Genomic DNA, 230,686 nt, shown 5'->3' on the forward strand with positions numbered 1-230,686 from the left:
CCGCCAGCGTTCGTCCTGAGCCAGGATCAAACTCTCCAAAGAATTTGATATAGCTCTTTAAAAATGACGAAGCTTGCGCTTCATTCAAAAATTGTAAAACTTTTTTGCCTCATCGTTCAGTTTTCAAAGTTCGTCTGCCGCTCTTAGCGACTCATTTATAATAGCACCTGCATTCTCTTTCGTCAACTATAAAAATAAAATATTTTAAAAGAATAAAAAAACAGTGTGCTCCTTCTTTGCACTATATAGAAGGAACACACTTTCTATTATTGAAATGCGATGATTCGTACTTCGTCTAAACGAGTTAAATCATACGTTTCTTGCGTCGGTTCTGATACGACAATCGGTTGTTCGACACTCGGTGTATAGTGATGAATCTTCCCACGAACCCCACTACTCAACAAAACGGTTCGACCCACTTCATAAAAGCCGAGTAACGTAGCTAACAGTGTGAGCGCCTCTCCATCGTACGCTTCATTTTGCCACATATAGAAGTAAGCTTCTTCCGGAGTGAGTGCAGCTCGGAATGTTCGCGGTGCCGTCAACTGACAAAAACGATCTGCCACGATAAACAGAGGAGAGGCCGGATGAAGCGCTCGCTCTTCAAGACGATTTGGGAAGCCCGATCCATCGAGCCGCTCATGATGTTCGGCCACTAATTTATCGACACGCTGCCGTAATGTCCGATCTTCAGGTAACATCGCCATCGATACGAGTGGATGTTGATACAGAAGCTCACGTTCCATTTTTGTAAAATAGCGCATATGTGACCATTTGCGGATTTTAGCGTAACTGGCATCGGCGAAATAAGATGCGATTCCATAGTCAAACTGAAGCCGATGTTCGTCCCCCCGATATTTCGATAACGTTTTTGCGACGAGCGCCCGATAAATCGCATGATGAATCACATGATTTTTACGTAACGGTTGGTTCGTGAAAAACTTGACGATTGCTGATAAAGGATAATCTTGGCGAAATAACTGATGAATAAATTCAAGAGCCTCATATGGATTCGGTGATATCCGTTCTTCCCATTGATTGTAGTGACGTTCATACTGAAGAATCTTTTCGCATAAGTCGCGTTCTTCCTCATGTGTAAAGGGACGGCGTTCTACCGGAGCAACTTCAATCGCATCAACTTTCAAAAAGCGGAGCAAACGTAAATGTTCGTTCGTCAGTCTAATCCCGGCCTCTAATGAAGAAACAGATGTTAAGAGCGTCATACCTACGTGCACGTTTGAAATAGCGAGTCGCATGCTCATCCCTCCTGATCGTATGAAAACAGGTCGAACGGAAGCTCCGCTCGACCTGTTTCGCCTTATTCGGTCACTTCAGACGATAGGTCGGTTTCTGGTGCTTCACCATCAAATCCATTCTCCATCTCATCTGCTGATTCCTCTTCTAGCTCATCTTTTTTCAATTTGGCAATTGTAGCCAAACGATCGCCGTCTTCGATGTTCATCACTTTCACACCGCGCGTACTGCGACCCATTTGCGAAATCGTCTGTGAATCGATCCGAATGGCGACACCGAGCTCGGTCATGAGCATGATATCGTCGTCCTCATCCACGACTCGCATACCGACGACGGTACCGCGGTCAGTCTTGATTCCGATAATTCCAGAACCGCCTCGACCTTGCGTGCGGAATTGCTCCATCGGCGTTCGTTTGCCATAGCCTTTTTCCGTGATAATCAATACGTCTTGCGTCGGGCGTACGATTTCCATCGAAACGACTTGATCGTCATCCTTCTTCAGACGAATCGCACGGACACCTCGGGCGGTACGGCCCATCGACCGTACTTCACTCGCAAGCGGGAAGCGAATCGACATCCCTTCACGCGTCACAATCAACATTTCGTCATCGCTCTTCGCAAGACGGACAGTAACCAATTCGTCCGTATCATTCAAGCTAATGGCACGAAGTCCGTTTTTATTGATGCGGGCGTAAGCCGAGAGCGGTGAACGTTTGACGAGTCCTTGCTTCGTGATAAACACGAGCGACAACTGCTCGTCTGCCACTTCAGCTTCCGAATCTTCACTTCCATCCTCAACGATGGCTTTGTCTGCCAAGTAACTATTGAAGTCGACCGGAATCATCGTCTCGACTTTTTCGCCTTTATCGACTTGTAGCAAGTTAATAATCGGCATCCCTTTCGCAGTCCGGCTCATCTCTGGGATTTCATACCCTTTCAAGCGGAAGACGCGACCGAAGTTCGTGAAGAACAGGATCGTATCATGCGTCGAAGCTGACAAGAGACGTAACACGAAGTCCTCGTCATTCGTACCCATCCCTTGCTTGCCTCGTCCGCCTCGTCGTTGTGTACGATACGAGTCGCTTGGGATTGATTTGATATAACCTTCGCTCGTGAGCGTGATCATCATGTCGCGAACTGGAATCAAGTCTTCATCTTCAAGCTCGATGATATCCGTACGGATGACTGTCCGACGTGCATCGCCATAACGCTCTTTGATTTCTGTCAACTCGTTGCGAATGATTTGAAGCAAGAGTTCTTCGTCGCCTAAGATGGCACGCAACTCTTCAATCAAGGCGCGAATCTCGCGATACTCGCCTTCGATTTTCTCACGCTCAAGTCCAGTCAAACGTTGAAGACGCATATCGAGAATCGCTTGCGTCTGCTCGGTCGACAACCCGAAACGGGCAATCAATTTCTCACGGGCCTCGTCACCGGTCCGCGTACTGCGGATGATGGCGATGACTTCATCCAAGTGATCGAGGGCAACGCGCAATCCTTCAAGGATGTGTGCACGGGCCTCGGCCTTGTCGAGATCGAACTGCGTCCGACGGCGGACAACTTCTTTTTGGTGCTCGATGTAGTAATAAATCGCTTGCTTCAAGTTGAGCGTCTTCGGTCGTCCCCCAACGAGGGCGAGCATGTTGACCCCAAACGTCGTTTGCATTGGCGTTTGTTTATACAAGTTGTTCAAAATGACACTGGCATTCGCATCGCGGCGTACTTCAATGACAACACGCATCCCGTTACGATCCGACTCGTCGCGAAGATCAGTGATGCCTTCGATTTTCTTGTCGCGTACCAAATCGGCAATCTTTTCGACGAGGCGCGCTTTGTTCACTTGATATGGGATTTCATGAACGAGAATCCGTTCACGACCATTTTTCAACACTTCGATTTCAGCTTTGGCCCGCATCGTGATTGATCCACGACCCGTCTCATAGGCGCGGCGAATTCCGCTACGTCCTAAAATTTCGCCGGCTGTCGGGAAGTCAGGCCCCGGGATATGCTGCATCAACTCGGAGATGGTGATATCCGGGTTATGCGTCAACGCAAGAACGCCGTCAATGACTTCGTTCAAGTTATGCGGCGGTACGTTCGTGGCCATCCCGACCGCGATTCCACTCGTCCCGTTGACCAAGAAGTTCGGGAACCGGGCTGGCATGACGACCGGTTCTTTCTCTTCTCCGTCAAAGTTCGGTTGGTAATCAATCGTGTTTTTGCCGATATCACGGACGAGTTCCATCGCGATTTTCGACATACGTGCTTCTGTATAACGCATCGCTGCGGCTGAGTCTCCATCGACCGATCCGAAGTTTCCGTGACCGTCGACGAGTTCATAACGATAACTGAAATCTTGCGCCATCCGAACCATCGTCTCGTAAACGGCAGAGTCACCGTGCGGGTGATACTTACCGATAACGTCACCGACCACACGGGCCGATTTCTTATGGGGCTTGTCAGCACGAATTCCAAGTTCGTTCATCGCATATAGAATACGACGGTGAACCGGTTTCAGACCGTCTCGTACGTCTGGGAGGGCACGTGACACGATAACGCTCATCGCATAGTCCATGAACGAGGTGCGCATCTCTTGGCTAATATTTATATCCTTGATATTTTCTTGTTCTGCCATTCGTTATTGCCTACCCTTCTTTTTAAATATCGAGGTTTTTCACGTAATGCGCATGTGATTGGATGAAATCACGTCGCGGCTCGACATTGTCACCCATGAGCGTCTCAAAGATCTCATCCGCCTCAATGGCGTCTTGAAGGTCGACACGAAGCATCGAGCGTGTCTCTGGATTCATCGTCGTGCTCCACAGCTGTTCAGGGTCCATCTCACCTAGACCTTTGTAACGCTGTACGCTGTAACGAGCATTCTCCGGAAGCTGTTTAATCGCTTCTTGCAATTCACGGTCATTCTGCACGTAAGTGACATCTTTTCCGTGCTTCAAGCCGTAAAGTGGTGGTTGCGCGATATAGACATACCCGCTCTCGACGAGCGGACGCATGTAGCGATAGAAGAACGTCAAGAGCAGTGTGCGAATGTGGGCTCCATCGACGTCGGCATCGGTCATGATAATCAACTTATGATAACGAGCCTTCCCGAGATCGAACTCTTCCGCAATCCCTGTCCCGAGCGCTGTAATAATCGTACGTACTTCTTGGTTGGCTAAAATCTTATCAAGTCTCGCTTTTTCGACGTTGATGATTTTACCTCGGATTGGCAAAATCGCTTGGAAGTGACGATCGCGACCTGATTTCGCTGAACCGCCGGCCGAGTCACCCTCAACGATGTACAGCTCAGACTTCGATGCATCTTTCGATGAACAGTCGGCTAGTTTCCCAGGCAATGAACTGACTTCAAGGATCCCTTTACGGCGTGTCATCTCACGAGCACGTTTCGCTGCGAGACGGGCACGGGCCGCCATCAAGCCTTTGTCGACGATCAATCGACCGACAGATGGATTTTCAAGCAAGAATTGCTCGAACGTGTCTGTGAAGAGCGAGTCTGTGGCTGTACGCGCATCGGCGTTACCAAGTTTCGTCTTCGTCTGCCCTTCGAACTGTGGCGACGGGTGTTTGACCGAGACAATCGCTGTCAATCCTTCACGTACGTCATCTCCTGACAGGCTACCGTCAGCCTCTTTCATGAGACCGAAGCGTTTTGCATAGTCGTTGATTGAACGCGTGAGCGCCGTTTTAAATCCAGTCTCGTGCGTTCCGCCCTCATGGGTCGGAATATTGTTCGTGAATGAATAGATGTTGCTCGCAAATCCTTCGTTGTACTGAAGCGCAATCTCGACTTCAATTCCATCCTTCGTGCCATGTACGTAGACAGGCTCGTCGTGGATTGAGGCTTTCGAGCGGTTCAAATGTTCAACGTATGACTTGATTCCACCCTCGTAGTGATAATTGCGTTCAATCGTCTCATCGCTGCGCTCGTCTTTGGCGACGATGCGGAGTCCTTTATTCAGGAAGGCAAGTTCGCGCAAACGTGTGGCGAGTAAATCAAAGTCATATTCGAGCGTCTCTTCGAAGATATCCCCATCCGGGAAGAAACGAACAGTTGTACCAGTCGTATCGGTCGTACCGACGATTTCAAGTTCGCCTTGTGGGACACCGCGTTTGAATGACTGATAGTAGACGTTGCCGTTACGACGGACGAACACTTCAAGCTTCGTCGACAACGCGTTGACGACCGAGGCCCCGACACCGTGCAGACCACCTGAAACTTTGTATCCGCCGCCGCCAAACTTACCTCCGGCGTGAAGGACGGTGAAGATGACTTCGACGGCAGGACGGCCCGTTTTCTTTTGAACATCGACTGGAATCCCGCGTCCGTTATCTTCGACAACAATCGAGTTGCCTGGTTCTACTGTCATCGTGATCGTGTCACAGTGTCCGGCGAGCGCTTCATCAATCGAGTTGTCGACGATTTCCCACACCAAGTGGTGGAGTCCTCGTGAGCTCGTTGAACCGATATACATCCCCGGGCGTTTACGAACGGCTTCTAACCCTTCAAGCACTTGAATCTGATCAGCACCATAATCTTGCATTTGTTTTTCGTTTTCGTTACTCATCGGTTTTGTTCACCTACTATACATGAATTGGTGTTCATATGGATTGGTCTTACGTTATACAGATTCCGTTTCAACTTCGCCTTGTTTCACGTGAAACACCTTCGCTTGTTGAATCGTTTCGTGAGCGATGCCATCAATGTTGGTCGTCGTGATAATGGTTTGGACTTTTTGGCCCATCGTGTCGAGCAGATGGGTTTGGCGATGGTCGTCTAATTCAGATAACACGTCATCTAACAAAAGCAATGGATATTCCCCGACCTCTTCGTGGATCAGTTCAATCTCCGCTAACTTTAAAGACAAAGCCGCTGTACGTTGCTGGCCTTGTGAACCGAACGTTTGGACGTTGCGATTGTTGACATACAATTCAAAGTCATCTCGATGCGGACCAAATAACGTCACGCCTCGTCTTCGTTCGTTCTCTCTTATTTTATCAAACTTTTGACGATACGTTTCAAACATCGTCTCTTTTGGGTAACGTTCTTTTTGGAATGTATCCGATACGTATTGAATCGTCAGTGTCTCCAAGTCACGTGTGATGCCGGAATGGATGGGTCCCGCCCATTTTTCAAGCTGATCGATAAAATGATGACGTCGCGAAACGATTTTCACGGCAAGCTCAATCATTTGATCGGTGAGCACCTCTAGTAGCGTCTCGTCTCCGCCTTTGATGGACAGTTGCTTCAACAAGGCGTTCCGTTGCTTCAGTGTCTTCAAATACTGATTCAATTCATGTAAATAGACAGGACTCACTTGCCCGATTTCCATATCTAAAAACCGTCGTCGTCCTTGCGGGCTACCTTTGACGATGGCAAGGTCTTCGGGTGCGAACAGCACGACGTTAAAAGCGCCGACATAGTCGCTGAGGCGGCGTTGTTCGAGATGGTTCAATTTCGCTTTCTTCCCTTTCGGTGAAAACGTGAGCGACTGGACCGTCTCCCCGGTCCGTTTATGAATCCGTCCCTCGACCATCGCTGCATCCGCCTCCCAGCCGATCAGTTCACGGTCTTGCGTCGTCCGATGTGACTTTGCGAGCGCAAGTACGTAAATCGATTCGAGCAGATTCGTTTTCCCTTGGGCATTCTCACCAATGAGAACGTTCGTCTGTTCTGAAAAATCTAGCTCGAGGGTTTCGTAGTTGCGGTAGTTTTGCAATCGGATCGACTTTAAATGCACGTTAGTTACCCTCGATTTGGAAGTCTCCGAAACCTTCGACCTCAATCGTGTCCCCATCGCGTAGTTTGCGTCCGCGACGTTGATCAATCTCACCGTTCACTTTCACTTGAATGTCCTCTAAGAAGAACTTCGCTTGGCCTCCGCTTGAAATGATATCAGCCAACTTCAAAAATTGTCCGAGCGTTACATACTCGGTTGTAATCGACACTTTTTTCATGTCGTCACTTCCTTTCTTTCATACTTAGTACAAAAAATCGCCATACTTATTAGTTTATCGAAAAACGTCGAATAAGGCAAAAATGGGGATGACAAGGTGAAACACCTCATCATCCCCGAATCTGCTCAGTCTGACTTAAGACGTGCGGACTGGCAAGATCAACTGTAGGACGCTATCTTGCTCGACCGGACGCAAGATGAACGGACGCATCGAACCCGTGAACTGGATTTCGATCTCTGAAGCATCAAGCGCACGAAGCGCATCCATGACAAATTTCGAGTTGAATGAAATTTTTAACTCTTCTCCTTCAAGCGACAGGATGCTGACGCGCTCTGACACTTTCCCGACTTCTGGAGAATGAGAGGAGACTTCGACCGTCGTCGCTTCTTCAGCGACAAACTTGATGACGTTATTGCGATCAGCGCGTGCAAGCAATGACGCACGATCGATAGCTTGGAGGAAGTCCTTCGCGTTCATGCGGACCGCTGTCCGGTATTCTTCCGGAATCAAGCGTGATGTATCTGGGTATGCACCGTCGAGTAGACGCGAGAAGAACGAGATGTTTTTCAAGCGGAACAAGATTTGTTGGTCCGTCAACACGATTTCGACTGGCAACTCTTCCCGATCAAGCAATTTTGCGAGTTCGTTCAATGAGCGGCCTGGGACGACGACATTTTGGAACGTCAAATCGTTGTCTGTCTCAAACCGTGCCCGGCGAAGTGCCAGACGGTGGCTATCCGTTGCGACACACGTCAAGAATCCTTTTTCGGCAGAGAAGTTGACCCCTGTCAACACAGGACGTGTCTCTTGTCCAGAAACAGCGAAGCTCGTTTGACGGATAATCGTCTTCAACAAATCGGCCGGCAAGTAGAAACGACGCTCGCTTGATAGTTCAGGCAGGCGCGGGTATTCATCTGGATCGAGTCCGTTCAAATGGAACTCGGCTTGTCCCGATTCAATTCGTGTCATAAAGTTCGGAGACACTTCGAGTGTCACTTCATTCGTCGGCAACTTTTTAACGATCTCACCGAGGAAACGTGCATTGAGCACGACGCTACCTGCTCGTTGAATTTGAATGAGTTCGATTCCGCCTTCTTCAATCGGGATTAAGCGTTCGATTGAAATTTCCGTATCGCTACCTGTGAGCGTCAACCCATCGGCATGGGCTTCAAGCTTTAATCCTGTGAGGATTGGAATCGTCGTTCGGGAAGCAACAGCTTTTGATACATCTTGTACGGCTTGCATGAATACATCTCGCTGAATCGTTAAATGCATGTGGATAATTCCTCCTAAGTGAACTGAGTCATATAGTTAATAATAATAGTATTATTTAAGTCATAATAGTAATAAGGGCTGTGGATACTGGGGATAAGTGACTTTAACCACTGGTGTTGAGCCATTCTGCCTGTGAATAACTTGTGGATAACTATGTGGTTTTATCCACAGGATATCCACAATGAAATTGAAGCGTTTTATGACAATGCTTTCTTTAACGTCTGAATCGTCTCTTGCATCTCCGGATCGTGCTTGAGCAACGTACTAATTTTCTCATGGGCGTGAATCACTGTCGTGTGATCGCGTCCACCGAACTCTTCCCCGATTTTAGGAAGCGAGCTTTCCGTCATCTCACGTGATAAGTACATCGCGATTTGACGAGGGAATGCGAGCGTCTTCGTCCGTTTCTTCGCCTTCAGTTCATCGACTTCAATATTAAAGTGACGGCCCACGATTTCTTGAATGTCCCGAATGACAATTTTCTTCGCTTCTTGGACCGGCATGATGTTGTGCAACGCTTCAGCAGCGACATCCGGGTCAATCGGACGACCGACGAGCTTGGCATAGGCCACGACGCGCGTCAACGCCCCTTCGAGTTCACGAATGTTCGTGTCGATTTGGTTGGCAATATACAGCATGACGTCGTTTGCGATATCCAGTCCTTCTGCCGTCGCTTTCTTGCGTAAGATGGCAATCCGTGTTTCAAGGTCAGGCGGTGTGATGTCTGTGATAAGACCCCATTCGAACCGCGAACGAAGACGATCTTCGAGCGTCGGAATCTCTTTAGGCGGTCGATCACTCGAAATCACAATCTGTTTCTGATCGTTATGAAGCGCATTGAACGTGTGGAAAAACTCTTCCTGTGTCTGTTCTTTCCCGGCTAGGAACTGAATGTCATCGATTAAGAGAACATCAATGTTCCGATAGCGGTTGCGGAATTCTTCGGTCTTATTGTCACGAATCGAGTTGATAAACTCATTCGTGAACTTTTCAGATGATACGTAAGCGATTCGTGCGCCAGGCTTCTGCCCTTTCACGTAATGACCAATCGCATGCATCAAATGCGTCTTGCCGAGCCCGACTCCTCCATAAATGAAGAGCGGATTATAGGCGCGCGCCGGCGCTTCTGCGACAGCGAGCGAGGCAGCGTGAGCAAATCGGTTACCCGACCCGATGACAAACGTCTCAAAAATGTACTTGTCATTCAGCTGTCCGAGGTTCCCTTCCTCTTTTGGTAGTACTGGAAGTGGCTGTTCTTTCATTTCTGTGGCAGCAATCGTCTCTTTCGATCCATCCGCAGGTGCATACTTGTGTGCTTGTGATTCCTCGATAAAATGAATCTCAAGCTTGTTGTTCGTTACTTCTTCAATCGTATCTTGTAACAATGACAAGTATTGACGCTCAAGCCAAGTCACAATGAAACTGGCTGGCGCGGACACGACGAGTGTCGTCCCCATCAACGAAATTCCTTCTGTTGATTTCAACCACATATCAAAGCTGGCTTTTGGTGTTCGTTCCTCTTCCTCAATCAGAGATAAAACATTTCTCCAAATCTCGCGAGCATTCTTCAATGAAAGACCTCCTTTACTCACATGTTGGCGAAACTTATTCACACGATATACACATACACTATTCTATAGTAGATAATAGGGTTATCCCCAGAGAACAAAAACTGTGGATAACGTTATCCACATGGTGTTGATGTTGGGGATAACAGTTATCCACAGCCTGTGTATATCTTGGAATTGCTAAAAGTTCATCCACAAGTTTGTGCACATTCAGTTTATCAAAATAAAATAGACGTGGCAACGGTTTTTGATATTTATCCACAGACTGCAAAAAGAATCCACAGGTAGTTATCCACATGCTGTGTATAGTGTGGATAAACTGTGGATATGTTGTGGATAATCTGAAGTGAGGTAAGATAGCGACAGAAAAGTTATACACAAAAGAGGAAGAAGGAATTGTGGAGAATATTTTTTCAAGAGAAGAAAATGAAAAATTAAAAAATGGAATCGTAAAATTGTTGAAAGAAGAGGAGTTATTCACATATAAGTGTGGATAACTCTTGGGATATGTGGATAAAATGGCTTTAGACAGCTATTTGTAAAAAAGTCACTGGCGGATTGTCAATTCTCCATGTGATTCATTGCTTCCGTTTCTTCTAGATCATGCCATCATGAGGTGATTGTCCCCTTCCCGTTCGAAGGATTTCATCCTAATTGAAAACCTGGCGAAAACTCATTGACAATCTAGACAACAGTTTATATAATCTTAAAGACTGCCTTAAATGAAACTATAACTTGCTAATAGAGCGTTAACCTTGAGGAGGTGCTTTAACAATGAAACCAACTTTCAATCCTAACAACCGTAAGCGTAAGAAAGTCCACGGATTCCGTGCACGCATGGCGACTAAAAACGGCCGCAACATTCTTGCAGCTCGCCGTCGTAAAGGCCGCAAAGCCTTGACTGTCTAATACAGATCATGAGATTGCCCGAGGAATCCTCCTTGGGCAATCTTTTTTTGTATCGTCACAGAACTCACACAAACGGACGGAAAAAGCTGATTCACTCTCGTTGAAACGAATGGGATATGGTATGATGTTAGTTGACGATTTTTGAAGCGAAGGATGGAGTGAGAATTTTGAAAAAAGAATACCGCCTGCAAAAGAATGAAGAGTTCCAAGCGGTGTTTCGTGAAGGACGCTCCGTGGCCAATCGTCAGTTTGTCGTCTACACGCAAAAAGCGGATCAAGCGCACTTCCGGGTCGGACTTTCGGTCAGCAAAAAGCTGGGAAATGCCGTGGAACGGAACCGGATGAAACGATTGATGCGTGAATCGCTTCGCTTGCTCGAACCGAACGTGGCTCCGCACAATTATGTCATCATTGCGCGCAAACCAGCGACGTCGCTTACGCAAGATGAAGTGACGGAAAGCTTGAAACACGCATTCAAACGGGCTAAAGTTTGGAAGCAGAGACAAGTCGATCGATCATAACAATCCGAGCTCGTTCTTTCATATATAACGCGAACTAATTAGGATTGACCGATAGACGTGTGATGAAACAAAAGAATCGATAAAGAAAGCGTAGGAGGAACTATGAGCAAAAAGCTAAAATTAGGATTGTTGGCCGTCATGACCGGCGTCATCATGTTGATGGCTGGATGTGTCGACCCATCGACGATCCAAGGAGAGCCGATTACGGCTGAGACGGAAGGCTTCTGGTCGCAATACTTTGTTTGGCCACTAGCATGGTTGTTGAAAGAAGCGGCTTACTTAATTGGTGGGACGTGGCAGTACGGTTACTCGATCATCGTCGCGACGATTATCGTCCGCCTCTTGATTTTACCGCTTATGATCAAGCAGACGAAGAGTATGGGTGCGATGCAAGTCTTGCAGCCAGAGATGCTCAAGCTGCGTGAGAAGTACAGCTCGAAAGACCAAGAGACGCAACGTAAACTGCAAGAAGAAATGATGAAAATGTATCAAGAGTACCAAATCAACCCGCTCGCGGGCTGCTTGCCAATCTTGATTCAAATGCCGATTTTGTTCGCGTTCTATGATGCGATCCGTCGGACACCTGAAATCTTTGAAGCGCAGTTCCTCTGGTTCGACCTCGGGGCACCAGATCCAACGTTCATCTTGCCGATTCTGGCAGCGATTTTGACGTTTGTACAGCAAAAAATTTCAATGGCGGGCCAAGAACAAAACCCACAATTGAAAATGATGCTCTACATCTTCCCAGTGATGATCTTCGTCATGTCGATCACGCTTCCAGCCGCCCTTTCGATGTACTGGGTCGTCGGTTACATCATCTCGATTATCGTGACGATGGCAATCATGCTCCCGATGCGTGAGAAGATGAAAGTTCAAGCTGAAGCGAAAATCGCGGCGAAAGAAGCAGAACGTGTCGTACTCGCAGAAGAAGAAAAAAAGGCAAAAAAGAAAAAACGTAAATAAACGCTAAGGCTGTGGATAACCAATCCACAGCCTTTTTTGTCGTTCGGGATAGATCAACCTTAAATCCGGGAATAAACAAAGCAGTGGTAGAAATCGTCGAATCAGAAAGGGGTCTTTCATATGGAGACGCTCATCAAACGGTTGGAACGGTCGACGTTCATTCAAGCGGCGCTTTACGTGGTAATCGGGTTACTCATCATCTTGTATCCGCGCATCTTTTTTGATGCGATCGTCTATTTGGTTGCGGCTTACTTTGCCATCATCGGTCTCGTCGCCATCATTCAAGGGTTGCGGCACAAACGGGACGGGCTCCCAGCCGGTTTTTTTTATGGGAATCATCTATTTATTGATCGCTTTAATCGTCTTTTTCTTCGCTGAAACGTTGGCAAGTCTGCTCCCGATTTTTATCGGCGCCTTATTCTTGTTTGGTGGCATCATCCGGTTGATTCAAGCCGTCGGATTTCGCCGGACCATCGCCAATCGGTGGATGTACTTCATGCTCAGCAGTCTATTGTGGATTGGGATTGGCCTACTCATGTTGGCGAACCCGTTTGACAGCCTGCTCGTTTTGTTCCAATTGTTCGGCGGTTTTCTCATCGCCGTCGGGGTGATCGAATGGGTGCTCTATTTCACACTCCGCTCCTCGAGACGCCAGCAAGCATAAACGAAAGCCGCTCACATTAGGAGCGGCTTTTTTCACGGATGACGAGTCGGTCGAAAAACGGACGAATCACTTCGAACGCAACGGTCGTCTCGAAGAAGGGACGCTCGACTTCGAGACGGGAGATATACCATCGAGCGGCTGTCGCATGATGGTCGGGTGTCAACGCTTCATAAAAGGTCCGGATTTCAATCCGCTGTCGGGCGGCCACGTCTTTCAACCCGAGTGCGGCCCGTTCGGGTTCGTAATGAGCGGCGAGCACATAGGCGAAATGACTCATGCCTTGCCGAAGCATCTCGACGGCCCAGACATCGTTGCCGCGGTCACGGGCTTTCGTATATTGGAAAAAGAACCAAATCGCATCAAACACGTGTCCGCTTAAGTCTTCATCCGACAAGGTGAGCGAACTCGAGTGATGTTGCAGTCGATGTTCCGGATCATACAGCACCGTGATTGTGTCTTGATGGTTCAACGTGTCCGCCGTCACCGTGAAGAAGTCGAGATGCAAGAAATCATCATAGACGACGATCAGTTGCGGGGCTACGATATCGATTTCGTCCTCGAGCAGAATCGGGCGATATGTGGCCAGATGGTCGCGGCGGCGCGACAAGAACTCATTCAGGCTGTCAGGGGCGACCATGACGTACAAGTCGACATCGGAATGTTCGTCCGCTTCACCACGCCCGAACGATCCTTTCAAGAAAATGGCCTGCACGTCCGTATCGGAGATGAGGCTGTCGGTCAATGTGGCGATGGCATCTTGCTGTCGCATTTCATCACGTCCTCCATGGAAATATATTCCTTTATTGTACTAAAGTAATTCACTGAAATGCAACCGTTGCTCGAGAGGTCGGACTCTTTCGTTCGAGACAAATATCGTGTATAGTAGGTGCGTTATGCATAAGATAGAGGAAGTAGTAAGAAGTATGGGAGGGAAAGATGATGCTAGAGTTTGACACGATTACGGCGATTTCGACGCCGATGGGTGAAGGGGCAATCGGAATCGTCCGCTTGTCCGGTGACCGCGCTGTCGAGACGGTGGGCCGTGTGTTTTCTGGAAAGGATTTGACGAAAGTGGAGTCACATACGATCCATTACGGAAAATTGAAACGTCCTGGCACGGACGAGGTCGTCGATGAAGTCATGGTGAGCATCATGCGCGCACCGAAGACGTTCACGCGAGAAGACGTCGTTGAAATCAATTGCCATGGAGGAATCGTCGCGGTCAATCGTGTCCTCGAACTGATTCTTGAACAACCGGACATCCGCTTGGCAGAACCGGGCGAGTTCACGAAACGCGCCTTTTTGAATGGACGGATTGATTTGTCGCAAGCCGAGGCCGTCATGGATTTGATTCGTGCCAAAACGGATCGGGCTATGAACGTCGCCATGTCACAAATGGAAGGACGCTTGTCACGGCTCGTCCGCGAGTTGCGTCAACTGTTGCTTGAGACGATTGCGGCGGTCGAGGTCAATATCGACTATCCGGAATACGACGCCGAAGAGATGACCCAGGCCATCGTCGAAGACAAGGCGGGCGAAGTGAAGCGTGTGCTCGAGCAACTGCTCGAGACGGCGCGACAAGGCAAGATTTTACGAGAAGGGCTCGCGACAGCGATTATCGGTCGACCGAACGTCGGCAAATCATCGCTCATGAACACGCTCGTACAAGAGACGAAAGCGATCGTCACGGAAATCGCAGGAACGACGCGCGATACGATTGAAGAGTATGTGAACGTCAAAGGCGTTCCGCTCAAATTGATTGATACGGCAGGGATTCGGGAGACGGAAGATATCGTCGAGCGGATCGGTGTCGAGAAATCGCGCAAGGCGCTCGCCGGGGCGGACTTGATTTTGCTCGTCTTGAACGGGCACGAAGGTCTGACTGTCGAGGATGAGGCCTTGTTTGAGGCGATTGCTGGTATGAATGCCATCATCATCATCAATAAGACGGACTTGCCACAAAGTATGGATTCTTCTAAGCTGGAGAAACTAGCGGCAGGTCGCCCGATTGTGGCGACGTCTCTCTTATTAGAAGAGGGAATCGATGCATTGGAGAAGGCGATCTCGAACTTGTTCTTCGCCAAAGGCGTCGAATCACAGGATATGACATATATCTCGAACGCACGACACATTCAGCTCATCAAACGGACGATCGAACAAATCGATGAGGCGCTCGGAAGCGCCGCCATGAATTTGCCGATTGATATGGTCCAAATCGATTTACGGCGAGCGTGGGATACGCTCGGCGAAATCAACGGGGACACCGTTCAAGAAAGTTTGATTGATCAACTCTTTTCACAGTTTTGTCTTGGGAAATAATAAGGAGGAACAACTATGGCTTACACGGCAGGCGAGTTTGATGTCATCGTCATCGGAGCCGGTCATGCGGGAATCGAGGCAGCACTGGCTTCGGCGCGCATGGGCGCGAAAACGGCGATGCTCACGATGAATCCGGATATGGTCGGATTCATGTACTGCAACCCATCGATCGGTGGTCCCGCGAAAGGGATTGTCGTTCGCGAAATCGATGCCCTTGGTGGCGAAATGGCGAAGGCGATCGATGCGACGTACATTCAAATGAAGATGCTCAACACATCAAAAGGTCCAGCAGTGCGCGCATTACGGGCGCAAGCGGACAAATTCCAATACCAAAATCATATGAAGAAAGTGCTTGAAGACGAACCGAACCTATTGCTTCGTCAAGCGCTCGTCGAACGACTTCTCATCGAAGACGGGAAAGTCGCCGGCGTCGTCACGAATACTGGTTCGGAGTACCGCTCGAAAGCGGTCATCGTCACAACGGGTACGTTCATGCGCGGTCAAATCATCATCGGCGAATTGTCGTATGAGAGCGGTCCGAACAACCAGATGCCTTCGGTCGAATTGTCGAAGCATTTAGAAGAGCTCGGGCTCGAACTCGTTCGTTTCAAAACGGGGACACCTCCACGCATCGACGGCAAGACGATCGATTACTCGAAGACGGAGATTCAACCAGGGGACGACAATCCGTCGCTCTTCTCCTACACGTCGAAAGACCTCGACCCGATCGAGCAAATCCCGTGCTGGCTCACCTACACGAGCGAGCGGACGCACCAGTTGATTGACGAGAACTTGCATCGTTCGCCAATGTACTCAGGTGCCATCAAAGGGACGGGCCCACGTTACTGCCCATCGATTGAAGATAAAGTCGTCCGGTTCAACGATAAACCGCGTCACCAAATCTTCCTCGAGCCAGAAGGTCGCGACACGGAAGAAATTTACGTGCAAGGCTTCTCGACGAGTATGCCGGAAGACGTTCAGCATCAAATGCTCCGGACGATTCCAGGGCTTGAGAACTCAGAGATGATGCGCCCTGGATACGCGATTGAGTACGATGCAGTCGTACCGACGCAACTTTGGCCGACACTCGAGACGAAGACGGTTGGCGGATTGTTCACGGCAGGTCAAATCAATGGGACGAGCGGCTATGAAGAAGCGGCCGGACAAGGCATCATGGCCGGAATCAACGCCGCATGCCAAGTTCTCGGCAAAGAGCCAGTCATCTTGGACCGCTCACAGGCGTATATCGGCGTCCTGATTGATGATCTCGTGACGAAAGGGACGAACGAGCCATACCGTCTGCTCACATCCCGCGCCGAGTATCGGTTGCTTTTGCGCCACGACAATGCGGACCTTCGTTTGAGCGACATCGGCCACGAGGTCGGTCTATTGTCACCAGAGCGTCATGCCCACCTTGAAGACAAACGAGTCGCTATCGCGGCAGAAGTGAAGCGTCTCAACGGACTCGTCATCAAACCGTCCGCTGACGTGAACGCCGTGCTCGAAGAAGTTGGCGCGAATCCGCTCAAAGAAGCGACGCATGCCAGCATTTTGTTGAAGCGGCCAGAAGTGACGTACGCGACGCTCATGCGCTTTGCACCGGCACCGATCGAAGTGCCGTTTGAAGTGGCGGAGCAAGTCGAGATTCAAGTGAAATACGAAGGCTACATCTCGAAGCAGCTCGAGCAAGTCGAGAAGATGCGTCGGATGGAAGAAAAACGGATTCCGGAGAAACTCGATTACGATGCAATCGGTGGTCTTGCGACGGAAGCGAAACAAAAACTAAAACAAGTTCGTCCGCTCTCGATTGGACAAGCGTCACGTATTTCCGGGGTAAACCCGGCGGACGTTTCGATTCTTCTTGTCTATATCGAGCAAGGACAATACGCGACAGTGGAGTGAAACGATGAACCAATCCCAATTTATTGAGGCGCTGCAGGCAGAAGGGTTTGAATTGAGCGAGAAACAACTCGCTCAGTTCGAATTGTATTTCGAGATGCTCGTCGAGTGGAATGAGAAGATGAATTTGACGGCGATCACGGACAAGGAAGAAGTGTATTTGAAGCATTTCTATGACTCGCTCAGTGCGGCGTTCCATTTCGACTTCGCAAACGTGGATACCGTATGTGATGTCGGTGCCGGGGCTGGATTCCCGAGTTTGCCGCTCAAAATTCTATTCCCGCACCTTCACGTGACGATTATCGACTCGCTTAACAAGCGAATCACGTTCTTGAACGAACTCGCGCTCGCGCTCGGGTTAGAAGGTGTCGCGTTCCATCACGGACGCGCCGAAGAGTTTGGAAAAAATAAAAAATTTCGTGAGCAATTTGATGTCGTAACCGCCCGTGCGGTTGCCCGGATGACGGTGCTCGCCGAGTACTGTTTACCGCTCGCAAAAGTCGGCGGAACGTTCGTAGCGCTCAAAGCAGCGAAGGTTTCCGACGAGCTGGTCGATGCGAAAAACGCCTTGGCCGTGCTCGGTGGGAAAGTAAAAACGACACACCAGTTCCTATTGCCAGGAGAGATGAGTGAGCGTAATATCGTAATTGTAGATAAATTACGAAAAACGCCTGGGAAATATCCACGTAAAGCGGGTACCCCAGCGAAAGAGCCGCTAATCTGAGCAATAGTGTTTCACGTGAAACTAAAAGCAGATTCCGGTAGTGGAATCTGCTTATTTTTTACATAGAGGGGTGCCGACGTTGAAGAAAACATTTGCTAAACTGTTCGGAAGTCGTCCAGAAGTGGCGGTTACAGAAATCGCAGAAGTCAAACCAAATGACGCGGTTCAAGACATCGCGTTATCGTTGCTTCTCCCGAACCGTTATCAACCGCGTAAAGTATTCGAGCCGGCTAAAATCGAAGAGCTCGCTGTCACAATCGATGAACATGGTCTCCTGCAGCCAATCGTCGTCCGAAAAGCAGAAGAGGGACGCTACGAGATTATCGCTGGGGAACGCCGCTTCCGCGCCGTTAAATCGCTCGGCTGGTCGGTCATTCCGGCCATCGTCCGGGAGATGGATGACGATACGACTGCCGCTCTGGCATTGATTGAGAACTTGCAGCGCGAACAGCTAAGTCCGATTGAAGAAGCGGAGGCGTACGATCGTCTGCTCGCCATGAAAGGTCTGACACAAGACGCGCTCGCGAAGAGTCTCGGCAAGAGTCAGTCGACGATTGCCAATAAACTACGCCTGTTGAAATTGCCGAACGACGTCAAGCAATGTTTGCGCGACCGCCAAATCAATGAACGTCACGCTCGGGCGCTCTTGCCGCTCAAAGAGGAAGGACTCCAGCTCCAAGTGCTCATGGAGATTATAGAGCAGGACTTTAACGTCAAAGAGACGGAAGAACGCGTCGCCTTCTTGACGACACCGATTGAAGAAGAGAAGCGGAAACCGAAAAAGCAACGCCGTCGGACGAAAAGTTTCGCACGTGACACGCGAATCGCCCTCAATACGATCCGGGACTCGGTCAGTTTGATCGGAAAGACCGGGATTGAAGTCCAGACCGAGGAAGTCGAAGAAGACGAATTTGTTGAAATTCGAATTCGAATCCCGAAAGCACGGCCACAAAAGTGAGCCTGTGCTTTTTTTATAGCTATCAGTCAGAAGGAATGGAGGAATCATGATGGAACGGTTACCGATTAAACACATTCGTCCCAACCCGAACCAGCCCCGCAAGCAGTTCGAACCAGAAAAGTTAGACGAGCTCAGGCAATCGATTGAACGTTATGGGGTGTTGCAACCAATCGTCGTCCGTAAAGCGAGTGGGTTTTATGAAATCATCGCCGGCGAGCGTCGGTTTCAGGCTGCTCAATTGGCCGGCAAGACGGATATCCCGGCATTGATTGTCACGGCCGACTCGGACCGCGTCATGGAACTCGCCTTGATTGAGAATATTCAACGTGCCGACTTGAACGCGATCGAAGAGGCGCTCGCCTACGAACAGTTGATGCAAACGCTCGGATTGACCCAGCAACAACTGGCCGAACGCGTCGGCAAGAGTCGGAGCCATGTGACGAACAGCCTGAGACTGCTTCGGTTACCGAGTGCGGTCCAGCATGCGGTCATGGTCGGTGAGTTGACGATGGGCCACGCCCGGGCCATCACCGGCATGAAATCGGTTCAGGCGATGGAACAGATTGCCCGTCGCGTCATCGCCGAGCAATGGACGGTCCGCCGACTCGAGCGCTATTTACAAAAAGAGCGCATTGAAAAAAAGACGCTCAAACGCTCGGACGCCGACGTGGAAGCCGTCGAGGCGGTGCTAGCGGAACGTCTTCAAATGGATGTATCGATTCGCCCGCGTCGAAAAGGGGGCGTCCTCGAGCTGAAGTATTTCTCGCAAGACGATTTGGAACATCTATTGACGTTGTTATCGCCTCAAGATTTCGATTCGTCACGAGACTGACGAAGTCGGGTGATGGCCGCCTCTTCTTGATGAAGCCGCCCGATGCGTGAGTCGAACTCGACGAACCCGTCGGTGATGAAACGGGCCAGCTCATAGACGAGGTGGAGGCGCGTGTTTTGCAAAATCATCATTTCCATGAAGCCACTTACGTTGACGACGGCTTTAATGTTGTATTCGCCGACCGAAGGGAGTTCTTTTTGAACACCGGCACCGGGGGCGAGCGGTCCTTCTGAGAAGAAGATATAACCGACACTCGACAAGCGACCGAGGCAAGCGTCGATGGCGATGATGAGGGGGCGATGGAACCGTGTCTGAATCTCATGGAGCGTCTCGACAAGGTTCAGCGCATGGACCGGTTTTGTCAACGTGCCGTACACATGGATATTGCGGACAAAGCGCTCCTCAAGGAACGTGCCGACGAGCGGTCCGAGCGAGTCACCGGTGGAACGGTCGGAGCCGATACAAACGAGGACGATTGGACGATGCGTCTCCTTTGCCAACTGATCATGCAGTTGATCGGCAAAGAGCTTGGATCCACTCCGTTCGGTATGTTCGATGAAGAAAGAGTATGGTTTATGAGGTTTTAGGCGAAACGGCATGAATCTCATCCTCTCTTCTAAGCTGCCTGCGTCTAGTTGCAATTGCGGAATGAAACCGTATTATCCCATTCCCGGAACACCGAAACTTATAACGTCCGGATGTAGGGTTTGAGAAAAGTCGTTAATTATGGTTTGATGGGTTAGAATCTATAACGCTAGAGGTGACAACATGGCTTCACAAAATACAGATACAAACTTAAGCACGGTAGCCGACGAAACGATGGATAGTGTCAATCGGTTCGTCGCCTATTTTCAAGACACGGAGATGTGGATCGGTCTCGGTATCAAATTGACCGGTGTCGCACTCATCATCTTGGCACTTTACGTGGCGTCACGCATTTTGACGTCGATGGTCCAACGCGTGTTCGCACTGCGTAAAATTAAAGAGCACGATATTGTGACGCAACGGCAAAATGAGACGCTATCGAAATTGGCCCAAAACACGATTCGCTATGTGCTCGGCCTGATCATGATTTTGACGGTGCTCGGGCAGTTCGGCGTCAATATCGCCGGTTTAATCGCATCGGCCGGGGTCGCCGGTCTGGCCATCTCGTTCGGTGCGCAAAACTTGGTGAAGGACGTCATCACAGGTGCGTTCATCATCTTCGAGAACCAGTATAAGAACGGGGATTACGTCAATTTAAATCAACAAGTCGACGGCACCGTCATCGAAGTCGGGATTCGGACGACGAAGTTGAAAGGGTTGAACGGACAAGTGACGATTATCCCGAACGGACAAATCATGCAAGTGACGAATTATTCACTCGAAAACAGTGTCGCAGTCGTCGATATCGGTGTCGCGTATGAAGAAGACACGGATAAAGTGGAGAAGGCGTTGAAAGAAATCGCCCATACGGTCGAGGAGAAGTATCACGACTTGTTCATCGAACCAATTACGCTCGCTGGTGTGCAGTCGCTCGGACCGTCGGAAGTCGTCTATCGTCTCATGGCCGAAGTTCCACCGACACAACACTTCGCGGCCGGTCGGATTTTGCATAAAGAGTTGAAGGCCGGGCTAGATGAGCGCGGAATCGAAATCCCGTATCCGCGTACCGTCATGATGCCGCCAACCACAACGACTAAAGGAGCGCCGGAAAATGCAGGCTAAATCGTATGAGTTGAACGATTTTGTAGAAATGAAGAAACCGCATGCGTGTCAGACGAATCGCTGGCAGGTGACTCGGGTCGGAATGGATATTCGCATCAAGTGTCAAGGATGCGGGGCGAGCGTGCTCATGCCGCGTCGCGACTTTGATAAGCGATTGAAAAAAGTGCTTAAACAAGAGAACGCCGCTGAATAAGTGGCGTTCTTCTCTATGTTGCAACCGTGAGTTGCGGTTTAATCGAGGACTAACTATAATTGTGAAGGATGTGACGGTGTGGTGTACTGAACGTACCCACTCCACAGACGGATCAACATTTCCCGGGAAAGCCGGATGAGGAGGACATACAAGTGGGATTAACAGCAGGAATCGTCGGATTACCGAACGTCGGGAAATCGACATTATTTAACGCCATCACGCAAGCCGGTGTAGAAGCAGCAAACTATCCGTTCGCGACAATCGACCCGAACGTAGGGGTCGTCGAAGTGCCGGACGCACGTCTCGATCGGTTGACGGAACTCGTCAAACCGAAGAAGACCGTACCGACCGCATTTGAGTTTACAGATATCGCCGGAATCGTGAAAGGTGCGTCAAAAGGAGAAGGGCTCGGAAACAAATTCCTCGCCAACATCCGTGAAGTCGACGCGATTTGCCAAGTCGTCCGTTGCTTTGAAGACGACAACATCACGCACGTGGCAGGAAAAGTCTCGCCGATTGATGACATCACGACCATCAACCTCGAATTGATTTTGGCCGACCTTGAGTTGGTCGAGAAACGCATCACGCGCGTTCAAAAAATGGTCAAGTCGAAAGATAAGGGTGCACCTCAAGAACTCGAGGCACTTGAAATCGTTCAAGCCGTCCTCGAATCGGAGCGCCCGGCTCGCGTTGCCGAGTTGACAGAAGACCAGCTTGCGATCGTCAAACACTTCCAATTGCTCACGATGAAGCCGATGCTTTACGTCGCGAACGTCAGTGAAGACGAAGTGGCGGATGCCGATCAAAACCCATACGTCCAAGCAGTTCGTGAACACGCGGCGACAGAAGATGCGAAAGTAATCGTCATCTGTGCCCGCATCGAAGAAGAAATCTCAGAGCTCGAACCAGAAGAGCGCCTTGAGTTCTTGCAAGACCTCGGCATCGAAGAATCAGGTCTCGATCAATTGATTCGTGCCGCTTACTCGACGCTCGGTCTCGCGACTTACTTCACGGCCGGTGAGAAAGAAGTACGCGCCTGGACGTTCAAGCAAGGCATGAAAGCCCCACAATGTGCGGGCGTCATCCACTCGGACTTCGAGCGTGGATTCATCCGGGCAGAAGTCGTCTCGTATGAAGACTTGTCAGCTGCCGGCAATATGACGACGGTCAAAGAACAAGGGAAACTTCGCTCAGAAGGAAAAGAATATGTCTTCCAAGATGGCGACGTCGTCACGTTCCGTTTCAACGTTTAAGCCATTTTACGGAAACGTATTGTAAAACGAACAGAAGTTTGATAGTATATTATGACGTGAGTAAAACATTTGTTTGCTCCTTGCTCCTACAACCGGTAGGAGCCGTTAGTCCAAGAGGAGGTGAAAGATAATGCGTAAATACGAACTTCTTTACATTATCCGTCCATCAGTTGATGAGGAAGCTAAGAAAGCTTTAATCGAACGCTTCAACAACGTCATCACTGAAAACGGTGGTACTGTTGATAAAACAACAGACATGGGTAAACGTCGTCTCGCTTACGAAATCAACAAGATGCGCGAAGGACACTACGTTCTTCTCAACATCACTGCTGAGCCTAAAGCGATTCAAGAAACAGAGCGTCTCATGAAGATCTCTGATGACGTTGTCCGTCAAATGACAACTAAAGACGAGCGTTAATTCTTAACGCTTCATATTGCGAAAGGGGAGCTTTGAGATGATTAACCGAGTTGTGTTAGTTGGTCGATTGACACGCGATCCAGAAATGCGTTACACGCAGAGCGGGATTGCCGTAACTCGCTTTACTCTCGCTTGCGATCGTCCATTCACTGGACAAGATGGGAAGCGCGAGGCGGACTTTATTGATTGTGTCGTTTGGCGCAAACAAGCAGAGAACGTGGCACAATATTTGAAAAAAGGCAGCATGGCCGGCGTAGACGGTCGCCTTCAAATCAGTAGTTACGAAGGTCAAGATGGCCAACGTCGTTACCGGGCAGAAGTCGTAGCCGATAGCGTACGCTTCCTTGAACCACGCGGTGCCTCAGGGCAACGTGATACAGCACCGGCTGGAGATGTCTTCGGTGGTGGTGAGTCAAGTGGGTCAGGATGGGGCGCAGCCGCTTCTTCGACTTCATCTCAGTCCTCGAACTCAAACAAAGGTTTTGAAGCTGACCCGTTCTCGGGTGGCGGAAAAATCGACTTATCGGATGACGATCTGCCATTTTGATCGCGTCGATTCGAAAACTAAACTAAAAAGGAGGTCTTCACATGGCACGTCGTCCAGGAGGTCGTCGTCGTCGTAAAGTATGTTTCTTTACGTCGAACAACATCACCCATATCGATTATAAAGACGTAGAATTGCTCAAACGCTTCGTTTCGGAGCGTGGTAAAATTCTTCCACGTCGTGTGACTGGTACTTCAGCGAAATACCAACGTCCACTTACTGTCGCTATCAAGCGCTCACGTCAAATGGCTTTGCTTCCATACGTTGCAGAGTAATTTTTGACACACGGCTTATCCCTCGGGATAGGTCGTTTTTTGTTTTCTGAGCCGATGTAGGAGTGTAAGTGAAACGGGCGGATATGGTATGATAGAGCAGAAACCATTTAGACATCATGGGTGGAACACCACTCATTTTAGGAGGCACACATGCACAGTGGTGAAGCAATAACATCAGTGAAGAACCAGTACGCGCGTCACGCCGTTCCATATGTGATTGGAATGTTGGTCGCGTTAGGATTGGCGTTCTACAGCATTGTGGCGGCAATCACCCTGTTCGTGGGCACGCTGATTTTTTTCATCTATCAGCAAGTGACGATTCGACGAGAGCGCAAGGCATGGGAACAATACGTTCATTCCTTGTCGCATCGGATTGAAGATGTTGGGAAAGAAGCGCTCACCGGCATGCCGATCGGGATTCTCGTCTTTGACGAAGCTCGTCGCATCAGCTGGTTCAATGAACAGTCTCGACTCATCTTTGAGCTCGAGATGGAACTCGGAATCTCGATTGACTCGATTCACTCGGCGTTCACCGAATTGATTGAGGAAGAAGAGGACGAGGCGACCATCGAAGTCGGAGACCGCGTTTATCGGGTCCTCTACAATAGGGAGTATCAGACACTTTACTTGTTCGATATGACGGATGAGGCAGAGATTGAACAAAAATACTCGGAAACACAGACGGTAATCGGCGTCTTATACTTAGACAACTATGACGAGATGTCGACCGCTGTGGATGAACAGGTCCGGAGTGAAATCAATCGACGTGTGACCGTCCTCTTGAACCAATGGGCTCAAAAATACCACATCTATATGCGTCGGACGGCAGCCGACCGCTTCTTTCTCGTCATGAACGAACGGACGCTCTCTGAACTCGAGAACAACCGCTTCTCGATTCTCGATGAGGTCCGTGAGGCGACGAAAGAGCATAAGATTCCGCTCACACTCTCCATCGGGATTGGTTGCGGAGAGACGACGTTGACGGAACTCGGCAACTTGTCGCAATCGAGTCTCGATTTAGGGCTCGGACGTGGCGGTGACCAGGTCGTCGTCAAGCGTCATAACGGGAAAGTCCGCTTTTTCGGCGGCAAGACGAACCCGACCGAGAAACGGACCCGGGTTCGAGCCCGCGTCATCTCGAACTCGATGCGCGATTTGATTCGCGAGTCGAGCCGTGTCCTGATTATGGGGCATAAAAACCCCGATATGGATTCACTTGGGGCTTCGATTGGCATCATGAAACTGGCTGAATTTGTCGGTCGCGAGGCGTACGTCGTCATCCCGGCCGGCGAGACGAGTGTCGGCATCCAACGTCTCGTCAATGAAGTCGAAAACGACGAAGACCTATATAGCCGTTTTTTGACAGAGTTCGAGGCTCAACCGCTCATCGACGAACAGACGCTCCTCGTCGTCGTCGATACGCACCGACCGTCGCTCGTCATCTCACGGGACATTTTGGACCGGGCGGAACGGGTCGTCGTTATCGATCACCATCGCCGCGGCGAAGAGTTCATCGAGGATCCGGTCCTCGTCTATATGGAGCCGTACGCGTCATCGACGTGCGAACTCGTGACGGAGTTGATCGAGTATCAGGCCGGGACGCGCAAGCTATCGATTTTAGAGGCGACGTCGCTCCTCGCAGGTATGGTGGTCGACACGAAAGGATTTACCTTGCGGACGGGGTCGCGGACGTTCGACGCCGCTTCCTTCCTTCGGATTCAAGGGGCAGACACCGTGCTTGTCCAACACTTCATGCGTCAAGACCTTGAATCGTATATCGAACAGTCCCATATACTCGAAAACACGGATATTTATTCCGATGGTATGGCGATCGCCGTCGCTTCGGATGATGAAGTGCATCATCAAGTGTTGATTGCCCAATCCGCTGACCAACTCCTCAATATGGAGGGCGTTAAAGCGTCGTTCGTCATCGCCATCTTGCCAGACGGCCGGACCGGCATCAGTGCTCGTTCGCTCGGCGACGTCAACGTCCAAGTCATCATGGAGATGCTGGACGGGGGCGGCCATTTGACGAACGCGGCGACGCAATTGAACGTGAGCCGGGAACAGGCGAAGACGTTATTACAAGAAGCGATTGATCATTATATGACAGATGAAACAGAGGGAGAGGATTCTGAATGAAAGTCATTTTAAAAGTAGATGTTAAAGGTCAAGGTAAAGCTGGTGACGTCAAAGACGTCGCGGACGCTTACGCGAAGAACGTACTCTTTAAAAAGAACTTGGCGGTCGAAGCGACACCGGGTAACTTGAAGGCGTTCGCCGCGAAAGAGCGACGCGCTGAAGAAGCGGCCGAAGAAGAATTGAAGCAAGCCCAACAGTTGAAGGACAAGCTCGAAAAAGAGACGATCGTCGTCAAGACGAAGTCAGGTGAAGGCGGTCGCGTCTTCGGATCGGTCACGAGCAAACAAATCGGTGAGGCGTTGAAAGGAATGGGCTACAAGATCGACAAGCGTAAAATCGAGCTTGAACACCCAATCAAAGCGCTCGGGTTCACGAAAGTGCCGGTGAAGTTGCATCATGACGTCACGGCTTCGTTAAACGTTCATGTTCAAGAAGCGTGAAGGTGAGGTAGACAACGTATGAGTGATGCGATTCAAGTCAACACCCCGCCACATAGCGTCGAAGCGGAACAAGCTGTCCTTGGGGCCGTCATCCTCGATTCTGATCGGCTGATTACGGCCTCGGAACGGGTCGACCCGGACGACTTTTATCGTGTCAGCCATCAACGGATTTTTGAGGCGATGCTGAAGATTAACGACCGCGGCGAACTCGTCGATTTGGTCACGCTCAGTTCGGAGCTTCAAGCCCAAGGCATTCTCGATGAAATCGGTGGGTTGAACTATTTGGCGGAAATCGCCGAAGCGGTTCCGGCCATCGGCAACATCGGTTATTATTTGAACGTCGTCGACCAAAAGGCGGCGCTTCGCCGCTTGATTCGGACTGCGACGAATATCGTCTCGGACGGCTATGAACGCCAAGATGAGGTCGATGCCGTCCTGTCAGACGCCGAGCGGAACATTTTAAAAGTCTCGCAACGTAAAGGGCAGTCAAGCTTCCATCCGATCGGCTCGGTCTTATCGGACGCCTACTCGACGATTGAAAAACTGCACCAATCGAGCGGCGAAATCACCGGTATCGCGACCGGGTTCAGCGATCTCGACAAGATGACGGCCGGTTTCCAACGCAACGACCTCATCATCGTCGCGGCCCGTCCTTCCGTCGGGAAGACGGCCTTCGCCTTGAACATCTCGCAAAACGTGGCCGTCCGTACCGGCGAGAACGTCGCCATCTTCAGTTTGGAGATGGGTGCCGAGCAGCTCGTCATGCGGATGCTCTGTGCGGAAGGCAATATCGATGCCCAGCGTCTACGGACGGGACGGCTCGAGGCCGAGGACTGGGGGCGACTCTCGCTCGCCATGTCGTCGCTGTCACAAGCCGGTATCTATATCGATGATACACCGGGTCTTCGCGTCAACGAGATTCGGGCCAAGTGCCGCCGCTTGAAACAAGAGCACGGCCTCGGCATGATCATGATTGACTACTTGCAGCTCATCGTCGGGAACGGCAAGCCGGGCGAGAACCGGCAACAAGAAGTCTCGGAAATCTCGCGTACGCTCAAAGCGATCGCACGTGAGCTTCAAGTGCCGGTCATCGCCTTGTCACAGCTCTCACGTGGTGTTGAGAGCCGTCAAGACAAGCGGCCGATGATGTCGGATATCCGGGAATCCGGGGCGATTGAGCAAGATGCCGATATCGTCGCGTTCTTGTACCGGGATGACTATTACGACAAAGAGAGTGAAGACGCCAACACGATCGAGATCATCATCGCCAAGCAGCGTAACGGTCCGACGGGGACGGTCAAACTCTCGTTCCGAAAAGAATATAACAAGTTCGTCAACATGGAGACGCAAGCCTTTGCGCCACCGATGTAGGACGAATGATTCTGCCAGGCGACGTCTCATGACGTCGCCTTTTTGGTCGGTCTTTAGACCTAAACGTATCTTGATTTTGAAGAATTCCATCATTGAACGAGAAATGACACGTCAATAACGAACGAAAGGTTACAACTTAAAAATATCGTTCGGTATTAGGTTGACTTTCAACAAGAGCAAGTGTACACTTACGGATGGTTTGAATAGAACGTTTATCTACAAGGAGGATTCATTATGTCATCAGTAGTCGTAGTGGGAACGCAGTGGGGCGATGAAGGTAAAGGGAAAATCACGGACTTCTTATCGAAGCAGGCCGAGGTCGTCGCGCGTTATCAAGGGGGAGACAACGCTGGTCATACAATCGTCTTCAACGATACGAAGTATAAACTTCACTTGATTCCATCGGGGATCTTCTACTCGGACAAAACATGTGTCATCGGGAACGGGATGGTCGTCAATCCGAAATCACTCGTCACGGAGCTCGCGTATTTGCACGAGCGCGGTGTGAGCACGGATAACCTCCGCATCTCGAACCGGGCCCACGTCATTTTGCCGTATCATCAGTTGCAAGATAAGCTCGAAGAGGACGCGAAAGGCGACGCCAAAGTCGGGACGACACTTAAAGGGATCGGTCCTTGCTACATGGATAAAGCGGCGCGCATCGGGATTCGCATCGCCGACCTGCTCGACAAAGAAGTGTTTGCCGAGAAGCTCAAGACGGTCCTCGCGATTAAAAACCGCATGTTCGTGAAGATGTACGAAGTCGATGCGATCGAATTCGATGACATCTTCGAAGAATACTACGCGTACGGCCAACAGTTCGCCAAGTACGTATGTGATACATCGGTCGTGTTGAACAACGCGCTCGACGAAGAACAGAAAGTGCTCTTCGAAGGCGCGCAAGGTGTGTTGCTAGACATCGACCACGGAACGTACCCGTTCGTCACATCATCGAACGCGGCTTCAGGCGGCGTATCGAGCGGTGCCGGTATCGGTCCATCGAAGATCCATCACGTCGTCGGCGTCTGTAAGGCGTACACGTCACGTGTCGGAGACGGCCCGTTCCCGACCCAACTTGACGATGAGATCGGTCACACGATCCGTGAAGTCGGAAAAGAGTACGGTACGACGACAGGACGTCCGCGTCGCGTCGGTTGGTTCGACTCGGTTGTCGTCCGCCACTCGCGCCGCGTCAGCGGCATCACAGACCTTTGCCTCAACTCGATTGACGTGTTGACAGGTCTTGAGACGCTCAAGATTTGTACGGCATATGAGTTCGAAGGCAAGCTCCTCGACGAGTACCCACCGAACTTCCGCGTGCTCGAACAGTGCAAGCCGGTGTTCGAAGAGCTCCCAGGCTGGACAGAAGACATCACAGGCATCCGCAAGTTCGAAGACTTGCCGGTGAACGCGCAGAACTACGTCAAGCGCATCGAAGCGTTGACAGGTATCGAATTGTTGACGTTCTCGGTCGGACCGGCACGTGAGCAGACGGTCATCTTGCGTGATATTTACGAAGCATAAGATAGAGAGCCCTCGTGGCTCTCTTTTCATTTCCACGGAAATGGACCACGCTTTCTAACCTATAGAAAAAGAGTTACAATGTAGACATGTACGTTTAACGATAAGAGGAGGACTCACTGAATGGATCGTACGATTTTAGTGGTAGATGACGAACAACCAATCGCAGATATATTGAAGTTTAAGCTTGAAAAAGAGGGATACCAAGTCCACGTCGCGTATGACGGGGAAGAGGCGCTCGTGAAAGTCGAAGAAGTCAAACCGGATTTGATTTTGCTCGACATCATGTTGCCGCTCAAAGACGGCATGGAAGTGTGCCGGGAAGTCCGTAAGAAGTACGACATGCCGATCATCATGTTGACGGCGAAAGACTCTGAAATCGATAAAGTGCTCGGACTTGAGCTCGGTGCCGACGATTACGTCACGAAGCCCTTCAGCTCACGCGAGCTTTTGGCCCGCGTCAAGGCGAACATGCGCCGTCACGCAACGGCTCCGGCCCCAGAGACGAAAGGTGCCAATGACAACGATATCGTGATCGGTGATTTGACGATTCATCCGGATTCGTACATGGTCACGAAACGGGAAGAGAAAATCGAATTGACACACCGTGAGTTCGAGCTCATCCATTACCTCGCCCAAAACATCGGGCAAGTCATGACGCGGGAGCATTTGCTCCAGACGGTGTGGGGCTATGACTACTTCGGCGATGTCCGTACGGTCGACGTGACAGTCCGCCGGTTGCGTGAGAAAGTCGAAGACAATCCATCGACGCCGACGTATATCATCACGCGCCGTGGTGTCGGGTACTATTTAAAAGCAGGAGAAGAAGACTAAACGATGAAACGGACGAACTTCTTTAAATCTATCCAGTGGAAGCTCGTCGTCATCTATGCGCTGCTCATTCTTGTTGCGATGCAAGTCATCGGAGTGTACTTCGTACGCTCCCTCGAACGACAATACATCAACAACTTCTCGCAGTCGCTCGTCGATCGGGCCAACCTTCTGAGCTATAACGTCAGTGAAGGGATCGCATCGAACGGTGGTGACTCGACCTCGGACCAGCAGTTGAACCAGGTACTGGATCAACTGCTGTCTGAGTTTACGGAGAGCACGACGCTAGCTGACGACATTCGCGAAGTCCAGATTATCGACACGAACAGTGTCGTCCGGGCGACGTCGAACCCGAACAACCAGAGTCTCGTCGGACAACGGACGGCGAACTCGTTCATTCAAAAATCATTCGCGACGAGCGGGGCGCAAGAGACGCTCGTCTATGAAGACTCGAACGAACGCATGCGCGTCGTTGCCGTTCCGGTCAAATCAGAAGTCGATGGGACGACGACCGGTATGATTTATATCGAGGCGTCGATGCAGTCCATCTACAATCAGATGGAACAAGTGACCCGGATCCTCGCGACCGGGACGCTCATCGCCCTCATCATCACGTCGATTCTTGGGATTTTGCTGTCACGGACGATTACGCGACCGATTGCGGATATGCGTCGTCAAGCCGTCGAGATGCGAAAAGGGAACTTCTCGCGAAAAGTTAAAGTCTATTCCGACGACGAGGTCGGCCAACTCGCCTATTCGTTCAACGAATTGACCGATGAGCTGATGGAGGCGAATGCCACGACCGAGGCTGAGCGACGCCGCTTGACGAGCGTCCTCGAGAATATGTCGGACGGTGTCGTCGCGACGGACCGCTCGCTTCGGGTCATCTTGATGAACGACCAAGCCCGTGACATGATTGGGCTCGCCGAAGAAGAGGCGATGGGTGCGAACCTACAGAACCTGCTCGAGTTTGACGACGAGATCGTCATCCCGGAAGACGGGACGATGCCGCCGAAACTAATCGACCTCAGTACGGACGAAGAGCTGTTCCTCGTCCGCGCCTACTTCTCGCCGATTCAAAAGCATAGCGGACCGATCACCGGTCTGATCGTCGTCTTGCACGACGTGACCGAGCAAGAACAAGTCGAGCAAGACCGCCGTGAGTTCGTCGCGAACGTCAGCCACGAGCTGCGGACGCCGCTCACGACGATGCGGAGTTACCTCGAAGTGCTCGCGGAAGGCGCATATAAGGACGACGAGCTCGCCCCGCGCTTCCTCGAGACGACACAAAACGAGACGGAGCGGATGATTCGCCTCGTCAACGACTTGTTGCAACTGTCGAAGATGGACAGCAAAGAGTATACGATGCAAAAAGTGAAGTTCGATTTTATCCAGTTCTTTAACGACATCATCGAGCGACATGAGATGACGAAAGGTGAGACGATTCAGTTCCGCCGTAAGCTCATGAAGCGTCGCGTATACGTCCATGCCGATCAAGACAAGATGACGCAGGTCATCGATAACATCATCACGAACGCCGTCAAGTTCTCGCCGGAAGGCGGGACGATCACGTTCCGGACAATGCTCCGTGCCAAACGGCTCGTCATCGGCATTAAAGATGAAGGAGTCGGTATCCCGAAATCAAACTTGAAAAAAATCTTTGAACGGTTCTATCGGGTCGACAAAGCCCGGGCCCGCAATATCGGCGGGACCGGACTCGGTCTATCAATCGCCAAAGAAGTCGTTTCCGCCCATGGCGGCGACATCTGGGCCGAGAGTGAGTTCGGACGTGGGACGACGATTTACTTCACCATCCCGTTCGATACGATCGTGGAGGTGAATGACTGATGGAACGACCACGCTTCTTGGCGAAGCCAGAACTAGTGAAATCGCTCGTCTTGCTCACCTTGATCGTCACGTCCATCGTCCAAACGGTCATCCTCTGGGATTACCATCCGAAGTATCAGTCGGTCCAATCGGAGACGCAAGTCGCGACGGTGGATGAGTCGTTGCAGCGCCAGGCGCGTCAAGTCATCGTGCCGGCCCAAACGGTCGTCCATGAGAACAACGCCGTCTTTGCAACGAAGAACACGCCGAAGCAGATTATGCGCGTCATCCGTGAATCGTTCGAAGCGAGCGAGTTCAAACCACTCGCCGTCAAGAACGTCCCGAGTTTGTATGCGGGCGTCGACGAGGCCGTCGAACTGATTTTACCGGAAGCGTATTATGCGGACACGCTCAGCTACATGCTCCCGGGCTCGTACAGCCTGTCCGGGAAAGTGCCGCAACGCGCCCTCATCTTCATGGAGGACGACACGTGGCGTATCCGTACCATCATGAGCGACCAGTCGCTCTGGGAAGGCCGCTTGTCGAAAGTCGGACAAGGGGACGTCAACAGCCTGTTCTTGAAAGATTCGGACCGGGCGATGCGACGTGTCACGTATACGGATGAACGCGTCAACTATATCCCGGTCGTCGGACCGGAGATGAATGAGCTGTTCGCCTATGACGTGTCTCAAATTCAAATCTCGGCGCGCCTCGACTGGATGCGCGATACGTTCTTCCCGGGTGACCCGAACGTGCAGGAAGTCGATCCGGCCAGCTCTGTTGGCGCCCTCACGAACGGGATTAGCGTCGCCGAGTACGATGCGAACCTGAACGCGAGCCGCTACCGTAACTTGTCGCGCAATAGCACGGAACAAGAGTCGGTCATCGGGCTCGACACGATCGTCGAGTTCGTCAACTTCCACGGAGGTTGGGTCGATGAGACGTCGGAGAGCCAAGGGTTGTCGCTTCGCTTCGATGCGATTACCCCGGCCAATCAAGGGTTTGAGACGACCGTGTTCCGGTTTCACGTGAACGGTTTCCCGGTGTTCAGTCAACGGGAGGCGTTCATCAACAACGACGCCGTCGATTTGTCGACGCTGCGTGTCGAGAACGACGGGACGCAAGTCCGGTCGATCACCCGGCACCATCTCGAAATCGATCGTTTGATTTCGGTCGGGACGACGCAGCTCGCGGATGGACAAGATGTGGTTGATACGCTCGTCAACGCAGGACGATTTGAAAACGTGACTGAGATTCGTCTCGGCTATGAGATTGAATACAATGAAGACACGAGCCGTTACGTCACGTTCTCCCCGAACTGGTTCGTTCGGGAAGCCGGAAGATGGATTCCATTCGATCAACCGGAGGACTGGACAGAAAGGATGATGTATCGTGGACTGGAGTAAAGCGAAAACGATTCTCCTCTTCGCCTTCCTCGCGCTGAACATCTACCTGTTGTTCCAGCTCTTGACGGAAACGTGGGCGACGGAGGTCGTGACGAACGACAATACGTCAATCGCGCAAATCTTGGACCAGCGCAACGTCGATGCGTCGAAGTTGCCACGGATGGGTCGGGACATTGGCTATTTGACAGGCTCGTCGGAACAGATGTCGGCCTCGATGATTACGCAGAATCGGGAAGCCCAACTGGCGACGACACTCGACAACATGCAGCTCGAAGTCGAGCTCAAACAGCCCGTCCCGCTCGATCAAAACGATTTGCGGACGACCGCGGCGACGTTCGTCTCAGAGTACGTCCCGTTCGGTTCCGAATATGCGTACTGGCGATATGACGCCGAGACGCGTCAAGTCGCTTTCGTACAGACGTATGAAAATAATAAAATTTTCTCGAACCCCGAAATCAACGGGGAGACGGAACAGTACATCGGTCCGTCGCTTTTATTGCTTCAACTGAACGAAGCGTTCGAAGTGACCGACTATAAACAACGTCATTTGACGAATTTGTCCTCGAAGTCGCAAGACGATCTCGTTTTGACGGCGAGCGAGGCGATCTCGCAACTCGCGGCCCGGAAATACTTCCAGCCGAATCAAGAGATGCGAGCCATCAATACAGGCTTCTATAGCCTGCCGCTCGACAGTTCCGGCAGCCTGATTATCATGCCGCCGCTCTGGGCGATCACGATTGACGAGGACGCCTACTTCGTCAATGCGATCGACGGGACCGTCGAACGGGTCGAATTTGATTCAGAAGAATGAAAGGAGTGATCGAGTGACTTTACGCTATAGTGTGCTTGCGAGCGGTTCGACCGGAAACGCCCTCTACATTGAGACGGAACGGGCGAAATTGCTCGTCGACGCCGGATTGACCGGGAAGGCGATGCAACAACGCATCACCGAAATCGGTCGATCGTTTGACGGTATCGATGCACTGCTCGTCACGCATGAGCACTCCGACCATATTAAAGGTGTCGGGATTCTCGCTCGAAAATACAATTTACCGATTTACGCGAACGCGAAAACGTGGGACGCGATGGAATCCTTGATTGGAAAGGTCGACCCGGCCTTGAAGTTTCACTTTGAGGTAGGCGAGATTAAACAGTTCGGGGATATCGAAATCGAGTCGTTCAACGTCAGCCATGACGCGGCCGACCCGATGTTCTACCAATTCGCCCATGACGGCAGACGCCTCGCCCATATCACCGACACGGGCTATGTGTCCGACCGGATGAAAGGTGTAATCCGCGGGGCCGATGACTTTATTTTCGAATCGAACCACGACGTCTCGATGCTCCAGATGGGACGTTACCCGTGGAGCGTCAAGCGCCGGATACTCGGGGACTACGGTCACGTCTCGAACGAAGACGCGGCCATCGCGATGAGCGAGGTCATCGGAGACCAGACGAAACGAATTTATTTGGCTCACCTCAGTAAAGATAACAACATGAAAGAGCTCGCTCAAATGAGCGTCTCGCAAACACTTGGGACGCGTGATGTCGACCTCGGTCGCATCAAATTGTGCGATACCGACCCATCGACCCCCACTTCGCTCGTTTCTTTATAAGCGAACTTGGGAAAAGACAGATAACACACTGTCTTGAAGGGGGGACGCGTCGTGAATGAAGAGAGACACCATGAGTATGAACCTCAAGACGTCGAACCTTTAGAGCACGAAGCAGATACAATGAACGATGTAAAACCGACGTACCCATCTCGTAGCGAGTGGCGCCCGAAGCAAGAAGAACATGTGCGCCATAAGCCGCGAGTGAACTTAAAACCGTTGTTACTCGGAGGGGTTGGCGGATTCTTAGGAGCGGCTTTGTTCTTTTTGGCGATGATGCTCTGGGATTCCCCAACCTCTCGTTTTGTGACGAATGAACTGATTCGGACGGAACAAGCCGTCACTGTCACGGAATCTGACATCACGAGCGCTGTGACGGGCGCTAAGACGTCCGTCGTCAGCATTACGAACATCCAGCGGGCGTTCACCTCGGACTCGCAGTGGGAGGCCGGAGCGGGCTCTGGTGTCATCTATAAGGTCGACGGCGACACGGCGTATATCGTCACAAACTTCCATGTTATCGAAGAAGCGGATGAGATTAACGTCGCGTTTTCTGATGGACAAGTCGCTTCGGCGACGATTCTCGGAGAAGACCCGCTCAACGATTTGGCTGTCGCATCGGTCAAACTGCCGGCCAATATCGACGTCGCCCCGATTGCCCTCGGGGACTCGACCGTGCTCCAGGCAGGCGAGACCGTCATGGCGATTGGGAATCCGCTCGGCGTCTTTTCAAACTCGGTCACCCGTGGTATCGTCAGTGGTGTCGAACGCACCGTGCCGGTCGATACGAACAGTGACGGCCTCATGGATTATAACGCCGAGGTCATCCAGACCGATGCAGCCATCAACCCGGGTAACTCCGGCGGGGCACTCATCAACATCCGCGGCGAGCTCGTCGGCATCAACTCGATGAAAATCGCCGAGGCGAGCGTCGAAGGGGTCGGCTTCTCGATTCCCGTCAACGTCGCGTTGCCGGTTATCGATATGCTCGAGCGTGATGGGGAAGTGACGCGGGCCCAGCTCGGTGTCACGATTCAAGAAGTCATCGCCGTACCGGGTAACGTCCGGGAAGAGTATGGGATTAGTTTTGATAACGAAGACGGGGTGTTCGTCGAGGCAATCACGCCCGGCAGTCCAGCCGAAGAGGCGGGCCTCCGCGTCGGTGACGTCATTGTCAAAATCGGCGACCGTGACATCAAACGTTACGTCGATTTGCGAGACGCCCTGTACCGAGACGCCACGGTTGGGGATAAGGTCACGATTGAATATACACGACGCGGCAAGGCAGACAAGACCGAGGCCACATTAACTGAAGCAACCTAAAGGAGCGGCGACGCTTCTTTTTTAAGGAGGAAACATTGTGGAAAAAAAAGTATGCAAGGAACATGTTGAAATCGCTTTAGATATCATTGTCGATGAGACGGGGGAATACCCGTTGCTCGAAGAACTATCCACAAGTGGACAAGTGACATGTGAGTTCTGTGATGCCGACGCAACATATGTTGTGTCAAGCAAAAAATGATTATCAACATGTGGATTTGTGGATAACTCTGTGGATAACCCTATGGATAACTCCAAAAAAACTGTGGAAAAAGGAAGAATTGGATGAATATTTCAATTATCACGGTCGGCAAACTAAAAGAGAAGTATTTGAAACTAGGGATTGCCGAGTACACAAAACGCTTGTCGGCCTACGCGAAAGTGCAGGAAATCGAGGTCGCAGACGAGAAAGCGCCCGAGCATTTGAGTGAGGCGGACATGATTCTAGTAAAACAAAAAGAAGGCGAGCGGATTTTGGCGAAAATCAGTCCGGACACGCATGTGATTGCCTTGGCCATCGATGCCAAACAACGAACGAGCGAAGAGTTCGCCCGCGAGCTCGACAACTTGGCGACATACGGCAAGAGCAAAATCGCGTTCGTCATCGGCGGCTCGCTCGGGTTATCGGACGACGTCATGAAACGCTCGGATGATACGATCTCCTTCTCAAAAATGACGTTCCCGCATCAATTGATGAAGCTCGTCTTGTGTGAACAGATTTATCGAGCGTATCGGATCAACCGGAATGAGCCTTATCATAAGTAACCACATATATATTTGTTTAGCGTCAAAGGCAGCTTCTGTCTTTGACGCTTTTTGTGCAGGTAAATGTTTTCGGCTACCGAATGCTAATCATATTGAAAAAGTTTAAGAGCATTGAAAATCAAGTACCTACTTTGATTAAAACTCGCATGAATTGAATGATTGGAAGGAGAGTTAACTTTGAAAAAAACAGTTTTAATCAATGCATCTTTTTTGGTGGAAGTAGACGAAACGGAAGTACGTAAAGATTTTGGGATGATTGATCAAATTGCGAATGAGCTGTGTCATGATCAAAAAATCAGAATAGGTACGAATGAAGTGAATGTGGAATGGGAAAGTTCCTCCACGGTTGTCTTGGACCCAGGTTCAATGAATTGTGGAAAATGCTCAACTTGTGGACGTTGGATAACAGATAGAGAAAAAAGTGATCCATTGTTACAGTTGTGTAATGGAGCAACTTTTAAAGGGAAACTGCTGTGCGATGACTGTTTACCAGAGGATCACAGGTGGTCTTTTTAGTATGGAGGTAATTTAATAATCTATTTTAATTTATCGAAATTTATATTATTAAATAAAAGATAAAAACGTATAATAAATCCAAGGATAAAAATTACATATTTTTTAAGGGGATGCGACTGTGAAAAAGCTGATGATATCAAGTCTGATTCTAGTATTAGGAACTGTGATGGTTGGCGCAATTATTTTATTTCAATTCAAACCGTTTGAATTCACAACTAATAAGAGTTCAGATACAGCTTTAGTTCAAGATAGGATTGTAGAGTTGTCAGAGCTAGCAACATTGAAATATGAATATAGCCATGTCATTGTGAGTCGCACTAATAGAGAGGTCTCTTTAATAGGATTATCGGACATCAAATTCGCTGAAGCAATCAAACTAATCGAGTATTCCGGATATTTGAAAGCCGGAACTGACTTTAGCAATATTAAATTATCTTACGATGACAAAGATGAAAGTATGTTGGTGCAAGTGCCAAAGTCTAAAATTCTCGATAACGTTGCTGAAACGGAGAATACTAAAGTAACAGACATCAAAGGAAACATTTTTTCTGACTACCCTTCCCAAACGATTATGGACGAGATTACAAAGGATAAAGAAAAAGTTGAAGAGAAGAAAGTAAGTCAAGGCTTTTTAAAAGAAGCAGACAAAGCAACGGAAAAATTGTTGATTTCATTTTTGAACTCTAATGGATATGAGAATGTTACCATCGAATTTTATTGAATAGATCAAAGAATTGAGTCATCGATTATTGATGACTCAATTCTTTTTAAAATTCGCTGATGTACTCAAAATCTAGCCTCATATTTTTAGAATTGAGTAAATTAGTTAGAAAAATGAATGATCCGATGTCGTATTGCCGTCAAAAAACCGATGTGATAAAATCACATAGCAAATGATTATCATTATCAATTATCTAAAATGGGGGAGAATTCATCCAATGAACAATATCGAATTATATAAAACAGCCTTTATCAACGGACTCGATGTCGAGCCAGACGCGTCATTCGAAGAAATGAAGCTCGGTGTCACGAAAGAGTGGGATTCGATTGGCCACATGACATTGATTGCGGAGCTCGAGGACGCTTTTGACGTCGATCTCGATTCCGATGTGATCACAGATTTCAACACGTATCAGTCTGGCATCGACTTATTGAAACGCTTGGGTGTGGACTTCGGTTAATGAAACGCTTCGATACGATTGGTCAGTATGGAGAACGCACCGCCATTTATGCGAATCGTGCGTATTCCTACGAAGAGATGATTGAGGCGGCCGACGCGATTGCGCGTGAGGTCGGCGATCGAACGCTCGTCTTTTGTTTGTGTGCTAACAATAAAGAGTCACTCTTCGGCTACGTCGGGTTCCTGCGCGGACGCATCGTGCCACTCCTGTTGGATGCAGCGATTCATTCGGAACAGCTGCAGAACTTAATTGACCGCTATCGACCGACGCACATTTGGGCGAATCGGGAGCATGAGCAATTAATGCAGGAGATGGACACGACTTACGAATATGGGGACTATGCGCTATTTGAGTGTCCTCATGTGATTGAGCATGAACTGCATGACGAGCTCGCGCTCCTGTTGACGACGTCCGGCAGTACGGGCAGTCCGAAGCTGGTACGGCTCAGCTACGACAACCTGTTCCACAACGCGGCATCGATCGTATCGTACTTAACTATCACTGAAGACGACCGTCCGATCACGACGTTGCCGATGAACTACTCGTATGGTCTGTCGATTATCAACAGCCACCTCGTGTCCGGGGCGACCATCGTCGTGACGGAGGCGTCGATCATGCAGAAGGAATTTTGGCAGATATGTCGCAATCAGCATGTGACGACGTTCGGCGGTGTGCCGTTCGTCTACGAGATGCTACAACGGCTCAAGTTCGAGACGATGGAGCTACCAAGTTTGACGAAACTGACGCAAGCCGGAGGAAAATTAAATCCGGATTTAGCGAGTGCGTTTACCGACATCTGCGAACGAAAAGGCATTCAGTTTTTCACGATGTACGGTCAAACGGAAGCGACGGCCCGCATGTCGTATTTGCCTCCTGACCAGAATCAGGAGAAGGCGGGTAGCATCGGTATCGCCATCCCAGGCGGTGAATTGACACTTCGCAAGGAAACAGGTGAACTGATCACTGCGCCTAACATCGTCGGAGAGTTGATGTATCAGGGAGTAAACGTGTCGCTCGGGTATGCCGAGGCGTTATCCGATCTCGCGAGCGGAGATGAGAACGAGGGCGTCCTGCAGACGGGTGATTTGGCGTATATGGATGAAGACGGCTATTTCTTTATCGTCGGCCGCATCAAGCGGATGATTAAGATGCATGGGAACCGGATTAGCCTCGATGAAGTGGAGGACCTGTTACGAGCACACGGACATGAGTGTGTCTGTACGGGAACGGATGATGAGCTGTACGTGTACACGTTGCACGATGACCGTCCCGCCATCAAACAAGTCATCAAGGACATGATGCATACAAGAGGGGTCACGATTCTACAAATCGATGCCATTCCCCGGAACGAATCTGGAAAAATTCTGTATGCCGCATTACCGAAACGAGAGCTCGTCACCACCTGAACCAATAAGCGGGTGCAAGTGAAGCCTTTGTTGAAAGCTGTATAAGTTTAGAATAATCAGGTGAAGATATGACGTTTATTTCAATCGAGTTTTTACTGTTTCTCGCCATTTTAGTGGCGGTATATTATGTGGTGCCGCATCGCTTCCGCTGGGTATTGTTACTGGCGGCCAGTTATTTGTTTTATGCGACGCTCAGTATCCAGTTCATCCCGTTGTTGCTCGTGAGTACAGCCTTTACGTTCGTCACGGGAATCCTGATTGAACGACAAGACGAGAAGCGACAGAAGAAACGCCTCATGATGATTGGTGTCTCCACGCTGGTATTGTTCCTCGGCTGGTTCAAATATTTTAACTTCGTGAACGACTCGTTGCGCACGGTGGCGACATCGATGGGGTGGAACTATGACATCCCGTATCGAGATGTCGTCTTGCCGCTGGCGATATCGTTTTATACGTTCCAGGCCATCAGTTATCTCGTTGATTTGTATCGAGGGAAGCTGAAGGCCGAGCGCCATTACGGCTATTTCTCGATTTACTTCGCTTTCTTCCCGCAGCTCGTGGCGGGACCGATTGAGCGGGCCAAGAAGTTGCTACCTCAATTCAAAGCGGAACAACGGTTCGACTATGAGCATGTCAGTTATGGAATGAAGCGGATTGCCTGGGGCTTCTTCAAGAAGACGCTCATCGCCGACCGGTTGGCGCCGATGGTCGCGAGCGTGTTCAGTCAGCCAGACCCGACCGGCTCCGAAATCGTGCTCGGGACGATGCTGTTCTCGCTTCAATTGTATGCCGACTTTTCAGCCTGCAGCGATATCGCCATCGGGACAGCGAGACTATTTGGCATCAAGTTGACGGAGAACTTCCGACAGCCTCATTTCGCGGTATCAATTGCCGACTTTTGGAACCGATGGCACATCTCGCTGTCGACGTGGCTCCGGGATTATATCTTTATCCCGCTCTGCAAAGGGAAAAAGAAACGACATCAAATCTATGTCGCTATCGTCATCACGTTCTTGGTGAGCGGCATCTGGCACGGGGCCGCCTGGAGTTTCGTCTTATGGGGTCTGATTCATGGCATGTACCGCGTGTTCGGGGATGCGACGAAACATCAGCGGGAACAGATGGCGTCCTTCGTTCGATTGGACCGGACGCCCGAGCTTCATAAATGGCTGAAGATTGCGGTCACGTTCCAGTTGGTTTGTTTCTCCCGCGTCTTTTTCGTATCTGACTCGGTCGCCCAAGCGTTTCACCATGCCCAGTTGTATGTGACACCTTCGTCATGGGCACCGGTCGACATGCTGCAGGCACTTGAATTATTTTCGTTACTCGATTTACTCGTGTTCCTCTTCTTCTTTACGACCGTTCAGGTGTTTCAGTATATCGAACGGACGAAAGGTTCGGCTTGGGACTGGCTGGCCGAGCGTTCGGCTCTCACGAACGTGGCAATTCAACTGTTCGTGATTGTGTCGGTCTTGATGTTCGGCGTGTCGAGTGAAGGGTTCATTTATGGTGGGTTCTAAGTGAAAGGAATGGCTATGAGAAGTGTATGGATGAAAATTTCAGTGGTGTTGATTATCGTTGCGCTCTTATTGATTCCGCTCAACGACTTTGTCAAACAGTCGTGGGCGTACAATAACAACCGCGGTGTGTTGGCGTTCCAAGATGACCCGTCCGAGCTAGACATTATCAACTTGGGGACATCGCACGCGATGTTCGGCTATGCGTTCAAACCGCTCGGTCTGTCGCATCTCGATTTAGCGTTGCCGAGCCAAACGATTGAATACGACTTGAAGATGTTGAAGCAGTATGATGATCATCTGCGTCCGGGTGGGGTCGTCATCGTCTCGCTCTCGCAAATCACGTTTAGTAATGCGGAGATTGGCCGGAAAGAAAACTATTATCAGGTGTTGGACCGGGAAGACATCGAACCGGTCAGTACGTTTGATTATTATACGTACACGTCGATTCCTGCATTGAACAGTGGGAGCGTGTATACGGCGCTGTCGCGAGAAATTCGCGATTTCAGATGGGAGTCTCATAAACCGTGGGTGAACAATGGCCAGAATTATTCGGAACGAAAATACGAGATGGTCGAAGTGCAGTATAAACAGGCTGTGGAAAATCGTGACATCGAGCAGAATATGGAACGATTGAAAGACATCATCGAGTATTGTCAGGCGAAAGACTATCGCGTCGTGTTGGCGATGGAGCCGGTCCACGCGTCCTACAACGCCTATTTTGATCAAGCGGTCATGGACCGACTCGTTTATCAACATCTGGCCGCGCTCGAGTTGGACGTCCCGTTCTTAAACTATATGGATGACGAACGGTTCATCCATCAGCGCGAGTACTTTCACAATCCAGACCATTTGAACGGGAAGGGGAGAACGCTCCTATCTTCTCTCGTCTATGAGGATTTGAAACGACTTGGCTATCTATAAGAAAAGGAAATCTACAGCAGCGTAGATTTCCTTTTTCGTATTGCTCCTATTACGAAACAATCTCGTTCATCAACGCATGCGTGTTACCCTCGGAGTCTTTGAAAAAAGCCATCCATGTCTCGAGGTTCTCCATTTTCGCGACGAGGTGCGGCTGGTCGATAAACTGAACATCTTTCGCCAAAAGCTGTTCATACGCCTCAGTGATGTTGTTCACTTGGAGATATAGCACGGAGCTCGCTTTTGCAAAATCTTCATTCTCGGGACGCGACAACATGAGCCGAACGCCGTTGCATTCTAGAAAGGCGAGGCTGCCTGTTTGGAATAAGAGCGGAAGTTGAAGCGTGTCCCGGTAGAAACCTACCGCGCGATCCAAGTCGTGCACCGGTACGTAGATTTGTCTGATTTGCTGAATAAGATTCAAACGATATCCCTCCTAAAGTGGCATCTGTAACCGTGTAACGCATGTATTCTTGGTTAACGCGTTTGGCGAATCCGTTGAGCGGTGAACATCCCAAGCGCCAGAAGGACGGCAAGACCAATCCATGTGAAGACGTAGATCAATGGCGACCCAGTCGTCCCGAGGGTCACCTCGTTTTGAAGCATGGTGACGTTATCCGCCTCGGCGATGATGTCGGGTTCATAATTGAGCGTGCGGATGAAGCCGATTCCGAACGTGGCGACAACATAAATCACATGGAGTGCTGCGGATAGAAGAAGAGCGAGTCTGATTGTTTTCAAAATGGTGCTCCTTTTTGGATATAATCATGTATAACGATAGTATAACTAGAATTACCTAAACCTGACAGACAAGGAGTGAGACTGATCGAAACCGTTTATTTAGCAGGTGGCTGCCTCTGGGGCGTCCAAGCGTTCATCAAGACGTTACCCGGTGTCATCGAAACAGAGGCCGGACGGGCGAACAGGGCGACGGATACGCTTGACGGAGCATATGACGGCTACGCCGAATGCGTCAAAACGACGTTCGATCCGAGCGTCGTCACGATGAAGGAGTTGATGAATTACTTATTTGAAATCATCGACCCGTATAGCGTCAATCGCCAAGGCGAAGATGTCGGCGAAAAGTATCGGACCGGCGTCTATAGTGCAGACCCACGCCATTTGAAAGTCGCACGCACATTGATCGACAACCGAAGCGATGCGGACCGAATCGCGGTCGAGGTATTGCCGCTCACGAACTACGTCCGAAGCGCGGACGAGCATCAAGACCGGCTTGAGCGATGTCCGGACGATTACTGCCATATCCCGAAGACATTATTAGAGAAGTACAAACAATGAGCCGACACGATGCCGTGTCGGCTCATTTGTTATGCCCGCTCGAGGACGTTCACGAGCAAGCGATGCACGACCTCATGGTCGCGCACATCATGCAGTTTGTAGTCTTTCCCGGGCAATGTGTACCACTCGGCCGCACCGACGTACGTGATGGCGAGCTCGAGCGTGCCGTCTTCCTGGCACGTCGTCCGTAATTCAAGTTCTCCACTGATGACGCCGACTTCCTCGGTCATGACGCCGTGAGTAGCTTTAAATACTGAAGATTGCTGGTTCATCGTAGACTCCTTTCTGAATCAATAGACGCAAGCATTGATGGCCGTTTGAAGGGCCGTCTTTTCTGTCGATTGGAGGCTGAGACCCCAGCGGCTCTTCGTCTCGACCCACATCTTCGCATAAGCGCAACGTGCACCGGTGCGTGTCGGTTGCCATGTTGACGGGTCTTGGTCCCCTTTTGAACGGTTCGAGCTGGCCGAGACGGCAATCAGCTGTGGTCCGGTCAAATCGTTGGCGAAGCTTTGACGTTTCGTCGTCGTCCAGCTGTTGGCACCTGAACGCCACGCTTCGGCCAACGGTACGACGTGGTCGATATCCAAATCAGATGGTGACGTGAACGTGATGCCGTCATAGTAACTGTACCATGACCCTGATGTGACCGGACAGTCACCGACGTACGAATCGGCGTCACGTTTCAAGACGACTTGACGCGTGTCGCAGCCGTTCCCTTGTCCGCTCCAGTGCGGGAACAGGTCACGGCTATAGCCGGTCATCGTTCCTTCAGTTTTAACGGTCAATGCGTTCAACTTCGTGAGCGCACTCGATTTCGATGGAATATTGGGCGGAAGTGCCGAGGCGGTCGGCGTCGTGAAGTGGAGCGACGTGGCGACCAAGATGATGGCGAATAACGAACTGATGCATTTTTTAAGCATGTTTGTGCCTCCTATTATGTATGACGACTGAACGACGCGCATCGTAAACGCACGATGCACATCGACTATACATGGCAAGGAAGTGAGAAATACGCAAATTTACAAAAAATGAATCCAAAGATTATAAAAGTTGAGGTCAGGGACATGATACATGACATCAGACGTCCCGGCTTTAGCACTACTGGCATACGCGCAGGCACCAACTATTGGTATAATGAAGGCGGTTTGTAGTAAAGGACGAAGGAGTTGGGATGAATGAATCAAAAAGACATCGCGGCGATTCGCAAGCATTTCAAGTTGAATGCGGAAGCGGTCAAAATCGCTGACATTTATAATATTTATATTCGCCAAGACAGCAACGAGATTTTTTACGAGGAGTTACGCTCGTTCCCGTTTGTCGAGCAGGAGCACCAAGAGCTGTTTCTCGCCAACTTCAAGAAAGTGCTCGGCGGCAAAATCGACGAGAAGCTATTCGAAGTGAAGTTTCAACATCCGGAGCCGGGCCAGACCGACCATACGCAGACGTTGTTGTATGAGGCGCTTCGGACCGACGAGATCGAAGAGTGGGCCGGTATGATGCAGCGGATCGCGCTCAAGATGGTCCAGGAGGCACCGTTTGAGAAAGATATGGTCGTCACGTTCATTCGCTTCAAATACAATAAGCCGACACGCCGTCACTCGGAGGAGACGGAAATCGATATGCGTGACGAGGTATGGACGTCACGATTCATCCTATGTAGCATCAACCAGACCGAGCTCCCGAAACAGTCGCTCGTGTTCGATTATATCGAGCGGGAGTTCAAGTCGAATATCTTCATCAATCCGGTCATCAAACTCGATGCCCCGATTGGTGGTTTCATGTTCCCGTGCTTCACGGACAACGCGGCCGACGTCAACCATATCTTGTACGCCGCGCAAAAGGCTCATCAACCGGACTTTGGCTTTATCGAGAACGTCTTGAACGGGACCGAGATTGTGACGGCGGTCGAGGAGAAGGCGATGTTCGAGGAAGTCGTCAAAACCGTCATCGGCGAAGAAGTGAACGTGGGGACGCTCGCTACCGTTTACGATGAAATCAACCAAATGATCCTCGCCGAAGCGGAGCGTGAGGACGAGGAAGAGAGCGTGCCGATGATTGACGCCCGCACTGTCGAAATCGTCTTGAAAGCGAGCGGTGTCGAGGACGTGACGACGGAGAAGGTCGAGCAGGCGTTCCAACAAGTCGTCGACGACCGCCAATATGAGATGAAGGCGAGCAGCGTCGTCCCGAAATACACGTCGAAATCGATTAAAATCAATACGAAAGTCGCCAATATCTCAATCAGCCCGCAAGACTTGAAGTACGTGAGACAAGTGAACGTGAAAGGGAAACGTTGCCTGTTGATTGAACTAGAAGAAGACACGGAAATCGAAGGATTCAAGTTGATCTCGGAAGAACTGCTCGACTGACGCTAAGCGGACGGAGGCGAGCGGGTTCACCCGTTAGAAATCGTTGAGCGGATGACCGCCCTTGCTGTCCTCCTGTCGAGACATCGTTCGATTCGAGAGGACAAGATTGATTTTCTTCATTTGGAAGACTGAGGTTCAGACAATCGTCTGAGCCTTTTTTTGTCAATCACGTGAGGATAGTTGAATTTCGGAACGGTTATCGGTATGATGCTCTTGAAAGCGTTCTCTCGATAGGTCTTATTTTTTTAAAGTTCACCGAAAGCGCTTTCGGTAATGTTGGTTAAACACAAAAAAGGCCCGGAGAGATCTTCCTCTCCGAAACCTAGATTGTTTATTTATGGGCTTTACTAACTTTTAGTTTTTTACCTTTAATCGGTGTCGATTCCATCGCCTGAAGGACGAGTGAGCCTTTGCCGTTCAAAATGTCGACGTACGTCATCTGATCGTTGATTGTGATGATGCCGATATCGTCAGCCGTCACACCCGGTATTTTGGCGATGGTACCGACGAAGTCGACGGCGCGGAGTTTTTTCTTCTTCCCGCCGCTGAAGTGAAGCTTCATGATGTCTTGGTTGATCCGGGCCGTCTTGTTGTTGCGAACGACACGTCGTCCGCTCAACTTCTCTTCGAACGCGGCTTTGTTGCGCGCGACTTGTGTTTCGGTCGGGGCATCCATCTCCGGGATATCGAATTTGATGAACGCTTCGATGGCGCGAACGAACTTGCCCTCGTGAGGCGTCGCGAGCGTGATCGCTTTCCCGGCGTTACCGGCACGGCCTGTGCGCCCGGTCCGGTGCACGTAGCTCTCTTTTTCCATCGGCACGTCATAGTTGATGACGAGGTTGACGTTATCGACGTCAATCCCACGTGCTGCGACATCAGTCGCGACGAGATAACGGAAGTTACCCATCTTGAAGCCTTCCATGACGGCGAAGCGGTCTTCTTGCTCGAGGCCACCGTGGAGGCGTTCGCACGAGTAACCGGCCTGGTCGAGCTCGGTGTAAACCGTGTCGACATGTTCTTTCGTCCGACAGAAGATGAGGCAGCTGTCCGGATTCTCGACGACCGTCACATCTTTCAGCACGGCGAGCTTGTCTTCGCGGCGCACTTCAATCAAGCCGTGTTCGATCGTCGAAGCGGTGACACCGCTCGATTCGATGGCGACACGGATTGGTTCGTTCATGTGTTTCTGGCACAGGCGCTCGATGTCGTTCGGGAACGTCGCCGAGAACACCATCGTCATACGGTCGCGTGGCAATTCTTGAAGAATCGCCTCGACGTCAGCAAGGAAGCCACGGTTCAACATCTCGTCGGCTTCATCGATAATCAAGTAATCGATTTTATCGAGAACGAGTGTCTCACGTTCGATGTGGTCCATGACGCGTCCTGGTGTCCCGACGACGATGTGCGTCTTCTGCTTCAATTCTTCACGTTGTTTCGAGAACGGTTCTTTCCCGTAGACGGCGGTCGCCTTGATGCGTTTGAAACGACCGATGTTCGTCATATCCTCACGGACTTGGACGGCAAGTTCGCGCGTCGGTGTGAGAATCAGCACTTGTGGCTTGTTCTCTTCCCATTCGATGAGTTCCGTGACCGGGATGCCGAACGCTGCGGTCTTCCCGCTACCGGTTTGGGCTTTGACGACCAAGTCTTGACGCTCGAGTGCGAGCGGGATGACTTTCTGTTGGACTTCGGTCGGTGATTCGTATTTCATGATGCCGAGCGCACGTTGGATATCTTCGCTTAGGCGATAGTCTGAAAAGCTTGGTTGATTCATAGGTTTACCTCATTTTCGTGTAAGAAACTTCTATTCGAGAAATTTTCATTAGCAATTTGGATTACGCTTCATTATACACGAAACGAAGCGGTTCGTCGTTCATGCACGAAAACGAGCGAGACGGAAGCGACTCAAATCGAACGATGTTTGCCCGTCTAGCGTGAGCTGACTCAGCACTTCGCCCATGACACTGCCGAACTTGAAGCCGTGACCTGAGAAACCGCAGGCGATGAGCACGTTGGAGTGCTCGGGATGAACATCGACAATGAAGTCGTGATCGTCCGACATCGTATATAGGCACGTCTTGCCTTGATTCAAGGCACCGTTCGCCTCGGGCATGTACGTCGCGAGGAAGTGACGCAAATCGCCTTCGTCGGCTTCATAGCGACCGAAGTTTTGTGTATGTAGGTTCGGATCGATGGACTGACCGCCGTCGGTCCGTCCGACTTTTAGTCCGGCCCCGTCAAGACTTGGGAATCCATAGAACATCCGGTCATCGTCCTCGACGAAGAACGACGGGAACGTCGCGTCTGAATAGAGCGTCTCGTCCGCATCGAACCAGCCGACGACTTTCCGGGTCGGTTGAAGCGGGAGCGATATGTCAGGAAGTAACTGCTTCGCCCATGCTCCGACTGTGACAATCACTTTCTTGGCGTAAAACGTCGCCTCGGACGTGACGATGGTGACCCCGTCCGAATTGAAATCGAGCGACTTGACGGGAGTGTTCATGACGAACTCGGCGCCGTTTGCGACGGCCCGCTCACGATACGCCCGAATGGCGTGTTCGCTGTATAACAATCCTGATTCGGTCTCGTAACAACCGATATAGTCGTCTGGAATCGAGAGTCCGGGCCAACGTGTCTCGATGTCTCCTTTAGACAAAAGCTGGAGCGGCAAGTCATACTTTTCGGCCGAGGCAATCGTCTCATCGAGAAACGCCGAATCGCGTGGCCCGATACCGAGGACACCCGTTTTCTTGAAAATCGGATACTGCGACGTACGGTCGAGATCTTCCCATAATTTTTGGGCCCGTTTGACGAGTGAGACATACGCACGACCTTCCCCGTAGGCATGGCGGATCATCCGGGTGTCCCCGTGATGGCTGCCTTTGTTATGAGGCGGGTCGAACGCATCGATGACAAGCGTATGGGCACCGCGTTCCGTTAAAAACGAGGCAGCTGACATGCCCATCGTGCCGGCGCCGATGACAGCGACGTCATATCGTACTGGTTGTGACATATGGACATCGATCCTTTCTACTGGAGTATTAGTAGAATGGTATGGAAAAGCTGGATAATTGTCAATTTTTTCTTGTTGAGTAGGGCGAAACAGTAAGGAATCAGGGAATTGAATCTACGTGTCAATTTTGCCTATGAAAAGGGGACTACATATCATGTTGAATCCACGTGAGACGTATCGTGTATTGGTAGCAAAGCTTGAGACAGCTCGACAAGCCTACACAATAGACGGTGTCGAGACCATCATCAAACCTATCCCAGACACTGATGTGACCGGAGACCTCGATCCACGGGTGTTAGCCGTCATCAAAGGCTATGCCGCATCCGAGCCGGAAACGTCATTCGACTTGGCGTCTGCCCGTGCCAGCATGGGTTGGCCCAACCGTGACGTGACGACGATGGACATCACGACAGACCACGTTATGATTCCGAGCGCTGACGGTGACATCCCGGCGCGCCTGTATCGACCGCGCACGGAAGAGACGTTACCGGCCATTCTGTTCTTTCACGGCGGTGGCTTCTTCGGAGGGACGCTCGATACGGTCGAGAACCCGTGTAAGTTACTGGCGGAGAAAGCGAACGCCCTCGTCGTCTCGGTCGATTACCGGCTCGCGCCGGAGCATCCGTTTCCAGCCGGACTGAACGACTGTTACCGAGCGCTCGAATGGGTGCACGAGCGTGCCGATGAGCTCGGGGTGTCACGAGACGACATCGCGGTCGCCGGCGACAGTGCCGGCGGCAACTTGGCGACCGCTTGTTGCTTACTCGACCGATCGAACGAGACGAACATGATTCGTTTCCAGGCGCTCATTTATCCGGTCGTCAATTTAGGATCGATTCCGACAGACGATTACGAATGGACGCTCGACCGCTATGAAATCAAGCATCATCACGACTTAATCCGTGGCGTCGTCATGACGCTCGGAGATTCAGAAGACTTGTTGAACCAAATCTATTTACAAGGCAAGGCCGAGCTGACCGACCCGCTCGTGTCGCCGTTGTTCGCGGATGATGTGAACGGCTTACCGCCCGCTTTGATCATCACGGCCGAATACGATTACCTTCGTCTCGAAGGCGAGGCGTACGCGCGTAAACTCGCACGCGACGGCGTACCGACGCGACTGATTCAATACCGCGGGATGGACCACGCTTTTATGGATAAGCTCGGCGACTACCCGCAAGCCGAAGACTGCATGATTGAAATCGCAAATGGAATGAAGGAGATGACACGATGAAGACTTACACATTGAACTGGGATACATATAAACAACTGGCGCGGACAGCCGTCGCAGAAGGGGCCGTCCTCTTGAAGAACGAGCACGCGACGCTTCCGATTCAAGCAGGGACGACCGTTTCTGTGTTCGGACGCAGTCAATTCAACTACTACAAGAGCGGCACGGGGTCAGGCGGAATGGTCAACGTCTCGCATGTGACGAGTCCGCTCGAGGCGCTCCAGGCGACCGAAGGGATTCAATTGAACGCATCGCTTCTTAAGACGTATGAGACATGGGTCGAGGCGAATCCGTTCGACCAAGGTGTCGGTTGGGCCGGCGAACCGTGGTCGCAGCCGGAGATGGAAGTGACGGACGAGCTCGTCGCGGAAGCGGCCGAGGCTTCTGATTTGGCGCTCATCTTCATCGGACGCACGGCCGGTGAGGACCGGGATAACACGGCCGACCCGGGTAGCTATTTGTTGACGGACATCGAGCAGTCGCTGATTGAGAAGGTATCAAAAACATTCACGAAGACGGCTGTCGTCTTGAACGTCGGCAATATCATCGACATGGATTGGGCGCACCAACCGAGCGCGATTCTTTATACGTGGCAAGGCGGAATGGAAGGTGGCACTGGACTCGTCGACGTCTTGACGGGTGTCGTCACACCATCTGGTAAGCTGACCGATACGATTGCCAAATCGATTGAGGACTACCCATCGACGAAAAATTTCGGTCATGCGGACAAGGGCATCTATCAAGAAGACATCTACGTTGGCTACCGCTATTTCGAGACGTTCGCTAAGGATTCAGTGCTCTATCCGTTCGGGTTCGGCTTGTCGTATACGACGTTCACGACCGACGTCGCGACGGCGAGCGAACAGGACGGCGTGATCACGGTGACCGTTGATGTGACGAACACAGGCGCTGTTGAAGGAAAAGAAGTTGTCCAGCTGTACGTCGAAAAGCCACAAGGCACGCTAGGGAATCCAGCGCGTTCGCTCGTCGCCTTCGATAAAACGGACACACTCTCACCAGGGGAACGGACGACACTCACACTCAGCGTCCCGGTCACGGACTTCGCGAGCTATGACGACAACGGCGCGACCGGGCACGCGTCAAGCTTCGTTCTCGAGGCCGGTACATACGAGCTTCACCTCGGGACCGACGTGCGCTCGGCACGACCGGTGTTCGCGTATGAAGTGGCATCCCTTCAAGTCGTCGAGACGCTCAGCGAGAACATGGCCCCAGTTACTCCGTTCGATCGCATCAAACCGGTCACTGGCGAGAATGGTTATTTGGTCGAATACGTGCCGACGCCGCTCCGTGCGGTCGATGTCGAGGCACGTTACCTCGCCGAACGTCCGGTCACGCGCGACTACGTCGGTGACGACGGCTTCACACTGAAGGACGTTTATGCGGGCAAGGTCGAGCTCGATGCGTTCCTCGATCAATTGACGGATGAGGATCTAGCCTGCATCGTCCGGGGACAAGGCATGAACTCGCCGCGCGTGACACCGGGGACAGCCGCCGCGTTCGGTGGCGTGTCGGACCGTTTGACCGACCTCGCTATCCCGGCCGTATGCTGTGCGGACGGCCCGTCCGGCATCCGGATGGACATCGGGGCGAAGGCGTTCGCGCTTCCGAACGGGACACTCCTCGCGTCGACGTTCAACGTTCAATTGGTGGAAGACTTGTTCGAGATGACGGGGCTCGAGATGCGCAAGAATCGCGTCGACACGCTCCTCGGACCAGGGATGAACATCCACCGCAACCCGCTGAACGGCCGGAACTTCGAGTACTTCTCGGAAGACCCGCACGTGACCGGCAAGATGGCGATCGCTCAATTGAACGGGATGCATCGCGTCGGTGTGACAGGGACGCTCAAACACTTCAGCGCCAACAACCAAGAGGCGCACCGTCACGATATCGACTCGATCGTCTCGGAGCGGGCGCTGCGTGAGATTTACTTGAAAGGGTTCGAGATGGCCGTCAAAGAAGGCAAGGCGACATCAATCATGACGACGTACGGCGCTGTCAACGGTGTGTGGACGGCCGGACTCTATGACCAGAACACACGTATCCTCCGGGATGAGTGGGGCTTTGAAGGCATCGTCATGACCGATTGGTGGGCGAAAGTGAATCATCATGAAGACGAGCCGGCGAACCGTCAGAACACGGCGGCGATGGTCCAGTCACAGAACGATTTGTACATGGTCGTCGATCGTCCGGACACGAACTCGTTCGACGATAACACGGGCACGGCACTCGAAGCGGGCACATTGACGCGTGGAGAACTGTTACGGAGTGCGGCCAACATCTGCCGCTTCGTCTTGAACGCCCCGGCGATGGAACGTCTCGTCGGTGTCCACGACGGTTCGGTCGAGGTGATCGGGCTCGACGAGGAAGCCGGACAGGCCATCGACTTTGATGTGACGTATCGCCACCTTGAGAGCGGTGAGGCCGTCAGCTTGAGTGATGCGGACACATCGACAGGGAACACGCACGTCTTTGCTGTTTCGGTCGATGAGACAGGCACGTACGACGTGACAATCACGGCGAAATCGGACGCGGGCGAACTTGCCCAGATGCCGGTCACGCTGTTCGCCAACAACATCCCGGGCCCGACGTTCACGTTCAACGGAACGGACGGCGAATGGGTGACGCAGACGAAGCAAGTATTCTTCCTGAATCAACATAACTACTTGCAACTCTATTTCGCACTTGGCGGTCTCGACGTGAAAGACATCACGTTTACGCTCGCGGACTCGTTCAGCATGAAAAACGGATGATCAACAAGAGCTCTTCATTGTATATGTTCGCCTGCCTTTTAAACATCACGAGATGTTTTGTATAATGGGGTCAACATCTTGTGATTTGAAAGGGGGGCGCATATACGTGGAAAATCGTTTGAGATTTTCTAAGTCTTCAATCACTCATGCAAAGCCAGTTGTCACAAAGGCGATCATTTGCATGGGGCAGAACGTTTCATTTGATCGCTAAATCGTGTGACAACGATGGCTTTGCTTCCTTATTGTCGGATTCTTAATAAGGAGCGAGCAGAAATGAAGTATGTAAATGCGCAACAGATTCTTCCGGAGAAATTGCTTCAGGAAGTTCAACGATACGTCCAAGGGGAGACGCTTTACGTCCCACGGACCGGTCAAGACAAGAAGCGCTGGGGAACAGTCAGTGGTGGGAAACAGCTGCTTGAAAAACGGAATGAAGCGATTCGAACATCCTTTGAGAAGGGGACTCGGGTCGAGCAGTTGGCCGCTGACTATCATTTAGCGGTCACGACCATTCGGAAAATCGTCTACTCTTCACAGTAACTAGCGGTACAGCGCATTTTTTGCGACTGTACCGTTTTTGTATAGAACAGTTCTAATTCAAAGTCGGTACAATCGGGTCGTCCGAAATCCTTTACACTGAAGGGAGTCAGGATTGAGAAAGGATGACTGAATATGCAAGAGCGTTTTATTGAGAACCACCAATTTAATTTCATTCGAGAGCAAGTCGAGATGATTCGAGATAGTCGAAAGAAAAGCTTACCACCTTCCGTGTTAAAAGCCGTCATCGATTTGGCCAATGCCAAAATTGCTTTTCTGTTTCCTGAAGCGACATCAGCTCAGCTTGCCATGTTGGACGTATCAAAGTTACAAACCGACGAAGCCTATGATGGGTTTATAGATGAGTTAAGACCTCACGTCCGGTCGTTTCCGCAAGTGTCGGAACAGCAAGTGAAAAAAATGTTTCCAAAACAGAAAAAACTACGGCTTCCAGACGCAGCGGAACTTAATGTGAATCGTATGTCCTACATGAGCTGGAACGACCTGCGTTCCAATCGGAAATATATCCTTTGCGAAAAGAATCATCAGCTGATTGGGATCGAGCTTAAGGCAAGCTCAAATGCGAAGAAAAATATTTGCGCCTTCTGTAATCAGTTGGCAGAAGTCTCGTATTGCGTCACCATCACAAAAGCAAAACAAGCTAAAAATCCTGACTATTATAAAGCGATTGGGACGTATATTTGTACAGACAGTGCCTCATGCAACGAGAAAATGACGAATCTTGACCCCTTGATGACGTTCGTCGAAACAGCTTTGAAAGAGTGAGTGGGATTGACCATGCGTCAATCCTTTTTATATTGGGTTTAATGTGAGGTGACGTGATTTTGTCTTTACAAAACCTATACAGGATTGACGCCGTCTTGAAAAAGCATCTTAACAAATTTCCGTTAGTCTACAAAAGTCCAGAAACGCAGTACATATTCGGGAGGGACTAAGGAAATGAAGAAATCTATGAAAAAAGTGATTCCATTGGCGGTCGTGTCGACACTCGCACTGGGTGGGCTGATCGGGATGCAACAAAACGAGACAGAGGTACAGGCGAAGGAAGGCAAGAACGGCAAAGCGAAAAACGTCATCTTCATGATTGGGGACGGGATGGGCGTTCCATACACGACGGCGCTACGCTACATGAACGACACAGAAGGAGTGGACATGCCACAGACGGCGTTCGATCCACACTTGGTCGGCTTGCAGTCGACGTATCCAGAGGATGAGGCCGAGAACGTGACGGACTCAGCGGCAGCGGCCACAGCGATGAGCGCCGGTGTCAAGACGTACAACAATGCCATCGCGGTCGACAACGACAAGTCGGACGTGAAAACGGTCCTCGAGCAGGCGAAAGAGAACGGCATGTCGACCGGGATCGTCGCAACGTCGGAAATCACACACGCGACACCGGCCTCATACGGTGCCCACGAAGAAGAACGCAAGAGTGAGAACGCGATCGCCAACGATTATTATGATGAGTTGATTAATGGGGAACATAAAATCGACGTCATGCTAGGCGGCGGGACCGACTTCTTCGAACGCTCGGACCGCAATATCGCGAAACAGTTCCAACAAGACGGATATAGCTATGTGACATCGGCAGAAGAGATGAAGCAGGACGACAATGAACAAGTGCTCGGTCTGTTCGCCGAGGTCGGACTTGACAAGATGATTGACCGGGACGACAGTCAGCCGAGCCTGGCGGACATGACGACGTCGGCGCTCGACCGCTTACAGGATGACGAGGATGGTTTCTTCTTGATGGTCGAAGGCAGCCAAATCGACTGGGCCGGTCATGACAACGATGTCGTCGGCGCGATGAGTGAGATGAAAGACTTCGAAAATGCGTTCAAGGAAGTCGAGAAGTTTGCGAAAGAGAACGGAGAGACGTTGGTCATCGTCACAGCCGACCACTCGACAGGTGGCTTCTCGATCGGTTCGGACGGCAACTATAACTGGGATGCGGCTCCAATCCAAGCGGCGAAACGTACGCCGGACTTCATGGCGAAACAGATCGAGGCAGGAAAAGACGTCGAAGCCGTCTTGAACGAATGGATCGACCTCGACTTGACGGATGCGGAAATCAAATCGGTCCAACAGGCTGCCGAAACGAAAGACGTGACGAAGATTGACAATGCGATTGAAAAAATCTTTGATGCACGCTCAGGGACGGGTTGGACGACGGACGGTCACACCGGGGACGACGTGCCGGTCTATGCATACGGTCCTCAAAAAGAGCAGTTCACGGGCATGATCGACAACACGGATCAAGCCGCGCGCATTTTTGAGTTGTTGGAGAATCGTGGGAAAATAAAATAAGGAAAACGGACAGAGGGACCATGCGGATAGTTGCCGCGTGGTCCCTTTGATTGGATTCAGGAGGCATCGAGCGCTTTGACCGCGTGTCGTAACGCCTCGATGTCTTCGTTTCGCCAGCCGTGTCGGTCCGCGGCATTGATGAACTGACGTGTCGCTTTGATGAGGGCATGTTTCAATTCCTGAAGTGATACAGTCCCCATAGGCGTATGGAGATGGCCATCTTCTATGAACGTGAGCTCAACTTCTGTGGCGGTCACTTTTTCAGCGGTTATCCGGATCGGGCCGTCCATGAATTGAAACGAGTATGTCTCCCGCCACGGGGCGAATACGAGGGCACGGCAATTGTCGACCCACCAGTTCAAGACGATGGCGACGAAATCCGACCAATCCTGTCCCGGGAAATAATCATGAAAGTCGATGACGAAGGCGATGTTGCCGATGATATGTGTGTCATAGGCTAAAGAATCGAGATCCACCTCGATTGAAAGTTGATGGTTCATAAAGCCTCCTCTCGATGTTCAAAACAGGAAAATACAATGAAGTGAATCATAGTTGGGTAAATACTCGTATATATGGTATCACGACCAAATCGGAGGGATGACGATGAACACGCTCTATATGAAACAGAAGGTTTTCAGCCTGCGCGGCCGCTTCACCATCAAAGATGCGGATGAGAACGATTTGTACTTCGTTGAAGGGAGCTTTATGAAGCTACCGAAATCGTTCACGATTTCGGACAAAGACGGCCATGAGATTACGACAATCACGAAAAAGACGTTCAGTTTCTTGCCGAAGTTCTATGTCGATGTGGAAGGCCAAGAGACGGTCACGATTTCGAAAGAGTTTACGTTATTCAAACCGCGTTATACGATTGATGCGGCCGGAATCGATGTGCAAGGCAACTGGTGGGACATGGACTTCCAAGTGATGCAGAACGGCCAAGTCATCGGCAGCGTCCAAAAGAAATGGTTGTCATGGGGCGACAGTTACGAGATTCAAGTGATGGACGAGACGATGGAGCACATGCTCATCTCGATCGTCGTCGCCATCGATTGTGCGAAGGCAGACCAAGCCGCAGGTGCGAGCGCGGCGACATAAAGGGGATGGAACGATGGAGTTTTGGGATGTGTATGATGTGGACCGCAAGAAGACAGGGCGGACGTGGCAGCGGGGCACCCGCCTCGAGAACGGCGATTATCATCTCGTCATCCACGTCTGTATTTTCAACAAGGACGGACAGATGTTGATTCAGCAACGCCAACCGTTCAAAGACGGTTGGGCGAACATGTGGGACATCACCGTCGGCGGCAGCGCCACGGTCGGCGATACGAGCCAACAGGCGGCGATGCGCGAGCTCGAAGAAGAAATCGGGCTAAAACTCGACTTATCACACACAAGACCGCATTTGACAGTCAACTTTGACGAGGGGTTCGACGACATCTACCTCGTCGAGACAGAGGTAGATCTCGATGAATTGACGTTACAGGAATCAGAAGTGCAGGCCGTACAGTGGGCGGACGAGGCGACGATTCTCGACATGATTCGTTCAGGCGAATTCATCCCGTATCACGAGGGGATGATTCCATTATTGTTCGCGATGCGAGGGCAGTGGGGAGGAATCAATCATGTGGCAGCCATACACGTGGATCAATGAACCTAATGAAGTGAGCGCCGGTGAGCGCTTGACGTTCCAGACAGCACCAGACACCGACTTTTGGCGGAACACCCATTACGGCTTCAACCGGATGACGGCACACGCTTTGGTGACGGACGTGTCGACCAAGCAGTTCACGTGTCGGGCGACGATTGAGATGGAGCCGAGCCATACATACGATCAAGCCGGCATCCTGCTGTACGTCAACGACGACCATTGGCTCAAGACGTCCGTCGAGTATATCCCGGACGGACCGTCACACCTCGGGGCTGTCGTCACGTCCTTTGGTTATTCGGATTGGTCGACGCGTGATTTCCCCAACAAGGACATTCACGGACGGTTGACGTTCGAACTCGTCTATACCGATGGTGATGTCGAGGTGTTCTTCGAATACGAGGGAGGTGCGCGTGAACAGTTGCGAATCGCTCATCTCCATGATGTGTCGACGTTACGCGTTGGACCGTACGCTTGTAGTCCGGATCCGGAGGCGCCTGGATTCACGGTCACGATTTCAGATTGGATCGTTACGGAAGCATCGACTTGAGTCATCAGTCGATGCTTTTTATCAAAATTAGGCGAGAATGCTCCCGCTTCTAAACGTCGCGGGCGAAGCCCTAGTGAAAGTGGGCTATGAATCGCCAACCTCTCTTTTGGGTATAAATACCTAAGGGAGGTGAACATCTTGTTGAAGCATAAAGCGTATAAATTCCGGATCTATCCGACAACGGAGCAGGAGATTCTGATTGCCAAGACGATCGGTTGTTCACGCTTCGTCTTCAACCACTTCTTGACGAAGTGGGAAGAGACCTACGAGGCGACAGGAAAAGGACTGTCCTACGGTTCCTGTTCGAAAAAAATCCCTGTACTCAAGCAAGAGTTCGACTGGCTGAGGGAGGTCGATAGTAAATCTGTCCAAACCAGCGTCAAACACCTCGCCGAAGCGTTTGACCGCTTCTTCAAGAAGCAGAACGAACGGCCCCGGTTCAAATCGAAACGGAACCCCGTCCAATCCTATAAGACGAACATCCAAGGCAAGTCTCAACTTCCTGAGGTGTCGATCGTCGGCAACCGGCTTAAGCTGCCGAAGTTGAAGTGGGTCCGGTTCGCCAACTCGAAACAAGTCGAGGGCCGAATCCTCAGCGCCACGATCCGACGGAACGCGACGGGCAAATACTTCGTCTCCCTGTGCGTCGAGCAGGAGATCGACGAACTGCCAAAGACCGGCTCAACCGTCGGCGTCGACGTCGGACTGAAGCATTTCGCCGTCCTGTCCGACGGCACGGTGTACCAAAACGACCGCTATTTTCGCACGCTCGAGAAGAAACTGGCGCGCGAGCAACGAAAACTCTCCCGTCGTCAGCTCATCGCCCTGAACAAGAACATCAAGCTGTCCGAGGCGAAGAACTACCAGAAACAAAAACGCAAGGTCGCCCGCATCCATGAGAAGATCGCGAACAAACGTACCGACTTCCTGCACAAGGTGTCGACCGAGATCGTCAAAAACCACGACGTCATCGGCATCGAGACCCTGCAGGTGAAAGACATGCAACAGGACCGCAAGTTCAGCAAAGCCATCTCCGATGTCAGTTGGTCGGCGTTCTTCCACATGCTCGAGTACAAGGCGGACTGGTACGGCAAGACCGTCGTGAAGGTCGGGAAGACCTTCGCCTCGAGCCAGCTCTGTTCGAGTTGCGGCCATCGACACAGAGACGTGAAGCATCTCGGTCTGCGCGAGTGGACATGCCCGGGTTGTGGGATTCATCACGACCGCGATGTGAACGCAGGACTGAACCTCAAACGCGAGGCCGAGCGCATCCTGGCCTCCTCAACCGTCGGGACGACGGGGCTAGCCTGATCAGGTTCCGGTCGTCAGACCGGATGACTCAGGAATCCTCCACCTCCAAGCGAAGCGTAGGTGGGGTAGTTCAAGTCATTTTCATTTCACTTTAAGAAAATGGTTGAATCGAGGCATGGAAAAATTTATAATGACGTTAACGAAAGCGCTTTCGGAAAGCGATTTCAATCTGTACGTCACTAGAAGAGGCAAGGTCGATTGTGTCGCCCCTGCCTTCATTCATGCCAAGGGAGGAAATGTAATGAAGAAATGGGTCGCACTTGCACTCGGGACCGGTCTTGTCTTATCAGCCGCACAAGGCGCTTCTGCCGAAAAACCGGAGAAAAAAGACAACACGAAATGGAAGCTCGTCTGGTCGGATGAGTTCAACAAATCAGAGATCGACCAAACGAAATGGAACTTTGACACGGGGAACTGGTTAAAAGACGCCGAAGGCACGCCGGTCACACCGGGGTGGGGAAACAATGAGAAACAATTTTACACGGACAAAAACGAAAACGCTTTCGTAGAAGACGGGAACCTCGTCATCCGTGCCAAAAAAGAACAAGTGACAGACGAACTCGGGTCATACGATTTCACGTCAGCGAAGTTGACGACCAAAGGCAAGTTCAGTCAAACGTACGGCCGTTATGAGATGCGTGCGAAGCTCCCGACCGGCAAAGGGTTATGGCCAGCGTTCTGGATGTTGCCGGAACAGGACCGCTACGGCGCCTGGGCCGCGTCTGGTGAAATCGACATCATGGAAGCATGGGGCAGCCAGCCTGACAAGGTCGCCGGCACAATCCATTACGGCGAGAACTGGCCGAACAATAAATATACAGGCAAAGACTACCACTTTGAAGAAGGCGACGGCATCGACAAATGGCATACATATGCCGTCGAGTGGGAGCCAGGCGAGTTGCGCTGGTACGTCGACGGAAAATTGTATCAGACTCAAAACGATTGGTACTCGAAAGGATTGAACCAAGCGACGAAATACAGCTATCCGGCACCGTTCGACCAAAACTTCTATTTGATTATGAACTTGGCCGTCGGCGGCTGGTTTGACGGGGACGTTGATGCGACGACACCATTCCCGGCTGATATGAAAGTCGATTACGTTCGCGTCTTCGATTTGAAGAACCGCGACTATCGCGAAGCGGTCGAACCGGTATATACGGATGAAACGATCGTGCTTCCGGACGGAGCGAAACAACCGTCTGAAGACGGCAACCTTGTCTACGATCAAGACTACACAGAGCCAATCACGACCGTGACGAACGGTTCGCAGGCGCTCGACCCGGTGAATTGGAACTATGTGGCGCTCCCGGACTTCGGTGGGGTCGGATCGATTGATGTGATTGAGCAGGCAGGTTCGCGCTTCGCAGATATCTCGATCACGCAAGCAGGCAGTCAGCCGTACTCGCACCAATTGATTCAGAACGTGTCGCTCGGCAAAGGCGGTCACTACAAAGTGACGTTCGACGCGAGTGCCGACTCGGCCCGCTCGATCGCTGTCAAAGTCGGCGGTGGACCAGACCGTGGTTACGCCAAATATTCGGATGAAGGTTCGTTCGATTTGACGACCGACGTCCAGACGTACTCGATGACGTTCGACATGACGGAAGACACAGATCTCGCGGCACGCCTCGAGTTCAACGTCGGCCTCAGCACGGCAGGCGTTCAAATCGGGAACGTGCGCGTCGAACAGACACCGCGTGAAGCGCTCGACCCGAACGCGACGAAACCGGCGCTCGGAGACGGCAACCATGTCTATAACGGCACGTTCGATCAAGGGGCAATGGACCGCTTGACGTACTGGCAGTTTGACCCAGGCGCAACGAAAGGCACAGGCACAGTTGATGAGGAAGCTCGTCACTTCGAGTTCGTGACGAACGCGAAGAAAGGGCAACCGGCAACGCTCGTCCAAAACGGCATTCAATTGACGGAAGGCCGTGAGTACGTGCTTCGGTTCAACGCGAAGTCGGAACGCATCAAATCGCTTCAAGTCGGCTTGAATGGATTGGACGGACAAGCGTATCTCCCGCTCCAAGACGTGGCGTTGACGCGCGACTTCCAATCAATTGAAATCCCGTTCACGATGGGCCAAGAGACGGATTTATTGAGCCAACTTCAATTCGTGCTTGGTTCGGCTAAAGGTGAAATCACGCTCGACGATGTGCAATTACTAGATGTGACACCGGTCGATGTTGATCCATCACCTCTCAAGAACGGTTCATTCACTGAAGGATTGACGCATTGGGGCTCGTACGTCCACTTTGACGCTCAAGCGGCGGTCGAAGCGGTGAACGAGGCAGCTCAGTTGTCCATCACGCAAGAAGGACAAGAACCGTGGAGCGTGCTCATGGAGCAGGGTGGTCTCGAGTTACATGCAGGTCAAACTTATGTCGTGCGCTTTGACGCCAAATCGACAGTAGCCCGCAACATGGAAGTGACGATCGAGAACGCAGCCTACACGCGTTACTTGAGCGAAATCGTCCAAGTTACTCCTGAGACGAACACGTATGAGTTCGAGTTTGTCATGGGCCAGACAGACATGACAGCTATGAAATTCTTGCTCGGTCGCACGGAAGGCTCGCCGCTCGGCGCGCACGATGTGACGATCGACAACGTCAGCGTGACCGTAAAATAATCGAAAGCAAGAGCGCCTCGCATGCGAGGCGCTCTTTGACGTTTTAAGATTCTCGTTTCCGGCTGATCAACCGTGCCGTCCTGAGCAAGGACGGGAGCAGTTTCCGACGCTTGCGGATGGCCAAATATCTGGCTTCCCACGTCGGTGTGAACTTTCGTTTGAATTGACGGAGCCCGCTGAACGGATAGATGTAACTGATGTTCTCGAAGATGTCGGCCGCAATCCGCTCTGGCCAGTACGCGAATGTGTGCTCACCGACCGAGGCGAGCGGTGCCATGCCGAGGCCGACGTGGGCATAATCGTTGTCCCGTGCCCACTCGATCACGTGCAGAATCAGCACCTCAATCGATCCGGGCAGGGCGTCACCGTGAGAGCGCATCAAATCGATGGAGACAGTATCACTGCCGCGGAGCAACGTGATGAAGGCGACGACTTGTCCCGTCTCGTCACGAAGGAGGGCGACCGGATAGTGGGACAAGGCCTGCTCGTTGAAAAAGCCGAGCGAGAACCCTTTCTCACTTCGATTACCGAGCCAGTCTTCCGAGATGCCGCGCAGTGATATGATCAACTCAGGCGACGGATTCATGACGATGTCAGCCGTATAGCCTCGCTTCGTAAATTGGTTGTGGAGCGAGCGCATGTTGGCACGCTTTTTGCCAGTGAGCGAGAACGTGGCGACATCAACCGTCGCCTCTTCACCGAGCTTGAAGAAGGTGAACCCGGCGTCGTGCAGGCGCGGCATCCAGTCCGGGGTGACTTGATAAAAGAGCGGGATATAGCCGAGCCGGTCCGTTTCTTCGATAAAGGCGAGCAATAGGTGTGACGCGGCGTCTCGCGCTCCTTGCACATCCCCGAGGACGATGGCGTGATTGCCAGATACGGCGAACAAGAGACACGCCTCGTCGTCCGACCCATAATAGACGAGTTTGTCGTTCATATAGGCCAAGTCGAACGCGCTCGTCGTCGCATGCGTGGCTTGAAACGCCGCGAAGCGGGACGGTTCAAACGACGTGCCGAGCTTTGGACGTTTCAACCGGTTGAACAGCGTGAAGATGCCAATCAACAGCAGTCCGGACAAAACGACGGCGGCGATGCTCAACGCGGCGGCAGCTTCCGGATCGAAGAAAATCGTGTCGGTCTGACTGAACGACTGCAGCAGGAACGCATGCGTACCGACATAGAGGCCGACATAGGCGACGTTGCGGACGAAGCGGCTGACGGTCACGATGGAGCGGTAGCGTTTGTGCTGGGTCCGGGTCAACCAGACAAACAAGGCGAACCCACCGACGACGAACGCTTCAAACAGATTGAAGCCGCGCGCGATGACACCGATACTGGCAATGAAAACTGCGACCCCGACGAGCCAGAGCACACGCTTCGTCCGAATGTACATCCCGAACGTGGTCAGTAGCGTCAACAGACCGGCCGTGAACAGCGCGAGCGTGCCAACCCACTGTAACCAGAGGGCGGTCGAATAGAGCGGTGACACGCTCGGTAACAGCGTCTGGAACCACAAGACGAGGCTCGTCATCAATGCGATCAGGCTTCCGGCGAGCCGTTCGGTCTTGGCGAGTGTGCGCGACACGATGCGCCAGACGACGGTTCCGATTTCATAAGACGACCCGATGATCGGCTTATACTCGATCTGTTTGACGACCTGGTCCCCGAAGACGAGAGCCGCCAAGAACAGGCCGATCATGAACGGGACGATGAAGTAGACAAAGCGATAGACGATCAAAGAAGACAAAACAATCTCTTGGTCGATGCCGAGCTGGGTCATCCCGACGAGGTATAATAGATCAAACGAACCAACACCACCCGGGACGAGCGAGACGACCCCGACGATAGTCGCGACGATGAAGACACCCATCATGGCTGTGAGCGGTGCTTCGCCTCCGAGCAAATGCAGGGCATACAAGGCGACGAGTCCGGCCGTCACCCATTCGGCGAGCGACGTCGCGATATAGCCGAGCAATGTCGTCCAATCTAAGTTCGAGCGTTTCCGCGTCACGTATATGTAGAGCGGCAGGACGGCGAGTGTCGCGAGGAGCACGGGCCAAATCCATTGTTTCGTTCCGGTGAGCACGCCGGCCGGGAAAAGTCCGATGAGCACTCCTGCGGCAAGCAGCGACAAGCCGCTGATGAGCGTCGGGGTCATCCAACCGATGGCCCAGAGCAAACGCTTCGTATCCGTATACGGTCGATACAGCGACGTCCGGAGCGCGATGCCGATGACGCCGCCAAACCCGATCATGCCGTTCATCGCGTTAGTGATCCATGCCGCGCGAAGCAGCTTCGAGAGCGGGAGCTGGACGTCGAGCGAGCGCAGTAGAAAGTAGTCGTATCCGGTCATCGTCAAAACGGCGACGAGTCCGAGTCCGATCAAGGCAATCTGTTCGAAGCCCGTCAACGCCTCTAACGTTTGAAACGCCGCGGCGAGCGACAGGTTTTGGAGCTCCTGACCGCTCTGATAAAGAATCAATCCAATCAATAGGAATGGAAGCAACCATTTCAGTTGTTTCCAGGAAAATCGCTTTTGCATCGTATGTGCTCCTTCTGACAAACTATCGAAATCTTGATTAGCTAAAGTGTACTCAATTGAGTCGTGTAATCATAGTACGAGTCAGACGGGAAGACGGATTCAAAATAAATGAGATTCATAAATCGCGGGAATGTAGACTGTAAACGCAAGAAATAGGACGAGTGAACGAAAATCAATCTGATACAGTGGAACAAAGGGGGTGACGAGATGCTGACGTTTGAAGAGAAGTGGGAGAAAGTGCTCGTCTGTGACGCGACGTATGACGGACAGTTTTATACCGCGGTCAAGACGACCGGGATTTACTGTCGTCCCTCGTGCCGCTCGCGGAAGCCGAAGCGGGAGAATGTCGATTTTTATGAGACGAAAGCTGAAGCGGAGTCGTCTGGCTTTCGGCCGTGCAAACGATGTCAGCCCGAGGTCGACCGTAGTCCGGCGAGCGCGCTCGTCCATGACGTGACGGCGTTCGTGCTCACGCATTACAAACGGCCGCTCAAGCTTGAGGAGATTGCCGAGCACGTCAGCTTGAGCCCGTTCTACGTCGAGCGGACGTTCACGCAAGCGACGGGCGAGACGCCGCGCCGTCTGCTCGAAAAGGTTCGCATCGACAAGGCGGCCCATCTGTTGCGGACGACGGACATGAGCAATCTCGCCATCTGTTATGAGGTCGGCTTTCAAACCCCATCCAACTTTTATCGCGTCTTCCGACGGCTAAAGGGTTGTTCACCGAGCATGTATCGAAAGGGGGGAGCCGATGAGTCGCTCATCGTTCGAGATTCACGTCACCGCTCCGTTTGATTTTCAACAATGTCTGCAGTTTTTGCGACGCTCCGACGATGAAGTGATGCATGTCGCCCGCGAAACGTCCGTCTCCAAGCTATTCGATGTGGGCGGACGATTGCTGCTTGGGGACATCATGGAGACGGCTCACGGCCTCGTCATCGTGTTCCCGGAAGACGACATCACGAGCTCGGAACAGGAACACGTGGAACGATACGTCCGCGACTGGTTCGACCTCGACCAAGACGTCGCAGCGTTCGTGCGAATGGCCGAGACGGATGAACTGTTGCGTCCGCTCGTCCGAGAGTACGAGGGGCTACGTCTGATCGGCTTCCCAGACTTGTTCGAGGCGCTCACGTGGGCCGTCATCGGTCAACAGATCACACTGTCGTTCGCCTATACGCTGAAACGACGGTTCGTCGAGCAATACGGACCATCTCGGGAAGTGGACGGCGTGACGTACTGGGCTTTCCCGACCCCAGAGACAATCGCGCTGCTCGACCCGAGTGAACTGAGACCGCTCCAATTCAGTACCCGGAAAGCAGAATATATCATCGGCATCGCCCAGGAAATGACGGACGGACGATTGTCGAAACAGCAGTTGCGCAGCGAGCCACCCGACGTGATGCATGAACGGTTGTTAAGCTTACGTGGTGTCGGGGAGTGGACGGCCGCATATGTGCGGATGAAGTGTTTCCAAGATCCGACGGCGTTCCCGGCCGCGGACGCCGGTCTGCATCAGGCGTTGAAGCATCACCTCGGGCGAAGAGACAAGTTGACGGCAGACGAAGTGAGGCAGTACGGGGAACGCTTTGCCGGGTGGGAGGCGTACGCCACATTCTATTTATGGAGGTCGTTGTATGGAGACGTATAGACTGGACTATGTGAGTCCGATTGGAATTCTAGAGATTGTCGGGACAGAGACGGCCATCCGCTCCATCCTGTTCGTCGAACGTGATGACGTCTGCTTTGAAGCGGATGAGACGACGCTGGACGTGTTGAAGACGTGCTACCGAGAAATCGAGGAGTACTTCAACGGACGTCGCCAATCGTTCACGTTCCCGTTTGAAGTCGAGGGGACGGTGTTTCAACAGGACGTGTGGCAGGCGCTGGTCATGATTCCATACGCCGAGACGACCTCGTATCGCGAACTGGCCGTGACGCTCGGCCGAGACCGCGCCGTGCGGGCCGTCGGCAGTGCCAACGGGCGCAATCGGTTGAGCATCGTCATCCCGTGCCATCGCGTCATCGGATCGAACGGGATGTTGACGGGCTATGCGGGCGGACTCTGGCGAAAGGAATGGCTGCTTCGACACGAACAAGCCAACGCATATTCGGGCCTGGCAAAAAAACATCTACCCCTCCATATCTGATACAATGGAGAAGTCCTATCGTGACGTCTGAATCGACGTAGTGGTCTAGGACGATTCTCGTCACTCAGGAGCGATTTTTGGAGGGTACTATGATTAAATTACTAGCAGATTCAACTTGCGATTTATCCGATGAGATTTTAGCAAAATATGAGATTGGCGTCGCGCCGCTCATCATTACGATTGACAATAAATCGTATGAGGACCGTGTCGACATCCAACCCGATGAGTTTTACGGAATGTTGGAAGCGCTACCGGAATTCCCGACGACGGGGATGCCGAGCCCGGCGACATTTATGAAGCTGATGGAAGAGGCCGTCGAGAGCGGACATGACGAGATTCTTTGCATCTGCATGTCGAGCGGGACGAGCGGATCGTATCAATCGGCCGTGCTCGGCAAAGAATATTTCGAAGAGGCGCATCCCGATTCGACGGTGAAAATTCATATCGTCGACTCACGCTCGATGAGCCACGGGAGCGGTTGGTTGTTAATGAAGAGCGCCCAGATGCGCGAAGCCGGGGCGACGTTCGAGGAGCTCGTTGACTTCAACGAGAAGTATAAGCTGAAAGTGAAGCACTTCTTGTCGGTCGACGACTTGGACCACCTGATTAAAAGCGGCCGCATCTCGAATGCGAGCGCCATCATCGGCAAGCTGTTGATGGTCAAGCCGATCATGAGCATGAAGAACGGCAAAGGGGCCATCGTCGCGAAAGAACGGGGAACGCGTAAAGTGCTCAAGCACTATACGGACGAGTTCATCAAACGCTGCGACAAGGACATCACCAATTTCGTCATCATCGGCTATACGTCAGATCAAAAGATTGCAGAGAACTTGAAGGCGAAGATTCAAGCCGAATCCGACTTCAAAGGTGAGATTTACCTCATGCAGATGGGCGTCTCGGTCGGGACGCACGTCGGCCTCGGAGCCATCTCAATGTTCTTCGTAGAGAAATAAAACGAAAGCCGTCTCATCTGCGAGACGGCTTTTTCTGTGGATAACGTTATCCACAGGTAGGGACGGACCAGACACGTTCCACGGACCAAGAGTTATCCACAATATCGAGGCGATAGACGTCGGGATTGCTGAGCGTGCGCCACGTGTCGAAGTCATAGCGGTTATCCACATGTTGAAGAAGCAACGCGAGCAGGTTGCCGTGCGTCACGAGGACGGTCGCACCGTTTATGTCGTCGAGTGGATCGATGACGCTCAAGATTCGCTTCGTCGCATCTTGACCCGACTCGGCACCTGGCACACGGAACGAGGCATCGGTGAACGAATGACGGAGCAGTTCGAACCAATCGTCGCGCGGTTCATGCGAGAGGATGCGCTCGCGCAACTTCGGCTCCGTCTCGAGGGTCAGCTGCTTGGATGTGGCGACCGGTGTGATTGAGGCGATGGCTCGCGTGTAGTCGCTTGAGATGATGCGATTGACGGGGATGTCTTGAAAAAAGTCAGCGAGGGCGAGTGCTTGTTGTTCGCCAGCCTCGGTGAGTGGGGCGTCCGGCTCTTGGCCAGTCGCCGAGCAATGACGGATGAGATAGAACGTAGACATGATGGATCCTCCTTCGTTATAGGGTCGGGTGCTTACCAGACGGTCAAACTCGTCCTCGTATCGTTGGCGTCGGTCAAATAGGCGACGTCCTCAAAGGAACGGGATAGGGCGTGCGTATAGAGTGATTCAATCATTTGTTGATTCTTGCAGTACATATCGACGAATGTGGAGTCCACGATGAGCAGGGCAAGGTCACAATGGCTATCACGAAACGCCTCATACGTCTCAATGTCTTTCACCGGTCCTTTCGAAAAGGCCTTTAAATTCGCGAAGATGAGATAGTGCTCATCCTGATGAATCAAATGAGAAAACGTTTCGCCATCTACCTCGGTCTCTTCAGGAAACAACGGTTGATGGAGGTCGCCGTTCTTCACACGATACGATTCCTCACCACCGACGAACCAGCTGTAAGAGGTGATATCGATGGGACTTAACATGTCGGCCAGAAAGCGTCCATATGTATTCGGGATTTTAAAACGGATGCCGCGCTTCACGGATTGCATTCCCCCCTTCAAAAGTTTCATGGATGAAATCCGTACTTAACCCTTATCAAACATCACAAAAGCGTTATAATCAATATAACAATTATAAACGGGGCGAGTCGGCGAATGGGGATTTACCGAATCGTCTCATACACAAATCCAGGGGAGAAGGATGGGGTTTTCATGAGCAGTGTTCAAAAGAGAACAGACGTCATTTTGATTGGTGCAGGCATTATGAGTGCGACGCTCGGGTCGCTTTTTAAAGAGCTCGTACCAGAGTGGGAAGTCAAAGTGTTTGAGAAGCTCGAAAGTGCAGGGGAAGAGAGTTCGAACGAATGGAACAACGCCGGGACGGGACATGCCGCCCTCTGCGAGTTGAACTATACGACCGAGAAGCCGGATGGTACGCTCGACATCTCGAAAGCGATCAACGTCAATGAGCAGTTCCAAATCTCGCGTCAGTTTTGGGCGCATCTCGTCAACAAAGGCTTGATTCGAAACCCGGAAGCGTTCATCCGTTCGATTCCACATATGAGTATGGTCCAAGGCGAGAATGATGTCCGCTTCTTGAAGAAACGTTTGGAAGCGCTAACAAATAATCCGTTGTTTGAAGGGATGGTTTTATCGGATGACCCGGAACAACTCCGTGACTGGATGCCGATTGTCATGGAAGGACGTTCCGTCGATGAGCCGATCGCGGCGACGAAAATCGATTCAGGTACCGACGTCAACTTCGGTGCGCTTACACGGATGCTGTTTGACCATTTGACCGGCCAAGGCGTCGAGGTCAATTACAAGCATAGCGTCGAGGACGTGAAACGGTTGGCGAACGGTTTGTGGGAAGTGAAAGTGAAAGACATCGAGGCGAACACGATTGAGACGCACACGGCGCCGTTCCTGTTTATCGGCGGCGGTGGTGGTAGCCTGCCGCTCCTTCAAAAGACGGGCATCCCGGAGTCGAAGCACATCGGCGGATTCCCGGTGAGTGGTCTGTTCCTCGTCTGTAAGAACCGTGACGTCATCGAACAGCACAACGCGAAAGTATACGGCAAAGCGAAAGTCGGCGCACCGCCAATGTCGGTGCCGCACCTCGACACGCGCTTCATCGAAGGGCGCAAAGAATTGTTGTTCGGACCGTTCGCCGGCTTTACGCCGAAGTTCTTGAAGACGGGCTCAAACCTCGATCTCATCCAATCGGTCAAACCATACAACGTCGTGACGATGCTCGCGGCTGGGGCGAAAGAGATGCCGCTCACGAAATATTTGATTGAGCAGGTGCTCTTGTCGCACAACAAACGGATGGACGAGCTCCGCGAATTCATTCCGACCGCGAAGAATGAGGACTGGGAAATTGTCGTCGCCGGACAACGCGTCCAAGTCATCAAAGACACGCCGGACGGTAAAGGGACACTCCAGTTCGGAACGGAAGTCGTCAGCGCCGAAGATGGATCGGTCGCAGCGTTGCTCGGTGCGTCACCGGGAGCCTCAACGGCCGTGCACGTCATGTTAAAAGTGCTCGAGCAGTGCTTCCCAAGCCGGATGCCGGAATGGGAAACGAAAATCAAAGAGATGGTGCCGTCTTATGGTATCTCACTCTCCGATCACCCGGAACTGTTCAAGACGATTCACGAATCGACAGCGATGGCGCTCGGCCTGAAAGAGAAAGGCGTCGTCCATAATTAAGCGAGTACAAGCGAGGATATGTTCATATTCTCGCTTTTTCTTTTCAATTTTTACATAAAAAAAGACCTCTTCGCACGGAAGGGGCCAATCAAGTAGCGGCGATAGGTTCTTCGCTCAAATAAGCAGCAATTTGTTGATCGATAATTTCTTCCGATAATTCAAGCGCGAGCGAAAGTTCTTTCACGAGGATCGTTTTAGCGTTCTCTAGAATCTTACGGTCCTGTTCATATAACTTTTTGTTCAACAAGAGAGCTTCGCTTTGGCGGCGAGCAAGCGTGTTGATGACTTGAGCAATCTCGTGACGGTTACCCGAGTGCACGACGTTCAAGAATTCGCGATTGCGGTTGTTCGGATGGGGATTCCATTCGACACCCGGCGAGCGGAACGATTCGAGGATCTCTTTTGCTTCTTTCGCTTCAAGGAGCGTCAACATCATCACTTTATCACTATCGACGGGGATACTGATTTGCAACTTCTGTGCGTTGTTGATGGGATGGAGCGTGTAGTACGACTTCGTCTCACCCGCGACCGTCATGTCGGAAATGTCGTCAATGCGGCAAACTCCGTGGGTCGAATAGATGATTAAATCACCAGTTTTGAACAAATCGATCACCTCTTCCTTTCATCAAGTATAGTAGTTCATGACACGAAATGTCAACTCGGTTGACATTTGAGGTGAGATATGACACAAAAAAATCCCTCCCAATCGTTAGGAGAGATTACAAATTCCAGTCGGCTTTCAACAACATTTTCAGTTGACGGAACGCGTCGTCACCGAGTGATTCGGCGATTTTTTGTTCGAGTTCAGCTTTCAGTGCCTCGTTCTGTTCGTAGCAACGGACCCCGAGCTCGGTCAGCTCGATACATTTATCTTTTCGACTCGTCGGATGATCGGTCACCGTGACGAGTTCTTTCGCTTTCAAGTTCTTGATGAGCTTATGGATCGCTTGACGGGAGATGTGGACGTTGCGCGTCACTTCGGCAATGGTCGGTTTTGTTTGATAAATCCGGGCGAGCACGTACCATTCGGAGTTGGAGATGTAGATATCGTGTTGCTCGTTCCAAGCCCACTCGCTGATGCGGCGGATTTGGTCATGTCGCTCACTGAGGAGATCGAGGAGTCGTGTCGTCGGTTCTGTTGGAGTCAAATTGGTCACTCCTATTCGTTTTGTCGTTCCTAACTATACAAAAGCGGATGTGCCGCGTCAATGCGCGAAACGAGTTCACCATCCTCTGATAGGATTTGGCGGTTTGGGGAAAGAACAGAAACAGAGGAGGGACAATCATGCCGACACGTACCGATTTATTTCAACGCTATAAACAACATATTCTCGAACTGCCCGACCTGGAGGAGACGACACTGAAGAGTGAACCGTTCCTGCTCGAGGAGGACCCGAACAAGCAACTGACGATTTATTATGCGCCGTTCGAATACATCAACCCGAACGCCAAAGTCGTCATCGCAGGGATTACGCCGGGACTGTATCAAATGCGGCAATCGTTCGAGGCGATTCGTGATTTGGCGGACGCGCCCGACGAGGAGGCGCTCCGAGCTGTCAAACAACGAGGCAGCTTCTCCGGACCGATTCGCAAGAACTTGGTGACGATGCTCGACGACTTGGAGTTGCATCACCACCTTGGGATTCCGACGACGCTCGACTTGTTCGGCGAGGCGAACCATCTCGTGCAGAACACGGCGGTGTTGCCGTATCCGGTCTTTTATAAAGGGAAGAACTACAACGGGTCGAGTCCAGATATGTTAAAGACGGATTTATTTCGGTCTTATGTCGAAGGGGGTTTCGCCGACGAGATGGCGGTCCTTGAGGACGCACTCATCTTGCCGATGGGGATTAACGTCCGTCGAGCCGTCGAGACGCTCGTCGACAAGGGCATTATCGCGCCAGAACGCGTCGTGAGCGGATTTCCCCATCCATCAGGGGGGAACGGCCATCGACATCGAATCTTTGCCGAGAATCGTGAATCGATGCGGCGCCATATCGCTGAGCATTTCAAACAGCACCCGTTAAAGTGAACCGCCACGTGCGGTTCTTTTTTTGTGAAGCACCTCACCTGACAAGTTTGCTTTAGTTCGCTAAAATGGGGTACGAGGTTGACCCAGTTTTCCCATGAGAGAAAGGAACCATCTATGATCACGTTAACGAATGTCAGCAAACAGTTCGGCCGCGACGCAGCCGTCCGTGACGTCTCGCTTCAAATCGAGCGTGGCGAGGTATATGGCATCATCGGCGCGAGCGGAGCCGGCAAATCGACGTTGCTCCGACTGATGAACCTGCTCGAGACACCGGATACAGGGCAAGTCACGATTGATGGCGATGAGTTGACGGGCCTGTCGAGTCGACAACTACGCGAGAAGCGTCACGTCATCGGCATGATTTTCCAACAGTTTAATCTCGTCGCGAACAAGACCGTCTTTGACAACGTGGCCGCCTCGTTGAAGCTGGCCGGTCGACCACGGGCGACGCATGAGGCCCGGGTGCTCGAGTGCCTGCGTTTCGTCGGGCTCGAGTCGTTCAAAGACAAATACCCGGCACAACTAAGCGGTGGTCAAAAGCAGCGCGTCGCCATCGCGCGGGCGCTCGCGAACGAACCGCACGTCTTGTTATGTGATGAGCCGACGTCGTCGCTCGACCCGAACACGACGTCCGAAGTGCTCGGCGTGTTGAAGTCGATTAACGAGCGGCTCGGCGTTACCATCGTCATCGTGACGCATGAGATGGACGTCATCAAACAAGTGTGCGACCGCGTGACCGTCATGACGGACGGTTCGGTGTATGAGACGATTGACGTCATTCCGAGCGGGGTCGCAGACATCGACGACAACCCGTCCTGGTTCGTCGACCAACTGAAGAAGGCGGGTGAACCACATGCCTGAGGTGCTCCTGCAATATCAGACCGAGATTTGGCGTTCGATCGGCGAGACGTTCATCATGGTCGGCGTCTCGATTCTCGCGGCCGTCCTGCTCGGTCTGCCGCTCGGGACGTGGCTCTATTTGTCACGGAAAGGGCAGCTGTTAGAGAATCGGGCCGTCTTCTCCGTGCTCAACTTGATCGTCAATATCGTCCGCTCGTTCCCGTTCCTACTACTCGTCGTGTTTTTGATTCCATTTACGCGGCTCATCATCGGAACGGCCATCGGGACGGCGGCGGCAACCGTGCCGCTCGCCATTATCGCCATCGCCCATTACTCGCGACTCGTCGAACAGTCACTCCTTGACGTACCGCGTGGCGTCGTCGAGGCGGCCGTGTCGATGGGGGCGTCCATTAAAGACGTCATCTTCAAGTTCCTATACGTCGAGGCCCGTTCTGGTCTCGTCCTCGGGCTTACGACGTCAATCATTAGCTTCATCTCGTACTCGACCATCATGGGGGTGGTCGGGGGCGGTGGCATCGGTGACTTTGCCATCCGCTACGGCTATCAACAATTTAAGACGGAGCTGATGATGTATATGATTTTAATTATGCTCGTCTTCGTCCAGATGATTCAGTTCACCGGTACGACGGTGGCCCGACTCATCGACAAACGCTAATTACCTACAGAAAGAAGGAGAACTTATGAAAAAATTAATGGCGCTTTTCGCCTCACTCACACTCGTCCTCGCGGCGTGTGGAAACGATACCGAAACGAACACGACGGAAGCTCCGTCAAACGAGCCGCAGACGCTCAAAGTCGCATCGCTCATCCCACCGATGACGGATATGCTTGAAATCGCGAAAGAGCAACTCGCAGAAGACAACATCGAGCTCGAAATCGTCGTCCTCGGTGACAACGTCCAACCGAACACGGCGCTCGCGGCGAAAGAGGTCGATGCGAACTTCTTCCAACACGTCCCGTACATGGAAGAGTTCAACCGCAGTAATGATGCCAACCTCGTCCCGATTGAACCGATTTACTTCGCCAACTATGGTGTCTACTCGAAAGAGTATGACAACATGGACGACATCCCGGAAGGCGCGACGATCGCCATCGCCAATGACGTGTCGAACATCGACCGCTCGCTCTCGTTGCTCGCGCAACACGATGTGATCAAGCTCGGTGAGAAGAACGGTTCGTATTACACACAAGCCGATATCACGGAAAACCCGAAGAACCTCAAATTCGAGGAAGTCGATTTGCTCATGCTCGCGCGTGCGTATGACGATGTCGATGCGGTCCTCATGACGCCGGCTTATGCGGCACCACTCGGCTTGACGCCGAAGAGCGATGCCCTCTTGACGGAAGGTGTCGAGAACGACTTCGCCATCACGCTCGTGGCCCGTGAAGACAATAAAGATGAAGAAGCCATCCAGAAACTCGGCGAAGCGCTCACAAGTGACGAAGTCCGAGCGTTCTTGGAAGAGAATTACGAAGAGACGGCGATTCCAGCGTTTTAACAAAAAAAAGATTGAGCCTACGCGGGCTCAATCTTTTTTAGTACTCTTCGTACTCTCTAGGGTCTTGATTATCGATGCGGCCGTCCGGTTTCGTCAGGCCGTTGAGCGTCGTCATCTCGTCCTCCGTCAATTCGAAGTTGAAGACGTCGAGGTTCTCTTTTTGGTGCAACTCGCTCGACGAACGCGGGAGCGGGATGACACCGAGTTGGACGTGCCAACGCAGAATGACTTGAGATACGGTCTTGCCTTTTTGTCGTGCTAGTTCGGCGATCGTCTCGTCATGGGTGACGGTACGGGCTCGGCTCAACGGGCTCCAGGCCTCGGTGATGATGCCTCGTTCTTTGTCGGCCTGACGTTGCTCGACTTGAGAGAAGTACGGATGCATCTCGATTTGGTTGATGACCGGTGTCTCGCCCGTCTCCTCAATCAAACGGTCGAGGTGCTCGGGCATGAAGTTCGAGACGCCGATCGAGCGAATCCACCCGTTCTCTTTCGCTTGGATGAGTGCGCGCCACGCCTCCACGTATTTGTCTTGTTTCGGGTTCGGCCAGTGCAACAGGAACAAGTCCCAATAGTCGAGGTTCGCCCGATAGAGTGACTCACGAATCATCTCGAGTGCCGCGTCGTAATCGAAGTATTGCGCGCGAAGCTTCGACGTCAAGAACAGCTGCTCCCGTGGGATTCCAGATTGCCGGACGGCTTCGCCGACGGCACCTTCATTGTCATAACGAATCGCTGAGTCGATTAAGCGATACCCGTTGCGGATGGCGCATGTGATGGCGTCGACACCCGGTTCGCCTCGTAAATAAACTGTACCGAGTCCGATGGCCGGAATCTCGTAGCCGTCATGTAGTTTGATGGTTGGGATGTTCATAAAATGCCTCCTCATTCAAAATCCGTTCTCTTGTCCGATATTCCACTTTCCCGGGGAATCAAACGTTTGAATCGGTTGGAGTAAACCAAAATGGAGTTGCTCATTTTCCTGTTTTTGGGATAATCATAGAGAGGTGATGGGGATGAAGTGGTGGTGGATGACCGGATTGATCGTGGCAATCGCGTTATTTTATGTGAACGACAGGTGGTACGGACAGGCAGCGACGTTTTGGGTGCCGATTAGTTGGATGATTTCAATCTTGATTTTAGTGAGAGTGACGTATCCGAAACGTAAATGGTGGTCTGCGTTCGTGGCTGTCTTTTTGGTCGGTGTGACGATTGTCTTGTCGATACCGACTTACTCGATCGCTGCGGCACAACAAGAGCTGTCTACGGTGTATGGAAATGTTACGTATACAGAAAGTGTGCGCACGGAAGGGGACGAGTGGAACCCGTTCATTTCAAATGTCGCCTATGTCTTTAAAACAGAAGCGGGACAAAAGTTGTTGTTTATCCCGGACTCTGGAAAAACATTCGAAATCTAAAAAATGCGTCCTCAGGTTCGAGGACGCATTTTACATTAGTTGCGAATCATATAATCGAAAGCACCGAGTGCGGCAGTCGCACCAGATCCCATCGAGATGATGATCTGTTTGTAGGCGCTGTTCGTGCAGTCGCCTGCTGCGAACACACCTGGGACGTTCGTCGCGCCATGATGGTCGACGACGATCTCACCGAAGTTGTTACGTTCGACCGAGTGGAGCCAGTCCGTGTTCGGGACAAGTCCGATTTGGACGAAGACGCCTTCGAGTTCGACGTGATGCGTCTCGTTCGTCTCGCGAGACAAGTACGAGATGCCGTTCACTTTGTCCGTACCCGTGATTTCTGTCGTCTGAGCGTTCGTGACGACGGTCACGTTCGGGAGGCTGTGGAGACGGTCTTGAAGCACTTGGTCGGCTTTGAGTTCGGCAGCGAACTCGAGCACCGTCACGTGTTTGACGATTCCAGCGAGGTCGATGGCTGCTTCAATCCCAGAGTTACCGCCACCGATGACCGCGACGCGCTTGCCTTCGAAGAGAGGGCCATCACAGTGTGGGCAGTAGGCGACACCTTTGTTTTTGAACTCGGCTTCACCTGGGACGTTGACGTTGCGCCAGCGTGCACCAGTCGACAGGATAACGCTCTTACTCTTCAAGACGGCACCGTTCTCAAGTTCGACTTCGACGAGGTCTTTCTTCTCGAGGCGCTTCGCGCGCTGGAGGTTCATGACGTCGATGCCGTACTCTTTCACGTGCTCTTCCAAGCTCGCGACGAGTTTCGGGCCTTCCGTGTAAGATGTGCCGATGAAGTTCTCAATCCCCATCGTGTCCATCACTTGTCCACCGAAGCGTTCCGCGACGATGCCGGTCCGGATACCTTTACGAGCCGCGTAAACCGCTGCGCTCGAACCAGCCGGGCCGCCACCGATGACGAGGACGTCATACGGTTCTTTGTTGTCAAATGCCGAAGCGTCAGGACCAGTTCCGAGTTTCGCCAAAATCTCTTCAAGTGACATGCGTCCGTTGCCGAACGCCTCACCGTTCAAGAAGACGGTCGGGACAGCCATGATCTCTTTCGCTTCCACTTCTGCCTTGAACGCGCCACCGTCAATCATCGTGTGTGAGATGTTCGGGTTGAGGACGCTCATGACGTTGAGTGCCTGGACGACGTCCGGGCAGTTATGACAGCTGAGGCTGATATACGATTCGAAGTGGTACGTGCCTTGAATGTTTTGAATCTGTTTGATCGCATCTGCGTCCACTTTCGGCGCCCGGCCGCTCACTTGGAGCAACGCGAGGACGAGTGACGTGAACTCGTGACCGAGCGGGATTCCTGCGAAGACGATTCCTGTCTCTTCAGACGGACGGCTCACGCTGAAGCTCGGTGTGCGTTCGAGCGTGACGTTCTCGACCGAGATGCGTGACGACATGCTCGCGAGTTCGTTCACGAGGTCGAGCATCTCTTTTGAGACCGCGTCGTCTCCAGCGCTGACACGAAGGACGACATCGCCCTCCATGAGCTGGAGATATTGGTCCAACTGTTGTTTAATATCTGCTTCTAACATGAAATCCGCTCCTTACAACTTGCCGACGAGGTCGAGGCTTGGGCGAAGTGTTGCAGATCCTTCTTCCCATTTAGCCGGGCAAACTTCGCCTGGGTTGTTGCGGACGTATTGTGCCGCTTTGACTTTGTTAACGAGTGTGCTCGCATCACGGCCGATGCCGCCTGCGTTGATTTCAACTGTTTGGATGACGCCGTCTGGGTCGATGATGAACGTACCGCGGTCAGCAAGACCATCTTCTTCGTTCAAGACGTCGAAGTTACGTGAGATTGTGTGTGATGGGTCACCAATCATGATGTACTCGATTTTGCCGATTTTCTCTGATGTTTCGTGCCATGCTTTGTGCGTGAAGTGTGTGTCAGTCGATACTGAGTAGACTTCGACGCCGAGGTTTTTAAGTGTCGCGTATTCGTTTTGAAGGTCTTCAAGTTCAGTCGGGCAGACGAATGTGAAGTCAGCTGGGTAGAAGCAAACGACGCTCCATTGACCTTTGAAGTCGTTGTCCGATACTTCGAGGAATTCACCTGTTTGGAATGCTTGTGCTTTGAAAGGTAAGATTTCTTTGCCGATTAATGACATGGGATATGTCCTCCTTGGTTTTTTACTCTAGTGGACTTTCGTCTCTACTAGAATAATTATAATGTAATACTAACTTCATATAACCCGCCAAAAATGTCAAGGCGTTTGCATGTCTGGGAAAATGTTGATATATCAACGTTAAATGGTTAAAACGCTTGATGAAAGGAAAGAAAACGATTACAAAATAAATGTACTTTTGTTTTCAATCCTGTATCCTGATAAAGTGATTAGGAGGGGCGAGAGTTTGAATCGAGTGAAGGAAAGTCGATTATTCTCGTCACGAAGTACATCATTATCAATTACATATAAAAGGGTGAGACAGTTGAACTATCGAATTCATTCACACCGCTTCGGGGAGACAATACTTAAAAATGATGAGGAGTTCACAGAGATTTGGAGAGAAATCCATGACATCATATATTCCATAAGTGATGATGACATCATTCAAAAATTCGAAGAGAAGTATGCGGACAAGAATAAAAGTCTGTCCTCAACCTTGAATGATTTATTCAAATCAGAGTTTTCGAAGAGAGGATGGGCCAGCGAAAGTCCAATCTTCCAAGACCGTGACTATTCAGAGAATGTGTGGCGTCTCGATTTTGCCAAAGAGAATATCTCGCTGGAAGTAGGTTTCAACCATTCGGGAACGATTGCATGGAATCTGTTGAAACCGGTCATTGCGAGCGAGTTGAATCATGTCGAGAAGGCAATTCAAACGCGAATTGGTGTGATTATTTGTGCAACCCAAAGACTTCAGCGTGCCGGAAATTTCGACAACGCCATCGGTACATATGAGAAATATGTCCACCATTTGAAACCGTTGAACACTCAGTTGACCGTACCAATCGTCATCATCGGGCTTGAAGCACCCGACACGTTCAGGATTGTCGAGCATTTTAATGAAAAGGGCAAAAAAAGAGGCCGTGTAGAAGGATTCTACACGAACCAGATTGTCGATGATGCAACAGAAACTTATGATGAGCCGTTGTTTGATGAGGACTTAGATTAACATGTAATTTCTATTATCCACTTCGTATATGTCGATTGGTTTTGGCCATGTCTACGAAATGGGTGATGGTATAAATCACATCATCAAAGTCTTCATTGACCTCATGCTCCCAAAATCGGAGTATAATCCAACCTTCCTCAACATAGTGTCGTGTAACGTCAGCATCCCGTTCGATGTTGCGACCGATTTTCTGACGCCAGAATTCGGCGTTCGTCTTCGGAAGTTTGAAGTGAAGGGGGCAGCCGTGCCAGTAGCAGGAGTCCAAAAAGACGACAACACGGAGTCCGGGAAATGAGATGTCCGGTGTCCCATACAACTTCCGATTGTTCTTCCGATATCGATATCCGGCAGCCCATAGTGCTTTCCGGACCTTCACTTCCATCTTCGTGTCCTTGCCGCGATTGCCGCTCATCGTCTTGAAGACGGCTGGACTCGATGCTTTTGGTACATTTCTGGCCATGCCTTCACCTCCCTCTAATAGGAAGATTCCACGTGAGGGAGATAAGTACTCATTTTACGCGTCTAGAATCTGCTGGATGTAGTTTCTGTCCAACCAAAACGATTGTTTTGTGATCCACTGACCGTCTGGGAGTTTCACTTTGTCCTGACCGTCGGCTCCTTTTGAGCGCACATGGGCGACCTGATTGAATTTCGGGCCGGGAAGATTGTTTTTCACTCGTTTACCCGAAGGTGTCAGTTTTACTCCAGTATGGACAATGTGTTTAGCCTCGAGCCACATCGACTTCAACTCGCCATCGACCGTTTCAAGCGGCATGTTCCATAGACGTATCCCTTCGAAACGAGGGATACGTTTTTGTTTGGGAACGTAGTCCTCGTCATATCGGAAGACGAGGAAGAGGTATTTCTGTTCGGCGAACGTGTCGTACAAGTCGGATTCTTCCCAATCGTTTTGAGACAAATCATCGAAATCGACTTTGCCGAATGACATATGCTCCCGGATTTTGCCGTCAGGCTCTCGGGCAATCGTCTTGAACTTGATGTTCGCCTTCGCGAACTCTTCGATGCCAGACAAGTCGGTCTTTCGAACCCCTAAAAGCTTTGCCATGACTCGCGGAATCATCGCTTTATTGCCCGGATTATATGGGATACCTGTTTCTTCGCACAACTTGAGTAACGTCTTTCCGTAATGAGGAGAGAGTCGTGCCTCGAGGAGCTGCTCAATCGACATATCTTTCAACTCACCGTGATTGGCGATTGACTCCATCAATTCAGGGGTCAAATACTTACGGACAAGCCCCGACATATAAGAAGCTTTGAGCGAAAAGGCACGTGGTTTTGCTGGTTGCTCTGAGAACGGTTGACTGCGGACGACCGAACCATTTGCTCCTTTCGTGCAGGCTGACAAGTACATCGTATCGGCCTCGGAGATCAAATGGGCCTCGCCACGTTTGATTTTTGCGACGATTGTCTCCCAGTCTTGCCGCATCACGTCCAAATCCTCTTCTGAGAACTCATTCAAGAACGCTTTACAGATACGGTAGTCGTCGATAGGGATGTTTGGCTCATATTGATAAAGCATGATAAGCATGCTCGTGGCTTTAGATAAGAAGCTTGACGTCTCGAACGAATACTCGTGCTCGTTATGATAATCAATCATGTTCAAAACGAGCCGCTCCTTCGATGAATATGTACCATTCTTGTTTTTCTTGAAAGGGGTGACCTTCAACTCGATGCCGAGTTCCTCGAAATCAGGTCGAGCGTCCGAATTGATAGGGTAACCGAAATGGCTCTCCTCGATGACATGTCCGAGGGCACCTTTCGATCGAACATTCTTGATGCGCCCGGTCGTGTCGATCTCTCCGAACGTCTTTCCTTCGGCCTCTCTTGCCTTGTCCATCAATTCTTGAATCGTTTCATACCGCAAAATAATTCCTCCTACAGTTTACATATATAACCATTATAGCTTGTTGTTGATCCCATTCACCTTTTCTGTTAAACTAATCTCATCGAGAAAGTTCATTTGAGATAACTTATGAAATAGAGTAAATTTAAGATAGAAAATGCGAAAGGGTGTTCCCATTGATTAAAGTAGTTGAGTTATTTGCTGGTGTAGGAGGTTTCCGCATCGCACTTGAAGGAATTAAAGACGTGAATGCCGAGCCTACATCGGACAAATTCGATGTAGTTTGGGGCAATCAATGGGAACCGGCGACGAAGAGTCAACCGGCTTTCGATTGCTACGCCGAACGGTTCAAGAACCGAGGTATACATTCGAATGAAGATATCGCCTTGTCGTGGATGGAGGCGGGTCCGCACCACCTGTTAGTCGGGGGCTTCCCGTGCCAAGACTACAGTGTCTCGCGCAGCCTCAAGAACGAGCAAGGCATTCAAGGGAAGAAGGGCGTCTTGTTCTGGGAAATCATGAACATCATCGAACAAGAGAAACCGCCATACGTGTTGCTCGAGAACGTCGATCGCCTCATGAAGTCTCCGGCCAAACAACGGGGACGTGACTTCAGCGTCATGCTTCGTGCATTCGCCGACCAAGGCTATACGGTCGAGTGGCGCGTCATCAATGCGGCCGACTATGGATTCGCGCAACGCCGTCGTCGCATCTTCATCTTCGCGACCCGCACCGACCTGAATCATTCGGTACGTGCTCAACAGGCAAACCCTGAGGAATGGCTGCTCGAGTCAGGATTCTTCGCCCCGGCATTCCCGGTCCATGAACTGACGAGCGAGAAACATCCGGGCTCACAGTTTGAACTGCCGAAAGATATCGTCGAAATCTCTGATACGTTCTCGGCGACGTACCGCAATGCGGGAATCATGTCGGGCAATCGGGTGACGACGCTCGAGACGTTACCGAAACGTGAAGTGCCAAAGACACTCGGCGAAGTGGTCCAAGAAGTCTATGAGCAGTTCGGTCCTGCACCGGAGCAGTATTATTTGGACACCGAGACGATTAAAAAGTCGGGTCGGAACGAACAGGAAGAGTTGGCTTATTTGAAAGGGCCGAAGAAAATCGAGCGGACCTCGGCGAGCGGTCACGTGTACGTGTACGCGGAGGGCGGCATGTCGTATCCGGACTCGCTCGACCTTCCTGGACGCACAATGTTGACGAGTGAAGGCACATGCAACCGCTCGAGCCATGTCATCGAAGATCCACAGACGAAGAAGCTTCGTTATTTGCGCCCTGAGGAGTGCGAGGGGCTGAACGGATTCCCTTATGGATGGACGGACACGATGACGGACCGCAAACGTTACTTCACGATGGGGAACGCCCTCGTCGTCGGATTGATTGAGCGGATGAGCTATCGAATCGCAGAGATCCATGAGCAAGAAGATGACCAGAACATCTTGCAGGAAGCGATTCAGATGCAACTGTTAGGAACGTATAATAACTTCAAATAAAAAATCTCTAGTCACGACGGGAAAAATCGTGACTAGAGATTTTTTCATATCAACTTCAAAGTTAAAAAGACAGAGGTCGCCCTCTGCCTTTCAATTATTCTGCCATCAACGCGCACACCGCGTTCGAATAGGCGACCGGGTCTTCAATCGGTAGCCCTTCGATGAGGAGTGCCTGCTGATAGAGCAAATCGGTATACTGTTTCGCTTTCGCTTCATCTTCCTTATAGATGCGCTGTAACGTCCGGAAGATGGCGTGATCGGCGTTCACTTCAAGCACTTTTTCAGCTTTCATGCCGCCGCCATTCGGCATCGTGTTCAAAATCTTCTCCATCTCGATTGAGACGTCGCCGGCGACCGTCAAGCAGACCGGATGTGACTTGAGGCGTGTCGAGGCGCGTACTTCTTTGACGCGGTCCCCGAGTTCTTGTTTCATGAAGGCGAACAAGTCCTTGTTGTTCTCATTGAGCGAATGGGCCGCCTCGTCATCGAGGCCGAGGTCACCGCTCGCGATCGACTTGAACTCTTTGTCGTCATACGACTGGAGCATTTTGATGGCGAACTCGTCGATTTCTTCAGTGAAGTAGAGAATCTCGAACCCTTCTTCTTTCAAGCGTTCCGCCTGAGGGAGAAGGTCGATGCGGTGAATCGATTCACCCGTCGCGTAATAGATGTACTTTTGATCGTCTTTCATGCGCTCGACGTACTCTTTGAGCGTGACGAGCTTGTTCTCGTTCGACGAGTGGAACAAGAGCAAGTCTTTCAACTCGTCCTTGGCGGCACCGAACTGATCGTAGACGCCGAACTTGAGCTGACGGCCGAACGAATCGAAGAATTTCTCGTAGTCTTCGCGCTCGTTTTGGAGCATCTTCTCGAGCATGCCTTTGATTTTCGACTTCACGTTTTTGGCGATGACGCGAAGTTGGCGGTCCTGCTGCAGCATCTCCCGGGAAATGTTGAGCGAAAGATCTTCCGAGTCGACCATCCCTTTGACGAAACCGAAATAGTCCGGGAGCAGGTCAGGCGACTTCTCCATGATCAAGACACCGTTTGAGTACAGCTCGAGCCCTTTCTCGAACTCTTTCGTGTAATAGTCGAACGGGACCGTCGATGGGATGTAGAGAATCGACTGATACCGAATCGAGCCGTCGACATTCAAGTGAAGGTGCTTGAGCGGCTCGTCAAATCCGTAACGCTTCTCGTGATAGAACGCCTTGTAGTCCTCGTCCGACAGCTCGCTCTTCCGTTTGCGCCAAATCGGCACCATGCTGTTGACCGTATCTTCTTCGATATAGTCCTCGTACTCTTCTGAATCGTCTTTTTGACGGTGCTTCGTCACATCGAGCTTAATCGGATAGCGGATGAAGTCCGAATGCTTCTTGATGAGTGAACGAATCTCGTACTCTTCGAGGAATGATGAGTATGTCTCGTCGTCCGTGTCGGTTTTCACGTGCAACGTGATCTCAGTCCCGATGTCGGTCTTATCCGTCGGCTCAATCGTGTAACCGTCTGTGCCTTCCGACTCCCACAAGTAGCCTTGTTCACTGTCGACCGAGCGGGTGCGGACCGTCACACGGTCTGCCACCATGAACGCCGAGTAGAAGCCGACACCGAATTGGCCGATGAGGCTGTGATCTTCTTCCATCTTCGTCGCCTGCTTCATCGCGAGCGAGCCGCTCTTGGCGATAATCCCGAGGTTCGATTCGAGTTCGTCGGCCGTCATCCCGATTCCGGTGTCACGGATGGTGATCGTGCGTGCGTCTTTGTCGAGCTCGACTTTAATGAAGTAGTCGTCCTTGTTGAAGTCGATTGCCTCATCTGACAAGGCCCGGTAATACATCTTGTCGATGGCGTCACTCGCGTTCGAGATGAGCTCACGGAGGAAGATGTCCTTATGCGTATAGATTGAGTGGACCATCAACTCTAAAATTCGTTTCGATTCGGCTTGAAACTGTTTCTTTGTCATGATCGTTCTCCTTTTTAATTGTTCGTTTTTGGCACTCTGATGATAAGAGTGCTAACACTATTGATTATCCTAATTTTTAGGAAGATGTCAACCCGATTCAAACAAAACGTTGACGCGGGGCTCAGATTCACCTATAGTTGAGTACATGCGATGAGCTGGTCTATGTAAGACGGCGGACATTCCTTCGGGAGCACGTTGTGGAGCGTGGTTCGACGCGGTAGACTTTTCGAGAGCACCTCTAGTGAGAGGTGCTCATTTTTTTGTATATGGGGGATTATGATGCAACTACATACCATCCATCACGTGGCGATTATCGCCTCAAATTATGACGAGGCGAAACGGTTCTACATCGATATCCTCGGTTTCGACGTCATCCGCGAGCATCATCGTCCGGACAAAGGCGATCACAAGATCGACCTGCGGCTCGGCGCGTACGAGCTCGAGCTGTTCATCAAACCGGACAATCCGAAACGGCCGAGCTTTCCGGAGGCGTGTGGACTCCTTCATCTCGCCTTTAAAGTCGACGACATCGAGTCGGTCGTCGCTGAACTGAATGCGCACGGTGTCACGACGGAACCGATTCGGTTTGACACGTTCACGGGCGAGAAGATGACGTTCTTCTTTGACCCGGACGGTCTACCACTCGAACTGCACGAATAAAGCCCCTTCACACGAAGGGGCTTTCGTTATGGGCGCACGTAAGACAAGAGCATCTCTCGCAACACCCGCTGTTGGATGAGGGGCTCGATGTCGTCCTCTAAATAACTGATGTGAGACTTCAAAATGATATTGTTACCGAACGTACCGAACGCGTTGATGATGGTGACGACGGTCGCTTTCACATCGAGATCGCTCCGGAGCGAACCGTCCGTTTTCCCGTCCGCGATGAGTGGTTCGAGCGTCTCCATGATTTCGCGCTGCAACTCGATATAGTCGTCAATCCCGGGAAGGGGACTTGCGACGGACGAGGCATAGCTCTCGAACGCCTCACGGAAACGAGAGTGGCTTGTCCGCTTCACTTGTTGATCGAGTAAATAGTCGAGAATCGCCTCGAGTCGCGAGTAGGCATTTCCCGGTCGGTTCGTCAGTTGTTTGAACGCGTCCAACGTCGGTGCCAAATTGCGCACGGCCGCGGCAACGATCAATTGGTCTTTTTTCGGAAAGTAACGGAACAGTGTCGCGACCCCTAGCTCGGACGCGTCAGCGATGTCCTGCATTTGCACCCGTTCAAATCCATCTTGTAAAAAGAGCACCTCGGCTTGCTCGATGATACGATTCATTCGCTCTTCTTTATTTTGTTGTCGTTTACTCATGAAATCACCTCTTTGTATCTCGTTATTATACCGTGTCGAGGCAGTTTCGTTGAGAATCGAATGTGCATCGACTACTATAATGATAGTTAGACTATCATATTTAAAGAAATGGAGCTGGGATTATGCGGTTAATGGGGAAAGTAGCGGTCATTACAGGGGCAGGCAGTGGCATGGGTGAGGAGACGGCCAAGCTGTTCGCACGAGAAGGGGCGACTGTCGTCGCGACGGACATCAATCTTGAATCGGTGACGCACGTCGTGGAGACAATTCGGTCGAATGGTGGCGAGGCGATTGCGCTTCAACACGACGTTACGTCGCGCAACGATTGGGAAAACATTTATAACGAAGTCCAGTCCGTGTGCGGCAAGCTCGATGTGCTCGTCAACAATGCGGGCATCGCGCTCGCAAAACCGTTCTTGGATCAGACGGAGGAAGACTGGGCGCGCACGTATCGGATCAATATCGATGGCGTCATGCTCGGGACACAGTATGCAATCCCGCTCATGGAGCAAAACGGCGGTGGGTCGATCGTCAACATCTCGTCCATCTCGGCGCTCACAGGCATGGCCGGTGCCGGTGCCTATACGGCCTCGAAAGGAGCCGTTCGGTCGCTCACGAAAGCGGCGGCCGTCGATTACGGGAAACACAACATTCGCGTCAACTCGGTCCATCCGGGCTATATCGTGACACCGATGAGTGCGCCGCACATGGAACACCCGGATTATAAACAACATTTCTTGAATCAAATCGCTTTGCCGAATCTCGGTCGGGCTGCAGAAGTGGCGACGGCCGTCCTCTTCCTCGCGTCGGATGAGGCAAATCACATCACGGGAATCGAACTTCCGGTCGATGGGGGCGTCACAGCAAAATAAGCAACACAACTCGTTCAGGTCAGGGGAAAAATTCCTCTGACCTGTTTTTTAAATTATTTTTCGAAAAAACCATATTAGAGATAGACAAATCAAGAGTTTCCTAAAATAATGAAATTAAGTGATTTTTTGTAGTTAATTGTTGGAACCTTCAAGCCATTGTCACGTATACATGAATTGACGGATCCGTCGGTTGTAGCTTTGGACATATAGAAATGAGGAGAACAGATGAAAGCAACATGGAAACAGGTTTTATCATTCGTCACGGTACTCATGCTCGTACTGGGATTGATTCCGCCACAAGCGAGTGCGGACGCTGGAGCAGGGATGCAAGAGGCGAAGACGCTCAGCCCCGGAGTGGAAGTCACGTTCGAAACCGGGACAGACGCCACGAATACATACTGGTTCAAAATGGAACGAGGGACTCCATCGGCGATGACGCATATGGAAGTTCAGTTCGATTCGACGAAGCTCGCGAACATCTCGGTGTATCCGAGTGCCGATTTGGCAGCGAAGGACGAAACGTTCGAACAGTATCGTTCGAGCGCGTCACAAGAAGACGGACAGCAAACGGCGAAAATTCGATTCCCGTATGCATGGGAAGGTCCGTACTACATCAAAGTGGAGTATCTCCCGCTGATGGAAGAAGAAACGGTGTCGCCTTCCGACATCAAACTCGTCTACAACCCGGTCAAATTGCCGGTCAAGTATGAAAACATTGAGACGGAGGCGGGAATGTGTGCCGTCGAATCGATTTTAAATCCAGCACCAGAGCGCGACTCGATGTTGAAACTCATCCGTCGCATTCAGACGGAAGTATTGACGCAATCAGAGTCGGGCAACGATTTGGCTGCCTTATACTACCGGACGTCGCCATACCTCATCAAAGCAATGGTGAAAGATGGCGCGAAACGCCAACAAGCGTACAATGATTTGAAGGCGTTACAGCCACTCATGAACGCGCTCGTTGATCGGAAATCATACACGCTCACGCAAGCGGATGAAGCCGCCATCGAACGGTTACAGACGCTCGTGACGTCAAGTGTGCCGACAGCGTTGCAAGCAGAAGTCGACAAGGTAGCAGCTAAGCTTGGAACGGGTACGCTTGCCGGAACACCGCTCCAAGATGTAATGGGTAAATTCGGGGTATCGATTGAAGTCGATGATGCGCCGCGTTATATCGTCAAATACAAATCGTCACCGAGCAAGTCGCTCGGTAAGATGAACGCGTTATCGAACGTCTCAGCAGAGAAAGTCGATCTTGGTCGCCCAGGTGACCACTTCGCGGTCGTCGACGTTGAAGCGGCGAGCACAAAAACGCAAGCGACGGCCAAGTCGACGCTCGAGCGTGACGCGAACGTCGAATTCATCGAGCCGGTCCAGACGTATCAAGCGTTCATGGCCGACACGAGTTACGACTATCAATGGTCACTCAATTCAAAATCGGTATTGGCGCCGTTCCAAGATGCTGGAATCGGCATTGACGCTTACGAGGCACTCAACTTACCGGCACGATCGGTCAAAGTGGCCGTGCTCGATACGGGTGTCGATTATCGCCTCCTTGACTTCAAAGGACGCGTCGATATTGCCAACGAGAAGAACTTTGTCGACCCGAACGGGGAAGGCAGTGCCATCGATGACCACGGCCACGGGACACATGTCGCCGGCGTCATCGGTGCGATTCAAAACAACGGGACATCGATGCGCGGCATGATGCCGGCCGTTTCGATTCTCCCGGTCAAAGTGCTCGATGCGAGCGGTTCTGGAGACACAGAACAAATCGCGCTCGGCATCAAGTATGCTGTCGATGCGGGAGCCAAAGTCATCAACATGAGCCTAGGCGGAAGCGAGAGCCGGACGATCGGCTATATGTTGAAGTACGCGTATGACCGCGGTGTCGTCGTCGTAGCGGCAACCGGGAACGATGGCGATTCAAGCCTGTCATACCCAGCTTCATCGAAATACACGATCTCGGTCGGTGCGACGAACACGTTCGGCATCGTCTCGGATTACTCGAACTACGGATACGGCGTCGACGTCGTGGCACCGGGAACGAAAGTCGCGAGTCTCGTGCCAAACGGCAACGTCGTCTATATGGACGGGACGAGCATGGCGACACCGCACGTCTCGGCTGTCGTTGGTTTGCTGTTATCGACACGTCCGACACTCAAAGTGGAAGAAGTACGTCAGTTGCTCCATCGAACAGCGGAACCAGTCGCCTTCTCGGGCGGCGACTCGACAGGTGGGATGAGCTATGAAGATGGACTAGACTATTTCATGGAAGATTCGGAAGAAGAGCTTCCGTTCAACTATGATTACATCAGCGGCTATGGCAAAGTGAACGTGCATTATGCGGCTTCGATGCTGCGTCTCTATGCCAAGCCAGGAATCGTCCGTGACAATTCGACCGTATTTGCCGCTAGCGTGCAAAGCGGGACGACAGTGACGGTCTATAACGGCGAGAAACGTCTTGCGACAGGAACGTCGAAACAGGCTCGGGTCGCATTGAACATCGGAGCACAAAAAGCAGGCACGACACTCCGTGTCGTCTATAGCAACGGCAAGCTCGTTTCGAGCGAACGTCTCCTTGTCACAACAGGAGCTCGTCCGAAACAGCCGGTCGTCACGACACCGCGTGCGAACGCGAAACAAGTGACCGGTCGCGCCGACGCTGGAATGACGGTCATCGTGCGTGATGCGAAGCGCCGCGTCATCGGGAAAGGGACGACTGGACTCACAGGATCGTTCGTCACGAAGACACGCACGCTCAAAAAAGGAGAGCGTCTCTCGGTTCATATCGAAGATGCGAAAGGCCGCGCCAGCCAGATGAAGCAAGTCATCGTCAAATAAGTGCGCAATCAACAAGGAGTTCGCCGCGGCGAACTCCTTGTTTTGTCTTCTATTCGAGGATGCCGAGGAGCTCCATGACGAGTAGGACGAACAGTCCGGAGCCGAGGACGGCCGCGAAGAAGACGAGCACGGCGTACTCTTTTTGTTTCAAGATGGCCCACCATCCGGTCACGAATGCTCCGAGCCCGAGGACGGAGAACGTGGTCATATAGCTGAGCCGAAGCATGTTCGCGGCGTTGTCGCTCCAAAGCGTCGAATGAAAGGTCGTATCGAAGTTATCGAGCAGGAGGAACGGCACGTACATGGCCAGGAACAAGCCGATGAGGATAATCGACCACTTGCCGACCGAGGTGCGAGGAAACAAGGCGCCATTCATGACGATTCACCTCTTTTCGTTGCGAGATCATCTGTATAGAACTATTCCCGTTTTGGCGAAAAGTTGACGGATTTCGTGGAAACGACATGATATAGTCGAAATGAGAGAATGGGGGGACGAGGGTGGAACAGTTCAAACTGAGACGGATTTGGGAAGACGTGTTGGAAATGGAAGTCGAATTGACGCTGAAAGGGAAATGGTGCGCGGTCACGATGGACGAATATGTCACAGGTGCCGACATCGAATCACTCGTCTCCACGTTACGGGCGTTCAATGCACGAAACGGGAAGTCACCTGAGACTTGGGCGCTCGATGTCCCGCTCGTTCACGTCTCGTTAAGGTTCGAACTGGCGAATGCGCGAGGGACCGTTCGGGTCAATATTGAGATGGAACAAATGAAAGGCGATGGTGGAGACATGAAGGCGACGTTCTCGTTCGAGACGACGATGGGGCAGATGGATGAGTTGCAGCGACAACTGTCGGCATTCTTGGCGTGCGAAACCGATTGGGTCGAATCGCTTCGCCCAGAATAAGTGGCCAAGTCAAAACGAGAAAGCGGGTGTAGAAAGTGAAAACTCAATTTGAGATGGAACGGATTTGGATGGATGAGACCGAGCTGTTTTACCAGATTAGGCTTCAGCTCCATGCATCCGTCTGTTCGAGCAATCAAGATGTATATATGCAGGACGAGACACTGCAAGAACTGATTGACTCGATTGCTGGATTCAACAACACCTGGGGCAAGGAACCCGTGATTTGGCAGTTGTTGGACCCGGATGCGGATGACCATAAAATCAGCCTCACGTTCACGCTGATTGATCGGACAGGCACGATTCAAGTCGACGTCTTCATCCATGACGAGTGGCAACACGATCCGTTCGACCACTTCCATGCGACCTTCAAGTTCAAGACGACGATGGGGCAACTCGATGACTTATGCGCCCAACTCAAACGCTTTATCCGACGAGAGACCGACCATGTCGCATCGCTCTATGAACGATAACAAGCCCAGACAAAAGCGTCTGGGCTTGTTTTAATACCATTCTTTCGGTTCGTAATTCAATTCGCGGAACAACTGCTCACGCTCTTTTTTCGACAGGTCGCGCCATTGTCCGGGCGGGAGCTTGCCGAGCGTGATGTTCATGACACGTACGCGCTGAAGACGGTACACTTCGTAACCGAGCGCTTCACACATGCGTCGGATTTGGCGGTTGAGCCCTTGTGTCAGCGTGATGTTGAAATCGAACTTCGACAGTTGGTGGACTTTACACGGCAACGTCTTCTGACCGAGAATTTTGACGCCGGCTTCCATCTGTTCGACGAACTCCGGGGTAATTGGCTTATCGACCGAGACGATGTATTCTTTCTCGTGCTCCCCCTCAGCGCGAAGGATCTCGTTGACGATATCACCGTCGTTCGTCATCAAGATGAGCCCTTCCGAGTCTTTATCGAGACGGCCGATATTGAAGATGCGTAGCGGGTGGTTGACGAGGTCGACCAAGTTGCCTTTGACCTTCTTCTCGGTCGTGCTCGTGATGCCGACCGGTTTATGGACGGCGATATAGACGTTGTTTCGTGCGACACGGGCGGCTGAACCGTTGACGAGTACTTCATCTCCTGGATTCACTTGGTCGCCGATTTTCGCTTTCTTGCCGTTGATGGTGACCCGTCCTTCTTCGACGAGACGGTCGGCTTGGCGGCGTGACGCCTTACCGGATTCACTGATGAATTTGTTGATACGCATAGATCCACGTCCTTTTTTTGGCTTCGTCCTCTCACTATAACGTATTTTACATGTGCCTGAAAGCGGGAAACGACCGAGTAGAGAGGATGTGGCACGATGGATCAGGCACGTGTGCTATTGCAAGACGCGATTCGATTTCAACAAGCGCTCATGGCGTCGTCGTTTCAGGCGGAACTGATCGACGGGGCGTCCCCGGTCCTATGGTATGGGAGACCGACGCAGCAACAATGGCTCACCGTCGGGACGAACCCGTCGCGCGGCGAGTTTTACGAACGGGATGGTACCGTTCGAAGCGGAGTATCGCAAAAATTCTATTGGCGTGACGAATCACTCGATACCTACTTACAAGATGAAAGTGCCCTCGAAGCGACGCTCGACTACGCCGCGACTTACTTCGAGGCCGGACAGGCGACGACGAGCTGGTTCGGCAAACCGGGCGGGGCGAAACTCGAGGCCCTGCTCGAAGGTATGGGTCGCTCGTTCTACGACGGGTCCGCGCTCCATGTCGACTTTTTCAAATATGCGACGTGGCGTCAGATGGGCCAATTGCGGACGGGACGACAGTGGATGGAGCACCCAACATCGCTCGATTTGCTCGAACGGACGATTCGTTATGTGACCCCGTCCCGTTTGGTCGTCCTGGGGCGGGATAACTGTGCGGCATTTAATGGGTTCACGCACAGTGAACGGCTGGACGCGTATCCGAGCGCCCGGTTCGAACTCGGCTATCACATGACGCTCGGTATCCCGATGATTGGGTTACATTTCAAACCATCCGAGGTGTTCGTCGGTCTCGGGAACGGTCGAGACGCTTTCGGGCTCCACCACGGTTCGTACGTGAAACGCGAGCATCTAATCAGAATCGGGACGGCCATCGAGACGAGCGCTCGTCGTTATTTCGGCTGAACGTCCTGGGGCGGATAGACGCGTGTGATGCTGCCCCAAAAGTTGAACTCGTTGAAATCGATATAGCGGATGTCGCGGGAGCGGTTATCGAGCACCTCGAGCAAGATGACGTCGGGAAAGCCCGGCTTGTGGAAGATGATGTACCCGATTCCGGTCACGGAGTGATTTTTATAAAATCCGTTCGCCATATTCAAGATGAAGGGGCGGTCGGCCGCGAGTTCGCGCTCGAATGTCGACCATTTCCATAAATAACGTGAGCTGCTATGCCCTTTGTAGCCGTAATGGGCCCATAGTTTCGTGACGATCGTACTGATTCGAGTCGGCGGTGTGCCTTTCTCGTCTTTGAACTGATGGGCGAGCGCAATCTCACGCGCGTCTCGTTGAATCTCGATTACGTCCTCTGGGATGCGCTCATAGCCAAGATCATGGTAATAGCGAAAAATGGCCGTCATCGAGGTGAGCGTACAATTGTTCTTGCCCCCGCTGAACGCTTTTTGAAGCAACACTGGAACCCTGCTGATGCGCTTCTCGCTTTTGACCGTCCAATGGCCGTGATAGCGGTCGTTCACGTAGGCCTTAGGGTCGATGATTCCAGCGTAGCCTTTCTTCGCTACTTCGAGCTGTCCGGCATAATGTTCGTCCATGACGCACCTCCCTTTTTCTTTATTATACAAACAACGCCCGTCCTCTGGAATGAGAGAACGGGCGTGTCGTCGTCAAAAGATGAGATGGGCGATCCCGACGATAATCGGTAACGTGATGATCGTCCGCAACAAGAAGATGAGAACGAGATCGAAGAACGAGATTGGCAATTTTGAGCCGAGCAACAATCCACCGACCTCAGACATGAAGATGAGCTGGGTGACGGAGACACAGGCGATGACGAATCGCGTCAACTCACTTTCGATGCCGCTGCCGAGCACGGCCGGCAAGAACATATCGGCGAACCCGACGACCATCGTTTGGGCCGCTGCCTCTGCTTCTGGCACTTGCAACAGCATGAGAATCGGTTCGAACGGTTTGCCGAGAATCGTGAACAATGACGTGTGCTCGGCGATGACGAGCGCAATCGTTCCGACGGCCATGACGACCGGCAAAATGCCGAGCCACATGTCGAGCACGTTTTGGAACCCGTCTTTGAACGTGGCGCCGGCGCCTTTACTCGATTTTGATTTGAGCAACGCTTGACGTAGTGCCCAGACGCGCATTGGGACATTCGCCGGCACCGGTTCTTCCGGTTTCAATTCCGTCTTTTCATATGCCGTGTCGGGCTTACGGGACAACGGATAGATGCGCGGCATGATGAGCGCGGCGACGATACCAGACAAGATAATAGTTCCGTAATAATGCGGGAAGTAGGCGTCGAGTTTCATGTACGACAAGATGACGATCGTGAACGTGATCGAGACGACAGAGAACGTCGTGGCGATAATCGAGGCTTCCCGTTTCGTGTAGTAGCCTTCTTCATATTGTCTTGTCGTTAATAAAATTCCGATCGTGGCGTCCCCGACCCAAGACGCGAGCGCGTCAAGCGAGGCCCGACCCGGTAGACGGAACAGCGGGCGCATCACTTTGATGAGCATCGTACCGACGAACTCGAGCAATCCGAAGTTCAACAGGAGCGGCAATAACATCCCGGCGAACAAGAACGTCGCGAATAAAATCGGAATCAATTGATAAAGCAACAGGCCGCCCGTGAACTCGGACGTGATCGCCTCGGGCCCGATGACGAGTAACGTCATAAAGCCGGCGATGAAGCCGATGACGCGCATCACAAACCAAAACGGTGTGACGTTGAACAACGTGTTCAAATGAGGGCGCTCTAAGATGAACGCCGGTTTGACCGCATACGCGATGAGCGAGCCGACGACCGAGATGCCCATCATGATGACGGCAATCGTCGGTACGATGCCGCCGATCAAATCAATCAGCCAGTTCGATAAAAAGGCGACGGGAATGGTGAACCCGTCACCAGACGGGATTGGGACGATGAAGAATAGAATCCCGATTAACGATGGAATGATGAATTTCATGTAATCTGCTGACGTGAATGTGGGTCCGTCATGACCGGACCGGTTTGGTGTATGATTCATTCAATTTACCCCTTTTCCCCGAAAGTGTAGTGTGCGCTTCACTGGCACGTCCCCATCGTGCGTTACGTGAATTGCTATGAAGGAATAGCTTCTTCTCGTTCATTATAGAGAAGTGAACATCCAGCAGGCAACAACCCGTTGTAATTTTCTGAAAAAAGAAAGCGTTCTCAAGAGCGAACTATTCGTATTCTCCGGCTCACTTTAGTATGATGACGGCGAGTCTTACAAAATCGAGATATTCACCATATATACTTTAGGAACGGAGCGATACAGATGAGATTAAGTGTATTGGATCAAGCGCCGGTGACATCCGGACATACGTCAGAACATGCGTTACAAAGTGCGGTCGAACTGGCCCAATTGGCAGAAGAGCTCGGCTATTACCGGATGTGGATGGCCGAACATCACGGCGGCATGTCGTTCGCTAGCTCGGCACCTGAAGTCGTCGCGGCTTATATTGCGGCCAAGACAGAACGAATTCGTCTTGGGTCAGGTGGCATCATGATGATGCACTATTCACCGCTCAAAATGGCCGAAGTATTCAAGACGCTCAGTGCGCTCGCACCGGGCCGCATCGACTTTGGAGTCGGGCGGGCACCGGGTGGAGACGCCAACGCCATCTACGCGATGTCGCAAGGGCAAAAACCGATGATGGACGGCCTGTATGAAAAACTCGGGACGACACTCCAACTCATCAACGATGAGGCGCCGGAAGAACGATGGTATAAGAATACGCCGGCAGCGCCGACGGGTGTGAAGCTCCCTGAGGCATGGCTCCTCGGGTCGAGCGGGAACAGCGCCATCCAAGCAGGACGGATGGGGCTCGGCTATTCCTTCGCTCAATTCTTCAATGGGGAGCTGAGTGTCGCGGCGCTTGACGCGTATCGTCAGCACTTCACCCCGTCCGCTTTCATGGAGAAGCCGGACATCAGCGTCACGTATCTCGTCACGACGGCCGAGACGGAAGAAGAGGCCGAGTATTTGGCACGTCCATCCGATCTATCGCGCCTGTTCTTGATGAAAGGCCAGCTCCGCCAATTGATGAGTCCGGAGGCAGCACACGACTATCCGCTCACCGAAATCGACAAGATTCAAATCGCCAACAACCGAAAAATCCATCTCGTCGGGACACCGAAGCAGATTGCGACGCAACTGCAGGAAGAATCAGCCCATTATGGATTTGATGAGGCGATGATTTGCAGCATCCAGCATACACAAGAGAGCCGCTTGAACGTCTATCGGTTGCTCGCCAAAGAACTTCTATGACGAAAACGCACCTATTCCTAACGGAAAGGTGCGTTTGTCAGTTAGAGGAACAGTTGCATGAGCACGAACAAAGCGACAAGCCCGCCGAGCGAGACGGTAAAGAAGACGGCGACCGAACGTTCGTGATTGCGTAAGATTGTATACACCCCCACGACGAACGCACCGAGTGCGGCGGCGATGGCCAACATCGATACGATAGCCGCCCACGTGTTGTCGAATAACGTGTCGAAGTTGAATGGTTGAGCGGATTGGACGATGAGAGCAGACACGAGTAAGAGCACGAACACCGCAAGCAACAAGAGGACCGACCATTTTCCAGGCCGTGTCTGTGGATAGACGTTTCGACTGAGCATGATGGTTCACCTCACTTTTGCGACTTTTACTTATCTATACCCGATTATTGACCGCTCGTTAAAAACGTCTTCCCCTTTTTTTAAACGGTTTCGTGAACAAGACCGGCTAAAACCACTAAACTAGAAGAAACGGAGATTGCCTGGAGGTACAGTATGCAGCAGATGAAGATCGATCCGCACTATTTGTTTGACGTATTCGTTCAATTATATCGAATGGTGTTTTTGATGGAAGTGACGCCTGAGGGATATCGGTACGCACGCGTCAGTGAACAGGGGAAACTGGCGTCCTCGCTCCCGGACGATGTGAGTGGCTTGTATTTACATGATATGTATGCGGTCGATGTCGCCAACGAGTTAATCGTGCATTATGACGAAGTCGTCGCGACGCACGCACCGGTCTATTTCATGTCACAAATGAATATCGAGACCAATACCGCCCGTTTTGCTTCCTCGGTTCTCATGCCGCTTGAAGATGAGGCGGGTAACGTGCGCTATGTATTAGGGCTGACGACCGATTTGTCGGAAGAGGCAGAAATGAAGCTATTGAGTAGCATCGAGAACATCGATTATTTGACCGGGATGCCAAACTTGATGAAAGTGAAGCTCGAGCTCGAGAAGCTGTTCACGAAACAAGAAGGAGCGGAAGCGACGAGTGTCATGCGCTTGCACATCAATCGCTTTAAAATCATCTTATCTCTTCAAGGTGTGGAACAGTCCCATCGCCTGATTAAAGAGATGACGCGGCACTTATCGGACCTGTTGCCGAAAGGATCGATTATCGGACGCGTAGACGGTGAAGATTTTATCGCTGTGCTGCCCCACACCTCAATCGAGACAGCGACGATACATGGGGAACGATTGCTTGCGGCCATCGCAGCGTACACGTACCAAGTGGCCGAGACCGAGTTCGCTTTATCCGGTTGTCTCGGAATCAGCGCGGGGAGCGAGGACGCCGACCGGGTCATCATGAATGCGTCAACGGCGCTCCTCGAAGCGAGACAAGCGGGCAAGCAAATCATCAAAGTGTACGAAAAGGACGATTATGTCCAACATTATATCGATGAGATGACGATTGAGATGGAACTCATCAAGGGACTGAAAGCAGATGAACTGAGCGTCGTCTATCAACCGAAAGTTGGCTGTCAGGACGGGATGGTTCATTTTGAGGCGCTCGTGCGGTGGCATAGTGCGGCGCTCGGTAACGTCTCATCGGAAACGTTTATTAAGATTGCCGAAACGTCGCTCTTGATTGAAGACATTACCGGGTTCGTTTTCGACCGCGTCTGTCGTGACATGATCGAGCAACCGGACCTGTTTGCAGGGCGACGTGTCGCGGTCAACGTATCCCCGGTGTTGTTTCGGCAAGACTATATCAAACAGTTATTACAGGTGCTCGCGACATACGGGTTGAGACCAGAACAGTTCGAGTTTGAGATCACGGAACATACGCTTATGCAAGAACCGCTCCTTGGCATTCAGACGGTCGACTATTTGAAAACAAAAGGCTTTCGCGTGTTGATTGACGACTTCGGCGTCAGCTACTCTTCCCTCAATTACTTGAAGATGTTTGAGATTGACGGCATTAAAATCGACCGCTCATTCATCAGTCAATTAGATAAAGACAACGGCCTGAAAGAATATGAAATCGTCAAATTGATTGTCTCACTCGCTAAAAAATTGAATTTAGAGGTCACGGCCGAGGGGGTCGAGACGGAAGCACAGTATCGGGTGATGGAACAGCTCGGTTGTGATGAGATTCAGGGGTATTTCTTCAGTCGTCCGCTCCCGCTGAATGATCTCCAACAAGCACTCGATGCGCTCGTCTATCAACATGCGGCGCTACGGCAACTCGAGTTGGCCACGACTTCTCCGTCGACGGTACTTGATGAACAAGAAGCTGAGCGATTGAAGACGATTCTGCGCCTTGAGATTTTAAACACTCCGCGAGAGGAGCGCTATGATCGGATTACGCGACTTGTCGCGCGCACGCTGAACATGCCGGTCGCGCTCATCTCGATTTTGACGACAGACCAACAATGGTTCAAGTCCTGTGCGGGTCCCTTGCTTGAGAGCCCACACGTGGACCGGGAATGGACACTGTGTAATCGAGTCGTGACTGGCCAATCTTCGGTTGTCATCGAGGATGTGCAGACGTCTGAGGCCGGGACAAACAATCCGTTGCTTGAAAACCTCGGTTTTTATGCCGGTGTTCCGCTCACGACGCGAAGCGGACATGTCATCGGCACGCTTTGTGTGACGGACGAACGAGCTCGCACGTTTGACGAGGCAGCGTTGCAGTCGCTTGAAGATTTCGCGCGTTGGGTCATGGCTGAAATCGAATTGACGGAACAGACACGGGCCCAGGCCCAACGTCAACAGACGCTCGAGTCACTTTATGAGGTGACGGCACTTCATGAACCGTTCGGCAATAAACTAAAACGGATTCAGACGGTGCTCCGCGGCTGGATCGGGTATTCCCATGCCGTCGTCTTCTCGACGGAGTCGAAACATCGCGTCTTATCGGAGGACGGGGAAGGCAAGCTCGACTGGACGAGTGATGCCCTGCAACAACTTCATGCTTTGACGACAATCGGGCACCAAAAACTAGGTCGTGCCGAACTTGTGATCGATGGACTCGAGTTTAGCTCGATGATCAGTCTGCCGTTGTCCAATGATGGCAAGACGTTCGGTTGGGTCGTATTCTTGGCCGAACAGGGTAGCTTGAACGACGTCGTCGACGCCGCGGCGATCAACGAAATGACGGATACGATATTGCTCGTGACCCGGTGGATGGAGAACGAGATTCGGCGCGAACGTAAGCATCAAGAAGTCATCGAACTCATCACCCAAGACAGTTTGACGAAACTGGCGAACCGACACTCGTTCATGACCGACATGAGACAAAAGATGAATCGGAAGCAGTCGGTCGTGCTGTTGTTCATCGATTTGGATGATTTTAAACAAGTAAACGATTCCTACGGTCATCTGATCGGGGATGAAGTGCTCATCGAGACGGCACGACGGATTCGCTCGTTCAGTCAAACGTATGACGGGAAGGCGTATCGCTTCGCGGGCGACGAGTTTTTAATCGTCATCGATACGGAGCGAGAAATAGTCGAGGCAGACCGATTTGAGGAGTTAAACCATCTCATTTCCCAGGAAATGAACGTCGGAGATGGCTTGTCCTTGAGGTTGTCGGCCAGCATAGGCGTCGCTTGCTCGGAAGACCACGCTTCGCTCGATGCGATGATTCATCACTCGGATGCGGCGATGTACGTCGCTAAAAATTGCGGTGGGGATGGGTATTACGTGTACGACTCCCATCAAGAAAATTGATACGGAGGTATCATATGAGCAAATTATGGCTGATTGAAGGATTACCAGGGAGCGGGAAGACGACGTTCGCGGAAACACTCGCTGCAACACCAGGCTATACATTTTATTCGGAAATCGATACGTCACATCCGGTCGATGTTCATGACGTCTATTGGGTCGAAGCAGACGGTATGACGGAAGGCGAGGTCATCGATCAAGACGGAAACGGTCGATTCATACGATATCGTCTAAACGAAAATCGCTCTGGGGTGGACGTCTATGAGCTGCCGTTCGATATACATGTTGAATTGATGATCGGCCGTTGGCGTCGTTTCGTGGAGCAGGTCAAAGGAGAGGACGGTACGTACGTATTCGAATGTGCCTTCCTGCAAAACCCGTTCACGATCGGTATGGTGGCCCAAGACGTCCCGAACGAGCAGATTGAAGCCTATATCGAGACGGTGGCAGATTTACTGGCCCCGCTCGACCCGACCGTCGTCTATTTAGAGACGGTCGACGTTCCGACCGTGTTTCGCGATGTCTATGCGGAACGGCCGACAGAGTGGCAACGTGGTTTCGTCGAGTATTACACCACTCGCGCCTACGCTCAGGCAAACGGATTGGACGGGCTCGAAGGGACGATTCAACTGTTGAAAGACCGGCAACGGCGTGAATTGAGCTTGTTAGAGCGTTTGCCGGTCCGGACGATTCGCCTTGTCAATGACGAGCGAGGGGCGTTCGAAGCGCTTGACGTGTTACGGAGCAAAGAGGAGGTCAATCATGCAGACACTTAAGCGGCATTCGGAACGGTTTTGGTATATGGACCCAGTCGCGGAGACCGACCGTCCCATTTTAGGGGCTGTCGTCGGCGACGCCCATACGCTCATGATTGATGCGGGGAACTCTGAGGCGCACACGAATTTATTTCTAGACGCCTTGACCGAACGGGGCATCAAACGACCGTCAATCGTCACGTTGACGCATTGGCATTGGGATCATATCTTTGGATTGTCGGCGCTAACCGACATTGTCTCCGTCGCAAGCACGGCGACAAAAGCCGGGATGGAACGGTTGCTGCCCTATGCGTGGGACGATGCTTCCTTAGCCGAACGGGTCGAAGACGGAAGCGAGATCACGTTTTGCGCGGAAGCGATCAAACTCGAATATGGAGAAGAGCGATCGATGCGTGTCGTCTTACCGACGCTCACGTTCGATGATACGCTCACCCTCGACCTCGGCGGGGTACACGTCATTCTGAAGCATGTTGGTGGAGATCACGCTGCCGATGCGGTCGTCGCTTATGTACCAGAGGAAAAGGTGTTGTTTTTAGGGGATGCCCTCTATGCGAACTTGTACGCGCCGACTTGGCGAATGACCCCGGCACGGACATTGCGTCTCTTAGACCTGCTCGATCAGTTCGAGGCCGAAGCGTACGTCTGGTCACACGGTCAAGTCGTGACTCGTGCCGAATATGAGAAAGACCGAGACGTTTTACGCCATTTGGCCCGAATCACCACTTATTTCCCAGGAAATAAAGAGGCGATAACCGCTCAATACGAACGTCTGACAGGTCGGACCGTCGACGAAGAAGCACAAGAGCTGATTTCGTTCTTCGTGAACGGTTCGAGCGAGGAAGCGTGATGGACATCAAACGAATTCATGATGAGGACGAAGCGTTTCAACAATTTTTGACGAGTCGATTGCGGATATTCAATGACGCTCATTCGGTACACCATCGCGAGATCCGCAACGCCGACGTCCCGGTCGTTCAGTTGAAAGTGGAACAGGACGGGGACGTGATCGCTGGGTTGTTCGGGAGCGTCTATTGGGGCTGGTTCGACTTGGACCGACTGTGGGTCGCGTCAGAACATGCGGGGACCGGCCTAGGGAGCCGTCTGCTCGAGGAAGGGGAACGGTTGGCCCACGAACTCGGGGCGACGCGCGTCAAGTTGACGACGTTCTCGTTTCAAGCGAAAACGTTTTACGAGCGTTTTGGTTATGAAGTCGCAGGAGTGCTCCATGATTACCCGCCGGGATCGGACTACTATATGATGACGAAGCAACTGACAGCTGATTGAAAAAAGGCGACTCGCGCGAGTCGCCTTTTTTCAATATACTTTATCACCGTTAAAGATTGAGTTTTTCACCATGACGTAATCGACGGTGCGCAATGCATCGAGATTGTCCCCACCCGAGTAAGAGATGGCCGATTGGAGGTCTTGCTCCATCTCGGTCAACGTGTCTTGGAGCGCCCCTTTATGCTCAACGAACACTTTCTTGCCTTCGACGTTTTTCCGTTCCCCTTTTTGGAATTCAGAAGCCGACCCGAAGTATTCTTTGAGCAACTTCCCGTCCTGTTCGAACGTCTCACCCGGAGACTCGTCGTGTCCGGCAAACAGCGAACCGATCATGACCATCGATGCCCCGAAGCGAATCGACTTGGCGATGTCGCCATGTGTCCGGATGCCCCCATCCGCGATAATCGGTTTTGTCGCCGCCTTGGCACACCAACGGAGTGCGGCGAGTTGCCACCCGCCCGTGCCGAAGCCCGTCTTTATTTTCGTGATACATACTTTACCTGGCCCGATGCCGACCTTCGTCGCATCTGCCCCGGCATGTTCGAGTTCTCGGACCGCTTCTGGTGTCCCGACGTTACCGGCGATCACGAACGAGCTTGGAAGATGGTGTTTGATATGTTGAATCATCCGGATGACCGCATTCGAATGACCATGCGCAATATCAATCGTAATGAATTCCGGTGTATGTCCGGCTTCCGCAAGCATCTCGACGAAACGATATTCGTCCTCTTTCACACCGACGCTAATCGATGCATACAAGCCACGCCCATGCATGTCCTCGATGAATTGGAGTCGCGTCTCTGGGTTGAAGCGATGCATGATATAGAAATAGCCGTTCTCGGCAAGCGACCGAGCGACGTTCTCATCGATGATGGTCTGCATATTGGCTGGAACGACCGGCAGACGGAACGTGAAGCCGCCGAGCGTCACGCTCGCATCACATTCAGATCTGCTGTCGACGACACATTTTGCGGGAATTAATTGAATATCTTCATAATCAAATACTTTATCCATGTTGTCACACCCCTATTTACGAACAATTTGGTTTGTTGAATGATAAATACTTCGCCCATTCGGTAATGTAACGTAAATTAGAGCATATGTCAAAGGGATATGGCGATAAAAGGCAAAAATTCTGGATGATTGCTGGTTAATCATCTCTAATGTTCGTGTTTAGGTACTTTTTTTCTATGTTTCACGTGAAAAAAAGACCGCTTAGGAGCGGTCTTCAAACAAAGCGTATTGATTGCGGCCGTTAGCTTTCGCCTGATATAAGGCCAAGTCGGCTCGTTTGAGCAACAGTTTTGTCGACATGCCCGGTCGGTACGGGGCCACGCCGACGCTAGAGGTCGTGACGAACGAATGGTCTTCAATCTGCCACGGGCGCTGAAGAGCGGTCACGAGTTTTTCGGCCACGCGTTTTGGCGCGTCAGCTTCCGTGTAGCGGATGAGTACCGAGAATTCGTCACCGCCAAAGCGGGCGACCACATCTTGATTTCGCAATACGTCGGTCAAACGAGTGGAGAATTGGCGCAACAACTCGTCGCCAATGTCATGGCCGAGCGTGTCGTTGATTTGTTTGAAACAATCGATATCGAGCGACAGGATGGCGAGTGACTCGTCTTCTTCCTCGAACCGGGCCAACGTCTCTTCCAAATAGGCGAGGAAATAGCGCCGATTCGGTAAGTCGGTCAACGTATCATGGTAAGCCAAATGCTTGAGCTGTTTTTCAAGCACTTTTCGCTTCATGATTTCACGCGTGACGGTCAAATAGTGAAGCAGTTGCCCCGTATCGTCATAAATCGCTTGAATCTTCGTTTCGAGCCAAATCCAACGACCATCTTGATGCAGATGACGGAATTCGAGGGTGAGCGGCTCGCTCTTCGCTGTCATCGTCCGGAGTTGTTGTCTCGCCGGTTCGACGTCATTCGGATGGATGAAGTCGAGCGTGTTCTTGCCCTCGTAGAACGACGAGGCATATCCGAGCACGGTTTGATGGGACGGCGAAGCGTAGCGGACTTGACCGTCACGCTCGAGGATACAGACAAGGTCGCTCATATTCTCTGTGATCAGACGATATTGCGTCTCGCTCTGGTGCAGGGCACGCTCCATCTCACGTTTCTCGGTCACGTCACGCAATAAGGTCATGACGGCGGTCGTTCCTTCGTAATCAATTAACAGGCTGCCGATGTCCATATGCAGTTTTCGACCGGCCGGCGTGACGAGCACGATCTCTGTATCTTGGACCGGATCGCCTTGGCGCAACGCCTGAAGGCGTGCCTTGGTCGTCTCATGATATTCCGTGGCGACGAACGTGAAAATCGATTCGCTCTCGATGTACGTCTCGCCAATCGTTTCTAGCGCCAAGGCGTTGGCGTATAGAATCACGCCGTCTTTATGAACGATGATCCCTTCAGGAATCGTCTCAATCAATTGGCGATACCTTCGCTCGCTCTCCTGAGTCGCCCGTTCGGCATTCTTCTCCGGGGTGTGGTCGATAATGATGGCGAACAGTCCAGTGATATGCCCCCCGACTTCAATCGGAATATTCAAGATGGCCAAATCGAGCCAGTTGCCCGTCTTTTGCGGAGCGGTCATGCCGTATTTGTGCGGCGTGCCAGACAAGGCAGAGCGGAGACCCTCATCGACAAGGGCCCGTTCTGACTCGGGCAACCATGACAAAAAAGACTCCCCCAACAAATCGGCTTCCTCGTAACCGGTAATCTGTGTGACGGCAGGATTGACCGATTGGACGCGAAACGCATCGTCGAGAACGAAGATTCCGTGCGGTGAATAGCGTTGGAGCGATTCGTGCTGATCTTTCAAGATAGACAACTCGAGTTCACGACGTTTCCGTTCTGTCACTTCCCGGACGACCGAGATGACGTGCGTGCAGGCACCCGCCTCATCGAAGACCGGCGTCACCTCGGACTCGTAGTAATAAACGGGTAAGTGAATCTCGTGTGAGACGACTGCTGTCGTATAAGATGGTTCGGCCAGGCGATAGTCCTCGAAGACGAGACTCTTTCGTTCTCGTACCGCCTCGTCATAATGGCGCGTGACGAGAGCGGCCGTCTCGGGTGGTACCATGTCCTCGACACGTTTCCCGATATCGGCCTCGGTCCAGCCGATCGCCTGTCTTCCCGGTTCGTTTACAAATACGTAGCGATAAGTTGAACCGTCCACTTCCATGAAGAAGACAAAATCAGAGATTTTGTCGAACGTACGGAGCAGGACGGAGGAATAGTGTTGGATGGTCTGGTCGGCGTGCATCATGTCCCTCATTTCAATCAAAAACTTTTCGGCGCGTCATTCTCATATTACCGTAAGTTGTGACAAAATGTGTGAACATTCAAAAAAAGACAGGACGATGAAAAGTCCTGTCAGGCAGCTTGTTTCATTTCGGTCCGCTCGCGGCGGCCGTTCATCAAGTAATAGAGGAACACGGTAAAGAAGACGACACCGGCAAGTAACAGATACAGTGTCGAGAAACCGGTCAACGGAATGAGCAAGCCGATAAAGTAAGGGCCGAACCCGAGTCCTGCGTCGAGGGCGATAAAGAACGTCGACGTGGCCATGCCCATCCGATGAGGGTCCGCCGCTTTCACGGCGATCGCCTGCGTACCGGACTGGATATTCCCGAAGCCGAGACCAATCAGCGCCCCGGCGAGTAACAGCATGACGGCGTTGTTAGCCTGGCTCAAGACGAGCATTCCGACGGCAAAGAGAACGATGGCCGGGTACATGACGATATTGGCGCCGCGCGCGTCCATCAGACGACCGGTGATTGGCCGTGAGATGAGGACGGCGATGGAGTAGACGAGGAAGAAAATACTCGCCGCTTCGACGAGGTCAAGCTCGCTTGCATAAAAATTGATATAGGACAACACGCTCGAGTAGCTGAGAGCGGCGACGCCGATGATGAGCGCGATTGGTAACGCCTTCGGCTCGACGAATGCACTGAGCGAAAGCCCCCGGACGACTTGCGGGTTGTCAGCTTCGGGCACCGTCACGAATAAGGCGCTACCGAGACTGATGAGACCGATGACGAAACAGGCGAGAAAGATCACCGAGAAGCTCGTGTATTGGCTCATCATCAAGCCGACGAACGGTCCGATGGCAGTGGCGAGCGTCGAACTCATGCTGTAGTAGCCGATACCTTCGCCTTTTCGAGAGCCGGGAATGACTTGGGCGACAATCGTTCCGGTCGCCGTGCTCGACAGTCCCATCCCGAGACCGTGGACAAAGCGCGTAAACAGTAAGAAGCCGATGCCAAAGTCGAGGAAATAGAGCAAAATCGTAGCCGTGAAGAACGTCAGGCCGATCAGGAGCGTCTTGCGACGTCCAATCGAGTCGATCAAGCGCCCGATAAAGAGTCTCCCGACGAGGGTCCCGATAATGAAAATACCGGTAACAAGGCCGGCCTCGCTCGTCGAAGCCCCATATGCTGAGACGGCGTGGACGCCAATCGTCACCATCAATAAGAAAAAGATGAGTGTTAAGAAGAAGTTGACGAGAGAGATGATGAGGAAATCTTTCGTCCATAGTTTTTGTGCGGTCAGTTGCATCTGCAGCCCGCCTCCTTATCCGTTTGATTCTAAATAGTTAATAAACATAACTAAAGGAGTATATCAAACGAGAGAAAGTTTGTCAGAGTCAACGCATTTCCAGCAAAAAACCGATGCGCGTGCGCGCATCGGCAATCGTTAAGCGAGCTGACGTCGGTACCAGAGGACGAGAGGGACGAGAATGAGGGAGACGACCCCACCGAGGAGCGACAAGGTCAAATAACTCGACTGGGCAGCGATGACACCGGAAAGCATCCCGCCGGAAGCGCCGGATAGGGCAATCCATACATCGACTGAACCTTGCGTCTTCGCACGTGTCTCGGTCGTCGTCGCATCGATGAGGATGGCCGTCCCGCTGATGAGCCCGAAATTCCAACCGATCCCGAGTAGGACGAGCCCGACGATTAAGAAGAACAAGGAATCCGCTGGGGCAAAAGCGGCGACGACACCGGCGAGAAACAATGTCACGCCCGAAGCAATCGCCATCACTTCACGGCCAATCCGATCGACGAGAATCCCGGTCACGAGAGAAGGCAAATACATGGCTCCGATGTGAAAGCCAATGACGAGACCGACCGCACCGAGTTCATGGCCATGGTGGCGCATATGGACAGGAGTCATCGTCATGATGGCGACCATCACGATTTGGCTGAGGACCATGACGAACGCACCGACATACACGCCGCGGTGACTATGCGCAGCTTCGACCGGTTGTGCCGTCGAAGTGGTCTCCTTCCGTTTCGCCTCGATTGCGCGGGCGACGAGGAGCGGGTCAGGATTCAAAAAGACGAGTAAGATGAGACCTGCAAAGAGATAGGCCACACCTGCAAGCAAGAATGGTCCAGAGAGTGTCGGCAACCCGAGTCCGGCGGCAACACGTCCCATCGGTTCGACCAAGTTCGGACCGGCGACGGCCCCGAGCGTCGTTGAGACCATCGCGATGCTGACGGCCGTCGCCCGCTCGGTCGCATTCGCCAAATCTGTGCCGGCATAACGGGCTTGAAGGTTCGTCGCCGTGCCGGCCCCGTAAATCAGGAGCGAGAGAAATAAGAGCGGTACGCTCTCGAACGTCGCGGCAACAATGACACCGAATGCGCCGACCGCACCGGTCAAAAATCCTGTCGCCAGTCCGAAACGGCGTCCGACTCGTTGTGACATCAATCCAATCAAAAACGCAGCGGCAGCAGAGCCGAGCGTGAACAGGGCCGTCGGGACGCCCGCATAGGCATCGGTTCCGAGTAAATCACGTGCCAATAAAGCACCAACCGTAATCCCGGCGGCGAGACCGGCACCACCGAACACTTGCGAGAGCACGACGATGACTAAGGTTCGTTTATATAACTGTCTTTGGTGCTCGAGGCTTTCCACATATGTAGCCATCTCTTTTCGCATCCAGTCATTCCTCCTTTACGCTATATACCCCACCAAGTATATCGCTAGAGAGGAGGAGAGGGGAAGCACGTAAAAAGGATTCGACCCGTCGATTTGGGTCGAATCCTTGAACTGTTCACGTTAGGCGCGGTCCCAGAACCGGCCTTTCGCGATACCGTCGATAAACGTATCGAAGCCATCGAGACTATGTTGTTTGAACGTGTAGACGCCAGGTTGGTCCGTCTTCACGCGGCAACGGTCGAGCACTTCATCATGATGCAGATGCAACGCGAGCGGTTTGAAGTGTTTATACGTGTTCTCGATGAACTCGAGCACGTCGTCTTCGACCGAGGTCGCGGTGCTGACGAGGAAAGCCGCATCGAACAGGCTCGAGTCGACCGTGTCGTACGTCTCTTTCACTTTAAGATCGCCGAGCGTATATGATTTCTTGCCGACGAGGCTGTAATTGACCTTATGATCGGCGAGCGCTTGCACCCACGCCTTCACTTGCGCGGCATCGACGTCTCCGGCCAAGAGGACGGCGACGCTCTTCGTGTCCGGCTTCGCAATCGTATTGGCCATGCTGAGCGCCGGTGAGGCCTTGTCCGAGACGACTTCGTTATTCTCGGCCGGGAGGTCGACACCTAGGTTGTCGGCAACGACCGAGGCGAGGTGACGGTCGATTCGATTCAACAAATCAACGGCGTTCTCTTTGACCATGTCCGACTCACATTTGCCGAGCTCAAAGCTACAGGCGTCTTGAATGTGTTGCTTTTCGACGTCGGTCATGCTGTTATAAAACATCTTCGCTTGCGAGTAGAAGTCGAGGAAGCTGTCGCTCCGGCCCCGAATCTTATGGCCGTCGACTTTCTCTTGATAGTGCTCGAATCCGCCTTGGTCGGCTGGGACGGGCTCCGGTTGATTGTTGTTGAGCGCGTTTTTATGGTAGCTCGTCTGCCCTTTATGGACGGCCATCTGATGCATGCCGTCGCGTTGGTTGTTGTGGAACGGGCAGACCGGCTTATTGATCGGGATTTGATGGAAGTTCGGTCCCCCGAGACGTGACAGTTGCGTATCCGTATACGAGAACAGGCGGCCTTGAAGGAGCGGGTCGTTCGAGAAGTCGATTCCCGGCACGAGGTGGCCAGGGTGGAACGCGACTTGCTCGGTCTCGGCGAAGAAGTTGTCGACGTTGCGGTTGAGCATCATCTTCCCGACAAGTTTGACGGGCACATCTTCTTCCGGCCAAAGTTTCGTCGGATCGAGAATATCGAAGTCGAACTTGAACTCGTCTTCTTCGGCGATGACTTGAAGCCCGAGCTCCCATTCCGGATAGTCGCCTTTTTCAATCGCCTCGTACAAGTCGACGCGGTGGAAGTCAGCGTTCTTACCGAGCGCTTTCTGCGCTTCGTCCCAGACTTGTGAATGAACACCGAGTTTTGGTTTCCAATGGAACTTGACGAAGTGTGCCTTGCCTTCTTTGTTGACGAGACGGAACGTGTGCACACCGAACCCTTCCATCATGCGAAGGCTACGCGGGATGCCCCGGTCGCTCATCGCCCACATGATCATATGGGCCGTCTCATGGTTTTGTCCGACGAAGTCCCAGAACGTGTCGTGGGCGCTGCCGCCTTGAGGTACTTCCGTGTGCGGCTCCGGTTTCACGGCGTGGACGAGGTCCGGGAATTTGATGGCGTCTTGGATGAAGAAGACCGGCATGTTGTTCCCGACAAGGTCATAGTTGCCTTCATCAGTATAGAACTTGGTCGCGAACCCTCGGACGTCGCGCACGGTGTCCCCAGACCCACGCGAACCTTGCACCGTCGAGAAACGGACGAACACCGGCGTCACTTTCGACGGGTCGTTCAAGAAGTCGGCTTTCGTATACTCGGCGAGCGACTCATACACCTGAAACTCTCCATGCGCCCCGACGCCTCGTGCGTGCACGATACGTTCAGGAATCCGTTCGTGGTCGAAGTGCGTCATCTTTTCGCGGAAGTGGAAATCCTCGATCAATGTCGGTCCGCGACGTCCGGCTTTAAGCGAGAACTCGTCCTCTGCCATCTTCAGCCCTTGGTTCGTCGTGAGCCCGGCTTGTTGCTCGTTATCAATCATATGTTGTTTTAACTGCTCTTCTTTTTTGTTCCCCATATTAGTGCCTCCCCTTTAAGTATACGTCCACGCCGTAGGCCACATTTTGGCCTACTTAACGAGTTTTCCCTAACCGACCGAGAAAAAACCCCCATTTTTCAAATGGAGGTTAGCGTAACATGGATAGGGTTTTCGTCTTGCCGTCCGACAGTTTGTAGCGCACGACGTAGTGGCGCGACGTCGTCTGGACCGTAGCAGACGTGATTTTCGTCGTCTTTTCGCCGATATGGATTAGCGTCAAATACTCGACTTGCTTGCCACGCTTTGTCGTCACGACTTGATTGCGGCGTTGCCAGTCGTAGTCCCGATACGACACATAACTCGCACCGACGGCGACTTTCGGCGTCGTGCCGACTTCGAGTTGTAACAGATGGATCGAGCGGTTCTCGTTGTCCTTATACAAGGCGTGACGGCTGCCGCTCGAGACGCGATTCAAACCGGTCCCGAGATGGAATCGCTGGACGAACGAGGTCGTGGTCGGGCTGGTGATGTCATCGTAGACGAGCACCGTTCCGTCGCGGTCGTAGGCGAGACGACGCGTGTGCGTCATCCCGTTACCGAGCAGCCCGCTCGTTCCCGCGGCCGTCCATTGCGTCGACGCGGCACCGACCGATGTGATTTGGCTTCTCCGCAAGTTGTTCGTCGTTAAGTTGAAGCTCTTACCTGCCACATGGACGGTGTTGTGGGCCGCGGCCTGCATGACGACGCTGCGCTCGGGACGGTTCGTATAGGCGTAGCGTCCGCTCTCGACGAGGAAGTCGCGGCCATAGCCGTACAGGTCAATCGACAAATCGTCGGCGTGCTTATGGATGTTGCTATGATAGCCGGCCGTCATCATTACTTGGACCGCGTCCCGGAACGGACCAGAAGCCCCGCCCCAATGTTGACGGAAGAAGGCGTACTGGTTCGATAGCTTACCGACCCGTGTCGACGGTTGGGTTCCCGATTTCCCTTGTGTCATCGCGTAATTCAAGTGCGGATAGCGATCGATATACGGAATCGCGTCCGTGCGGTGCGTGATGGACGGGGTGTCGCCAAACATCGGCAGTGTCCCGTTCGGTTTCAACATATACGTCAGCGCGCTCGGCATATCTTTGACGTCACGCATCCGGCTCGATAGGGCGAAGCGGTTGGCGGCCGCCCAGTCGTTGAAACGGGCGAGCGTGTCGTACAGATAGATTTGATAGAACGGCGAGTGCTCGAGATGGACGCCGTCCGTGCTTAAGCTGTGGTTCAACTGCTGGGTGAGCCGGTTCGTCGCGAGAGAGCGCCAGGCCGAGGAACGATAAAAGCTCCGATGTGTCTCCGCGACGGCGGTCAAGGCCATATCTTGGAACATGCCGTGATTGTTGTTCGGTTTATAAAAGCTTGGCGTCGCCAGCAGTGTCGCGTGTTCATACAGTGTCTTGGCGAACAGCTGCGAGAAGGCCGGATCGGTGTTCACCGCGGACGAGCGGAATTCATTCCAAAAATTGAGCAAATGGAACGTCCGGATGGCGGTGCCATGGTCGTGATACGGCCAACGGTAGCGTGTATAGTTCGCAGCCGGGTATTGCTTGGTCCAACTCGTGACGATCCGCTTCCCGTAGCGGAGATAATCGTCTCGTCCGGTGGCGGCATACGCTTGCGTCAACTGGTTCAACGTCGTGAAGTAATGGATTTGAAACTTGAATGACGTCGAATCGACCGCAGGGACGCTGACATCAAACCGGTATGTATCGATGTTCGGGACACGCAACTGATAGGGCGGGGACGGGATATACCAGTTCCCCTTCATGGCGGCGTCGGCCCGGGCGATGGCCGTCTTGGCGGTCAACTCATCGTAATAGTAAGGCGTCTGTCCCCGGGTGAGCGAGCGCATATACTCGTGCGTCATCCGTGAGTAGGCCGAACCGGAAAACGTCGTCAGCGACAAGTTCGTCGCCACTAGTGTGACGGCTTGCTTTTTTACGTAGTAGATGGTTCTTCCGTCTTGAATCTTATAATAGTGACCGGACGTACTGAGCGCCTTGAACCGCTTTGCCGCGCGCAACGTTCCTTTCGGCTTGAGCGTCTTTCCGACAAATTGATAAAGCGTCGTGCCGGTAGGCGCACTCACCTCATAAGGTGAACTTGATGCGGCGTCGACCTGTCGCGGCGTCAAAGTGGCACCGATCATAACCAGAAGTAGGCATAAAAGCATCCATCGTTTCATAACGTCTTCCTTTCTCCGACCGTTCAACGGTTACATGTATACAATTAGTATACAATTATATATTTAGCCAAAGAAAGGAAAATTCGTACTATCTTTTTGGATGAATCAGGTTATAACGCGGCCCAGACACTCTGCTTCAAGACGATACGTTGGACCGTTTCGGGATTGAGATCATATTTCGTTGAAACGGTTCGGGTCACTTTCGCTTTCAAGTCAGGGTCGTCCGATTGCTCAGCCTCGTAGACGCGATTCCAGACTTGCCAGACGCGCACTTCCTTGTCCGACAGTTGCGTGTCCCATTCTTTCTCTTTCAATTGCCAGCCGAACGACATCTCCTCATAGGCGCCGGGTTGGACCGTACTCGCCAGGCTCCAATCGCCTTCAGGGGCAAATACGGCTTCGCCGAGTGGTGATTCGGTACCGATATAGGCTTCGTGATCATAAAAACGGAGGAGGGCGGCTTGGAACGTATCACGCGCCGTCACCTCGTCCATGACATCCTGACTGATGGACTGGAGCGTCTCGACGTCAGGTTGTCCGTGGACCACGATGTCATACGTATAGCGGACGGCCTCGTCTTCTGTCACAGCTTGTCTCGTTTCAATCGTGTAGCGTTGCTCGTCGTCTGTTGCCTCTGCTTGCGTGACGGTTTCCTCTGGCGTTTCTTCGGCCGGCTCATGCGGCCAGACGTAGACGGTCAAGGCGATGGCAGGGATGAAGAGAAGACCGCGCCTCAGGCGATACACCCATTTTGGTTTTTGTTTTGTTGTCATTTCACTCACTCCAATGCGTATGTATAAAAAAATCCCCTGATGTCAGGGGATTAACGTGTCCGATCTAATCGTACAATTCGAGCATCTGGATTGTCGATGCCGCGGACCAACTCGCTCAAAATTTTAGAACCTAACATGCTGTAGACCGTGCCGTTGCCCCCATATCCGAGTAAATAGTAGAGGTTCGGACGGTCCGGATGTTCCCCGATAAAGGGTAGCTGGTCGATTGACTCACCGAACAGGGCCACCCAGGCGTATTCAACTGTCAAATCATACATCGGGAACAGAGCTTCGACTTCTTGGCGCAACCGCTCGGCCCGTTTTTGAATGAGTGCCTCGCTATGCGGGGTCTCTGCTTTTTCTTCATCGAGTCCGCCGGCGATGATGCGGCCGTCGACGGTCGTCCGTAAATAGAGGTACGGCCGTTTCGTTTCCCAAATGAGCGCCTGACCTTCCCACTCATCGAAATCAGGGACGGGATTCGTCGCAATCGCATAAGAACGGTTGAGTTCGATCCGATGCGTGTCGAGGAGCGGGGCCGGACGATAGCCGGTCGCGAAGATGACGTGGCCCGCTTTGAACGTTCCTGTGGGAGTCAAGACGAGCCAGTCGTCTCCGTCGGCGACGACTTCTGTGACGTCCGTCTCTTCGAAGATGGGGACGTTTTGGGTCGACAAGTAGCGGACGACCTGACGGCTGAGCGTGAGCGGATTGACCTCGGCATCGCCGTTCGTAATCAAGCCGGCCGGTTTATCGAACGGATAGCGTTCTTGTAACGCCTCCCGGTCGAGCCATTCGGCCGCGAGTCCGTGTTTCGTCAGCATCTCATACTCCCGTTTCAATTTGGAGACATCTGCCTCGCTGCTGGCGAAGCAGAGACTGTCACGCCGGATATAGACGTCCTTGGCGTCAACCGTCCCGGCGACCTCGTCGAGCGCATCGACCGCCTCGGCACACAGTTGATAGAAGCGGACCGCGTCCTCTTCACCGATTTGTTCGGCCAGTTCGTGCAACATGATGTCGTTCGAGTATTGAATGAGCCCTGTGTTCGCGGCCGTACTCCCGGCTCCGACTTTCCCTTGGTCGATGACGGCGAAATCGACACCGTCCTTGTAAAGCTTATAGGCTGTCAGCGTTCCCGACATGCCCGCGCCGATGACGAGTACGTCGTAGCGCTCTTTCTTGATTGGTTTTTGTAAGACGATCTGTTCCGATTCTGTGGTCGGCCAATATAAGTTCCCGTTGTGCATCTCCATGACGTCATCCTCCGATAATCAGCATCTTCTACTTAATCCCCGAATTTCACGAATGAAAACGCAAAAGGCCGCAGACAATCTGTCTGCGGCTTGCGTATTCGATTCGATCGTTATTTTTTGATGACGACCGTGTTCGCGGATGCGCCTTTCGTGTAGCTGATCTGTTTCACATTCTCTGCGCCACGGATTTCAGCCAAGTTCGTTCCATCGACAATTACTTCTTTGACAGTTGCGCCGTCGAAGTCGATGATGGCACCGGCTTCTTTCGGTTTCACTTGAACGACGATGTTTTTGAGCGGGTCACCTGTCAATTCCGTGTAGGCGCCGCGTACGAAGATGCCGTTCTTGAAGTTTGTGCCTTTGCCGATCGTCACGCCGATGAAGTCATCTTGGAGGACGAGGCGTGCAGCCTTGTTGTTCTCGATCGTGTAACGCGTCAATTCCACTTCTGGCTCCGGAGTGAGGTCGATTTGTGCGAGGACCGGATCGTGGTCACTGGCGCGGCCCGACATTTCCGTGAAGTCAGCGTTGACGTGAATCATATCGATTTCGGTCGTCGCCGCTAAACGGTTTGACACGAGGATATGGTCGAGCACTTGCGAGTTCCCTTGATAGACGTACGAGTAACGGTCGACAGCTGGGACTTTCTCGACCATGTTCGTCATCAAGTCGCCTTTGAAGATTTGCATCGCATCCGAGAATTCGAAGTCGTTGAAGTCACCGAGGGCGACGACGTTCGCTTCCGGGTTGTCCGTTTTCACGTCAGCGACGAAGTCATGGACGATTTGAGCGATTTGTTTTCGTTGGACTTCACTGCCGAGCACGACCGGCTGTTTCGAGCCGAAGAAACCAGTGTCGCCACCTTTCGAGTTCCAGTGGTTGGCGATGACGACGACGTTCTCGCCTTGGAAGTCGAACTGGGCCGCGAGCGGTTTACGTGAGCTGTTGAACGCCGGGTTGAGCGGGTCGATGCGGCCCGGGTTGTGCGTCAACTTGCCATTTTCATAACCGACAGCTGTCGTTGCGTCACCGGCAGGGATGCCTTCTGTGAGTGAGACACGTTCCGGGTCATACAAGAAGCCGACACGGATGTTGGCATTTGGTGCGCCGCCGTCTTTATTGTACTCAGGGTCGATGTTAACGTACTTGTACGATTTGCCGCCAATCGAGACGATATTGTCGATCAAGCGTTGGTAGCTTTGGTCGGCCGCAGAATCGCCTGTGCCTTCCCCGTTGTTATCTTGGACTTCGGTCACACCGATGATGTCCGGGCTGTTCAACTCCTCGACGAACGCTTTCGCGAGTTTGAGGGCTTTCTCGTCCGACGTCTCTTTGACGTTGTTCGAGAAATTCTCGAGGTTGTAAGAGGCGATCGTCAATTTATCCTCTTCAGCTTCGATGAACGTCGTCTCACGCTTGGCATCACCTTTGACGAAGGCAGCCTTCATCTCATCAAGACCTGCTTGAATCTTATAGTTGCCGTACGAGTATCCAACGACACCGACGATCGGGCCGTTGAAGCGGTCACCGGTCGCGACATCGAAATCACGAGCGTCGGCATTCGGTTCGAGACGGAATTGAATCCGTTCCGGGTTGGCATCATCTTTTTTCAACAGAATGCCACCGTTGAACGTCTCGGTCGGTGTTGCTTCGAGCACGGTCACGAGGTCGCCGTTCTGTTGCGGTGATACCGATTTGAGGTTGCCCGTCTCGACGCGCATCCCTTCAAGGCTCTCCCAGAAGTCGATGGCGTCTTTGTCCGGGTTGAAGACGGCGAGGGCATCGCTGTCGATGAACTCGGTCGGCAAGTTCGACGCGTCGATTTTCACCGGCGTCGGGAGTGTGACACCGCTCTTGACGACGTTGACACTTCCGTTGCGTGTATCGATTTGCGTCATCTTCATATCCGTCTGTTGACGGTCGCTGTAGCCTTCGATGGCGTACTCGCTGACGAGACCTTTCACGTTGACAAGATCACCGACTTGGATGCCCGCGATCGAACGACCACCATACAAGGTGATTCCTTCTGACGTGCGTGCATCTTGGTCGGCTTCCATGTCAGGCGTTTGGATATAGTAATACGTCGTACCCATCGAGACGAACGAGTACGTGACGACGCCTTCGACGCCTTCAACAGTCTGTCCGTTCATCGGTGACGTGTGGCTTGCGCCTTGGATGTCATGGATGCGGATTTTGTCCGTGATTTTATAGTCGAACGTCGTCACGGCGCTGAACGCATCACCCGATTTGACGGCAACTTTGAGCGTTTTCGTCTCCTCGATGCGGACTGGTGACGTATAAAGCGTACCGTTCACTTTCGGGTCCGACCCGTCGAGCGTGTAATAGATGTCAGCGCCCGCTGTCGTCGTCGAAAGTGTCACGTCTTGTGGACCGACGAACGTGCCCGCACCTGGCTTCGCTGTCGCCGGACGGAGTACCGATGCGTCGATGACTGTGTCAGATACGTCGCGCGGAATGATTTGATACGTATTATCGAACTGTTGCACGATACCCGTGATCGACGAGTAGTTGACGTCCGTCTGTAAATCGAGAATGCCGCGCTCATCACGCACGACGAACTCTTTCGTTCCATCCGTCGCCGTCAAGTTTTGCCCGCTACCTGAGAGGGTGACGTTATTGACGGTGACGAGTTCAGACTCGACGTCCTCATTGATTTGTTCGCCAGTGAGGACTTGCGCAGCTGGGACGCTCGCCGCTTGTTTTGACACGACGACGGCGCTGTTCAATTGAAGCAATTCACGATACGAACCGATGGCACCCGTGACGACGACTTCATCACCGACGTTGACGGCAAGTGACGTCGGACGGACCGAGAGTCCGCCTGTCGCATCTTGAATCGAAATCGTGTTGGCCAGTTTCGCCGTGACGACTCCTTTAATCGTGACCGTTTCACCTTCGGCTTTCGTACGGGCGTCACTGATTGAAATCGGAGTGACCGGCGCCGGTGGTTCTACCGTACCGCCATCGCCGTAGTCGACGCCTTGGAACGTGTGTGATCCGAGGTTCGTGAACGTATCGATTGGTTGTGTGTTCCATTCAGTGGCCGGGTCGAACGCATCCGCGCCGTTCGCATCCCCTGTCGTGACCGTATCTTTCCGAACCAACGACTGGTCAGCCGTGGCGACCGTCGTTCCCCATTTCGTACCCGGATCGAATCCGACTTGACCGAAGACGTCGAGCACCGTGTCCCCTTTTTTCAAGACGAGCGTGTCGTCGCCGTTAAAGTTCGTCACACCGCTTGTCGTGTTCGACTTCGCTTTCAAGGCATCACTTGCGCTGGCGTTGACGATGACATACGTGCCACCTGGTTCGAGCGTACCTGTCAAGTTGAGGGTCGTGCCTGGAGCCGTACCGCCGTTTGAATACAGTTCAAGTTTATAGGCCGAGAGGTCGATGGCCGCATTCGTTCCATTGAACAGTTCAATCGCTTTATTGTTGCTCGAGCCTTCAACGTATTCCGAGATGAATAGGTCTGAAGCGTTCAGCGTCTCTGCGTGTACGTTTGCCGCGATCGGCGTCATGCTGCTGACGATGAGTCCGGCTGATAAGGCGAGGCCGGTCATTTGTTTGAATGAACGTGCTTGTGGTTTCCCCATGTGTTAGTCTCCCTTTGATTATGTAGATGGCCGATACGATGTCCCAGTTCGTGTGGTCACTTGCTTGAGCGGATGCCCCCTTTAGGCCAAAAAAATGATAGCGCTTACATTACTCAACTTGACGTAAGAAAGTTGCGTTTGTACTCCCTCCATCGATTGACGGATTTCACTATCATTTACCAACTTTTCAACTACATGTTAAACATAACCAAGCAGACGTCAGAACTCAATCCACTTATTGCGAAGTTCATATTACAGTTTGATTACAGACTTGAAGAGAACTGAGCAAGTAGGCAATCGGGTTGACGGGACGTCCCCCAACTCTTACAATTCATTAATACAATTAAGTGTATCGGTTAACTGTGGATTAAATGGGGAGGAAACGAATGACGACAATTACTTATCCGGTCATCCCGGGAGCGGGCGCGTTTTATTATGAAGGAAATGATATCGGCATCTTGTTATGCCATGGCTTTAACGGGACGCCTCAAAGTGTGCGTGACGTCGGAATCGCCTTGATGGAGAAAGGATTCACCGTCTTCGCACCGCGGCTCAAAGGACATGGGACGGATCCGGAAGAGTTTAGGCAATCGACACGCCGCTGCTGGTATGAGTCGATGGAAGCCGGTATCCGTCTCTTGCGTGAGCGATGTCGACACGTCATCGTTGTCGGGCAGTCAATGGGCGGGACGCTGGCGATGAAGGCCGCTTTGGCCGGGCAGGCCGATGCAATCGTCACCATCAATGCGGCGTTGTCCGTGCCAGGCTATGCCTGTCACGCCACGGACGATGTCTGTCGTTTCATTGATGAAGACGAACCGGATATCTGTGCACCGGGCGTGTACGAGATCGTCTACGACAAAGTGCCGACGTCAGCCATTCGGGAATTACTCGCGCTCATCGAGGAAGTGCGACCGATGGCGGCCGAGGTGACCGTGCCGACGTGCGTCATCCATTCGGCCATCGATAATGTCGTGCCGCCCGAGGACTCGATGTGGTTGTACGAGACCGTTCAAGCCCCAAAACAACGAGAGGTGCTCGAACAGTCGTATCATGTGGCGACGATGGACCATGACCGGGAGCGGTTAGCGGACGTCATCGGCGCATTTTGTGAACAAGTTGCGACAGCCCCGAAAATGTAGTCTCCGGACTACATTTTTTTATATCTGATTATTTGCAAACGCTTGCACAAGTGCTATTGTAGGATTAGATTCAGCCTAAAACAGGTATTGCTGTTCAAGAATATAAAATATAAATGATGAGATGTAGGAGGCAAGCGGCGTATGGAGTCAATGGTCAGCAGAGAACAAGTGGCGAAAAAAACGGTTACCCGCACGTGGTGGAAAGAAGCGATCGCGTATCAGATTTACCCGCGTAGCTTTAAAGATTCGAACGGAGACGGGATTGGGGATCTCCGCGGTATTATCGAGAAGCTCGATTATTTAGAAGACCTTGGCATCGATGTGATTTGGCTATGTCCGATGTACAAATCTCCGAACGATGACAACGGCTATGATATCTCGGACTATCAAGACATCATGCAAGAATTTGGGACGATGGAAGACTTTGACGCCTTGCTCAAGGCCGTCCATGCACGCGGCATGAAGCTGCTCTTGGACCTCGTCGTCAACCATACGTCCGATGAGCACCCGTGGTTCGTCGAATCGAAACGCTCGAAAGACGACCCGAAACGCGACTGGTATATCTGGCGCGATGGGACGGATGGAGGACCCCCGAACAACTGGGCGAGTATCTTTGGTGGCTCGGCGTGGGAGTACGATGAGACGACCGAGCAATACTATTTGCATGTCTTCTCCAAAAAACAGCCGGACTTGAACTGGGAAAATGAAGACGTGCGTGGTGCCGTCTACGATATGATCAACTGGTGGCTCGACAAAGGCATCGACGGATTCCGGGTCGACGCAATCAGCCACATCAAGAAGATGCCAACCGAGACGATGTTGCCGTCCCCAGACGGAAAACCACACGTCACGGCGTTCTCGATGTATTCGAACATCGATGGCATTCACGACTATCTCCAAGAGATGAAACAAGCGACGTTCGCCAATTACGATATTATGACGGTCGGTGAGACGAACGGGATTGAACCGCAAGCCGCCGATTTATGGATGGGACCGGAAAACGGGGCGATGAACATGGCGTTCCATTTCGATCATGTTGATATCATGCGTCAATCACGTCTAGCGCCGCTCGATGTCGTCGAGCTGAAGCGCATCTTTGACAAGTGGCAACAAGGCTTGCTCGAGACGGGATGGAACGCCCTCTATATTGAGAACCATGACATGGTCCGTGCCGTTTCGCTCGTCGGGGATGAGAACCACTATTGGCGTGAGAGCGCGACCGCCCTCGGCATGATGTACTTCTTCATGCACGGGACACCGTTCATCTATCAAGGGCAGGAAATCGGTATGAAGAACGTGCCGCTTCCGTCCATCCATGACTATGACGATGTGGCAACGAAAAATGAATACTTCGAACGGATTGCCAACGGGATGAGCGAAATCGATTCGATGCAGCACGTATGGGGCACATCACGCGACAACGTCCGCACCCCGATTCAATGGGACGCGTCACCGAACGCTGGTTTCTCGACAGCGTCGCCATGGATGCCGATTCATGAAGAGTATGAGACGCTCAACGTCGACGCCCAATCGAAGGATGCCCATTCGATTCTTTCGTTCTATAAGGCGATGATTCGTCTTCGTCGGACGGAAGACACGTTCACGTACGGCAGTTACCGCGATTTGTTGCCGGAACATCTGCAAGTGTTCGCCTATGAGCGCACGTTCGAACAACAGACGTTTTATGTCATCGTCAACTTGACGGCAAACCCTGCCGAGACGACGCTGCCTGGTCTCGACAAAGCGACGCTCGTGTTAACGAATGAGATGGATCCTGAGACGATCGAGACGGACACGTTTATGCTACGGCCGTTCGAAGCAAGACTGTACCGCTTATAAAGAAAAGACACCTTCACGGCGAAGGTGTCTTTTTAGGAGGTAAGGAACATGCATCACATCGAAATGGGAAACGATGAGACGATATTCGAGTTCGTCATCGCGGAAGCGTCACGCGACACGTTACGACTCGTCCATGCGCAAGTCATCGAGACGGTCCGGACGGAGGCGTATGTCCAATTTGCACGGGATTTGACCCATGCCTTTCACGCGTTGCAAGGAGTGGCTCGATTACAAAATGAGGCAGGGCGAGTGATTTTGACAATCTCGTTCGAACGAGGCCGCGTCGAGGTCGAGACGGCTTGGGGACAGGGGACGAACCGATTTAAGACCGATCAAAGTTATTTGACGAGGACGGTCGGACAAATCGGCATCTTGGAATAGATTGTGACAAACGCGGGAAAAGAGCATATGATAGAGGTTGACTATACGGAAAGGGGTGTCGGGTATGGATGGCACGAAACGCGCGGACATTCGCCCAGGGCTCCACGTCCAGATTGTCCTAAAACAAGATCAGCGGAGTGGGAAGTTGACGTCAGGCGTCGTCAAAGACATTTTGACGAACTCGCCGCGTCACCCGCACGGCATTAAAGTACGCTTAAGCGATGGACAGGTCGGTCGGGTGAAAGTGATCGAAGCTGGAGGTGAATAACATGACTGAAAAGAAATTAAGTTTTCAAGAGGCGATGAAGCAAAAACTCGCTGAAAAGAAACAAAACGAGACGAAAGTGCCGACAGGACTTCGTGGGACGAAGCAGAAACCGTTGACGAACCAGTTGACGAAGAAGCCGAACAACCAGAAGAAACGGACAGGCGTTTAACAAGCAGCCGCTCACAATGAGCGACTGCCTTTTTTGTTTGTCCAGGTTTGTTCAGTCATGTGACGTACCGATGAAATAGCCATTGTTGAAGTGGTCGAGCAGCTGTTGATAGTACTTCATCTGTTCAACGTTCTTGCTTGCAAGCGCCGCGTCCGCACCGGCGAGCAATTCACCGACGGTCAACCCGACCTCGCTATTGTCTATGGCATAGACGAGCTCGAGATCGAGCACATCAGTACCGTTTAACAAGACGTTGATTTTTGCAGCCGTCAGTTGCATAATCAATCGTTTCTCTTCGGTCATTCCTCTTTTCGCGGGATCCATGAGCAGGGCGAGTGCTTCACGGTCGTCAGTCACGCTATAGGTTTGGCCGTTGAGTGTAATGAACGTTCCATACGAGAACGTTACTTTGTCGAAGTTGAATGTGTTTTTCCAGAAACCGATCGTATACACATCATAGTCGTCCGTTGGTGGCGGTGGTGGCGTACATTCTTCCACCGTCAACGTGACGTAGCGGACCCAAGGAGTACCGACGCCCGGATCACCCGGATAGGCTGTTTCGTTCGAACCGTTCACGACCGTATCCAAGTGGAGGAAAACATTGAATTGGAATCCGTCTGACAAAAGCGTGGATTCAGTGACTCCAAGGTAACCGGCGAGATTCGCATACGGAATCAGTAACTGTGTCGGGTCGACAAGTGATTTGATCTTGAATTCATATGCACCGGGACTTCCACGCTCAAGAGACTCGGTCGTTAAACGGAAATCAATCTTGATGTTTTCTGGTACATCCTGTAAGACGACCCCGTCATTCAAATCGATGACGATTTTCAGCCCATCGGCAACGAACTCAAAGTCAACAGTACCAATCGGGATGTTTTGTCCCGCATAAATCGTTGTACTCGACGTCGTCGACACACACCATTGTTTACTACTTTCTTCCGCAACGACTCCTTTCATTGGCAAGAGCGACAGCACGAACATGAGCACGAACAACAGTGACCACCATTTTCGATGCTTCTTCATCTCGTTCCCTTCTTTCCTCGTGATGACTGAACGTGGTGTTATAGAAGGTGCACACCTATAGTTATTTATTACCCGGTCAATTAGCGTTCAGTCGCAAATCAGGGAAATAATTCAAACGAGATGAGAAATGTAAACAATATTCACATTAAAACCTATTCACAAAGCGAATAGTTTGAAACAAGTTGAATGAGGACGTCAAAATACAGCAGGGAAATAAAGATTTATTATTTCTTTCAGATAACTTTGTAAGCGCTTTAAATAAAGCTATAACTCAACTTTTGTTATATAACATACGAAATAAGTGTGAACTGACCTATAAAAAAATTATTGATAATTGTCAGAATCTTTGTATAATTCAAAACAAGACATTATAAAACATCTTAACAACTTTAGATTCACACAACAGGGAGGAACTTATTTATGGAAGCCGTGCAAAGCATGTTACAAGGAAGCGTCGATTACATGAACAACATCTTATGGACGTATGTTCTCATCGTCGCGCTCGTCGGAGCAGGGATTTACTTTACAGTGAGGACGCGCTTTATGCAGTTCCGTTACTTAAAAGAGATGTTCCGGGTCGTTACTGAAAAACCAGAAGTCACAGACAGCAAGAGCATCAGTTCGATGAAATCATTCTTCATCGGTGCGGCCACACGCATCGGGACTGGTAACTTGGCCGGTGTCACTGTCGCCGTGACGGTCGGTGGACCAGGAGCGGTATTCTGGATGTGGATCGTCGCGCTTCTCGGTGGAGCGACAGCGATGATTGAGAGCACGCTCGCTCAAGTATATAAAGTAAAAGATGACGTCGCTTACCGTGGCGGTCCAGCATACTACATTGAAAAAGGACTCAACAACCGAGCCCTTGGTATCGTCTTCGCCGTCTTAATCGCGGTGACGTTCGGTCTCATCTTCAACTCGGTTCAATCGAACACAATCGCAGCCGCGTTTGATAACGCGTTCGGCATCGACGCCGTCGTCGGTGGTGCCATCCTCGTCGTCTTGACTGGATTGGTTATCTTCGGTGGTGTGCACCGTGTCGCGAACTTCTCGGCAATCGTTGTACCAATTATGGCTGGATTATACTTGGCAATCGCAGCTTATGTCGTCGTCGTCAACATCACAGAAATCCCAGGCGTCTTTGCATTAATCTTCCAGAGCGCATTCGGACTTGAGCAAGCGTTCGGTGGATCGGTCGGGGCAGCCATCTCGATGGGTGTACGTCGCGGTCTCTTCTCGAACGAAGCAGGTATGGGTTCGGCACCGAACGCGGCAGCAGCCGCAGAAGTTTCACACCCAGCGAAACAAGGTTTCCTTCAAGCGCTCGGCGTCTTCTTGGACACGTTGATCGTCTGTACGGCAACAGCAGCCATCATCCTCCTCTCAGACAGCTATGCTGCCGGTAACGGAGAAGGAATCGTTATGCTTCAAAACGCATTGAGCGAACAAATCGGATCATGGGCGCCAGCGTTCGTAGCTGTCAGTGTCTTCTTGTTCGCCTTCAGTTCAATCGCAGGTAGCTACTACTACGGTGAAACAAACATCGAGTTCATCAAGAAGAGCAAAAACGCAGTTCTCGGTTTCCGCCTTGCGACAATGGCGTTCGTCTTCATCGGAGCAGTCGCAAGCCTCGGCTTCGTTTGGAGCTTGGCTGACTTGTTCATGGCAGGCATGACGTTAATCAACATCGCGGCCATCACGTTACTCGGCGGTGTCGCCTTCAAAGTCCTTCGTGACTACGAAGAACAGCGTGCCCAAGGGCTCAACCCACGCTTCTCGGCCCGTAAACTCGGCATCGAGAACACGGAATGTTGGGACGTCGAAGAAGAAGAAGTCGCACAAGGTGCAGTCCAAGCGGCTGCTGCCGATACGACAAAAGGTTAATTCGTTCAATATGCAACAACAGGGGCCCTGCGCATCGGGGCCCCTGTCTTTTTATGCTTGTTGACGGATGGATTCGATTTTCGTATCGGCTGGCTTGGCGTTCAAATGGACGTACGTCCCGGCGACGAACAAGGCACCGCCCACGATATTGCCGAGCGTGGCGAAGACGAGGTTATGCAACGCTAGACTGACGTTAATCGCCTCGGACGGGACATAATAGAGCACGAGCCCGAAGATGCCCATATTGGCAATCGAGTGCTCGAAGCCGGCGGCGAAAAAGACGACGACCGGGAGCATCGTCAGCATGATTTTAGCGACATCATTTTTTGTTTTCAGCGGCATGAAGATAGCGATACAGACGAGGATGTTACACAAAATCCCTTTTAAGAAAATCGCGAGCGCCTCGCCGCCCATCTTTTTTGCAGCGACGACGGACAAGAGATGATCCGTGTCGACGTCACCCATGCTGTGGGCACCGATGACGAGCCCGACGAGGATGAGCGCACCGACGAGGTTACCGAGCCAGCTGATGCCCCAGACGGCCGTCAAATCGCGCCAGTCGACACGTCCGCGTTTCGCGCCCGTATACAAATACATCGTGTTGCTCGTGAACAGTTCGCCGCCCATCCAGACGATAAAGACGAGCGCGACCGAGAAACTCATCCCGGCGAACAGCATCGTCCCGGGCACATCGATGAACATGTTACCGACCGAAAAGGCAAAGACGACCCCAATCCCGATTAGAAAACCAGCGACGATGGAACGGAGTGCGTAGTGACCGAACGCATGACGCAACAGCGTCGCTTTTTTATAGGCGGCTTCTTCCATATACTCGACAGCTTGTTTTTCCATTTGAACACGGCCTCCTTTAGACAACTTAAGTCTAGGAGGTCCAACAAAAGTTTGCAATTGTTTTCACAAACTTTTTTGAAAGCCGTTTCAACTGTTCACATCGTTGCCACGAGTTCGACTTTCATGCGGTCGGGATCCTCGAAATAAAGAGCGATATAGTTCGGACCACCGGCATAAGGGAAGCGGTCGGCATAGAGCTCCGTGAATCCGTGCTGAGGCAATTCCGAGCGCAGTCGCTCGAGGTGCTCCAATGACGCGGCATGAAAGGCGAGGTGGTTCAACCCTGTCTTTTTACGATGATACGGAGGTTCGAGGTGATCGGCCTCGGTTTGGACGAAGACAAGATACGTGTCGCCGAAGCGATAACTTCGCCCTTCGTCCCATTGTTGATAGACGGTATAGTCGAGTTCGGTGAGAAGCCAGTCCCAAGCGTTGAGGCTCTTCGTTAAATCGGAAACGTACAGTTCGACATGGTGTAGCATCGGTCTCATCCTTCCGTCGGACGTTTCAAATGTGTCCGTTTAGTATAATGGTTATTATATAACGAATGCAGGGGGAACCATATGGACAACACGGGGCTTGTCTCGAACATATTGATCGCGGGGAAGACCGGGGTCGGGAAGAGCGCTTTTTTAAATTACATTTATGGGCGTGACGTTGCTGAGTCACGTGCCGGCAGCCCAGTGACGGCCGAAGGACTTCACGAATACGAGTACTACGATCTCGAGCGCGGGATTCTGTTCCGTTTCTTCGATACATGGGGACTCGAAGCGGACCGGTCCGACGAATGGCATGAAGCGGTCCTCTCCATCGTCAACAAGCGGGAAGGTGCGCTCGATATCGCCGACTGGTTCCATACCATTTATTATTTACTCTCGATCAACTCGGGGCGCGTTGAGGCGTACGAACTCGAATCGATTCTCAAACCGCTCTACGCGAAGCGAAGCAATGTCACGATCATCTTGACGAACTATAACCCAGACAGTGCGATGAACGTCGAGAAGGCGGAAGCGATGGAGGACGTACTCATGCGCGAACTCGGAATTTCACGGGATGCGATGATTCGCGTCAACAGTGTCGAAAAGAAATTGCTCGGCGGACAAGTCGTGCCGCATATCGGCTATGAGGCGGTGTGGCAACGTAATCGGACCAACCTCTGGAAAGACATCGAACGAAAACTACCGCATAACTTGACGCGTCATTTATTGACCGAGTTAGAGGCGTGGCGCGCCCGGAGCTATCGTTCGGCTGAGACGATTCGCATGATCACCCCGCAAGTGATGATCAGCTGGAAAGCCCGCCAAATCGAAAAAGACTTGGAACGAACGCTCGAAGCGGCCGCTGAGACGACAGAGGCGGCGATGGCCCAAGGCGTTCGGCATTATATTCAATTGATGGAACGCTACCCGCTCGTCGGTGCCCCGTCCGACCTTGTCTTTAAAACGCGTCGGGTCGAGCTCGGGTTTGATTATTCGTTTAACCGGACCGTCCGAAAGATGGTGCTCGGCATGATTCCGGGCGTCCACTTCATTTACTGGGCGTTCAAACGGCGAACGGCGGAGCGCGGCATCAAGAAAGCCGTCAATCAACAGTACGAGCTGGTCAAACAGACGATCGAGCTGGACGTGCACCGCGGATTCGAGGAAGAGATGCGACGGCTCGGCCGGACGCTCAATCAATGAGGAGGAACGGACATGGATAAACAGACCCCATTCAACTTTGATACGTACGATTTGAAGGAAGAGCTCGACCGCTTACGCGGAAAAGTCAAAAAGCCGAATATTTTCATCGCAGGGGCGACCGGATCAGGCAAGAGTTCCGTCGTCAACCACGTGTTCGGTCGCGACTTGACGAAAGTGGCCGCCGGTGAACCGGTGACGCGAGGGATTCATCAGTTCATGAGTGATGAGATCGCCATCGTGCTCTACGACAGTGAAGGATATGAAATCGGGAGCGCCCGGCAACAGGCGTATGCCGATGAAGTCATCGGTTTCGTTGAGCGGGCGCAGACGAAAGGGGCGGCCGAACAGATTCATCTCGTCTGGTACGTCATCAACGCCTCGATGAAACGGGTCACCCCGCTCGACCGGGCGCTCATCAAGCAGTTAAACGAAGCGACATCGGTCGCCGTCCTGTTGACACAAATCGACCAAGTCGATGTAGATGAGCTCACGGCCCTCCGACAGGAATTAATGGATGTGGTACCCGAAGAGGCCGTGTTCCAAGTCAGCGTCGCCGCCGAGCTGTTGAATGACCCGGAATTACGGGCCCATCTCGATTGGGAACGTCTTGTCACGTGGTCGGTCGAACAGCTCGACCACTCGCTCCAAGAAGGGTTGCTCATGGAGATTCATGCCGAGAGTGAGGCGATGCTCAAATTGAAGCGGAAGAAGGCGAACCGCATCATCTCGGGTTATGTCGCCAGTGCCGGAACGGCGGCCGCCGTGCCACTTCCGTTCGCTGATGCGATCGCGCTCACACCGATTCAAGTGACGATGAGCGTTCACTTGTTCCGCTACTGGGGCGTGAAAGCGAACGACGATATGCTGAAGACGCTGATCGGCAGCACCATCATCCCGCAAATCGGACGGGCGCTCTCGAAGACGATTTTACTGAACGTCATGAAATTCTTCCCGGGGGCGAACGCGGCGGCGAGCGTCATCAATGCGACTGTCGCATCAGGCATCACGTGGGCGATCGGCCTCGCCATCAACGAAGTCGCGTACCGGAACGCGATGGACTCATCGAAGACGATTGAGCAACTGCTTGACAGTGACTTTGGCTCGTTGTTCGAAAAGTTCATGGAACAAAATCCAGTGACGAAAAAGAAGTCTTGATTGAACCGGTTTGATACACTGGTCGAGACGAGACAAAAGGGGGAAACGATATGAAGAAACGAATTTACATCACGAGACGATTACCGGAAGAGGCTGTGGCACCGCTACGGGACAAGTACGAGGTCCGCATGTGGGAAGAAGAAGCGAAGAGTGTCCCGCGTGACGTGTTAGTGGAAGAAGCGGCGTCGGCACATGCGCTTTGGACGATGCTCAGTGACACGATCGACCGGGAACTGATTGAGCAAGCCCCGCAGCTCGAAGTCATCTCGAACTTGGCGGTCGGCTATAACAATATCGATATCGAGGCGGCGAAAGAACGTGGCATCATCGTGACGAACACGCCAGACGTGTTGACCGAGACGACGGCCGACCTCGCCTTCGGACTGATGATGATGACGGCACGCCGGCTTGGGGAAGCGGAACGTGATTTACGGGCCGGGGAGTGGAAGTCGTGGACGCCGATGGGGTACGTCGGCATGGACTTGTATCGGGCCAAGCTCGGGATTATCGGAATGGGACGTATCGGCGAGGCGGTCGCACGCCGGGCCCGTGGCTTCGACATGGACGTGTTGTATCATAATCGGACGCGACGGCATGAATCGGAATCGATGTATGGGTTCGTCTACGCGGAACTCGATGAACTGCTCGAACAATCCGATTTCGTCGTCGTCCTTGCGCCCCTCACCGAGGAAACACGTGGGATGTTAGGGGCGGAACAGTTCGCCAAAATGAAACAGACGGCCAGCTTCATCAATGTCGCCCGTGGCGAGATTATCGATGAGGCGGCGTTGTACGAGGCGTTAAAAGAACAGCGGATTTGGGCGGCAGGACTTGATGTGTTCGCCAAAGAGCCGGTGGCGATGGACCATCCGCTCTTGACGCTCCCGAACGTGACGACGCTCCCGCACATCGGCAGCGCATCGATTCAGACCCGACTCGCGATGATGGCGCTCAACCGAGAAGCCATCATGAACGTGCTCGATGGGGAAGAACCGAAGAACCGTTTGACGTAAAACAAGGACCTGACCGGGTTGCGGTCAGGTCCTTGTTGCATCCGTGGATTAGAAACGGCGAATATTATCCGGATCTTCATAGTCGTTACGGAGTGCCCGATCATCGAGTCCGCGCAACTTGTTCTCGCGGTCATTCAAATCGGATTCTTTGTCCAATCGATCCTGTTCAGGGTCGACGGCTCGGTTCGGATTATCACCGACCGATTCATTGAACGGTTTCGAATCGACCTCTAAGCCATCAGATGACGGGCGGTCAGAACGGTTCGCATCATGTGTGGCATGTTTCGGTTCATTGTATGGAGTCGAATCGATTTCTAAGCCGTCAGACGACGGGCGGTCAGAACGACTCGCATCATGTGTGGCATGTTTTGGTTCATTATATGGAGTCGAATCGATTTCAAGACCATCAGCCGTATGGTGGCCTTGATGGCTCGAGTCGTGTCTCGAGTCGTTATAAGGCGTCGAATCGACTGTCAGTCCTTCATTGTGGCGACGTTCGAAATCTTCGTCCACATAAATCAAGATTTTTCCGGCCTCGACGTCGCTATAGTGGCGATTTACCTCTTCTTCGCTCAATCCCATATTTCGAAGTCCCGCGTGGACATCCTCATGCCCGCTCAAGAAAGCCCGAACTTTATCGAACCATCCGGTATGGTGCGACGCTTCGGTATGGACGTCTGTTTGACGACGCAAAATCGATACATTGTCCTCATGCTTGGCGACGACATAGATATCTGAATCTTTGTAGCCTTTCGCACGCAACTCCTCGACTTTGCCGAGTGCCGCGTCTTGCGTGTCATACATGCTGATGAATCGTTTCTCACTCATAGTGTCTTCCTCCTTATAATCGGCGATGGTCTTCTAAGCCAGAATGTCCGCGGACGATCGGGTCCTCTTTCGTGCCACGTGGTTCTTCGTCGTGATCATTGAACGGTTTCGCATCGAAAGCGATGCCATCCGCTTCTTCCCCTTTATCATGGTCGAGCGCACTATCTTTTTTGTACATGTTCGGATAGCGTTCGTACGAATGCTTATCGACGTAAAGCAGTAATTTGCCGGCGTCGATGGACGTGTAATATTCTTCCGCCTCCGCGTCACTAAGCCCCATATTCCGCAACTCATCGCGAATGCGGTCGCTTCCGTGAAGGAACGCTTTCACACGGTCCAACCAGTTGACATCACGAATCCCCGATTCGGCATTCACATCGGTGTGGTAACGCAAGGCAGAAATTTCCCCGTCCCGCTTGGCTACGACGTGCATGTTTTTCTCTGCTTCCCCAGCTTGCTTGAGTTCATTCACCTTATCCATGACTTCTTGCTCATTATGGAATAACCCAATGATTTTGCGATCCGACATGTTGTGCCTCCTTCGTAATCGTTTATTTGTTAAATCGACGTCACGCTATTAGTAATTTCCGTTCTAACAAAGGTTCAAACAAAAAACGCCATCTCAAGGCGAGAATGGCGTCATCAATAATAAATCATCAATGTTTCGTTTCCGAGATGGCATCGCGTGTTCTTCCAAACGAACTCGACGAGTGTCCACATGGCCATGAATCCACTGATCGCGAGCAGAATGAGCGCATACACAGGCGTCAATTGAATCAAGAATGACCATCCGAGCGAGAACAGGATGGGCTGGGTCAGTAAAACGAACCCGACGTATACGGCAATGATGAGCAAGGCGAATAGAATCCGTCGTCCTAACGTCTGAAAGTGATGGCGAAACCGCGTCAAAAGTCCAAACACGGCACCAGTCAACAACACTGGGAGCACGAATCCGAAGTAGTCGAGCGGATAAGGCGTGGCCGGTGCCGTGAACAAGCGCGAACTGAATACGTCATCCATAACGAGCAACAGATTCGCATAGGCGAACGCTAAAATCATGCCGAGCAGCCAACCGAATTGATTCCAGACGCGACGCGATGATTTGATGGCCTCGATTTTTGTATAGGCCAAAAAGGAGACGTCACGCATCTCGACATCTTGAAGCTTGACCTGGACGTCGTTGAGCCGATCGATGGCCCAGTCGAATTCCCGATTGGCTTGAGTTTTCTCATGCGATTTCAATTCTTCTGACGCCTCGATCATCGTATGGTAGCGACGGCGATACTCTTCGTTCGTCGTCGGTTGTTCGATTAAGAATAAGGCATAGTCCTTCGGGTTTTGCTTGGTCAGCCCCTCTAGCGACTGTTCGTTCTTTTCCGCTTGTCGAATATAGCCCGCTAAACTGTCGAGCAACCGATCGGCTTTCGTCTCATCATTGAGCAGGTCGTGCAAGTGCGTTCGGACTTGATCGTAAAACTGTTGAACGATTGGGTCGTTCGATACGTGTGATTTCAGAAAAATTCCTCTCTTCTCATAGTTGGATTATTCCGGGGGTGGGTCGTTATGCGATAGCGTCAATGATTCGAAGTCCCCTTGTTCGATGCTGCGGATGAGAATCTCACTGCCTCCCATATTCGTCGCTAGCGGAATCGAATACACGTCACAGAGACGCATCAAGGCGCTCACATCGGGTTCGTGCGGCTGGGCCGTCAACGGGTCACGGAAGAAAATAATCATGTCTATCTCGCCTCGGGCGACGGCGGCACCGATTTCTTGGTCCCCGCCAAGCGGTCCGGATTGAAAACAATGGACCGGTAAACCGGTCGCCTCGGCGACGCGCTTTCCAGTCGTACCGGTCGCGAATAATTGATGTTGTTTCAAGACGTGGGCGTAGGCTTTTACGAGCACAATCAAATCATCTTTTTTCTTATCGTGGGCAATCAGGGCGATGTTCATCTTGATTCCTCCTCAAAAGACTTCTTCTTTTAATTCGTATCACATTTACTGGAGAAAGACACGACTTCTTTCTTATAAGAGCACTTTCTAAAAAAACGTTTTGACGAGAATGATTTATAGAGGAATAGGAAATGGCAAGGTTTAGGCAGATGAAAATGTTGGTATTTATACAAAGAGTCAAATAAATGAAATCATTTCAAAAAGAGATTGGAGGAAGATGTTAAATGAACGATACTACTTATAACTTCAACACATTCATGTCATGGCTGCCTGAGCTTTTGCTTGCATTGGTCATTCTTGTCGTCGGATTCATTTTGGCGAAAGTTCTTGAAAACGTGACGCGCAAAGCGCTTCGCAAAGCACGTCTTGACGATCGTGTAGGTGTGAAACAAGAAGGTGAACCTGGAAAACCTGGAAGAGAGGAAAAGCGGTGGACACCTGAACGCATCATCGCGAAAGTCGTCTTCTTCGGCGTACTGCTTCTCGCATTCTTAATTATCTTTGAATTCTTGAACGTCCCGGCTGTCGCTCAACCGTTCAGCCAAATCTACGCCGGCTTCTCTGGCTTGATCACAGGTGTCATCAAAGCGGGTCTCATCCTGCTCGTCGCTTGGATTATCGCCACGCTCTTGAAGAAAGGGATTCAAATGGCAGGTCATCGCCTCAACTTGAACAAGTTGATGGAGAAGACAGGCCAAGAGTCGACAAGCGTCAATCAGACGAAATGGGTCGACACGGTCGCCAATATCGTCTTCTATCTTGTTTTATTGTTAGCTCTTCCGGCTGTACTTGATGCGCTTGGCTTGCAAGGCATCAGTGGACCATTTGAAGACTTGTTGAACAGTTTCCTTGCCTTCATCCCGAAACTTGTCGCTGCGGCTCTCATCTTCGCGATTGGTTATATCGTTGCGAAAATCGTCCGTGACGTCTTGACGAAATTCTTGGAAGCGGCAGGTCTTAACCGCTTCGCCGAAAAACTTCACTTGGCTGACTACGTGAAAGGTTCTAGTCTTGCGAAAGCGGTTGGTACAATCGTCTTCATCTTGATTATGATTCCGGTCACGATTTCAGCGCTCGAAGCACTTGATATTCGCGGAATTTCGGACCCGGCCATCTCGATGCTCAATGACGTCTTGGCGATGATTCCGAACATCATCGTGGCAATCGTCTTGATTCTCGCCGGTGTGTTTATTGCCAAGTGGTTGAAAGGTGTCGTCGTGTCTCTCCTTGAGAACTTGGGCGTCAACTCACTCGCTAGCAAAATGGGTCTCGGTGGCCGCTCAACGTCATCGACATCGATTGCACAAGTCATCGGAACCATCGTTCAAATCATCATCATCTTGTTGTTCGTTTCAGAGGCACTTCAAGTCGCGAACCTCGACTTTATGGCTTCGCTCGCAACAGCAATCTTCGCATACTTGCCAATGGTCATCGCAGCCATCGTCATCTTGGCGGTCGGTTTCTGGCTCGCGAACATGGCAGAGCGTCTCGTCGGTAGCGTGCTCGTAGATGGAGCTGGCCAACCGAGCGTCTTGCGCCACGTCGCGAAATACGCGATTCTTGGAATCGCTTTCTTCATGGCAATCAGCCAACTTGGCATCGCGCCAATGATTGTCAATACGGCATTCTTGCTCATCCTTGGTGCAGTTGCCCTCGCCTTCGGTCTTGCCTTCGGTCTTGGTGGACGCGAGACAGCAGCTCGCTACTTGAAGAAAGCTGAGAAGCGAATCGATGAGACAGAAGTATCGAAAGAAGGTCTCGAGCAAGAAAAAGCACAGATGAATCAAGAAGCCGAAGCTGCGAAGCAACAGGCGAAACAAGGTGTGGAACAGTCGAAACGTGAAGCGAATCAAACGAAACAAGAGTTGAAGCGTGAAACGAATCGTCCCCAAACCCCACAATCTGATGTGACGAACGTAGACGGTCCAGAACCGAACCCGTTCCACGACAACATCACACCAGATCAAGATAACCGTTCACTTGATGACAACGAAGGTCCACTTCGTCCATAACAGTGAAGGACGGGTCCCTGCATAGGGGCCCGTTTTGTTTTGCTGTAAAATAGTGTCACTTTTGTCGATATAATAAGAAACAGGTCGGTAAGAAGGCAGGAGTGACATGCATATGTTCAAACAGTTTCAACGTACGCTCATTATGAACTACATATGGGGATCAGGCATCGCCGTGTTCGGGGTCGGGGGACTGTTTATTTTTCAGACGCTCAGTCTGTCCCAGACCGAGATGCTCATCTTGGCCGTCATCATGGGGATGTCGGGCATGACGATGATTGGGCTTGAATTACTCCTCTATCGGCGTCACATTCGTCCTATCTATCACGTGTTCCATACGGATGCACCGACCTATGAGGCGTTACAACAGGCGTTCAATCAGACGAGTCACTTTCCCACGTTGACGGTAAAGCGGATTCTGGGTCCACACTTATTCGGGTTATCCGTTCCGGCGATGAGTTTGACGGCGTTTGCCATTCACCAAGGCTGGATCGACCTCCCGTATCGGTTGATTGGTTTGGCGGCGTTCGGCGCCATCTTGATTGCCATCTTACACGCGCTTATCGAATTCTTTTTGACGTACCGGTCAGTGGAACCGCTCTTGCTCCAATTGCAAGAGATGAGCCATCGTCTACATCAACGTCCGCTGCAAGCGACGTATCGGTCCATCAGCGTCCGAACGAAGTTGTTGATTAGCATGCTCGTCATCGGGGTCTTCCCGGTCGCATTGTTCATTTTAGCGTCAGGAGTGCAGCTGTCGACGGTGGAACAAGCCGATGCGTATTGGCAGTGGGCAGCTTTGATTTTGGTCGTCATCATCGGAGTTGCGACGTTCAGTAGTTTTTTGTTGTATGACAACATCAAGCGTCCAATCGGGGCCTTGACCGAAGGGGTCGCCGCATTGGATGCCGGGCGGTTGAACACAATCGACAACCCTTACTCCGATGAGTTCGCCCAACTCGTCACCGGCTTCAACCAGATGGTGACGAACGTCACGTACCGTGATCAGGAAAACGAGCAACTGTTAAATAGCCTGTTTGTGTTGTTCGCCGCGACACTCGACGCCCGCGATTCGTATACGGCCGGACATTCTGAGCGGGTGGCCGCCTATTCCGTTGAATTGGCGCAGGCGCTTCAGTTGCCGAATGAACAGATTGAGTTGCTCCGCAAATCGGCGTTGCTGCACGATATCGGAAAAATCGGGATTCGTGACGATGTGCTGTTGAAGGAAGGGAAGCTGACGGACCACGAGTTCACTCAGATTCAAGAGCATCCGACGATCGGCATTCATATATTGAATCAAATCGCCTTGCCCGAGTCACTGCAACCGATTATGGCCGGGGTCCGGTCTCACCATGAGCGGATTGACGGGCGCGGATATCCGGACGGATTGGTTGGGGAAGGGATCCCGCTCTTCGGTCGCATCATGGCGATTGCCGATGCGTATGACGCCATGACATCGGACCGTCCGTATCGGAAAGGGATGCCTGTCGAAAAAGCACTCTCAATTCTCGAGAGTGGACGTAATACCCAGTGGGATGCCGCATTCGTAGACGTGTTCGTTCAATTACGACGTCAGGCCGTCTCTGCCTAAACAAACAAGTCCGCCCGATTTGGGCGGACTTGTTTGTTAGAGGAGCGCATCAACGAGATACACCCCGGCGATGCCGCCGATGACGACGAGCATCAAGTTGGCCCGGAGTAATGCGAGCGCTGCGGCGACGACACCACCCGCTAAAGCGGACGTGAGGCTGTTCGTCGCCTGTAAGATGCCCGGAAAAATCAGGCTGGCGAGCACCGCATAAGGCGTGAACAGTAAAAATCGCTTCAAGAACGGCGGCAACTTGATGTCCCGGAGCCAAAGCAGCGGAACGAGCCGCGGGATGTATGTGACGAACGCCATGGCCAGGACGAGCAAAAACAGACTGATCATACCTCATCCTCCTTGTATACCAAAGCGCCAATCCCGGCTGCGACAATCGTGGCCAAGATGATACTCAAGCCCGACGACAGCGGGATGAATGGAGAGACGCCGAAGTAGAGAATGGCTTGAGTCAGGACGGCAATCCCAGCCACGACGATGACCGGTTTGCGGGTAAGGGATGGGATGAGCAGGCCGATGAACATGGCGTACAAGGCGATGCCCATACTCGTTTGGACCGAGGCGGGCAAGCCGAAGGCGAGAAAGACGCCAATCCATGTCCCGACGTTCCAAGCCAAGAAGGCGATTAGGTTTAGTCCGAGCACAAAGTGGCCGCGCGTCGACTCGTCACGCGTCGAGGCGACACTAAACGTCTCATCGGTCACGCCGAACGCGATGGCGGCCAGAAATCGATTCGAGGTCGTCTCGAGACGCTGGGACAACGACGCCGACATCAGGAAGTGCCGTAAGTTCAGGATGAACGTCGTCAAGATAATCTCCCAATACATCGAACCGGCCATAATCAACTGGACACCGATGAACTGACTGGCGCCGGCAAAAATGAATAATGACATGGCGAGCGTGATGACGTTTGGCATATCGAATGATTTCGCAAGCAGACCGAAGGCGATGGCAATCGGGATGTAGCCGACGGCGACGGGAATGCCGGCACGCATGCCGGAACGGAAGGCGTCCTTGTTCGGGATCGGTGTCATTTGCGAGACCGGAGTTGCCATGAGACTTCCTCCATTTCATAGATGATTAGTTGTGGATTCGAGATTGGGTCACGCTTTCCTGCTCGAACTTAAAAAAATAGGGTATATATAGGCGACAAGGAGCGTGAATGTATGAGTCGAGCTGAAGAGTTTATCGCATCGTATCATCGGATTGAAGATTATTTAAGTCGAGAGATGGGGGACGGCCAGCATTTCAGTTTCAGCAACATGGTCAACCGTCTTGCCAAACATAATCCGATTATTGATCGATATAAAGAAGATTTACATCAAATGAGTCAGTTGCGGAACGCCATCGTCCACGAACGGCGGGAGCCGGACTTCATCATCGCTGAACCGCATGACTCCATCGTCAATTTGATTCTCGAAGTGGAGAAAGAACTCCTCCATCCGCGTCAAGTCATCCCGCTGTTCCGTAAAATCGTGACGACGTTCAACGCCGATGACTCGCTGGTCGCCGTGCTCGGTGAGATTCGAGACAAGAATTATTCGCAGTTCCCCGTCTATAACCAAGACGGGTCGTGGCGAGGGTTGTTGACGAAAAAAGGAGTGACCAGTTGGCTCGCCGAAACGGTCGACGGGCCACATGTGTCACTCGAAGGCGTTCAAGTCAAGGACGTACTCCATCACGACCCGCACCTGCGACGGTACCGGTTTATCGCGCAAGAGACGTCGGTCATCGAGGCGCACCATCATTTTATCAGTATGAAGGACGGCGTCCGTCTCGATGCCTTGCTGATTACCGAGACGGGACAAGAAAATGAGCCGTTACTCGGGATTATCAGACCACAAGATATTTTATACGTCATCGGTTGAGGCGCCGTGCTCGATGGCGACCTCATATTGGGTGACCGTGTTTCCGAGGACGATGGGCTTCACTTCAGAAGTGCCATCGTCCCGTTTTTTGTGGGCATGTTTATACGCACCGCTATCGCGCCAATTCTCAAAGCTTGCCGCGTCGCGCCAGGTCGTCATGATGACGACCTGATCCTTCGTCTCATCCGATGTATCCGTCAACACTTGCATCCGGACGAATCCATCCATCGACTCGATGCCTTTCGTCGTTTGGAAACGAGCGGTGACCGCCTCAACTTTCCCTTTTTCAACGTCTAGTTTGTTCATGACAATCCACATGCACATGTCCTCCTCTGCGATATCGTACGCGTTCATTATACATGGAACACGATCGATGCCTCGCTCGAGATGCTCGCATCAACGTGTGGCCCACCACTCCTCGAACGTCCAATTTTGTTGTTTCATCGTCGTCGCTTCTTTCACACCGACGTACCGGAGATGCCATGGCTCGTAGTTGTAGCCGGTGATTTTCTCTTTTCCTTTCGGATAGCGGACGATAAATCCGTAACGGTGTGCCTGTTGGAGCATCCATTTGCCTTCTGGGGTCTGGTCGAACGAGGCATAGAGTCCCATCTGCATGCGTGCACTCGTCATATCGACGGCGAGACCGGTCTGATGCTCACTATATCCAGGACGGGCGACATATTTTGAGGCGTACGCTGTGCCTCGCGTGTTGACCCAATACATGTAGAGTGATTTCTGGCTGGCGTAGGAGCGATAGGCGCTGAGGGCATACAACGTGTGGCCTTCTTTTCGCCCGGCGTAATAGAGGCGGGCTAGCGCGTGAGCGGCTTCAGCGGCCATGAGGGTTCGCTCGCTTCCTTTCGTGTAGACGGTCGGGATGGTCAACGTGACGAGTTGCCGCGAACGATACGTGCTCGAGAGGCCGTGTTGTTTATTGACGAGTCGAATCCGTTCCGCAGGCGCAAGTTTCGGGATGCCAGCTTTTAAGTTGCTCGACGGGGTATAGTAGCGTGTGCCATCGATATAAACGTTTGACCAACTGCGATTATACATCGTGTAACGGACAGGTGTGTTCGTGGACAGCGTCTTGGCGACCGGGGACGTTTGCATGGCCCGCCAGTACAGTTTCGTCGTTTTAATCGTGTAGCCTGGCTGGGGTGACGGGGTTGCGGCGGAAGTGGATATGACGGGAAAGATGAGCATCAAGACGAGGAGTACACGGATGAGTTTCATAAGGATGACCTCCTTTTGAGTCGGTGCTCTTCTTTTCCCTTTTTTTCAAATGATGAAAAGATAACGAATCAGGGAATAAGAGAGAAATCGTCTCCGTCTCTTGACCTGAAGCGTGTACTGCCTGAGCCCGATGTGCCGGCAACCCAAAAACGATACACTTATCGTGTAGGGAAGAGATGGATCGAAGTATCGAAAGGAGTGAACGCATATGGAACTCATTTTTGGTTTACCATTGTTACTGCTTGTCCTATTCTTTGCCTTTTTGTATTTCAACATCAAAGGGCTATCGAGTATGTGGAAAGATTACAATCGGACGAAATCGATGATTCCTCTCGGATTTTTCATCATCGGGATTATCGGTATCTTCACTGGCGTCTGGACGTGGCTCGTCATCTTGATTTACTATGCCGTCCGTCCGAAAGCTTGACCGGACACCATGTGCGAAAGTGCATGGTGTTTTTTTGCTATACTGAGGACGAGGTGTTGTCATGGATAAATTGCTTAAGGCGTGGTTCATCATCACGCTCATTACATTTGTGCTTTTTAAGCTAGGTGAGACGATGACCGCCGCCTATACGGAATCGGCGGGCGAGGGGAATCCATACGTGCTCGTCTTGCTGGTCGGTTGGCCGTTCATCCTGTTGTTCATTTGGATTACGATTCGGCTCGCGCAGCGCACTGTCGCGTCGGTAAACCGTTTGGCGCGAATCGGTCTCTTGGTGGGGAGTCTCGTCATGGCGGGAGTCGGTTTCTATATTAACGCCGAGCAGGCCGCTTCGCTCCGCGCTGGCATCCGTGCTTCTGAGAACGCGGCCTATGCGTCAGGATGGAATCAGTTCACGAACATCATTTATGCGAACCAATTGACGTTTTTCGTCCTGACGGTCAGTTGTATGGCACTTGGAGTGGCGTTTTCCTTCGTCACCCGCAAACGAACAAACGAGGAACGGCTCAACTAGCCGTTCCTCGTTTGTTTGTTTAGCGGAGTTTACTTTGATACAGGCGGGCGTAGCGGTCGGCCGCGATGATGGCATCGGCGACTTGTTCTGGGGTGACATCGAATCCGCTATGAATCGTCTCGCCTTCTGCGGTCGCGGCTTGGCCGACTTTTAAGATGTCCTCGCGGGAAGCATCTTTCAATTTCACGTCTTCAAGCGTGACCGGTAACTCGAGCGCCATATACAAGGCAACATAGCGGTCGAACTCTGCCTGCGTCCGGCCTTCGAGTGCGAGTTGGACGAGTGTGCCGAAGGCGACTTTTTCGCCGTGCGTCAAATGGTGAATGTCGCCATGCAGGGCCGTGAATCCGTTATGGATGGCGTGCGCAGCGGCTAATCCACCACTCTCGAACCCGAGACCGCTCAAGAGCGTGTTCGCTTCGACGACGGACTCGAGTGCCGGCGTGACGACTTTAGCTTTTACGGATTCGTAAGCTAGAATCCCGTAATCGAACAGCACTTCTTCACAGCGTTTGGCAATTGCCTCCGCGGCAATGGTCGGGACACCGCCCGCCATTGTTTTTCCGCCAAAAGCAAGGACACTTCGAACCTCGACCCATGTCGCGAGCGCGTCGGCAATTCCTGAGGCGAGGAAACGAGCCGGGGCTTCAGCAATCAGTTTCGTGTCGACGAGAACCAAATCTGGATTCTTTTTATAGAACCGATACGTCTCAAAGTTTCCTTCATCCGTATAGATGACAGAGAGGGCACTCGTCGGCGCATCCGTCGAAGCGATGGTCGGCACGATCACGATGCGGGCGTCCAGTTCGTCAGCGACGGCTTTGGCCGTATCGAGCGTTTTCCCGCCGCCCATCCCGATGACGACTGCGGTATGGCTCTCTGCGGCCGCTTTGGCAATCCGTTCAATCTCGTGACGGGAGGCCTCACCGACGAAATCGGCCTTCTCAGCGTTGACGCCGCTCGCTTTAAGGGAATCGGTCACCCGCTCCCCAATCAAGCGCCAGACGATGTCATCGGCGATGAGCAACGCCTGTGACCCGAAGTGACCGACATGGTCCCCGATTCGATCGATTGTATTCTTGCCTTGCACGTACTTGGCTGGACTGATAAATACGCGTTCTGACATATTCAACATCCTTTCTGAAGTAGCGATCACGACAGGACAACAGTAGATTTGTTCCCGATTCAACCCTAGCTTCAAACAGCCATCCTTGTGACAGCTCGGTGAATCCGAACCGAACTTCTTTCACAGCCCACTCATCATCACGAGTAATACAATCAAGACGGCGACGGCAAGAAATCCCCAATCGAGTACGTATCTCATCACAATCGTTCCTTTCTGCCAGCATGTAATGAGTATAGACGGTCGGCAAGCGAAAGCCATTTCCAAAATCGGACCAGGTCAAAAAAAGAACGACGTCGCAGGTCCGGAGGTTTGAATGGGACCAGAGCGGGAACAACTCTTTCGTATGCTTAATTTAGAAGGAGGAATTTTCAATGTCTAAACATGTACTGATTGTCACGACGTCTGCCGATCAATTAGAGAACGGTCACGCGACAGGGCTTTGGCTCGAGGAATTCGCTGCACCGTATCTTCAATTCGAGAAGCAAGGCTATAAAGTCACGGTGGCGAGCATCGAAGGCGGAGACGTGCCAATCGATGCGAACAGCTTAGAAGGCGAATTGCCGCAAGAGGTGTTGGATACGCAACATCTATTGAAAGATACAGCCCGACTTGACCAAGTGGCGGATGACACGTATGACGCGGTCTTCCTTCCGGGTGGGCATGGGACGGTCGTCGACTTCCCGAACAGTGAGACGTTACAGCGTGTCATCCGTGACACGTATGAAGGTGGAAACGTCGTCGCGGCCGTCTGTCATGGTCCAATCGGTCTCGTCAACGTCCAGTTGAGCAACGGAGAACCGCTCGTCAAAGACAAGCGCGTGACAGGATTCACGGACTCAGAAGAGCGCGAAATGCAGCTCGACTCAGCGGTGCCGTTCCTACTTGAATCGGCGATGCGCGAGCGTGGCGGGAAGTTCGATAACGCCGACAACTGGGCCGTCAATGTAGCCGTGGACGAGCGCCTTGTCACGGGTCAGAACCCGCAGTCGTCAGAACAAGTTGGCGCTGAAATCGTCAAATTGCTCGGATAATCGTAAAGACAGCTTAGGAATGATTCCTAAGCTGTCTTTTTTTTCGGACATATGTCCTTTTCAAAGCGCTCCATCTCACGTACAGTCAGACGAGGAGATAGGAGGGGAACTTGTTTGGGAATTTTATTTGCCGTGCTCTCGGGCACGTTCATCGCGTTGCAAGGTATTTTTAACGCTAAGCTCGGTTACGCGGTCGGCGCCTGGTTGTCGGTCACAGTCGTCCATCTCGTCGGTCTCGTGCTCGCACTCCTCATTTATGCGTTCAAACGGGATGCAGATTTGACGGCGTTTCGGCGCGTGCCTTGGTATTACAGCCTCGGCGGTTTGTTCGGAGTCTTCGTCGTCTTCGGGGAATTGACAGCCATTCAACAGCTCGGTGTCACATGGGCCATTTGCGTTTTGCTCGTCGCCCAATTGATTGGAGCGTTTTTGATTGATGTGAACGGATGGTTCGGGGTGAAACAGAAACCCGTCAATCAAGGTCAGCTTTTGGGGCTCGCTTTAATGATCATCGGGATTGGGATTTACACGTTCACGTAAGGAGGAGCCAGATGAGAGTAGAAACAGCGTTAGCACGGCTCGGGTGGGCCCATCTGTTTTCAGGACAAACGTTAGAGGCGTCGACAATCATGACCTATCCGTCCGGGGCGATGCTCTGCACGAATGGTAACCCGATTGAGTCACTCTTCGTCGTGTTGTCGGGACGTGTCAAAATCTATACGTTAAGTGAGGAAGGCAAGTTGCGCTTACTGCGTTTAAAGATGGCCCCGACGTTGATTGGAGATATCGAATATGCGAGTGGACGCAACGTGCTCCACACGGTCGAGACGGTCGGCCCGGTGACGTGTTTGCGCATCCCGTTCGATGTGTTGCGCAAACATAACCGGACAATCGAATTTACGGAGCACCTTCTCCGTGGCGTGTCTGAGAAGTTGTTTATCGAGGCGAACGCCTCATCGAACCATCTCATGTCGACGCTCGAAGAACGGTTGGCGGGTTATCTCGTCTCGCTCAGCGAGTCAGGGAATGAGTTGTTCCAAGATGAGATGAGCCAGTTGAAGCGAAAAGAAGTCGCGGAATGGCTCGGGACGAGCTATCGCCATTTGAACCGGACGTTACAGGCGTTCGCGGATGAGGGACTCGTCGAGAAAACACGGACGCAAGTGACGATTTTAGATGCGACTCGATTAAAAGAACGTGCCAATGGCATGTTGTACGAATAAGGAGGAAATTCATGATAGTAGGAATCATCTGTTCGGCAGTGGCCGGCGCATTCATAAGTGTCCAAGCGGCGGTCAATACAAAAATGAACGTCTATTTAGGCGCCTGGGCGACGACGGTGCTCGTCTTTATCGTCGGGTTGCTCGGTTCGCTCGTTCCACTTGTTCTATTTGGCGGTAATCTCCAAGGGCTGTTTGACATCTCGCCGATTTATGCGCTCGGCGGTCTGCTCGGTGTCGGTGTCGTCTTCTGTGTGATGCGAAGCATTCAATTGCTCGGGCCGACTTTATCGGTGTCGATTATCCTCGTCTCTCAATTGATTTGGGCACTCGGTGTCGACTTGTCCGGAGCGTTCGGAATGCCACAGTTGTCATTGTCCCCAGGTCAGGTCATCGGACTGATGGTGCTACTTCTCGGTGTCATCGTCTTCAAGCAGTCACAAGCAACGGCTCTTCAGCAAGAAAGTTCAAACGAAGCGACTTCACGTTGAAGTGGCTTCTTTTTGAGCAAAACGGGTACAGGTGGATAACGAATCTCTGATAGGATAGAGAGGGAAGCAGTACGAAATATACGTAGAGGTGATGAAAACGGTGGATTCTTCCATAGTAATCGATTTACTGATTGTTTTATTCTTGATTGTGTTGAACGGGATTTTCGCGATGACGGAGATCGCGCTCATCTCGTCTAAACCGGCCAAACTTGAAGTCGAGGCGAACCGCGGTAAGCGCAGTGCCGAAATCGCACTCAAGTATTCAAAAGATCCGACCGACCTGTTATCGACGGTCCAAGTCGGAATCACGTTAATCGGGATCATTAACGGGGCCTACGGGGGTGCGCGTTTCTCGGCACCGCTCGGCGAATTGTTCGCACAGCTCGGAATGAGTGCCCAATACGCACCGACCGTCGGTTACGTCGTCGTGGTCACGATTATCACATACTTGTCGCTCATCATCGGTGAACTCGTGCCGAAGCGGATTGCCCTCGTGTCACCAGAGAAAGTCACGATGGCCATCATTCCAGCGTTGGATGTATTCAGCAAAGTGATGCGACCGTTCATTTGGATTTTATCGAAATCGACGTTGTTCCTCTTTAAACTGCTCGGCTTGAAAGCAGAACAATCGAGTGGCGAGACGGAGCTCGAGATTAAACAGCTCTTATTCGAAGGGGCCCAACAAGGGGCGTTCGCTCACGAAGAAGTACAACAGGTCGAGCGCGTGTTTGCGTTCCATGACCAGTTGATTTATGAGTTGATGCAGCCGCGGACGACGCTCGAATGGGTCGACCTCGAAGATGATATGGACGATATCAAGAAATCGATTTATGAGAGTAAACACAATAAACTCCCGGTCGGTCGCGATACGCTCGATGAATTCGTGGGCTATATCGATGTCCGTGATATTTTGACGTTACCGACGCTTCGGGAGCCATCGCAAATCTTGAAACGAATCAAACAACCGCTCGTCGTGCCAAAACAGCGAGAAGCGAGCCAAGTGTTGCAGATGATGCAAAAGAATGGCGTCGAAATCGCCTTCGTGCTCGATGAGTATGGTGGGTTCCTTGGAATGGTCACTTTGTTCGATATTTTGGAAGAAATCGTCGGCGAAGTGATGATTGAAGAAGAAACACCGGAAGTCGTGCGCCGTGAAGACGGCTCATATTTGGCCGATGGATTGCTCGGCATCGAGGATTTGAAGCGGACGTTCGGGATTCGAGACAATCGCTTCGATGAAGGACGAAATTCCTATCATACGCTTGCCGGTCTCGTCATTTATTCGCTCGGTGACTTCCCGAAACGGGGAGATGTCGTCGAGGCGTACGGACTCCGGTTCGAAGTCGTCGATATGGACGGAAAACGTGTCGACCAAGTACTTGTGTCGATGCTATCTGATCAAAGAGAAGAAGACTGACGCCGCGGCGTCAGTCTTCTTTTTTGTGCATGTTCCACGTCTCGAACGCCGCCTGCATGAGGATGCGGGCGGTATGCAGCATCGCCCGTTCATCCACATCGAACCGAGGGTGATGGTGGGGGAAGACGGCCCCGACTTCCGGATTGCCGGCCCCTGTGAAAAAGAAGCTACCGGGGACGTGTTGCATATAGTAGGCGAAATCTTCTCCGACCATGAGCGGTGCCATCTCGATGACGCCATCCGTCCCGACGACACGCGCGGCACTGCGACGCACATGGTCGGTCTCGGTCGCATGGTTGATGACAGCGGGATAGCCGCGAATGTAATCGAGCTCATAATGTGCCTCGCTCGCCGAACAGATGTGGGCGATGGTGCGCTCCATCTCGGTAATGATGCGCGTCTGTGTCTCCGGGGTGAACGTCCGTACCGTGCCGGACAGTTTCGCCTCGTCGGCGATGACGTTGAACGCTTGACCGGCGACGAACGTCCCGACGGTCAAGACGGCCGGTTCGAGCGGGTCGATGCGGCGGCTGATGACTTGTTGCAACTGGCTGACGATATTGGTTCCGACCATGACGGCATCGACCGTGTGTTGCGGGATGGCCCCGTGACCTCCCTTGCCTTTGACGGTCAGTTCGAACCGGTCGGCCGCCGCCATGATCGGTCCGGTCTTCACACCAACCGTGCCGAATGGAAGCGGCGTCCAAATATGAGAACCATAAATGTAGTCGACCCCGTCGAGGCAGCCATCTTCGATCATCGGTTTGGCCCCGCCTGGTGCGAGCTCTTCCGCGAACTGATGGATGAGGACGACATCTCCGGGAAGATCAATTTCCGTAAGGGCTTTCGCCAAGACGAGCAACGTCGCCGTATGGGCATCATGGCCGCAAGCGTGCATCGAGCCGTTCACTTTTGAACGATACGGAACATCTTTTAAATCTTGAATCGGTAACGCATCGAAGTCGGCACGAAACGCGATGGTTGGACCGTCACCGCCCTGAATCCGTCCGACGACACCGTTGCCGCCGACGTGTTCGCGCACGTCGAGCCCGAGCTCACGTAAATAGGCCGCAATCGTCCGCGGTGTCTCCCGTTCTTCAAAAGAGAGTTCGGGATGTTGGTGGAAGTGGCGTCGAAGCGACACCATCTCTTCGTATAACTCTGTCAATCGGGAATCGAGGTCAGTCACAAGCATAGCAAGCACTCCTGTCAGTTGATTGTTTTTGTTTGAATCAAGTTCCATACGTCATGTGAATCTAAATCATCGAGAATCGGTTGAAGTAACATCTGTCGTGCTTCATCAGCCGTCACCCATCTGGCATCGCTATGCTCTTCAGAGAGAGTGATGGTTGTTGCGACGGGATGAGCCCAGTACGTCATCAGGACGACTTGACGATTCGAGTCGGTCAAAAATGTCGTGGCGTACAGTAAGTGTTGAACCGTTACGCGTAGCCCGGTTTCTTCGAATACTTCCCGTTCTAGGGCCTGTTCGAGCGTCTCGCCAAAGTCGAGCTTGCCGCCGACAAGCTCCCACGTGCCAGGATGGACTTCATCATCGGTTGCCCGTTTGATGATGAGGAGCCGGTCGTCTTGCACAATCACTGCCTTCACAGCGACGACGATGGATGGAATAGATATCGTGACACTCCTTTGTATGAAATCGTGAGAAAGCTCACTGTAGATATGAATCATTTACTATATTTTCCTAAGTTATGCTTATGATATACGACGAGAGGGAATTAATACAGGAGAAAATCATGAAATGAGGTGTCGAAATGGGTTGGATTATCGCAATTGGGATTATCGTTGTCTTGGCGTTCGTCTATTTCTCGATGTACAACGGACTTGTCAAATATCGAAACTGGGTCGACGAGGCGTGGGCACAGATTGATGTACAGTTGAAACGGCGTTACGATTTGATTCCGAACTTGGTCGAAACGGTGAAGGGCTATGCCAAACACGAGCAAGAGACGCTTGCGAAAGTCGTCGAGCTCCGGAATCAGCTCGGGTCGAAGACGAGCCGTCAAGAACAGATGGAAGTGAACGATCAATTGAGCGGCGCGCTGAAAAACTTGTTCGCTCTCCGTGAGGCATATCCAGATTTGAAAGCGAATGAGAATTTTAAGATGCTCCAAGAAGAACTGACGCAGACCGAAAATAAAGTCGCCTACTCACGACAGTTGTATAACAATACGGTCATGAAATATAACACGAAAGTCGAATCGGTCCCGACGAACATCATCGCCTCCGTTCACAACTTCGAAAAACGCGACATGCTCGAAGCTCGTGAAGAAGAACGCGAAAACGTGCGAGTTTCATTTTAATGGATTGGAGTGGCGACGATGATTTTATATGAACAGATTCGGAAAAATAAAATCAAGACCGTGTTCATCGTGGCCGGATTCGTCCTTCTCGTCTTAGGCGTCGGGGTGGTCATCTCGTATTTGAATTATGGTGACCCGCTCCCAGGCCTCATCTTCACGCCGGTGTTCTCGCTGTTTTATATCGGGATCGTCATCATGTCGAGCACGAACATCGTCATGAAGATGAACCATGCCCAAGAGATCACGTCGGTCGATCAGCATCGGTTTCTCTGGCACACCGTCGAGAATATGGCGATGGTCGCGCGTGTCCCGATGCCGCGCATCTTCATCATCAACGATGCGTCACCGAACGCGTTCGCGACCGGCCTGAAACCAGAAAAGGCGGCTGTCGCCGTGACGACCGGACTGCTCGACCAGTTGACGCGCGAAGAAGTCGAAGGTGTCATCGCCCATGAAGTCGCCCATATCAAAAATTACGATGTACGACTGGCGACAGTGACGCTCGCCCTCGTCTCGGTCATCGCCATCATGAGCGATATCGGGTCGCGGATGCTGTTCTTCCGCAGCGTCGGCGGCCGCCGCGACAACAACCAAAACCCGATTTTTATGATTGTCGGGCTCGTGTTGTTGATTCTCGCACCGCTCATTGCCACGCTCGTTAACTTGGCCATCTCACGGAATCGTGAGTTTTTGGCGGACGCGAGCGGGGCCGAATTGACACGTAATCCGGATGCCCTCGCATCGGCGCTCGAGAAAATCGTCAATATCCAGACACCGGTGAAGGAAGCCTCACGTGCCTCTGCGTCGCTCTACTTTTCAGACCCGCTCAAGAAAAAGCTGAGCGGTCTGTTCTCCACGCACCCGAACCCGTCTGAACGGATTGCCAGACTGCGAAGTATGTAGTGCATAACGAAGGTCCTCTTTTTAGGAAAAGGGCCTTTGTACGTGAATCGGATCAGCCTATTTCACATATCCGGTTTGTGTTGATTTTGAATGGGAATGATAGTAAAAAGAGGACGGATTGGAGGGGACTTTATGTTTGAGTCGGCACTTGAGTTAGGCATTGTCATCTTCTTATTGATTTACTCAGTCACGGTTTCGCTGATGTTGATGTCAGTCAAAAAGAAGAGCTGAACTTAACATATGAGCAAAGGCAGTAAAAAGCCACCTCGCGCGCGAGGTGGCTTTCGTCAGTTACCCGGCGCGATGGCTCCGGAGTTTTTCAATCTCTTCGAGGACGAATTGGACGTTCGTTCCGACGATGACTTGGATGTGGTTCGGGCTGACAACCTTGATACCAGGGATGCCTGCTTTCTTGATTTGGGCTTGGTCGACCGTATCCATGTCTTTCACATCGACACGAAGGCGCGTGACGCACGATTCGATGCCCGTGACGTTTTGATCGCCGCCGAGACCATCGTAAATCATCGCTGCCATGGCAGAGTACTGTCCGCCGGCTGCGACTGGAGCCGTGCGTGTTTCACCTTCAGGCGCTGTTTCCGTTGCGACCGCGTCAACCGCTTCGTCTGACTCACGACCTGGTGTGGCCAAGTTGAGTTTGACGATCATGAAGCGGAAGATGACGTAGTAGATGGCACCGAAGACGAGACCTTGAACGAGCAACATGTACGGTTGGTTCGCGAGCGGTAACCGTGAGCTGAGGACAAAGTCGACAAGACCGGCGCTGAAGCCGAATCCGGCCGTCCATTGGAACGTCGCCGCGATGAAGAGGGAAACCCCTGTCAAGACCGCGTGGACGAGGTAGAGAACTGGTGCGAGGAACATGAACGAGAACTCGAGCGGTTCCGTGACACCTGTGAAGAACGATGCGAACGCTGCGGCGAGAAGGAGCGAGGCCGCTTGTTTTTTACGTTTTGTTTTCGCTGTATGGTACATGGCGAGAGCTGCTGCCGGAAGACCGAACATCATAATCGGGAAGAACCCCGCTTGATAGCGTCCAGTAATCCCTTTTTCGCCTTCGCCTGACCAGAAGTTACCGATGTCATTGATACCGGCCACGTCGAACCAGAACACCGAGTTCAAGGCGTGGTGAAGTCCAGTTGGGATTAACAGACGGTTGAAGAAACCGTAAAGTCCAGCACCGATCGCGCCCATTTTCGAGATGGTTTCCCCGAATCCGACGAGTCCTGTGTAAACGACCGGCCAGACGAAGTAGAGGGCGACCGAGACGAGAATCATCGAGAACGCTGTCATGATTGGGACGAGACGCTTGCCACTGAAGAAAGCGAGCGCGTCTGGAAGCTTCACATGACTAAAGCGGTTGTACATTTGAGCGGCGACGATACCTGACAAGATACCGACGAACGCGTTGGCAATTTTACCGAACGCTGGGTTGACGGCTTCGACGTCGATACCTTGGAACAAGGCGACGGTAGCCGAAGACAAGAGCGTTGTGACCGTGAGGAAGGCGACAAGTCCGCTTAGAGCGGCTGAGCCGTCACGGTTTTTCGCCATTCCGAGGGCGACCCCGACTGCGAAGAGAATTGGAATGTTATCGATAATGGCTGCACCGGCTTTGATCAAGAATGCGGCGGCGATGTTTTCAGAACCCCAGCCGACGGGATCAATCCAGTAACCAATCCCCATGAGAATGGCAGCTGCAGGAAGTACGGCAACTGGCAACATGAGGGAACGTCCGAGACGTTGTAAAAAGTTCATCATTGTGAATTTCCTCCTTTTTGATGGTGTTGATCTTGCAAGCGTTGAATGTGGAGCGTAATATAACCAAGCTCTGATTCGGGCAAGACGATGCCGTATAAGTCTTCCATTTCGTTTGCGACGTCAGACGCACATGCATAGGCCGACGAGAACTTCGTTTGAATCATGAGAAGCATATCTTCGTCGATCGTATGGTGATCGTAATGGTTGACCCGATCCATGACGAATCGTAAATGAGTTAATAAGCGTTGATAGGATAAGTCATCTTCTTCTATAGATAGATCGAGTCGTCTCGAAATCGATTGAATCATGTCACGTACGATTGTCGTCTGTTTGACCGTCTTGCGTAAATCACCTCCCTTCACTTTTAGTGTATGGATGTGTAGCGCGATGAAGGCCGCCTCATCTTTCGGCATCTTGACGCCGAGTTTGTCCTCGATGAGGTGAAGCGCCCATAGTCCGATCTCGTACTCGTTTCGATATAAAATCTTAATCTCGTTCAACAGTTTATTTCGGAGCGAGATGCCTTCTTGCTCGCGCTCGATGGCGAACGAGATGTGATCGGTGAGGACGATATGGATGTGTTCGTTGAACGTCGTCTCGAGCCGTTTTTCCGCATGCGAAATGATTTCTTCTGAAATCGTGAAGTGCTCGATTGGAATCCGCGTCAGCAGTTGTTGAAATTTATCGTTCTCCGACATGACGAACAACTTTTCAACTTTATGCGGATTGACGATATCGTTGCGTGCCTTCTTGAATGCGACGCCCGGTCCGATGGCGATTTTCTCTTCACCCTCGTCTGAGACGATGACCGCGTTGTTGTTTAGAATCTTTTTGATTTTTAACATGTGTCCTCCTATCGAGGAGTCATTGTTCCGCTTGAGCGACGACGGTCTTCCCAGGAAGCGATGGGCCGCCTGCATGGAACGAGTATGGCTGTTCCAAAGCGCCTCCGTTCGTGATGACCATTGGGGTGACCGTGTCTTTTCCGGCTTGCCGGATTTGTTCCAAGTCGGCTGTCAAGAGTGGCTGTCCGGTCGTGACCGTGTCACCGACTTTGACGTGGACATCGAACGGGCTTCCCGCAAGCTCGACCGTATCTAGTCCGACATGAATCAAAATTTCAGCTCCGTCTCCCGAACGGAGCCCGATGGCATGCTTCGTCGGTGCGACTTGGACGATGGTCCCATCAGCCGGAGCGACGACGGTTCCGTCCGTCGGCATGATGGCAATCCCGTCGCCCATCATCTTCTCGCTGAAGACAGGGTCGGTCACTTCCTCAAGTGGAATGATGTCTCCTTCCATGGGTGCATAAAGTGTCAGTGTATGTCTCTTCATCCACTTATTCAATAACATAATCAAATCATCCTTTCGCTTGAAAAATGATTGTGAAAAAACAAAACAGGCATGGAGTATAGACGGGTGGCCTGAGCCTTTCGTCTTACCCCATGCCTGATCGAATCAGTCACATGTGATCATTATTCGTTTCGTCACCCTCAAGATAGCACGCCGATGTATAGATATCAAGACCTAATTTGAAAGCGTTCTCTAGAAATTTTACTTCTTCGAAAATCTGTTGTATAGTTAGGGCGAAACTGAATGAGAAAGGTGTTGCATGTTAATGAGTGAGGTTGTATCTGCCTAACGAACTGAAAAATGTTGGATGACGCGTCTTTTTGTCATGCCTTCATGTTCTGTTACAGATACCGCCCTTCATAAACTGCCAGACACCGGTCTGTCTTTTTGCGTTGGTCGTCATCGGCCGACGCTTTTTGTTTGCGCGGTATCTCCATCCCATTTTTAAGGAGACTCTATCATGAATGAACAAACATTAGACAAACTACAATATAACGACTTGATTCAACACGTCGAACGCTACTGCATCAGCGGATTCGGACGCAACTTGTTACGAAACCAGCGTCCGACGAGCCATTTGCAAACGGTGAAAAAACGGCTCCAAGAGACATCGGAAGCACGCGCAATTCTCGACGCGACGTCACACGTCCCCTTTATCGGGGTATCCGATATGGAACCACTCATCGGTAAAATCAGCCGGGGCATCCAGCTCGAGGCAAGCGAACTCGAAGCCGTCGCCGAATTTTTCCGGGGTGCCCGGAAACTGAAGCGGTTCATGGCCGAGCAGGCGTTCTTTGCACCGCTCTTGTCCCTTTACGCGGGAGAGATGAGCGAGTGGCGCAGTATCGAGGAAGACATTATCCAGTCGATTCGCGGGGGACGTGTCGTCGACGAGGCGTCCAAAGAATTGAAACGGGTCCGCAAACAAATCGACATTCTCGAAGGACGGATTGAGGAGCGGTTGAGCAAGTTCTTGAAGAGTGCTGCGAACCGGGAAGCGATTCAAGACGGCTTTGTGACGAAGAAACAAGACCGATTCACGATTCCGATCAAAGCGTCGTATAAACATAAAGTCGCTGGGGCGATCATCGACACCTCGAGCCGCGGTACGACTGTGTTCATCGAACCGGAAGCGGTGGCGAAGCTGAACGCGGAACTCGTCGTCAAACGGACGGAGGAAGCAGTCGAAATCTATCAAGTGCTCGCCACGCTCACCGGCATGGTGGCGGAAGCGTTGCCGACCATCGAGGCGACGCTCGACGTCATCGCCCAATACGATATGGTGTTCGCGAAAGGGAAGTATAGCCAAGCCATCGATGGCATCGCCCCGCGCGTGAACGGTGTCGGAAAAATCCGTTTGAAACAAGTCCGCCATCCGCTCCTCGAACGGGCGGTCCCGCTCGACTTCTCGCTCGGGGACACGTACCGCGGTCTGATTATCACCGGACCGAACGCCGGCGGGAAGACGGTCGTCTTGAAGACGATCGGTCTGCTCAGTTTGATAACGATGAGCGGGCTTCATATCCCGGCCCATCCGGACACGGACATCTCGACGTTTGACGACGTATTCGTCGATATCGGGGACAACCAGGATATGGGGTCGGCGCTCAGCACGTTCTCGGCCCATATGCATAACGTGGCGAGCATCATGCAGAAGGCCGGGAAACGGTCGTTACTATTATTCGATGAGATCGGAAGCGGGACTGAGCCGAACGAGGGAGCGGCCCTCGCCATCGCGATTTTGGAAGAGGCATATAAGCGCGGCTGTCTCGTCGTCGCCTCGACCCATTACGGCGAAATCAAAGCGTACTCCGAGACGCATCCGGACTTCATGAACGCGGCCATGCAGTTCGACCCGGACACGCTCGAACCGAAGTATCGGCTGTTGATTGGGCAGTCCGGCGACAGCAACGCCTTATTCATTGCCCGGAAAATGAAATTGCCCGAATCGATTTTGAAGCAGGCGGCCCGCTATATGCACGACAAGACGTACGACCAGTCGCTCCTTGATGCGACGCGACTGACACAAGAAGTCGTCCGCCCTGTCGTCGAACCTGACCAAATGCTAGTGAAGGGTGACCGGGTCCGCCTGCTCGAGACGGATCAAGTCGGTCTTGTCTATGCGATGGACGAATCGTTGCGCCAAGTCACCGTGTATGTCGACGGTGTCTTCAGTGAGCAACCGCTCCGCCGAGTTCGACGCGAGGCGAAAGCGCTCGACTTGTATCCAGCTGGTTATGACCTGGAAACGTTATTCATCGATTACCGGGACCGGAAAGAAGCCCATGACTTTGCTCGCGGTTCGAAGAAGGCGCTCCGTCGCGTCGAGAAAGAGATTCGGGCGCGGCAACGTGCCGAACGAGGCGAATGAGTGTATCCGGGAAGACACTCGGGTAAGGAACAAGGACCGGGAGTCATCACGTACAGTTCGGCTTTCGGGTAACGTGTCGGAGGTGACTGGATGTTTTGGTTAAGCTTGTTGTTCGCCATCGGATTTGCCTTGATTCACTACTTTTCAGGACAGTTGATTCACGTGCGCGAGACGCCGCGGAGCCGGTTTCTGTCACTCGCCGGCGGAGTCGCCGTCGCGTATGTGTTTCTTCATCTCTTGCCTGAACTGAACGAATATCAACAAGAACTCGAAGGACATCTCGAGAGCGGACTGTTCGCTTCAATCGAGAATCATATCCTCGTCGTCAGCATGCTCGGTCTGGCAGTGTTTTATGGCTTGGAACGGTTGGCCACGCAAATGAAACGGCGTGGCAACGGCAGCGTTTTTTGGATTCACATGGCGTTGTTCATCGTCTACAACTTCAGTATCGGCTATGTGCTCGCGGAGAGCGAGTTCGATACGGCATGGGCGATGACACTCTACTTTGTCGCATTAGGGATTCATTTCATCACGGTCGACCAGGGTCTGAGGCATCACCATCAGGAGTCGTACGACAGGCGAGGCCGATTGTGGTTGTCGTTGGCCGTGCTTGCCGGGTGGAGCGTCGGCGCATTTTCAGCGCTCCATGAAGTGACGCTGTCGATGATTGTCGCGTTCTTGGCCGGGGGGATTATTTTGAACGTCATGAAAGAAGAGCTGCCAGAAGAACGAGACAGCAGCTTTCGCGCGTTTGCTGTCGGGCTCATCGGATACGCTTTACTGTTATTAGCCATATGAAAAGGCAACCCTCGCGGTTGCCTTTTTGCTTACAGTGAATTGGTGCTCTGATTGTCTACGTTATCATCGGCCGCAGGTGTGTCCTCATCTTGGTTCGGGCCACCGAATTGACCACCGTGATGAGGGCCATGCCCGCCTCCGTGACGTCCACCGCCAAAGCCGCGCATGTCGCCTAAGTCGTCGTAACTCGTGATGTCAGCAAAACGTTCTTCGTGGTCGGCAAGAATCGCGTCGGCCTCATCTTGCGTCAAGTCACCGGATTCGATGGCTGCCTCAAGTTTCGCTTCATGAGAAGTGATGATCGCCTCGATGAACTGTTCGATGGTGATCCCTTTTTCTTCCGCGAGTTCAGGAAGCGATTGTCCTTCTTCTCGCGCTGCTTCCACCTCGTCTTCGGTCAAACCGAGCGCCTCGAGCAAAGCGGCCTGCCCGGCTGCCCGGTCACCGAACATGCCCCGCTCGCCGCGTTCTCCGCGTTCGCATTGGGTCGTCGTTTCCGTTCCGTCGGTTGTTGTCGTATCGTTCGTGGCGGCATAGACGCCGGTTCCTGAGACGGCAAGTAGGCCGGCCAGGGCGATGGCTAATTTAGATGTTTTCATATTAATCTCCTCCTTTACTACTTCAAGTGTAGGACGTGGACGTTCAAAAGTTGTGAGGGAGTTGCAAGGTTTCTGCAAATTGTCTTTGGGAAATGATGGGTTCGTTTCGCGATGCGATATAATGGGGGTGGAGGCGATAAAGATGAACGTACTCGTAGTCGAAGATGAACCGAAATTAGCGGACGGGCTCGCCCGCTTTTTAACGTACGCGGGGTTTCATGTCAGTGTGGCCGGCACGCTCGCCGAGGCGAAACGACAACTCGAGCAACCGTTCGATGCAGTCTTGCTCGACGTTCGTCTGCCGGACGGGGAAGGATGGACGCTCATTCCAAAACTGAAGGCGCTTAAGCCACGGCCGGCCATCATCTTGGCGACGGCACGAGGAGAGGCAGATGACCGTGTGTTCGGTCTAGAGCTCGGGGCCGACGATTATTTGGTCAAACCGATTGTGTTAAAAGAACTCGAAATTCGTCTGAAGCGTCTCGTCAAACAGACGGACGAGATCTCGTTCGGCGACATGACGGTGGACGCACGTTCTCGCACGGTGATTGACGCCGGGCAAGCGATTCGAATGACCAATAAAGAATATGAGTTGTTACTCTACTTCTTGAAGCATAGCGGAGAAGCACTCGATCGGAACCGCCTACTCGACGAGGTGTGGGATTACACGTTCGCTGGGGATACGCGGACGGTCGATACACACGTCAAACAGTTGCGCGACAAATCACCGACGATGAAACGGCAATTGAAGACGGTGCACCGCGTCGGTTATCGATTGGAGGAAGTCTGATGAGCCGTTTGATGAAGAAATTGCTTTGGACGGCAATCCTTCCCCTCGTCGTCATGGCGTTGCTCACGTTCGGCCTGACGTCGCTATTGATTGGACGTTTCGCTGAGACAGAGAGCTATGACCAATTAGCGCGTGAAGCAGATATCGTCTACGAGGCTCTCGTGGATGGGCGCGGCATACCCGGACAGCTCGATGTCCTCGTGTTTCAAGACGGGGAGGCGGTCAATCTTGAGCGGGGAGGTAGGATGCGTCGACAGATGACGCCGATGCTCGACCCGGACGGATTGTCCGAACGAGACGAGGTCAGCGTGAACGGGATGCGGCTATTGACGTTCCTGCGGGAAGAAGGAGATGTTCAAATCGTGACGTATGCACCTGTCCCGCTGTCGAACCCTCAGTTTCGCCAAATTTATGTCATTCTCGGCAGCGGTTTTTTGCTCGCACTCCTCGTCGCCATCGGTGTCACGTATTGGATGGGTCGGCGTTTGACGTCCCCGCTCATCGAGCTGAAGCAGGCGGCCGCGTCCATCATGTCGGGTCGTCATGATCTCACATTGCCACCGGTCACCGACGACGAAATCGGCGATTTGACGGAAGCGGTCCGTCAAATGAACACGTCGCTCGAAGAGAAAGAGCGACTGCAAAACACGTTCATCTCGGGAATCACGCACGACGTCCGCACCCCGCTCGCCATCGTCCGAAACGAGGCAGAAATGCTCGAGCTCGGTGTCGTCAAACAAGAAGATGTGGCCGAGACGGGACGTAGCATGACCGAAGAAGTCGATCGCATCGACCGGCTCGTCACCCAGATGCTCGAATACTCGAAGCTATCGGCAGGCAAGCTGGCGCTCACGATTGAGACTGTTCACATGAATGAATTGATTGAAGCGACGGTCGCGCGGATGGAGGAATGGTTCCGTCACAAGCAAGTGACGGTCACACTTGAACTCGTCGAGGACGCGGTCGTTCAGGCGGACCGGTTGGCGATGGAGCGCATCCTGTCAAACTTTCTTCAGAACGCGTATCATGCGAGTCCGATTGGCGGAATGATTACAATCAGGCTCACCGAGCGACGGCTTGAAATCGAGGATGACGGTCCGGGCATCACAGCATCGATGCGTGCCAACATCTGGGACATGTATGTGAAAGGCGACCGCTCGAACGGGCACGGGCTTGGTCTGGCTATCAATAAGCTGTTACTCGAGGCACAAGGGCTGTCGTACGGGATTGAGTCGAGAGAGGGGGCACTGTTTTGGATCGAATGGGAATAAACTTATTTTTGCGGGGTGTGCGCTTGGAACGGGACCGGATTGAGACACCTGGCTATCCGTTCTCGCTACCGATTTTTGAGGGGTTTGATGAACTGACGATGACGAAGTCGGTCACGTTCTTGGTCGGCGAGAATGGGAGTGGAAAATCGACGTTGGTCGAAGGAATGGCCATCGCCGCCGGATTCAATCCGGAAGGTGGGGCGACGACGTTCCGCTTCGAGACAGAGGCAACGCATAGCCCGCTGTTCGAGGCGCTCCGTCCGATTCGGGGTGCCTATCGACCGAAGGACGGATTTTTCCTCCGGGCCGAGACGGCATATCAATTGTCGAGTTATGTGGATGAGATTGCACGAACGTCGCCCGACCCGGAACGGTTCTATGCGTCTTACGGCGGTCGATCGCTCCATGAGCAATCGCACGGGGAGGCGTTCTTGTCGCTCATGCTCCATCGTTTCCGAGATGGCGGGCTCTATATATTGGACGAGCCTGAGGCCGCCTTGTCCCCGATGCGACAGTTGACGATGCTCGCAAGGATGCATGAACTCGTCCAGTCGGGCAGTCAATTCATCATTGCGTCCCATTCACCAATCCTCATGTCGTATCCTGACGCCGACATTCTCCAAGTTGAGACGGGACTTCGGCCGACGACGTTCGACGAACTCGAGCACGTCCGTGTCATGCGTGACTTTCTAGCGGCACCAGAACGGATGCAACGCATCCTGTTCGAGTGAAAACGGTCACGGTGTAAGCGTTTTATTTTTATGTTGACGTCAAGATTTCAAGGGAGTATGCTAGTAGCGAGAAGAAGAAAATCCATTTTGGGATTGTTACTGGTCAAGCAGGCAAAACCTAAATTGATGCCGATCATCCAAATTTGGGCGGACCGGTGTGAATTTAGGTTTTTTTCTTTTCACTCGAACTTGAGCGGAGGTGAATTGATTCCATGCAGATTTCAAAAGTGTTCAACAATAACGTCGTGGCCATTCAAGCGAACGGTCAAGAACAAGTCGTCATGGGACGGGGGATTGCGTTTCAAAAACGTCCGGGTGATGCGATTGATCAAGCGCGGATTGAAAAAGTCTTTACGCTCGAGAGTAAAGAGAGCCACGAACGGTTCGTTCATTTTTTGAATGAGATGCCAGCGGCGGAGATGGATACGGTCAAAGAAATCGTCAAGTTGGCGGAGACGCGGCTTGAGAAGTCGGTCCATGATTCGCTATATGTGACCCTCGCCGACCACATCCATTTCGCCCTCAGTCGGTATCGGGATGGAATCATCATTCGGAACCCACTTGTTTGGGAAGTGAAACGATTTTACGGACCCGAGTTCACCATCGGGAAAGAAGCGGTCGCCCTCATCAATGAACGGCACGACGTCAAATTAGACGAAGACGAGGCGGTCGCCATCGCGCTCCATCTCGTCAACGCGACGATGTCGGGCGCCAAAGGTGAAAATTTGCATCTCGTCACCGAGATGACACGCGCCACACAAGCAATCCTCACAATCATCACGTACCACTTTCAAATTGATTTGGATGAAGAATCATACGCCTATTCACGATTCTTGACCCACTTGAAGTATTTCGTCCAACGGCTTGCCTCGGGTGAGAAGATTAAGCAGGGGGGCGACGAGACACTGTTCGAGATGGTGAAGCTGCGCTATCCGGATGCTTACGAATGTGTCGAGAAAATCGCCGGTCTAATCGCCACGAAGTACAGTTACGAAGTCTCGACCGATGAGCGGTTGTATATGATGATTCATATCGAAAACTTAATGAAAGAACGACGATCCTAAGGATGGTTACTGATGATGCAGGCCAAACCTAAATGACGACACCTCCCGTGTGCGTTCATTTAGGTTTTCTTTTTACCCAAATTGAAGGAGTGAACAGTATGAGCCAAACAAAAACGCTCGCCGCGGACATCATTCGTCACGTCGGCGGGAAAGACAACGTCAAAAGCGTGTTCCATTGTGCAACACGGCTACGTTTTAAATTGAAAGATGAACAGAAAGCCAATCCTGAAGCGTTAAAAAATCATGACGGCGTCATCACGGTCGTCCAAAGCGGCGGTCAATTCCAAGTTGTCATCGGCAACAACGTCCCATACGTCTATCAAGACGTGGTCGAGGCGGGTGGATTCCAGACGTCATCGAACGACGATACGGAAAAAACGGGCGTCTTTAACCGTTTGATTGATGTGATTGCGGGGATTTTCACCCCGATTCTCGGTCCGATGGCCGGTAGTGGTCTATTGAAAGGGTTGCTCGCCATTCTCGTCGCCCTCGGCTTACTGACACAAGACATGGGCACATACATCGTCTTGAACGCAGCGGCCGACGCGCTCTTCTACTTCTTACCGGTCATCCTCGGCCATTCGGCAGCGAAGAAGTTTGGCGGCAATCCGTATATTGGGATGATTATCGGGGGTGCGCTCGTCTATCCGGCTATCGTCGCGATACAAGGTGCGGGCGAGTCACTCTCATTCCTCACGGTGCCAGTCGTCTTGATGAGCTACGCGTCCTCGGTCATCCCGATTATCTTGGCGGCGTACGTGTCATCGAAAGTCGAAACGTTCTTCAACAAACACACGCATGAGGCGGTCCGTAACTTCACGACCCCGATGATGGCACTCTTGATTGTCGTCCCGCTCACGTTCCTCGCCATCGGTCCGGTCGCAACATACGCGAGTCAAGGTCTCGCCGGCGGCTACTCGTTCTTATATGAACTCAGTCCAGTCGTCGCCATCGCTTTCATCGGTGCATTTTGGCAAGTGCTCGTCATGTTCGGTCTCCATTGGGGGCTCGTGCCGATTATCATCAACAACTTGGCAGTCGTCGGCATGGACACGATCGTCGTCGGAGTCCTCATGGCGACATTCGGTCAAGTCGGGGCAACGCTCGCCATCACATTGAAGGCGCGTGACCCGAAGACGAAAGGACTTGGTACCTCGTCGACGATCGCTGGTGTGTTCGGTATCACCGAGCCGGCGATCTACGGATTGACGCTCCCGCGTAAAAAACCGTTTGTCTTTGGGATGGTTGGCGGCGCGGCCGGCGGTGTCGTCGGCGGTATGCTCGGGACGGCCGCTTATGCGATGGGTGGTCTCGGCGTGTTCAGTATCCCGGTCATGATTCCGGCAACGGGCCTTGATATGACATTCTATGGTGCGTTGATTGGGATGGCAGTTGCGACGCTCGTCTCGTTCGGACTCACGTTCGCATTCCATAAAGAAGTAGCATCGGAAGAAACGTCGCCGCGTGTCGAACCAGCACCTGTCTTGACTGATCACGTCGGTACACCGGTCTCCTCACCGGTCAAAGGGGAAGTCGTCGCACTTGAGACCGTTCGCGATGAAGTGTTCTCGAGCGGCGCGATGGGGAAAGGGATTGCCATCATGCCGACGGAAGGCGTCGTCTATGCGCCGTTCGACGGGGAAGTCGTCACGGTCTATCAATCGAAGCACGCAATCGGACTCCGGTCGCATAGCGGTGTCGAAGTATTGATTCACGTCGGGCTCGACACGGTCCAGCTCGGAGGCCAACATTTCGAATCGTTCGTCACAGACGGACAACAAGTGACCGAAGGCGACGTGTTGGTGAAATTTGATTTAGAAGCCATTGCTCAAGCCGGTTACGACACGATAACTCCGGTAATTGTCACAAATACAGGGAATTACTTAGATGTCTTGCCGACACATAGCGGCATCGTCGAACCAAACCACGGCGTCTTGCGCGTCTTAGCCTAAAAGGAGGAAATGGATATGAAACAAGTAGCGAAAAACTTTTTATGGGGTGGCGCCACAGCGGCGAACCAATTTGAAGGCGGATATCAAGAAGGTGGCAAAGGACTGTCGATCGCGGATGTGATGCCGGGCGGCAAGGACCGGATGAAAATCATCCATGACCCGACGTTCGATTTCGAGTTACATGACGAGTATACGTACCCGAACCACGAAGGCATTGACTTCTATCATCACTACAAGGAAGACATCGCTCTCTTCAAAGAGATGGGCTTCAAGACATTCCGCATGTCGATCGCTTGGTCGCGCATCTTCCCGAACGGTGACGAACTCGAGCCGAACGAGGAAGGTCTTCAATTCTATGACCGCGTCATCGACGAGCTCGTCGCGCAGGGGATTGAGCCGCTCGTCACCATCTCGCACTATGAGTTGCCGCTCCACTTGGCGACAGCATACGGTGGTTGGCGTGACCGCCGCCTCGTGACATTTTTCGAGCGGTACAGCCGTGTCTTGTTCGAACGTTACCAAGGCAAGGTCAAATATTGGCTCACGTTCAATGAAATCAACGGGGCCCAATTCATGCCGATGCTCAGTCTCGGGATGGCAATCCGTGAAGGGGACGACCAGTTGCAATTGACATATCAAGGGTTGCATCATCAACTCGTGGCAAGTGCACTCGCGACAAAAGCAGCACGCGAAATCGACCCGTCGATGCAAATCGGCTGCATGCTCATCGCGGCGCCGGTCTATCCGTACAGCTCGAACCCGGAAGACATTTGGTACGCGCATGACGCCGAGCGCATGATGAACTTCTTCTGCGGCGACGTTCACGTTCGCGGTGAATATCCGTCGTTCGCGAAACGATTCTTCCGTGAGAACGGGATTGAACTCGTGATGGAAGATGGCGATCTCGAGACGCTAAAAGCACACACGGTCGACTTCTTCTCACTCAGCTATTATATGTCGCGTACCGAGAAAGCGGAGAAGACAGAAGACGAAGCAGCAGGGAACATTATGAGCGGTGTGAAAAACCCTTACTTGAAAGCAAGCGACTGGGGTTGGGAAATCGATCCGATGGGACTTCGCGTCATTTTGAACAAACTGTATGAGCGTTATGAATTGCCGCTCTTCATCGTCGAGAACGGTCTCGGGGCTTATGATAAGGTCGAAGCGGACGGTTCGGTCCATGACGATTATCGGATTGAGTACTTGCGTGACCATTTGAAAGCGATGGTGGAGGCGATTGAAGACGGTGTCGACGTCATCGGTTATACGAGCTGGGGCTGTATCGACCTTGTCAGCGCATCGACCGGGGAGTACAGCAAACGTTACGGTTTCATCTACGTCGATAAGCACGACGACGGGTCAGGGACGCTCGAGCGTTCACGGAAAGACTCGTTCTTCTGGTATCAAGACGTCATCCAGACGAACGGGGCAAGCTTGTTCGAGGACGAGACGGTGAAATAATAAAAGAGCGGCCGCGGCCGCTCTTTTATTATGCTTTCGTGATTTTTCGCAAAACGATGATGGCGAGACTGACGCCGCCGGCAATCAACATATACGTGAGAATCTCCGTCCAGGCTGCCATCAGACGTCATCTTCCGCGAAGACGGCCAAGTCTCCTTGAGGCATGGCGACGAGTAAAAAGTGCTCGCCTCCGAGCGGGCGGGCGTCCCCGGCCTGCCAACTCTCGTACTGCTCATGATAACCGTTCACGAACAGGACTGATCCGGATTCAAATGTAAGTTCAAGGTTGGGGTTGTCTTCTGTTAAACGGACGGAGCGGACGCGTTCACGTCGCAGTCCGACGAGGTGATGGAGTTGTTCGTCTTCGTTGAACGACGGACCCGATGAGTGGACGTACCAGGGTCCTTCGATTGAGAGCCAAGACTCGTTGCCGTCTCGTTTAAAGTAAAGTAGGTGATGGTTTGGGCCGGAACCGAAGTCGATTCCGACGAAGGAAGACGCGTTAAATAGATGTTGTAAAATCCGTGTAGCTTCTAGATGTTCGGTACGGGTCACGCTTCCACCTCGCTTAAATAGGTTAGTTAATTCCATCATTCCACGTTACTCCACTAAAGTAAACGAAAGGATTATGTGAAATCACTCATACGAGAGGTAGATAAAGACGTTCGACATCTTATGGAAAATACTTCAAGGAAGTTAAAAGTTTGGTCAGTGATTGGGCGAATTCGGTCCCGCCTTCAAGGATTCGATTTATAATCAAATGTATAGATGAATCGATGAAACGAGGGGTAACCATGGTTTATGGCTTATTGATTGGCGGCACTGTCCTAATCACCATCGTCCTCAACATCCTCCGGTTGATGACGACCCCCGCCCTGAATCGCTGGCTGCTCGCCGGGACGAGCAGTCTCGTCGTGATTTGGCACGGGGTGTTGTTCGACTTTTATGATTTGCATTGGTCCGTGCTGTTGTTGATTATGACGGGACTCGTCTGTTTTCACTGGAAAGGCATGACTGTTGCAATTATGGTCAGCTGGCTTTTAGTATACAGTCAATCCGGGATACTATCCTTTCCACTGTTGCTCAGTTATGTCTTCTTTGGATTAGGTGCGGCGTTGCTCTTCGGCTACGTCAAACAGTTGAAGCGTGAGCGATCGGGACGGTTACGGATGTTGACGGCAAGTTCTCGTCAATTGAACGTGTTTCGGGAAGTCAGTTTTACAATGCAAGACACGCTTGATCCGGACCGATTGCTGCAAACGATTTTGACATCGGTGACAGCGGGGCACGGGCTCGGGTTTAACCGTTCAATCATCTTTTTTGCGGATTTGGAAAAAGATAGCATTTACGGAGTGATGGGAACAGGACCGATGAATCCAGAAGACGGCTTTCAAATTTGGGAAGAAATTACGCGCCAACATTATGACCTCCAAGGACTGATTGATGAGAAGGAGACGGACTCGACGCACGATGAACAGTTGAACGAACGAATTCGGAAGATGACGATCCCGTTTCATGGCAACCACCTGTTCAAACAGACGCTCGATTCAGGACGACCGCTCCATGTCTACGCGAGCATCGCCGATGACCCGGTGCTGCGGATGCTACATACCGATTTACAAATGGATGAGTGTACGATTTTCCCGCTTCACCATCAAGGAATCCCTTACGGACTCCTTGTCATCGATAACGTTGTCAACAAAAAGCCGATCACCCCTCAAAAGATTGATAGTGTCCGTCCGATTGCGGAGCAAGCCTCGCTCGCGCTCCATCAAACGATGTTGTATCAACGTATCGAGACATTGGCACTTCGCGACGGCTTGACGCGTCTTAAAAACCATCGCTCATTCGAACAAGATCTGGACGTCTTATTCCGGGAGTGCGAAACGGACGAGCTGTCACTGATTGTCATGGATATCGATTATTTCAAGCACTTCAACGACACGAACGGGCACTTGGCTGGAAACGAGTTGTTGACGCGACTCGCGAGTGTCATTCGACGAAGCGTGCCGGATGAACAGATGGCGTATCGGTTCGGTGGCGAAGAGTTCGTCGTCCTATTGCCGCAGTATGACGAGGTCGAGGCGGCACAGGTGGCGGAAACGATCCGCAGCGCCGTGCTCGGAACGAACTTTATGAACGGAGAGCGACAACCGGGTGGGCAGTTGACGCTCAGCTTCGGCGTCGCTTCAAAGCATACCCTTCATGAACAGTCCCTCGAACAGTTGATTGAGTGTGCCGATCAAGCCCTCTATGCAGCCAAATCAAAAGGGAAAAACCAAGTCTGTCGTTGGGAAGGGGTAACGTTATGACCGAATTCAGTGTCATGATTATGACCGTCGCCTTTATCGGTTCGATTTTATTGACGAGTCAGCCGTGTTATCGTTTCGTGACAGGCAACCTGGCGCGACGCCACGCTACGGCACTCGGTGTCTCATTGAAAGACGTCTCGTTCTCGTTCGATCAAATGGTATATTTCATCGCGTTGCCGACGACGATTCCAGAAGTCCGCGATGCGGCGAAAGCAGAACTGGTCGTCGAACCGTATTATGAATCTTATTTCTTTCCAGAAGTGAACGGCGTGCAAGTCTCTGTGAAATCGGGGTCCGCCGTGACTCCTATCGCCTATTTGCCGATTGACGACTTCAGCCTTCCTGTGTTGGATCGATACTTAGAGGCCGGAAAGATTAATGAACGCGTCAACCGGACGATTCGGGAGCATATGATTGTCCATGACCGTACGCTCGAAGCGATTCGAGACGAGGTATATCATCACCTCCATGAAGATCGCCTGGCACAATAAAAGGGTTTCCATCACAGACTCGTGGTGGAAACCCTTTTTTCACTGCGCTAACATGTGAAACCGTGCGGCCCCGATCAAGTTGGCCGCGTTGAAGTGGGCACACGTCTCGAGATCGATGTGGAACGTCCCGAACGCATCACAGAGCGCATCCAAGTGTCGTTTGATGCCGTCTCGGACTTCCGGACGGCGACTGATGCCACCACCGATTAAAATCCGCTCCGGGTCGAGTCCGAATTGAAGATTGTACATGCCGATTGCGTTCCAGCGATAGAAGCGCTCTAATTCCGTTTGGATGACCGGATTGGTTTGAAGCGCGAACACGTCTTTTCCGGTAAGTGGACGACCGAGCTGTTCGCTGCAACGCTTGACGAGGACGGCCGTCGAACCGATGGCGCTCCATGTTCCATCTGGATGCGGCAAGTTCGGGTCCAAAATCCAGTACCCGTACTCACCGCCGTGGAAGTGTGACCCGACCATGAGGACGTCCGAGTCGACGAAGGCACCACCGATGCCGGTACCGATGACCACGGTCGCATAACGTTTCACGGATGCGGCCGCACCGTTCCATCCTTCTGCAAGTGCTGCCGCATTGGCATCGTTCAAGACGGTGACCGGTAAGTCGTAACGGTCTTCGAACGCCTGTAGAAACGGACGATTGTGGATATACGGCAATGCGCTGATGCCATGAATCACACCGGTCGTCGAGTCGACGGAGCCGGGCGCACTGAAGGCGATTCCGTCGAGCGGGGACTCAACGGTCGCTTCGTTAAAAATCACATCGACTTGATCAAGCAAGCCGTCCCACGTCGCTGGGGTTGGGACGTGTTTGTTCGACAGGAGGTTGCCGTCGGCTTGGACGACTCCGTATTTGATACTCGTACCACCGATATCGATGGCTAAATAATGTTGCATGTCTTGTTTCCACTCCTTATGGCAAGAACGCGGCCCCGATGACGCCAGCGTCGCCATGCAATTGCTGCAGGACGAGGGGGGTCGCTCCTCTCAAATGAGGGTATACTCGCATCGCGACCGCGTCTTGTAACTGATTCCAGTATAACGGAGCCGAAGCCGTCACGCCTCCTCCAAGAATGATGACGTCAGGATCGACCGTGTGGATGATATTGGCGAGACCGGTCGCTAAATCCTCGACGAACGTGCTGCATTCGATTTCGTCTGTCAAAAGCGTCATCGAATCAGTCATTCCTTTAGTGCGGGCACGTTCGTGAAGTGCCGTTCCACTCGCATGCGTCTCAAGCGCTCCGACGTTCAGCGTCGGATGTGCTGGTCCGTCCGTACGAATGATCATATTGCCGACTTCCCCGGCGCTACCATGAGCCCCGCTAATCAAATTTTGCTTATAGACGAAACCGCCGCCAATACCTGTGCTGACCGTGACGTAAAAGACGGAGTCGACATGACGACCGGCCCCAAATTTCGCTTCGGCGAGCGCTGCCGCATTGGCATCATTCTCTAACGTGACAGGTAGGCCGAGCAGAGTGCATAGCGGCTCCACGATTGTCTGATGGTGCCAGTTCGGGAGGTTCGGCGGGGTCAAGAACGCACCTCGTTTTAAGTCGAGCGGACCCGGTGCCGCGATGCCGACGTGCGTGATGTCATATTCGAGTTGGAATCGTTCGACGGCAAGCTTGATTTGGTTCAACAAGGTGTCGAGCGCAAGGTGCGGCTGTGTCTTCAATTTATATTGTTTCTCGAGACGCCCTTCTGTCGACACGACGGCGATTCGTGTGTTTGTGCCGCCCAAATCGATGCCGATGCGGGCTTTTTGTTTCGTTGGAGAGGATACACCGGTGACGAGGCACGTGGCCGTTCCGTCTAACTGAAATGACTGACCCGCTGGCAAAAGCAACGTCGCACCGATCTCGAAGGCCGAACCGTCAATCTCAAGTGTCCCTTCGACGACCGAGAGCAAACGGAACGTGTCCGTCGAGACGGATTCTTCGCGTTCGATCGTCCATTTTTCGACGAAGAAATACGGATTGCGCGTCAACTGCGTTCGGAAATGATCCAGTGACAGGGCAGGTTCCACATAGTCGAGATGGGGTGCGAAGGAGGCAAGGGTACCTTGATTGACGTGGAGATCACGTGTGCGGCCCGTCGTCGGTTCAGTGCGTCCGTAATCATAGAGACGGTACGTCGTATCCGAACTTTGTTGAATCTCGAGAACAGATACGTCTTTCGTCAAAGCGTGGACAGTCCCGGCCGGCACGTATAAAAAATCGCCGCGGCTGACAGGTTTTCGAATTAAACCGGACATGACATCACCAGCCTCGAGCGCCTGTTGTAACGTCTCTTTCGACTCGAACGTATGCCCGTAGATGATTTCTCCCCCTTCTGGCGCGTCGAGGATGTACCAGCATTCATTCTTTCCATACGGTTGACCCTCGAGCGACTGCGCGAGCTCGTCATCAGGATGCACTTGAATCGATAAATCATCGTTCGGGTCAATCCACTTGATCAATAACGGAAATACAGGTGAGTTAATGCCGAACAGTTCTGGATGCGTGGCATAAAGGTCGTCTAGCGTTGTCCCAATATGCGATCCGGCAGACACGACGGAACTGCCTTGCGGCAACGCCGAGGCGGTCCATGCTTCGCCGATCGAGACTTCATCAAAACAAAAACCAAAACGCTTTAAGCGGTCGCCTCCCCAAAGACGATATTGATAATGCGGCTGTAACGGGATGATTTTCATCGTCAATTCCCTCACTCTCATTTATTATCATATACACTTTTAAATTTAAAAACTAAACAAACTTTAAATCAAGTATATACATGAAATAAATCATGTGTATAATAAAACTTGTAAACGATTTCAAAAAAGGAGTGGTCGAACATGAAGAAGGTATTACTTGCTTGTAGTTCAGGAATGTCGACGAGCCTGCTCGTCACGAAAATGCAACAGCACGCGGCGTCAATCGGGGACGAAGCGAAAATTTGGGCAGTCGGTCAAGACCAGGTCGGTAAGGAGATGGAAGAAGCGGACGTCATCCTCATCGGACCGCAAATGCGCTTTTTGCTCGACAAATTGAAAGCGCAAACATCGAAACCGGTCGAAGTCATCGACATGATGGCCTACGGAACGGCGAATGGGAAAGCAGCGTATGAGCAAGCAATCAAATTGATGGGGTGAAGTCATGGAAGGAACGGAAGAGTTAACGTTAGAACAGATGGCGTTCATGATGATTTTGCATAGCGGGAACGCTCGGAGCACGATTCAAGAAGCAATCCAAACGTATAAGAACGGTTCCTACGAAGCGTTTGAAGCGCAGCTAGCGACAGCACGTGAACAGTTAAAAGAAGCGCATCAGACGCACTTCGGTCAAATTCAAAAAGAGGCGAACGGGGAGAAGACGGACATGTCACTGTTGCTCCTTCACGCCGAAGACCATCTCATGTCGACTCAGACGATGCTCGATTTGACGGCAAGCCTGATCGAGATGATGGAGCAAAAGATTGTAAATCCTAATCAAGAAGGGTGAATCCTATGTCACAGGACAACAAAATGTTCTTATTGATCAGCAAGTTGCTCATGCCGATGGCGACTTACTTGAATAACAGTCGGTATTTGCAAGTCTTACGGGATGCGTTCATGCTCGCGTTCCCGATTACCATGTTCGGTTCAATCGTCGTCGTTATTGCCAACTTGCCGTTCTTAGACAAGTTCATGTCGGAAGGGACGCTGAATGCGTTCAAATCGTCACTTGGTAACGCCCCATCGGCCACGATGGGAATCATGTCAATCTTCGTCGTTTTCGGTATTGGCTATTATCTTTCGAAAAGTTACAACGTCGAAGCCGTCTTCGGTGGGGCGATTTCGCTCGTATCGTTCCTCTTGTTGACACCGTTCCTCATTGAAGTCGAAGGAATGACAGAAGCGGTCGGTAACGTCCTCCCGCTCGATCGTCTTGGCGCCAAAGGAATGTTCCTCGCCATGATTACAGGTTTCCTCTCAGGTGAGATTTATCGATTCGTCGTTCAAAAGAACTGGACGATCAAAATGCCGGACGGCGTACCGCCGGCGGTTGCGAAGTCGTTCTCGGCGCTCGTTCCGGCCTTGTTGACGCTCACGGTCTTCTTGCTCCTCAACATCGGTGTGACGAGCTTGTTCAATACGAACTTACATGACGTCATCTTCAACGTCGTGCAACAGCCGCTCGTTAAATTGGGTAACGGTCTCGTCCCAACGTTGATCGCCATCTTCTTCGTCCAATTGTTCTGGTTCTTCGGGTTGCACGGACAAGTCATCGTCAACTCGGTCATGGATCCGATTTGGAATACGTTGTCGCTTGAAAACTTGAACGCGTACACGGCGACCGGAGATGTGCCGAACATCATCAGTAAACAGTTCGTCGAAATCTATACGGTCGGCCTTGGTGGCTCCGGCTCGACGCTTGCCGTCATCGTAGCGATTTTGTTGTTCTTGAAATCGAAGCAGTTGAAACAAATCGGGAAACTGTCACTCGGACCAGGGATTTTTAACGTCAACGAACCGGTCATTTTCGGTCTGCCGATCGTCATGAACCCGCTCATCATGATTCCGTGGATTGTCGCCCCACTCATCACGGTCACAGTCACTTACTTTGCAATGTCGACAGGGCTCGTCCCGCCGCCGACAGGGGTCGCGGTACCTTGGACCGTCCCGATGTTCATCAGTGGGATGATGGCGACGAACTCACTTGCCGGCGGATTGCTACAACTCGTCAACTTCTTGATCATCTTGGCGGTCTGGTTCCCATTCCTTAAATTTATTGACCGTTTGAACTTGAAGAAAGAACAGGAAGAAGCCGCTAACCATAAAGACGAAGCGGTATGAATGAGAAATAGAGAATAAGGGAGAGAAAGTTTATGACGAACCCGACAGAAACGAAAACATCAGCAGCAGTGACGTATCAATTCCCGACCGATTTTTGGTGGGGGACGGCCTCTTCGGCGACGCAAATGGAAGGTGCGGCGTTTGAGGGAGGCAAAGGCTTAAATATTTGGGATTATTGGTATATGCAACAGCCGAACCGATTCTTCAATGGCGTCAGCGCGACGGAGGCGTCTAACTTCTATCATTTGTACGAGCAAGACATCGCACTCATGAAGGAGCTCGGACATAACACGTTCCGTTTCTCAATCTCGTGGTCACGTCTATTCCCAGAAGGCGTCGGTGAGGTGAATGAAGAGGCGATCACGTTCTATAACAATGTGATTAATTGCCTCATCGATCATGACATCGAGCCGTTCATCAACTTGTATCACTTCGACATGCCGATGGCGCTTCAAGACCGAGGCGGCTGGGAGTCACGTGACGTCGTCGACGCTTACGTACAGTTCGCGAAGACGTGTTTCGAACTTTTCGGAGACCGTGTGACGACATGGTTCACCCATAACGAACCGATCGTACCGGTCGAAGGCGGCTATTTGTACGATTTCCACTATCCGAACGTCGTCGATTTCAAGCGTGCCGTTCAAGTCGCTTACCATTCGATCTTATCGAGCGCGCTCGCCATTCAGGCGCACCGGGAGCGGGAACAGGCCGGTCAAATCGGAATCATCCTGAATTTGACGCCGTCGTATCCGCGCAGCCAACATCCGGCCGATCTGAAGGCATCACGCTTGGCCGACGCCATCTTCAACCGCTCGTTCTTGGACCCGTCCGTGCTCGGGACGTTCCCTGAAGAACTCATCGACGTGTTACAGGAACAAGGCGCGATGCCGGAGATGCAGCCGGGCGACTTGGATCTCATTCGGACGAACACGATCGACCTCCTTGGCATCAATTACTATCAACCGCGTCGGGTCAAGGCAAAGGCATCGCTTCCGAATTCTGATGCGCCGTTCCTACCAGAGAATTTGTTCGACTTCTATGAGATGCCGGGTCGCAAGATGAACCCGTATCGTGGTTGGGAAATTTATGAGCAGGGCGTCTATGACATCTTGATCAACTTGAAAGACAACTACGGTAACATCCCGTGTTTCATTTCTGAGAACGGGATGGGCGTTGAAGGAGAAGAACGTTACCGTGACACCGACGGCAGCGTCCAAGACGACTACCGGATCGATTTCATTCGCGAGCATTTGAAATGGACGCATCGGGCGCTCGAAGAAGGTGCGAACGTGAAAGGGTACCATTTATGGACGTTCATGGACAACTGGTCATGGAGCAACGCCTATAAGAACCGCTATGGGTTCGTCGGTGTCGACTTGGCGACCCAAGAGCGGACCGTTAAAAAGTCTGGTCACTGGTTCAAACAAGTGATTACCAATCATGGATTTATAGAATAATAGGAAAAGCTGACAAGGACCTACTCTTTGTCAGCTTTTTTTGATATATTATTTGTATATGTCTATACATGAGGTGGAATATGTCTACAAAGAAAAAACCAAAATATGAATCGATTGCGGATGAGATTCGGCATCGGATCAATGAACAGGCTTATGAACTCGAAACACCGCTCCCAGATGAGATTCAATTGGCAGAAGAATTTGGTGTCAGCCGTATGACGATGAAGCGCGCTCTCGAAATTCTCGTGATGGAAGGCTTGATTTATCGGAAGCGTGGCAAAGGGACGTTCATCTTGCCGGCCAGTTTCCAAAAAGAACGCATCAATATCATCAGTAAAGAGACGAGAGGATTGACGCAAGTCATCGGCGACCGCAGTTTGCGCAGTGAAGTGCTCGATTTCGAAGTGAAGTTCCCGACCCAGGAAGTCGCCGACCATTTGATGATTGAGCTGACGGAACCAGTCTATGAGATTCGTCGTGTCCGCTATGTGGACGAAGAGCCGTATGTCATCGAATTGACGTACATGGTCGCCAATCTAATTACAGGACTGTCGCGTAAAATTTTAGAGAAGTCGGTCTATAGCTACATCCAACAGGAGCTCGGTTACACGATTACGAGTTCACACAAGATGATTCGAGCCGACAAGCCTGACGAGTACGACCAACGCTACTTGAAGAATGACATTACTGACCCAATCATCGAAGTCGAACAAGTCGTTTACTTGAGTAACGGGAAGCCGTTCGAATATTCATTCGCCCGGCACCGCTATGACAAGTTCGTTTTCTCTTCGGTCAATATCGTTCGATGACGTCGCCTGAAAAGGCGACTTTTTGCGAAGGAGGTTCGAATGGACGTTCACATTGAACAAGCCGGGTATGAACGCGGTGAGTCGGTCATTGAGGACATCGAATTTGAGGTCCGACCGGGCGAAATCGTTGGGATGATTGGGTCGAACGGGGCCGGGAAGAGCACGACGCTCGCCTGTCTCACCGGAACAATCCCGTGGATGCGTGGAACGGTGAAAATCGACCGCTACGCCTATATCCCCGAGCAACCGGTTTACTATGATTATTTGACGCTCGAGGAACATATCGCTCTCGTATTGGAATTGACGAGTGTTCACACTCGCGAGCGGACAGACGAATTGCTGCGTCTGTTTCGGCTCGAGACGGTCCGGTACGACTATATCGCCTCGTTCTCAAAAGGGATGAAGCAAAAAGCGATGATTCTGTTGGCGCTCATCCAAGAGGCGAAGTTTCTCCTTGTCGATGAGCCGTTCGTCGGACTCGACGCGACGACGACGATTCAGTTGCTTCGTTTACTTGAAGCGGAACGCCGTCAAGGCACCGGGGTGCTTCTCGTCACCCACGTCCTCGATACGGCAGAGCGGTTATGCGACCGCTTCGTCTGGATCGATGACGGACGCATGCTCGCAAGTGGGACGAAAGATGAATTGCGTCTCAGCCTGCAAACCGAAGGCGAGTCGCTGTTCGACATGATGGAAGATGTGGCCATGCGATGAATGAACATCAGCTGTTCGTTAGACGTGTCCGCACCCATGTGACCAAACAGTGGAAGACGTGGCGGCTCATCTTGGATTGGACAGTCGTTCTGTACGGCGTCATTCCGTTCGCCATCTTTCTCGGGTACCAATACCGATTGCTTTGGCAAGGCGAGCTTAGATGGGTGAGCCAAGTACCGATGTTCGTTTGGACGCTTGGAATTGGAATCGTACTCCTTAGAAATCCGTTTTTCGTCTGGGTCGAACGGGCGGACGTGACACTGGTGGCCAAACGTTCTTTGATTCATAAATTGAAGCACGGTTCGTTGCTTTATCACGCCATCAAACTAGGTTCAACGCTCCTCTTTGTCCTATTGATGTTCATCCCCGTGCTTTGGCTTGACGGTTGGCCCGTTGTCTCCATATCCGCATTTGGGATCAGCCTCCTGTTTTTGACCGGGCTTCATACGTGGATCCGTTATCAATTGACGGTCCGGCGCAGCAATTGGATGTTACGAGTTACGGTCACGTGTGTGACGTTCGTTTGTATGTATGCGCTCCTCAGCGATTCGCCTTTAGGGGCGGTCGTTCTCGGTAGCGGCCTCGTGGCGGTTGCGATATATGTGGGAGAGGGGTGGATGACGCGTCATCCATTTCTTAGCCAAGAACTCGAACGTAGTGAGGCGCTGCGTACCGCTTTTGACCGGGCATTATTATCCACGTCGGGCGCAATCGAGAAGCCGAGCCGGCGCAAGCGTCCGCTCTATCGACCGAGACCGAATCGGTTTGGGACCGCCCGGCGTACGTCGGCCATCTTACTCTATATACGGACGCCGCGTCATCGGAACTTATGGCTACGTCTCATCCCGCTTGCCGTCACAGGGATGCTCCTCGTGCCGAGCTGGTTCAAGTTGCTCATCCCGCTCTATGTCGGCTACGTGATGTGGCAAGAACGACAGGCGTTCAAACAAGAGATGGAGCGTCATCCATTTTTCCGCGCCATCCAAGAAAGGACAGATTTATGACTGAACAAGACTATGAACGATTGCTTCAAATCGAGACGGCGAAACCGCAACAAGGGTTCCCGGCCTCGGCCGAATACCACCGCTATGAACCGACTCCTTATGAGGCGCTCGACTTGTTGCGTGACGCCTATCCGCTCGCGGCCACGGACACGGTCGTCGATTTCGGTTCGGGGAAAGGGCGCCTCCCGTTTTATCTCGCCTATACGTTCCGAGTTCGGGCCATTGGCATCGAGATGGATGGCGGCTTCCACGAAGCGGCACTTGAGAATTGGATGAACTACGCCAAGAAACACCGGACGCGTGGCAGTGTTCAGCTCGTCCGCGGCTACGCCGAACAGTTTGAGGTGCCGGCTGAGGCGAACCGCTTTTACTTCTTCAACCCGTTCTCGGTGAACGTGTTCCGGCAGGTCGTCGCGAATATCATCGACTCGGTCGAGCGAACGCCGCGTCCGGTCGATCTCATCCTCTATTATCCAGCCGATGAGTACTTACATTTTCTGAACGATGAGACGCCGTTTCGCTACGTGCAGGACGTCCGATTGCCCTTGAAGAATCTTCATGAGCGCTTTCTCATTTATCGTTTTGATATGATGGAGTCATCTTGGTGAATGGGGAGTGGATCATCGTGAAAAAAGAAGAGATTTTAGACGCGTATCGTTGGCGTCAAGCGACGAAGGAGTTCGACGCGGACCGCAAAATCGATGAGGAAGATTTCGAATTCATCTTGGAGACAGGCCGCCTGTCACCAAGTTCGTTCGGTTTCGAGCCTTGGCAGTTCGTCGTCGTTCGTCGCGAAGACTTGCTCCAAAAGATTAAAGACCATGCTTGGGGGGCGCAAGGGCAGGCGTTGACGGCAAGCCATTTCGTGTTGATCTTGGCGCGGACGCCTGAAGCGATGCGCTACGACTCGGACTATATCCGTCATATCGTCACGGACGTCCAAGGACGGACGGAAGACGAGTACGCCCTTCGGGTAAAACGTGTCCGTGAGTTCCAAGAACAAGATTATCGACTGTTGGACGACGAGCGTGTGTTCCAAGAGTGGATTAAACGCCAAACGTATATCCCGCTCGGCAACATGATGACGGCCGCTGCCCAAATCGGCGTCGACTCATGCCCGATCGAAGGGTTCAATCAAGCGGAGATTGACGAATTATTGATTTCAGAAGGCGTCATGGAACGAGGCGCCTGGTCGCTCTCGGTCATGGTCGCGTTCGGACATCGGGCCCGTGACTTCGCGCCGAAGACACGCCGTGACTTCAATGAGGTCGTCAAATACATCGGATAAAAAAAGCTCAAGCGCCGAGGCGCTTGAGCTTTTGCTTATTTCCAGTCTGTGATGCGGTCGATTGGGAAGCGGACCGATTGGTAACCGTCTTCCGCGGCTTTTCCGATTGAGAGGAGCATGACCGGAAGATAGCGCTCTTTCTCGAGGCCGAACGCTTCCGCGATGTTCGCTTTGTCGTAGCCACCGATCGGGTTCGTGTCGTAGCCGTGGGCGCGGGCGACGAGCATGAGCTGCATCGCGACGAGACCTGAGTCGAGCAAGATGCTGTCTTTGATCGATTCTTTCGGCGCATCTTTGAAGATGCCTGTAATCATGTCGACTTGGCGGTCACGGACGTCTGGAGGCATGAGGCCACGTTCAACGGCCGTATCGAAAATCTCTTCTGTGTAATCGGCCATTTGATAATCGGCGAAGATGGCGATGACGGCAGATGACGTCTCGACTTGGCGTTTGTTGAAGCTTGCGAGCGGGAGGAGCGTGTCTTTCCCTTCCGCGCTATCGATGACGACGAAGCGCCATGGTTGCAGGTTAAGTGAAGACGGAGCCGTCGTCGCTTCCTCCAAGATTTGTGTCATCTCTTCTTTCGAGATTTTGACGTTCTCATCATATACGCGAATCGAGCGGCGTCCTTTGACGATCTCCATAAAGTCTTTTTGTGTAGTCGTGTTCATATAAGGGTCTTCCTTTCGTGTTGAATGTTGGTTTGTAATGTATTTAACAATTCGAGTAGCTGTTGTTGATCCTCTACCTTCATGTTTACAAAAAGTCGGTCCGACAAGCACTTCTTTTGCTCGGTCCAATGTGCAATCCGCTCGCGACCGTCATCCGTCAAATCGACAAAGATGACTCGATTGTCTTGAAGACATCGTTCGCGCGTGATTAAGCCTTGTGTCTCGAGTTGTTTTAAGTGACGCGTAATGGCGGCATGGTCGACTCCGACCCGTTGTTGCAGTTCACGTTGACGTAACGGTCCGACGTGATGCAAGTTGCTCAAAATATCGAAGCGGGTCGAACTGAGTCCGTCCATTTCCGTATCGAACAGTTGGGCGAGTTCTTTTTGTACGGTGATGACGTGGTAAAGGATTTCGTCGCTGAGCGAACAGGCGTCGCGCATGAGACATCCTCCTTAAAACTAATTGATGAATCAATCATTGATAGGTCACACAATTCATCCTAATCGGTTTGAAGAGAGAAGGCAAATAAAAAGATTCAAAAAAACTGTTGTCAAACTGTTATATAATAGTCTATATTATATTCAACTGATATATAACAATTATTCGGGAGGATGTGATGGTTTGGAACAATACGTAAGAATCGGCACATATCGTGTCCATCGTACGCTGGTCGACTTGATTGCCGAGCGGGTGTTGCCCGAAGAGGCTTCACGGCAACAGTTTTGGGTTGGGGTCGGTCAAATTTTAGACGACTTCACAGAACGGAACGAGGCATTGTTGCGAGAACGAGAAGCATACGAACGACTGTTACAGAACTGGTACAAGGAACATGGACCAACCTTTGATCAGCACCAATACAAACAATTTTTGCAAGACATCAATTACATCGAGCCAATCGTTCCAGACTTTACGATCGACGTCACGAACGTCGACGCAGAAATCGTCCAGGCCGGTCCGCAACTCGTCGTCCCGCTCGATAATGCGCGCTATGCGTTGAACGCAGCGAATGCTCGCTGGGGCAGCTTGTACGATGCCTTGTACGGAACGGACGTCATCGACACGGACGAGGAGCCGACGGCTGGATATAATCCGGAACGGGGGGCGAAGGTCATCGCCTACGCCAAACAGTTTCTCGACGATAAGTTTCCGCTTGGGGAAGGCTCACATGAGGAAACGGACGGTTATCTCGTGTCAGAGGGCAGGCCGTACGCCATCATCGAAGGGAACCGCATCGCGTTCCAAGACGATTGTCTCGTCGGCTACGTCGGAGAGGCGAGTGATCCGAAGAAGCTCCTGCTCGTCCACAACGGGATTCACGTCGAGCTGAAGTTTGACCGGAACCATCCAATCGGAAAAACAGATCGAGCGGGACTTGTCGATATCGAGCTCGAATCAGCGTTATCGGCCATCATCGACTGTGAGGACTCGGTCGCGGCCGTGTGCGCCGAAGAGAAAGTCCAGCTCTACTCGAACTGGCTCGGTCTCATGGACGGAACACTCGAGGCGACATTCACGAAAGGCGGGAGACGACTCACACGGAAATTGAACCCGGACCGGCATTATATCGGACCGGAAGGACGTGAAGTCACGCTACCGGGACGGTCGCTCTTGTTCATTCGCAACGTCGGACACTTGATGACGACGGATTTGATGCTTGATGAGGCAGGGCGTGAAGTGCCAGAGGGCATCCTGGACGGGATTTTCACAGCGCTCATCTCGAGCCGTCATCTCGACGCTAGACAAAATTCTCGCGAACGTTCGATCTATATCGTCAAACCGAAAATGCATGGCTCGAAAGAAGTCGCCTTCACGAATGATTTGTTCGACGCGATTGAAGATGTGCTCGAGCTGCCGCGTCACACGATTAAAGTTGGTGTGATGGACGAGGAGCGTCGGACGTCGCTCAATCTAAAGAACTGCATTGAACGAGTGAAAGAGCGCATCGTCTTTATCAATACAGGCTTCCTCGACCGGACCGGGGATGAGATTCACTCCTCGCTCACGCTCGGACCGATGCGCCGAAAAGGTGAGATGAAAGCCTCGGCTTGGCTCGACGCGTATGAACGGTCGAACGTCCGGGTAGGACTCGACGCCGGATTCCACCGAAGCGGACAAATCGGGAAAGGAATGTGGGCCATGCCGGACCGTATGGGCGAGATGATGCGCGAAAAAATCAATCATGTCCGATCCGGGGCGACGACGGCCTGGGTCCCATCACCGACGGCGGCCACGCTTCATGCGCTCCATTACCATCAAGTCGACGCCTTTGACGTCCAACGCGAAGTGGCCGCTCGTTCGTTCGATCATGTGATGGAACGAAGTCGGTTGCTTGAGATTCCACTTGCCACGCGTGACTACACGGACGAAGACGTGAACGAGGAGCTCGAGAATAACTTGCAAGGCTTGCTCGGATATGTCGTACGTTGGGTCGAACAAGGTGTCGGCTGCTCGAAAGTGCCCGATATTCATCATGTCGGCTTAATGGAAGACCGGGCGACGCTCCGCATCTCGAGTCAGCACGTGGCCAACTGGTTGTATCATGGCGTCTGTAGTCGAGAGCAAGTGGAAGCGACGCTCGTCCGGATGGCCGGTGTCGTCGACGCGCAGAACGCGTCGGACCCGCATTATCGTCCGATGACGCCTGACGTGGAGCGTTCAATCGCCTATCAAGCGGCGAAAGATTTAGTGTTCGAAGGCGACGAGTCGCCGAACGGATATACGGAACCGATTTTGCACCGGCGCCGTCGACAGTTTTTACAACAAGTGACATTAGAACCGAATTTAAAAGGAGGAGCATCATTATGACAACGAAAAAAATTGAAAGCGAACAGTTAATTGAACGTTGGGTCGTCCGTCGAATCATCTCAGGGGAATCGACAGCGACGCTCGCGAACACGGCGTTCGTCTATGGGAACGATTTGATGCGTCTCGTCCTCGATCGGGCCGACGGATCGCTCCAAATCATGAGAGAGCCAGTCGAAGAAGTTGTCGTGTTCCGCAAACCGGAAGAACGTGATGAAGAAAACGTCTGTCGCTGCTGCGGCATGGAACACTCGTCCTTCAAGTCGGCGCTTGAGTGTTGCGCATACTTGGATTAAGCATGCACCATCTGTTATATAACAAATGATTAAATCATGAATTAATATAATACAGGAGGAATGGATATGAACGAACAACGCGCACAAGTTGAGGAAATGATACAGTCGGAACGATTTACTGGGGTCGAACGTCCATACGGAGTTGAAGACGTGATGCGACTTCGGGGATCGGTGTTGATTGAACATACGCTCGCGACAAAAGGAGCGGAACGGTTATGGGAGTTACTCCACGAGCGGGACTACGTCCACGCGCTCGGGGCGTTGACGGGGAACCAGGCCATCCAGCAAGTAAAGGCTGGTCTTGAGGCCATCTATTTGAGCGGTTGGCAAGTTGCCGCCGACGCGAACTTGTCGGGACATATGTATCCGGATCAAAGCCTGTATCCGGCCAATTCGGTGCCGAGCGTCGTCAAACGGATCAATCAGGCACTTCAACGCGCCGACCAAATCCAAACGGCGGAAGGAAAAGGCGATACGCATTGGTTCGCCCCGATTGTCGCTGACATGGAGGCCGGTTTCGGCGGTGTGCTCAACGTGTTCGAACTGACGAAGGCGATGATTGAGGCGGGGGCAGCCGGTGTCCATCTTGAGGATCAACTTTCGTCGGAGAAGAAGTGCGGACATCTCGGCGGAAAAGTGTTGCTACCGACACAGACGGCCGTGAAAAACTTGATTGCCGCTCGGCTCGCGGCAGACGTCATGGGAGTGTCGACGATTATCGTCGCCCGGACGGATGCTCACGCGGCGAATTTGATTACGAGCGACATCGACCCAATCGACCATCCGTTCATCGTCGGTGACCGGACACCGGAAGGGTTTTACCGCACCGAGGCAGGCATCGAGCAGGCAATCGCGCGTGGTCTTGCCTACGCACCGTACGCCGACCTCGTCTGGTGCGAGACGTCCGAGCCCGATTTGGATGAGGCACGCCAATTCGCAAATGCGATTCACGCGAAATATCCGGGCAAACTGCTTGCTTACAACTGCTCACCTTCGTTCAACTGGAAGAAGAAGCTGTCAGACGAGGAAATCGCAACGTTCCAACAAGAAATTGGTGCGATGGGGTACAAGTTCCAATTCGTCACGCTCGCTGGTTTCCACTCGCTCAACTTCGGAATGTTCGAACTCGCACGCGGATACAAAGCCCGCGGGATGGCTGCCTATTCCGAGTTGCAGCAAGCTGAATTCTCGGCGGAGCAGCATGGCTATACGGCGACACGTCACCAGCGCGAAGTCGGGACCGGGTACTTTGATGAAGTGTCACTCGTCATTTCTGGAGGCCAGTCGTCGACGACGGCACTGGCCGGATCGACAGAGGCAGAGCAGTTTGAAACGCCTTCCCATTAATCGACGCCCCTCACAAAATGAGGGGCTGTTTTGTGTCCAAATTTGGAACGAGGCAATCCCGTTCACCTAAATGTGACGTATTTCACATTTTTGTCGTCAAACTCTTGCTACGCTAAACATGTCAAAACGAATATGGAGGTTATGACAGATGACACAGACATTCACGGGCGATACGCACGTATCTGAAATCGTCAAACAATGCCCGCAAGCAGCAGACATCTTCAAACGGAACCGAATCGATTTTTGTTGTGGTGGCAACCGACCACTCGCTGAAGCGACTGACAAATCGAAACGGTCGACAGAAGATATTTTAGAAGAAGTCAATGCGCTCTATCAACGCAAGCAAGAGATGAACGAGAAGAGCATCGATTGGGATGCCGCTTCTTCTTCGGAATTGATTGAGCACATCATTTATAAGCATCACCAGTTTTTGACGGACGAATTGCCTCAGCTCACACCATATGTGACAAAAGTGTTCCGGGTTCACGGACAAAATCATCCGCACCTCGGTCGCATTCACCAATTGTTCAATCAATTGAAAGTGGAACTTGAACAACATATCGTCAAAGAAGAGACGGAAGACTTCCCGACGTTGCTTCGTCATGAGACGGCACCGACAGCTGAAACGAGACGGGAGCTTGATGACATTTTGGCTTCGCTCGAGTCAGAACATGCAGCAGCGGGTGACATCTTGAAAGAGCTTCGGCACATCACGAACGACTATACGCCGCCTGAAGGTGCGTGTGGGACGTATCGTCTTGTCTATCAACGGTTAGAAGCGCTCGAATCGGATACGTTCGAACATATTCATCTCGAGAACAACATTTTATTCCCGCGGGCGCGCACGTTCGCTTAATAAGGGCACACCTCTACTGACGTAGGGGTGTATTTTTGTGACGTTTGATACAGATGGGAGGCGAAGCAATCGCTACGATAAAAGAGAAGCAAAGGAGTGATCAATCATGAAACGGGTGAGTGGAGTCATCATAGGGATGGCAGTCGCCTTATTACTAAGTCAAGTCTGGTCGAGTTCAGATTCGGAGGACACCGTGACCATCCTAGCAGCGGCGAGCTTAGGACCGGCTTTGGAAGAGGTCGAGCGACAACTTGAAGCGGAATTCGATGGGATTGATGTTCGGGTCGTGACGAACGGGAGCGGCGCTTTGCGAGCACAAATCAATCACGGGTCTCCGGCAGATATCTTTTTAGCCGCGAGCGTTGACGATGTCGACCGATTACAAATCCCGATTCTAGAGCGGGATATGTTCTTGCATAACGAATTGTGGCTCGTAACACCGAAAGGGAAACCGTGCGCGGAGACGTGGGACGACTTAAATACATGTGCTCGCATCGTCATCGGTGATCCGATCAATGTCCCGGCCGGTCGTTACGCAAAAGTGGCGCTCGAAGGGGAAGATGTGTGGGAGGAAGTGGAGCCGCGAGTCATGTTCGCCCAAAACGTGAGACAAGTGCTGACGCTCATCGAACAAGGTGACGCCAATGCGGGATTCGTTTATAAAACGGAACTCACGACGGACATCGAGTCGATTCAGTCGGTCCCATTTGAAGCGACGGGTGCGATTTCGTATCCGGCAGTTCGCTTAACGCATGATCCATACGTCCGCGATATCTATGCGCGTTTGTTTGATAATGAGATCCAAGCTCACTTTTTGGCGAAAGGATTTTCCAAATGACGCAATCTCCACTTCAACTCACATTCGAAGTCGGGGTGATGGCGACGGTGAGCGCCTTCGTCCTCGCCTTCGGAGCGGCCTATTTCATGCATCACCGTCAATTTAAAGGAAAGCGGCTGCTGGAGACAGTGTTTTTACTGCCGCTCATCTTGCCACCGACAGTCATCGGGTTATACGCCTTGATGGTCCTCGGGAACAACGGGATCGGTGGGTTCTTGCCCGTCACCATCTTGTTCACCAAACAGGCGAACGTCATCGCGTCCGCCTTGGCCGCGTTTCCGCTCATCTACCAAACGATTCGTCTCGGGCTCAAACAACTCGATGCGGAATGGTATGAGGCCGGACGCGTGCTCGGTGGGTCAGAACGTCAACTGTTCACTTACGTGACGATTCCACTGCTGCTACCTGCGTTGACGAGCGGTTTCGTCCTTGGTTTCGCACGGTCAATCGGCGAGTTCGGGATCACGATGATGATTGCCGGGAACATTCCGGGCGAGACGATGACACTTGCCACTGCGATTTATATGGCGACAATCAACGGCGATATGAAGCAAGCGCTCATTTGGAGTGGATGGTTGGTTGGCCTGGCGTTTTTAGTCCTATGGCTGAGCGAACGTTACGGCAAACGTCAATATTAGTCGATCACAGCGACTTTTTTCACATAAGACCGGTTCGGAGTATTTAAGATACTTGGGCCGGTCTTTTTCCAAATGTGGACGTGGTCCCCGACAGCGATTTGTTCGAACGTCGCCTTTACTTGAAACTTGAACCAACTTACGTCTCCCGGTTCACTTTGCGCGAAAAGAGTGTCAGGAGAGAGCGTGGCTTCTTCTGCAGTGATGCCGCTGATGACGAGTGCGGTGCGGTCAGACTCATTTATTTCAATCACATATCCTTCGACGTCTGGCTCGGTCGTCGCCCGGTTAGCGAAGACAAACCCGATGGAAAAGACGACGAGCATGGCCGCGATGGTGAGGAATAACATGATTTTGAATGATGATTTCATAAGGGAACGCCTCCTTCGTTCATTATTCTGTCACGTCTCGAATCGCTTATCTGTGAAAAAAGTAACAGTTAAGTCGAGATGTCATCTTTATGATGAAACTATGAAGTCGCTCGGAAAGAGAAGGGGGAACACATATGTCCGATCGTTATTTTTATTCGACCGCTGCAAAGTGGTCGTTCGTAGGATTCACCGCCTTGGTGCTCTCGACGTGGGTCGCGTCGGCAGGATTTGAGCACGTGGACATGGCGTTGTTCGGCTACTATATCGCCGCCGTCATTTGCATGATTGGGATGGTCGTTCGTTTGACGTTATTCTTTGCACGGCCGGCCACTTCGCAAGTATTGAAGAGGAGCTTTAAACAAATGAAGGCAGAAAAGAAACGGGCCGGTAAAGCCGTCGCCACGACAACTGTCAATAACATCGTCTTACAGAAGTTCATCTGGGAACGTGGCTGGTACCGCTGGACCCAACATATGTTGATCGCCTGGGGATGCCTCGGGTCGTTCGCCATTACGTTCGGCTTGACGTTCCAATGGATGCGCTTTGATTTGATTGATATCGAGACGTATCAAATCGTCGTCTTCAACATCCCGACCATCAAAATGGCCGCGCATGGGTTGTTCGCCGAGCTTGTCTATAACGGCTTGAACATCACCGCGCTCATGTTGCTCGTCGGCGTGCTCATGGCACTCTATCGCCGGATTAACGACCAGGACGTGAAAGTGACACAGCGGTTCGAATTTGATATTTTACCGCTCCTCATGTTGCTCATCGTCACCGTATCAGGTCTCTTGTTGACCGTGTCGTACGTATTCTTCGGCGGCTTCATTCATCATGAACTCGCCTTGTTCCATCAATTGACCGTCATCATCTTTTTATGCTACTTCCCGTTCGGTAAACTGTTCCACTTGCCAGTCCGACCGATGGCAGCCAGCGTACCGATGAACTACCGGGAAGTCGAAGCGGATGAGACGCGTGTCTGCGCTGGGTGTGGCACACGCTATGCAACGGACAATCAAGTCGAGGACGTCCAAGCGATTTTACAAGCACAGACGATTCAGCTCGGACTCAGTGACGGGACCCAGCTGTCGGATTACTGCCAACCGTGTCGACGTTCGATGCGTGTGAAGATGCAGTTGAACTTGATGAATGGACAGTTATCGACGCACCCGGTCGATACGAATACCGGCATGTCGATGCCAGGGTTCGGCCGGCCGAAGGAGACGAAAGATGAGGCAAAAGATGAGACACCTGTGCGTTAAATGCGGAGAACCGACTGGGACGCTTGAAGAGATTGAACAAGTAAAAAAAATGCTCGAAGGGTCGGACCAACTCGTGAAAGTCGATGCGGCACATACGGTCCAAGACCTCTGTCACGCCTGTCGTCGTCGGGCCCGGCTCGATTCGGCGCTCGGACGGCCAGGAAGTGACGGGATGCATTATCCGCTTCAAACGATTAACGGCTATCACGTCAGTGGATTTTCAAAACGAAGAGCGGAGACGTTCTATGGAGGGGAAGACGATGAGTGACTTTTTAACGTCGCCAGAAGTACAGAACTTAATCAAACCTGGTGAGAAACTGATTACGACCCATTGTTGCTACTGCGGGATGCAGTGCGGCATGCACATCCGGGTCGATGAGAAGACCGGGGCCGTCAAAGGCGTCGAACCACGCTACGATTTCCCGGTGAATAAAGGCAAGCTTTGTCCGAAAGGCGTCACGGCCTATCAAACGATTGAGCATCCGGACCGTATCCTCACACCGCTCATCAAGCGGAATGGCAAGTTTGAGAAAGCGACATGGGACGAAGCGCTCGACGTGATTGAAGCGAACTTTAAACGGATTCAACGAGAGCACGGAAAGGATGCGGTGTCTGTCTTCGGCGGCGTCTCGATGACGAATGAGAAATGTTACCTCGTCGGGAAGTATGCGCGGGTCGCACTCGGCACACGATTCATCGACTATAACGGCCGCTTCTGTATGTCATCTGCCGCCGGCGGTTTCTTAAAGACACTCGGGATTGACCGCGGGGCGACGCTCCCGTGGACGGAGTTCGAGCATGTCGACACGTTCTTTGTCGCCGGTTCGAATATCGCCGAATGTCATCCGACGACGACGCAGCATATTTGGAAAGCGAAGGACAAAGGCGCGAAAATCATCGTCGCCGACCCGCGTGAGATTCCGATGGCGCGTGTCGCCGATGTCCACCTCGATTTGAAACCGGGGACGGATGCGGCGCTTGCGATGGGACTGCTCAACTTTTTAGTCGAACACGATTATGTCGATCAAGCGTATGTGGATGAGCGTTGCGATAACTACGAAGAGTTGAAGGCGTCGGTCCGTGACTGGACGCTCGAACGGACGAGTGACGTGACGGGGATTGCTATCGAAAAGCTTGAAAAGGCAGGCCAAATTTACGGAAAGAGCCCACGGTCGGTCATGTTGTTTGCCCGTGGTGTCGAACAACAGTCAAAAGGCGTCGACAACGTCTCGCTCTACACGTCGATGGCACTTCTGCGCGGCATGGTCGGAAAATTCGCCTCGGGTGTCGCTACGATGACCGGGCAAGGGAATGGCCAAGGCGGACGAGAACATGGACAAAAAGCCGATTTGTTACCGGGCTACCGGAAGTTAACTGACCCGAAAGCCGTCGAATATGTGAGCGGTGTCTGGGGCATCGATCCTTCTGAGATGCCAAAACCAGGGGTGTCTGCATTCGAAATGTTCGATGAGATTCAAGCGGGAACGATTCGGGCGATGCACCTCATGTGTTCGAATCCGGCCGTCTCGGCACCGAACCTACCGTACGTGTGGGACAGTTTCAATAAGCTCGATTTCTTCGTCGTCAGCGACTTCTTCATGTCAGAATCTTGCGAGTTCGCGGACGTCGTCTTGCCGGCTTGTTCGTGGGCCGAAGATGAAGGGACGACGACGAACCTAGAAGGACGTGTCATTCGGATCCGGAAAGTGCGCGAACCGCTCGGAGACTCGCTTCCAGACTGGGAAATCATGAAGCGGATTGCTGAACGGATGGGACGCGGACAGTACTTCCCGTACGAGACGGCGCGTGACATTTGGGAGGAGTTCCGCATCGCGACAAAAGGTGGAGCGGCCGACTACTCCGGAATCACGTGGGAACGAATCGACAACGAATATGGCGTCTTCTGGCCGTGTCCGTCTGAAGACCATCCGGGCACACCGACGATGTTCAAAGAACGGTTTGGGACGGCAAACGGGAAAGCGAATTTGCCCGTCGTCACGTATCGACCGGCCGGCGAATATGCGAATGAAGAATATCCGGTCACGCTCACGACAGGCCGTGTCGTCTTCCATTACTTGTCGGGCAACCAGACGCGTCGTGTCGATTTCTTGAGCACGATGTCAAAATTGCCGTTCGTGGAGATTCATCCCGAGCTCGCCTCAAGTTATGGCCTACAAACGGGTGACAAAGTCGAACTGCGGACACGCCGCGGAGCGATGGTCGTCGAGGCGCGTTTGACGAAGGCGATTCGAAACGATACCGTCTTTGTCCCTTACCATTGGGGCAAAGAGCTCGCCATCAATCAATTGACGAATCCGTGTCTCGATCCGATGTCACGCATGCCTGAGTTCAAAGTATGTGCGGTTCAACTGAAGAAGTTACCGGCGAATACGCCGCTACACATTAACCCGTTGACGGTGCCACTCGGTTCGAGCGTACCGTTCATGGCGGACCATGCGATTGCGACGAGCTGTCACGTCATGGATGAGGAGGTTCATACGAAATGAATAAAGTCATGTATTTAGAATTTGAACGCTGTATCGGCTGTCGAGCTTGTCAGGCGGCTTGCCGCGAATGTGGCGATCATGACGGACTTGAGCGCAACTACGTGGACTATATCGATTTCTCGGAGAACCGTCAGACGTTCCCGATGATCTGTATGCAATGTAAAAATCCAGCTTGTGCTCAAGTGTGTCCGGCCAATGCGATTCAAATCACGCCAGAAGGTGTCGTCTTATCGGCTTCCGAAGAAAAATGTATCGGCTGCCGGAACTGTACGTTCGCTTGTCCGTTCGGGATTCCGAAGTTCGATTTTGAGAAGAACAAGATGTATAAATGCGACATGTGTTACGACCGTTCCAAACATGATATCGCGCCGATGTGTGCGTCAGTTTGTCCGTCAGATGCGATTCGTTTCATTGACCATGACGAGATGATGCAACTGCGTCGTCAGCGCGTTCAAATGAACATGATTGAAGGAAAAAAACCTTCACAAGATGATAAATGGAATTACGTCCCTGAATTCTTTGGCGTCTATTCCGACTGAGGCAGAAAGGAAGATGACTTATGTCGAAAGATTCAAAAGAGCGGGAACGGTTATCCGCACTTGTCGATAACTTGAGTCGGGCCGATGATGTGAAACTGAACCGACGGGCCTTCATCAAATCGACGTTTGGGGCCGGCATCGCGCTCGGTCTCGCGACGGTCCCGTTCAATATCGCGACCTTCGTTCGAAGCGAGCCGAGAACCGACCGTCAGTTCATCACGACGGTCGCGGCGCTCGAGCGCGGGAAATCACTCGAATTTGAATATCCGGGTACGGAACCATCGTTGCTTGTTCATTTAAAGACCGGTGAGTTCGTCGCCTATAACAACAAATGTACACATCTGCAGTGTCCTGTGTTTTATGTAGAGGAAGAAGATGTGCTCCTCTGCCCATGCCACCGCGGCTACTTCGGTCTGGATGGACAGCCGCAAGCGGGTCCGCCACAACGGGAGCTTCCTAAAATCCTACTGGAGATTGAGAATGGGAAAATCTTTGCGGTCGGAAGAGAGATTCATCATGGGGCGTAACGGTTGGAGTTTAATCGGACTGGTCGTGTTGCTCGCGACGAACATGGTGCTGTTGCAATATACAATTGAGAGCTATATGGTGTATGATCATGCCTCGATGCGACTATATATGGCCATCGCCATCATCAATGTCGGATTGATCGCCTTATTATATCGATATTGGAAAAAAATTGAATATCGCATGAAAGAATAGTCGTCCCCTTGAAACGCTTCCAAATGTTGATTGCGTTTCGAGGGGGTTTGTGTTTAGAATGAAGGCAAGCTTTCATATGGTGCAACGTGTTTTTAAGGAAGGTCGGTGGAAATGGCTCATTCAAGTAAATCGATGGTGCTCGAGGAAACAAAAAAATTGGCACATCGAATCATTCATGTCCCCAAAGGCGGGTTTCTGTTCCGGGAACAAGAAGACGCATCCGAATTTTATATTGTAAAGAGTGGACTAATCCAAATTTCGAAATTGACGGAAAATGGAAAAGAATTGACGTTACGTTGTTTAAGCGCTGAGGCTTGTTGCGGAGAATTGACGTTGTTCGCAATCGATCCGAAATATCTGTTTAACGCGAAAGCGTTAGAAGACAGTGAAATTTATGCGGTCAAAATCGAACGGATTGAAACGATGATTTTGTCATCGAATCCCGAGTTCGTCCGCGAGTTCATGATTATGATTAACGAACATATGCGGAAGCAGCATACGAAATTTAGAGACTTGGTGTTGAACGGGAAGAAAGGGGCGCTTTATTCGACGCTCATTCGCATGGCGAACAGCTATGGGGTGGAAGTCGAAGGTGGCATTCTCATCGACTTGAAACTGAAAAATCAAGAGCTCGCCAACTATTGCGGAACGTCGCGCGAACGCGTGAACCGCATGTTGAACGAGCTCGCCCAAGAGGGGATTTTGTCGCTCCCGTCTCGTCAAATCATCATTCATGACCTCGACCGCTTGAAACAGCTCAACCATTGTGAGGACTGTCCCATTTCAGTCTGTGTCATCGATTGATCACATCACGGCAGCAAGTGATAGCTCGCCCTCGAAATGTTCTAACCCATCGGCCTCGATTGTACAGGCCGATACATAAAAATCGCCATCTTCCATCAACTCGTAAGACCGAAGTACTCCTTCGGCTAGCTTGACCCCGTTAGCACGGACTTCGACGACGACACCTTCCATCGAGCGAACGCGCGCTGCGGACAAAAAGTCCAGCCAACGTTTGAAGTGGCGATAGACGGTGACCACCGTCCCGTCCCCTAGGTAGCCGATGACCGCCTGGGTATCATCGATCGTCACGTCGTGGTTTGTATCGATTCGGACAAGCAAGTCATGCAGGGCTTGCAGTTCTTCCATCGGACTTTCCAGTGGGAACGTGACGGTGATGCCCGTCTCCGTGAACGCCGCTTCGGCAATCGAGACACCGAAGACGCGGAACACATGGGCCCCATCTTGACTGAAGAAATATGGCTGCAGCGCCAAACGAGCCTCGGATGCGCAATGAATTTGAATAAGATGTGACACAGTTATCCCTCCTCTATTCCTTACGATAAGGAATCGGGGAGGGTTTTTCTGTGTTCAATGTCACAGAACCGAAAGAAAGGCGATTTTGTCACAGATTGATGACAAGCCGATAAAAAAACTCAACATGCGAAATAAGTGTGAAAGAAGGCACACTTTTTTAAGGGAGGGGTCGATAGGATGGGATTAGGATACGAATTGAACCGTTTAGAGGAGGAATAGACAATGCAACAATTAGACAAAGGGTCGCATGCACTCGCCGAGTGGAAGCCAGAGGACGTGGGGTTCTGGGAAGGGACGGGGAAACAAGTCGCCAATCGCAACCTACTTGTCTCAGTCCCGGCCCTGACGCTTGCGTTCATCGTTTGGCAGATGTGGTCGGTCGCGGCCGTCCAATTGAATTCGATTGGATTCAGCTTTACTCAAGGCCAATTATTCACGTTGGCCGCACTGCCTGGACTTGTCGGGGCGTCGTTGCGCTTTTTCTACACGTTTGCGAACAGTATATTCGGCGGGCGGAACTGGACGATCTTCTCGACGTCGATTTTGTTGTTGCCGCTCCTTGGTATCGCCTACGCCGTGCAAAACGTCAACACACCGTATTGGGTGTTCATGATTTTGGCCGCTCTTTGCGGACTAGGTGGGGGGAACTTCTCGTCGTCAAACGCCAATATCGGTGCGTTTTATCCGAAAGCGAAAAAAGGGACGGCGCTTGGGATTAACGGAGGCATCGGGAACTTGGGCGTCTCGCTCGTTCAATTGATCACACCGCTTGTCATCACGACGAGTATATTCGGATTCATTGGCGGCAACGCCCTCGTGACTGAGACCGGGCAACAGATTTGGCTCCAAAACGCGGCGCTGCTTTGGGTCGTGCCGACCATCATATTGACAGTCTGTGCCTACTTGTTCATGGATAACTTACCGACGGCACGCCAATCGATTCGAGAACAGGCGAGCGTGTTCAAAGACAAGCACTTTTGGATTCAAACGTTGCTCTACACGGCGGCCTTCGGTTCGTTCATCGGATATGCCGCTGCGTTCCCGATGATTTTGAAATTAAAGTTCCCTGAATCGGACTTGTTGGCACTCGCCTTCCTTGGTGCGTTCCTCGGCGCTTCCTCACGTCCATTCGGAGGTTGGATTAGTGATAAGGTCGGAGCGGCCAAAGTGACATTGGTCGTGTTCGGTGTCATGGCGCTCGGGACGATGAGTGTCATCCTGGCCATCACGAACGACAACTTGACGATGTTTTTCATCTCGTTCGTCGTTCTGTTCATCGCGACCGGACTCAACTCCGGTGCGACGTTTGCGATGATTCCCCACGTGTTTGTGGCAACGAAGACACCGGCCGTCGTCGGATTCTCGGCAGCGTTTGCCGCTTACGGCGCCTTCTTCATTCCGAAAATGTTCGGCTGGTCGCTCGAACTCGTCGGTTCGTTCAATGGCGCGTTGTTCGTCATGCTCGGACTCTACGCGATTTCAATCGTCACTACAATTTATTACTATTTGCGGAACGGTGCTGAAAAGCCGATTCGCTGACTTTTGGGAAGGGACTTAGGAGGTCCCTTCTGTCGTTGACAGAAAGGATGAACCCACATGACACCATGGACCGATCGTCGGAGACGACCGTTGGAAGATTTGCGTATCTCGGTGATTGATAAATGTAACTTCCGATGCCGGTACTGCATGCCTGAAGAAGCGTTTCGCCACCACCAATTTTTAAAGCGAGATGAGTTGTTATCATTCGATGAGATTGAGCGATTCGTTCGGATTATCGCTCCGCATGGCGTGAAAAAAGTACGCTTGACCGGAGGCGAACCGCTACTTCGAGCGAATCTCGATGAGTTGATTCGCCGCCTGCGGGCGGTCACGACCATCGAAACGATCGGATTGACGACGAACGGCGTTTATTTAGAACGGATGGCGAAGGCGTTGAAGCAAGCCGGGTTGGACCGGGTCAATGTGAGTCTAGACGCCTTATCAGCCGAGACGTTTGGGATGATGAACGGGCGCGGGACGTCGCCTGAAACGGTGTTACGAGGCATCGATGAGGCGAAACGACAAGGGCTCGAGGTGAAAGTGAACATGGTTGTCCGGAAAGGTTGGAACGATCATGAAGTCGCCCCGATGGCCGCCTATTTTAAAGAACGGAACATCACGCTCCGTTATATCGAGTTCATGGACGTCGGCACAGCGAACGAGTGGAACGTTGAACATGTCGTATCGTCTGAATCAATACTCGGCGTGTTGCGCCAACAGAACGGCTTGCTCGAACCACTTGCTCCCGAGGCGCTCGGGGAGGTGGCCAAACGTTATCGCTACGATGATGGAGCAGAAGTTGGTTTTATCTCTTCGGTCAGTCAACCGTTCTGCGGGACGTGCACACGAGGCCGGCTATCGAGCGATGGCAAATGGTATACGTGCCTGTTCGCGGAAGAAGGGACAGATATTCGCGAGCTGCTTCGCAGCGGAGCGAGTGACGACCTCATCGCGATGACGTTAAAAATGGTATGGGAAGTGCGCGACGATCGCTATTCGGAAGAACGATCACGAAATGGGAACCGGACACGCAACCGGATTGAAATGAGTTACATCGGAGGGTGAAAACCATGCAGACACACAATCACGTACATGAAAATACAAAGCGTGTCCGGGCCGCGATTTTAACAATCTCGGATACACGCACGCTCGATACGGACGTTTCGGGAGAACATATTTGCTCATTGTTAAAAGCAGAGGCCCACACAGTCACATACCGTGAAATCACGAAAGATGATCCGATAGAAATTGAGGCGGCCGTCAGACGAATGGTTGATGAGAAGATGGATGTCATCTTGACGACCGGTGGGACGGGAATTACGAAGCGCGATGTCACCATCGAGACGATTCGACCACTGCTCGACCGGGAGATGGTCGGCTTTGGCGAGTTGTTCCGTCACGTAAGCTTCACGGACGACATCGGACCGGCCGCGATGTTGTCGCGCGCTCTCGCCGGACGTATCGGGGATACAATCATCTTCTCGATGCCAGGGTCACGGGGCGCCGTCGACTTGGCGATGACCCGTTTGATTCTCCCCGAGCTCTCGCACATCGTCTGGGAAGCGACGCGATGATTGGCATCGTTTTGGCGGGCGGCCAATCGCGTCGGTTCGGCTCCCCTAAATGGCAAGTTCGCTACAAAGACGCCTCGTTTGAAGAACGAGCAAGGAACATCCTAGCTACGACGACGGAGACCCAGTGGAGCGTCGTTCCCACCGGACAGTCGACGACCCCGTATCAACTTGAAGACGATCGAGAATGGCGAGGCATGGGGCCGATCGCAGGCATCGTCACCGTCATGCGGCACGTTACGAGTGATTGGTACGCCGTCTGTGCGTGTGATACGCCCTTGGTGCCAGCAAGTGTTTATGAACGCCTGGCGATGGAGCGAAGAAATCAACCGGTCGTCGCCTACGCCGACAATCGAATTCATCCGCTCATCGCCCTCTATCCACGGGCGATGGAATCGCAGTTTGTGGCTGCCTTACATCGAGGTGAACGGGCGGTCATGCCTCATTTGACCGAGGCGACCATCGTCTCGTTCGAAGAACGGGATTGGTTTAAAAATGTGAATACGCCAAATGATTATGAAGCACTGCTCGGAAGGAAGTGAAGTGATGGAGAAGGGATCGACCCTATTTCGAAAGCCGCTCGCCGTCGACGAGGCGATTGCACTCGTCGAAGAAACGTCGGGACGAGCCAAGACGGAAACGGTGCCATTGTATCGAGCGCACGGAAGAATTTTAGCGATGGACCTCGTCGCGACGCATGACGTTCCAGCGTTCGATAAATCACCGTATGACGGCTTTGCCGTCCAGTCCGCGGACTTGTTGACTGCGAGTCGCGACGAACCGGTGACCTTGCCTGTTCAATACGTGCAGGGAGCTGGACACGTCGGAGAACCGCTATGTGCTGGCCAAGCGATTCGCATCATGACCGGAGCTAAAATCCCAGACGGGGCGGATGCGATTGTCATGCTTGAGCTCGTGCAAGCAGATGAACGAGTCGTGACGTTCAAACGACCGGCCCGTGACGCCAATATCTCCTATCGCGGAGAAGATGTGGCGATGGGGACGAATATCGTTGACCGAGGTACCCGCATCAATCCGGGCGTGATCGCCTTGCTCGCGACGTTCGGCTACGAACAAGTTGACGTGTACGTGAAACCGCACATCACCGTGTTCGCGACCGGAGACGAGCTCATCGAACCGGGATGCAAGAAAGGCGACGGTCAAATTTATAATTCGAATGCGTATATGATCCTTGCTCAGATCGAGGAGCTCGGTGGCACAGCGACATATGGTGGCATCTTGCCGGATACGTTCACTTCGACGAAGCGGGCGGTCGAAGAAGCGCTTCAGTCGAGTGATGCCATCGTCACGACAGGCGGGGTATCGGTCGGCGATTTCGATTATTTGCCCGATGTGTACGATGCGCTCGGAGCGACAGTACTGTTCAATAAAGTCGGGATGCGGCCAGGGTCCGTCACGACAGTCGCGCACCTCGAAGGTCGGCTGTTATTCGGATTATCTGGCAATCCGTCGGCCTGCTTCGTCGGCACGGAACTATTTGTCGGGACGTATATGAAGACGTTATTCGGGCAAGCAGAACGTCCGGTCGTCGAAGCGACGCTTGGTGCTGATTTCCCGAAAGCAAATCCGTTTGACCGATTTGTACGTGGACATATAACAATCGACGCGGTCGGACAGGCGGTCGTTCATCCGAGTGGTAAAGATAAATCGGGAATCGTCTCTTCGCTCGCGACGTGCAATGCATTGATTCATTTGCCGGGCGGGACGAGAGGGTTTCAGAAGGGGGACACGGTGCGATGTCGAATCATCGATCAGCTTTGATTTTACAAGTGGTCGGCTATCAAAATAGCGGCAAGACATCGTTCGTTTCTGATTTGACAGCGCGGTTGTCGGCGAAGGGACTCCGTGTCGGCGTCATCAAACATCACGGTCATGGAGGAGCAATCGACGTACCGATGTCGGACTCGCATCGTCACGCCTTGGCGGGTGCGGTGTTATCGAGTGTGATTGGTGAAGACAGCACGTTCATCGAATGGCAAGCCGGTGACGCGTTCGAACTACTCTTGAATTTGTATGAGGCTCATGTCGACATCTTACTCATTGAAGGTTATAAGCAAAAAGATTATCCGAAAGTCGTGCTCGTGCGAGACGGACAGGAACAACCGATTGGTTTGAAGAACGTCATTGCACGTGGAGATGCCATGGCAGACCGGGCACGCTTGCTGGATATGGTAGAAAGGTGGATGGCAGATGAAGTGGTATCAAGTAAATGAACATCCGCTCGAGCCGATGGCACTTTACGAAACGGTCCGACATCGAAATGTCGGGGCGGTCGTGCTCTTTATCGGAACGGTGCGGGAAATGACCGGTTCTAAACAGACTGAGCTTCTCGAGTACGAATCGTACGTACCGATGGCGGAGAAGATGCTCGAGCAAATCGGGCATGAAGTCTCAGAACGATGGCCTGGTGCGTTGACAGCCATCCATCATCGAATTGGACGTCTCGATATCCTGGACGAAGCAGTCGTCATCGCGACGAGTTCTTCCCATCGAGCCGACGCGTATGAAGCAAATCGCTATGCTATCGAACGGATCAAAGAGATTGTCCCGATTTGGAAACGGGAGCATTGGACCGACGGCACGAAATGGATTGGTGACCAAAAAGAACAATTACCCGGACGCCCGGAAGGAGTGACGTACTCATGATAGAAGTATTATGTTTTGCCCATGTAGCAGAGGAGCTCGCGATGCGGTCTTACACGGTATCGGCACCGACGACAATCGCTTCGTTGCGGGAAGGGTTGATGGAACGTGGCGTGTCGGGAGCGGAACGTCTCATGTTCGCGGTCAATGAACGTTATGAGACAGATGATTACATGATTGAAGACGGAGACACGGTCGCCGTCATTCCGATGGTGAGCGGAGGGTAAACGATGGAATTAACACATATGAACAATCAAGGACGGGCGCAGATGGTCGATGTATCCGGGAAAGTAGAGACGACACGGACGGCTCGGGCCCGTACGTCGGTTGAACTGAGTCGTGAACTCAAACAGCTCATCACAGACGGCAGTCTTGCAAAAGGAGATGTGCTCGCCGTCGCCCAAGTGGCTGGCATCATGGCCGCTAAAGAGACGAGCCGCATCATCCCAATGTGTCACCCGCTCGCCTTGAAAAAAGTCGACTTGACGTTCGAGTGGGACGGGACGCAGCTCATCATCGAGGCGTTCGTGAAGACGAAAGGTGATACCGGTGTCGAGATGGAGGCGTTGACGGCCGCGTCCGTCGCCGCCTTGACCGTGTACGACATGACAAAAGCCGTCGATAAAGGGATTGTCATCGGACCGACGTATCTGCTCGAGAAACAAGGTGGGAAGTCAGGGGATTACGTCCGATGACACACGCCTCGGAGCGCTATGCGCGGCAGGCCCGGTTCCACGGAATCGGAGCAGAGGGCCAAGCACGTCTGATGGAGAAACGGGTGATCGTCGTCGGTCTCGGTGCGCTCGGTGCGGCCGTAAGTGATCAGCTTGTGCGGGCCGGTGTCTCGCTTGTCCTCGTCGACCGGGATTATGTCGAGGTGACAAACTTACAGCGACAGACGCTTTACGTAGAACAGGATGCGCTCAGTGAGACGCCAAAAGCGATTGCCGCGCTCGAACGTCTACGGGCCATCAACTCGGACATCGAGTTAGACGCGCAAATCGTCGACGTCTCGTGGGATTGGCTTCGCGCCTTGCCTCACGTCGATCTCGTCTTGGACGCAACAGATAATGTCGAGACACGGCTGTTGTTAAACGATTTCGCACTCGATCGCGGCATTCCGTTCTTGTTCGCCTCGTGCGTCGGGGCGTACGGCATGAACTACACGGTGATGCCGGGAGAGGCCCCATGTCTTCGCTGCCTCATGCGTCACTTACCACTGGCCGGACAGACGTGTGCGACAGCGGGAGTGGTAGCACCGATTGTACAACACGTGGCGAGTCGTCAAGTCGTCGAGACGTTGAAGTTTTTGACGGGTCGTCCTGAAAAGTTGGAACGTCGGCTCTTGATTGAAGACATGTGGGAAAATCAGTCGCAGCGACTCGACGTCGCGCGGCTCATCGACGTGTCTTGCCCGTCTTGTCAGACGCATGACTATCCGAGCCTTGTGTCAAATCGACAGCAGACGTCGCTTCTATGCGGACGTGACGTCGTTCAAGTCCGTCGGTCCATCGAAGGACTGGCCCCAATCGCCAATCTGCTCGAACGTGCTGACATTGCGGTGAAGCGAACACCGTTCACGTTAGAATGGCGCTGGCGGAATCATCGGATGCTCTTATTCAAAGACGGCCGTGTTCTCGTCCACGGGGTCAATGACGCGCATGTCGCGGTCGCGATGGTCGATGAATGTCTTGGCACATAAAAGAAGTGTCCGCGGAATGTATGGCGGACACTTCTTTTTGGTTAACGCGGAATTGTAAGCACTTGTCCGACGTAAATCAAGCTCGTGTTCGTAATATTGTTGGCTGCGGCAATCTTGGCGACGGTCGTGTTATACAGCGTCGCAATCTTATAAAGCGTGTCGCCCGATTTGACGGTGTACTTCACTGTGGTCGGAGTTGTTGTCGTACCCGGGATGACGAGCACTTGTCCGACATAAATCAAATTGTAGTTTGTGATTTTATTGGCGGCGGCGAGGGCAGAGACGGTGACGCCATAGGCGCGAGCGATGCTATAGAGGGTATCACCTGATTTGACGGTATACGTTTTGGCAGTCGAAGTAGAACGATAAGCAAGGAGTTGGGAGACGGTGACGAATTTATAGCCCTTCGCTTTCAATTGCGAAATCATCGTCGGCAAGGCGAGCGGTGTGCCCAGAGCGCCAGCACCGGTGTGCATCAAGACGATTGAGCCAGGTTTGATATTCGCTTGAACTTTCGTATTGATTTGGCTTGCAGTGACGCCTTTCCAGTCTACTGTGTCGATGTTCCATTGAATCGTGTAGCCGTAGCCTGCTGCACCGACCCCGCTCAACACGGCGCTGTTAACGGCGCCGAATGGGGCCCGGAAAATTGGTTTTGTTGTTTTACCGGTAATCGATTTGACTTTTGCTTCTGTCCGATCGAGTTCTGATTTCATTTGCGTGGCGGTCAACTTCGTGAAGTCTGGATGGGTATACGAGTGGTTACCGAGTTGGTGACCTTTAGCGGCGATGTTTTTGATGTATTGAGGATGGTTATTGGCGCCCGATCCAGTCAAAAAGAAAGTGGCTTTGACATTGTTCTTGGCAAGTATGTCCAAAATCTTATTCGTATTCGCACCATCCGCTCCGTCATCGAACGTCAACGCGACGACTTTACTCGTCGTGCTCACGCTCGTAATGAATTTCGAAGCAGCGGCATCGGCCGATTTTGGATAAGCGACTAACGGTGCCAACATGATCAACAAGGCCATCAATACACGTACAAACTTGCTCTTCATTTTGGTTTCGCCTCCATTCTTGGGTGTATGTATCTTGATGTTAAGGCTTTCCATATATTGAGCTGTGTATATATTTTATATACCCCCTTTTGATGGCAAACACCGTCCAATCCTAAAAATAGGCAAAGGATTTTTTGGATAATATCTCTCAAAATTTGTGTTCAATTTATGAGTGGTAAACTCGGAAAATATCACACAATCCTCACACATTTCCGAAAAAAGGGTGCTATCATGAACAATGTGTGAAGAATGTAAGCGATTGAATAGGGGGATTCAATATGAACACCATGATGAAACGATTGGGTGTAACGTTTGGACTGGTCGGTCTATTCGTTCTCGGAGCGTGCGGGACAGATGAGACAACAAAAAGCGCCGAGACCACGCCATCGATGGAGCCGGTAGAAGCAGAATTGAACGTGCCGGCGACAGCCGATAAAGACGAGGCGGTCACATTGGCGGTTCGCGTCACGCAAGACGGGAAAGCGGTCGATGACGCCGACGAAATTAAGTTCGAAGTCTGGAAGAACGGTGCCAAGGAAGAGAGCGAGATGACAAAAGCGACGCTCACAGAAGACGGCGTATATGAGGCGGAGACGTCGTTTGCCGAAGAAGCGGTCTATACGGTTCAAGTGCATGTAACGGCTCGGTCGATGCATACGATGCCGACGACGAACGTGACGGTCGGTCATCCAGAGACAGCGGCGGAAGCAGAGGCTGAAGAAGATCATCACCATCACGCCGGAGCGGACATTGTCCTCGACCCGACACAAGCGGTCGCCGAGGAAGCCCAACCGTTCACCGTCAACGTCGAGATTGAGCATGAGGCGTTGACAGGTGCGGATGTTCAACTTGAAGTGTTTAAAGACGGTGCAGACAAACACGAGTGGGTGAAACTCGAAGAAACGGAAGGCGGAAACTATGCGGGTGAGCATACATTCTTTGAGGCCGGTACGTATAACGTTCAAGTCCATGTGACAAAAGGACACGACATCCATGAACACATCATGGAGACCGTCGAGGTCAAATAAAAAACGATCGGCCGCGGCCGATCGTTTTTCTTATGCGTTCTGATAAAGTGATTCGACTTGTTGTTGGAGCGATTCGTTCTCGAGGAACTCGTCGTACGTCGCTTCTTTGTCGACAATCCCGTTCGGCGTCACTTCGATGATGCGCGTGGCAATCGTTGAGATGAGCTGATGGTCATGCGAGCTAAAGAGGAGTACGCCTTTGAACGTCTCGAGCCCGTTGTTGAGCGCTGTGATCGACTCGAGGTCCAAGTGATTCGTCGGATCGTCGAGGACGAGGACGTTCGAGTTCGACAGCATCATTTTCGAGAGCATGCAACGCACTTTCTCTCCCCCTGAGAGGACAGATGCTTTCTTCATGACTTCTTCGCCTGAGAAGAGCATACGACCGAGGAAGCCGCGAAGGAACGTATCCGACTCGTCTGCTGGTGAGAACTGGCGTAACCAATCCAAGATGCTCTTATCCGAGCCTTCGAAGTATTCTGAGTTGTCTTTCGGGAAGTACGACTGTGTCGTCGTGACGCCCCATTTGACCGTACCTGCGTCAGGCTCCATCTCACCCATGATGATTTTGAAGAGTGTCGTGATGGCGACGTCCGAACGGCCGACGAATGCGACTTTGTCCGTCTTGTTCAATGAGAACGTGACGTTGTCGAGTACTTTGACGCCATCGATTGTCTTCGAGACGTTGTCGACGTAGAGCACGTCATTCCCGATTTCACGTTCCATCGAGAAACCGACGAACGGATAACGGCGTGACGATGGACGGATATCGTCGAGCGTGATTTTATCGAGCAACTTCTTACGCGACGTCGCTTGACGCGCCTTCGAGGCGTTCGAGCTGAAACGGGCGATGAAGTTTTGAAGTTCTTTAATCTTCTCTTCTTTTTTCTTGTTCTGGTCGTTGGCCATGCGTGAAGCAAGTTGGCTCGACTCGTACCAGAAGTCGTAGTTCCCGACGTACAATTGAATCTTACCGAAGTCGAGGTCGGCCATGTGCGTACATACTTTGTTCAAGAAGTGACGGTCATGGGATACGACGATGACGGTGTTCTCGAAGTTGATTAAGAACTCTTCGAGCCATTGAATCGCTTTAAGGTCAAGACCGTTCGTCGGCTCATCGAGGAGAAGAATGTCAGGTTTGCCAAACAATGCTTGCGCAAGGAGAACTTTAACTTTCTCGCCACCTGTGAGCTCACTCATGAGCTTGTGGTGTGACGCGTCCGTGATGCCGAGTCCTTGAAGGACCATGGCAGCTTCTGATTCGGCTTCCCAACCGTTCATCTCAGCGAATTCGCCTTCGAGTTCAGCAGCGCGCATACCATCTTCGTCAGAGAAATCTTCCTTCATATAGACGGCGTCTTTTTCTTTCATGACTTGATACAAGCGCTCGTGGCCCATGATGACCGTCTCGAGTACCGCTTGATCTTCGTACGCATAATGGTCCTGTTTAAGGACAGCGAGGCGTTCGCCAGGCGAGAAGCTGACGTCACCTGTCGTCGTGTCTTGCTCACCGGCAAGAATTTTTAAGAATGTTGACTTCCCGGCGCCGTTCGCACCGATCAAGCCGTAACAGTTGCCTGGTGTGAACTTGATGTTCACGTCTTCGAACAACTTGCGTCCACCGAATTGGAGACTTACGTTATTTACTGTAATCATGTATAGGATCCCTCGTTTTTCTGATTAGTTTACGACGTGTATTGTATCACGTTTTTTGAAAACGCGCAGTCGTGGGTAAAAATGAAACAAACAGCAACCTGATTCGTATAGAGAATAAAAGGGGGAATCAGTCATGAAAACAACGCTCCCGCTGAAAGAAGCGTGGTCGAACTATTATCGTAGAGATTTCTTCCGTCTATGGGTCATTTTCCTCGTGACGGGTATCGGGTCGTATTTCTTGTTTCGATCGTTCATCGCACCCGATCAAATAGACGAGATTTTAGCGCAGCTCGGAGATACGTTTGAATCGAGGGGCTTGACGTTCGATTCGAGCGCCCATGAGACGATGATTGCCTTGTTCGTGAACAATACGCGTGTCACGCTGTTCGCCTTCCTGCTCGGGATGATTCCACTCTTCATCCCGTACGTGTTCGTCGTCATCAACGCCGCGGTCATCGGGCTGGTCGCCATGCTCGTTGGGTTTGCCGGCGAATCCGTGATTCGGGTCATCGTGCTCGGCATTTTACCCCACGGTGTCACGGAGATATCGGCCATCTTACTCGGAGCGGCGATGGGATTATCGCTCAACCGTTACGTGTGGAAGAAACTGCGCGGTAAAGAGACGGACGTCACGTTCAAGGCGCTATTTGTGGCAGGCGTGAAGATGTTTCTCTTCATCGCGGTGCCGCTCCTCGCCATTTCGGCCGTCATCGAGGCATACGTGACCCCACTGTTATTACAGTAAAAAAGCCATCAGCGATGGCTTTTTTACTTGAAATGATTCGTTGTCTCAACACATCGGATCAAACGAATCCCTTCTCTGGACAGGTCGCCGTTCACTTGCCAAATTTCTAATCCATTCGTGATCGCATCGCGAATCAGCTGACGAATCCGCGCGTCTTGTTTCCGGTTCGGATTGCCGGTGAAGACGGGCGCATCATATAAGAAGACATACAGCAGGACGGCCCGTTTGGTTGCAGGCAACGTCGCAATCAACGTCTCGAGATGGCGAATTAATCGTTCGGTCTCGATCGGTCTCGTCACCGCACGGCGTTCAAAGCGGGGGAGAGGCGTCACGAACAACTCGGTGAGTGGTGCCTTCACTTCCATATAGACACCATCAACTTTGAAATCGAGTCGTGACGTGCCAATGACTTGCTCGCGTTCCACATGTTTCGAGTAAGGAAAGACCGGTAATGCGTCCGTGTCCAAGCAATACGCGACGAAATCGTTGGCGCGACCTTGATGAATCCCAATCCATTGTCGGTCTGCATCAATCGAGATGGCTTCTACTGTGAAGGCGGTGTTCCGTCGCGGATCGTTCGTTGTCGAGATGAGGCAAGGCACCCCGTCAAAGACGAGGTCACCGATGCGGCCTGTGACCGGACAGTGGCAGGCGACGACGGTGTCGCCGATCAATACATCCATCACGAACCGATTGCGTCGTTTCAAAATGATGCCTTCTTGCAGGTCTAGTGCGAAGCGATACATCGTCAGTCGACGCGTGTGACCGTCGTGCTGAGCTCGAACGTGACGTTGCCGGCCAAGGCGCGTGAAATCATGCAGCCGTCCTTGGCTTTCTTGGCGATCCGTTCGACGAGCGTGATATCACGGTCTGTGGCATCTGTCGGCACGTTGATGCGGGTCGTGTAGCGAATCGTCTCATACGTGAAGACACCGTTCGTCACGTCGACGATGCCTTCGGCGTCAATCGTGATTCCGCGATGTGGCAGTTCGCTTCGCCCGAGCATAGCCGCGAGCGTGATGATATAGCAGGTCGCCGCAGCACCGAGCAACATCTCATCGGGGTTCGTCCCGATGCCCGGACCATCCATTTCCGGGGGAATCGAGATTTGTGTCTTTAACCGTTCGGCCTCAATCGTTCCGACGTCGTTGCGTCCGCCGGTCCAGTCGAGGTTCATTTGAAACGTATGCTTCATAAAAAATCGCCTCCAATGTCTCTATTCTAGAAGAGAACGATTGGAGGCGCATGTGTTATGCTCGCGCGCGTTCAGCGAACGTGCGGAGCGTCTGGATGATGACGTGGGTCGCTTTTTCCATGTTGTTGACGGAGACGTACTCGAACTTGCCGTGATAGTTCTCGCCGCCCGTGAAGATGTTCGGGGTCGGGAGTCCCATATACGATAGTTGCGAACCGTCCGTACCACCGCGAATCGGTTCGATTTTCGGTTCGATTCCAAGTTCGCGCATGACGTCGGCGACCGTATCGACGATGTGTTTCACTGGCTCGATTTTCTCGGCCATGTTGTAGTATTGGTCGTCCATTTTTAAGTCAACGCGCGCTTCGCCGTACTTCTGTTTCCATTCGACGACGAGCTTTTCAAGCAACGCTTTGCGCGCCTCGAACTTCGTGCGATCGTGGTCACGGATAATGTATTGCAGCGTCGTCGTCTCCACGTCGCCAGAGAAACCGTTCAGATGGAAGAATCCTTCGTAGTCGCTCGTATGCTCTGGGGCCTCATCAGCCGGAAGGCGGTTGTGGAATGCCATCGCCAATTTCATCGAGTTGACCATCTTGTTTTTGGCACTGCCCGGGTGGACGTTCGTCCCATGGAACGTGACCGTGGCACCAGCGGCGTTGAAGCTCTCATATTGGAGTTCGCCGAGGGGACCGCCGTCCATCGTATAGGCGAAGTCGGCGTTGAAGCGAGCGACGTCGAACTTGTGCGGGCCGCGTCCAATTTCTTCGTCCGGTGTGAAGGCGATCCGGACCGGTCCGTGCGGAATCTCCGGATGGGCCAATAAGTATTCGACCGCAGTGACGATTTCGGCCATACCGGCTTTGTCATCGGCACCGAGCAAGGTCGTGCCGTCTGTCGTGATGAGCGTATGTCCGACATAGCCGTCGAGCTCCGGGAAGTCACGCGGCGACAAGATGACTTGGAGCGCCTCGTTCAAGACGATATCGCCACCCTCGTAATGTGCGACGAGTTGCGGGTTGACGTTCGTCCCGGTGAAGTCGGTCGCCGTATCGACGTGGGCAAGTAAGCCGATCGTCGGTACATCATGGTCGACGTTACTCGGAAGTGTCGCGAACAAGTAACCGTACTCATCCGTCTCGACGTCCTCGAGCCCGATTGCTTTCAATTCGGTCTCGAGATGGCGAATCAAATCCCATTGTTTCGCCGTCGACGGAGTCGTCTCACTCGTGAAGTCGGACTGTGTATCAATTTTTGCATACGTGATTAAACGTTCAATCAATTTCGATTGCATGGTCTGCCTCCTCTGATGAATCTGTTCTCATTTAGTTTAGCATGAGAGCCGTTTTGAAAAGTATCGAAATTGTTTGAAAATAAAAAGAGAGGCGCGATGGCCTCTCTTCGTGCCCGATTTCTTCCCGAATCAAAACAGAAGAGGAAGTAGAAATGGCAACACAAATGACGTGAAGATGGCAGACAGACCCATTGCCGCTCCCCCTGTCGCACCGGATAATGGGTGTTCCGTCGCAGCTTGAGCCGTCCCGATGCCGTGGCTGAGCGTCCCGAGCGCAAGTCCGCGCGTGAACGGGTCGGTCACGTTGAAGCGCGTGAGAATCATCGGACCGAGCATGGCCCCGAGGATTCCGCAAGCGACGGCGACCGACGCGGCGAGTGCGGCGTCACCTTGTAGTTGCCGCGCCAATTCTAAGGCGATTGGTGACGTCACTGATTTGACGGACAAGGCGAGCAAGACGTGATCCGTCAATTTGAGCGCGGTCCCTAACCCGACAGCGACGAAAATCGTCGACAGCGTTCCGAGCATGATGGCCCCGAGCGCCCGTTTCGCGCGAGCGAGCAAGATAGGCAAGTTGCGATAGAGTGGTAATCCGAGTGCGACCGTGGCTGGTCCAAGCAGCGTCGTGATGGCGTCTCGAGCCGGGGCGTACGTGTCGTACGTCTGTCCGGACAAGAGCAAGATGACAATCAATGTCGCTGTACTCAAGAAGACGACGTTTGTGAAGGGGGACGCCCATTTGAACGATAGTTTGCGGCTCAACATGTAGACGCCGATGGTGACGAGCACCCAAAATAATGTCATGAGGCTTCACCTCGTCTTCCAGAGATGAGTGCGGTGACGATGAGACCAACGAATAGACTGATGATCAAGGCGGCAAACAGTGGCACACCTTCCGCCTTCAATAAATCACTGTAAGACATGAGTCCGACCGCAATCGGGATAAAGAAGAAAGCGAGATGCTTTGTCAAAAAACCAGCGCTGTCTTCAATCCACTCGACACGGATCAGTTTCGTCATCAATAAGAGCAGTAAGAGGACCATTCCGATGACGCTTCCAGGAACTTTTAAATCAAGCGCAGCGACGATCCAATTGCCGAGTGAGCTCAAGCCAAACAAGAGCGAAAGGCCAATCACCCATTTGATGAGACGTTGCATATATGACATCCTTTCGCGAATAAGTTCAAAACGTATGCATTTTCTCAAGTTTCATTCATTCGGTCAAGATAAAGGCTATATAAAAAATGATAAAGGGTACACACGTTCGGTATGGTAGACTACTTTTATCATATCCGAATGAGGTGTTCGAATGGAACTTCAATCAATCAAACAGTTTATTGATCAGCACGGGCTCGAACAGGGTGATGACATCTTGGCGGCGTTCACGAAGCGCGTTAACTTGAAGCTTGAACCCCGAACGACACGAGAAGAAGTCGCGATTGGTCATTCGAAATTTGGCGGCTACCCAGATTTGCCGAGTGCGTCGGACCATCCTGGAGAGAACTTGACGTTGTTGGCACAGTTCCGGCTGAGTGACTTCACTGGATTTGAATCGGTCGAAGCGCTTCCGAAAGAAGGGATGTTATCGTTCTTCTATGATTTGGACGAACAACCGTGGGGTGACGCGGACGAACGTCACCTTTGGCGCGTCCTCTATACAGATGCGACGGCGCTTGTAAGGGTCCGCGTCTGCGAAGCACTCAACGAGAGGACTGTCGCATTCGAAGAAGGCTATGCGCAGAACGATCACGACTTGTTTGATCTGATGAGTGAGGACGAGTATTCCGCGTTTGAGGAGTTATTCAATGAAGAAGAGGCGCATGCGGTCGGCGGTCATCCAGACGAGGTGCAACATGATGTGTTTGAAGAGGTTGAAGAGACCCATGGGGAACGATTCAGTGACCCGTTTCTCTTATTCCAAATGGACTCAAGCGATGAACTTGACATCATGTTCGGCGACGCCGGCATCCTCTATTTCCTGATTCCGATCGAAGCGCTCCGAGCCAAGCGGTTTGAAGAAGCTGAAATCATCATGCAATGTTACTGAGCGCAAAAAGAGAGTCGACCCTTTATGGGCGACTCTCTTTTGAATTACGCTTCTTTTTTCTTACGGAACCGTGCGAAGAACTCATACACGATTGGGACGATAAGGAGCGTCAACAGCGTCGAACTCGTCAGTCCGCCGATGACGGTCACACCGAGACCTTTCGAGATCAAGGCGCCGCCTTCAAGGCCGAGAGCGAGCGGTGCGAGGGCACCGATCGTCGCGAGCGCCGTCATGAGAATCGGACGGAGACGCGTACCGGCTGCTTCGAGCAAGGCATCGCGTGTCGAGAGACCGGCCGCTTCTTTATGAATGACGCGGTCAATCAAGACGATGGCGTTCGTGACAACAATCCCGATTAACATGAGCGCACCGATTAAGGCAGATACCGAAATCGTTTCGCCTGTAATGAGAAGGGCGACAAGCCCCCCGATAATCGCGTAAGGAAGCGAGAACAGGACGACGAACGGTGTGACAGCACCACCGAACGTGATGACGAGCACCAAGTAGACGATGGCGACGGCCGCGAGCATGGCGAGACCGAGCTGGGTGAACGATTCTTGAATCTGTTCAGTGACCCCACCGACGTCATACGAGACACCAGTCGGGAGTTCGATATCAGATACACGTTCCTCGATGGCAGCCGAAGCTTCCGTCGCTTTGTCGGTGCTGAGCTCGACGTTGACGCGAGCTAGGAGCTTCCCGTCACGTTGGACGAGCGTATCCGGTGTCGTTCCTTCCTCGACTTCGATGAAGTCCGAGATTGGGCGAGGGCCGAACGGTGTTGTCACTTCTTGTTCCTGCAAGTCTTCAATGCTGTCGTACGTGACTTGTTCCGTCGGGATGATGACATCGAGCTGCTTGTCATCGATTGTCACGGTCGAAAGCGGGCTTTCTTGCGCTTGGAACTGTCCAATCGTCTGGGCGAGCTGAGCGGCCGAGACACCTGCCTCAGCAGCAGCTTGCTGGTCGACGTTGAACGTGTATTGCACGTACGATTCGCGAAGGTCAGACGTTGCTTGACGGACGTAATCCGTCTCTTCTTCAATCGTCTCAATGAATGTCGGGACGATTGCTTCAAGCTCTTCAAGTGAGTTGGCATAGACGTTATACGTCACACCGCTCGTTCCGGCGCCGCCGGCGAAGTCTTGTTCTTTCCACTCACCGCCTGAGGCGAGTTCATTCAACCGTTCGACGTCGGCGATTTTGACATCGGCGAAATCTTCCGTGTCCGGATCGTACTGGACGATGAAAATCCCTTGTTTGTTGTTCCCAGGGTTGAGCGGGTTCTCGCCACCGACCGTGAATTGAACGTCGGTCGCGTCCGCTTGCTCTTCCATGAAATACGTCTCGGCGATTTCGGCCGCCGCAATCGAATCATCAAGCGTTTGGCCCGGTTCTGGGTCGAACGTGACGTAAAGCGTCTTCTCAGACTCTTGGTTCAAGAAGTTGACCCCAATGGCTGGGACGAGGGCGAAACTTCCGATTAAGAGAAGCGTCGCTAATCCAAAGACGACGAGTTTATGATTGAGCGACCAGTTGAGGACGCCGCGATACCATTCGGCGAGCTTCCCTGGTCCTTCTTCCGGTTTCAATTTGTCGCGGTTCTTAAAGAACGAGTCGGCCATCATCGGTACGACCGTGATCGCGACGAGTAGCGACGCGAGCAAGGCGAAGACGACGGTCAAGGCGAACGGTAAGAACAGCTCGCCGACGAATCCTGTGACGAAACCGAGCGGCAAGAAGACGGCGATTGTGACGATTGTCGACGACGCGATCGGAATGAACACTTCCTTCGTCGCAGCGATAATCAGTTCTTTGCCGCGCAATGTCTCGTTCGGACGTGTGAGGCGACGGTAAATGTTCTCAATGACGACGATAGAGTCATCGACGACCCGCCCGATGGCGACGGTCATCGCGCCGAGCGTCATGATGTTGAGCGTGATGTCGAGCTGTTTCAAGACGATCAACGCCATCAAGAGCGAGAGCGGGATGGAGATGACCGCAATAATCGTCGAGCGGAAGTTACGAAGGAACACGAGAATAATCAAGATGGCGAACAGACCACCGAGTAACGCTTTCGAGACCATCGTCTCGACCGATTCTTCAATCGGTTGGCCTTGGTCGAGCGTGACTGTGACGTTGGCCGTGTCATAGTCGGCTTCGAAGTCGGCGAGCACATCTTTGACGGCGTTGACGACATCGACGGTGTTCGCGTCTTGCGTTTTCGTCACTTGAATCCCGATGGAACGTTCCCCGTTCGACCGTGAAATCGATTCCTCGACGCCGCGGTCTTCAATCGTCGCGAGTTCGCTCAAGGCGACGGTCGGGACGGTTGTCGGGACGTTGGCTGGTGGTACGGCACCTGGCACTTCAGTCGGGACTTGTGGCGTCTCGCCAGTCGGAAGTTCCGTTGGCGCACCTGGTACCGGCTGTTCCGTTTGGGCGGGTGAATACGGGATTTGGAGGTCGCGGAACGCTTCGAGCGTCTCCGACTTCCCGTCGATGACGACGGCTTGCTCCGAATCGCCGAGTTCATACAAGCCGAGCGCGATGCGGGCATCGTTCGCTTGAATCAACTGTTTGACCGTGTCTTCCGTCAAGTTATATTCGGCGAGTGCGTCCTCATCGAATTGAAGTTCGACGCGACGAATCTCTTGTCCGGCGATTTGGACGGTCTGAGCGCCTTCGACCCCTTCAAGGGCCGGTTGCAACTCATCTTCGACCAATTTCGTCAATTCGGCCAAATCGAGACTCTCATCTGAGACGGCTGCCCCGATGACCGGGAATGCGTCAAAGCTGAGACGCGACACTTGCGGGTCTTGGACGGCTTCCGGCAACTCGACGTTGCTGAGCGCGTCTTTGACGAGTTGTTCAGCTTCTTCCATATCGGTGCTGAAATCGTAATCGATTTGAATGTTTGAAGCGTTCTGGAACGAAGACGATCGAACTTGTTCGACCCCGTTCAAGCTCTTCAAGCGTTCTTCGAGCACGGTACTGACTTCGTCGAGCACTTGTTCAGGTGAGGCACCTGGGTAAATCGTCGTCACCGAGACGGTCGGTGTCGTGATGTCAGGCAATGTTTCTAGTTTCATCGTCAAGCCGGCGAAAATTCCGGCGGCTGTCAAGATGATCGTCATCAACCAGACTGCGAACTTGTTGTTGACGGAGAAGGACGTGATTTTCTGCATGGGGTTCATTTCTCCTCTGATGGGTTAGTCTGTTTTACCCGAATCGATGTTCCGGGCCCGCTCGATCAAGCGAGCGATAATGTCGTGTTTTAAGGCGGGAGGGGCGACGCCGACGTTGAAGTGCTCGGACATCATCATGCCTTCGAGTGCATAACGGATAATCATCGTCTCGACGGGGTCGCTCGTCTGTTGAAACGCTGCGAAGAACGTGTCGAGGTCGTGCTTCCACCGTTCGGCGTATTCCTGGTCGACAGCGAAAAGCGTCAAGAAGGCAATCATTTTCTCGGCGTCGATGTGAATCGGTGAACGCTCGGGATGGAGTTTCGTCTCGTCAAACAGGCGGACGAACGCTTCGACAGGACCATTGCCGTCGGCTTGAAGCGACTCGTACAAATCGTTTTGCTCGGTTTGGAGCCGTTCGACGATGGCGGTCAACAGCGCTTCTTTGGATGGATAATGATACAGGAGACCACCTTTCGAGACGCCAGCCGTCTTGGCGACTTCATCTAATGTAAGCTGATGCACACCATGCTCCATGATGATATCCGTCGCGGCATCCAACAATTTCTGTTTCGTGATCATTGATCGGTTTGTCATGTCATGCCTCCTTTCTGTACCGACCAGACGGTTTTTTCTCTTTCACTATAGGGGACTAGTCATTTTGAAGTCAAGACATGATGATGTTAAAACTGTTAAGTTATGTGTTTATAACTACGGTAAACGATTTCAAAAAAAGGTTGACGTGAGAATGATTATCAGTGATGATAGTAACTGAGAGTAATTATCATTACCAATAATAGAGATGAATAAGTGGGGGATTATGAAATGAACAAAAAGTACATGGCACTTGGCCTTTCGGCTGCGCTCACAACATCGCTTCTTGCGGCTTGCGCCAGCACAGAAGAAACGACGACTTCAAGCGACAACGAGACAGCCGAAGAGTCAAAAGTCGTTAATGTTTACTCGAGCCGTCACTATGATGTCGATAAAGAGCTTTACAAGCAGTTCGAAGAAGAGACAGGCGTGAAAGTCAATGTCGTCGAAGGGAAGAGCGATGAGTTGCTCGAGCGTTTGAACACAGAAGGCGACAACACGGAGGCCGATCTCTTCATCACAGCGGATGCAGGGAACTTGTATCAAGCGAAAGAAGCGGGACATCTGCAAGCGGTCGATAGCGACGTGCTTGAGTCGAACGTCCCTGAGAAATACCGTGACACGGATAAAGAATGGTTCGGTCTCACGAAACGGGCCCGTGTCATCGTCTATGCGAAAGACCGCGTGAAACCAGAAGACTTGTCAACGTATGAAGCACTCACAGAAGAACAGTGGAACGGCAAAGTACTCGTCCGTCCGTCTGAGAACATGTACAACATCTCGCTCCTCGCCTCGTTCATCGAAGTGAACGGTGTCGACCAGGCAAAAGAGTGGGCGAAAGGTATGGTCAACAACTTTGCACGCGACCCACAAGGGAACGACCGTGACCAAGCGAAAGCAGTCGTGGCTGGTGAAGGTGATGTCGCCATCATGAACACATACTATATGGGTCTCATGTTGAACTCGGAAGACGCGGAAGAGAAGAAAGTGGCTGAGCAACTCGGCGTCTTCTTCCCGAACCAAGACACGACGGGGACACACGTGAACATCTCAGGAATCGCGATGACAAAAGCATCGAAGAACTCAGACAACGCGAAGAAACTCATGGAATTCATGTCTGACCCGTCAGCACAAGAACAGTTCGCGAGCGCGAACTATGAGTATCCGGTCAACGAATCGGTTGAACCGAACGAACTCCTCCAATCATGGGGTGAGTTCAAAGAACAGGACATCAACCTCTCGGCACTTGGAGAGCACCAACAAGAAGCCATCCGTCTCTTCAACGAAGCGGGCTGGAAATAAGAAGACTTCGGCTTGAACGAACGTTCAGGCCGAAGATTTTTGCGTTTCTCGACACGCTAGCGGTACAACGAGAGCGTTGAACCTGATATGATGGGACAGGAAGTGACTGAACGAAAGAACGGGAGTTGTACGACATGAACTGGTACGCGCTGAAACGACAACTGAATGGATGGGCCATCCTCAGCTTTATCGCGCTGGTGTTCATCGTCCTGCCAGGCGTCGTCGTCTTGGTCGAACTGTTCGCACCGGTCAACGACAACTGGCAACACATCCGCGAGTACTTGTTGCCGACTTACGTGCGCAATACGCTGTTCATCATGCTCGCGACAGGATTGTTGACGACCATCATCGGGACGAGCCTGGCCTGGTTCGTCACTGTCTATGACTTTCCGTTCCGTCGGTTCTTCAAATGGGCGCTCATCTTACCGCTCGCTATCCCGCCTTACATCGGGGGATATACGTATCACGGCATCTTGAACTATACGGGCGTCATTCAGACGACGCTGCGCAATGAGTTCGGCATCACCGTCGACCAGACGTACTTCAACATCATGACGATTCAAGGGACGGTGTTCATCTTCACACTGTTCTTGTACCCATACATTTACACGATCACGCGGGCCTTCCTGCACAATCAATCGTCCTCGATGATTGAGAACGCCCGTATCCTCGGCCGCGGCTCGTGGGACATCTTCTTCACCGTCGTCATCCCGATTTCGCGTGTCGCCATCATCGGTGGGGTCAGCCTCGTCTTGATGGAAGTATTGAACGACTATGGGGTCGTCAAATACTTCGGGATTCAGACGTTCAGCACGGCCATCTTCAGTACATGGTTCGGGATGAAAGATACGTCCTCGGCGCTCAAACTCGCCGGGACGCTCATGATTCTCGTCATCGCCATCTTGACGATGGAACGGCTCGTCCGAGGGCGGAAGCAGTTCAGCTATGCGACGACAAAAGTGAAGCCGCTCAAGCCGAGACAATTGACCGGGTGGCACCGCTACGCCGTGTTCGGCTATGTGGCGACCATCTTCGCCGTCGCGTTCCTCATCCCGTTCGTGCAGCTCGTCGCTTGGACGGTATTGACGTTCGAACAAGTGTTCACGGCCGAGTTTTTCCGCCTCGTTTGGAACACGGTGAGCGTGGCGTTCATCGCGACCGTGATCATTCTCGTGTTTGCGCTCATCATCGCCAACTACACGCGCCTGTTCCCGTCGAACATGACACGCGTCATCTCGAAAGTGACGACGCTCGGTTATTCGATTCCGGGAGCGGCCATCGCCATCGCCGTCATCACGTTGTTCTTGCTGCTTGATGAGTGGGTGCTGAACGTGGCGCTCGCCTTGGATTTAGGCCAGACGTTCGTGTTCAGGACGACGCTCATCATGCTCATCTTCGCCTACGTCATCCGCTTCCTCGCCATCGGCTATAACTCGATCGAGAGTGGATTTGAGAAAGTCGGCAAGTCGTTCACGGAAGCGTCGCGCATGCTCGGGTGGGGGACGGTGCAGACGTTCTTCCGAGTCGACATCCCGATGATTAAAGGGGCAATCATGAGCGCGTTCATCCTCGTCTTTATCGATATTATGAAAGAATTGCCGCTGACGCTGTTCCTGCAGCCGTTCAATTTTTCGACGCTCGCCACACAGGCGTTCAAATATGTCAGTGACGAGAAGATACATGAGGCCGCGCTCGCCTCAATCGTCATCGTGCTCATGAGCGGACTGTTGATCTTTGTGTTCCATAAGGTGCTTGATAAGGAGGCCGACTAATGTTTGTTCAAATCAACGATTTACACTTCAGCTATAAAGGTGCGCAAGCCGAGACGATTAAAGGATTCTCAATCTCGATCACGAAAGGTGAAATCGTCTCGCTTCTCGGTGACAGCGGTTCTGGGAAGAGTACGATTTTACGCCTCATCGCAGGACTTGAGATGCCGAATCAAGGCGTCGTCGTCGTCAACGACTGTGTCTGTTGCGACGATTGCCAGTTCATGCCGCCTGAACAGCGTGGTGTCGGGATGGTGTTCCAAGACTATGCGCTCTTCCCGCATATGACCGTTGAGAAGAACATCCGCTTCGGTCTGCATAAATTGAGCCGGAAAGAGCGGAACGAGCGTGTCGAAGAGATGCTGACGCTCGTGAACTTGTCCGAGTTCCGTCATCGCTATCCGTATGAGCTCAGTGGTGGTCAGCAACAGCGTGTCGCGCTCGCGCGTGCGTTGGCACCAAAACCATCGCTCCTCATCTTAGATGAGCCGTTCAGCAACTTGGACACGTCGCTCCAACATCGCATTCGGGACGATTTGCGCCGCCTCCTCAAACAGACGGGGACGACGACAATCTTCGTTACCCACGATGAAGAGGACGCAGAGGCGCTCGCTGACCGTATCGTCTATCTCGGCGAAGGCAAAATCAAAAAACAGATCATGACGGAGAACAATAAGACGTTCAACCCGCAGATTCCATGCTTCGTGTAAAACAAAAGAACCCGCAGACATAAATCGTCTGCGGGTTCTTTTGTAGTTACTTCGTCTCTTGAGAAGGACTCGACTCGTTCCCGAGTTGATCGATCGCTGTCACATAATAAGCTGCCTGCTCGTTCGTGACTTCGATGCTCTTCCGGGCGTGCGACGGGATACTTTCGATATGTGTCGCTTCACCGTCGACCATTTCGTAGACACGATAGCCGATGACGGCGTCGTCACGGACGGCGTGCCACGTCAATAAGTTCCCGCGGAGTTCGACGCTCGTTGGTGCGTCGAGTTCGACTTCGGTATTGATTTCGGTATCGACAAGTTCGGTATAGACGACGAACCGCTCGTCGTAACCGCCGTCACCGAACGTACCGGAACACGTGATCAAGTTCAAATGTCGACTCGAGGTCGCTCCGAAGATGTCTTCAATTGGTGCGTTTTTCGTATCATAACTCTCTGTTTTTGTGACACGAAACGTCAACGTGTTGCCGTTCTCGTCGATAATCGTCACGGCATCGCCTGTCTTCAGCTGATTGAGTTCATAGAAGACGGCAGGGCCGGTCTTGCTGTCGACGTGTCCTGCGATGACGGCATTTCCTTTACTACCAGGTTTGACGCCCGGCTCGAACCAACCGACTTGGTTCTCGTCTTTTGGGACGCCCATCTGTCCGTTGTCGAGTACGCCGACCTGTTCGATTGCGGTGTCGACCTTGATTTTAGGAATTTGAAGTTGGACGGGTGTCGCGGCCTTGGCACTTTCCTCTTCCTCGGCTAATCGGAGCTTCTTCACCTCTTCCTGTAGAAGTGAGAATTCAGCCGATAAATCTGGGCTCTCCTCTATTTGTTTTTCTTCTACAGGTGGTGACGACGATTCTTGGGCGCTCGTCCACGTCCAGAAGCCAAAACAAAAGAGAGAGAGCGCCAGAAACAAATGGCGCTTGTTCATGGGGCTCCCTCCTTATTGAATTATTGTTCAGACACTTTACGGTTGCGAAGCGTTACGAAGGCGAGTAAGATTCCGCCAAGTACAGCAAGGCCAGCGTAGAGCGTGTTCATTGATTGTTCTTGTGCACCACCGAGACCTGTTTCAGGCATCTCTTCAGGCATTGTTGTTTCAGCGAACTTGTCAGGCATTTGTGTCACGATCGCGTTACCGAGTGTCTCACCAACACCGAACATGAACGCGTATCCTTCACGGAATGACATCCAAGCGGCATCCGCATCACCAGCTACATACTGATCGAACGTTTGAAGCACGAGGGCCTCATGTTGTTTGATGGCTTCTTGGCCAGCTTCTTGTGGCAAGTTACCTTCTGTCGCTGCATCGAGGAATGTGCTGAAATCGACAGCGAACTGGTCGAGCTTCATGCGTGCTTCTTCAATTTTAGCTTCGTCGCCTTCGAGTGTAGCGGCAACGATGTCACCTTGGGCTGTGATGTGGTTCCCGTTCCATACTTTTTCGAATTGGGCCGCACCTTCGTCACCATAGACTGAACCGATGGCTGCTTTGAAATCGAGTGTGTTCTGATCTTCAGCCCAGCTCACGTAGTCGAAGTCTTCTGCTTGATCGTAGCCTTTTTGCATGCCGATTGCTGCGAGGGCGAAGTGCTCACCAGCAAGGCTGTTCAATGTTGAACGAAGCTCGACGGCCGGTGTGTCAGCAGCAGTTTCAAACTTGTCAGGCATCTGTGTGACGATTGCGCCTGAGAGGGCTTTACTGATGTCGAACATGAGCTTGTACCCTTCGCGGTACGTCATGTATGCCGACTCGTAATCACCTGCGACGTAGTTGTCGAATACTGAGAGAACTTGGTCTTCGTGAAGCTCAAGTACGTCAGCGGCTGCGTCTTTTGGTAAGTTACCTTCTGTTGCTGCATCAAGGAATGTTGAGAACTCTTCGACGAATTCATCGACTTCAGCTTCAGCGTCAGCGCGAAGCTCTTTGTCTTCTGATTTAGCCGCTTCGACGAAGTCAGCTGAGTAGTCGTTGTGACCAGCGAAGATTTCTTCGAACTGGGCTGCACCTTCATCACCGTAAATTGAAGCGATGGCCGGTGTCATGTCGAGTGCGTTTTGATCGAGGGCCTTCATCGCGACTTCGGCGTCAGGTGCTCCATCATAAGCTTTCATCATCGATGTGACGGCTAAGACGTAATGCTCAGACAGTAATTGGTCGAGCGTGGCTCGTAAGTCACCTGCTGGTGTGCTTGCTGTCGGCGCGTGATCCGCTGCCTGTGCATTCAATGGTACGAGTAAGCCGAGTGCGAGTGCCGGTGCTACAATCTTGTTCATTGTTTTCTTCTTCATGGGTAATCGCTCCTTTTTTTGAGTGGTTGTCGTTGTTTACACCCATCTAACGGAGCGGTTCAAAAAATGGATCACTCTTTTTTTATTTTTTTTCGTTTTTTTGTTGAAGTGTGCGATAAACCCCTGGTGCGACACCATATTTTCGTTTAAAGATTCGATGAAAATATGGATAGGAGCGGAATCCGGACAGCTCGGCGATCCGTTCGAGAGAGTGCTGGGTGTACTGCATCTGTTCTTCGGCGAGCTGGAGTCGAATCGATTGGGCATAGGCGACAATCGTCATACCCGTCACTTCTTTGAACAAGTGGACGGTCCGCGATACACTGAGCCCGACCGCGTCGGCGACGTCTGCCACTTTGAAGTCGCTTGTGACGTTTCCTTCTATATAACGCATCATACGTGACACGACCGGGGGCCGCACGTTTGCTTGCACTTCTTGGACGGAACGGTCCAGCATGAGAAGCAAGGCTTCAATCAGTGTCTCAATCAAATCCGGACTTTGTTCAGTCGTCGGGCGTCGCGCCTCTTCGGTGATATGCTGCCAGATTGACAGCAGGCGAGGGTCGATTGAGATAGACGTGATGCGGGAACGGTCGATCGCCGCCCACCATGCATCGAGTGTCGGACCATCACAGAAGAGATGATAGTCCCCGCTTGCCGGAGTGTCGACATGCAGTTCGTACTCGTCACCGGGTTTGACGAGTAACAAATCGCCAGGCCGTGCCGTATGCGTCTTCCCATTGACGACGATGCGCGCCGTGCCTTCCGTCTGCAAACGAATCAAATACGTCTCCAATCGATTCGGGAAAGGAAAAGTGTAGGTCGTTGTATGATAAGAATAGCCACAAAAGCCAATTTCCATCGAATCATCCTTTCTTAATAGCAAAATCGTGCATATTCTCATCATATCATGGATAGAAATCAAGGCGACGAGCGGGTACGATGAAATCGACAGAACGTATGAGGAGGATGAAACATGAAACAATGGTGGAAAGAAGCGGTCGTCTATCAAATTTACCCGCGCAGCTTTAATGACTCGAACGGTGACGGCATTGGGGACATCCCTGGAATCACCGAGAAGATGTCGTATTTGGCGGAACTCGGAATCGATGTCATCTGGCTATCGCCGGTGTACGATTCACCGAACGACGACAACGGATACGATATCCGCGATTACCGGGCCATCATGGATGAGTTCGGAACGATGGACGATTTCGATGCGATGCTCGAAGAAGCGCATCGTCACGGCATCAAAATCATGATGGACCTCGTCGTCAACCATTCGTCGGACGAACACCAATGGTTCATGGAATCGCGCTCCTCAAAAGACAGCCCGTACCGGGACTACTACATTTGGAAAAAAGGCGAGAACGGTCAGCCGCCAACGAACTGGGGCGCTTTCTTCGGAGGGAGTGCGTGGCAATACGATGAGGCAAGCGACGAATACTACTTGCACCTGTTCAGCAAAAAGCAACCAGACTTGAACTGGGAGTCAGAGACGTTGCGCCGTGAAGTATACGATTTGATGACGTACTGGCTCGATAAAGGGGTCGATGGTTTCCGGATGGACGTCATCAACATGATCTCGAAAGATCCGAGCTATCCAGACGGGGAGACGCGTGGGGCAGGTTATGGGGACGGCACACCGTTCTTCTTCAACGGACCGCGCATCCATGAGTTCATTCAGGAGATGAATCGTGAGGTCTTGTCGAAATACGATACGATCACGGTCGGTGAGATGCCTGGCGTCAGCGTCGATGAGGCGAAGCTATATACGGGAACAGACCGTGATGAGTTGAACATGGTGTTCCATTTCGAACACGTCGACGTCGGCAACGGCAGTTTCGGCAAATGGAACCCGACGGACTGGAAGTTGACGGATTTGAAGACAATCTTCTCGCGTTGGCAGGAAGGTCTTGAAGAAGATGGCTGGAACAGTCTCTACTGGAGCAACCATGATCAACCGCGAGCCATCTCACGGTTCGGGAACGACTCGGACGAATACCGTGTCGTCTCCGGTAAGATGCTGGCGACGCTCCTGCACATGTTGAAAGGGACGCCTTACATCTATCAAGGTGAAGAGTTCGGGATGACGAACGTGGCGTTCGACTCGATCGATGAGTACCGCGATATCGAGACGCTCAACGCGTATCGGGATTACACGACGAACGGACTGTTGACGCATGATGAGATTTTCCGCGGCATTCACGCACGTGGGCGCGACAACTCACGGACGCCGGTCCAGTGGTCGGCCGAGGCGCAAGGCGGATTCACGTCCGGCACGCCTTGGATCGGGGTCAACCCGAACTATGTGACCGTGAACGCGGAAGCGGCACGACGCGATCCGGACTCGCTCTTCTATTACTATCGCCAATTGATTCAGCTCCGGAAACAACATCCGATTGTCGTTTACGGGAAGTATGAGTTGTTGCTGCCGGACGATGAAGCGGTATACGCCTTCACACGTACGTTCGAAGGCGAGACGTGGCTCGTGCTCTGCAACTTCTCAGCTGAGACGGTGACGCGGGAGCTGCCGTATGACGTGACAGAACGCGTCATCGGCAACATGGAACCAATCGAGCCGTTCACGCTTCGTCCGTACGAAGCGCAAGTGTATAAAGTGTGACGAAAAAAACTCGCCTCCTTGGCGAGTTTTTGTTGTGTCGTTAGTAAAGATGACCCGTTTCGGGAATAGGGATAGTAGAGTCTGACCGAAAGGGGGAAACACGATGAATACGTTAATTGCTTATTCGACCCGCTACGGGACGAGTGAGAAAGTCGCCCATCTGTTGGCGGAGCGGCTTCCGGGAGACGTCCACATTCAAAACGTGGTCGAAGCACCGGACGTCGAGTGGGGGACGGTCGACCATGTGATTGTCGGCAGCTCAATCCGGATGGGTAAAATTCAAGACGAGATGACGGCTTGGCTGCACATCAACGAAGCTCAATTGCTCAAACGACCGCTCGGCCTTTATTTATGTGCCGGTACGCCGACCCCAGCCGAGCGGCAACGAGAGCTCGAGGACGCGTATCGAGAAGTGTTGCGTGCACACGCTTATTTTGTCGAGGTCGTCGGTAACGGCTATGATTTCGAGCGGATGGGCTTTCTCGACAAAGCCATCGTCCGCATGATGGCAAAACAGACGGTGAGTTCGCTCAATTTAGACGAGACGATGCTCGATGAACTCGTCGAGGCGGCTCAAACATCGTTGCGTACACGGTCTGAGAACCCGTAAGCAAACAAGTCGTGAGCCTCGATTGGACTACTCGTGGAGATGAGCACATCTCCACTTTTTTGTTCGCCTTCGATTCGCTGGAGAGTAATATTCGTCAACTGGCCACCAATTTTCAAGGCGACCGGGGCCGAGTTGCGACAGATAACGTCCTCGATCGTGACGTGGTCGGTCCGGTTATCGCCGCCGAACAGTTCAATGTCGGCCCGACCCGATGCAAATCCGCTCGTCGCAATCCGTTTCAAGCGTACGTTGCGAGATTTATATTGGACGGCGAGGGCTGGATTGGCGCGATAGTCGTAATCCGGATTGCCGATGGCCGTGAATCCATGAATCAATACGTCCTGATACGCCGACACGACGAGGCTGCGTGCCGAAGATTTCGTATACAGCTTCGAGCGGACCGGTTCCATCGACACGAGATTCGTGCCCGACAGGAAGCGGGCCGTCTTCGACTGCGGGTCATCGGCCAAGTGATGGCTGATATGACGGAAATTGAACGACCGATTGTCGTGATACGAGAAGTGTCCGAATATGTGGACGTCATGGGCGGCCGATGACGTTCCGTGCGCCTTCACTTCGACGCCCCCGAAACAACCTTCGCTCATATTATTGACGAGTGTGACGTGGCGTGACCCGTCATCAATCTCGATCCCGTTCGAGTTCGAGAAGCCATGGGCGTGGGTCCGTCCGTGTGGATGATGGCAGTAACAGTTCGTGATATAGAGGGCGTCGCTATGATGGGTCGTAATGCCGTCGTCTCCGTAATTCGTTGCTTCGCAATGGTCGAGCCACACGTACCGGCTCCCTTTTTTGGCGCGAAGCCCGTCCCCTAAGTAATGATAATGAGGAGATGTGATATCGAAGGCATGCAGTCCCGCGTTTTTCGCCGTGACATGGTGAATCCAACCGAATTTGACGTGCGCGAACGTTAACGCGCTCGAAGCGGTATCGCCACTCGAGGTCCGGTCGACGTCACCGAGGCGCTCCACGTTCCAGTCGAGCGTCAAATGTGCGACTTCGATATGGTGGTTTCCGGCGAACGGGGTTGCATTTCGAAGCAACCGTCGATGTTTCGGAGCTCGGTCCGAGAGCTTGATGATCGTTTCCTGCTGGCTTGCCCCTTCAAGCACACAGTTCGACGGGATGCGGATGCCGCGGACGACATACACGCCGGCCGGCACGTGGACGTGGCGGTTCGACCGGAGGGCGAGCCGGAAAGCGAGCGTGCAATCCGTCAAACCATCCCCGACGGCCCCGTAGTCGGTGACGTCGACATGTTGGCGTGTCGCTTGTCTCAAGTTCAAGTGCTCGGCATCGAGCCGGCGCATCCACACCGGGCGGACGATTCCATCGACCGTCTCGAGCGGCAAGGAACTTGTCACTGGGACGATGCGTTCGGTCATCGGCAGGTGAGAGAGATAGGTTTTCGCTTGGTCGGGATAGTGGGCCTGTCGTGTCGCCTCATGCCAATCAAGTGTTTCTTTCAATAAATCACCGAGCGCCCAGTTCGAATGGTGGGCGATGGTGGCAGCGATATTCGAGCGATCAATGTATGCAGTCATATGGTTCATCCTCCTAGCGTTCACTACAATTGAATGTACCCGTTTTAAAAGTATTTTTAGCAAACCGAAGTATTTAGTAGACAGAAGCATTTATCCATGGTATATTCTATATGTGCTTAATTAAGAATAGCTGGAAACATAATTCACAAAACGCTTTGGATTATTTTTCGTTTAAGATAATCCTAGAGGTTTGTGATTTTTTATTGGTCAGTTTTTTCTAGTAAGGCACTACTAGAACGCACAGCGTTTATTTCAGGAGGGTTCATTATGAACACAGGTAAAGTAAAATGGTTTAACTCAGAAAAAGGTTACGGCTTCATCGAAATGGAAGGCGGAGACGACGTATTCGTACACTTCTCAGCAATCCAAGGCGACGGCTTCAAGACACTTGAAGAAGGCCAAGCAGTAACTTTCGAAATCACTGACGGAGCTCGTGGACCACAAGCTTCTAACGTTGAAAAAATCTAATCTTCCTTTCTAAGGAATTTTATAACCTGCTCGCTTCGGCGAGCAGGTTTTTTGTTGTCCGCGTGTTTAATCACTTGTCCCAGGGGAATCAATATACGAGTGACTACCACAAGGAGGTTTTTCAGAATGGATGCAATGCAAACGGCAAGACAGATTTTAGATCATAGTAACGTGGGCACGATGGCGACGGTCTATAAAGGCAAGCCGCATAGCCGTTATATGACTTTTTTCCATGATGAGCTGACACTCTACACGGCAACATCGAAAGACACGGATAAAGTCGATGAACTGAAGAACAATCCGTATACGCATATTCTGATTGGCTATGACGGCGATGGCGTCGGGGACACGTATCTCGAGATTTTGGGGGAGACGACGGTATCCGATGACGAATCGATGAAAGAAAAAGTATGGAACGAGAAACTAGAAGGCTGGTTCGACGGTCCAGATGATCCAAAACTCGTCATCTTAAAAATCTCGCCGCAATCGATGCGCGTGATGAATAAAAAAGGACAGCCGCCTCAAGAAGTGAACCTGTAATTCAAACAAAGACGTCCCGAGTGGGCGTCTTTTGTAATTGACCAATTTCCAAAAAGTGACTGACCTGTGACACACATATGAACGAAGCGTGAACTGTTGTCCTAACCTATGTGAAAAGATGAACATGGATGGTATATTGTGAATGTAATCACATACAAGTCATCATTCACTCATTCTAAGGAGGAATTATCATGTTCACAAAATTTTGGCAGAACCACAACGTCGCCACCGGTATTTTGACAGTCCTTCGCGTCTGGCTCGGCTATCACTGGCTCACAGCAGGTTGGGGCAAGATCACAGGCGGATTCGGTTCAGAAGGTTTCCTCAATAACGCACTGACACTGGCGACAGGCGATCACCCAGCTGTAGCCGGTTGGTGGGCAGCATTCCTTGAAAACTTCGCCATCCCGAACGCTGCCTTGTTCGATGTGTTGATCCCATACGGTGAATTCCTAGTGGGTCTTGGACTCTTGGTTGGTGCCCTCACACGTAGCGCCGCCTTCTTCGGTCTCGTCATGAACATGGCGTTCTTGCTCTCAGGCACGGTCAGCACGAACCCGACGATGTTGATTGTCTCGGTCCTCATTCTTGTCGCCGGCTATAATGCTGGTAAACTTGGCGTCGACGGATTGTTCTTACGCAAGTTTGTTGAAACGAAAGTGCTACATCGTTCACCAAATCGTCAAATAGCATAACGACTTTATGACGTTCTCCTGTGACAAACATCACCTCTTTCGGCTACGATGGACGTAGCAACGATTGAAAAGGAGAACGAATATGAACGCAACACGTTTTAAATGGCTCGGATACACAGAGGGGATGTCTTTCTTACTCTTGTTGCTCATCGCGATGCCGCTCAAGTACTTGGCGGGCATGCCGCTTGCCGTCAGCATCGTCGGCGCGGCCCACGGTTTCTTGTTCGTCGCTTATGTGGCGGCAGCCGTCTATATGGCATGGCGTTTCAACTGGGGCTTCAAAGTGTTGGTCCTCGCGGTTATGGCATCCGTTATCCCGTTCGGACCGTTCTTGTTAGAGAAACGAGTCCTACCATCTACAGAAAAGACATCGAATTGAGGTTCGATGTCTTTTTTGCGTTCATGCACTCTCTGCTTGCGCTGACACAGCGGCTTTTTCGGCAGTGATGTCGTGACGGATCCGATACATCGCGAACAACGTGATGGTGAGCAGGCAGAGCATGCAAATCGTATAGAGTGAAGCGACCGGCATCCATTCGCTTAATAGGCCAAACACGATGAAGCCGAACGGTGTGATGCCCATCGCGAGGGATTCGAGGACACCAATCACGCGACCGAGATAACTCGGTTCCGTGTTCGTCTGTAAATAGAGCTGGATGGGGATATTGACACGGATGATGAAGAACCCGCTTAATAAGGCGAAACCAGCGAAGAAGACGATAGCTGGTGTGACTGAGAAGTCGAAATAGAGCGGGACGGCCGGTCCGATAAAGAGGCAACTCATAATGATCAGCGCGGTTCGGGTCGTGGCTAGCCGATGTTTGATTTGAAAGACCGGCAATGCATGGGCGAGCGAGGCGACTAAAAATCCGACGGCGAACATGCTTTCTAAAAATCCGAATTGAAGCGGGCTGACGCCGATTTCTTGTAGGGCGGCAATCGGGAACAGCACTTCGGTGGCAACAAAAAAGAAATTGAGCAAGGCGGCCAAGAGGGTCAACGTCCAAAGTACGCGCTGGCGTTTCAAGTAGCGGAAGCCAGACCGGACCTCGGACCAAGTCGATTGCTCGCTGGGGACATGGTCGTACGCTTTAAAGTGGAGACGAGAGGCGACAAGAGCGGCGATCATAAATAAGAGAGACGAGCTGAAGAGAAACGCTGATACCGGAAGTAACGTGAACAGTGCCCCGGCGAGCAGCGGCGTGCCGATGCTTGAGATGGAGATGGTACTTTGAATGAGGGAATTGGCGCGTTGGAGTCCGTCTTCGTCGAACAAGAATGGAATCGAACTCGATAATGTGACGGATAAGAAAGTCGAGACGACAGAGAGCAGACATGTGATAATCAAGAAAGCAGGAACGCCGAACGTCCAGACGAGACTCGCGATGCCGGCAGCTAAAAATAATAAGGCGTTCACGGACTCCATCGTAATGATCACGCGCTTGCGATCCAGTTTGTCGGCAAACGCCCCAGCAAACGGAGATAATAAGACACGTGGCACTGTGCCGGCAAGCAAGACGAGTGCGAACTGTAGTCCCGAACCGGACGTCGTCAGAACCGTCAGTCCCGCGACGAACGTGAAGAGACTGGATGCAAACAACGACATGAATTTTCCGAGCAATAATACATACAAGTTTGATGAAGTGGTCGTCATATCGATTCTCCTTTACAGTTAAGTTCAATCTGATTTAACTTTATAGTAAACGATGACACTCGATTTGTATACAATAAGTTCAATTAAATTTAACTTTTAAGAGGTGCTCTATGATTGGACAACGGATTAAAGCGTTACGCAAAGAAAAAAAACTGACGCAAAGCCAGCTCGCTGAAGGCATCATCACGAAATCGATGCTCAGTATGATTGAGAACGGCAAAGCAGAGACGTCGATGCGCAGCCTTCGTGAAATCGCGAAACGACTCGACGTGTCGGTACAGTCATTGCTCGTCGATCCTCGCGAGGAGGACTTACAGAAAATCGTCGAGGAGATTGAATATACGCAAGGAGGTCTCCACTCATGGGAAGACGAGGCCGTTCAGAAGGCGCTCCTCCCTTACGTGGACGTTGAGATGAACTCGGTATGGCAAGGGAAGGCGTACACGTTACTCGCGGACAGTGTATTTTATAGTGGGAATCAACAACAACTGTTGGAGTGGTATGATCGGGCAATCGCGGTGTTTGAGCGGCTCGAGGAGAAAGAAGAATTGATTATGGCCCGCATCAGCCAAGCGTTTTATCTGCTTATGTGGAATCGGTTTGATGAGGCAATTGAACGGATCGATACGATTGAATTGATTGATTCGAGAAGCATGAAGACGAAGACCCGCGTCGAATTCAGCATGTTGATGGTGTTCCGAAATATGTTGTATGACGACGATTTACCGGGCGCGATTCGTCGTCTCGAGGACACGCTCGATTATATGAAACGAACGAAAATGTATTATCGGGTCGACGATGTGTATCGAACGATTGCGATTTGTGCCCTCTATTTGAAAGATGAAGCGGCGATTGTCGATGCGCTGCAAAAAGCGAAACAATACACGAATTTCACGGACGACGTGACGATGAAAATACGCTTGGCGATGACGGAAGCGCTCTATGCGATTGAATATCGGAAGACGGAGCTGCTCCATCAACAGATTGTGGTCATGAACCAACTGCTAGACGGAAATACAGAATTCATCGCGGCGTTCGAGATGAGTAAAGGTGTCTATTTCGCCTTGACCGGTGAGACAGAGGCAGCCCGGCAATCGTTTTTGAAACTGTTGGAGCATCATGATCAATGGTCGAAGCATGGATTTGTCGATCAAGCGATTTATTTCGAAGGGTTATTAATTGGAACGAGTCACGGGTGTGGGGATGAATGGGTCCCGTTGATCGAACGAGAAGTGGGTCTGTTCCCGGAAGGTCGTTTCCGCAGCCATCTGATGTCGCTCATCAAAAAAATCAAGGGCTGACGCGTCAGCCCTTGAACGTTTGAATGAGTGTCCCTTTGCCGTCCTCGACTTGAATCGAGGCGTGGGCACCGTTGATGAGTGTCATTTGCGGCGGGACGTGTCCGCAGTCGATGTCGTAAATGACAGGAACGTCGAGCAATGCCTGCAGTTCCGCATACACGTCCTCTGCCGTGTAGCCTTGGACGGGCTGTTGGGCCGCACTGCGCCCGAACAAAATGCCAGACGTATGATCAAACCAACCGGCCCACTTCATTTGAAGCAGGGTCCGTTTGAGTGCCGTAACATCGAGCTCGGCGTTCTCGAAATACCAAAGAATCGGCTCCCCGTCCAAATGGGTCTGTTGGAACGTGGCGACATCTCCATATGGTGTGCCGATGGTATGCAACAAGACATCGATACAGCCGCCAAGCAGTCGTCCGGTCGCCTCTGTCCCACCGAATGATTTCCACTCCGTCGGTTCGGTCAAATGATAGACGTGCGGGCTTGGGTTCTCATGCTGCCACTCTTTTTGGAACTGTTCCGAGGCGAGCTGGATGACCGTCTCGCCTTCTTTTGCTGATACGACATCGAGCCAACGCGAGCTTGTCGCGTCCCATTCTTCGCCGCGTAGGTCGACAAGGTTCGTCCCGTGGGCCGAAGCGATACCGGTCTTGAGCGTGTACACGAATAGGAATAAGCTGACGTCCGAATAGCCAAGCATCCATTTCGGTGGGAGCGCGTCCCAGTCGATAGCGTCTAGCAACTCAATCAAGAGGACGCCGCCCCATGGCGGGATAATCAAATCGATTGCATCATTGTGGAACAACCGGGTCAATTCATCGGCCCGGACTTCTGCTGGTGCCGATTTTGCTTTGTCTTGCGTCCAGACCGATGGCTCGAATTGGAGCGTGAACCCGTGGCGGGTGAATGTCGCCTCGGCCTCATGGAGCAGTCCATGTAATTCAGCGGGAACGCCAGACGAAGGGGCCGTCACACCGAAGTGATGTCCGGTCAATTGTGGATAACGAATCATGTGAGCCTCCTGTGGATAAGTGATAGATGGGAATGCGGAAACGGGTTATCCACATGTGGACAATTATTTTTGACGCATACGTTCTGCGTGTTGGATGCCCCAAGCGTTCATTGTCTCGAGCACCGGAATCAACGTCTTCCCATACTCGCTCAAGCGATAGTCCACACGAGGCGGAACTTCGGGATAGACGGTACGGATGATGATGTCTTGCTCCTCTAAATCGCGAAGCTGTGCCGTCAAAATCTTTTGACTGATATTTGGGAGCGAGCGTTTCAACTCGCTGAACCGTAACGTGTCCCCATTAATGAGCGCGAGTAAAATCGACGGTTTCCATTTCCCCGTGATCAGCTCGAGCGCGGTATCGACTTCGCAACTTGAAATCAATGGCATCAGTCTCACTCCTCTCTACAGTATCCTTGAGGTAACTATACCACCTTTTTGTGCCGTCTTCTGTCGATGCTACTTAGCGGGTATACTGAGAAAGAGGTGATCAAGGATGAACTTAACAAACATTAAACTCGGCGCCGTTACATTGCGCGTCAACGATTTAGAAATGATGAAAACATATTATGAGCGCGTCATCGGAATGGATGTACTCGAGACGTCAGAACATCGCGTCACACTCGGAACGAACGAAATGGCGCTCGTCGTCTTACATGAAGTGAGCGGCGTGCGTCCAAATCCACGAACAGCTGGCTTGTTCCATATGGCGATCCTATTGCCAAACCGTGTCGAACTCGGACGAATCCTTCGTCATTTGATTGAACAACGGATTGAAGTCGGACAAGGAGATCATTTGGTCAGTGAGGCGTTCTATTTGAGCGACCCGGAAGGTAACGGCATCGAGCTCTATGCCGATCGTCCCCGCGAGCAGTGGGAATATGAAGCGAACGGTCATGTGAAGATGTCGACGGACCCAGTTGAATATGAATCGATGCTCGAGGCGGCGGCCGACCGTCCGTTCACGGGTCTTCCGAACGGGACGACGATGGGGCATGTCCACTTCAAAGTACGTTCCCTAGAAGCGGCAAAATTATTCTATCAAAATCGTCTCGGTTTCAAGGTGACGACCGATTCGTATCCGGGCGCCTTATTTTTAGCGGCCGACGGGTATCATCACCACATTGGCGCGAACGTCTGGGCCCGACCAAGCCAGCCGATGGGACAAGAGGCCGGTCTGGAGGCGTGGACGCTCTTGGTCGATACGGCCACGAATCGCGAACTCGGCGGGACGACATCGGAATGGTCGCTCACCGATGACGACGGCATCACGGTCAATATAAAAAGCGTGGACTAATGTCCGCGCTTTTTTAGCGTGCTGAAATTTTCTTTTGACTTGAATCAAACGAGAGGCGAATGCCGCGCTTTTGATACGCTTGTTCGACACGTTTTGAATTGATACTGAGCTCAAGATGAGCGAGTTTCAAGTGTTCAAGTTCTGGCACCGTGACATCGAGACGGACGAGCTCCATGTTGCGCTCGGCCTTTTTACGTGTGCGTCTCAAGTTACGGGGCACTTCTTCTGACGTCAGTGCCGCGATCGTTTCATTGATCAATTGTCGTTTATCGCCTTTGACGCTGAGCGCCGTATAGAGCTTATCGAGCGAACCGAAGCGTTTGATTAACTGGACCGATTGACTTTCATCTAATCCGGCCACAGGTGGAATCCCGTCTGAACGGTCTCCTGTCAATGCTTTGACTGCTGAGAGCTGTTTTGGCTTCAATCCCTCGTACAATGCCGCAATCTCCTCAGGGCGAATCTCGAGATGTCGCTTGAGCGGGAGCGGGCGATTGTCTTTGATGTCGCAACGAGCCTGCATTTGTTGCAGCTCTTGCGTTTGAAGCCAGACGGTGATGCGTGGGCTCACGAGCTGAAGCAAGTCCTTGTCTTTCGTCATAATGACGACAGGGGCGCTACAGCTGAACTTCCGAGCGATATGAGCAATCAAATCTTCACCTTCATAGCCTTCGACTTGATATTGCGGAATGCCGCTCTCTTCAAGCAATTGGCGCATGAGTTCCATTTGTGCTTTCAACTCGGGTGGTGTCTGGCGGCGACGGCGTTTATAGCCTGGATAGAGCTCGCGGCGCCATAATGTTTCACGTGAGACGTCCCACACGACGACGAAATGAGTCGGACGATGTCTGCGTAGAATCGTCCGGATGAGGCCGGTCATACCGATGACGGCACTCCGATCGTTTTTAGATACCTCGCGTCCTTTTTTCGTTCGGCTCGCGGCGGCACCATAGTAGGCACTGGCCAGCATGGAGTTTCCGTCAATTAAAAATAGTTTACGTTCCATGCGTAACCTTCTTTCTGTAGTTGTTGGACCGAACATTGATGAACTGTTCGGTGATGTTGTGTCAATGAGTGACACGCACTCAAATTAGCAACATATGTGCAGTATATCACGACAAGACATGAAAATATAGCGACAGTTCGACCGCTCCACGAAAAGCCCTCCCCGAAAAATCGGGGAGGGCGGTCCATTGAGTCAGTCGAGTTCAGGTTGAATCTCGTCTTTATGGGCTAAAATCAAATCGACGAAAACGACGCGGTGATTGTCGATTTCACGGACGATCAGTTCATGTTCGCCCGGTAAGACGAACCGTTCACCGGTGCGGGCATTCGCTTTTTGCGATAAGACGAAGCCGCCGATTGTATCGACGTCATCTTCGATTTCGATGCCGAACCGTTCTTCAATCTCTTGCGTCAAGACGAGACCGGACAAGCGGTAATGACCGGGTGTGACCTCGGTGATTTCAGCCTGTTCGTCACGGTCGAACTCGTCACGAATCTCTCCGACGATTTCCTCGAGGATGTCCTCGATCGTGAGAAGACCGGCCGTACCGCCGTACTCATCGATGACGAGACACATCATCGTCCGCGCGTTCTGCATTTTCACCATCGCTTCTTGGAGCGGTGTGAATTCCGTCACGAGCGGCAGCTGATGAATGAACGTCTCGAACGGGGCATCGCTTTTGACGAGTTGAGCGGTGAATAATTGTTTGGCATTGATGAAACCAAGCACGTCATCGCGGTCGCCATCACGCGTGACCGGATAACGGGTGTATTGATGTTCTTGGACGGTAGCGATAATCGTCTCAATCGAGTCTTCTTCGTCGATGGTCACCATGTTCATTCGTGGGACCATCGCGTCCTTGGCGATCCGTTCGTCGAAGGAGAAGATGTTTTGAACGTAGGCGAGCTCATTCTCGTTAATTTCTCCGCTGCGGAAGCTCTCGGTCATGATGATCTTAAGTTCTTCTTCCGAGTGCGCCGTCTCTTGCGCGGTCGTCTGCACGCCGAACAAGCGCAACGTCAACCGGGCCGTCCCGTTCAACACATGGATAAACGGATACAGTAATTTCGTGAAGAAATAGAGCGGTCGGGCGACGAGTAACGTCAAGCGTTCGGCTTCATGCACAGCAAGCGTTTTCGGGACGAGTTCCCCGATGACGACGTGTAAGAAGGCAATCAGCAAGAAGGCAATCAAGAAAGATAGGATGGTCGCGAGCGACGATGAGACGTTCAAGCGGTCGACGAGCGGTTGAATCATCCCTTCGATTTGGTCCGCGCCAATCCAGCCTAGCCCGAGGGCAGCGAGTGTGATGCCGAACTGTGAGGCCGATAGCGAGTCATCGAGATTCTCAATCACTTTCTTGGCGACAGCGGCCCGTCGGTTTCCTTCGAGCACGAGTTGGTCGA

General features: G+C 52.1%; 231 protein-coding genes (1 of these 231 cut by a window edge). 146 read left to right on the forward strand and 85 right to left on the reverse strand.

All coding sequences use genetic code 11. From position 1 onward, the window contains the following. Positions 1-266: 266 nt before the first annotated feature. From KNP95_RS07915 to dnaA, 7 genes are all read right to left on the reverse strand, one after another. The gene (locus tag KNP95_RS07915; RefSeq protein WP_214801929.1) at positions 267-1,256 is read right to left on the reverse strand and encodes an HD-GYP domain-containing protein; all 990 of its coding nucleotides are present in this window, start codon (positions 1,254-1,256) and stop codon (positions 267-269) included. A gap of 62 nt (positions 1,257-1,318) precedes the next feature. Further along, a complete protein-coding gene (gyrA, locus tag KNP95_RS07920) occupies positions 1,319-3,889 on the reverse strand; it encodes a DNA gyrase subunit A (protein WP_058765174.1) in 2,571 nt (856 codons plus the stop codon). 22 nt (positions 3,890-3,911) lie between these two features. Continuing rightward, positions 3,912-5,840 (reverse strand): DNA topoisomerase (ATP-hydrolyzing) subunit B, encoded by a 1,929-nt coding sequence (gene gyrB / locus KNP95_RS07925; protein WP_021067843.1) that lies wholly within the window; start codon positions 5,838-5,840, stop codon positions 3,912-3,914. Between the two features lie 54 nt (positions 5,841-5,894). Beyond that, a complete protein-coding gene (gene recF / locus KNP95_RS07930) occupies positions 5,895-7,013 on the reverse strand; it encodes a DNA replication/repair protein RecF (protein WP_214801926.1) in 1,119 nt (372 codons plus the stop codon). 1 nt (position 7,014) lies between these two features. Beyond that, entirely contained in the window at positions 7,015-7,230 is a 216-nt protein-coding gene (gene yaaA / locus KNP95_RS07935) for a S4 domain-containing protein YaaA (protein ID WP_128123800.1), read from the reverse strand. 135 nt (positions 7,231-7,365) lie between these two features. Next, a complete protein-coding gene (gene dnaN / locus KNP95_RS07940; RefSeq protein WP_021067846.1) occupies positions 7,366-8,505 on the reverse strand; it encodes a DNA polymerase III subunit beta in 1,140 nt (379 codons plus the stop codon). Between the two features lie 197 nt (positions 8,506-8,702). Beyond that, positions 8,703-10,076: a chromosomal replication initiator protein DnaA gene (dnaA, locus tag KNP95_RS07945; protein WP_021067847.1), complete on the reverse strand. Its 1,374-nt coding sequence runs from the start codon at positions 10,074-10,076 to the stop codon at positions 8,703-8,705. 771 nt (positions 10,077-10,847) lie between these two features. On the opposite strand from dnaA, the gene rpmH reads away from it, so the two are divergent. From rpmH to KNP95_RS16060, 5 genes are all read left to right on the forward strand, one after another. Continuing rightward, positions 10,848-10,982, forward strand: a complete 135-nt coding sequence (gene rpmH, locus KNP95_RS07950; RefSeq protein ID WP_015880216.1) for a 50S ribosomal protein L34 — start codon at positions 10,848-10,850, stop codon at positions 10,980-10,982. A gap of 167 nt (positions 10,983-11,149) precedes the next feature. Next, positions 11,150-11,503, forward strand: coding sequence for a ribonuclease P protein component (gene rnpA, locus KNP95_RS07955; RefSeq protein ID WP_021067848.1), 354 nt, complete (start codon positions 11,150-11,152; stop codon positions 11,501-11,503). Positions 11,504-11,605: 102 nt separating this feature from the next. Then, the gene (yidC, locus tag KNP95_RS07960) at positions 11,606-12,466 is read left to right on the forward strand and encodes a membrane protein insertase YidC (RefSeq protein ID WP_214836467.1); all 861 of its coding nucleotides are present in this window, start codon (positions 11,606-11,608) and stop codon (positions 12,464-12,466) included. Between the two features lie 120 nt (positions 12,467-12,586). Continuing rightward, on the forward strand, positions 12,587-12,844 hold the full coding sequence (locus KNP95_RS16055; RefSeq protein WP_251138513.1) for a DUF308 domain-containing protein: 258 nt from the start codon (positions 12,587-12,589) through the stop codon (positions 12,842-12,844). Further along, the gene (locus KNP95_RS16060) at positions 12,795-13,130 is read left to right on the forward strand and encodes a DUF308 domain-containing protein (protein WP_021067851.1); all 336 of its coding nucleotides are present in this window, start codon (positions 12,795-12,797) and stop codon (positions 13,128-13,130) included. Before KNP95_RS16055 ends, KNP95_RS16060 begins: the two co-directional genes overlap by 50 nt. Positions 13,131-13,146: 16 nt before the next feature. Here the strand turns inward: KNP95_RS16060 and KNP95_RS07970 are convergent, their stop codons facing one another. Next, positions 13,147-13,899, reverse strand: coding sequence for a nucleotidyltransferase domain-containing protein (locus KNP95_RS07970; RefSeq protein WP_214716327.1), 753 nt, complete (start codon positions 13,897-13,899; stop codon positions 13,147-13,149). A 170-nt stretch (positions 13,900-14,069) separates the two neighbouring features. On the opposite strand from KNP95_RS07970, the gene mnmE reads away from it, so the two are divergent. The 5 genes from mnmE (at position 14,070) to KNP95_RS07995 (ending at position 19,862) form a co-directional block, all read left to right on the forward strand. After that, positions 14,070-15,449, forward strand: a complete 1,380-nt coding sequence (mnmE, locus tag KNP95_RS07975; RefSeq protein ID WP_021067853.1) for a tRNA uridine-5-carboxymethylaminomethyl(34) synthesis GTPase MnmE — start codon at positions 14,070-14,072, stop codon at positions 15,447-15,449. Between the two features lie 15 nt (positions 15,450-15,464). Continuing rightward, positions 15,465-17,351: a tRNA uridine-5-carboxymethylaminomethyl(34) synthesis enzyme MnmG gene (mnmG, locus tag KNP95_RS07980; RefSeq protein ID WP_021067854.1), complete on the forward strand. Its 1,887-nt coding sequence runs from the start codon at positions 15,465-15,467 to the stop codon at positions 17,349-17,351. Between the two features lie 4 nt (positions 17,352-17,355). Next, positions 17,356-18,072 carry a 16S rRNA (guanine(527)-N(7))-methyltransferase RsmG gene (gene rsmG / locus KNP95_RS07985; protein ID WP_021067855.1) on the forward strand — a complete coding sequence of 239 codons (717 nt, stop codon included), beginning with the start codon at positions 17,356-17,358 and terminating at the stop codon, positions 18,070-18,072. A gap of 79 nt (positions 18,073-18,151) precedes the next feature. Beyond that, positions 18,152-19,030, forward strand: coding sequence for a nucleoid occlusion protein (noc, locus tag KNP95_RS07990; RefSeq protein WP_021067856.1), 879 nt, complete (start codon positions 18,152-18,154; stop codon positions 19,028-19,030). Between the two features lie 49 nt (positions 19,031-19,079). Further along, entirely contained in the window at positions 19,080-19,862 is a 783-nt protein-coding gene (locus KNP95_RS07995) for a ParB/RepB/Spo0J family partition protein (RefSeq protein WP_029596439.1), read from the forward strand. On the opposite strand, the gene yyaC is transcribed toward KNP95_RS07995, so the two are convergent. Next, positions 19,835-20,461 carry a spore protease YyaC gene (gene yyaC / locus KNP95_RS08000; protein ID WP_021067858.1) on the reverse strand — a complete coding sequence of 209 codons (627 nt, stop codon included), beginning with the start codon at positions 20,459-20,461 and terminating at the stop codon, positions 19,835-19,837. The two genes, KNP95_RS07995 and yyaC, sit on opposite strands and share 28 nt — an antisense overlap. Positions 20,462-20,630: 169 nt before the next feature. Here yyaC and KNP95_RS08005 point away from each other — a divergent pair, with 169 nt between their 5' ends. The 24 genes from KNP95_RS08005 (at position 20,631) to KNP95_RS08120 (ending at position 43,032) form a co-directional block, all read left to right on the forward strand. Beyond that, complete coding sequence (locus KNP95_RS08005) at positions 20,631-21,569, forward strand: mechanosensitive ion channel family protein (protein ID WP_029596438.1); 939 nt, start codon at positions 20,631-20,633, stop codon at positions 21,567-21,569. Further along, positions 21,559-21,762 carry a DUF951 domain-containing protein gene (locus KNP95_RS08010; protein ID WP_016509068.1) on the forward strand — a complete coding sequence of 68 codons (204 nt, stop codon included), beginning with the start codon at positions 21,559-21,561 and terminating at the stop codon, positions 21,760-21,762. Before KNP95_RS08005 ends, KNP95_RS08010 begins: the two co-directional genes overlap by 11 nt. A gap of 152 nt (positions 21,763-21,914) precedes the next feature. Continuing rightward, positions 21,915-23,015 (forward strand): redox-regulated ATPase YchF, encoded by a 1,101-nt coding sequence (gene ychF / locus KNP95_RS08015; protein WP_214801923.1) that lies wholly within the window; start codon positions 21,915-21,917, stop codon positions 23,013-23,015. A 130-nt stretch (positions 23,016-23,145) separates the two neighbouring features. Continuing rightward, on the forward strand, positions 23,146-23,433 hold the full coding sequence (gene rpsF, locus KNP95_RS08020; protein WP_021067861.1) for a 30S ribosomal protein S6: 288 nt from the start codon (positions 23,146-23,148) through the stop codon (positions 23,431-23,433). 37 nt (positions 23,434-23,470) lie between these two features. Next, on the forward strand, positions 23,471-23,980 hold the full coding sequence (ssb, locus tag KNP95_RS08025) for a single-stranded DNA-binding protein (protein ID WP_021067862.1): 510 nt from the start codon (positions 23,471-23,473) through the stop codon (positions 23,978-23,980). A 41-nt stretch (positions 23,981-24,021) separates the two neighbouring features. Then, on the forward strand, positions 24,022-24,252 hold the full coding sequence (rpsR, locus tag KNP95_RS08030; RefSeq protein ID WP_015880232.1) for a 30S ribosomal protein S18: 231 nt from the start codon (positions 24,022-24,024) through the stop codon (positions 24,250-24,252). Positions 24,253-24,402: 150 nt separating this feature from the next. Continuing rightward, positions 24,403-26,394, forward strand: coding sequence for a DHH family phosphoesterase (locus KNP95_RS08035; protein ID WP_021067863.1), 1,992 nt, complete (start codon positions 24,403-24,405; stop codon positions 26,392-26,394). After that, on the forward strand, positions 26,391-26,834 hold the full coding sequence (gene rplI, locus KNP95_RS08040) for a 50S ribosomal protein L9 (protein ID WP_021067864.1): 444 nt from the start codon (positions 26,391-26,393) through the stop codon (positions 26,832-26,834). The genes KNP95_RS08035 and rplI overlap by 4 nt, the downstream gene beginning before the upstream one ends. 18 nt (positions 26,835-26,852) lie before the next feature. Then, positions 26,853-28,205 (forward strand): replicative DNA helicase, encoded by a 1,353-nt coding sequence (gene dnaB / locus KNP95_RS08045; protein WP_021067865.1) that lies wholly within the window; start codon positions 26,853-26,855, stop codon positions 28,203-28,205. Between the two features lie 234 nt (positions 28,206-28,439). Then, on the forward strand, positions 28,440-29,729 hold the full coding sequence (locus KNP95_RS08050; protein ID WP_021067866.1) for an adenylosuccinate synthase: 1,290 nt from the start codon (positions 28,440-28,442) through the stop codon (positions 29,727-29,729). 120 nt (positions 29,730-29,849) lie between these two features. Beyond that, a complete protein-coding gene (gene yycF / locus KNP95_RS08055; RefSeq protein ID WP_021067867.1) occupies positions 29,850-30,560 on the forward strand; it encodes a response regulator YycF in 711 nt (236 codons plus the stop codon). A 3-nt stretch (positions 30,561-30,563) separates the two neighbouring features. Then, positions 30,564-32,405 (forward strand): cell wall metabolism sensor histidine kinase WalK, encoded by a 1,842-nt coding sequence (gene walK / locus KNP95_RS08060; protein ID WP_021067868.1) that lies wholly within the window; start codon positions 30,564-30,566, stop codon positions 32,403-32,405. Continuing rightward, on the forward strand, positions 32,405-33,790 hold the full coding sequence (gene yycH / locus KNP95_RS08065) for a two-component system activity regulator YycH (protein WP_058765181.1): 1,386 nt from the start codon (positions 32,405-32,407) through the stop codon (positions 33,788-33,790). The genes walK and yycH overlap by 1 nt, the downstream gene beginning before the upstream one ends. Beyond that, entirely contained in the window at positions 33,777-34,601 is an 825-nt protein-coding gene (locus tag KNP95_RS08070; protein ID WP_021067870.1) for a two-component system regulatory protein YycI, read from the forward strand. The genes yycH and KNP95_RS08070 overlap by 14 nt, the downstream gene beginning before the upstream one ends. A gap of 13 nt (positions 34,602-34,614) precedes the next feature. Beyond that, a complete protein-coding gene (locus KNP95_RS08075; protein WP_021067871.1) occupies positions 34,615-35,406 on the forward strand; it encodes an MBL fold metallo-hydrolase in 792 nt (263 codons plus the stop codon). A 51-nt stretch (positions 35,407-35,457) separates the two neighbouring features. Then, a complete protein-coding gene (locus KNP95_RS08080) occupies positions 35,458-36,726 on the forward strand; it encodes a S1C family serine protease (RefSeq protein WP_029596434.1) in 1,269 nt (422 codons plus the stop codon). 37 nt (positions 36,727-36,763) lie between these two features. Further along, positions 36,764-36,925, forward strand: coding sequence for a CxxH/CxxC protein (locus KNP95_RS08085; protein WP_021067873.1), 162 nt, complete (start codon positions 36,764-36,766; stop codon positions 36,923-36,925). Positions 36,926-37,008: 83 nt separating this feature from the next. Next, complete coding sequence (gene rlmH / locus KNP95_RS08090) at positions 37,009-37,488, forward strand: 23S rRNA (pseudouridine(1915)-N(3))-methyltransferase RlmH (RefSeq protein WP_058765186.1); 480 nt, start codon at positions 37,009-37,011, stop codon at positions 37,486-37,488. Between the two features lie 177 nt (positions 37,489-37,665). After that, positions 37,666-38,004: a hypothetical protein gene (locus KNP95_RS08095; protein ID WP_214836470.1), complete on the forward strand. Its 339-nt coding sequence runs from the start codon at positions 37,666-37,668 to the stop codon at positions 38,002-38,004. Between the two features lie 118 nt (positions 38,005-38,122). After that, positions 38,123-38,725, forward strand: coding sequence for a DUF4230 domain-containing protein (locus tag KNP95_RS08100; protein ID WP_214801899.1), 603 nt, complete (start codon positions 38,123-38,125; stop codon positions 38,723-38,725). Between the two features lie 217 nt (positions 38,726-38,942). Beyond that, positions 38,943-39,185 (forward strand): acyl carrier protein, encoded by a 243-nt coding sequence (locus KNP95_RS08105; protein ID WP_021067876.1) that lies wholly within the window; start codon positions 38,943-38,945, stop codon positions 39,183-39,185. Continuing rightward, positions 39,185-40,591, forward strand: coding sequence for an AMP-binding protein (locus KNP95_RS08110; protein ID WP_214836471.1), 1,407 nt, complete (start codon positions 39,185-39,187; stop codon positions 40,589-40,591). The genes KNP95_RS08105 and KNP95_RS08110 overlap by 1 nt, the downstream gene beginning before the upstream one ends. 68 nt (positions 40,592-40,659) lie before the next feature. Continuing rightward, positions 40,660-42,111, forward strand: a complete 1,452-nt coding sequence (locus KNP95_RS08115) for an MBOAT family O-acyltransferase (protein WP_214836474.1) — start codon at positions 40,660-40,662, stop codon at positions 42,109-42,111. A 30-nt stretch (positions 42,112-42,141) separates the two neighbouring features. Next, on the forward strand, positions 42,142-43,032 hold the full coding sequence (locus KNP95_RS08120) for a hypothetical protein (protein ID WP_251138514.1): 891 nt from the start codon (positions 42,142-42,144) through the stop codon (positions 43,030-43,032). Between the two features lie 49 nt (positions 43,033-43,081). On the opposite strand, the gene KNP95_RS08125 is transcribed toward KNP95_RS08120, so the two are convergent. Then, positions 43,082-43,453 (reverse strand): VOC family protein, encoded by a 372-nt coding sequence (locus KNP95_RS08125; RefSeq protein ID WP_214836480.1) that lies wholly within the window; start codon positions 43,451-43,453, stop codon positions 43,082-43,084. Between the two features lie 53 nt (positions 43,454-43,506). After that, positions 43,507-43,770: a hypothetical protein gene (locus KNP95_RS08130; protein ID WP_114165064.1), complete on the reverse strand. Its 264-nt coding sequence runs from the start codon at positions 43,768-43,770 to the stop codon at positions 43,507-43,509. Between the two features lie 84 nt (positions 43,771-43,854). Between KNP95_RS08130 and KNP95_RS08135 the strand changes: the two genes are divergently transcribed. After that, positions 43,855-44,328 carry a peptide-methionine (S)-S-oxide reductase gene (locus KNP95_RS08135; protein WP_214836843.1) on the forward strand — a complete coding sequence of 158 codons (474 nt, stop codon included), beginning with the start codon at positions 43,855-43,857 and terminating at the stop codon, positions 44,326-44,328. Between the two features lie 29 nt (positions 44,329-44,357). On the opposite strand, the gene KNP95_RS08140 is transcribed toward KNP95_RS08135, so the two are convergent. Continuing rightward, complete coding sequence (locus tag KNP95_RS08140) at positions 44,358-44,600, reverse strand: hypothetical protein (RefSeq protein WP_214756495.1); 243 nt, start codon at positions 44,598-44,600, stop codon at positions 44,358-44,360. A gap of 18 nt (positions 44,601-44,618) precedes the next feature. After that, positions 44,619-45,251: an HNH endonuclease family protein gene (locus tag KNP95_RS08145; protein WP_021067884.1), complete on the reverse strand. Its 633-nt coding sequence runs from the start codon at positions 45,249-45,251 to the stop codon at positions 44,619-44,621. Between the two features lie 255 nt (positions 45,252-45,506). On the opposite strand from KNP95_RS08145, the gene KNP95_RS08150 reads away from it, so the two are divergent. Further along, positions 45,507-46,700 (forward strand): DUF4317 domain-containing protein, encoded by a 1,194-nt coding sequence (locus tag KNP95_RS08150; protein WP_021067885.1) that lies wholly within the window; start codon positions 45,507-45,509, stop codon positions 46,698-46,700. 331 nt (positions 46,701-47,031) lie between these two features. Here KNP95_RS08150 and KNP95_RS08155 read toward each other — a convergent pair whose 3' ends face one another. After that, positions 47,032-48,477, reverse strand: a complete 1,446-nt coding sequence (locus KNP95_RS08155) for a DEAD/DEAH box helicase (protein ID WP_214836484.1) — start codon at positions 48,475-48,477, stop codon at positions 47,032-47,034. 99 nt (positions 48,478-48,576) lie between these two features. Next, positions 48,577-49,716, reverse strand: a complete 1,140-nt coding sequence (gene solA, locus KNP95_RS08160; RefSeq protein ID WP_214836486.1) for an N-methyl-L-tryptophan oxidase — start codon at positions 49,714-49,716, stop codon at positions 48,577-48,579. A 154-nt stretch (positions 49,717-49,870) separates the two neighbouring features. Between solA and KNP95_RS08165 the strand changes: the two genes are divergently transcribed. The 5 genes from KNP95_RS08165 to KNP95_RS08185 all read left to right on the forward strand — a co-directional run bounded on the left by KNP95_RS08165 (position 49,871) and on the right by KNP95_RS08185 (position 56,586). Beyond that, on the forward strand, positions 49,871-50,950 hold the full coding sequence (locus KNP95_RS08165) for an alpha/beta hydrolase (protein WP_214836488.1): 1,080 nt from the start codon (positions 49,871-49,873) through the stop codon (positions 50,948-50,950). Beyond that, positions 50,947-53,721: a glycoside hydrolase family 3 C-terminal domain-containing protein gene (locus KNP95_RS08170; protein WP_214836490.1), complete on the forward strand. Its 2,775-nt coding sequence runs from the start codon at positions 50,947-50,949 to the stop codon at positions 53,719-53,721. The genes KNP95_RS08165 and KNP95_RS08170 overlap by 4 nt, the downstream gene beginning before the upstream one ends. A 273-nt stretch (positions 53,722-53,994) precedes the next feature. Further along, positions 53,995-54,261: a CD3324 family protein gene (locus tag KNP95_RS08175; RefSeq protein ID WP_214801866.1), complete on the forward strand. Its 267-nt coding sequence runs from the start codon at positions 53,995-53,997 to the stop codon at positions 54,259-54,261. Between the two features lie 132 nt (positions 54,262-54,393). Then, positions 54,394-55,044, forward strand: a complete 651-nt coding sequence (locus KNP95_RS08180) for a FusB/FusC family EF-G-binding protein (RefSeq protein ID WP_214836492.1) — start codon at positions 54,394-54,396, stop codon at positions 55,042-55,044. 174 nt (positions 55,045-55,218) lie between these two features. Continuing rightward, complete coding sequence (locus tag KNP95_RS08185; protein WP_214836493.1) at positions 55,219-56,586, forward strand: alkaline phosphatase; 1,368 nt, start codon at positions 55,219-55,221, stop codon at positions 56,584-56,586. Between the two features lie 56 nt (positions 56,587-56,642). Here the strand turns inward: KNP95_RS08185 and KNP95_RS08190 are convergent, their stop codons facing one another. Continuing rightward, complete coding sequence (locus KNP95_RS08190; protein WP_214830871.1) at positions 56,643-57,086, reverse strand: hypothetical protein; 444 nt, start codon at positions 57,084-57,086, stop codon at positions 56,643-56,645. 103 nt (positions 57,087-57,189) lie between these two features. Between KNP95_RS08190 and KNP95_RS08195 the strand changes: the two genes are divergently transcribed. From KNP95_RS08195 to KNP95_RS08215, 5 genes are all read left to right on the forward strand, one after another. Next, positions 57,190-57,684, forward strand: a complete 495-nt coding sequence (locus tag KNP95_RS08195) for an LURP-one-related/scramblase family protein (protein ID WP_029596417.1) — start codon at positions 57,190-57,192, stop codon at positions 57,682-57,684. 13 nt (positions 57,685-57,697) lie between these two features. Further along, positions 57,698-58,240 carry an NUDIX hydrolase gene (locus tag KNP95_RS08200; protein ID WP_029596416.1) on the forward strand — a complete coding sequence of 181 codons (543 nt, stop codon included), beginning with the start codon at positions 57,698-57,700 and terminating at the stop codon, positions 58,238-58,240. Further along, on the forward strand, positions 58,212-58,784 hold the full coding sequence (locus tag KNP95_RS08205; protein WP_058765221.1) for a DUF1349 domain-containing protein: 573 nt from the start codon (positions 58,212-58,214) through the stop codon (positions 58,782-58,784). The genes KNP95_RS08200 and KNP95_RS08205 overlap by 29 nt, the downstream gene beginning before the upstream one ends. Before the next feature lie 138 nt (positions 58,785-58,922). Next, positions 58,923-60,095, forward strand: a complete 1,173-nt coding sequence (gene tnpB / locus KNP95_RS08210) for an IS200/IS605 family element RNA-guided endonuclease TnpB (protein ID WP_214836495.1) — start codon at positions 58,923-58,925, stop codon at positions 60,093-60,095. 241 nt (positions 60,096-60,336) lie between these two features. Continuing rightward, the gene (locus KNP95_RS08215; RefSeq protein WP_214836498.1) at positions 60,337-62,727 is read left to right on the forward strand and encodes a carbohydrate binding domain-containing protein; all 2,391 of its coding nucleotides are present in this window, start codon (positions 60,337-60,339) and stop codon (positions 62,725-62,727) included. A 43-nt stretch (positions 62,728-62,770) separates the two neighbouring features. Here KNP95_RS08215 and mprF read toward each other — a convergent pair whose 3' ends face one another. Beyond that, positions 62,771-65,269: a bifunctional lysylphosphatidylglycerol flippase/synthetase MprF gene (gene mprF, locus KNP95_RS08220; RefSeq protein WP_214836501.1), complete on the reverse strand. Its 2,499-nt coding sequence runs from the start codon at positions 65,267-65,269 to the stop codon at positions 62,771-62,773. Between the two features lie 207 nt (positions 65,270-65,476). Between mprF and KNP95_RS08225 the strand changes: the two genes are divergently transcribed. The 4 genes from KNP95_RS08225 to KNP95_RS08240 all read left to right on the forward strand — a co-directional run bounded on the left by KNP95_RS08225 (position 65,477) and on the right by KNP95_RS08240 (position 68,372). Further along, positions 65,477-66,064 (forward strand): bifunctional transcriptional activator/DNA repair enzyme AdaA, encoded by a 588-nt coding sequence (locus KNP95_RS08225; RefSeq protein WP_214836503.1) that lies wholly within the window; start codon positions 65,477-65,479, stop codon positions 66,062-66,064. Continuing rightward, positions 66,021-66,920: a DNA-3-methyladenine glycosylase family protein gene (locus tag KNP95_RS08230; protein WP_214836506.1), complete on the forward strand. Its 900-nt coding sequence runs from the start codon at positions 66,021-66,023 to the stop codon at positions 66,918-66,920. Before KNP95_RS08225 ends, KNP95_RS08230 begins: the two co-directional genes overlap by 44 nt. Then, on the forward strand, positions 66,907-67,419 hold the full coding sequence (locus KNP95_RS08235) for a methylated-DNA--[protein]-cysteine S-methyltransferase (protein ID WP_214836509.1): 513 nt from the start codon (positions 66,907-66,909) through the stop codon (positions 67,417-67,419). Before KNP95_RS08230 ends, KNP95_RS08235 begins: the two co-directional genes overlap by 14 nt. Before the next feature lie 89 nt (positions 67,420-67,508). Further along, positions 67,509-68,372 (forward strand): DegV family protein, encoded by an 864-nt coding sequence (locus tag KNP95_RS08240; RefSeq protein WP_029596408.1) that lies wholly within the window; start codon positions 67,509-67,511, stop codon positions 68,370-68,372. 46 nt (positions 68,373-68,418) lie between these two features. Here KNP95_RS08240 and KNP95_RS08245 read toward each other — a convergent pair whose 3' ends face one another. Next, entirely contained in the window at positions 68,419-68,970 is a 552-nt protein-coding gene (locus KNP95_RS08245) for a histidine phosphatase family protein (RefSeq protein ID WP_214836512.1), read from the reverse strand. Positions 68,971-69,002: 32 nt separating this feature from the next. Continuing rightward, positions 69,003-69,473, reverse strand: a complete 471-nt coding sequence (locus KNP95_RS08250) for a DUF2691 family protein (RefSeq protein WP_251131509.1) — start codon at positions 69,471-69,473, stop codon at positions 69,003-69,005. Between the two features lie 162 nt (positions 69,474-69,635). On the opposite strand from KNP95_RS08250, the gene mqo reads away from it, so the two are divergent. Beyond that, positions 69,636-71,135, forward strand: coding sequence for a malate dehydrogenase (quinone) (gene mqo, locus KNP95_RS08255; RefSeq protein WP_214836514.1), 1,500 nt, complete (start codon positions 69,636-69,638; stop codon positions 71,133-71,135). Positions 71,136-71,223: 88 nt separating this feature from the next. Here mqo and KNP95_RS08260 read toward each other — a convergent pair whose 3' ends face one another. Both KNP95_RS08260 and KNP95_RS08265 read right to left on the reverse strand, forming a co-directional pair. Further along, on the reverse strand, positions 71,224-71,748 hold the full coding sequence (locus KNP95_RS08260; RefSeq protein WP_214836516.1) for a CarD family transcriptional regulator: 525 nt from the start codon (positions 71,746-71,748) through the stop codon (positions 71,224-71,226). A gap of 106 nt (positions 71,749-71,854) precedes the next feature. Further along, a complete protein-coding gene (locus tag KNP95_RS08265; protein ID WP_214836518.1) occupies positions 71,855-72,283 on the reverse strand; it encodes a MarR family winged helix-turn-helix transcriptional regulator in 429 nt (142 codons plus the stop codon). A gap of 137 nt (positions 72,284-72,420) precedes the next feature. Between KNP95_RS08265 and KNP95_RS08270 the strand changes: the two genes are divergently transcribed. From KNP95_RS08270 to KNP95_RS08285, 4 genes are all read left to right on the forward strand, one after another. Continuing rightward, positions 72,421-73,167, forward strand: coding sequence for a hypothetical protein (locus tag KNP95_RS08270; RefSeq protein ID WP_021067911.1), 747 nt, complete (start codon positions 72,421-72,423; stop codon positions 73,165-73,167). A 114-nt stretch (positions 73,168-73,281) separates the two neighbouring features. After that, the gene (locus KNP95_RS08275; protein WP_214836520.1) at positions 73,282-74,028 is read left to right on the forward strand and encodes a methionine ABC transporter ATP-binding protein; all 747 of its coding nucleotides are present in this window, start codon (positions 73,282-73,284) and stop codon (positions 74,026-74,028) included. Then, the gene (locus KNP95_RS08280; protein ID WP_214836522.1) at positions 74,021-74,683 is read left to right on the forward strand and encodes a methionine ABC transporter permease; all 663 of its coding nucleotides are present in this window, start codon (positions 74,021-74,023) and stop codon (positions 74,681-74,683) included. The genes KNP95_RS08275 and KNP95_RS08280 overlap by 8 nt, the downstream gene beginning before the upstream one ends. Positions 74,684-74,708: 25 nt before the next feature. Next, positions 74,709-75,527, forward strand: a complete 819-nt coding sequence (locus tag KNP95_RS08285) for a MetQ/NlpA family ABC transporter substrate-binding protein (protein WP_214836524.1) — start codon at positions 74,709-74,711, stop codon at positions 75,525-75,527. A 37-nt stretch (positions 75,528-75,564) separates the two neighbouring features. On the opposite strand, the gene KNP95_RS08290 is transcribed toward KNP95_RS08285, so the two are convergent. Beyond that, the gene (locus KNP95_RS08290) at positions 75,565-76,401 is read right to left on the reverse strand and encodes an aldo/keto reductase (protein WP_214836526.1); all 837 of its coding nucleotides are present in this window, start codon (positions 76,399-76,401) and stop codon (positions 75,565-75,567) included. Positions 76,402-76,543: 142 nt separating this feature from the next. On the opposite strand from KNP95_RS08290, the gene KNP95_RS08295 reads away from it, so the two are divergent. After that, the gene (locus KNP95_RS08295) at positions 76,544-76,945 is read left to right on the forward strand and encodes a hypothetical protein (RefSeq protein WP_214836529.1); all 402 of its coding nucleotides are present in this window, start codon (positions 76,544-76,546) and stop codon (positions 76,943-76,945) included. 35 nt (positions 76,946-76,980) lie between these two features. Here KNP95_RS08295 and ahpF read toward each other — a convergent pair whose 3' ends face one another. Together ahpF and ahpC are read right to left on the reverse strand one after the other, a co-directional pair. Further along, on the reverse strand, positions 76,981-78,504 hold the full coding sequence (gene ahpF, locus KNP95_RS08300) for an alkyl hydroperoxide reductase subunit F (RefSeq protein WP_214836534.1): 1,524 nt from the start codon (positions 78,502-78,504) through the stop codon (positions 76,981-76,983). 12 nt (positions 78,505-78,516) lie between these two features. Next, entirely contained in the window at positions 78,517-79,080 is a 564-nt protein-coding gene (gene ahpC / locus KNP95_RS08305) for an alkyl hydroperoxide reductase subunit C (protein WP_021067918.1), read from the reverse strand. A 322-nt stretch (positions 79,081-79,402) separates the two neighbouring features. Between ahpC and KNP95_RS08310 the strand changes: the two genes are divergently transcribed. Beyond that, positions 79,403-80,089, forward strand: coding sequence for a BglII/BstYI family type II restriction endonuclease (locus tag KNP95_RS08310; protein ID WP_214718729.1), 687 nt, complete (start codon positions 79,403-79,405; stop codon positions 80,087-80,089). Positions 80,090-80,102: 13 nt separating this feature from the next. Here KNP95_RS08310 and KNP95_RS08315 read toward each other — a convergent pair whose 3' ends face one another. Both KNP95_RS08315 and KNP95_RS08320 read right to left on the reverse strand, forming a co-directional pair. Next, positions 80,103-80,549: a very short patch repair endonuclease gene (locus KNP95_RS08315; protein WP_214836537.1), complete on the reverse strand. Its 447-nt coding sequence runs from the start codon at positions 80,547-80,549 to the stop codon at positions 80,103-80,105. A gap of 54 nt (positions 80,550-80,603) precedes the next feature. Next, positions 80,604-81,974 (reverse strand): Sau3AI family type II restriction endonuclease, encoded by a 1,371-nt coding sequence (locus KNP95_RS08320; protein ID WP_214836540.1) that lies wholly within the window; start codon positions 81,972-81,974, stop codon positions 80,604-80,606. Between the two features lie 155 nt (positions 81,975-82,129). Here KNP95_RS08320 and dcm point away from each other — a divergent pair, with 155 nt between their 5' ends. Further along, complete coding sequence (dcm, locus tag KNP95_RS08325; protein WP_214836543.1) at positions 82,130-83,464, forward strand: DNA (cytosine-5-)-methyltransferase; 1,335 nt, start codon at positions 82,130-82,132, stop codon at positions 83,462-83,464. Positions 83,465-83,558: 94 nt separating this feature from the next. On the opposite strand, the gene htpG is transcribed toward dcm, so the two are convergent. Then, positions 83,559-85,427, reverse strand: coding sequence for a molecular chaperone HtpG (gene htpG, locus KNP95_RS08330; RefSeq protein ID WP_214836546.1), 1,869 nt, complete (start codon positions 85,425-85,427; stop codon positions 83,559-83,561). A 279-nt stretch (positions 85,428-85,706) separates the two neighbouring features. On the opposite strand from htpG, the gene gloA2 reads away from it, so the two are divergent. Further along, positions 85,707-86,087 carry an SMU1112c/YaeR family gloxylase I-like metalloprotein gene (gene gloA2, locus KNP95_RS08335; protein WP_214836550.1) on the forward strand — a complete coding sequence of 127 codons (381 nt, stop codon included), beginning with the start codon at positions 85,707-85,709 and terminating at the stop codon, positions 86,085-86,087. Positions 86,088-86,113: 26 nt separating this feature from the next. On the opposite strand, the gene KNP95_RS08340 is transcribed toward gloA2, so the two are convergent. Further along, positions 86,114-86,740, reverse strand: a complete 627-nt coding sequence (locus KNP95_RS08340) for a TetR/AcrR family transcriptional regulator (protein WP_214836553.1) — start codon at positions 86,738-86,740, stop codon at positions 86,114-86,116. 122 nt (positions 86,741-86,862) lie between these two features. Between KNP95_RS08340 and KNP95_RS08345 the strand changes: the two genes are divergently transcribed. Both KNP95_RS08345 and KNP95_RS08350 read left to right on the forward strand, forming a co-directional pair. Further along, the gene (locus KNP95_RS08345; RefSeq protein WP_214836556.1) at positions 86,863-87,612 is read left to right on the forward strand and encodes an SDR family NAD(P)-dependent oxidoreductase; all 750 of its coding nucleotides are present in this window, start codon (positions 86,863-86,865) and stop codon (positions 87,610-87,612) included. 225 nt (positions 87,613-87,837) lie between these two features. Next, a complete protein-coding gene (locus KNP95_RS08350) occupies positions 87,838-90,459 on the forward strand; it encodes a S8 family peptidase (RefSeq protein WP_214836559.1) in 2,622 nt (873 codons plus the stop codon). A 49-nt stretch (positions 90,460-90,508) separates the two neighbouring features. Here KNP95_RS08350 and KNP95_RS08355 read toward each other — a convergent pair whose 3' ends face one another. Further along, positions 90,509-90,835, reverse strand: coding sequence for a hypothetical protein (locus KNP95_RS08355; protein ID WP_021067925.1), 327 nt, complete (start codon positions 90,833-90,835; stop codon positions 90,509-90,511). Between the two features lie 122 nt (positions 90,836-90,957). Here KNP95_RS08355 and KNP95_RS08360 point away from each other — a divergent pair, with 122 nt between their 5' ends. Both KNP95_RS08360 and KNP95_RS08365 read left to right on the forward strand, forming a co-directional pair. After that, positions 90,958-91,368, forward strand: coding sequence for a hypothetical protein (locus KNP95_RS08360; protein WP_214836562.1), 411 nt, complete (start codon positions 90,958-90,960; stop codon positions 91,366-91,368). Between the two features lie 35 nt (positions 91,369-91,403). After that, the gene (locus KNP95_RS08365; RefSeq protein ID WP_214834554.1) at positions 91,404-91,838 is read left to right on the forward strand and encodes a hypothetical protein; all 435 of its coding nucleotides are present in this window, start codon (positions 91,404-91,406) and stop codon (positions 91,836-91,838) included. A 30-nt stretch (positions 91,839-91,868) separates the two neighbouring features. Here the strand turns inward: KNP95_RS08365 and rluF are convergent, their stop codons facing one another. Continuing rightward, positions 91,869-92,579, reverse strand: a complete 711-nt coding sequence (rluF, locus tag KNP95_RS08370; RefSeq protein ID WP_021067926.1) for a 23S rRNA pseudouridine(2604) synthase RluF — start codon at positions 92,577-92,579, stop codon at positions 91,869-91,871. Positions 92,580-92,675: 96 nt separating this feature from the next. Here rluF and KNP95_RS08375 point away from each other — a divergent pair, with 96 nt between their 5' ends. Further along, positions 92,676-93,485: a hypothetical protein gene (locus tag KNP95_RS08375; protein ID WP_214836565.1), complete on the forward strand. Its 810-nt coding sequence runs from the start codon at positions 92,676-92,678 to the stop codon at positions 93,483-93,485. Here KNP95_RS08375 and KNP95_RS08380 read toward each other — a convergent pair. After that, positions 93,473-94,129 (reverse strand): C39 family peptidase, encoded by a 657-nt coding sequence (locus KNP95_RS08380; protein WP_214836568.1) that lies wholly within the window; start codon positions 94,127-94,129, stop codon positions 93,473-93,475. The genes KNP95_RS08375 and KNP95_RS08380 overlap by 13 nt on opposite strands. 72 nt (positions 94,130-94,201) lie before the next feature. Next, positions 94,202-95,578, reverse strand: coding sequence for a YjiH family protein (locus tag KNP95_RS08385; protein WP_214836571.1), 1,377 nt, complete (start codon positions 95,576-95,578; stop codon positions 94,202-94,204). 273 nt (positions 95,579-95,851) lie between these two features. Here KNP95_RS08385 and KNP95_RS08390 point away from each other — a divergent pair, with 273 nt between their 5' ends. Continuing rightward, entirely contained in the window at positions 95,852-96,844 is a 993-nt protein-coding gene (locus KNP95_RS08390) for an LLM class flavin-dependent oxidoreductase (RefSeq protein ID WP_029596391.1), read from the forward strand. Positions 96,845-96,885: 41 nt separating this feature from the next. Here the strand turns inward: KNP95_RS08390 and KNP95_RS08395 are convergent, their stop codons facing one another. Continuing rightward, on the reverse strand, positions 96,886-97,197 hold the full coding sequence (locus KNP95_RS08395) for a hypothetical protein (RefSeq protein WP_021067931.1): 312 nt from the start codon (positions 97,195-97,197) through the stop codon (positions 96,886-96,888). A 153-nt stretch (positions 97,198-97,350) separates the two neighbouring features. Here KNP95_RS08395 and KNP95_RS08400 point away from each other — a divergent pair, with 153 nt between their 5' ends. From KNP95_RS08400 to KNP95_RS08415, 4 genes are read left to right on the forward strand one after another with little or no spacing between them, the layout of a single operon-like run. Further along, positions 97,351-100,533 (forward strand): EAL domain-containing protein, encoded by a 3,183-nt coding sequence (locus KNP95_RS08400; protein ID WP_214836574.1) that lies wholly within the window; start codon positions 97,351-97,353, stop codon positions 100,531-100,533. Positions 100,534-100,547: 14 nt separating this feature from the next. Next, positions 100,548-101,306 (forward strand): P-loop NTPase family protein, encoded by a 759-nt coding sequence (locus KNP95_RS08405; protein WP_214836577.1) that lies wholly within the window; start codon positions 100,548-100,550, stop codon positions 101,304-101,306. Further along, positions 101,293-102,153 (forward strand): MBL fold metallo-hydrolase, encoded by an 861-nt coding sequence (locus tag KNP95_RS08410; RefSeq protein WP_214836580.1) that lies wholly within the window; start codon positions 101,293-101,295, stop codon positions 102,151-102,153. The genes KNP95_RS08405 and KNP95_RS08410 overlap by 14 nt, the downstream gene beginning before the upstream one ends. After that, positions 102,153-102,590 (forward strand): GNAT family N-acetyltransferase, encoded by a 438-nt coding sequence (locus tag KNP95_RS08415; RefSeq protein WP_201455038.1) that lies wholly within the window; start codon positions 102,153-102,155, stop codon positions 102,588-102,590. Before KNP95_RS08410 ends, KNP95_RS08415 begins: the two co-directional genes overlap by 1 nt. A gap of 30 nt (positions 102,591-102,620) precedes the next feature. Here KNP95_RS08415 and guaC read toward each other — a convergent pair whose 3' ends face one another. The 9 genes from guaC to KNP95_RS08460 all read right to left on the reverse strand — a co-directional run bounded on the left by guaC (position 102,621) and on the right by KNP95_RS08460 (position 118,520). Next, positions 102,621-103,604, reverse strand: a complete 984-nt coding sequence (gene guaC / locus KNP95_RS08420; protein WP_021067936.1) for a GMP reductase — start codon at positions 103,602-103,604, stop codon at positions 102,621-102,623. Positions 103,605-103,805: 201 nt separating this feature from the next. Next, on the reverse strand, positions 103,806-105,863 hold the full coding sequence (locus tag KNP95_RS08425) for a PAS domain S-box protein (RefSeq protein WP_214836584.1): 2,058 nt from the start codon (positions 105,861-105,863) through the stop codon (positions 103,806-103,808). 110 nt (positions 105,864-105,973) lie between these two features. Then, positions 105,974-107,158 (reverse strand): MFS transporter, encoded by a 1,185-nt coding sequence (locus tag KNP95_RS08430; RefSeq protein WP_214836588.1) that lies wholly within the window; start codon positions 107,156-107,158, stop codon positions 105,974-105,976. A gap of 138 nt (positions 107,159-107,296) precedes the next feature. Further along, entirely contained in the window at positions 107,297-108,550 is a 1,254-nt protein-coding gene (locus KNP95_RS08435; RefSeq protein WP_214836591.1) for an MFS transporter, read from the reverse strand. A 120-nt stretch (positions 108,551-108,670) separates the two neighbouring features. Then, a complete protein-coding gene (locus KNP95_RS08440; protein WP_214836593.1) occupies positions 108,671-110,680 on the reverse strand; it encodes a catalase in 2,010 nt (669 codons plus the stop codon). A gap of 109 nt (positions 110,681-110,789) precedes the next feature. Continuing rightward, positions 110,790-112,874: a heparinase II/III family protein gene (locus KNP95_RS08445; protein ID WP_214836595.1), complete on the reverse strand. Its 2,085-nt coding sequence runs from the start codon at positions 112,872-112,874 to the stop codon at positions 110,790-110,792. Between the two features lie 110 nt (positions 112,875-112,984). Beyond that, entirely contained in the window at positions 112,985-113,647 is a 663-nt protein-coding gene (locus KNP95_RS08450) for a hypothetical protein (protein WP_214836597.1), read from the reverse strand. Between the two features lie 50 nt (positions 113,648-113,697). Beyond that, positions 113,698-114,903: an NAD(P)/FAD-dependent oxidoreductase gene (locus tag KNP95_RS08455; RefSeq protein WP_214836599.1), complete on the reverse strand. Its 1,206-nt coding sequence runs from the start codon at positions 114,901-114,903 to the stop codon at positions 113,698-113,700. A 110-nt stretch (positions 114,904-115,013) separates the two neighbouring features. Next, on the reverse strand, positions 115,014-118,520 hold the full coding sequence (locus KNP95_RS08460) for a chitobiase/beta-hexosaminidase C-terminal domain-containing protein (RefSeq protein ID WP_214836601.1): 3,507 nt from the start codon (positions 118,518-118,520) through the stop codon (positions 115,014-115,016). A gap of 386 nt (positions 118,521-118,906) precedes the next feature. Here KNP95_RS08460 and KNP95_RS08465 point away from each other — a divergent pair, with 386 nt between their 5' ends. From KNP95_RS08465 to KNP95_RS08485, 5 genes are all read left to right on the forward strand, one after another. Continuing rightward, positions 118,907-119,662 (forward strand): alpha/beta hydrolase, encoded by a 756-nt coding sequence (locus KNP95_RS08465; RefSeq protein WP_021067946.1) that lies wholly within the window; start codon positions 118,907-118,909, stop codon positions 119,660-119,662. A 141-nt stretch (positions 119,663-119,803) separates the two neighbouring features. After that, positions 119,804-121,501: a glycoside hydrolase family 13 protein gene (locus KNP95_RS08470; protein ID WP_214836604.1), complete on the forward strand. Its 1,698-nt coding sequence runs from the start codon at positions 119,804-119,806 to the stop codon at positions 121,499-121,501. Positions 121,502-121,549: 48 nt separating this feature from the next. After that, a complete protein-coding gene (locus KNP95_RS08475) occupies positions 121,550-121,882 on the forward strand; it encodes a hypothetical protein (RefSeq protein ID WP_214836606.1) in 333 nt (110 codons plus the stop codon). A 64-nt stretch (positions 121,883-121,946) separates the two neighbouring features. Then, positions 121,947-122,150 (forward strand): YwbE family protein, encoded by a 204-nt coding sequence (locus KNP95_RS08480; RefSeq protein ID WP_021067949.1) that lies wholly within the window; start codon positions 121,947-121,949, stop codon positions 122,148-122,150. Between the two features lies 1 nt (position 122,151). Continuing rightward, positions 122,152-122,319 (forward strand): hypothetical protein, encoded by a 168-nt coding sequence (locus KNP95_RS08485; protein ID WP_021067950.1) that lies wholly within the window; start codon positions 122,152-122,154, stop codon positions 122,317-122,319. Positions 122,320-122,370: 51 nt separating this feature from the next. Here the strand turns inward: KNP95_RS08485 and KNP95_RS08490 are convergent, their stop codons facing one another. Beyond that, on the reverse strand, positions 122,371-123,345 hold the full coding sequence (locus KNP95_RS08490) for a hypothetical protein (RefSeq protein ID WP_214833023.1): 975 nt from the start codon (positions 123,343-123,345) through the stop codon (positions 122,371-122,373). A 420-nt stretch (positions 123,346-123,765) separates the two neighbouring features. Between KNP95_RS08490 and KNP95_RS08495 the strand changes: the two genes are divergently transcribed. Next, a complete protein-coding gene (locus KNP95_RS08495; RefSeq protein ID WP_214836608.1) occupies positions 123,766-125,229 on the forward strand; it encodes an alanine/glycine:cation symporter family protein in 1,464 nt (487 codons plus the stop codon). Positions 125,230-125,280: 51 nt separating this feature from the next. Here KNP95_RS08495 and KNP95_RS08500 read toward each other — a convergent pair whose 3' ends face one another. After that, positions 125,281-126,081 (reverse strand): formate/nitrite transporter family protein, encoded by an 801-nt coding sequence (locus KNP95_RS08500; RefSeq protein WP_214836610.1) that lies wholly within the window; start codon positions 126,079-126,081, stop codon positions 125,281-125,283. A 95-nt stretch (positions 126,082-126,176) separates the two neighbouring features. Continuing rightward, the gene (locus KNP95_RS08505; protein WP_214836612.1) at positions 126,177-126,563 is read right to left on the reverse strand and encodes a VOC family protein; all 387 of its coding nucleotides are present in this window, start codon (positions 126,561-126,563) and stop codon (positions 126,177-126,179) included. An 81-nt stretch (positions 126,564-126,644) separates the two neighbouring features. Here KNP95_RS08505 and KNP95_RS08510 point away from each other — a divergent pair, with 81 nt between their 5' ends. From KNP95_RS08510 to KNP95_RS08520, 3 genes are read left to right on the forward strand one after another with little or no spacing between them, the layout of a single operon-like run. Next, on the forward strand, positions 126,645-127,763 hold the full coding sequence (locus KNP95_RS08510) for a GTPase (protein WP_214836613.1): 1,119 nt from the start codon (positions 126,645-126,647) through the stop codon (positions 127,761-127,763). 12 nt (positions 127,764-127,775) lie between these two features. After that, positions 127,776-128,918: a YcjF family protein gene (locus tag KNP95_RS08515; RefSeq protein WP_214836615.1), complete on the forward strand. Its 1,143-nt coding sequence runs from the start codon at positions 127,776-127,778 to the stop codon at positions 128,916-128,918. A gap of 50 nt (positions 128,919-128,968) precedes the next feature. Then, the gene (locus KNP95_RS08520; protein ID WP_021067956.1) at positions 128,969-129,931 is read left to right on the forward strand and encodes a 2-hydroxyacid dehydrogenase; all 963 of its coding nucleotides are present in this window, start codon (positions 128,969-128,971) and stop codon (positions 129,929-129,931) included. 48 nt (positions 129,932-129,979) lie between these two features. Here the strand turns inward: KNP95_RS08520 and KNP95_RS08525 are convergent, their stop codons facing one another. From KNP95_RS08525 to mgsA, 4 genes are all read right to left on the reverse strand, one after another. Further along, positions 129,980-130,759, reverse strand: coding sequence for a YflT domain-containing protein (locus KNP95_RS08525; protein ID WP_214836617.1), 780 nt, complete (start codon positions 130,757-130,759; stop codon positions 129,980-129,982). 13 nt (positions 130,760-130,772) lie between these two features. Further along, the gene (locus KNP95_RS08530) at positions 130,773-131,288 is read right to left on the reverse strand and encodes a YflT domain-containing protein (protein ID WP_021067958.1); all 516 of its coding nucleotides are present in this window, start codon (positions 131,286-131,288) and stop codon (positions 130,773-130,775) included. Positions 131,289-131,401: 113 nt separating this feature from the next. After that, complete coding sequence (locus KNP95_RS08535; RefSeq protein ID WP_251138516.1) at positions 131,402-132,211, reverse strand: hypothetical protein; 810 nt, start codon at positions 132,209-132,211, stop codon at positions 131,402-131,404. A gap of 90 nt (positions 132,212-132,301) precedes the next feature. Then, the gene (gene mgsA, locus KNP95_RS08540; RefSeq protein ID WP_214718660.1) at positions 132,302-132,715 is read right to left on the reverse strand and encodes a methylglyoxal synthase; all 414 of its coding nucleotides are present in this window, start codon (positions 132,713-132,715) and stop codon (positions 132,302-132,304) included. Positions 132,716-132,939: 224 nt separating this feature from the next. Between mgsA and KNP95_RS08545 the strand changes: the two genes are divergently transcribed. Together KNP95_RS08545 and KNP95_RS08550 are read left to right on the forward strand one after the other, a co-directional pair. Next, positions 132,940-134,727, forward strand: coding sequence for a mechanosensitive ion channel (locus KNP95_RS08545; protein ID WP_214836619.1), 1,788 nt, complete (start codon positions 132,940-132,942; stop codon positions 134,725-134,727). Positions 134,728-134,839: 112 nt separating this feature from the next. Further along, complete coding sequence (locus KNP95_RS08550; RefSeq protein ID WP_214836621.1) at positions 134,840-136,318, forward strand: HD domain-containing phosphohydrolase; 1,479 nt, start codon at positions 134,840-134,842, stop codon at positions 136,316-136,318. 36 nt (positions 136,319-136,354) lie between these two features. Here the strand turns inward: KNP95_RS08550 and KNP95_RS08555 are convergent, their stop codons facing one another. Then, complete coding sequence (locus tag KNP95_RS08555) at positions 136,355-136,657, reverse strand: AzlD domain-containing protein (protein WP_029596363.1); 303 nt, start codon at positions 136,655-136,657, stop codon at positions 136,355-136,357. Then, complete coding sequence (locus KNP95_RS08560) at positions 136,654-137,382, reverse strand: AzlC family ABC transporter permease (protein ID WP_214836623.1); 729 nt, start codon at positions 137,380-137,382, stop codon at positions 136,654-136,656. Before KNP95_RS08560 ends, KNP95_RS08555 begins: the two co-directional genes overlap by 4 nt. 111 nt (positions 137,383-137,493) lie before the next feature. On the opposite strand from KNP95_RS08560, the gene KNP95_RS08565 reads away from it, so the two are divergent. Further along, entirely contained in the window at positions 137,494-138,195 is a 702-nt protein-coding gene (locus KNP95_RS08565; protein WP_058765318.1) for a CBS domain-containing protein, read from the forward strand. On the opposite strand, the gene KNP95_RS08570 is transcribed toward KNP95_RS08565, so the two are convergent. Both KNP95_RS08570 and KNP95_RS08575 read right to left on the reverse strand, forming a co-directional pair. Further along, positions 138,178-138,513 (reverse strand): antibiotic biosynthesis monooxygenase, encoded by a 336-nt coding sequence (locus KNP95_RS08570; protein ID WP_029596360.1) that lies wholly within the window; start codon positions 138,511-138,513, stop codon positions 138,178-138,180. The two genes, KNP95_RS08565 and KNP95_RS08570, sit on opposite strands and share 18 nt — an antisense overlap. 78 nt (positions 138,514-138,591) lie before the next feature. After that, a complete protein-coding gene (locus KNP95_RS08575) occupies positions 138,592-139,431 on the reverse strand; it encodes a M15 family metallopeptidase (RefSeq protein WP_058765320.1) in 840 nt (279 codons plus the stop codon). A 208-nt stretch (positions 139,432-139,639) separates the two neighbouring features. Between KNP95_RS08575 and KNP95_RS08580 the strand changes: the two genes are divergently transcribed. After that, a complete protein-coding gene (locus tag KNP95_RS08580) occupies positions 139,640-139,858 on the forward strand; it encodes a hypothetical protein (RefSeq protein WP_021067968.1) in 219 nt (72 codons plus the stop codon). 61 nt (positions 139,859-139,919) lie between these two features. Beyond that, positions 139,920-140,390: a hypothetical protein gene (locus KNP95_RS08585; protein WP_214715232.1), complete on the forward strand. Its 471-nt coding sequence runs from the start codon at positions 139,920-139,922 to the stop codon at positions 140,388-140,390. Between the two features lie 19 nt (positions 140,391-140,409). Here KNP95_RS08585 and KNP95_RS08590 read toward each other — a convergent pair whose 3' ends face one another. Beyond that, positions 140,410-141,516: a glycerol dehydrogenase gene (locus KNP95_RS08590; protein ID WP_214715230.1), complete on the reverse strand. Its 1,107-nt coding sequence runs from the start codon at positions 141,514-141,516 to the stop codon at positions 140,410-140,412. Positions 141,517-141,887: 371 nt separating this feature from the next. Between KNP95_RS08590 and KNP95_RS08595 the strand changes: the two genes are divergently transcribed. From KNP95_RS08595 to KNP95_RS08615, 5 genes are all read left to right on the forward strand, one after another. Next, positions 141,888-142,547, forward strand: coding sequence for a type 1 glutamine amidotransferase domain-containing protein (locus KNP95_RS08595; RefSeq protein WP_214836625.1), 660 nt, complete (start codon positions 141,888-141,890; stop codon positions 142,545-142,547). Positions 142,548-142,661: 114 nt separating this feature from the next. Then, on the forward strand, positions 142,662-143,087 hold the full coding sequence (locus tag KNP95_RS08600) for a DMT family transporter (RefSeq protein WP_021067972.1): 426 nt from the start codon (positions 142,662-142,664) through the stop codon (positions 143,085-143,087). Between the two features lie 11 nt (positions 143,088-143,098). Beyond that, on the forward strand, positions 143,099-143,770 hold the full coding sequence (locus KNP95_RS08605; protein WP_214836627.1) for a Crp/Fnr family transcriptional regulator: 672 nt from the start codon (positions 143,099-143,101) through the stop codon (positions 143,768-143,770). Between the two features lie 11 nt (positions 143,771-143,781). Next, the gene (locus KNP95_RS08610; protein WP_214836629.1) at positions 143,782-144,258 is read left to right on the forward strand and encodes a DMT family transporter; all 477 of its coding nucleotides are present in this window, start codon (positions 143,782-143,784) and stop codon (positions 144,256-144,258) included. 91 nt (positions 144,259-144,349) lie between these two features. After that, positions 144,350-145,675, forward strand: coding sequence for a hemolysin family protein (locus tag KNP95_RS08615; protein ID WP_214836632.1), 1,326 nt, complete (start codon positions 144,350-144,352; stop codon positions 145,673-145,675). Between the two features lie 10 nt (positions 145,676-145,685). Here KNP95_RS08615 and KNP95_RS08620 read toward each other — a convergent pair whose 3' ends face one another. Both KNP95_RS08620 and KNP95_RS08625 read right to left on the reverse strand, forming a co-directional pair. Further along, positions 145,686-146,870, reverse strand: coding sequence for a M20 metallopeptidase family protein (locus tag KNP95_RS08620; RefSeq protein ID WP_251131202.1), 1,185 nt, complete (start codon positions 146,868-146,870; stop codon positions 145,686-145,688). A gap of 14 nt (positions 146,871-146,884) precedes the next feature. Continuing rightward, positions 146,885-147,367, reverse strand: coding sequence for an NUDIX hydrolase (locus KNP95_RS08625; RefSeq protein ID WP_214836638.1), 483 nt, complete (start codon positions 147,365-147,367; stop codon positions 146,885-146,887). 83 nt (positions 147,368-147,450) lie between these two features. On the opposite strand from KNP95_RS08625, the gene KNP95_RS08630 reads away from it, so the two are divergent. Then, positions 147,451-147,999 (forward strand): LemA family protein, encoded by a 549-nt coding sequence (locus KNP95_RS08630; protein WP_021067978.1) that lies wholly within the window; start codon positions 147,451-147,453, stop codon positions 147,997-147,999. A gap of 21 nt (positions 148,000-148,020) precedes the next feature. After that, positions 148,021-148,902, forward strand: a complete 882-nt coding sequence (htpX, locus tag KNP95_RS08635) for a zinc metalloprotease HtpX (protein WP_353048989.1) — start codon at positions 148,021-148,023, stop codon at positions 148,900-148,902. Positions 148,903-149,193: 291 nt separating this feature from the next. On the opposite strand, the gene nagE is transcribed toward htpX, so the two are convergent. The 3 genes from nagE to KNP95_RS08650 are packed head-to-tail and all read right to left on the reverse strand — an operon-like array spanning position 149,194 to position 152,034. Beyond that, positions 149,194-150,681: an N-acetylglucosamine-specific PTS transporter subunit IIBC gene (gene nagE / locus KNP95_RS08640; RefSeq protein ID WP_214836644.1), complete on the reverse strand. Its 1,488-nt coding sequence runs from the start codon at positions 150,679-150,681 to the stop codon at positions 149,194-149,196. Next, the gene (locus tag KNP95_RS08645) at positions 150,678-151,526 is read right to left on the reverse strand and encodes a PRD domain-containing protein (RefSeq protein ID WP_021067982.1); all 849 of its coding nucleotides are present in this window, start codon (positions 151,524-151,526) and stop codon (positions 150,678-150,680) included. Before KNP95_RS08645 ends, nagE begins: the two co-directional genes overlap by 4 nt. 19 nt (positions 151,527-151,545) lie before the next feature. Beyond that, positions 151,546-152,034: a PTS sugar transporter subunit IIA gene (locus KNP95_RS08650; RefSeq protein WP_021067983.1), complete on the reverse strand. Its 489-nt coding sequence runs from the start codon at positions 152,032-152,034 to the stop codon at positions 151,546-151,548. Positions 152,035-152,494: 460 nt separating this feature from the next. Here KNP95_RS08650 and KNP95_RS08655 point away from each other — a divergent pair, with 460 nt between their 5' ends. Both KNP95_RS08655 and KNP95_RS08660 read left to right on the forward strand, forming a co-directional pair. After that, positions 152,495-154,405, forward strand: a complete 1,911-nt coding sequence (locus tag KNP95_RS08655; RefSeq protein ID WP_214836647.1) for an endonuclease MutS2 — start codon at positions 152,495-152,497, stop codon at positions 154,403-154,405. Between the two features lie 90 nt (positions 154,406-154,495). After that, positions 154,496-155,203 carry a hypothetical protein gene (locus tag KNP95_RS08660; protein WP_058765330.1) on the forward strand — a complete coding sequence of 236 codons (708 nt, stop codon included), beginning with the start codon at positions 154,496-154,498 and terminating at the stop codon, positions 155,201-155,203. A 29-nt stretch (positions 155,204-155,232) separates the two neighbouring features. On the opposite strand, the gene KNP95_RS08665 is transcribed toward KNP95_RS08660, so the two are convergent. Next, on the reverse strand, positions 155,233-155,802 hold the full coding sequence (locus KNP95_RS08665) for a hypothetical protein (RefSeq protein WP_214836650.1): 570 nt from the start codon (positions 155,800-155,802) through the stop codon (positions 155,233-155,235). A 142-nt stretch (positions 155,803-155,944) separates the two neighbouring features. On the opposite strand from KNP95_RS08665, the gene KNP95_RS08670 reads away from it, so the two are divergent. The 6 genes from KNP95_RS08670 to KNP95_RS08695 all read left to right on the forward strand — a co-directional run bounded on the left by KNP95_RS08670 (position 155,945) and on the right by KNP95_RS08695 (position 163,071). Next, positions 155,945-156,592: a response regulator transcription factor gene (locus tag KNP95_RS08670; protein WP_214836653.1), complete on the forward strand. Its 648-nt coding sequence runs from the start codon at positions 155,945-155,947 to the stop codon at positions 156,590-156,592. Continuing rightward, positions 156,592-157,863, forward strand: a complete 1,272-nt coding sequence (locus KNP95_RS08675) for a HAMP domain-containing sensor histidine kinase (RefSeq protein WP_214836656.1) — start codon at positions 156,592-156,594, stop codon at positions 157,861-157,863. The genes KNP95_RS08670 and KNP95_RS08675 overlap by 1 nt, the downstream gene beginning before the upstream one ends. Beyond that, positions 157,854-158,594: an AAA family ATPase gene (locus KNP95_RS08680; protein WP_214836849.1), complete on the forward strand. Its 741-nt coding sequence runs from the start codon at positions 157,854-157,856 to the stop codon at positions 158,592-158,594. Before KNP95_RS08675 ends, KNP95_RS08680 begins: the two co-directional genes overlap by 10 nt. 212 nt (positions 158,595-158,806) lie before the next feature. Beyond that, on the forward strand, positions 158,807-159,658 hold the full coding sequence (licT, locus tag KNP95_RS08685) for a BglG family transcription antiterminator LicT (protein ID WP_214836659.1): 852 nt from the start codon (positions 158,807-158,809) through the stop codon (positions 159,656-159,658). A 98-nt stretch (positions 159,659-159,756) separates the two neighbouring features. Continuing rightward, entirely contained in the window at positions 159,757-161,610 is a 1,854-nt protein-coding gene (locus KNP95_RS08690) for a beta-glucoside-specific PTS transporter subunit IIABC (RefSeq protein ID WP_058765340.1), read from the forward strand. 9 nt (positions 161,611-161,619) lie between these two features. Further along, entirely contained in the window at positions 161,620-163,071 is a 1,452-nt protein-coding gene (locus tag KNP95_RS08695; protein ID WP_031200425.1) for a glycoside hydrolase family 1 protein, read from the forward strand. A 120-nt stretch (positions 163,072-163,191) separates the two neighbouring features. Here the strand turns inward: KNP95_RS08695 and KNP95_RS08700 are convergent, their stop codons facing one another. Further along, positions 163,192-163,665, reverse strand: coding sequence for a DUF6188 family protein (locus KNP95_RS08700; RefSeq protein WP_125318031.1), 474 nt, complete (start codon positions 163,663-163,665; stop codon positions 163,192-163,194). Between the two features lie 200 nt (positions 163,666-163,865). On the opposite strand from KNP95_RS08700, the gene KNP95_RS08705 reads away from it, so the two are divergent. Both KNP95_RS08705 and KNP95_RS08710 read left to right on the forward strand, forming a co-directional pair. Then, a complete protein-coding gene (locus KNP95_RS08705) occupies positions 163,866-165,383 on the forward strand; it encodes a sensor domain-containing diguanylate cyclase (protein WP_214715207.1) in 1,518 nt (505 codons plus the stop codon). Further along, positions 165,380-165,874 carry a hypothetical protein gene (locus KNP95_RS08710; protein ID WP_021067996.1) on the forward strand — a complete coding sequence of 165 codons (495 nt, stop codon included), beginning with the start codon at positions 165,380-165,382 and terminating at the stop codon, positions 165,872-165,874. The genes KNP95_RS08705 and KNP95_RS08710 overlap by 4 nt, the downstream gene beginning before the upstream one ends. A gap of 39 nt (positions 165,875-165,913) precedes the next feature. Here the strand turns inward: KNP95_RS08710 and KNP95_RS08715 are convergent, their stop codons facing one another. Next, entirely contained in the window at positions 165,914-166,786 is an 873-nt protein-coding gene (locus KNP95_RS08715; protein ID WP_029596338.1) for an ROK family protein, read from the reverse strand. A 16-nt stretch (positions 166,787-166,802) separates the two neighbouring features. Next, complete coding sequence (locus tag KNP95_RS08720) at positions 166,803-168,587, reverse strand: type I phosphomannose isomerase catalytic subunit (RefSeq protein WP_058765346.1); 1,785 nt, start codon at positions 168,585-168,587, stop codon at positions 166,803-166,805. A gap of 141 nt (positions 168,588-168,728) precedes the next feature. Here KNP95_RS08720 and KNP95_RS08725 point away from each other — a divergent pair, with 141 nt between their 5' ends. The 9 genes from KNP95_RS08725 to KNP95_RS08765 all read left to right on the forward strand — a co-directional run bounded on the left by KNP95_RS08725 (position 168,729) and on the right by KNP95_RS08765 (position 175,980). Beyond that, the gene (locus tag KNP95_RS08725; RefSeq protein ID WP_021067999.1) at positions 168,729-169,025 is read left to right on the forward strand and encodes a PTS sugar transporter subunit IIB; all 297 of its coding nucleotides are present in this window, start codon (positions 168,729-168,731) and stop codon (positions 169,023-169,025) included. A gap of 4 nt (positions 169,026-169,029) precedes the next feature. Continuing rightward, positions 169,030-169,374, forward strand: coding sequence for a PTS sugar transporter subunit IIA (locus KNP95_RS08730; protein WP_021068000.1), 345 nt, complete (start codon positions 169,030-169,032; stop codon positions 169,372-169,374). 23 nt (positions 169,375-169,397) lie between these two features. Next, positions 169,398-170,708 (forward strand): PTS cellobiose transporter subunit IIC, encoded by a 1,311-nt coding sequence (gene celB, locus KNP95_RS08735; protein WP_058765536.1) that lies wholly within the window; start codon positions 169,398-169,400, stop codon positions 170,706-170,708. A 32-nt stretch (positions 170,709-170,740) separates the two neighbouring features. Continuing rightward, positions 170,741-172,165: a glycoside hydrolase family 1 protein gene (locus tag KNP95_RS08740; protein ID WP_214836662.1), complete on the forward strand. Its 1,425-nt coding sequence runs from the start codon at positions 170,741-170,743 to the stop codon at positions 172,163-172,165. 80 nt (positions 172,166-172,245) lie between these two features. Then, on the forward strand, positions 172,246-172,974 hold the full coding sequence (locus KNP95_RS08745; RefSeq protein ID WP_021068003.1) for a GntR family transcriptional regulator: 729 nt from the start codon (positions 172,246-172,248) through the stop codon (positions 172,972-172,974). 39 nt (positions 172,975-173,013) lie between these two features. Then, positions 173,014-173,688 (forward strand): ABC transporter ATP-binding protein, encoded by a 675-nt coding sequence (locus KNP95_RS08750; RefSeq protein ID WP_131471680.1) that lies wholly within the window; start codon positions 173,014-173,016, stop codon positions 173,686-173,688. Continuing rightward, complete coding sequence (locus KNP95_RS08755) at positions 173,685-174,692, forward strand: ABC transporter permease (protein WP_214836666.1); 1,008 nt, start codon at positions 173,685-173,687, stop codon at positions 174,690-174,692. The genes KNP95_RS08750 and KNP95_RS08755 overlap by 4 nt, the downstream gene beginning before the upstream one ends. Then, the gene (locus KNP95_RS08760) at positions 174,689-175,300 is read left to right on the forward strand and encodes a class I SAM-dependent methyltransferase (RefSeq protein WP_021068006.1); all 612 of its coding nucleotides are present in this window, start codon (positions 174,689-174,691) and stop codon (positions 175,298-175,300) included. The genes KNP95_RS08755 and KNP95_RS08760 overlap by 4 nt, the downstream gene beginning before the upstream one ends. A 17-nt stretch (positions 175,301-175,317) precedes the next feature. Beyond that, positions 175,318-175,980 carry an NAD(P)H-dependent oxidoreductase gene (locus KNP95_RS08765; protein ID WP_058765538.1) on the forward strand — a complete coding sequence of 221 codons (663 nt, stop codon included), beginning with the start codon at positions 175,318-175,320 and terminating at the stop codon, positions 175,978-175,980. A gap of 35 nt (positions 175,981-176,015) precedes the next feature. Here KNP95_RS08765 and KNP95_RS08770 read toward each other — a convergent pair whose 3' ends face one another. Continuing rightward, positions 176,016-176,651, reverse strand: a complete 636-nt coding sequence (locus tag KNP95_RS08770; RefSeq protein WP_021068008.1) for a nitroreductase family protein — start codon at positions 176,649-176,651, stop codon at positions 176,016-176,018. Continuing rightward, positions 176,648-177,094 carry a MarR family winged helix-turn-helix transcriptional regulator gene (locus KNP95_RS08775; RefSeq protein ID WP_021068009.1) on the reverse strand — a complete coding sequence of 149 codons (447 nt, stop codon included), beginning with the start codon at positions 177,092-177,094 and terminating at the stop codon, positions 176,648-176,650. Before KNP95_RS08775 ends, KNP95_RS08770 begins: the two co-directional genes overlap by 4 nt. Positions 177,095-177,275: 181 nt before the next feature. Between KNP95_RS08775 and KNP95_RS08780 the strand changes: the two genes are divergently transcribed. The 6 genes from KNP95_RS08780 to modB all read left to right on the forward strand — a co-directional run bounded on the left by KNP95_RS08780 (position 177,276) and on the right by modB (position 183,431). Continuing rightward, the gene (locus KNP95_RS08780) at positions 177,276-179,459 is read left to right on the forward strand and encodes a malate synthase G (protein ID WP_214836669.1); all 2,184 of its coding nucleotides are present in this window, start codon (positions 177,276-177,278) and stop codon (positions 179,457-179,459) included. Continuing rightward, a complete protein-coding gene (locus tag KNP95_RS08785) occupies positions 179,456-179,752 on the forward strand; it encodes a hypothetical protein (RefSeq protein WP_021068011.1) in 297 nt (98 codons plus the stop codon). Before KNP95_RS08780 ends, KNP95_RS08785 begins: the two co-directional genes overlap by 4 nt. Before the next feature lie 66 nt (positions 179,753-179,818). Further along, a complete protein-coding gene (gene aceA, locus KNP95_RS08790; RefSeq protein ID WP_214836672.1) occupies positions 179,819-181,099 on the forward strand; it encodes an isocitrate lyase in 1,281 nt (426 codons plus the stop codon). Between the two features lie 148 nt (positions 181,100-181,247). Further along, positions 181,248-181,955, forward strand: coding sequence for an iron-sulfur cluster repair di-iron protein (gene ric, locus KNP95_RS08795; RefSeq protein WP_021068013.1), 708 nt, complete (start codon positions 181,248-181,250; stop codon positions 181,953-181,955). A gap of 106 nt (positions 181,956-182,061) precedes the next feature. Further along, positions 182,062-182,793, forward strand: a complete 732-nt coding sequence (modA, locus tag KNP95_RS08800; protein ID WP_214836675.1) for a molybdate ABC transporter substrate-binding protein — start codon at positions 182,062-182,064, stop codon at positions 182,791-182,793. Then, complete coding sequence (gene modB / locus KNP95_RS08805; RefSeq protein WP_214836678.1) at positions 182,790-183,431, forward strand: molybdate ABC transporter permease subunit; 642 nt, start codon at positions 182,790-182,792, stop codon at positions 183,429-183,431. Before modA ends, modB begins: the two co-directional genes overlap by 4 nt. On the opposite strand, the gene KNP95_RS08810 is transcribed toward modB, so the two are convergent. Beyond that, positions 183,428-183,799 (reverse strand): DUF3221 domain-containing protein, encoded by a 372-nt coding sequence (locus KNP95_RS08810; RefSeq protein WP_214836682.1) that lies wholly within the window; start codon positions 183,797-183,799, stop codon positions 183,428-183,430. The genes modB and KNP95_RS08810 overlap by 4 nt on opposite strands. A gap of 134 nt (positions 183,800-183,933) precedes the next feature. Here KNP95_RS08810 and KNP95_RS08815 point away from each other — a divergent pair, with 134 nt between their 5' ends. From KNP95_RS08815 to KNP95_RS08845, 7 genes are all read left to right on the forward strand, one after another. Then, on the forward strand, positions 183,934-185,061 hold the full coding sequence (locus tag KNP95_RS08815) for an MFS transporter (RefSeq protein ID WP_214836686.1): 1,128 nt from the start codon (positions 183,934-183,936) through the stop codon (positions 185,059-185,061). Continuing rightward, positions 185,042-185,329 carry a hypothetical protein gene (locus KNP95_RS08820; protein WP_214836689.1) on the forward strand — a complete coding sequence of 96 codons (288 nt, stop codon included), beginning with the start codon at positions 185,042-185,044 and terminating at the stop codon, positions 185,327-185,329. Before KNP95_RS08815 ends, KNP95_RS08820 begins: the two co-directional genes overlap by 20 nt. After that, entirely contained in the window at positions 185,322-187,568 is a 2,247-nt protein-coding gene (locus KNP95_RS08825) for a molybdopterin oxidoreductase family protein (protein WP_214836692.1), read from the forward strand. The genes KNP95_RS08820 and KNP95_RS08825 overlap by 8 nt, the downstream gene beginning before the upstream one ends. Continuing rightward, on the forward strand, positions 187,565-188,107 hold the full coding sequence (locus KNP95_RS08830; protein ID WP_021068020.1) for a 4Fe-4S dicluster domain-containing protein: 543 nt from the start codon (positions 187,565-187,567) through the stop codon (positions 188,105-188,107). The genes KNP95_RS08825 and KNP95_RS08830 overlap by 4 nt, the downstream gene beginning before the upstream one ends. 20 nt (positions 188,108-188,127) lie before the next feature. Further along, positions 188,128-188,634 carry a QcrA and Rieske domain-containing protein gene (locus KNP95_RS08835; RefSeq protein ID WP_214830524.1) on the forward strand — a complete coding sequence of 169 codons (507 nt, stop codon included), beginning with the start codon at positions 188,128-188,130 and terminating at the stop codon, positions 188,632-188,634. Beyond that, positions 188,624-188,827 carry a hypothetical protein gene (locus KNP95_RS08840; RefSeq protein WP_214836695.1) on the forward strand — a complete coding sequence of 68 codons (204 nt, stop codon included), beginning with the start codon at positions 188,624-188,626 and terminating at the stop codon, positions 188,825-188,827. Before KNP95_RS08835 ends, KNP95_RS08840 begins: the two co-directional genes overlap by 11 nt. A 111-nt stretch (positions 188,828-188,938) precedes the next feature. Next, positions 188,939-189,631, forward strand: coding sequence for a Crp/Fnr family transcriptional regulator (locus tag KNP95_RS08845; protein ID WP_021068023.1), 693 nt, complete (start codon positions 188,939-188,941; stop codon positions 189,629-189,631). Here the strand turns inward: KNP95_RS08845 and KNP95_RS08850 are convergent, their stop codons facing one another. Further along, entirely contained in the window at positions 189,632-190,144 is a 513-nt protein-coding gene (locus KNP95_RS08850; protein WP_021068024.1) for a hypothetical protein, read from the reverse strand. Between the two features lie 222 nt (positions 190,145-190,366). Here KNP95_RS08850 and KNP95_RS08855 point away from each other — a divergent pair, with 222 nt between their 5' ends. From KNP95_RS08855 to KNP95_RS08900, 10 genes are read left to right on the forward strand one after another with little or no spacing between them, the layout of a single operon-like run. Continuing rightward, positions 190,367-191,683, forward strand: coding sequence for an MFS transporter (locus KNP95_RS08855; RefSeq protein WP_021068025.1), 1,317 nt, complete (start codon positions 190,367-190,369; stop codon positions 191,681-191,683). Positions 191,684-191,740: 57 nt separating this feature from the next. After that, positions 191,741-192,748, forward strand: a complete 1,008-nt coding sequence (gene moaA, locus KNP95_RS08860) for a GTP 3',8-cyclase MoaA (protein WP_021068026.1) — start codon at positions 191,741-191,743, stop codon at positions 192,746-192,748. 5 nt (positions 192,749-192,753) lie between these two features. After that, positions 192,754-193,257, forward strand: coding sequence for a MogA/MoaB family molybdenum cofactor biosynthesis protein (locus tag KNP95_RS08865; protein ID WP_021068027.1), 504 nt, complete (start codon positions 192,754-192,756; stop codon positions 193,255-193,257). Next, a complete protein-coding gene (locus tag KNP95_RS08870; RefSeq protein WP_214836697.1) occupies positions 193,254-193,796 on the forward strand; it encodes a molybdenum cofactor guanylyltransferase in 543 nt (180 codons plus the stop codon). Before KNP95_RS08865 ends, KNP95_RS08870 begins: the two co-directional genes overlap by 4 nt. Positions 193,797-193,800: 4 nt before the next feature. Continuing rightward, the gene (locus KNP95_RS08875) at positions 193,801-195,036 is read left to right on the forward strand and encodes a molybdopterin molybdotransferase MoeA (protein ID WP_214836700.1); all 1,236 of its coding nucleotides are present in this window, start codon (positions 193,801-193,803) and stop codon (positions 195,034-195,036) included. Further along, a complete protein-coding gene (gene mobB / locus KNP95_RS08880; protein ID WP_214836703.1) occupies positions 195,012-195,488 on the forward strand; it encodes a molybdopterin-guanine dinucleotide biosynthesis protein B in 477 nt (158 codons plus the stop codon). The genes KNP95_RS08875 and mobB overlap by 25 nt, the downstream gene beginning before the upstream one ends. Further along, on the forward strand, positions 195,466-195,921 hold the full coding sequence (locus KNP95_RS08885) for a molybdenum cofactor biosynthesis protein MoaE (RefSeq protein ID WP_021068031.1): 456 nt from the start codon (positions 195,466-195,468) through the stop codon (positions 195,919-195,921). Before mobB ends, KNP95_RS08885 begins: the two co-directional genes overlap by 23 nt. Then, positions 195,918-196,145 carry a MoaD/ThiS family protein gene (locus KNP95_RS08890; RefSeq protein WP_021068032.1) on the forward strand — a complete coding sequence of 76 codons (228 nt, stop codon included), beginning with the start codon at positions 195,918-195,920 and terminating at the stop codon, positions 196,143-196,145. The genes KNP95_RS08885 and KNP95_RS08890 overlap by 4 nt, the downstream gene beginning before the upstream one ends. A 3-nt stretch (positions 196,146-196,148) precedes the next feature. Further along, on the forward strand, positions 196,149-196,613 hold the full coding sequence (moaC, locus tag KNP95_RS08895) for a cyclic pyranopterin monophosphate synthase MoaC (protein ID WP_021068033.1): 465 nt from the start codon (positions 196,149-196,151) through the stop codon (positions 196,611-196,613). After that, a complete protein-coding gene (locus KNP95_RS08900; protein ID WP_214836706.1) occupies positions 196,610-197,620 on the forward strand; it encodes a ThiF family adenylyltransferase in 1,011 nt (336 codons plus the stop codon). The genes moaC and KNP95_RS08900 overlap by 4 nt, the downstream gene beginning before the upstream one ends. 41 nt (positions 197,621-197,661) lie before the next feature. Here KNP95_RS08900 and KNP95_RS08905 read toward each other — a convergent pair whose 3' ends face one another. Continuing rightward, positions 197,662-198,678: a LysM peptidoglycan-binding domain-containing protein gene (locus tag KNP95_RS08905; protein ID WP_214836709.1), complete on the reverse strand. Its 1,017-nt coding sequence runs from the start codon at positions 198,676-198,678 to the stop codon at positions 197,662-197,664. A 278-nt stretch (positions 198,679-198,956) separates the two neighbouring features. Between KNP95_RS08905 and KNP95_RS08910 the strand changes: the two genes are divergently transcribed. Further along, positions 198,957-199,706 (forward strand): FixH family protein, encoded by a 750-nt coding sequence (locus tag KNP95_RS08910; protein WP_214801610.1) that lies wholly within the window; start codon positions 198,957-198,959, stop codon positions 199,704-199,706. A 30-nt stretch (positions 199,707-199,736) separates the two neighbouring features. Here the strand turns inward: KNP95_RS08910 and KNP95_RS08915 are convergent, their stop codons facing one another. After that, positions 199,737-201,362: an ABC-F family ATP-binding cassette domain-containing protein gene (locus tag KNP95_RS08915; protein ID WP_214836712.1), complete on the reverse strand. Its 1,626-nt coding sequence runs from the start codon at positions 201,360-201,362 to the stop codon at positions 199,737-199,739. Between the two features lie 133 nt (positions 201,363-201,495). On the opposite strand from KNP95_RS08915, the gene KNP95_RS08920 reads away from it, so the two are divergent. Continuing rightward, entirely contained in the window at positions 201,496-202,107 is a 612-nt protein-coding gene (locus KNP95_RS08920; protein ID WP_021068038.1) for a stage II sporulation protein M, read from the forward strand. A 23-nt stretch (positions 202,108-202,130) separates the two neighbouring features. On the opposite strand, the gene KNP95_RS08925 is transcribed toward KNP95_RS08920, so the two are convergent. From KNP95_RS08925 to KNP95_RS08945, 5 genes are all read right to left on the reverse strand, one after another. Further along, positions 202,131-202,814, reverse strand: a complete 684-nt coding sequence (locus KNP95_RS08925) for a DNA/RNA nuclease SfsA (protein WP_214801607.1) — start codon at positions 202,812-202,814, stop codon at positions 202,131-202,133. Positions 202,815-202,855: 41 nt separating this feature from the next. Next, positions 202,856-203,302 carry an SACOL1771 family peroxiredoxin gene (locus KNP95_RS08930; RefSeq protein WP_214801604.1) on the reverse strand — a complete coding sequence of 149 codons (447 nt, stop codon included), beginning with the start codon at positions 203,300-203,302 and terminating at the stop codon, positions 202,856-202,858. Positions 203,303-203,357: 55 nt separating this feature from the next. After that, entirely contained in the window at positions 203,358-204,596 is a 1,239-nt protein-coding gene (gene pepT / locus KNP95_RS08935; protein WP_029596316.1) for a peptidase T, read from the reverse strand. Positions 204,597-204,725: 129 nt separating this feature from the next. Next, complete coding sequence (locus KNP95_RS08940; RefSeq protein ID WP_058765390.1) at positions 204,726-205,400, reverse strand: LrgB family protein; 675 nt, start codon at positions 205,398-205,400, stop codon at positions 204,726-204,728. Continuing rightward, positions 205,397-205,753 carry a CidA/LrgA family protein gene (locus tag KNP95_RS08945; RefSeq protein WP_214836715.1) on the reverse strand — a complete coding sequence of 119 codons (357 nt, stop codon included), beginning with the start codon at positions 205,751-205,753 and terminating at the stop codon, positions 205,397-205,399. Before KNP95_RS08945 ends, KNP95_RS08940 begins: the two co-directional genes overlap by 4 nt. 151 nt (positions 205,754-205,904) lie before the next feature. On the opposite strand from KNP95_RS08945, the gene KNP95_RS08950 reads away from it, so the two are divergent. Further along, positions 205,905-206,642 (forward strand): YwqG family protein, encoded by a 738-nt coding sequence (locus KNP95_RS08950; protein ID WP_214836718.1) that lies wholly within the window; start codon positions 205,905-205,907, stop codon positions 206,640-206,642. A gap of 44 nt (positions 206,643-206,686) precedes the next feature. Here the strand turns inward: KNP95_RS08950 and KNP95_RS08955 are convergent, their stop codons facing one another. Both KNP95_RS08955 and KNP95_RS08960 read right to left on the reverse strand, forming a co-directional pair. Further along, positions 206,687-209,830, reverse strand: coding sequence for an efflux RND transporter permease subunit (locus KNP95_RS08955; RefSeq protein ID WP_214836721.1), 3,144 nt, complete (start codon positions 209,828-209,830; stop codon positions 206,687-206,689). A 24-nt stretch (positions 209,831-209,854) separates the two neighbouring features. Next, on the reverse strand, positions 209,855-210,427 hold the full coding sequence (locus KNP95_RS08960; RefSeq protein ID WP_214836724.1) for a TetR/AcrR family transcriptional regulator: 573 nt from the start codon (positions 210,425-210,427) through the stop codon (positions 209,855-209,857). Positions 210,428-210,655: 228 nt separating this feature from the next. Here KNP95_RS08960 and KNP95_RS08965 point away from each other — a divergent pair, with 228 nt between their 5' ends. From KNP95_RS08965 to KNP95_RS08975, 3 genes are all read left to right on the forward strand, one after another. Continuing rightward, positions 210,656-211,726, forward strand: coding sequence for a Fe(3+) ABC transporter substrate-binding protein (locus tag KNP95_RS08965; RefSeq protein ID WP_021068046.1), 1,071 nt, complete (start codon positions 210,656-210,658; stop codon positions 211,724-211,726). Positions 211,727-211,860: 134 nt separating this feature from the next. Beyond that, the gene (locus KNP95_RS08970; protein ID WP_058765398.1) at positions 211,861-213,498 is read left to right on the forward strand and encodes an ABC transporter permease; all 1,638 of its coding nucleotides are present in this window, start codon (positions 211,861-211,863) and stop codon (positions 213,496-213,498) included. Next, complete coding sequence (locus KNP95_RS08975) at positions 213,498-214,205, forward strand: ABC transporter ATP-binding protein (protein ID WP_021068048.1); 708 nt, start codon at positions 213,498-213,500, stop codon at positions 214,203-214,205. The genes KNP95_RS08970 and KNP95_RS08975 overlap by 1 nt, the downstream gene beginning before the upstream one ends. A gap of 46 nt (positions 214,206-214,251) precedes the next feature. On the opposite strand, the gene KNP95_RS08980 is transcribed toward KNP95_RS08975, so the two are convergent. The 3 genes from KNP95_RS08980 to KNP95_RS08990 all read right to left on the reverse strand — a co-directional run bounded on the left by KNP95_RS08980 (position 214,252) and on the right by KNP95_RS08990 (position 217,371). After that, entirely contained in the window at positions 214,252-215,148 is an 897-nt protein-coding gene (locus tag KNP95_RS08980) for a class F sortase (protein ID WP_214836728.1), read from the reverse strand. A 20-nt stretch (positions 215,149-215,168) separates the two neighbouring features. Beyond that, positions 215,169-216,509 carry a globin family protein gene (locus KNP95_RS08985; protein WP_021068050.1) on the reverse strand — a complete coding sequence of 447 codons (1,341 nt, stop codon included), beginning with the start codon at positions 216,507-216,509 and terminating at the stop codon, positions 215,169-215,171. Positions 216,510-216,591: 82 nt separating this feature from the next. Beyond that, positions 216,592-217,371, reverse strand: a complete 780-nt coding sequence (locus KNP95_RS08990) for a helix-turn-helix domain-containing protein (protein ID WP_214836731.1) — start codon at positions 217,369-217,371, stop codon at positions 216,592-216,594. 114 nt (positions 217,372-217,485) lie between these two features. Between KNP95_RS08990 and KNP95_RS08995 the strand changes: the two genes are divergently transcribed. Next, on the forward strand, positions 217,486-219,135 hold the full coding sequence (locus KNP95_RS08995; protein ID WP_214836734.1) for a glycoside hydrolase family 13 protein: 1,650 nt from the start codon (positions 217,486-217,488) through the stop codon (positions 219,133-219,135). Positions 219,136-219,238: 103 nt separating this feature from the next. Next, positions 219,239-219,745, forward strand: a complete 507-nt coding sequence (locus tag KNP95_RS09000) for a flavodoxin domain-containing protein (RefSeq protein ID WP_021068053.1) — start codon at positions 219,239-219,241, stop codon at positions 219,743-219,745. On the opposite strand, the gene KNP95_RS09005 is transcribed toward KNP95_RS09000, so the two are convergent. Then, entirely contained in the window at positions 219,709-221,307 is a 1,599-nt protein-coding gene (locus KNP95_RS09005) for a glycoside hydrolase family 55 protein (protein WP_214836737.1), read from the reverse strand. The genes KNP95_RS09000 and KNP95_RS09005 overlap by 37 nt on opposite strands. A gap of 267 nt (positions 221,308-221,574) precedes the next feature. Between KNP95_RS09005 and KNP95_RS09010 the strand changes: the two genes are divergently transcribed. The 4 genes from KNP95_RS09010 (at position 221,575) to KNP95_RS09025 (ending at position 223,389) form a co-directional block, all read left to right on the forward strand. Beyond that, a complete protein-coding gene (locus KNP95_RS09010; RefSeq protein WP_016507985.1) occupies positions 221,575-221,775 on the forward strand; it encodes a cold-shock protein in 201 nt (66 codons plus the stop codon). Positions 221,776-221,901: 126 nt separating this feature from the next. Continuing rightward, positions 221,902-222,315 carry a pyridoxamine 5'-phosphate oxidase family protein gene (locus KNP95_RS09015; protein ID WP_021068055.1) on the forward strand — a complete coding sequence of 138 codons (414 nt, stop codon included), beginning with the start codon at positions 221,902-221,904 and terminating at the stop codon, positions 222,313-222,315. A gap of 191 nt (positions 222,316-222,506) precedes the next feature. After that, positions 222,507-223,010, forward strand: a complete 504-nt coding sequence (locus KNP95_RS09020; protein WP_214836741.1) for a DoxX family protein — start codon at positions 222,507-222,509, stop codon at positions 223,008-223,010. Between the two features lie 82 nt (positions 223,011-223,092). Further along, entirely contained in the window at positions 223,093-223,389 is a 297-nt protein-coding gene (locus KNP95_RS09025) for a DUF3817 domain-containing protein (RefSeq protein ID WP_021068057.1), read from the forward strand. A 21-nt stretch (positions 223,390-223,410) separates the two neighbouring features. Here the strand turns inward: KNP95_RS09025 and KNP95_RS09030 are convergent, their stop codons facing one another. Next, positions 223,411-224,664: an MFS transporter gene (locus KNP95_RS09030; RefSeq protein WP_214715122.1), complete on the reverse strand. Its 1,254-nt coding sequence runs from the start codon at positions 224,662-224,664 to the stop codon at positions 223,411-223,413. Positions 224,665-224,774: 110 nt separating this feature from the next. Between KNP95_RS09030 and KNP95_RS09035 the strand changes: the two genes are divergently transcribed. Beyond that, complete coding sequence (locus KNP95_RS09035) at positions 224,775-225,965, forward strand: helix-turn-helix domain-containing protein (RefSeq protein ID WP_029596300.1); 1,191 nt, start codon at positions 224,775-224,777, stop codon at positions 225,963-225,965. A gap of 4 nt (positions 225,966-225,969) precedes the next feature. Here the strand turns inward: KNP95_RS09035 and KNP95_RS09040 are convergent, their stop codons facing one another. Then, complete coding sequence (locus KNP95_RS09040; RefSeq protein ID WP_214836744.1) at positions 225,970-226,977, reverse strand: S66 family peptidase; 1,008 nt, start codon at positions 226,975-226,977, stop codon at positions 225,970-225,972. Between the two features lie 63 nt (positions 226,978-227,040). Continuing rightward, on the reverse strand, positions 227,041-227,367 hold the full coding sequence (locus KNP95_RS09045; protein WP_021068061.1) for a winged helix-turn-helix transcriptional regulator: 327 nt from the start codon (positions 227,365-227,367) through the stop codon (positions 227,041-227,043). Positions 227,368-227,473: 106 nt separating this feature from the next. On the opposite strand from KNP95_RS09045, the gene KNP95_RS09050 reads away from it, so the two are divergent. Beyond that, entirely contained in the window at positions 227,474-228,274 is an 801-nt protein-coding gene (locus tag KNP95_RS09050; protein WP_214836747.1) for a VOC family protein, read from the forward strand. 13 nt (positions 228,275-228,287) lie between these two features. On the opposite strand, the gene KNP95_RS09055 is transcribed toward KNP95_RS09050, so the two are convergent. Together KNP95_RS09055 and KNP95_RS09060 are read right to left on the reverse strand one after the other, a co-directional pair. Continuing rightward, positions 228,288-229,280: a 5'-3' exonuclease gene (locus KNP95_RS09055; RefSeq protein WP_021068063.1), complete on the reverse strand. Its 993-nt coding sequence runs from the start codon at positions 229,278-229,280 to the stop codon at positions 228,288-228,290. A 192-nt stretch (positions 229,281-229,472) separates the two neighbouring features. Further along, positions 229,473-230,686 carry the 3' portion of a hemolysin family protein gene (locus KNP95_RS09060; protein ID WP_035385700.1) on the reverse strand. Its footprint extends 109 nt past the window's final position, so 1,214 of the gene's 1,323 nt are visible here — the last part of the coding sequence; its start codon lies off the right edge, out of view — the gene reads right to left on this strand; its stop codon occupies positions 229,473-229,475.

It is taken from the genome of Exiguobacterium sp. s36 (assembly GCF_018618345.1).
GTDB lineage: Bacteria > Bacillota > Bacilli > Exiguobacteriales > Exiguobacteriaceae > Exiguobacterium > Exiguobacterium chiriqhucha.

What these genes read in the sequence shown, in the direction of transcription:
- mqo (WP_214836514.1), top strand. Translation starts at nt 69,636, where the DNA reads ATGAGCAGTGTTCAAAAGAGAACAGACGTCATTTTGATTGGTGCAGGC.
- KNP95_RS09055 (WP_021068063.1), bottom strand. Translation starts at nt 229,280, where the DNA reads ATGGAACGTAAACTATTTTTAATTGACGGAAACTCCATGCTGGCCAGT.
- rsmG (WP_021067855.1), top strand. Translation starts at nt 17,356, where the DNA reads ATGAACCAATCCCAATTTATTGAGGCGCTGCAGGCAGAAGGGTTTGAA.
- KNP95_RS08355 (WP_021067925.1), bottom strand. Translation starts at nt 90,835, where the DNA reads ATGAATGGCGCCTTGTTTCCTCGCACCTCGGTCGGCAAGTGGTCGATT.
- KNP95_RS08430 (WP_214836588.1), bottom strand. Translation starts at nt 107,158, where the DNA reads ATGCAACTGACCGCACAAAAACTATGGACGAAAGATTTCCTCATCATC.
- KNP95_RS08250 (WP_251131509.1), bottom strand. Translation starts at nt 69,473, where the DNA reads ATGCAATCCGTGAAGCGCGGCATCCGTTTTAAAATCCCGAATACATAT.
- KNP95_RS08500 (WP_214836610.1), bottom strand. Translation starts at nt 126,081, where the DNA reads ATGGAAAAACAAGCTGTCGAGTATATGGAAGAAGCCGCCTATAAAAAA.
- KNP95_RS08730 (WP_021068000.1), top strand. Translation starts at nt 169,030, where the DNA reads ATGGAAGGAACGGAAGAGTTAACGTTAGAACAGATGGCGTTCATGATG.
- ahpC (WP_021067918.1), bottom strand. Translation starts at nt 79,080, where the DNA reads ATGTCATTAATCGGCAAAGAAATCTTACCTTTCAAAGCACAAGCATTC.
- KNP95_RS08975 (WP_021068048.1), top strand. Translation starts at nt 213,498, where the DNA reads ATGTTTGTTCAAATCAACGATTTACACTTCAGCTATAAAGGTGCGCAA.
- KNP95_RS08565 (WP_058765318.1), top strand. Translation starts at nt 137,494, where the DNA reads ATGAGTCGAGCTGAAGAGTTTATCGCATCGTATCATCGGATTGAAGAT.
- KNP95_RS08470 (WP_214836604.1), top strand. Translation starts at nt 119,804, where the DNA reads ATGGAGTCAATGGTCAGCAGAGAACAAGTGGCGAAAAAAACGGTTACC.
- solA (WP_214836486.1), bottom strand. Translation starts at nt 49,716, where the DNA reads ATGTCACAACCAGTACGATATGACGTCGCTGTCATCGGCGCCGGCACG.
- KNP95_RS08920 (WP_021068038.1), top strand. Translation starts at nt 201,496, where the DNA reads ATGAAAACAACGCTCCCGCTGAAAGAAGCGTGGTCGAACTATTATCGT.
- KNP95_RS08230 (WP_214836506.1), top strand. Translation starts at nt 66,021, where the DNA reads ATGAGTCGCTCATCGTTCGAGATTCACGTCACCGCTCCGTTTGATTTT.
- KNP95_RS08010 (WP_016509068.1), top strand. Translation starts at nt 21,559, where the DNA reads ATGCAGGCTAAATCGTATGAGTTGAACGATTTTGTAGAAATGAAGAAA.
- KNP95_RS08660 (WP_058765330.1), top strand. Translation starts at nt 154,496, where the DNA reads ATGTTTTGGTTAAGCTTGTTGTTCGCCATCGGATTTGCCTTGATTCAC.
- KNP95_RS08900 (WP_214836706.1), top strand. Translation starts at nt 196,610, where the DNA reads ATGACACACGCCTCGGAGCGCTATGCGCGGCAGGCCCGGTTCCACGGA.
- KNP95_RS09045 (WP_021068061.1), bottom strand. Translation starts at nt 227,367, where the DNA reads ATGCCATTGATTTCAAGTTGCGAAGTCGATACCGCGCTCGAGCTGATC.
- KNP95_RS08945 (WP_214836715.1), bottom strand. Translation starts at nt 205,753, where the DNA reads ATGCAACGTCTCATCAAATGGGTGATTGGCCTTTCGCTCTTGTTTGGC.
- KNP95_RS08890 (WP_021068032.1), top strand. Translation starts at nt 195,918, where the DNA reads ATGATAGAAGTATTATGTTTTGCCCATGTAGCAGAGGAGCTCGCGATG.
- KNP95_RS08315 (WP_214836537.1), bottom strand. Translation starts at nt 80,549, where the DNA reads ATGGCCAGAAATGTACCAAAAGCATCGAGTCCAGCCGTCTTCAAGACG.
- walK (WP_021067868.1), top strand. Translation starts at nt 30,564, where the DNA reads ATGAAACGGACGAACTTCTTTAAATCTATCCAGTGGAAGCTCGTCGTC.
- KNP95_RS08670 (WP_214836653.1), top strand. Translation starts at nt 155,945, where the DNA reads ATGAACGTACTCGTAGTCGAAGATGAACCGAAATTAGCGGACGGGCTC.
- KNP95_RS07995 (WP_029596439.1), top strand. Translation starts at nt 19,080, where the DNA reads ATGGAACGGTTACCGATTAAACACATTCGTCCCAACCCGAACCAGCCC.
- KNP95_RS08475 (WP_214836606.1), top strand. Translation starts at nt 121,550, where the DNA reads ATGCATCACATCGAAATGGGAAACGATGAGACGATATTCGAGTTCGTC.
- KNP95_RS08580 (WP_021067968.1), top strand. Translation starts at nt 139,640, where the DNA reads ATGGAACTCATTTTTGGTTTACCATTGTTACTGCTTGTCCTATTCTTT.
- licT (WP_214836659.1), top strand. Translation starts at nt 158,807, where the DNA reads ATGCAGATTTCAAAAGTGTTCAACAATAACGTCGTGGCCATTCAAGCG.
- KNP95_RS09030 (WP_214715122.1), bottom strand. Translation starts at nt 224,664, where the DNA reads ATGACGACCACTTCATCAAACTTGTATGTATTATTGCTCGGAAAATTC.
- KNP95_RS08995 (WP_214836734.1), top strand. Translation starts at nt 217,486, where the DNA reads ATGAAACAATGGTGGAAAGAAGCGGTCGTCTATCAAATTTACCCGCGC.
- KNP95_RS08435 (WP_214836591.1), bottom strand. Translation starts at nt 108,550, where the DNA reads ATGCGAAAAGAGATGGCTACATATGTGGAAAGCCTCGAGCACCAAAGA.
- KNP95_RS08375 (WP_214836565.1), top strand. Translation starts at nt 92,676, where the DNA reads ATGGATCAGGCACGTGTGCTATTGCAAGACGCGATTCGATTTCAACAA.
- KNP95_RS08885 (WP_021068031.1), top strand. Translation starts at nt 195,466, where the DNA reads ATGAAGTGGTATCAAGTAAATGAACATCCGCTCGAGCCGATGGCACTT.
- KNP95_RS08185 (WP_214836493.1), top strand. Translation starts at nt 55,219, where the DNA reads ATGAAGAAATCTATGAAAAAAGTGATTCCATTGGCGGTCGTGTCGACA.
- dnaN (WP_021067846.1), bottom strand. Translation starts at nt 8,505, where the DNA reads ATGCATTTAACGATTCAGCGAGATGTATTCATGCAAGCCGTACAAGAT.
- KNP95_RS08760 (WP_021068006.1), top strand. Translation starts at nt 174,689, where the DNA reads ATGACTGAACAAGACTATGAACGATTGCTTCAAATCGAGACGGCGAAA.
- KNP95_RS08175 (WP_214801866.1), top strand. Translation starts at nt 53,995, where the DNA reads ATGAAGTATGTAAATGCGCAACAGATTCTTCCGGAGAAATTGCTTCAG.
- yycF (WP_021067867.1), top strand. Translation starts at nt 29,850, where the DNA reads ATGGATCGTACGATTTTAGTGGTAGATGACGAACAACCAATCGCAGAT.
- dnaB (WP_021067865.1), top strand. Translation starts at nt 26,853, where the DNA reads ATGAGTGATGCGATTCAAGTCAACACCCCGCCACATAGCGTCGAAGCG.
- KNP95_RS08350 (WP_214836559.1), top strand. Translation starts at nt 87,838, where the DNA reads ATGAAAGCAACATGGAAACAGGTTTTATCATTCGTCACGGTACTCATG.
- KNP95_RS08345 (WP_214836556.1), top strand. Translation starts at nt 86,863, where the DNA reads ATGCGGTTAATGGGGAAAGTAGCGGTCATTACAGGGGCAGGCAGTGGC.
- KNP95_RS08665 (WP_214836650.1), bottom strand. Translation starts at nt 155,802, where the DNA reads ATGAAAACATCTAAATTAGCCATCGCCCTGGCCGGCCTACTTGCCGTC.
- KNP95_RS08105 (WP_021067876.1), top strand. Translation starts at nt 38,943, where the DNA reads ATGAACAATATCGAATTATATAAAACAGCCTTTATCAACGGACTCGAT.
- KNP95_RS08340 (WP_214836553.1), bottom strand. Translation starts at nt 86,740, where the DNA reads ATGAGTAAACGACAACAAAATAAAGAAGAGCGAATGAATCGTATCATC.
- KNP95_RS09040 (WP_214836744.1), bottom strand. Translation starts at nt 226,977, where the DNA reads ATGATTCGTTATCCACAATTGACCGGACATCACTTCGGTGTGACGGCC.
- KNP95_RS08005 (WP_029596438.1), top strand. Translation starts at nt 20,631, where the DNA reads ATGGCTTCACAAAATACAGATACAAACTTAAGCACGGTAGCCGACGAA.
- KNP95_RS08465 (WP_021067946.1), top strand. Translation starts at nt 118,907, where the DNA reads ATGACGACAATTACTTATCCGGTCATCCCGGGAGCGGGCGCGTTTTAT.
- KNP95_RS09050 (WP_214836747.1), top strand. Translation starts at nt 227,474, where the DNA reads ATGAACTTAACAAACATTAAACTCGGCGCCGTTACATTGCGCGTCAAC.
- KNP95_RS08180 (WP_214836492.1), top strand. Translation starts at nt 54,394, where the DNA reads ATGCAAGAGCGTTTTATTGAGAACCACCAATTTAATTTCATTCGAGAG.
- KNP95_RS08830 (WP_021068020.1), top strand. Translation starts at nt 187,565, where the DNA reads ATGAATAAAGTCATGTATTTAGAATTTGAACGCTGTATCGGCTGTCGA.
- KNP95_RS08595 (WP_214836625.1), top strand. Translation starts at nt 141,888, where the DNA reads ATGTCTAAACATGTACTGATTGTCACGACGTCTGCCGATCAATTAGAG.
- gyrA (WP_058765174.1), bottom strand. Translation starts at nt 3,889, where the DNA reads ATGGCAGAACAAGAAAATATCAAGGATATAAATATTAGCCAAGAGATG.
- moaC (WP_021068033.1), top strand. Translation starts at nt 196,149, where the DNA reads ATGGAATTAACACATATGAACAATCAAGGACGGGCGCAGATGGTCGAT.
- KNP95_RS08140 (WP_214756495.1), bottom strand. Translation starts at nt 44,600, where the DNA reads ATGAACCAGCAATCTTCAGTATTTAAAGCTACTCACGGCGTCATGACC.
- celB (WP_058765536.1), top strand. Translation starts at nt 169,398, where the DNA reads ATGTTCTTATTGATCAGCAAGTTGCTCATGCCGATGGCGACTTACTTG.
- gyrB (WP_021067843.1), bottom strand. Translation starts at nt 5,840, where the DNA reads ATGAGTAACGAAAACGAAAAACAAATGCAAGATTATGGTGCTGATCAG.
- KNP95_RS08630 (WP_021067978.1), top strand. Translation starts at nt 147,451, where the DNA reads ATGGGTTGGATTATCGCAATTGGGATTATCGTTGTCTTGGCGTTCGTC.
- KNP95_RS08810 (WP_214836682.1), bottom strand. Translation starts at nt 183,799, where the DNA reads ATGAAATCATCATTCAAAATCATGTTATTCCTCACCATCGCGGCCATG.
- KNP95_RS08715 (WP_029596338.1), bottom strand. Translation starts at nt 166,786, where the DNA reads ATGCAACATTATTTAGCCATCGATATCGGTGGTACGAGTATCAAATAC.
- KNP95_RS08695 (WP_031200425.1), top strand. Translation starts at nt 161,620, where the DNA reads ATGGATATGAAACAAGTAGCGAAAAACTTTTTATGGGGTGGCGCCACA.
- KNP95_RS08865 (WP_021068027.1), top strand. Translation starts at nt 192,754, where the DNA reads ATGCAGACACACAATCACGTACATGAAAATACAAAGCGTGTCCGGGCC.
- KNP95_RS08190 (WP_214830871.1), bottom strand. Translation starts at nt 57,086, where the DNA reads ATGAACCATCAACTTTCAATCGAGGTGGATCTCGATTCTTTAGCCTAT.
- nagE (WP_214836644.1), bottom strand. Translation starts at nt 150,681, where the DNA reads ATGATGAACTTTTTACAACGTCTCGGACGTTCCCTCATGTTGCCAGTT.
- KNP95_RS08215 (WP_214836498.1), top strand. Translation starts at nt 60,337, where the DNA reads ATGAAGAAATGGGTCGCACTTGCACTCGGGACCGGTCTTGTCTTATCA.
- KNP95_RS08235 (WP_214836509.1), top strand. Translation starts at nt 66,907, where the DNA reads ATGGAGACGTATAGACTGGACTATGTGAGTCCGATTGGAATTCTAGAG.
- moaA (WP_021068026.1), top strand. Translation starts at nt 191,741, where the DNA reads ATGACACCATGGACCGATCGTCGGAGACGACCGTTGGAAGATTTGCGT.
- KNP95_RS08825 (WP_214836692.1), top strand. Translation starts at nt 185,322, where the DNA reads ATGAGTGACTTTTTAACGTCGCCAGAAGTACAGAACTTAATCAAACCT.
- KNP95_RS08745 (WP_021068003.1), top strand. Translation starts at nt 172,246, where the DNA reads ATGTCTACAAAGAAAAAACCAAAATATGAATCGATTGCGGATGAGATT.
- KNP95_RS08785 (WP_021068011.1), top strand. Translation starts at nt 179,456, where the DNA reads ATGACAACGAAAAAAATTGAAAGCGAACAGTTAATTGAACGTTGGGTC.
- KNP95_RS08770 (WP_021068008.1), bottom strand. Translation starts at nt 176,651, where the DNA reads ATGAACACGACTACACAAAAAGACTTTATGGAGATCGTCAAAGGACGC.
- KNP95_RS08035 (WP_021067863.1), top strand. Translation starts at nt 24,403, where the DNA reads ATGCACAGTGGTGAAGCAATAACATCAGTGAAGAACCAGTACGCGCGT.
- KNP95_RS08545 (WP_214836619.1), top strand. Translation starts at nt 132,940, where the DNA reads ATGAACGATACTACTTATAACTTCAACACATTCATGTCATGGCTGCCT.
- KNP95_RS08950 (WP_214836718.1), top strand. Translation starts at nt 205,905, where the DNA reads ATGGAACTTCAATCAATCAAACAGTTTATTGATCAGCACGGGCTCGAA.
- KNP95_RS08625 (WP_214836638.1), bottom strand. Translation starts at nt 147,367, where the DNA reads ATGATTCATATCTACAGTGAGCTTTCTCACGATTTCATACAAAGGAGT.
- KNP95_RS16055 (WP_251138513.1), top strand. Translation starts at nt 12,587, where the DNA reads ATGGAGACGCTCATCAAACGGTTGGAACGGTCGACGTTCATTCAAGCG.
- KNP95_RS08690 (WP_058765340.1), top strand. Translation starts at nt 159,757, where the DNA reads ATGAGCCAAACAAAAACGCTCGCCGCGGACATCATTCGTCACGTCGGC.
- KNP95_RS08515 (WP_214836615.1), top strand. Translation starts at nt 127,776, where the DNA reads ATGGATAAACAGACCCCATTCAACTTTGATACGTACGATTTGAAGGAA.
- KNP95_RS09020 (WP_214836741.1), top strand. Translation starts at nt 222,507, where the DNA reads ATGTTCACAAAATTTTGGCAGAACCACAACGTCGCCACCGGTATTTTG.
- KNP95_RS09015 (WP_021068055.1), top strand. Translation starts at nt 221,902, where the DNA reads ATGGATGCAATGCAAACGGCAAGACAGATTTTAGATCATAGTAACGTG.
- aceA (WP_214836672.1), top strand. Translation starts at nt 179,819, where the DNA reads ATGAACGAACAACGCGCACAAGTTGAGGAAATGATACAGTCGGAACGA.
- KNP95_RS08400 (WP_214836574.1), top strand. Translation starts at nt 97,351, where the DNA reads ATGCAGCAGATGAAGATCGATCCGCACTATTTGTTTGACGTATTCGTT.
- KNP95_RS08870 (WP_214836697.1), top strand. Translation starts at nt 193,254, where the DNA reads ATGATTGGCATCGTTTTGGCGGGCGGCCAATCGCGTCGGTTCGGCTCC.
- rlmH (WP_058765186.1), top strand. Translation starts at nt 37,009, where the DNA reads ATGAATATTTCAATTATCACGGTCGGCAAACTAAAAGAGAAGTATTTG.
- KNP95_RS08050 (WP_021067866.1), top strand. Translation starts at nt 28,440, where the DNA reads ATGTCATCAGTAGTCGTAGTGGGAACGCAGTGGGGCGATGAAGGTAAA.
- mgsA (WP_214718660.1), bottom strand. Translation starts at nt 132,715, where the DNA reads ATGAACATCGCCCTGATTGCCCACGATAAGAAAAAAGATGATTTGATT.
- KNP95_RS08115 (WP_214836474.1), top strand. Translation starts at nt 40,660, where the DNA reads ATGACGTTTATTTCAATCGAGTTTTTACTGTTTCTCGCCATTTTAGTG.
- KNP95_RS08195 (WP_029596417.1), top strand. Translation starts at nt 57,190, where the DNA reads ATGAACACGCTCTATATGAAACAGAAGGTTTTCAGCCTGCGCGGCCGC.
- KNP95_RS09000 (WP_021068053.1), top strand. Translation starts at nt 219,239, where the DNA reads ATGAATACGTTAATTGCTTATTCGACCCGCTACGGGACGAGTGAGAAA.
- KNP95_RS08605 (WP_214836627.1), top strand. Translation starts at nt 143,099, where the DNA reads ATGAGAGTAGAAACAGCGTTAGCACGGCTCGGGTGGGCCCATCTGTTT.
- KNP95_RS08725 (WP_021067999.1), top strand. Translation starts at nt 168,729, where the DNA reads ATGAAGAAGGTATTACTTGCTTGTAGTTCAGGAATGTCGACGAGCCTG.
- KNP95_RS08550 (WP_214836621.1), top strand. Translation starts at nt 134,840, where the DNA reads ATGTTCAAACAGTTTCAACGTACGCTCATTATGAACTACATATGGGGA.
- KNP95_RS08280 (WP_214836522.1), top strand. Translation starts at nt 74,021, where the DNA reads ATGCCTGAGGTGCTCCTGCAATATCAGACCGAGATTTGGCGTTCGATC.
- KNP95_RS08555 (WP_029596363.1), bottom strand. Translation starts at nt 136,657, where the DNA reads ATGATCAGTCTGTTTTTGCTCGTCCTGGCCATGGCGTTCGTCACATAC.
- pepT (WP_029596316.1), bottom strand. Translation starts at nt 204,596, where the DNA reads ATGCAATCGAAATTGATTGAACGTTTAATCACGTATGCAAAAATTGAT.
- KNP95_RS08615 (WP_214836632.1), top strand. Translation starts at nt 144,350, where the DNA reads ATGAAAACGGTGGATTCTTCCATAGTAATCGATTTACTGATTGTTTTA.
- mobB (WP_214836703.1), top strand. Translation starts at nt 195,012, where the DNA reads ATGTCGAATCATCGATCAGCTTTGATTTTACAAGTGGTCGGCTATCAA.
- KNP95_RS08490 (WP_214833023.1), bottom strand. Translation starts at nt 123,345, where the DNA reads ATGAAGAAGCATCGAAAATGGTGGTCACTGTTGTTCGTGCTCATGTTC.
- rpsR (WP_015880232.1), top strand. Translation starts at nt 24,022, where the DNA reads ATGGCACGTCGTCCAGGAGGTCGTCGTCGTCGTAAAGTATGTTTCTTT.
- KNP95_RS08705 (WP_214715207.1), top strand. Translation starts at nt 163,866, where the DNA reads ATGGTTTATGGCTTATTGATTGGCGGCACTGTCCTAATCACCATCGTC.
- KNP95_RS08120 (WP_251138514.1), top strand. Translation starts at nt 42,142, where the DNA reads ATGAAAATTTCAGTGGTGTTGATTATCGTTGCGCTCTTATTGATTCCG.
- KNP95_RS08225 (WP_214836503.1), top strand. Translation starts at nt 65,477, where the DNA reads ATGCTGACGTTTGAAGAGAAGTGGGAGAAAGTGCTCGTCTGTGACGCG.
- KNP95_RS08405 (WP_214836577.1), top strand. Translation starts at nt 100,548, where the DNA reads ATGAGCAAATTATGGCTGATTGAAGGATTACCAGGGAGCGGGAAGACG.
- KNP95_RS08680 (WP_214836849.1), top strand. Translation starts at nt 157,854, where the DNA reads ATGGGAATAAACTTATTTTTGCGGGGTGTGCGCTTGGAACGGGACCGG.
- KNP95_RS16060 (WP_021067851.1), top strand. Translation starts at nt 12,795, where the DNA reads ATGGGAATCATCTATTTATTGATCGCTTTAATCGTCTTTTTCTTCGCT.
- ric (WP_021068013.1), top strand. Translation starts at nt 181,248, where the DNA reads ATGACACAGACATTCACGGGCGATACGCACGTATCTGAAATCGTCAAA.
- KNP95_RS08740 (WP_214836662.1), top strand. Translation starts at nt 170,741, where the DNA reads ATGACGAACCCGACAGAAACGAAAACATCAGCAGCAGTGACGTATCAA.
- KNP95_RS08415 (WP_201455038.1), top strand. Translation starts at nt 102,153, where the DNA reads ATGGACATCAAACGAATTCATGATGAGGACGAAGCGTTTCAACAATTT.
- KNP95_RS08815 (WP_214836686.1), top strand. Translation starts at nt 183,934, where the DNA reads ATGTCCGATCGTTATTTTTATTCGACCGCTGCAAAGTGGTCGTTCGTA.
- KNP95_RS08970 (WP_058765398.1), top strand. Translation starts at nt 211,861, where the DNA reads ATGAACTGGTACGCGCTGAAACGACAACTGAATGGATGGGCCATCCTC.
- KNP95_RS08285 (WP_214836524.1), top strand. Translation starts at nt 74,709, where the DNA reads ATGAAAAAATTAATGGCGCTTTTCGCCTCACTCACACTCGTCCTCGCG.
- KNP95_RS08460 (WP_214836601.1), bottom strand. Translation starts at nt 118,520, where the DNA reads ATGGGGAAACCACAAGCACGTTCATTCAAACAAATGACCGGCCTCGCC.
- KNP95_RS08915 (WP_214836712.1), bottom strand. Translation starts at nt 201,362, where the DNA reads ATGATTACAGTAAATAACGTAAGTCTCCAATTCGGTGGACGCAAGTTG.
- KNP95_RS08480 (WP_021067949.1), top strand. Translation starts at nt 121,947, where the DNA reads ATGGATGGCACGAAACGCGCGGACATTCGCCCAGGGCTCCACGTCCAG.
- KNP95_RS08450 (WP_214836597.1), bottom strand. Translation starts at nt 113,647, where the DNA reads ATGACAACAAAACAAAAACCAAAATGGGTGTATCGCCTGAGGCGCGGT.
- mnmE (WP_021067853.1), top strand. Translation starts at nt 14,070, where the DNA reads ATGCTAGAGTTTGACACGATTACGGCGATTTCGACGCCGATGGGTGAA.
- KNP95_RS08380 (WP_214836568.1), bottom strand. Translation starts at nt 94,129, where the DNA reads ATGGACGAACATTATGCCGGACAGCTCGAAGTAGCGAAGAAAGGCTAC.
- yyaC (WP_021067858.1), bottom strand. Translation starts at nt 20,461, where the DNA reads ATGCCGTTTCGCCTAAAACCTCATAAACCATACTCTTTCTTCATCGAA.
- KNP95_RS08560 (WP_214836623.1), bottom strand. Translation starts at nt 137,382, where the DNA reads ATGGCAACTCCGGTCTCGCAAATGACACCGATCCCGAACAAGGACGCC.
- KNP95_RS08720 (WP_058765346.1), bottom strand. Translation starts at nt 168,587, where the DNA reads ATGAAAATCATCCCGTTACAGCCGCATTATCAATATCGTCTTTGGGGA.
- KNP95_RS08455 (WP_214836599.1), bottom strand. Translation starts at nt 114,903, where the DNA reads ATGGAGATGCACAACGGGAACTTATATTGGCCGACCACAGAATCGGAA.
- KNP95_RS08855 (WP_021068025.1), top strand. Translation starts at nt 190,367, where the DNA reads ATGCAACAATTAGACAAAGGGTCGCATGCACTCGCCGAGTGGAAGCCA.
- KNP95_RS08650 (WP_021067983.1), bottom strand. Translation starts at nt 152,034, where the DNA reads ATGTTATTGAATAAGTGGATGAAGAGACATACACTGACACTTTATGCA.
- KNP95_RS08290 (WP_214836526.1), bottom strand. Translation starts at nt 76,401, where the DNA reads ATGAACATCCCAACCATCAAACTACATGACGGCTACGAGATTCCGGCC.
- KNP95_RS08270 (WP_021067911.1), top strand. Translation starts at nt 72,421, where the DNA reads ATGCCGACACGTACCGATTTATTTCAACGCTATAAACAACATATTCTC.
- KNP95_RS08240 (WP_029596408.1), top strand. Translation starts at nt 67,509, where the DNA reads ATGATTAAATTACTAGCAGATTCAACTTGCGATTTATCCGATGAGATT.
- KNP95_RS08510 (WP_214836613.1), top strand. Translation starts at nt 126,645, where the DNA reads ATGGACAACACGGGGCTTGTCTCGAACATATTGATCGCGGGGAAGACC.
- KNP95_RS08940 (WP_058765390.1), bottom strand. Translation starts at nt 205,400, where the DNA reads ATGACATTATTTTGGGTGCTCGTCACCATCGGCGTCTACATGTTGAGC.
- KNP95_RS08395 (WP_021067931.1), bottom strand. Translation starts at nt 97,197, where the DNA reads ATGCTCAGTCGAAACGTCTATCCACAGACACGGCCTGGAAAATGGTCG.
- modB (WP_214836678.1), top strand. Translation starts at nt 182,790, where the DNA reads ATGACGCAATCTCCACTTCAACTCACATTCGAAGTCGGGGTGATGGCG.
- KNP95_RS08485 (WP_021067950.1), top strand. Translation starts at nt 122,152, where the DNA reads ATGACTGAAAAGAAATTAAGTTTTCAAGAGGCGATGAAGCAAAAACTC.
- KNP95_RS08495 (WP_214836608.1), top strand. Translation starts at nt 123,766, where the DNA reads ATGGAAGCCGTGCAAAGCATGTTACAAGGAAGCGTCGATTACATGAAC.
- KNP95_RS08205 (WP_058765221.1), top strand. Translation starts at nt 58,212, where the DNA reads ATGTGGCAGCCATACACGTGGATCAATGAACCTAATGAAGTGAGCGCC.
- KNP95_RS08445 (WP_214836595.1), bottom strand. Translation starts at nt 112,874, where the DNA reads ATGAAACGATGGATGCTTTTATGCCTACTTCTGGTTATGATCGGTGCC.
- KNP95_RS08520 (WP_021067956.1), top strand. Translation starts at nt 128,969, where the DNA reads ATGAAGAAACGAATTTACATCACGAGACGATTACCGGAAGAGGCTGTG.
- KNP95_RS08620 (WP_251131202.1), bottom strand. Translation starts at nt 146,870, where the DNA reads ATGCTTGTGACTGACCTCGATTCCCGATTGACAGAGTTATACGAAGAG.
- KNP95_RS08910 (WP_214801610.1), top strand. Translation starts at nt 198,957, where the DNA reads ATGAACACCATGATGAAACGATTGGGTGTAACGTTTGGACTGGTCGGT.
- KNP95_RS08440 (WP_214836593.1), bottom strand. Translation starts at nt 110,680, where the DNA reads ATGGGGAACAAAAAAGAAGAGCAGTTAAAACAACATATGATTGATAAC.
- KNP95_RS08700 (WP_125318031.1), bottom strand. Translation starts at nt 163,665, where the DNA reads ATGATGGAATTAACTAACCTATTTAAGCGAGGTGGAAGCGTGACCCGT.
- KNP95_RS08385 (WP_214836571.1), bottom strand. Translation starts at nt 95,578, where the DNA reads ATGAATCATACACCAAACCGGTCCGGTCATGACGGACCCACATTCACG.
- KNP95_RS08245 (WP_214836512.1), bottom strand. Translation starts at nt 68,970, where the DNA reads ATGTCTACGTTCTATCTCATCCGTCATTGCTCGGCGACTGGCCAAGAG.
- KNP95_RS08275 (WP_214836520.1), top strand. Translation starts at nt 73,282, where the DNA reads ATGATCACGTTAACGAATGTCAGCAAACAGTTCGGCCGCGACGCAGCC.
- yidC (WP_214836467.1), top strand. Translation starts at nt 11,606, where the DNA reads ATGAGCAAAAAGCTAAAATTAGGATTGTTGGCCGTCATGACCGGCGTC.
- KNP95_RS08590 (WP_214715230.1), bottom strand. Translation starts at nt 141,516, where the DNA reads ATGTCAGAACGCGTATTTATCAGTCCAGCCAAGTACGTGCAAGGCAAG.
- KNP95_RS09010 (WP_016507985.1), top strand. Translation starts at nt 221,575, where the DNA reads ATGAACACAGGTAAAGTAAAATGGTTTAACTCAGAAAAAGGTTACGGC.
- KNP95_RS08155 (WP_214836484.1), bottom strand. Translation starts at nt 48,477, where the DNA reads ATGAATCAACCAAGCTTTTCAGACTATCGCCTAAGCGAAGATATCCAA.
- rpsF (WP_021067861.1), top strand. Translation starts at nt 23,146, where the DNA reads ATGCGTAAATACGAACTTCTTTACATTATCCGTCCATCAGTTGATGAG.
- KNP95_RS08170 (WP_214836490.1), top strand. Translation starts at nt 50,947, where the DNA reads ATGAAGACTTACACATTGAACTGGGATACATATAAACAACTGGCGCGG.
- KNP95_RS08775 (WP_021068009.1), bottom strand. Translation starts at nt 177,094, where the DNA reads ATGCGCGACGCCTGTTCGCTCAGCGACGAAATCCTTTACCACGTCATC.
- KNP95_RS08755 (WP_214836666.1), top strand. Translation starts at nt 173,685, where the DNA reads ATGAATGAACATCAGCTGTTCGTTAGACGTGTCCGCACCCATGTGACC.
- KNP95_RS08930 (WP_214801604.1), bottom strand. Translation starts at nt 203,302, where the DNA reads ATGAAGCATACGTTTCAAATGAACCTCGACTGGACCGGCGGACGCAAC.
- KNP95_RS08585 (WP_214715232.1), top strand. Translation starts at nt 139,920, where the DNA reads ATGGATAAATTGCTTAAGGCGTGGTTCATCATCACGCTCATTACATTT.
- KNP95_RS08710 (WP_021067996.1), top strand. Translation starts at nt 165,380, where the DNA reads ATGACCGAATTCAGTGTCATGATTATGACCGTCGCCTTTATCGGTTCG.
- ahpF (WP_214836534.1), bottom strand. Translation starts at nt 78,504, where the DNA reads ATGTTAGAAGCAGATATTAAACAACAGTTGGACCAATATCTCCAGCTC.
- KNP95_RS08960 (WP_214836724.1), bottom strand. Translation starts at nt 210,427, where the DNA reads ATGACAAACCGATCAATGATCACGAAACAGAAATTGTTGGATGCCGCG.
- KNP95_RS08645 (WP_021067982.1), bottom strand. Translation starts at nt 151,526, where the DNA reads ATGTTAAAAATCAAAAAGATTCTAAACAACAACGCGGTCATCGTCTCA.
- modA (WP_214836675.1), top strand. Translation starts at nt 182,062, where the DNA reads ATGAAACGGGTGAGTGGAGTCATCATAGGGATGGCAGTCGCCTTATTA.
- KNP95_RS09035 (WP_029596300.1), top strand. Translation starts at nt 224,775, where the DNA reads ATGATTGGACAACGGATTAAAGCGTTACGCAAAGAAAAAAAACTGACG.
- KNP95_RS09025 (WP_021068057.1), top strand. Translation starts at nt 223,093, where the DNA reads ATGAACGCAACACGTTTTAAATGGCTCGGATACACAGAGGGGATGTCT.
- yaaA (WP_128123800.1), bottom strand. Translation starts at nt 7,230, where the DNA reads ATGAAAAAAGTGTCGATTACAACCGAGTATGTAACGCTCGGACAATTT.
- KNP95_RS08655 (WP_214836647.1), top strand. Translation starts at nt 152,495, where the DNA reads ATGAATGAACAAACATTAGACAAACTACAATATAACGACTTGATTCAA.
- KNP95_RS08200 (WP_029596416.1), top strand. Translation starts at nt 57,698, where the DNA reads ATGGAGTTTTGGGATGTGTATGATGTGGACCGCAAGAAGACAGGGCGG.
- yycH (WP_058765181.1), top strand. Translation starts at nt 32,405, where the DNA reads ATGGAACGACCACGCTTCTTGGCGAAGCCAGAACTAGTGAAATCGCTC.
- KNP95_RS08905 (WP_214836709.1), bottom strand. Translation starts at nt 198,678, where the DNA reads ATGAAGAGCAAGTTTGTACGTGTATTGATGGCCTTGTTGATCATGTTG.
- KNP95_RS08295 (WP_214836529.1), top strand. Translation starts at nt 76,544, where the DNA reads ATGAAGTGGTGGTGGATGACCGGATTGATCGTGGCAATCGCGTTATTT.
- KNP95_RS08150 (WP_021067885.1), top strand. Translation starts at nt 45,507, where the DNA reads ATGAATCAAAAAGACATCGCGGCGATTCGCAAGCATTTCAAGTTGAAT.
- KNP95_RS09005 (WP_214836737.1), bottom strand. Translation starts at nt 221,307, where the DNA reads ATGACTGCATACATTGATCGCTCGAATATCGCTGCCACCATCGCCCAC.
- gloA2 (WP_214836550.1), top strand. Translation starts at nt 85,707, where the DNA reads ATGCAACTACATACCATCCATCACGTGGCGATTATCGCCTCAAATTAT.
- KNP95_RS08955 (WP_214836721.1), bottom strand. Translation starts at nt 209,830, where the DNA reads ATGCAGAAAATCACGTCCTTCTCCGTCAACAACAAGTTCGCAGTCTGG.
- KNP95_RS08525 (WP_214836617.1), bottom strand. Translation starts at nt 130,759, where the DNA reads ATGAGTGAGAAACGATTCATCAGCATGTATGACACGCAAGACGCGGCA.
- KNP95_RS08750 (WP_131471680.1), top strand. Translation starts at nt 173,014, where the DNA reads ATGGACGTTCACATTGAACAAGCCGGGTATGAACGCGGTGAGTCGGTC.
- KNP95_RS07915 (WP_214801929.1), bottom strand. Translation starts at nt 1,256, where the DNA reads ATGCGACTCGCTATTTCAAACGTGCACGTAGGTATGACGCTCTTAACA.
- KNP95_RS08840 (WP_214836695.1), top strand. Translation starts at nt 188,624, where the DNA reads ATGGGGCGTAACGGTTGGAGTTTAATCGGACTGGTCGTGTTGCTCGCG.
- ssb (WP_021067862.1), top strand. Translation starts at nt 23,471, where the DNA reads ATGATTAACCGAGTTGTGTTAGTTGGTCGATTGACACGCGATCCAGAA.
- htpG (WP_214836546.1), bottom strand. Translation starts at nt 85,427, where the DNA reads ATGACAAAGAAACAGTTTCAAGCCGAATCGAAACGAATTTTAGAGTTG.
- KNP95_RS08410 (WP_214836580.1), top strand. Translation starts at nt 101,293, where the DNA reads ATGCAGACACTTAAGCGGCATTCGGAACGGTTTTGGTATATGGACCCA.
- KNP95_RS08505 (WP_214836612.1), bottom strand. Translation starts at nt 126,563, where the DNA reads ATGCTACACCATGTCGAACTGTACGTTTCCGATTTAACGAAGAGCCTC.
- mnmG (WP_021067854.1), top strand. Translation starts at nt 15,465, where the DNA reads ATGGCTTACACGGCAGGCGAGTTTGATGTCATCGTCATCGGAGCCGGT.
- KNP95_RS08570 (WP_029596360.1), bottom strand. Translation starts at nt 138,513, where the DNA reads ATGTGGATTGTCATGAACAAACTAGACGTTGAAAAAGGGAAAGTTGAG.
- KNP95_RS08845 (WP_021068023.1), top strand. Translation starts at nt 188,939, where the DNA reads ATGGCTCATTCAAGTAAATCGATGGTGCTCGAGGAAACAAAAAAATTG.
- KNP95_RS08110 (WP_214836471.1), top strand. Translation starts at nt 39,185, where the DNA reads ATGAAACGCTTCGATACGATTGGTCAGTATGGAGAACGCACCGCCATT.
- rplI (WP_021067864.1), top strand. Translation starts at nt 26,391, where the DNA reads ATGAAAGTCATTTTAAAAGTAGATGTTAAAGGTCAAGGTAAAGCTGGT.
- KNP95_RS08425 (WP_214836584.1), bottom strand. Translation starts at nt 105,863, where the DNA reads ATGCACGCCGACCAGACCATCCAACACTATTCCTCCGTCCTGCTCCGT.
- KNP95_RS08675 (WP_214836656.1), top strand. Translation starts at nt 156,592, where the DNA reads ATGAGCCGTTTGATGAAGAAATTGCTTTGGACGGCAATCCTTCCCCTC.
- KNP95_RS08530 (WP_021067958.1), bottom strand. Translation starts at nt 131,288, where the DNA reads ATGTCGGATCGCAAAATCATTGGGTTATTCCATAATGAGCAAGAAGTC.
- rpmH (WP_015880216.1), top strand. Translation starts at nt 10,848, where the DNA reads ATGAAACCAACTTTCAATCCTAACAACCGTAAGCGTAAGAAAGTCCAC.
- KNP95_RS08145 (WP_021067884.1), bottom strand. Translation starts at nt 45,251, where the DNA reads ATGCTTAAAAAATGCATCAGTTCGTTATTCGCCATCATCTTGGTCGCC.
- KNP95_RS08610 (WP_214836629.1), top strand. Translation starts at nt 143,782, where the DNA reads ATGATAGTAGGAATCATCTGTTCGGCAGTGGCCGGCGCATTCATAAGT.
- KNP95_RS08875 (WP_214836700.1), top strand. Translation starts at nt 193,801, where the DNA reads ATGGAGAAGGGATCGACCCTATTTCGAAAGCCGCTCGCCGTCGACGAG.
- guaC (WP_021067936.1), bottom strand. Translation starts at nt 103,604, where the DNA reads ATGGATAAAGTATTTGATTATGAAGATATTCAATTAATTCCCGCAAAA.
- KNP95_RS08820 (WP_214836689.1), top strand. Translation starts at nt 185,042, where the DNA reads ATGAGACACCTGTGCGTTAAATGCGGAGAACCGACTGGGACGCTTGAA.
- KNP95_RS08835 (WP_214830524.1), top strand. Translation starts at nt 188,128, where the DNA reads ATGTCGAAAGATTCAAAAGAGCGGGAACGGTTATCCGCACTTGTCGAT.
- KNP95_RS08390 (WP_029596391.1), top strand. Translation starts at nt 95,852, where the DNA reads ATGAGATTAAGTGTATTGGATCAAGCGCCGGTGACATCCGGACATACG.
- rluF (WP_021067926.1), bottom strand. Translation starts at nt 92,579, where the DNA reads ATGCGTATCAACAAATTCATCAGTGAATCCGGTAAGGCGTCACGCCGC.
- KNP95_RS08990 (WP_214836731.1), bottom strand. Translation starts at nt 217,371, where the DNA reads ATGGAAATTGGCTTTTGTGGCTATTCTTATCATACAACGACCTACACT.
- KNP95_RS08980 (WP_214836728.1), bottom strand. Translation starts at nt 215,148, where the DNA reads ATGAACAAGCGCCATTTGTTTCTGGCGCTCTCTCTCTTTTGTTTTGGC.
- mprF (WP_214836501.1), bottom strand. Translation starts at nt 65,269, where the DNA reads ATGCAAAAGCGATTTTCCTGGAAACAACTGAAATGGTTGCTTCCATTC.
- KNP95_RS07970 (WP_214716327.1), bottom strand. Translation starts at nt 13,899, where the DNA reads ATGCGACAGCAAGATGCCATCGCCACATTGACCGACAGCCTCATCTCC.
- KNP95_RS08965 (WP_021068046.1), top strand. Translation starts at nt 210,656, where the DNA reads ATGAACAAAAAGTACATGGCACTTGGCCTTTCGGCTGCGCTCACAACA.
- KNP95_RS08575 (WP_058765320.1), bottom strand. Translation starts at nt 139,431, where the DNA reads ATGAAACTCATCCGTGTACTCCTCGTCTTGATGCTCATCTTTCCCGTC.
- KNP95_RS08985 (WP_021068050.1), bottom strand. Translation starts at nt 216,509, where the DNA reads ATGAAGAAGAAAACAATGAACAAGATTGTAGCACCGGCACTCGCACTC.
- KNP95_RS08165 (WP_214836488.1), top strand. Translation starts at nt 49,871, where the DNA reads ATGTTGAATCCACGTGAGACGTATCGTGTATTGGTAGCAAAGCTTGAG.